Origin of the sequence: Desulfobacter postgatei 2ac9 (genome assembly GCF_000233695.2) — a bacterium.
In the GTDB taxonomy this organism is placed as follows: domain Bacteria; phylum Desulfobacterota; class Desulfobacteria; order Desulfobacterales; family Desulfobacteraceae; genus Desulfobacter; species Desulfobacter postgatei.
This window is the reverse complement of the sequence record NZ_CM001488.1, coordinates 924792-1155477: the sequence shown is the minus strand read 5'-3', so window position 1 is coordinate 1155477 and position 230686 is coordinate 924792. Positions and strand designations below refer to the sequence as shown.

Sequence of the window (230686 nt, the reverse complement as noted above, 5' to 3'; positions counted from 1 at the left end):
GCGAATCTGTATATTTAAAAATATGCAGATCTGCCTGACGTTCAAAATGCCGCATGAACAGACCAAAGACAAAACGGAAATACAAAACAAACAGGCCTATGAGCACCAGGCAGGTGACGGCGGCATGGGCCGTATCCTGACTGAGCCCTAAAAAGGAGGCCCCGGCATACAAGGGGTTGATCAGATAAATCATGAGCATTAAAGGCTCAAAAAAAACAAAATTACAGGCAATAAATCCGGCAAAGAAAAACAGATAAAAAAGCATATGCTGGTGATATACATGACCTATTTCATGCAGGACAACCCCTTCGATCTCATCATCATCCAGACAGGCAAGCAGTGCCGGTGTAACCAGGATGTACCGAAACCGGCCCACGATACCCATAACACCGGCAGTAATCATGCCGCCGCCGAACAGGTTCCAAACCAGGATATCCCTGTATTTGAGATCAGCCATCCGACAGGTTTTTTCAATGCGCTGCCTGTCATAACCCGATTTCAGGGGACGACACCCCCATAAACGCTGGATCAGAACCGGTCCGAACACAGAAATAAAAATGACAAAAAAAAGAATGTAAATCACTTCCCCGGCCGTGGAGTTTAAAAATCTATTCAGCCCATCAAAGGGCAAAAGCCCCAGACAATCGGCCAAAAGAGACAGAAAAAACCACGGCAGCATGGCAGGCAAACAAAAGGCAACGTTGGAAAGGATAAAGCTCTTTTTGGTCAAAGAAACCGTAAAAAACCGCTTCTGAATCTGATAGGCAAAGTTCCATATTAAAAGCAGATAAAAAAGAAACAATCCAAGAAACAGCAGTGCACCAAGGGTGGGCATCCATTCGAATATAGCAACGCCCGATAGTAAATGATTCACACGGAACCCATAAATATTTACGGCAAAGAGCACCAATGCCGAAATGGAGAGCCGTGAGACGGCAGTGTTCACCCGCTGGTCAATTTCCTGTGCCGGCAAGGCCTGCCCAAGGCGTGACAGGCGATTGAAATAAATCCGGCAGACCAGGGCAAATGCAGCCGTTGAGAGCAGGCAGAAACCAATGGCCCCGGGATCAAATCCCGAAGGTTTGTCAAACAACTCCGATGTGGTGTAAATCACCAGGGCCGCAAGAAAATATATAAAATTTGAAAACACGCGATGGCGTCCTTATACCATCTTACCTGTTGCAGCAAACCGGTCCAAAACAATCCATGTTTTTACATCAAACAAAATATTGTCTTGGCATAGACAGTCGGCCGCCTGATCCGGTGACAGCATCTTTACCTCAATCAGTTCGGAAGCCTCGTTATATTCGGTATTTGCAGAGCCCTCACAATCCACATACAAAAGGCTTATGCTTTCATCTGTTAATCCGGATGAAGAAAATATCGCAGGGCTTTGTTTTATCACATTCACAACCGTTAAGCCGGTCTCCTCATACAACTCACGCCGACCGGCCTGAACAACACTTTCGCCGGGGTCCACAAGGCCTGCGGGAAAACCATACTGAAATCCGCCCAAAGGCACCCGGAACTCCTTGATAACGACCAGTCTATTCTCCTGTTGATGGAATGGAACAACCACTACCGCATCAGGCCTGGCCGTACTCTGCCTGGATGCATAGAGCCAAGATTTATCTGCACCGGCAGTATCTTTATACCTGGCGCGAATCAAGTTGAGATGAGGAAAGTCCGTTATTTTTTCTTTTTCATATATGTCCACAATAATCTCCTGATTAATAATTAACAAAAGTAAAGTTAAGACATACCACTGCTCAATGCAACGAGAATAGGCAATATATCCCAAATAACAGCTATGGGTTGATCTGGTCTATCCCATACCCAAGCTCAGTCCACAACAGAACATAAACGGAATTTAACAACTCGTCTTTTCTATCAAGATCCGCTTAACTGGCAGGGCTACGGACCGCTTCTCAGTCGTTGATGCAAAATATATGGAGTAAAATGAATAGACATAGAGCGCTCTGGGATCGTATGCGAGCTTTTGTTCTCGGATTTTGCGTTCAAATCAATGAAACGCCTGAGCGCTCTTTTTTTTGGTCTCCACCGGTGTAGAATCTATTCACCGATCAAAAATGAGGCCTACTTGTCAACAATATTCAATTGCATGAGCCCGACCCGCAGAGCCAGACGACCCGCAGAGCCAGAGAAATTACACATGGATTCGTTGGAGAAGTTTATCCGCAATTTCTTTTCGGCGATAGGACAACACGGGAACAGGTGAATAGCGAAATATTTTTTCCGCAATAGACCCGCTTAATGCATGTAGAATCTCAGATTTACCCTTAACTTCCATGATAATGAGATCGACCCTTTCATCTATCGCAAACTTCAGCAGCACTGCTGCGGGTCTTCCCCTTTTAAACACAATCCGCATTTTCTCATCCGGGTAGTTAATCCGGCTGAGCCGCTCTTCTAAAATACCAATTCGTTGTTTTTCAACTTCCTGAATGTACTGCGTCTCATCAACTTCATACCCAAATGAGGCAATGGTCTGAAGTGCCTGAATATGTTTCTGATCAATGACATTCACAAAAACAACTTCCGCGCTGAGCGGCCTGGCAACGTCGATCGCATATCCAATCAGCTCTTCAGAAAATTCAGAAAAAGTAACCGGAACAAGAATTTTTCTAATATCCGACACCGGGATTCCTCCTTCATAAAACGGGTAAAACCAACGTTTTCCCTAATATCTTTCTGCCGTTGTATTCTCTATCTCGGCTTCATCACGAGCGGTTCGTGGTCGCTGCAATAAATAAAGCGCACCGTAAATTGCCAACCCAATTAAATATGTCCAGTATCGCTGCTCGTGGGGGATTCCGAGCCAAATCGCAATCTGATCCGGACGCATCAAAATAAACGTCACACAGAGGAAAAACGGAATTTCCCATTTTTTATTTTTGGCTACAAACCACCCCTGGGTCGCCGACGCAAAGGCAAAGTTGCCGACACAGGCCATAACAAATATCAATATTCCCTGAGACCATGAATTCACATTATGCAAAATAAGATCGGAGTTGAAAATAAACATAAATGGCAAAATAGCCGTCCGGATATCATACAAGAACCCCTGAATACCGGTGGCAATGGGAGGTGATTTGGCGATGGCCGAAGCGGCATAGGCCGCAAGCCCCACCGGCGGCGTATCATCAGCTAAAATGCCAAAATAAAAACAAAAAAGATGGGCAGACATCAACGGCACGATAAACCCTTGAACCCCACCAATGGTAACAATCGCCGGTGCCGTCAACGCGGCCATAACAATGTAGGTTGCCGTGGTCGGCAAACCCATGCCGATAATCAGGCTGGCAATCGCTGTAATGATCAACATCAGAAAAACATTACCCATGGAAAGAACGTCAATAATTTCAGAGATAAGGTTGCCAAGCCCTAACGCAACAACCCCCACAATGATACCTGCCGCTGCTGTTGCCAGGGCCACGGAAACCATATTTCTCCCACCGGAAGCAAGTGCATCTAAGATCATCAAAAAAGATTGCTTAAACGCCGGCAAAAGGGGGTCGCCTTTCCGGTAAGCCAGGTAGGGGTACTGAAAAACCATAATAAAAAACAGTACTAAAATGGCGTTAAATGCCGCCAACTCCGGCGAATGGCGAACCACAATCAACTCGTAAAGCAACATGGAAAGGGGAATTAGGAAATGGACACCACTTAGCAGGGTTTTGAAAAATTGAGGCAGCTCATTTTTGGGCAGCCCCTTGATACCCGCTTTCGAGGCTTCAATGTGAGAGATGAAAAAAAGCGCCGCGTAGGAAGCAAAAGCAGGGATCGCCGCCGCTTTAACCACTTCAATGTATGGAACATTCACATATTCGGCAATAATAAAAGCCGCAGCACCCATAATCGGTGGCGCCAGCTGTCCATCCGTCGACGCCGCAACTTCAATTGCGGCAGCTTTGGTTGGCGAATAACCCACTTTTTTCATCATGGGTATGGTAAATGTCCCGGTTGTCACAATATTTGCGATGGAAGAACCGGATACAAGACCTGTTAGACCGGAACCCATAATGGCAGCTTTGGCCGGTCCGCCTTTAAAACGTCCTAATAAACTTAACGCAAGCTGTATAAAATAGTGACCGGCACCGGCTTTGTCCAGCATGGCGCCAAACAACACAAACAAAAAGACAATCGTTGCCGATACATCCAAGGGAATGCCATAAATTCCCTCTGTTGACATGGTCATCTGCCCCACAAAACGTCCCATAGAAGTCCCTTTGAAGGCAATCAAAGCGGGCATATAAGGACCTAAAAATGAATAAACGATAAAACCACCGGCAATCACGGGAAGCGCCGGCCCAATGGTTCTTCTGGCGGCCTCAAGAAGCAATACAACCAAGGCTATCCCGATCACAATATCCATCGTTGTGGGTGATCCGTACCGGGTAATAATCTGATCGTAATTAATAACAAGGTAGAGCGCACAGTAGGCGGCGAAGGCGGCAATCACCATGTCCAGTAACGGTATCCTCTTATGTCGAGCCAAATATTTGAGGCCGAAAATGGGTTTCTTCAATAAGGGATAATTAAGAAAAACCAACATCATGGCAAACGCGAGATGAATCGCGCGTATATATGTCGAATCGAGAAGTACAAATCTCGGCAGAGAAAGCTGGAACAAGCTCCACGCTATGGCAATTGTCGGAATTAGATACTTTTGCCATCCCTCGGGCTTTCGCCCGATCCCCTCTTCTTCTTCAGCAAGCCTTTTGGCTTCCTTAAAGTCATCTTCGATCTTATCGATTCTAATCTTACTCATCTGCGACCTCAAATATAATGATGGTAAAAATTAAGCTAAGAGAACAATAAAAAAAAGGGCCGGATACAAAACTGCTCCCGACCCTTTGAAAAGTTATTTCATTAACCCAACTTCCTTATAGTACTTTTCCGCACCCGCATGCAACGGAGCGGGAAGACCTGTCAGCATTCCCTCTCTGGTCAATGTCGCATATGCCGGGTGAAGTTTTTTGAACTCTTCAAAATTTTCAAAAACCTCTTTGGTAATCGCATAAACCACATCTTCAGGCACCTTAGCCGAAGTAACCAATGTTGCTTTCATACCAATGGTTTCCGTATCCGCATCATTTTGGGCCCCCGGATACATGGATGCCCGAATAATGGTTTTTGAAAAATAGGGATATTTTTTCAACATGCTATCTACACCTGTGATAGAAGTGAAGCGCACTTTACGGGCACCCGATGTTGCCTCTGTGATAGCACCATTCGGATGGCCCACCGTATAGAAGAACGCATCAATACGACCGTCTTGCAGAATACTAGGAGCTTCAGAAGCCTTTATATATTCTGCAGTAACATCCTTTTCAGGATCAATTCCAAGTGTCTCCAAAATCTCAATGGCATTTTCAAGCTGCCCGGAACCGGGATTCCCAAGGTTAACAATTTTCCCCTTTAAGTCTGAAGCATCTTTAATTTGGCTTTCAACTGCAGAAATCAATGTGACTGCTTCATCATGAATAGAGAAAACTGAACGAAGATCCGCTTGCGGACCTCTCTCCGCCCATTCGGCAAGGCCCTTCATCGCCTGGAACTGCTTGTCTGACTGGGCAATACCGAATTCAAGATCTCCACTCATAATCGCGTTAATGTTAAAAGCCGATCCGCCGGTTGATTCCACCGTTGCACGAATTCCATATTCTCTCTTTTTATTGTTGACCATTTTGGCAATAGCGCCACCTGTGGGATAATAGACACCGGTAAGACCCCCGGTGCCAATTGTTACAAACTGGGTCTTCGCATAAGCCAAAGGAAGAACCGTTACCATACAAAAAATTAATGCCAACAGACTCACAACACCTTTTTTCATTTTCCCCTCCACTGGTTATTTTTATTTTTAAGAAAGTCTGGGTAAGCTCCTCAGATCTTTCAAGCTTTGTTGTGGGCTGAGCCTGGGCTTTGATCGACCAGACCAGTCCATGGCTGTTATTCCCAATAATCCTTTCGACTATAAAAAAAGTTGCTTCCCATTGCAAGTTTATTTGCGTTTCCCACTATTATCCCGTTGGTTTTTGATATTAAAAAGGATAATTTATGAAAAATGGAACAAATGTTAATAGGACCGAATACCCATGAAATGCGTAAAAGGAAATCTAATTCACCTGGCCAAAGAAGGGCGCTTTGATGTAATCATTCACGGCTGCAATTGTTTTTGCACCATGGGCGCCGGAATTGCCAGACAGATCCGCACCCATTTCCCCCAGGCCTGGGAAGCGGACCTTGCGACGGCATCCGGCGACAGGTCCAAGCTGGGCAGTTATTCAAAGGCATGTGTACACACGCCATCCGGACGATTGTATGTGATCAATGCCTACACCCAGTATCACTATTCGGGGGACGGGGTCCTGGTTGATTATGATGCCATAAAAAAAGTCTTTAGCGCATTGAAAAAACAGTTCAGCGGCAATCGCATGGCATATCCCAAAATCGGGGCAGGCCTTGCCAAAGGAGACTGGAACATGATCAGCAAAATAATAGACAGCGCCCTGGATGGCCAGGCTCATACCCTGGTTGAGCTGAGATGATTAAATTCCATAATTAAAAAATAATCAAATAGGATTTGCACAATTGCTGATTTTATTTTAGTGTTTGCCGCAAAGGCATCCATCGGCATTCTGGAGATGGATGTCTTTGCACCCAAACTCGGGGGCGTGCGACCACTAAATCTAAAACATTAAGACTAAAGATAAAGATTAAAATGATGATTAAAACAGCAATAGCAGGCGCATCAGGCTATACCGGCCTCGAACTGGTCAAACTGATTTCCAACCACCCTAAGGCCAGCCTTGAAGCAGTGACCTCAAACTCATACCAGGGGAAAGCGTTTACCGACATATTTCCGTCCATGCGCGGATTTGAATCCCTGGTATGCACACCCTTTGATGCCGTTGCGCTTTCAAGTAAAGTGGATGTCGTATTTCTGGCCTTGCCCCACAAGGTATCAATGGCCTTTGCGCCAAAACTCATAGACCAGGGTATAAAAGTCATAGATCTTTCAGCGGACTTCAGGTTTGATGATGCCAAAGCATATGAAGCGGTATATCAGCCACACACTGCCCCAAAGCTTCTGGAGGAAAGTGTTTACGGCTTGTGTGAACTCAATCGGGATCGCATCAGAAGCGCAAGGATAATCGGGAATCCCGGGTGTTACCCAACATCCATCCTTCTGCCCCTGGTTCCGTTGCTCAAGGAAAAACTGATTTCTCCCCAGGGCCTTATTTCAGATTCTAAATCCGGGGTCAGCGGCGCAGGCCGCTCTCTTTCACTGACTACCCATTTTTGTGAGGTAAACGAATCTTTTGGTCCGTATAAAGTGGGCAATCACAGGCACACCCCTGAAATCAACGAGGTGTTAACCAAGGCAGCCGGAGAACCCGTTTCCCTGACCTTTGTTCCCCACCTGGTGCCCGTAACCCGGGGGATGGTTTCAACCATTTATGCCCAAACCTGTGAAAATGTCGCCGAAAAACAAATTCGCGAGGCCCTGAATAAATGGTACGAGAACGAACCCTTCATCAGGATTCTACCCCCGGATAAATTTCCGAACATGTCCCATATCAAGGGGACGAACTGCTGCGATATCGGCTTTCATCTGGAACCTGAATCAGGCCGACTGATACTGGTTTCCGGCATTGATAACCTGCTCAAAGGCGCTTCCGGTCAGGCCGTTCAGAATATGAATATTATGTTCGACATTGATGAGAAAGCCGGTTTGGATTGGGTGCAAACCCCGCTGTAGGGGCATTTTTACTTGACACGCGGGTCATAGAACTTGTATTAATATCCAGATGAAAAACCGAATCAAAATATGGTTTCATTCAGACGATAGTTCAAATATAAGAGAAATTTCACTTAGAAAATCGTTTTTATTTTTTTCTATTCCTCTTTTTTTGCTCTTCGTCGGCGCAGTATCCTATTTGGGGTATGATTACTATTTGCTTAAGCGGGCTGACTGGGATAACACAGCGCTCCATGAAACCATCGAGGGTCAAAAAACGGAACTTGAAGACCAGAGACGCCAGATCCAGGTGTTTGCCGCGGAAATTCAGGGACTAAAGGAACAAATCTCAAAACTTGGGCAATTGGAGAATCAGGTCCGCCTCATTGCCGATATTGACAAATCAGGGCAATCATCAGGCCTTTGGGGCATCGGCGGAGTACCGGAAACCAATCTGGATCAAGAGATACCCCTGGATGTCCATCATAACGCGTTGATACGAGAGATGCATCATCAGGTAAAACAGATCAGATCTGTTGCAGATAAAGGGAAACTGGATTTCAAAGAACTGATCGATAAATTGGAAAAAAAGAAAAACCTGCTGGCCTCATCCCCTTCCATCAAGCCGGTCTCAGGTATGATAACCTCGCCTTTTGGTTACCGCAAGTGCCCATTCACTGGAGGAAAAACATTTCATTCAGGTCTTGATATCTCCAACCGAATGGGCACTAAAATTGTTTCAACGGCGGCCGGTAAAGTGGTCTTTGCCGGACGAAAGAACGGCTATGGAAATGTCGTCATTATTGACCACGGATATGGGAAAGCTACCAAATATGCCCATTTAAGAGATATCCTCGTCCATAAACACCAACAGGTTAACCGCGGAGAGACAATTGCCACATTAGGCAATACCGGCCGAACCACCGGGCCCCATCTTCACTATGAGGTTCTTGTCAACGGGACCCCTGCCAACCCCTCAAAATACATTCTTAACTAGTGTTCCCTATTTCCGCCTATCCAGAAAAAAATTCGTGGCTATTCTGAATTTTTTTTTCTTTTATTTCCTGGAATAATGCTTATATGTTGTACTAACAAATTAAATGACCTTAAAATTTAAACAGGCAGCGTTTACATGTTACTCACTTTTCTTACTAAACTTTTCGGCTCCAACAATGACAGGACCCTTAAAAAAATTCAGCCGATTATTGACAAAATAAACGAATTTGAGCCCCAAATGCAGGCTTTATCAGATACCCGGATAGGTGAAAAAACAACTGAGTTTAAAAGCCGACTGGCAAAGGGAGAGACCCTGGAAGACATTCTTCCAGAAGCCTTTGCTCTGGTCAGAGAGGCATCGGTGCGCACCCTTGGGCTGCGTCATTACGATGTCCAACTCATTGGGGGCATTGCATTGCACCGCGGTACTATTGCAGAGATGAAAACCGGTGAAGGTAAAACCTTGATGTCCACCCTGCCCGCCTACCTGAATGCCCTTACGGGCAAAGGTGTTCACATTGTTACGGTCAATGACTATCTGGCCAGGCGTGACGCGGAATGGATGTCCCAGGTGTATGAATTTTTAGGACTGACTGTAGGCGTCATCCTGCATGACATGGGATCACAGGAACGCAAACAGGCCTATACCGCAGATATCACATACGGTACCAATAATGAATTTGGTTTTGACTACCTGCGGGACAACATGAAATTCGATCCCGAAGAGCTGGCCCAGAGAGATCTGCACTTTGCCATTGTGGACGAAGTGGATTCCATTCTCATTGACGAGGCAAGAACCCCTTTGATTATTTCAGGTCCGGCTGAAAAATCGACCCATCTCTACACCCACGCCAATGCGATTATCCCGGCATTTAAAAAAGATACCGACTATACCCTGGATGAAGAATCAAAAACCGTGTCCCTTACCGAAGAGGGCATTGCAAAGGGTGAAGCGCTGCTCAATGTGGAGAATCTTTATGATCCGGCCAATATTGAACTCCTGCACCACCTTAATCAGGCTTTAAAGGCCCATGTAATTTTCAAACGAGACACAGACTACATTGTAAAAAACGGTCAGGTCGTCATTGTGGATGAATTTACAGGCCGGCTTATGAGTGGCCGTCGTTACTCGGAAGGTCTTCACCAAGCCCTTGAGGCCAAAGAGGGGGTTAAAATTGAGAATGAAAACCAAACCCTTGCTTCCATCACCTTCCAGAACTACTTCAGGATGTATGACAAGCTGTCGGGCATGACCGGAACAGCGGATACGGAAGCAGAGGAATTTAAAAAAATTTATAATCTGGATGTGCTGGTCATTCCCACCCACAAGCCTATGGTGCGTGACGACCGGGCGGACCTGATTTACAAGACCCAGAAGGAAAAATACGATGCCGCCATCAAGGAGATTATCCGGCTGCATAAAAAAGGACAGCCTGTGCTGGTGGGTACCATTTCCATTGATGTCTCCGAATCCCTAAGTGAAAAGCTCAAGAAAAAAGGGATTCCGCATAATGTTCTTAATGCCAAGCACCACAAGGAAGAGGCGGAAATTGTGGCAAATGCGGGCCAGAAAGGCGCTGTGACCATCTCCACCAACATGGCCGGGCGTGGTACGGACATCAAGCTGGGAGAAGGGGTAAAAGAACTTGGCGGCCTTCATATTCTCGGCACATCCCGCCATGAATCCCGGCGTATTGACAACCAGTTGAGGGGGCGGTCCGGTCGCCAGGGAGATCCGGGAAGTTCCCGGTTTTATTTAAGTCTGGAAGACGATCTGCTCAGAATTTTTGGCGGAGACCGTATCCATGCCGTCATGGACCGACTGGGCATTGAAGATGGCGAGCACATTGAGCATAAATTTATTTCCAAAGCTATCGAAAACGCCCAGTCCAAGGTGGAAGGACACAATTTTGAAATCAGAAAGCACCTGCTTGAATATGACGATGTGATGAACCAGCAGCGTGAGATCATTTACCGCCAGCGCCGCCAGGCACTGGCATCCAAAGATCTCAAACAAGTAGCCCACGATATGATGGAAGATGTATCCTATGACCTTGTGGAAGGATTTGTTGTAGATAAAACAGCACTTAAGGAGTGGGATCTGGAAGGACTTTCTTCAGCGATCAAAGGGCAGTTCAATATGGATTTATCCTTGGATGAACCTGTGCAGGAAAATTTTTCCGCCGATCAGCTGGGACAATTTATATTTGATGCGGCCCTGGATCAATACCGGAAAAGAGAAGAGATGTACGGCCCTGAAATCATACGCCACGTTGAACGGTTTATTATCCTTCAGACCGTGGACACCCGATGGAAGGAGCATCTTTTGAACATGGACCACCTAAAGGAAGGCATCGGTCTTCGGGGATATGCCCAGCAGGATCCTTTACGTATCTATAAAAAAGAAGGGTTTGATATGTTCCAGGACCTGATGAATCGGATCAAAAAGGAAGTGGTGGATATCCTGTTTAAAATCCAGATCGCCTCTCCCACTCAGGTTGAGCAGATGAAACAGGAAGAACAGCAGGACCTGAGCTTTTCTTCCCATTCTGACGAATCCGCGCCCAAACAGCCGGTGAGGCGCTCATCTGAAAAGGTCCAAAGAAACACCCCCTGCCCCTGTGGTTCCGGCAAAAAATATAAGAAATGCTGCGGGCAATAATAATGGTCAATTGAACCTAAGGTTAAGGTATGACATCCACTGATTCTAAAACCCAACCCAAAATATCCCATGACACAAGTGAGGATCATCCGCCCATGTATAAGGTGCTTTTGCACAATGACGATTATACAACCATGGATTTTGTGGTGGAGATCCTGGTCCGGGTATTCGGAAAATCTCTTGAAAAAGCCACACAAATAATGCTTAATATACATAATAAGGGAAAGGCCGTGTGCGGTATTTATCCCCGGGAAATAGCGGAAACAAAAGTTCAGACTGTGCATAATCTGGCAAGCAGCAAAGGGTTTCCCTTAAAAAGTACAATGGAAAAGGAGTAAATATATGATCAGCAAAGAACTATCCACAGCACTCGGATTTGCCGTTCGGGAAGCTAAAAAAAGAAGACATGAATATGTCTGCGTCGAACATGTTCTTTACGCCATTGTCAATCATGAAGCAGGCCTTGAAACTATTGAAAAATGTGGTGGCAGCCCCGAGCACATCAAAGAGGATCTTGAAAAATTCTTTGATGAAAAACTGACCAAAATAGAGACCAGCGAAGAATATGTACTCCAGCAGACCATCGGCTTCCAGCGGATGATTCAGCGTGCCATCAATCATGCCAGATCCGCTGAAAAATCAGAGGTAAATCTCGGAGATATCCTGGCATCCATTTTTCAGGAAAAGGATTCCCATGCCGCTTTTTATCTGGAATCTGAAGGGATTACCCGGCTGGATGTACTCAGGCTCATCTCCCACGATGGAGATAAAGAAAAAAAAGAGACACCTGATGGCGACAAGCCCCAGCAGCTTTTCCACCAGGCCGACCCAAAAACCAGGCGTCAGAAGAAAAAAGATCCGCTGGCTTTATTCACTTCCGATCTGATCAAACGGGCCCAGGACAATAAGATTGATCCCCTTATCGGCAGAGCGCTTGAAACCGAACGGGTCATGCAGGTACTTTGCCGGCGGCGGAAAAACAACCCCATCCTCGTGGGGGATCCCGGCGTTGGAAAGACAGCCATTGCAGAAGGCCTGGCATTGAAAATAAACGATAAGACCGTGCCGGATCTGCTTAAAAACTGTGAACTGTACTCCCTGGATATGGGCGCGCTTTTAGCCGGCACCAAATACAGGGGCGATTTTGAACAACGCCTCAAGGATGTCATCTCCGCATTGGAAGAAAAGGAAAATGCGCTTCTGGTGATTGATGAAATCCATACGGTTGTGGGTGCCGGGGCGACCACATCAGGCTCCATGGATGCTTCCAACATCCTCAAACCGGCGTTATCCTCAGGCGACATCAAGTGTATCGGCACCACCACCTATGAAGAATACAAAAACCATTTTGAAAAAGACCGGGCCTTTTCCCGACGGTTTGAAAAAATCGAAGTGGCCGAGCCCAGCGTTGAGGATACGGTTGAAATTCTTAAAGGCCTGCGAACCTGCTACGAGGAACACCATGGCTTGAAATACCCGGATAAAAGCATTGAAGCTGCGGCCTACCTGTCAGATAAATACATCAATGACCGGTTCTTACCGGACAAGGCAATTGACGTTATTGACGAGGCTGGAGCCTTTTTAAAACTTACGGCTGACGGCCGGCGTAAAACCGTCAGCCCCAAGGATATTGAAAAAATCGTGGCTAAAATAGCCAAGGTGCCGGTATCCAGTATGACTGCGGCAGACAAGTCTTCCCTGGAATCTTTGCCCGGCAAACTGCTCAGCGTTATTTTTGGCCAGGACGATGCCATTGAAACCCTGACCACGGCGATTAAAAGATCCCGGGCCGGACTTGCAGCGCCGGACCATCCCATTGGTTCCTTTCTTTTCATGGGCCCCACAGGGGTCGGCAAAACCGAGGTGGCCAGACAGCTGGCCGCCAACATGGGCATTAAATTTTTACGCTTTGACATGAGCGAATACATGGAAAAGCATGCCGTATCCAGGCTCATTGGTGCGCCTCCGGGATATGTGGGATTTGAACAGGGGGGCATTTTAACCGACAATATCCGCAAGCATCCCCATTGTGTGCTTCTTCTGGATGAAATTGAAAAGGCCCATATGGACCTTTACAACATTCTTCTCCAGGTCATGGATTATGCCACACTTACTGACAATAATGGTAAATCCGCTGATTTCAGAAATGTGATCATTATCATGACCTCCAATGCCGGGGCCAGGGAAATGAGCATCAACAGCATCGGGTTTGGATCACAAAACGCCAATTCCGACTCCCAGGGCATGAAAGCGGTGAAAAACACCTTCAGTCCGGAATTTCGAAACCGCCTTGACGGTATTGTTCAGTTTAACCATTTATCTGAGAAGGTGATGGAGCTGATTGTGGACAAGAACATGAAGGAGCTTAAAGAGATGCTCACTGGCCAGGGGATTTCTTTAAGCTATTCAGCCGACGCCCGGGCCCATCTGGCCAAAAAAGGTTATGATCCCAAATTCGGTGCCCGGCCTTTGGCCCGCCTTATCCAAACCGAAATCAAAGACAAGCTCACCGATGAAATTCTTTTCGGCAAGCTTGAAAAAGGAGGCAAAATCTCCGTAGGCCTAAAGAACGGAGAACTCACATTTAATATCAAATCGGTCTGATGCCCCTATTCAGATTATCTGAAAAAAGTCAATTCCCGCCGGCCTGGCTGGCGCGGTCCGATGGTTTGTTGTGTATTGGGGGGGATCTTTGCGCAAAGCGTTTGATCCTGGCATATAGAAACGGTATTTTCCCATGGTTTTCCAATAGTGAACCCGTTCTCTGGTGGTCCCCTGATCCCCGGACGGTGCTTTTTCCTTCCAGAATCAGGATGTCAAAAAGCTTGAAAAAAACCATTCGAAAGGCGTGTTTTTCCATTAGGATCAACACCGCGTTCGAACAAACTATTGTTGCCTGTTCACAACCCAGGCAAGACAAACCCGAAGGCACCTGGCTGGTCGATGAGATGATTGATGCCTATATCACGTTGCACAAAATGGGGCTCGCCCACTCCGTGGAAGCCTGGCAGGGCGACCAGCTGGCCGGAGGCCTGTACGGGGTCAGCCTGGGGAAAGCGTTTTTCGGAGAATCCATGTTTTCCCTTGTATCCAATGCCTCCAAGGTTGCGCTTGTGGCCCTGGCCCAGGAACTTGACAAACAGGGGTTTGGGATGATTGATTGCCAGGTTACCTCCGGCCATCTGCTTCGCATGGGGGCCCAGGAGATAAGCAGAGATCTGTTTCTTGACATGTTAAACCACGGTGTTGATCAAAAAGTATCGGACGGCCTGTGGCGCTCCGGACGACATCTTTTCCCCCAAATCAAAACAATTTCACCCCCAAGTCATATTCCTGATGCCGTATGAGCAATGGATTGTTCTGCCTTGACAACTGCGGGTTCATAGCCATTATTCGTTAAGATATGAATTAAGTTAGGAGTATTCTATGCTGTTCAGACTGTTTTTATGTTTTACCCTTATCCCTGTGGCTGAATTATATATCCTTATCCATCTTGGGGGTATTATAGGCGGGTTAAACACCGTAATACTGGTCATTGTAACCGGCTTCATCGGCGCCTATCTTGCCCGAATGGAAGGATTGAACACCATGATAAAGGTGCGTCAGAATTTAAACCAGGGACGTATGCCGGCCGAAGAACTGTTAGATGCCTTTATCATCCTCATTGCCGGATTATTGCTCATTACGCCCGGGCTTTTAACGGACACGGCAGGTCTTTTGCTGTTATGGCCCCCCACTCGAAACACCTTTAAACGTTATTTACGAAAAAAAATTGACGACATGACAGCCAACGGAAGCATTAACATCACCCGATTTCATTGAACAGCACAGACAATCTGCATTTAATGAAAATAAAAGAACGCATTCTTGAAATGGTTCAAAAAAGGGAAAGCGATTTACCCGCACTCCCGGCTGTTATACATAACCTGATCCGGGCCGCTTCTGACGAAAAAACCACCACTGAAGCCTTAGCTGCACTCATTTCATATGACCTAGGCATGACCAATAAGCTGCTCAAGCTTGCAAATTCCATGTATTATGCACAGAAAAATAAAGTCGATACCCTTAAACGGGCCATTTCCGTTATCGGGTTTGATGAAATCATCGGTATTGCCCTAGGCATGGGAATCTTATCCAGCGTATCGGAAATTTCAGGCCTCAGCCTTGACATGAAAGCATTGTGGATGCACGGCATCGGCGTGGCCACGGCCTCAAAGCAGATAGCAAAGCAGACCAATCCGGGCATTGCCGGAAAAATCTTTATCCCGGCCCTGCTCCATGATATGGGCAAGGTCATTTTTTCGATCTATTTTAAAAAAGAATATAATGAAGTCCGGCAGTACGCACTCGAAAACAGGCGTCCCCTTTATTTCAGCGAAAACAGTCTGTTCAAGCTGGACCATGCAGCATTATCCGCCCTTTTGATGACACGGTGGAATTTTCCTGCATCCATTATTCTGCCCTGCAGGTTTCATCATGCCCCGGAATCGGCGCCGGTTAAATATCGGCATCATGCACTGATCATCAATCTTGCAGATTATCTTACACAAAAAGCCCAACTGGGACATTCCGGCAATCCGGTTCCTGTTACCATCAAAAATGCGCCCCAAAAAATCGGCATTAATGAATCTGCAATGATGAAGATCATAGAGCTGCTAAAGACCCAAGAACCGCAGATCAAGGAATTTTTCAAAATCACCACAGCCGTTAACTGATCTGTTTTTAAATATCTTTAATCAACCGCTCCCCCGTACATGCCCGAGCTGCTTTGTCAAACCTCTCCAGGCTCTCCTCTAAGGACTGTGCCAACAGAGTACTTGCCGTATACGCCTTTGGATCCCCCTGATGCTCTACGGCACAAAGCACATCCATGATACTCATACACTCAATATCCATGGCCGGGGTGTATCCGGCTGTATTGCCTTCAAGATTAACTGAATACAGTACACCTGCATCTATTAGAACCCTCAGAAGATAATGTACAATGGTTAAGGGCAGGTTCAGTTCACTTGCAATGCGGGTATCCGTAGCAGGGGGCTTTTTTTCTGCAAAGCGCAGCACACATCCTTTGACAATCTCAAGCATGGCAAGTTTTCTGGCCCGAATGCTCATGGCATTCAAACTCAGGTCCGGGGTTCTTGCATTTTCGATATTTTCCCACTCAAAAGCGATTTCTGCCCCGTAAAGCAGTACTCCCCAGGAAATCTGCAGCCAGATCAAAAACATGGGCAACGCGGCAAAACTGCCATAGATGGCATTGTAGGTCGTAACAAAAACCTGAAACTTTAAAAAGGCGGTCTGGATAATTTGAAACAGGGTGCCTGCAAACACAGCGCCTGCTGCTGCTGCTCTGAAATTTACCTTTTTATGGGGCATAATCACATAAAAAAACATGAACAGCGAACAGGTGACCACATAGGGCACCACACTGAGAAAAAAGGAAATAATGCCTTTAATATCAATGGGAACGCCAAGATAGGCCCAGAAAGACTCCAGGTGGGGAATCATAAACAAGTTTACGGATCCGGAGAAAATACCCAAAAGCCATGCTGCCAGGGCAATGCTCAGATAATCAGTGAGTTTTCTGATCAAAGGCCTGCCGTCCCTGACCCACCAGATACGGTTGAATGTACCTTCGATATGAAACATCAGTTTAATCAGGGAGTATAAAAGAAGTAGAACACCAAGCACGGCCATGAGCCCGCCCTGGGTTTTCTCCAGCAAATTGTTTGTGAAAACCAGGATACTTTGGACAATCTCTTCACGTCCTTGAAACAAAGAAATCACCTCTGCCTCAAGGAAGTGTTGAAACCCGAAGCCTTTGGCAACACCAAAGGCCATGGCCATGACCGGCACAATACTGAAAAGGGTGTACAGACTCAAAGCAGATGCCCGCAACGCACAACTGTCCCGTTGATACCCCTTGGCCGCCTTATAAAGCACCCGAAGTGCCTTGGCTCGAAATTGCGGGAACGAAAATGAAAAAGATGTCATCGACTTCATTCCGGTCTCAACCATGCCTCCAAGCGTTTTAAACCCTCCCGGGTGGAAATCTTTGGCACATAATCCAGGTCATTTTTTGCCCGGCTGATATCGAACCAGTGGGAGGTAGCAAGCTCCTTGGCAGCAAACCGGGTCATGGGCGGGTCCCTTTTAATACCAAGGGTTCGGTAAATCAACTCAAAGAGCCACCCGACCGCATAAGCCGTACTCCCGGACACATGCCCTTTAATGGGCGGCAAACCTGCGGCGGCCAGAAAAGCATTGGCAAGGGTCCATTTGGATATGGGCGCATCCTGGCTGATAAAATATATGTTTCCTGACAGATCAGGGTTTTGGGACAACTTTTCAGCGGCCAGGATGTGAGCATCGGCCGCATTATCCACATAAATGGTGTCCACAAGATCATTATCCGGACCAATAATCTTCAGCCGTGATGCCCGGCTGATAATACCCGGCAGCAGGTGATTATCTTCCGGCCCCCAAATCAAATGGGGCCGAAGAATGATTACAGAAAGCCCCTTCCCCGCTGCCTTAATCACCTCTTTTTCCGCCAGCGCCTTGGTTTCAGGATAGGGTGCCAGATATTTGTCCGGATAGGGGACAAACTCATTGGCCCCGTGCATATCTTTGTCATCAAATACCACCGAAGGCGAACTGGTGTGAATCAGCTGCCCAACCTTATTTTTCATGCAGGCGTCAATGACATGCACGGTTCCGGTTACATTAATACGAAAATACTCATCATAATCACCCCAGATGCCGGGTTTTGCCGCAGTATGAAACACCGTATCCATGCCTTTTAAGGCATTGGCCACAGCACCGGCATCTGTCAGATCCCCCTGAATCTGGGAAACGCCCAGTTTATCGAGCTCCGAATACCGGGACCGGGAAAACGAAAAAACAGTCTCTCCTTTATCCACTAATTTTCTGACCAATGCTTTACCCAGAAAACCGCCGCCACCAGTGACCAGTGTATTTCCCAAAGTCATTTGACCGTCTCCATCTGTATATCCGAATTTTATGAATAGTTGCTAAATATTTGCTTGACAAGGCGCATATTTTTTTATAAAAGTAGTTCGCCTTTCAACTGTAAGCGGGAATAACTCAGTGGTAGAGTGCGACCTTGCCAAGGTCGAAGTCGCGGGTTCAAATCCCGTTTCCCGCTCCACCCTTAAAAAAATCAAACTTTACGCACGCCTAAATCATTTTTCAGGACAAATTTACAGACTGCGGGTGTCGCTGTCAGGTCAAACAGGACTATACCCACGAGCTTGGCAATATCTTTTTTAGAAATATAGCTCATTATATTCTCCTCAATCGCCCATTAAATACAAATTTCACTTACCACACACATAAAAAAAAGGCCATGGGATCCACTGAAGGTATGCCTTAGAAAACATTTATGCTACAACCGGTCCATTATTAATACAGACTTGGAAAAGAATGATGAACAAAAACAAAGAACAGGTTTTATGCATTGACCGTAAAACACTTCCTGCATCCTGGGTAACCCAAAGGACCGTCCTTCCAATGGATTTTGCCACATTTGCCGACACATGCACCAAAGCTAAATTTTCCTTTGTCCGCCGAGGCATTGCCGAGGAGGACAAGCTAAAAAAACAGATCATCCCGTATATTCTTTTGCAGACAGCCGATGGCGGCATGACCGCGGCTTACAGCAGACAGGGCAGTGAAAAACGGCTCCATGACCTTTGGTCCATCGGGATCGGCGGCCATATCAATCCGGAAGACACCGCCATGGGGGCAGACGGTTTTGAAAGCATTTTAAAAAACGGTATGCAAAGGGAACTGGATGAGGAACTGACCCGGCGGGTTTCCGGCGATTCCATTGAATTCATAGGTATTATCAGTGAAGATATCACACCGGTAGGCAGCGTTCACATGGGGGCGGTATTCCTGATCAGAACACAAAACCCAGAAGGCTATCTGCCTGGAGATGAATTACACAGCTTTACCTGGCATACAACACAAAAGCTTTCCCAACTGAACCTGGAGCTGTGGTCCGAGCTGGCGCTGGAGCTTGTCAATTCATTGAATCCAGCACTTTAAGTGCAACAGAACCATTTTTTTTCAGCACCTTTGATCCCCTTGTTATTTTACACAGGCTGATGCCGTATTTTTCAGCAATTTTCCGCTGGGTCATACCCGCATGCAGATCTTTCAATAGCTTCCAGCGCAAAGAAAGGTCCGAAAGCTCGGCCTGTGTAAAAAGTTCTTCAAAAAAAGAGTCCAATTCATCCTTGTTTTTGATGGATAAAATGACTTCCAGTAATTCCTGATCTATACGCATAAATTTTTTTTTGAACCCTGTGTGGCATCATTTTTTTTCACAAAACAAATGAACCCTGTAAGTATGGACGGTCAGGCTGCCTTTGGTCCATTCATCGGCATCAAGCCCGGCTTTGGTGCATAGCTGGGATAAAAAGGAAGCCGTGTCAGGCAATTGTTCCCAGACCTGGGGAAGAAAAGTCGCCTGGCTGCTTCCTTTTTTAATAATAACGCCATCCTTGAACGGCACAAGTCTTTGGATTAACTCTTTTGCCTTACTGTATTCAAATTTTTCAGGCGGAGACAAAAGACTGATCTCCAGATCCACCTGATCAAACTCATCTCTGGCAAGAGGTGCAAAACGCGAATCTTTGAAAGCAGCCAGCCTTGCGGTTTCCGCAACCCCTGTTTTCAGGGGCTCAACCGCTTCTATTACACCAATACATCCTCTTAAAGCTCCGTTTTTATGCAGGGTCACAAACAGACCCTGTTTTATCTCCAGAAAGGATTGATTTAAATCAATTTGACTTTTATCCACAGAAAGGCCAAGTTTTTCGGCAATGCTGATGCGTGCCATCTTCAGCAGCATCTGCCCTTGTTGTTCACTTATCATTTTTTGATTTGTCTTTGAAATACAGATCCACCAGGGATTCGGCCAGTCCCAGGTATGTCTGGGGAGAAAGCGCCCTCATGCGTTCTTTAACTTCGGGCGGCACCTTTTCAAGTCCATCCACAAACCGGACCAAATCCGCTTTCTGAATTTTCCTGCCCCGGGTCAACTCTTTGAGCCGTTCATATGGATTATCCTCGCCATATACCCGCATAACGGTTTGAAATGGTTCAGCCAGAAGTTCCGGGTTGTCATTAAGATCCTTGTCAAGCACCTCCTGATTTAAATCCACTTTTGACAGGCCCTTTATGGCATTTTTTATCCCAATGGTAAAATACCCGAACACTGTGCCAAGGCTGCGTAGCACGGTGCTGTCGCTCAAATCCCTTTGGAACCTGGATTTCTGTAGTTTAACCGCCAGATGCTCCATCATGGAAATCGCAAGACCCATATTGCCCTCACTGTTCTCAAAATCAATGGGATTGACTTTATGAGGCATTGTGGATGATCCGGTTTCCCCCTCATTCACCCGCTGTTTGAAATATCCGAAACTGATATACCCCCACATGTCACGGTCAAAATCAATCATCACCGCCGCAATCCGGACCATGGCATGAAGCACCCTGGACAGGGCCGTATTTGGATTTATCTGGGTCGTGAATAAAATGGGCTCAAGAGCTAAATAATCCCGAATAAACCGTTCAGACGCGGCCATCCAGTCAATTTCGGGAAACGCAAACAGATGGGCGTTATAATTGCCCGTAGCTCCGTTTATTTTTGCCTGGATTACAGTGCTTTCCAGCACCTCTATTTCCTGGTTCAAGCGCCAGGCAAAATTGATAAACTCTTTTCCCGGGGTGGTGGGGGTAGCAGGTTGCCCGTGGGTGCGGGACATCATTGGAATGCTTTTATAAACCAGGGCTTTTTTCTCAATCTCTGCCACCAAGGTTTTAAGCAGGTCCACCACCATGTCCTTGCCTTTTTTAAGCATCAATCCGTATGCCGTATTATTGATATCTTCGGAAGTGCATGCAAAATGTACCCATTCCCGTATTGGGGAGAGCCCTGCCGCATCCAGTTTTTCCTTAATAAAATATTCCACGGCCTTAACATCGTGGTTGGTCCAGGACTCGATCTCCTTGACCCTGAGCGCATAATCCTCATTAAAATCATTTATCAAAACATCCAGCCCTGATAAATCCAAGGATTTGTCACCGTGTACAACCTCGTGGACCTTTAAATCCGTTATCAAAAATTTCAGCCATTTAAGTTCAACGTGAATCCTATGATGAATCAGCCCGGATTCACTGAAAATATTTGAAAGAACACCGGTAAGACGGGCATAACGTCCGTCTATGGGCGTGATGGATAAAACCTGTTTCATTTCCTCTCCATGATGAATAAATAATTATGTTGATTTTGCAATAAAATACAATAACAAATCATCCTTATCTTGACAATCCTGAAGAATTTAAAGTATTTTACCAACCTGTTTTTATTAATCTTTCAAGAAGCAACCTTTATGTGGAGCAGGAGTAAATAGTTATTATGGCACTGACCAAAACTATTATTGCAGAAAAGATACAAAACGAACTGAACCTGTCAAGAACCGTTGCCTATGATATCATGGAAGAATTTCTTGAAATCATAAAAGAGACCATTTCAGGTGGTGAGGATATTATGATTTCAGGTTTCGGCAAATTCTGTGTAAATGAAAAAAAAGCAAGAAAGGGGCGCAACCCTGCAACGGATGAGGAGATGACCCTTCCGGCCAGACGGGTTGTCACATTTAAATGTTCCGGAAAACTTCGGGATTTGATTAATTCAGACGCCCAATAGAACGATGTTTTTATCTGACCAGACGATCACCAACATTATTCTTGTTACACTCATTGTTGATTTCACAATGAATTTTGTGGCTGATCGTCTGAATATCGGCAGACTTACAACGCATCTGCCTGAAAAATTTTCAGATGTTTATGACCCCAAACGGTATGAACGGTCCCAGCAGTACCTTAGGGCCACTACCCGATTGGGTACGATCACGTCGACCGTTGATCTTGGTATTCTTTTAGCCTTCTGGTTTATAGGCGGATTCGGCGTCCTGGACAATTTTGTCCGGGAAACCGGATGGTCTTCCATTGGCTGCGGACTTTTATTCATCGGTATTCTTGCAGGATGCAAATTCATTATATCCCTGCCCTTCTCCATCTATTCCACATTTGTCATTGAAGAAAATTTCGGTTTTAATAAAACCACACCAAAGCTTTTTGTTCTGGATCTGATAAAATCCATGATCTTATCTATGGTCCTGGGCATCCCTTTGCTGTCGGCCATATTCTGGTTTTTCGAAAGCTCGGGTCCATGGGCCTGGATAATCTGCTGGGGTGTGACCACAACTTTTATCCTGGCGGTTCAATACATTGTTCCCACATGGATCATGCCCTTGTTCAATAAATTTACCCCCCTTGAAGACGGTGAATTAAAGAACAAACTTTTTGCCTATGCCAAAAGCATTGATTTTCCATTGACCCAGATCTTTGTCATGGACGGTTCCAAACGCAGCACCAAGTCCAATGCATTTTTTACAGGCTTTGGAAAAAACAAACGCATTGTGCTGTTTGACACCCTGATCAACGCCCACACCCCGGATGAACTTCTAACCGTACTTGCCCATGAAATGGGACATTTTAAAAAAAAACACATCCAGCGTCGCCTGATTTTCGGCATCCTTCAGATGGGGGTTATTTTTTACCTTCTGTCTTTATTCATCACCCAGAAAAGCCTTTTCACGGCATTTTATGTGGATACGCCGTCCATATATACGGGTCTTGTTTTTTTCAGTATTCTTTTTTCCCCGGTTGACCTGGTCATCTCCATTATCATGCAGTTCTTCTCAAGAAAGGATGAGTACGCAGCAGACCGCTTTGCCGCCTTGACAACAAAAAAAGCCGGGGACTTGATAACGGCTTTAAAAAAACTCAGCGCCGATAATCTTGCCAACCTTACCCCGCACCCCTTTTATGTATTTTTAAATTATTCACATCCGCCACTGGCGCAGCGCATTGCAGCCATGGAAAAGATTGAAGGCGCGGCATGATACCATGGAACGACTTTTAGTATTTTCGGATCTTCACGGCTATTTATCTGCCTGGCTGACGATCAAAGCCTTAGCCGGCCGTGGTGATGCCGTTGCCATTGCAGGGGACTTGTTTGATACAAGGTATGGCAACTATAATGACCCTGATTTTGCCCCGGATCAGATCCGGTCAACGATTGCCGATCTGGATTTTAAACTTTTTTGTATTTACGGCAATTGTGACGTGGAAGGATTCTTCAAAGGATTTTCCCATGAACTGAGCTTTAAGGCCTTTGATAAAACCATTTTCATGCATCACGGACATAAGGATACCCTGATGATTCCCCAAGGCACGGATATCATTATTCAGGGACACACCCACCTGCCCCAGCTTGAAAAAACTCAAAATTACATCCATCTGAATCCAGGCTCCATTGCCGTTCCCAGAAACGGTATGCCCACCTTCGCCGTCATTGACAGCAACAGTGTAAGCCTGATGACGCTATCCGGCGAAAAGCTGGCATCACTCAATTTTTAGCTTTTTTCTCTATCCGCCCCATACCAGGAACAGGTTTGGAGGCGGTTTATCAAGAATGCCTTTTTACCGATGAAATCTAACTAATTTTTCCCACAAAGTCGGCCTCTCTATTTTTCAAGCACTTTCGGCTCCGGTATTACCTATTTGTATCATGTCATCCAAAGTTCTGATTACCTACCTGTCCGGGCAATCAGGCAATCCAGCGCCGCCTGATATTGTGCAGGCTCACCATGAACAAAACAACGCAAAACGCAGTAAGGATGGCCAGATCAATGGGAAAGGACATAATATTCCCTTTGTGGATGGCCCCATGAAGCATGTCCGCGCCATAGGTCAGGGGGAGTATGTAGGCAAATGGTTTTAAAAAAACCGGCAGCGCACTGATCGGAAAAAACAACCCGCATAAAAAAATCATGGGAAAGCGAAAAAAGTTAGAAAAGGTCTGCGCCTCGAACACCTCACTGACCGCCACTGCTATGAACAGCCCTAAAAAGGTCGAAACCATTGAAATCAGCACAACCGCGGGGACAAACACTAACCAGTTTATATGGTCCAGGTTGACTATGAATGTCGCCATGAGTACAGGGACAAAAGCGTTGCCCACCCCAAACACAATTGCACCGCTGGTCTTGGCCAGCATCAATAATTCAAGAGGGATGGGGGCCAGCAGCAGCCGTTCAAAGGAGCGGTTTTTCTTCTCAAATGTCACTGTCACCGAGAGCAGAGATGTCGTGCCAAACAGAATGGACAAGGCGATTACACCCGGCAGTATCGACGAAACACTCTCCAACCCCTTACCGGATTTGATGAAAAACATGCCGGTCCAGGCCAGGGGAAACATAAGCCCCCAGCTGATATTGGGCGGTTTCAGATAGTAGGTGCGGAAATCCTTGATCAATATGTTCCAAAAAGCGATCCAGCGTTTCATTGTTTTCCTCCAAATTTTTCTTTCTCTTTGCGCATGACATCCGTATCGATTCCAGTGATCCTGATAAATATGTCCTCAAGGCTTGGCCTGATTCTCTTCGCTTCCATCACCTCGGCCCCGTGATCTTCAAGAAAGCGAATCAGCGGTCCGACGCTGACGGATAGATCGGATTCCACCTGGATTACCCCCGGTTGCCGGCTGCTGAAACTCATCTTGGGGAATTCTGCCGCCAGTTGATCCTGCAAATCGTTGGAAGCGTTTACGCAGGTGATTTGCACCACATGTTTTTCCAGGACAGGCTGAATGAGATTGGAAACCGTGTCAACCCGAACAACCCGGCCCGACATAATGAAAGCAATTCGGTCACATAACCGCTCTGCCTCCTCGATATAATGGGTGGTCAGAAAGATGGTCGTCCCGTTCCGGTGTAAATCGAAGATGAGTCGACGCAACTGCCTGGCACTGTTCACATCAATACCAGTGGTGGGTTCGTCCAGAAATAGAATTTTCGGCCTATGAATAATGCCGGCAGCAATGGTCAGCCGTCTTTTCATCCCTCTGGAATAGCCGCCAAACTTGCGTCCAGCAGCCATGGCAAGGCCAAAATCCTCCAGCAGTTCTTTTGCCCTTGCTTGGCGTTCGGTTTTGCCCATGCCATATAAGGCCGCACAAAAATTAAGATTGTCAAAACCAGATAACTCCGGATACAGATTGCTTTCATCGGGAACCACGCCAATTAAATGTTGAGCGCCTCGCGGCGTCTTGGTGCAGTCAATGCCGCCGATGTAAATGCTTCCGGTATCAGGGCGGGCCAGTCCTGTAAGCATGTTAATGGTCGTGGTCTTTCCCGCGCCGTTTGGCCCCAGAAATCCGAACAGCTCCCCGGAAGCCACCTCAAAATCGACCGCAGCCACAGCCTGAACGTCGCCAAAGCTTTTGGCAAGTCCCTGAACTTTGATGGCGATGTTTAAATCCAATCTCTTGCCCCCCCCCTTTGATATATGTAAGTTTCAATTTAATCCAAGCCGTTTTGTAAACAAGTGTCCCAAGCATCGCAATAAGTTTTTTAATTTTAAGTAGATTCAACCATACCCCGGTGCCCAATCCTGGTCAAGCCCTTCGGGAAAGCCTGCCGGGACATTCGTGTCTATTTGACAGCTGATACTTGGTTTGAAAAACCGAATCGGGCATGATAATATCCCTTTCGCTGACCCAAGGATCAAAGCGGCCAAGAAAGGCCTTGTGAGTGCTGGATTCTTTACCCCAACGGTGCAACGATGGAGTGTATTGTTCATTGATCTGTCTTTGTAAAAGCCAAGGAGAAAAAATGGCATCCTATGAAGCTGAACCTAACCCCGACAATACGGAGCCGGACCAAAAAGCATGGTTTACGGCGTTTTTTCTTGAAAATCATATTGATCCATTTGCCTATCCCACAACAGTCGGATCCCGGGAGCAGGTGGAATTCATGGTGTACCCGGAAAATAATGAACGGTTCTATCCCTGTTCCGATGCCATGTTTACTGCAATTATGTCCCGGAAAAGGCCAAGGTTTCTGTCCAACCGCTACCGCGAGGTGCTTGACAAAATTTTTGCCATTATCAAAGAGTTCATTGATTCAGAATATGACCGTGCATTCTTATCCAGCCTGATACAAATAAAATATGATAACGAAATTCAAAGCCGCTTGCTCATACCCTCCCGGCTTGAAAAACGCCTGTATAAAATTTTCTTAAACCGTACCCATATCGAAGACCCCTATGCAAGCCAAAAAAAAAGGGAAAACGCCAGGGCACAAAAATTCATGGCCTCGGAGTCCTTCAAAAAAGCCTTAAACGAAGTTGACGGTGCCATTGATACCATGAAGGGGTTGACCCTTGAACAGATTAAGGTAAAAATTATTGAGATAGAGTTCACACGGCGGCTCTCCCTTTTGACGGCCTCGGCCCTATGGAAGGATGACAATTTCTGGATACCCTCGACTTCGGCCATAAAAATGCTGTTGAATGCCAAAATTACCGGCAACGGCATGAAACATCTTCTTGAACTGATAAATAGGCCAAAATCAAAATTTCTGTGGTTGACCGACGAATCCGGGGATGTGGTGGCCGACATTGCCATTGCCCAATTCCTTGCAAACATTGGCCATGTGGTGATCCTTGTGGTCAAGGAAGAACCGTTTTTTAAAAAGGTCTGCCTGCACGATACCCGCACAGACCCGGTCCTTGCCAGGGCTCTGGAGCGGGCCCATTTCATCCACGACAAAACCATCAGCAAAAACAAACTGGTCCAGCGTCTGAAACAGGATGAACATCTGTATGTCATATCCGACGGTACCCAGGAAGCACTGAATCTTCTGTTGGTCTCTACGACCTTTTCACGGGTTTTCAAGGAGGTGGACTGCGTGGTAACAAGAGGGCCGAAACAAAAAAATCGAATGATCAAAACCCATTTCAGGTTTACCAGGGATGTAATCAATATATGCGCAGCAGACAACAGACTGGACATTGTCTTTAAACCCAGACATCCGGATTGTATCAATTTCAGCCACACGGATCTTGAAGAAAAAGCCGATAAAATTATTTCTAAAATGAAGCAGGCCAAAAATAAAAACATGACCGTCATGTTCTACTCGGGCATCATCGGTTCCATCCCCGGCAAAATTGATGTGGCAATAAAGATAATGAGCCGTTTTATTGAACATTTACAAAATCAGTCCGCCAACCTGTTTATTATTAACCCCTCATTATATTATGAACCGGGAATGGATGCCGATGATCTGATGTATATGTGGGAAATTGTTCAACGAAGCGGATACATTGATATCTGGCGTTTCCAGACCTCCGAGGACATTGCCCAAAGTTTTGAACTCATGGAACAGAAGGTACCGCCCGAATGGATCGGAAAGGATGCCACCTACTCCACCGGCTGCACCAAGGAAATGCACATTGCCCAGGAGGTCCAAAGAGAAAACCCGGAAATGCAGCTGATAGGCCCTGCTGTGGAAAAATTCATGCGCAGGGATGAATATGGCGTGGGCTCCATGTATGATCAACGACTGGCGGCAATACCGGAGAGACGGATGTCGGATCGACGGCAGGGCGGGCACCATGTATGATCAACGCCTGGCCGGGATATAAAGGATAGTATTTTATATGGCTGTTTTCGAATATAACGGGCTGACTGCCTCCGGCAGAAAAAAATCAGGCATTATAGATGCTGAAAATCCTGATACCGCCCAGGATGATTTGAAACAAAAAGGCATTTTCCCCATCTCAATTCAGCGGATTGAATCAGGCGCCGGCCGTATTAAAACGAAAAAAGAGGCATCCAGGGAAAAAAACGTTATCCTGCCGTCCTTTTTCTCTTCTGTAAAATCTTCGGAAATCAGCATGATCACACGCCAGCTGGCCACGCTTCTTACAGCGGGATTTCCCTTGCTCAAAGCCGTTGCCACCCTGGTGCCCCAGGCCAGAACCAAGGCGTTTAAGCGCGTCCTGTCCAGGGTGAAGGACGCCATTGAAGAGGGCAACAGCTTTGCCGATGCGCTAGGCGCCCACCCCCAGGTCTTTTCTGCGGTATACATAAACATGGTCAAAGCAGGCGAAGCCTCCGGCACCTTAGAGGTTGTGCTGGAACGGCTGGCCGATTTCAGTGAGAAAAGAGAGGAGACAAAAAAGAAGATCCAAGCCTCTCTTGCCTATCCCGTATTCATGGCGGTCATTGGCTTTCTTGTACTTGTGTTTCTTTTGACCTTTATTGTCCCCAATATTACAAAAATCTTTACGGATATGAACCATGACCTGCCCATGCCCACCCAGATGCTTCTTGGTATCAGCGGCATGGTAAAAGCGTGGTGGTGGCTGATCATTCCTGCACCGTTTTTCGCCCTATTATGCTTGTATGGCATCCGAAAAACCGAGAAGGGAGGGCGCATCCTGGACCGGATCATTTTATCCCTGCCGGTTTCCGGCAACCTGACCAGACAGCTTATTGCATCCCGGTTTTCCAGGACATTAGGGTCTTTGCTTGACAACGGGGTCCCGCTTTTAACAGCCCTGGGCATTACCAGAACCATTTCCGGCAACCGGGTGATTGCCGAGCTGATCGAAAAATGTGCCCAGACAGTGGAACAAGGCGGCAGTCTTGGTTCTGTTCTGGAAAAAAATTCAGCCTTTCCCGATCTTGCGGCCCAGATGATCAAGGTGGGAGAAAAAAGCGGTGAAATGGAAAAAATGCTGGAAAAATCAGCAGAACTGTTTGAAAGAAATGTTCAGACCGCGATAACAGCAGCCACCTCAATCATCGAGCCGTTGATCATTCTTATCATGGGCGTGGTGATCGGATTTATCATCCTTGCGGTTTGTCTGCCAATATTTGAAATCAACCAGTTAATAGGATGAGGTGGCCGATAAATTATAGTTTGGCATTTAGGCGGTAAAACCCAATCCTTCAGGTTTGGGATATAAGATTGCTTTAGCAGGTTCATTTTGCTAAATCCTGTATAGTTCTTTGAAAAGGTATCCGGGTTGCATCCAAAAACCCGGATGCGTAAAACCTTAAGCAAAATTTAATAATGTCGACATAACAGGAGGATTATGGAACAGATTGAAAGCACGGGAATGACCCGACGCGACTTTTTGCACAGCTGCACAGCAGCGGCCGTAACCCTTGCAGGAGCCGGACTTTTCCAGGGGTGTACCACTGATCCGGTCACAGGACAAAAACAGTTGATGCTCATGAGCCGGGATCAGGAAATATCCCTGGATAAACAACATTCGCCCTTTCAATTTTCTTCGGACTACGGTGTAACCCAGGATAAAGAACTGAACCAGTATATTTCGGGCGTGGGCAAATCCATGCTCCCCCAGGTACACCGGCCCGACATGCCCTATAATTTTCAGGTGGTCAATGCCACCTATATAAATGCCTATGCCTTCCCCGGCGGATCCATCGCCGTGACCCGGGGGATTTTACTGGAGCTTGATAATGAGGCGGAGCTGGCCTCACTTCTGGGGCACGAACTGGGGCATATCAATGCACGGCATACAGCCGAACAGCAATCCAAAGGACAGATTTCGTCCATTCTTCTGGCAGGTCTTTCAGTGGCAGCAGAGACCCAGGGTGCGGGACTGGGTGATTGGACCCAGAAGCTTGGGGGCCTGGGACAGGGGCTGTTCCTTTCCAAATACTCACGGGATAACGAACGTGAGGCTGATGCCTTAGGGCACCAGTACATGACCCAATCCGGACACAACTCCAAAGGGTTTACCGGCCTTATGGAAATGCTCAACGAAATGAATACCACAAAAACCAGTTCAACGCAGATGCTGTTTGCCACCCATCCCATGAGCCGGGAGCGACTGGACTCTGCCAGGGAGAGGGACAGCGGAATATACCGGGGCACCCACTCGCTGAGCCTGTACCGCGAGCGGTATATGGATCACACAGCGAATTTAAGGTCGTTGAAAAAGATGATTTCCAAACTCCAGGAAGCAGATAAGTTCATGGCCAAGGAACAGTATGACCAGGCCGAGAATGCGCTGATGTCTGCACTCAGATTAAAAGACAATGATTATACGGCCCAGGTGATGACAGCCAAGTGCCTGCTGATCCAAAAAAAGAATCAGGACGCCGCATACCATGCCGGGCTTGCCAAGCAGCTGTTTCCCTTGGAAAACCAGGGACATTATATTTCAGGGCTTTCCAATCTGGCTTTAAAGAAACCCATGCAGGCCTATAATGATTTTTCTGCATCCAGCAGACTGCTGCCGGGAAATCCCCAAACGACATTTTACCAGGGCTACGCCCTTGACATGGCAGGCAGAAAAGAGGCGGCAGCCCGGGAATATGCGGCCTACATCAAAGCGATTAATTATGGGTCAAATAAGTACAGCCAGCATGCGTATAAGCGGCTTAAAGAATGGAATTATATTGAATAGAGAACAAACGACACGGGAACCGTTCTGCCGGGAAAAAACCAGTTTAAAAAATCATCCTGCCGGAGCCAACGCCTGCCCTATCAATCCGGACAAGCCGTTCCCGGGACGGCCGTTTTGCCCCTGAAAAGCAGGCCGGACACCAGAACCGTAAAAGGCGCCACAGTGACGAGCCCAAAACTGCCCACCAGAATATTTAAAATTTCCGCTGCCACAAAAGGCGCGTTTAAAAGGTTGGCCGCAGGCAGTCCCTTGTCGATGAACAGCAGAAACATGGCAATGTGACTGCTTGTATAGGCCAGAAGCAGGGTGGTGGTCATGGTGCCGATGACGGCCCTTCCCACCCGCAGACCTGAGCGCACATGCTCCAGAAAACCGATATCGGGATGTTTGTGTTTCAGTTCCCCCATACTGGCCGCAATATCCATGGCCAGATCCATGACCGCTCCGGAGGAGGCGATGAACACACTGGCAATAAAAATATGGGTCAGGTTCAAATTATAGTGCCCCGAATAGAGAAGGGTCTCGGCAAAAGGCCTTACTGCGCCATGAAGATGAAAGGCCCAAGTAAACCAGATCGCCAGGCCGCAGGTAAACAACACCCCCATCATGGAACCGGCAAAGGTAGCCACCCCCCGCCGGTTGAACCCGCCCACGCTCAGGGTGATCACCGCTGTGAGCAACGCCACGATCCCAACCCCGGTTGACAGGGGTGGATACCCTAAAAGCAACAAAGGAAAATAAAGTTTCCACAGCACCACGGCCACAAAAACAAATGAAAGCATGGCTTTGAGACCGGTCTTGCCCGCCACCAGCAAAAGCAAACAACCAAACAATGTGATCAGGGCAATCTCAAGGCGCAGCCGGTAATGCCCTCGTGTTAGCCCATTGCGGGGCCTGCCGTCTTTACCGTAGCTGTACTCCACTAAAATGACATCACCGGTCTGGTAGATCTCATCAAACTCCATCTTGCCGCTAAGCAGGTTGGCGATCTCCAATTTCCGGCCGCGGTCCGGACCACCCAAAAATTTTACGGTCACAAGCTGCTCTTCGGTTTTAACGATCAGGTTGGTCTTTACCAGGCTGTTGTCCACGGACAAAACCTTTGCCCTGCAGTGCCGGGATTCACACGGAGCCGGCCTTTTGACCAGATTCGTAAACATCAGTCCAATGGTAATGGCTGCTATGATCAGCAAAAACAGCCATTCATGTTTTTCGTTTGAACGCATAACCCTTCCCCCAAAAGTGAAAGCGGCGTCCACTTGGGGCGCCGCTCTATTTTCATTTATCTGTACAAATGATTACTTGAGAACAGGCAGGCTTTCATGAATATTTAAAGCCTTGGCAATTTTTTTGGCAATATCGGTATTGTCATAGAAACCGTTGAAAAGTTCGGCATCCGCGCCGGTTGCAAAAACAGACACGGGTACACCGGTGTGGGAGTATGAGGTCCAGCCGATACTTGCGTTTTCATTGAGGATATGAGTTAAAGTTACGGTCAAAGCTTCATAACCACCATAAAGATAGGTGTTTTCTGCCTCGCTGTTGGTATTGCCTCCGCATACGGATTGCACATAGGCGTCATCCAGTTTTTCTTTTTGATAGTCGTTCAGCTCACTGTAAACAAGGCCGAACTTTTCATAAATTTTTTCCAGCATATCCGAATCGGCAGACAGGCTAGCCCGGCAGCCAAACTTAGGCAATACCTCCTGGTCAAAATAAACGAAGCTGTTGGTCTGGCCAAGAAGTTTTTCGTAGTGAGCGCCGTATTTGGTGGTCGCGTGACCAATGGTCATGCCGCCGGTTTCATGGTCTCCGGTAACAATGATAAGCGTATCGTTTGGATATTTTTTGTAAAACTCAAGGGCAACACCTACAGCATCGTCAAAGGCCAGGGTATCACCGATGGCGGCCATGGCATCATTAGCATGACATGCCCAGTCGATCTTGCCGCCTTCAACCATGAGGAAAAAACCGTTACGGCTATTTTGCCTGGATCTGTTTTTTTTCCAGGCTCTGTTCTTATTATTCTGCTCTTGATTGTCGCCATGAAGAACAGAGATGGCCACCTGGGTCATTTCCGCAAGAGAAACATTAGTCTCGGGACGATCAATGGCATAAGGCATGGCTGATGAATCCTGAAGCCAGGGGTTGATGCAGATCACCTTGTCCATGGGTTCGTTATTGAGCGCCATGATGGATTCACGATCATTAAGGATGGTATAACCGTTTTCTTCAATAGCCGTTTGAACAGCTTCATCGGTATCGTACTTTTTCATGCCGCCACCGCCGAAGAACTCATAACCACTTTCAGCCAGCTGAATTTCAATATCAGCGTAGTTGTTGCGGCTTGCAACACTGGCATAGTAGGCTGCAGGGGTGGCATGGTCAAGGGATACGCTGCTGATCACCCCCACTTTCATGCCTTTTTCATGGGCAAGCTGGGCAACACTTTTGTAAGAGACGGTGCCCTCCGGGTTCATATTGATAACACCGCTCTTGGTTTTTATACCGCAGGAAAACGCGGTTGCCGAAGAAGCAGAGTCGGTCATTAACGCATAGGCATCATAGGTCATCTGCATGCCGTGAACAGGCATCTGGGTCATGTTCAGACGGTTTTCAGATTTCTGCAGGTCTGTGGCCAGGGTGGCGGAATCACCGTTGGCGGTGGTAAGGTAGGCTTCAGTAGTCTGAATCTGGGCGTTGGCCATGCCGTCGCCAAGGAAAAAAAAGACATACTTGGGGTTGGACGCGAACGCCGCAGTCGCAGCCAGTGTAAACATTGTGGTGACGAACACCACGACTAAACCGATCTTTTTCATTGTTTCCTCCATAATCTACATCATGCATTGATAAAACTTAAATTGGGTATACACAGGAATCATACCTGCATCAGTCGCCCGGCAATACTTAGCGACAAAGCATATTAAGCAGACTTTTATATCTTCATTTATAGAGGAGGATTAGAATAAGATTAGAATAAAGTTAATCTTGAAGGCCACCTCCGTATATAGGCAAATTTATAATGAATTTAGCACCTGCTCCCGGACTGGATTCGACTGTCATTTCTCCGTTATGATTTTCGGTGATGATGAAATATGAAACACCGAACCCAAACCCTGTTCCCATCCTTACCGGTTTGGTGGTAAAAAACAGCAAAAAAGATGGGTACTGTGTTTTCTGTAAAAGCGCGGTCTGATTATTTTATGGCAGATTTTATAAAATTCCGCAGTTGCCTGCCCGTCATTGCCTTTTGACCCCCGGCCCGAAATGGGATAGGATGGACAGCCATGGAAGAAAAAATCAAAATCATGGAACAGGGACAAGGCTGGATCTGCCTGGAAAAGCCCGGGGGCATCAGTGTCCATAACGATCCTGGCAGGGATTTGATATCAGGACTTCAAAAACAACTGGGCCCCGGCAGCACGGAAATACTCCAGCCCGTACACCGCCTGGATAAGGAGACCTCTGGACTTCTCTTAGTGGCCACGGCCCGGGACACCCTGGCCGGCCTCTCGGCTCTTTTTACAGAAGGAAAGGTGACAAAACGCTATAAAGCCCTGGTCCACGGCCAGTTTGAGCATCCGGACCAGGCCCGGGGCACCTGGGATATCCCCCTGACCAAATCCGCCGGCGGCAGAACCGATCCCCGGGGCCGGGGAAAGCGGGTCGAGGCCCTGACCTGCTTTAGGGTTCTGGACCACTCCCTCCATTATACCCTTTTGGACATTGAATTGTTCACCGGCCGCAAGCACCAGATCCGGCGCCACGCCAAACTGGCAGGGCATCCGGTCGTGGGCGATCCCCGGTACGGCTCCCCCCAAAGCCCTTGAATTCTTAAAAACCCAAAAGCAGTTCGACGCCATGGGCCTGCACGCCTATTTCCTCAAGTTCCAGGATAAAGGCAGAACCGTCACCCTGGAGCTGCCGGATCTGCCCCCGGAAGTTGAACGACTGTTTGAAGAGGACAAAGCATAGCCCCATCAAATACAATTCAACCCTATTATGCTATTGCAATTTCTACACGGTCATGTATAATATGTTTTCCATATTTAGATAGAATCAAATTTTCCTTCAGGGTTTTCTCGTTAACATAGTTTGTTACCGCCGAAGTTTCTGCTGATTCAATAAACAGGAGAAACGATAATGACATTTTATAGTCTAAACCCTTATCATGTCTTGACAGCTATTAACTCGTGCGGTGATCTACCGATTGCTTTTGGCACCATGAGTATAATCAATTCGATCATTTCCCATAAAACTAAATAAAAGAATAATAAACGGATTCTAATGAATACGCAGATCTTTCAATCAGGAAAACAACCAGAAAGATCATTACGGAATACATAGGAGTATTAATGAGTTTTAAAAATTTTAAGTTTGACCCTACGATAGATGCCGGCATCGCTGCCTGTGGCTATACACTTCCCACCCCTATTCAGAAAGAGGCTATTCCTCCAATACTCGAAGGTAGAGATATCCTTGGTCTGGCCCAGACCGGGACTGGAAAGACGGCAGCTTTTGTACTGCCCCTTCTTCAGCGACTGCTGAATGGTCCTCGAAAAAAAGTGCGGGCGTTGATCGTAGCACCCACAAGGGAATTGGCAGAACAGATTCATGCAGATATCAGCAAGCTGGGACAAAAAACCGGGTTGCAAAGTATTTCGATTTATGGTGGTGTGGGCAAGCCCCCCCAGATTAAAGCAATCCGAAGTGGCGTGGAAATTATTGTTGCCTGCCCGGGTCGATTGCTGGACCTTCTTAATGATCGGTCTTTTTCTTTGCAAGCTGTTGAAATGCTGGTTCTTGATGAGGCAGACCATATGTTTGACAAAGGATTTCTACCTGATATCCGCAGGATTATCAAGCAGCTACCCACGAAACGTCAATCCCTGGTTTTTTCTGCCACCATGCCTGAAGAAATTCGTCACTTGGCGGAAAATATATTGATAAATCCGGTAACTGTACAAATTAATCATACACAGCCGGTTCTCGCAATTTCGCATGTCCTGTTTCAAGTTGCAAAAGAACAGAAGACCTCTTTGCTTAAGACCATTATTAAAGAAGAGGAAATGAAGAGTACGCTGGTTTTTACCCGAACCAAACACAAGGCAAAAAGTCTGGCCCTGGTATTACAAAAAGCGGGGTATAAAGCAGCGTCAATTCAAGGCAATCTTTCCCAGCTCAAACGGCAGGAGGCATTGAACGGTTTTAAAACCGGTGAATTCAAGATCCTGGTGGCCACCGATATTGCTGCCCGGGGAATTGATGTGAAGGGGATTTCCCATGTCATCAACTATGATGTCCCGGATACACCCGAAACTTATACCCACCGTACAGGACGTACCGGACGGGCCGAACGAGCGGGTCAGGCATTTATTTTTGCCGGTCAGGAAGACATCAAAATCATTTCACGCATAGAGCACTGTCTGGGAAAAAAGATGCGTCGACAAGTAACCCCAGGTTTTCCCTGGGACCCTAACGAGACTGTGGTTGAACAAAAAAAGGAACACTTTTCACGACCAACGCCGAGAGGAAAGAAACCGTCTTCAGGTGGGCGAGGTAAAAACCAGCACAGCAGTGTTTTTTCCTTGGCAACCAACAGAAGCAGGACAGCTCGTCCATAACAGATTTGTCTGGATACCCAGACTACCCGTCGACGCATCAAAGGATGCGTCGACAATATAATAAAGTGGTTCCATTAAAGGGACTGATTACAAAGGAGTAATACAAGATGGCTGAAGGAACAGTAAAATGGTTTAACGATGCAAAAGGTTTTGGTTTTATCGAACAAGATGGCGGCAAAGATTTATTTGTTCACCATACCGCAATTCAATCCCAGGGATTCAAATCCTTAGCAGAAGGTGCACGGGTAACCTTTGATGTTGTTGAGGGTCCTAAAGGGCCTGCAGCAGAGAATGTTGTCCAGAAGTAAGAACCGGCATACCCGGTTTGAGTAAAAAATGGGGTCACATCTTGATTAGTCATTAGGTCGTGTTAATCACTAATCAAGATGTGACCCCTTCCTCGCCCCTCGCCGTCCTCTCGAAAAACCTGCAGTTTACCTGTCAGCACTTTTGTTGTTGGGATCATATACTCCGAATTCGAGTTTTAAGTAAGATCTCCCCTGAATCCTATCCCCTGAATCCCGAATCCTTTTCTATGACTGATTTTTACAACCCATATTGTTAACTCTTGGTCCTGTATAGAATAAAGAATTCTATATTTGCCAACTTTATATCGGTATCGTTCCTGTATAGTAAGTTTTTTAGGTTTAAGCTGCATTTGAGCTGAAAACTTGTACCTCTTTTTCAAGACGATCTGCCAGCAAATCCTCAGTTACTTCAAGATCAAATCGGGTTTGGAGATTTAACCAAAATTGCGGCGCTATTCCAAAAAATCGACCTAAACGCAATGCTGTATCAGCTGAAATCGAACGTTTTCCATGAACAATTTCGTTAATCCTTCTTGGCGGTACGCTTATGTCTTTGGCAAGTCGATATTGACTGAGGCCCATTGGTTTAAGGAACTCCTCAATAAGGATTTCACCAGGATGAATGGGAGGAAGTTTTTTATTTTTCATTTTGCCCCCTAATGGTAATCTGCAATTTCAACATCATATGCATCACCGGCTTTCCATTTGAAACAAATTCGCCACTGATCATTGATGCGGATGCTATGTTGTCCTTTCCGGTTACCTTTTAATGCTTCCAATCTGTTACCAGGTGGAACGCGTAGAGCATTTAATTCCGTAGCTGCATCCAAAACAACCAATTTCCTGCGTGCGAGATGCTGAATATTTTGGGGTAATTTTCTGGAAATGGAAAGAAGTCTATTGAAAATCTTTTCAGTTTCTTTATCCCGGAAAGTTTTGATCATAAAAATATACTAACGCAATTCGTTAATAACGTCAATCGTTAAGATTAAGATATGAAATTATTGAATAGATCAACATGGTGGCATTTAGATTATTCTATATTTTACGAGATGGTTATAATCGCGGTGCTGACCGGCGCTGTGTGCAAATCAAACAAACGATAGTTTGATTGATCGGTGTGCAGTGATCGGTCCAGGATTTCCAAGCCGGCAGACCGAGGACAAACAATTGATAAAAACCGTGGTCTGTTTGCTATTTATGTTCCTTGTGCCTCGCAAAAATTTAATTCTCGGTGTTTAAATCTTGCGGTTCTGTTTTAAAAAATTGATGAAGATGAGAGCATGCAGCGTTAGCCACGGCTGGACCCGTACGTTGCTGTTCCAGCTTGACTTGTTATAAAAGATTAGACTCAATAATTAAGTAAGATGTCACCGGATTTAACCGGATTTATTCTGAGAACCTTATTGTTGTAAAGAGATGATAAAGCAAGAGCCGTTAATGAACAAATACAGGAACACATTGTGAATAGGCAACCTGGAGACCGTAAGCAAAAAAAATGCATTTTTATGCAAAGGGTGAAGTGTTTTTTCTTGACTTACTTTCTCATAGGCGGAAATCCCAGAGGCATACCTGACAGAATATTGATTGCTTGCGCAATCAGATAAAAAACTACTACGGCCATTGCCATGTACAACTTGCTCATTTGGATCTCCTGAAACCTAACGCAATGCTCAGCAGCAGCGAGGGCCACCTCTGAATTTGTGAAATATGATTAACTTCGATCTACTTCGTCCTATCAAAAATGCCACGGCCCTGGCTGTCTGCTGAAGCTACATGTTCGGCTTTGCAGTTTGCTTCTATTTATTCCGGTGTATTTCATCATGACACACCGTGCATACGGTAATAAGGTTGGTTTCCGTGTTGTCACCACCCTTTGCATGATGTTTTTTGTGATGTAGCTCTAAATGTCGAGGATCTGATCTATTCCATTCGTCGTGCGACCATTTACAGACCGTGCATTTATAATCATCCCTCCGTAGAACCTCTCTTTTAACAGGGTCAGGAATGTGGCGGTCATGCTCCGGGCTTTGTCGATCCGCCTCCAGCAGGTAAACTCCCACTTCAAGATCGGGACGGCCGGTATTCTGAGTGACGACCGGCCAACCGTATTCCGTCCGCCATTTGTTTGGCGGTCAAGCCGCTTACTATCGACCATCCGAACTGTACTTTCAGTTCTCGAACCCTTCGGGCATATTCCTGGATACCTGAAACAACAAGAAGTTCATCCCCGCTAATTATGAAAGCAGGATACTTTTTAAAATAATGAAGGATTCTATCTCGGGCGCTTCTTGCAATAGTGGCGGGGATTAGTGACTTTCCTAATTCTCGTAAATGCTGAAAACAAGGGACAAGTAAAAGGACTTTATTTCGTAAACTGTCGGATTTTAATTCCTGTTCAAAGTTGGTTAATAATGCGTGTAACTGTTTTCTGATTTCTTCAGAGTTCATATGAAATTTTCTCTATGTCCTTCTATAAACGAAAATAGTTTATTTCTTAATTTCTCAATGCTTTTTACTTCACAGGTCCAGACGGTTAAAACATCCCAACCTAACTGTTTAAGATTATTAAGGGTAACTTTATCTCTCTCGATATTCTTATTCAGCTTCTCGTTCCAAAATTTTTTGTTGGTTGTAGGGCGTTTAGCCCTTGGGCAATCAATATGTCCATGCCAAAAACAACCATGAACGAAAATGATCTTTTTATATTTGGGCAATATGATATCGGGTTTTCCAGGTAACTCATTTCTATGAAGCCTAAATCTATATCCCATATTATGAAGCAAAGAGCGTACAATTAATTCAGGTTTTGTATTTTTGCCGCTCACACGCGACATAATTTGGCTTCGTTTTTCTCGTGTGAAGACGTCCATTGTTCATATCTTTTATCAAGCAATAGCCGAACTACATCTGCAACCCTTGCGGCAAGAAGTGGGGGAACGGCATTACCTATTTGTTTTGCGATTTCAATTTTTGATCCTAAAAATTTGAAGCTGTCAGGAAAACTTTGAAACCGTGCGGCCTCCCTATGAGTTATCGGACGATGCTGATCAGGATGTAAATAGCGACCTTTTTCCGGTTTATAAAATTCAGTTCGTATTGTAACAGAAGGTCTGTCCCACCAGAGACGACCAAACAAATCAGTACCACCTGATTTCTTTCTAATCCAACATTTAGGTGTCAACTCCGGCGCAATCCTTTGCAAATCGAAACGATTCATTCCTTCTTTAGGGATTGCTCTATATCGTTTTCGACTTAGCTCTGTTGGATTCCTCCCAAAATGTAGATCTAATGGGGGCTGAATATTTCTAATTTCAGTTCCTTCGGGTTTTGGCAAATCGCCAATGGCGTCTCTCACGGTTTTCCAAGGCGCAGGTTTTGATAGGTAATCCTCTCGATTGAATGGTAGCATTAACTGTTTCCCGTTGCCGTTCGGATTGAAATGTGTTTTTCGAGGTGGAAACAAAATTGATGGGTCCGCGAACCTACATCCTATAATAAATGCACGAATACGAGTTTGCGGAACACCATAATCTGCTGCAATCAATTTATCCTGCCAAACCTTGAACCCTAGGGATTCGGCAGCTCCAACTATTTCTCCATGCTCGAAAGTGCCAAGCAGTTGAGGAACGTTTTCCATGACAAAAATTGAAGCGCCGGATTTCTCGACCACCTCTAAATATGGTCGCCACATCTCTTTACGTGGGTCATTTTCACGATTTTTGTTTAAGAGGCTAAAACCTTGACAAGGCGGCCCCCCTATAACAACATCGGCTTTTGGTATTTGTATTTTACCTTGTCCCAATATCTCAACAATGTCACCTGCAATACAATGTTTGGCAAAATTTTCGTTGTATGTTTCGACACAATATTGGTTGAAGTCGTTTGCCCAAACCGACTGAAATGGTTGTCCAAAGGCTTCTGAGAACCCTAAAGACATGCCACCGGCACCTGAAAACAAGTCTATGAGACGGTACCGACTTGGGCTCTTAATCAGCGCTCCCGAACAGCGAGAGTGATAAGTTGCTTCATCTTCTTTAACGATTAGCGATTTGTCAATATTCAATGTGGTTTCAGAATGATACATAGTTTGTGTGCCTTACCGATTAAATTTTCGAAATATTTTGTTATCATATAGCACTATTGGCGCGATTTTCATATCGGCAGATGCATTGGTGGCCGAACAAGTTACTCTGCGGTTTCTGTTTATCTTTCATTCTCAGTTATCTAACGGGGTAACATTCAAAAAGTACGAATATCCAACCCGCTACAATTTTATAGAATATCAATGGAAGGACTTTTACCACTATTGGAGATGATTCGCAAAGGTTTCCATTTAAATGATTTCAATATAATCAAAATGTTGACCTGTGTGATGGCGATTGCCCTGTCCACGGTATCCCTTGTTGTTGATCCAAGGATTTGATATACCTTCGCCGGAGAATAACGATGGTGGAGATAAGATCAATTGACGGACAGAACTAAAGAACAACCGGTTGTTTCGATCATGCCGGACCAGACGTTGGTGCTTGAATGGGAAACGGTAAACGGCACGGTCCACCCGGAGCAGGTACAGCGCCAGAAGGAAATTGCCCAAGCTGCTGAAACCCGAAAAGACGACTGGCTGTACGAACTGGGCTTTAAGCAATTTCCTTTGGATTTTTCAGCCTCCCTGGACTATTTCCTGCGGTTTTCCCGCTGTTTTGTCCGGGAGTTGTTAAAAACCGTCGAACATGAAACCCTCAGGCACGACGCTGTCATCAGTGTACCGCCGGGGCTTGTCAGCGATTTTATTTCAACCTGTCCCATGATGGCCGGGTCCGAATATGTAACGCCCGGCATGCTTGAGGGGCTGTGGCAGGGCTTTAATGAGGCGTTTTCCCGTGACATCAAGGCATTCAAGGGCCGTGTCAGCGACTATTTCCGGGAGAAAAACCCGGACCTTCACCCGGCAGGCCGGGTGTTTTTTCATCTGGTGGAGGCTAAAAATTCACACCTGCCCTTTGCCTTTATGGCCACCTATTCCGCAGGCATGGGGGCCAATGGAAAACCCAAACACCTGCCCCTGAAACATGCCATTGAAACCCATGACGATGATGCGCTTTTAACCCTTTTATCCACGGTGTACAAGGCGGCGGAAAAAAGCCGGATCGTAGCGGACCTCATTGACTCCGGAGAGCTGTTCCATCCCTTGGCCTGGGATGAAGATGAAGCCTTTGGCTTTCTAAAGGAGATCCCGGATTATGAGGCCTGTGGCGTACTCTGCCGGATCCCGGACTGGTGGAAACAAACCGCTTCCACGCCCCGGGTAACCATCTCCCTGGGGGACAAAAAACCGGCTCTGGCCGGGTTGGATGCGATACTTGATTTTAATGTCAGTGTGGGATTGGGCGATCTGGAATTGTCCAGGCAGGAGGTTGAAACCATCCTGGAGCAGACCCAGGGCCTGGCGTTTATCAAAAATAAATGGGTGACCGTGGACCCGGAAAAGCTAAGACAAGCCCTGAAAGCCTTCGAGCGAATTGAGGACCTGGCTGCCTCGGGCATGACCCTGGGAATGGCCATGCGGGCCCGGCTGGCTCCGGAAAAAATACTTGGGCACGGCGATGACGGCCAGGTGGAGATCTGTGTCTCCAACGGCACATGGCTGACATCCGTACTGGAAAAGATGACCCACCCGGAACAGGTGGATCCGGTCGTGCCGGGCAAAGACTTCAAAGCGACATTGCGGCCCTACCAGTCAAAGGGTGTAGACTGGCTGGCCAAGTATTCCTGGCACTGTCTGATCCTGGACGAGGCCCAGGCCATTAAAAATCCCGGCACCCAGGAGACCCGGGCCGTCAAAGCACTGCCTGCCGCCCACCGGATCGTCATGACCGGCACGCCGGTGGAAAACCGGCTGTCGGACCTGTGGTCCATTTTGACCGATGGTGGAACCCCGCCGTGGAGAACCAGGCCACTGACAGGGCGTTTCGCATCGGGCAGACGAAAAAAGTCCTGGTGCATAAATTTGTCACCCGGGGCACCATCGAGGAAAAGATTGATTTGATGATCAGTGAAAAACAGGCAAAAGCCGCAAAAGATCAGGAACATCCTGTACGGACTTATCAAAAAGGGCAAACTGGAACGGGTATCAAGGGGCGTTTATAAATGGGTCAGACCGGAACCGCTTTAGTCGCCGGTTCGGTTCAAGGCCGAAGGTCTGGCCACATTCATGAAGGAGTGAAGCTTGGCACGAAAAAAACTGAAAGAAGCGGTTCAACAAAAACTTGAATCTCCCGGTTGGCAGAAAATCCTGCGGATTTCAAACCAGCAGTTGGCCATTACTTTAGGTGCTGCGCTCAACGCCTTTGGCTATGTATTGTTCCAAATGCCGTACAACCTGGCTGCAGGCGGAGCATCCGGATTGGGCATTATTGTGAATCATTTGACCGGATTCTCCCCCGGCCTGTTTTATTTTACGGCAAATATTCCATTGTTTATCCTTGGCTTTTTCACCCTGGGTAAATGGCGGTTTTTGTTTACCTCCACCCTCGCTGTGGTGGTGTTTTCCGGTGCCACAGAATTTCTTATTGTCTGCATGCCAACGCTATTCACCCAATTTCCCATCACCGAGAACAAACTTTTGGCAAGCATTTACAGCGGACTGCTCATTGGCATTGGCTTGGGTATTATCTACCGTTTTGGCGGCACCATCGGCGGCACATCAATCATTACCCGGATCATTTACAATAAAACCGGATTTCCCATGTCCCAGTCCAGCCTCTACGTGGATGTGTTAATTATTGCCGTTGCCGGCTTTGTGTTCAGCTGGGAAACCTCTTTACTGGCCTTCCTGGCGCTTCTGATCGCAGGCATGAGCGCAGATTTTGCCATGGAAGGAGCCAGCCAGATGCGCACATTGATGATTATTACCCAAAATCCAGAACCTTTGCGGTATGCCATTATTAACGAATTGAAACGCAGCGTGACCATGTGGCAGGGCAAAGGCGGGTATTCCGGTGAAGAGCGAACCCTTTTATATCTCACAGTACTACGCTCCCGGGTCTATGATGTGAAATTCATCATTAACCGGATCGACCCCGATGCATTCATGGTGGTCGGCGTATCCCAGCAGACCTGGGGCGGGTATACCATGAAAAAAAGCTGAGCCATTGGGCAAGTTTTCGCTTCAGATGGCAGTCCAAGGGCAGGGATATACCGTTTATCCCTGCCCGGCTTCAAGATATTGCAGGTGAGCCACGACAGCCCGAATTTCACCATAGGAATAATCGTGGCCCAGTTCCTCTTTCATCTGGCTCAAATTTTTATCAGGCACCACGACTGCCGCGATAACCGCCTGTTTTTCTTTGTCCGGCACCAGCAGATCCACAGCCAGTTCGCCTTTGGCGATGAAAGAACATAAGTGGCCCTGGATGGTGGTCGCAGCCAGGCCCCGTTCTTCGGCAATCTCGTCCACGGACAAGCCGTCTTTAAACAGCATCAGGCTGATGTCCCGGGTGTTGGCCTGGGGTGCGGCATTATCCGTGGCCGGGGTTTTGTTACGGCGGGTTCCCGTCTCTTTCTCTGAGGCCTGTTCTGCAGGACGCGGCTCAGGGGATTCATCGCCCGGGATATTTTTTTCATTGCAGTAGGTATCCACCATGGCCAGCAATTCCTCTGCATAGCTTTCCACGGTAGCCGGGCCCACCCCTTTCAGAGCTTTCAGACTTTTTTTCGACCGGGGCAGGCAAACCGCAATCTGAACCAGGACTTTCTGGTGGGCCACCTGGAACGCCTTGACATTTTGAGCGGCTGCGGTCCGGGTCCGCCATGCCTTCAAGGCTTGAAACATTTCAGGATGGGCAATGTCGAGCTCGGTGTAATCCGTAGTGGATGAACCGGCACTTTTTTTTGACTGATTTCCCGGCGTATCTGCCATGGCTTGGGATGATACGGCCCTAAGATAGGCGGTTGTGGAAAATCCATGAGCACAGGATAAAATCCCGGCCTGTTTGACACGGACTTCCTGCTTTAAATTGTCCAGGGCATTTTGCACCTGCTTGCCTAATGTTGCATTGTCGGTTTCTACGGAACCTTTTTCCAGCAGACGACCAAACACCTGATCCAGGGCATTGCCGAACCAGGCACTGGCTTTTTGCACCCGATCCTGGATAACGGCACTTGTTTCCGGCAAAGACTCATTTGCCATCAACTGTTGCAGTTGCACCTGAAATTTATCGCTCACCTGGAACACCTGGTCCCGGCCCCTGGATTCCAGTTCCGCCGGTTCACCAAGCCCGGGGATGCGCAGCACATTGCGGTTATCCCTTGCCAGGCGCAGAAAATAAAAAAACAACCCTCTGAAACTTGAGCAGTCAAAGCATCTCAGCACAAGGGTCTGCTGGCAGGCGGCACGGGCGGCTCTAAAAATCCCGGCAAGGTCCTGGCCGGGCGGGGCCGTCCGGTTCATGAAATCCACCACCACCGGGTCGGTGCCCAGGACGTGAGGCGGCACAGGGGCGGTGAGTACCAGCCCGTCAAGGCCGGTACAGCGGCTCAAGGCCACATATACCTGTCCGGGAGCAAAGGCATTTTTTGCATCCACGATGGCCCGGTCAAAGGTTAAGCCCTGGCTTTTGTGGATGGTCACAGCCCAGGCAAGCTTTAACGGAAACTGCTTGAATCTGCCCACCACCTCCTGTTGGATGGTGTTATCTTCCTCGTTTACCTTATATGTAACATTTTCCCAATCTACCGGCTTGACCTCCACAACGGGACCATCCTTAAGATCCGACGCACTTTCCCCGGCCGCTCTTCCGGCACTGCCCCGGCAGGCAACGGTTACGGTTTCCCGTCCCACATGGGTCACCTGGCCGATGGTGCCGTTGAAATAAGCTTTGTCAGGGGAAGCATCATTGCGCAGAAACATCACCTGGGCCCCTGGTTTAAGGGTAAGCTGCTCTCCCGTGGGAAAGGCATGGGACGGAAAATCTCCGGACACTTCTGCAGCCAGGGTGTATGCTTTCTCCCCAAGCCGGGCAAGTTTCAGATTATTAATGGACTCAGCCCGTCGATTGTGGGTGGTCAAGGTAATGTATCCCTGATCCGGGGGATCGGGCCTCACCTGCCGGTTGAGGATATCAGTGCAACGACGATCCATGCGGTTTTCGCGCACGGCATTGAGCAGACGGATAAAATCAGGATCGCTCTGACGGTAAACGGTTTCAAGCTCTATTGTCACCAGATCGGAGCGATTTAACGCCTGGCTTGAAAAAAAATAGGGGGAGGCATAATAGTTAGACAAAAGATCCCATTCTTCGGGTTTGGTCACCGGCGGCAGTTGAAACAGGTCCCCGATGAGCAGCAGTTGCACCCCGCCAAAAGGCCGATCATCCCGTCGCAGGCGGCGCAATACCGCATCCAGGGCGTCCAGCAGATCAGCCCGGACCATGGAGATTTCATCAATCACCAGCAGATCAAGGCCGTTGATAATCTGTTTTTTAACCTTTGAAAACCTGAAAAATCGCCGGTTATCCTGGGATCGATCACTTTGTCCGGGAAGATATGGCCCCAACGGAATCTGAAAAAAGGAGTGCAGGGTCACCCCCCCGGCATTTACGGCGGCAACGCCTGTGGGGGCCGCAACAAGGAACTGCTTGGGGCAAAACGCCGACAAAGATTTCAGGAACGTGGTTTTACCCGTGCCGGCCCTGCCGGTCAGATAGATATGACACAGGGTTTCCGAAACAAAGGCCCGGACCGCCTGGATCTTTTTGTTTCCTTCAAAGGAAGGTAATGTGGATTTCGTAGCGTCCATAACATTTACGATTTCTTGTTAACCGAATCTCGTTTCTTTTCATAGTTGGCCCTCACCTTTTTCAAAAAAACGATCATTGTGCGGATCTGTTTTCAGCAGCCTGGGGCAGGTAAATATCAAAACAACTGCCTTTTCCTTCAATACTGTCCACAAAGATATAGCCCTTGAGCCGGGCAACAATACCCTTGATAATGGGAAGACCCATGCCCGTGCCCCGTCCTTTTGTCTTTGTTGTAAAATAGGGTTCAAATATATTGTCCATGACGGCACGGCTCATCCCGTGCCCCGTATCTTTCACCTGCAAATGAATATAGGGGCCGGGCAACATCTGCCGCGTCTCTTCAAGGGGGCTTTCGTTAACCTGAATTTCATCCAGACAAACGGTAAGAACCCCGCCGTTGTCCGCCATGGCATGATAGGCATTGGTGCAAAGATTCATGACCAGTTGATGAATCTGGGTGGGATCTGCCATCACAGGCGCAAGATCTGTTTTGACCAACGTTTCGATCTTTATGGTTTGGGGAACAGATGCGCGCAGCAGCTTTAAGCTCTCCTTGATAATGGGGCCGGGGTGGCAGCGGATATACTCCCTTTCCCCCTGGCGGCTGAATGCCAGGATCTGGGCCACCAGGTCCTGGGCCCGACCCGATGCATTTTTCACCCGGTGAAGGTATGTCAGCATCTTCCCAGCTTCCGGACACATTGACAGGCATAGATCCGTATATCCAATGATAGGGGATAAAATATTATTGAAATCATGGGCAATACCGCCTGCCAGAACGCCAAGTGCCTCCATTTTCTGAAGCTGCACGATCTGACGTTTAAATTCACCCTGCTGCTTTTCATACTTCTGACGCCTGTAGACGCTTCCGACCTGCTGGGCCACGGCCATGACCAGGTGAGTGTCATTTCTATCCAGTCTTCTGAGGGTGACTGTATTTAGGGCAATCATGAGGCCGATGGCTTCCCCATCCACTTCGATGGGGCTGATAATAAAGGAAAGGGGTTTGAGACGGTCGGCAAGGTCCTGACTCTGGGGATATTTTTGCTTCAACCACGCCATATCATTCACAAGCATGGTTTTTTTGTGCCGGAAGGACTCATAAAACACCCCTTCGGATGACCCATCAAGGGAAATGCTGTAATTGCTGATGTAGAGCTTTTCAACCTCGGTAAAGCCATACCCGCCACGATAGCACAAAGACGTTTTCTCATCATTGGCGATCATGATCATCACTCGGTCATACCGAAGTTTTTTACCCACGATATTTGTGGTCCGTTCAAAGATGCAAGTATCAGGATCTTCAAGCTCCAGGGCCTGGCCGATATCGACAATGGCCTTTGAATTTTCCGCATTGACCTCAACCTGATTGAGCATCTCTTCCCTGGCGGCATGAATACCACGTAAAGACTTTGCAAGCGCCTTTGATTTCACGCTCTGGCCGGCCCACCCCAGAGCAAAAAACAATAAGGCCGGGCAAATCAGCCACAAACTTTTGGGCACAACAGGGGAAGGTATTATCCACAATGCAATGGGCATCGCGATTGCAGCAACACCGGCAAGCCAGGAAAGCACGGCAAGTATGGGAAACGCCGACCCCTTCCAGGATAGCTCATACCGGCACCCCCCGCCCCCGTTGAATATACATTCCGGATGCTGCACGGACAATTCATTATGGAGAAAAACATCCACAAGCCCCTGGAAATATCCCTGTCGGAGCTCGCACTGAAAAGGTTCCTCTTTTACACCTTCATTGGGAGTGACCATAATTTCGATTTTATTTTTTTCTATATCACGGATAGTATAACGCGAAGCCCGGGTCAGGCCTCCGGCATATTTTACCATCATCCCACAGGCCCGCCTGACCCCGGCGAATGGCAGCACCAGGCTGCGAATCATTCCCAGGCATCCGGGCGTCACAGCATACCGGCCGGCCGACCTCGCGATTCTCAGATTATCGGTAAGCATGCACAAACGTTCATGGAACCGATTGATCTGTGCCTGGGAGATCCCCGGGGCATTATCCCCTGTCTTATCAATTCCAATCCCAGCATCGGCCATGAGGTCTTCGACTTCAATTTCGGGATATTTTTCCCGAATCAGGGCGGAATAGGCATCCAGTACTTTTTTGCTATACACTTCTTTTCCTTTTGCAGTTTCCATTTTTGATTGTTCCATGGGTTGAAACTTTGCATCCGGTCTTTAATGGTTGCCGATCAGCGCTTAAAAATTCAATCGCCTGTTATAAACCAAAACAGCCCCTCTTTCTCTAGAAAAATATTATTTTAAAATTCAATCCATACACAAACACCGTCAATTGCAAGATTCACCGCGCATGCGAAATCAACGACAGCGCGGTATATTCGGTATACCGCATCAGGGAATGAACTCCATGAATTTTTTGACAAAAATTTTATGATATATTATATCAATATACTTTTATAATCTATAATGATGGAGGATAGATGCAAACAGGAAAAGTTAACCAGCGGATTTTATCATTCATGGAAAAACGGGGCATGGATATCACGGCATTATCCGAGGCTGCCGGCCTTGACCCCCAATTTATCAAAACCATGCTTGACGAAGACGCCTATCCCCCCCTTGGGCCTTTAATGAAAATTGCCCGGGCCCTGGGTGTGCGGCTAGGCACCTTTCTGGATGACCAGGACAGCAGTGATCCTTATATTGTCCACAAGGCGGAACGGGCAGACAGTTTTTCCGTTCTTGACAGTACCAACAAAGCGCCTGCCTTAAATTTCTATGCCCTGGGCAAAGGTAAGTCAGACCGTCACATGGAGCCGTTCTTTGTTGAAATCCTGCCTGAATCCGCAAAGAAAAAAACTCTCTCTTCCCATGAAGGCGAAGAGTTTATTGTTATTGTTTCAGGAGTTGTGGAAGTGATTTACGGCAATCAAACATATGAACTCAAACCCGGAGACTCCATCTATTACAACTCTGTGGTTCCCCATTATGTCTCCTGTGTCGGGGAAAAAAAGGCTGAAATTTATGCCGTGGTTTATATCCCAGAATAACAACCATCTTAAGCCAAAGAGGAATGGAGCATCATATGGACGAAACTTTGCCATTGCAAGCCCTGACCATAGGGCAGATCTTTGACAGAACCGTTGAAAAATATCCGGACAACCCGGCTGTTGTATATGTGGACAGGGATTTTCGCCTGACGTACAGACAGTTTGCCACCTATGTAGATGAAACAGCCAAGGGTTTGATGGCCCTGGGCATTAAGAAAGGAGAAAAGGTAGGTATATGGGCCACCAATGTACCATACTGGGTGATTTTGCAGTTTGCCACGGCCAAAATCGGGGCTGTGCTGCTCACGGTGAACACCAATTATAAAACAGCGGAACTTGAATACCTGCTATCCCAATCTGACTGTGAAAACCTCTTTCTCATTGACGGATACCAGGACACGGATTACATATCCACCATATATGAACTGGTGCCGGAGCTGAAAACCTGCCAGCGCGGCCACCTGAAATCTGAAAAATTCCCCCATCTTAAACGGGTGATCTTTCTTGGCCCTGAAAAACACAGGGGCATGTATACCACTCCCGAAATCCGGGCCTTGTCCGTCATGGTTTCCGATGATGAATACCAGGCCCGCCAGGATAGCCTGGATTGCCATGATGTGGTGAACATGCAGTATACGTCGGGAACCACGGGTTTTCCCAAAGGCGTTATGCTCACCCACTACAATATCGCCAACAACGGGTTCTGGATCGGTGCCAACCAGAACCTGGGCCCGGATGACCGGGTCTGCCTGCCCGTGCCCCTTTTCCACTGCTTTGGCTGTGTACTCGGGGTAATGGCTTTCATCAACCATGGCTCCTGTATGGTGATCCTGGAAAAATTTGATCCCCTTTTGATCATGGCCTCGGTGGAGCAGGAAAAATGTACCGGCCTTTACGGCGTGCCCACCATGTTCATTGCCGTGCTGGAACATCCCCTTTTCAAGAAATTTGATTTTTCATCCCTGCGCACCGGCATCATGGCAGGATCCAACTGCCCCATCCGTGTCATGGAGAAGGTTATTAATGAGATGAACATGACGGAAATCACCATCTGCTACGGTCTGACCGAGGCCTCTCCGGTCTTGACCCAAACCCGACCTCACGACGACATCCGGGTGCGGACACAAACCGTGGGCCGTGCCCTGCCCCACCTTGAAGTCAAGGTCATTGACCTTGGAACAGGAAAAGAACTGCCCCCGGGCCAACAGGGTGAAGTGTGTGTCAGGGGATACAGTGTCATGAAAGGATACTACAACAATCCTGAAGCCACGGCTCAGACCATTGACGAGGAGGGCTGGCTGCACTCAGGCGATCTTGGCGTCATGGACGAAGCACGCAATCTGTCCATCACGGGCCGGCACAAGGACATGATCATCCGGGGCGGGGAAAATATCTATCCCAGGGAGATCGAAGAATTTTTATACCGCATGGATGGAATCCGGGATATCCAGGTGGCTGCGGTTCCCAGCGAGAAATACGGTGAAGAGGTCGGTGCCTTTGTGATTCTGAATGAAGGTGCAAATCTTGAGCCCAGCGATATCCAGGACTTTTGCCGGGGAAAAATAAGCCGCTACAAAATTCCCAGGTATGTCCATTTTATCGATCAATATCCCATGACGGCCTCAGGAAAAATTCAGAAATACAAATTGACGGAGATGTCGGAAAAGATTTGGCCGGAAAGACGCTGATCACCCAATAGCATAAATTTTAGCACTGAGTTTTTTACCATGAAGGACATGAAGAGCATGAAGAGCATGAAGGATATACTTGAAAATTGATCTTCATGTCCTTCATGGTCTTGTATGGTTTTAATTCGAATTTTAATACAAAAATCCTGGTTAAGCACTGTTTTCTCCCAAGCCTAAATGCGTGGGTTTCCACAGCTAAAGAAAAAAATATATGAAAAATTCTTAACCCTGTGTGCATCCATCCCCTTTGTGCTGCCTGCCGTGGTGGTGGCCGCCGCCCTTGATGCAAGTTTCGGCAAAAACGGATGGCTGGGTATCTTAAATATCCGCCACCCCCTGGTTCTGATTTTCATGGCCCATGTGTTTTACAATTTTTCGGTCATGCTCAGAATTTTGACCAGCTTCTGGACAGGGTTGCGGGGCAATATCCAGGAAACGGCAGCCATGCTCGGGGCAGGACCGTATCAGATATTTATCCATGTTACCCTGCCCCTTCTCATGCCTGCGGTATGGGTAGCTTCCTTTCTGGTCTTCATCTTCTGTTTTTCAAGCTTTGGCATTATTCTGATTCTTGGGGGACCTGCCTATTCCACCATAGAGGCAGAGATCTTTCGCCAGGCCGCCCATATGTTCTCTTTTATCTTTGCGGGAACCGCTCTTTTTATCGCCCTTGTGACAGGCCTTTGCGCAGCCCTCTGCCTGAACCACCTGGACCGAATAAAAGCAAAAAACCTTGCCGGATTTTTTGACCCGTTGTTTATGCTGCCCCTGTCCACTTCCGCAGTCACCCTGGGTTTCAGCATCATCATCACCCTGGACCGGCCGCCGCTGAACTTACGGTCTTCAATTCTGCTTGTCCCTTTAGTCCATGCCCTGGGGGGATTTCCCTTTGTGCTTCGGGCGGTGCTGCCTGCCTTGAAAAGCATCCCCAACAACATCAGGGAGGCTGCCTCCACACTAGGCGCCGGCCCTGGAAACATATTCAGGTGCATTGACCTGCCGTTAATATCCGGGGCATTGACGGCAGGCGCCGTGTTTGCCTTTACCATAAGCATGGGGGAATTCGGCGCCACCATTTTCGCGGCAGGCCCACGCACCCCCACCATACCCCTGGCCATCTACCGGTTTTTAGGCCGGCCGGGCGCCATTAATTACGGCCAGGCCATGGCTATCTCCACCCTTCTCATGGCAATCACAGCAGCCGGGTTTATCCTCATTGAAAAAATCAGTTCAAAAGGGCTACAACACTTTTAATGGAAAGTGAACTTATCAATCTCAAAGGATTTGAAAACAGAAAGGTGGATAAACTGTCCGGAGGAGAGCGCCAGCAGGTGGCCCTGGCAAGAACCCTTGCCCCAAGCCCCAGGCTGCTCATGCTGGACGAACCCCTGAGCGCACTGGACCGGGTCTTGCGAAAACACCTTCTGGAGCAACTCACACAAATTTTCTCCCGGCTTCACATCACCACCATATTTGTCACCCACGATCACGAAGAAGCCTTTGCCGCCGGATCTCGGATCATCCTGATGAACCAGGGCTGCATTGTCCAGGCCGGCACCCCAAAAGATCTGATGCTGCGCCCGGTGAATGACTGGGTCCGGCAATTTATGGGCTGAAGCATCGTTAATAATTGCTCTTGTTTCTTGATGGCTTTACAAATAGAAAACTAATAAAATAAGATAATCCAGGCCAAAACCAGTATTCTGGACAAAAGACCAAACCCCATGGTCAAAAGGCAGATGAGAGAACCGTTGCAGCCTCCGTAAATGGCGATATACCGAGGCAAGGTCCGGCGCAGGCGGGTAACCGGTATCATGATCAGACCGCCGGCTATGAGGGCCGTGATGGCTTCATAGCCGCTGATGCTGTTTTGGGCCAAAAGGGTTGACATGTAGCTGATCCCGGCAATCGGACTGAATATATAGGTGGTGAGCGGACCAATGACGGCCGCGGATAAACCCAGGGCGGATGTCAAAGGAGCAATCCCGGCCTCTACCCAGGAGAGCATTCCCGACAGGGTCAGCACCTGAACCAGCAGGGTCACAACAGCCAGCACACCGATCATGTTGAAAAACATTTTTTTTCGCGCATGCCAGGCGTCTTTCAAAAGCCGGGTCAAACTGCGGTTAAGACATTCCGGATCATCCGGCGAGCATTCGTAGGCCGAAAATGGATCCTCCCCGGTTTCCAAAGGCGCTTTGCCATTGCCCCAAGCCCTTCCGCAGATGAGCACATAGCAAAGTTTGAGTACGCCGGTAAGCCAGAAGGCGGCAATGTAAATCATGGCCAGACGGGTGCCGAGCAGAGGCAGAACAATGGGAAGCTGAAAGGTCAGAGTCTCCCTGAGATGAAAGGGCACTGTATTGAGGATACCGGTAAGGCGCAGCTCACGGTCATTCAGTCGTCCGTCCGCATGGAATTGGGCTGCCATGGTATGGGCCGCGATCATGGAGCCTATTGCGGCCAGAAAACAAACCGCTGTTTCGGCCGGTAGCCGGGCGGCTCTTGCCACAGGTTTCCCAAAAGGTTTCAGGTGGCGCATCAATCCCATCTGCATGAACAGCTCCACCCCGAAAAGACTGATAAACATTACCGAGCCCATTCGAAACATCAGGTCCGCCGTAAACACAATTGAAGATAATAAAATTTCCATGTCCAACCATAATGGGGTTTCAGTACCGGTAAAGCTAAGGAATGAGATCAAAATAATTTAATCTGGGAGTGCGGGCGAGACGCCCACGCTCACGGATATAGCAAAATGGACAAGTTATTTAAGACCCGTTCCTTAGTATTGCAAAACTATCATGTCTATATCTTTTAGAATTTTAACTTTGTGGCCTTTTGTGCCTTTGAGGCTTTGTGCGAGAATAAAATGAGAATTGCTGGACACAGACGAATCTAATCAGCACGCTCCTGGGCTTGGCGAAGCAGCTTTGCGTTTTTTTTCTTTACGTCCGGATATGCAGCCGCCAGGCTGTCGGATTTTTTGGCCAGGGAAACCGCCTGGACGATATTACCTTGATCTAGCCGGGCCCTTGCCATCAGATGCCAGACCAAAGGGTCCTGACCGTCAATGTACAATGCCTGCTCCAGGGTTGAAAAGGCAAGCTGGGGTTGCTTGCGGCGCAGCTGATTTTCGGCATTCTCAATCATGCGGGTCAACGCCTTTGGCCGGGGACGCTGGACAGGACGAACCGCAGACAGAAGCCGATTCTCCTCCTGCTTTCCCCCACCAACTGTCGAATCATAGGGCGCAGCGCGTTGATCCCTTACAGGCCCGCCGATCTCGGGCACGGATTCAGGGGGCCGATGGGACTGGGGTATTGAGACAGGTCTTTTTTGCGCACAGGCGGATAAAACCATAAGAGTCATAAATAAAATGAAATAAAAAAAATATCTTTTCATTTAAAACACATCCTTGAGCCAGTCAATGAGATATCGCGGCTTTTTTTTCTGTACCGGTTGTTGGCCAGGCCTTGGGTATGCCGGGGTCTTAGGTATCACTTGGGTACCGGGGTTGGGAAGGGGATTAAAAAGAACAGGGGCAGACCCCTGGATAAAAGGCACGGCAAGGGCACCGGGAGCATTGCTGTCTGTGCGAAGCCCGGTTTGCGGATCAATCACCGCCCATTCAATATTCTCCGGCGGCGTCAGGACCAGGGGTGTATTGGGGATTTGTGCCATGATCCGGCCAAAAACCTGCAGGGCCCCGGAAGCCCCGGTGAGCCCAGTGGAGTGATTGTCATCCCTGCCCACCCAGACCACGGCCAGGCGATTTCCGGAAAATCCGGCAAACCAGGTATCCCGCAGATCATTGGTCGTACCGGTCTTTCCGGCAATGCCCAAATCAGGTGAAAGCCATCTGGACAGAGATCTGCCTGTACCTTCACGGACAACAGCCTGAAGTGTTTTGTCCACCAGGAATACCGCTCCCGGATCCAGGTGCTGTTCAATGTTCAAAGAATAGCGCTGGAGTGTTTCCCCTTCAGGGGTATAAACGGCGTTGATGACCCGGGCCGGGGTGTAGAATCCCCCCGAGGCCAGGGTGTGGTAAACCTGGGCAACCTGGACAGGCGTCATCTCAAAACTGCCAAGAAGCATTGCAGGAACAAGCGGGGGATTGGGTTTAAAGCCCAACTGCGCCATGGTTGCAAAAACGGTGTCCAAACCAAGATCCATGCCAAGCCTGACCGTGGAGGTATTGTAGGAGTGAACCAGGGCCTGGAACAAGGGCAGTTCTCCATGGAATTTTTTGTCAAAATTCATGGGCTTCCAAAGACGGCCGCCACTTTTCAATGCAACAGGCCCGTCATTGATCCGGGTCACCAGGGTATAATTTTCAGGCCGCTCCAGGGCCGAAAGGTATACCACAGGCTTCACCAGTGAACCGATAGGACGCTTTGCGTCCAGGGCGCGGTTAAACCCTTGATATTTCGGTTTCTTTCCCCCAACCAGGGCCTGGATCTCATTGGTCGCAGAGGCCGTCACCACCACACCGGCCTCAAGCTTTGAATCTCTCCCCGCTATGAAATCCGCCACCCCTTTTTCTGCAGCCAACTGCACCAAAGGATCCAACGGGGTAAAAATACGCAGCCCCATGGTTTTTAAATCCTTTTCACGGTATTCTTCAAGCAGTCTGCGCTTAACGAAATCCAGGTAAAAGGGAAATCGCCATTGCCGGGGCATCGGAATAACGCTTAAGGAACTGCCGAGTGATTTTGTAAGCTCGGCGGATGAAATCAGCTCCTGGTCTGCCATGAGACCAAGCACGGTGTTTCGTCGGGCAATGGCCCGGTCCGGATGCACCCTTGGATTGTAGACGGACGGTCCTTTAAGCATACCCACCAACAGAGCTGTTTCTTTAGGCGAAAGCAACTCCAAAGACTTGCCGAAATAAAACTGAGCCCCCAGACCGAACCCGTATATGCCCCTGGAACCGTCCTGGCCTAAATAAACTTCATTAATATAGGCTTCAAGAATTTCTTCCTTGGTAAACTGACGCTCAATGGCTGCTGCGACAAAGGCTTCGCTGAATTTTCGTTTGAGCGTTTTGTCAGGTGAAAGGAAAAAATTTTTTGCCAGTTGCTGGGTCAGGGTACTTGCGCCCTGGGTAAGCCGACCCTGGCGGATATTGACCACAATGGCCCGGAAAATGGATTTAAAATCAATACCGTAATGGGAATAAAAATTTTTATCCTCCACGGCAATAATGGTCTTTTTAAGTAATGCCGGGATATCTTCAGTATCAACAAGGATACGGTCTTCCATGGACGACGGGTAGAACTGCCCGATCAGCACGGGGTCCAGCTGTTCCATGTCAGCGATGCGCTCCCCGCTTTTCAATTGGGCAATGCGATCGCCGGAAATGATTAGCTCTATGCGCCTCACGGGGCGGCGCTGTTCACCAAAGTCAAAGGATCGGCAACTGAGGACAAACCGCCCCTGATACCGGGTGTAAGTACCAGGAACCGTCAACTGCGCCTGGGTTTCAACCCTTCGATATCCCAGCAAATCCAGTTCCTGCTCAAGGGATTTGACGGACAGCTGCAAGCCCGGATAAAGGGTCATGGGCCGTGCATATACTTTGGCCGGCACATCCCACAACCGGTCTTTGAATCGCTGGGCCACCTGATGATTGATCAGGTAAGCATACCCGAAAAAAGCCATGCATGCACATAACAATAAAAAAAGGACCAATCGTCTCAACAGTTTCATTTAGCGCACCTTCACTAGTTGTGATCCATGATATCCAGATTAAAGAGCTTCCGGGCCACATTCAAATAGAAAGAATCGTCCCTGTGATCGCCGGTGTGACGCAAAAATAAAATGGGATCATGGATGGCACGGGAAGCAATGGCCCGTGTCATCCTGCGGATCGCATCGGTATCCGCCGTTGACAGATGAGGCAGACCGGCCAGTGTTTTCTCACATTCCAGATTCACAATGTCAGTCATTTTCCGGTTGATGGCCTTGATGGTGGGCACCACGGCCAGTTCATCCAGCCATCGCCGGAAAGCCAGCAACGCTTCCTCCACAAAACCTTGCGCCCTGACGGTTTCCTGTTCCCGTTGGCTGATATTTGTTTCAACAATATTTTTCAAATCGTCAATATCATAAACATAGGCATTGGATATTTTATTGATCCGGGGGTCAATATCTCTGGGTACGGCAATATCAATAAAAAACAGGGTCTTGTTCTGTCTTTTTTTCATGACGCGCTTGACCTGGTCACGGGTTAACACATAATCCGTGGCCCCGGTGGAACTGATAATGATGTCCACATCAGCCAGGGCAGATTCCCGTTCCTCGTACTGGACCGCCTTGCCGTTAAACTTGCGGGCCAGTTCCAAAGCGTTTTTAAATGTTCGGTTGGCCACCACAATCTTTTTTACCTGATGGGTCATAAGGTGTTCAACAGCCAGCTCCGCCATCTCGCCGGCCCCGATGAGCATGACGCTTTTGGTGGCAAGATCGGCAAAAATTTTATGGGCAAGTTCAATGGCGGCATAGGAAATGGAAACGGCATTATCACCAATGCCGGTCTGTTTTCGCACCCGTTTTGCCACGGAAAAGGATTTGTGCATCAGGCGATTAAGCAAGACCCCTGTGGTACCCGCACTTACCGCAGTTTTATAGGCCTTTTTCACCTGGCCCAGAATCTGGGGTTCTCCCACCACCATGGAATCAAGACTTGCAGCCACACAGAACAGATGGCGGACAGCATCGTCATCCCGGTGGATGTAAAGGGATGATTTGAATTCACAAGCAGGTAACTGCTTCAATTCAGAGATAAACCGCATAACGGCATCAATTCCGTCATTGTTGTCCAACGCCTCTTTTCCCGGTATATAGAGAAATTCCAGGCGGTTGCAGGTGGAAAAAACCAGGCCTTCCTTGATACCCGGATCCCGTTTTATAAAATCCAGGGCTGTTTCAATCTGTTCCTGGGAAAAAGAGAGTTTTTCCCTGAGCTCTACAGGCGCGGTCTTATGGCTGGCACCAATCAGAATTATCTTCGGCATAATGGGTTAATCTGTGTCCTGTTCTTATTGGGTAAACCCCTGGTGATGCCCGCCAAGGAAAAAATTCACCCCCAGGAAGGTAAAAATTAGTATGATAAAACCAATCACGGACATGATCGCGGAATTACGGCCCTGCCACCCCGAATTAAGCCGCAGATGCAAAAGCACCGCATACACCAGCCAGGCCCCCAGGGAAAACACCTCTTTGACATCCCATCGCCAGAAACTGCCCCACACGGATCTGGCATAAATAAGACCGGTGACAAGCCCAAACGTAAGCAAGGCAAATCCTGTGGAAATACAGGTATAGGAGACGGCATCCAGAAAATCCAAAGAGGGCAGCCGCTTGAAAAAAAACCCCGGACTTTTGCCTTTGATGCCCTGCTCTTGAAGCAGATAAAGGATACCGGCACCGCAGGCCAGGGCTAGCATGGACTCCCCGGTAAAGATAAGGATGATGTGCCCGAAAAAGAAAATGCCCTTATATATCTTGTCCGGGGCCTGGGCTGCTTCGGGCAAAAGAATGGCTGCCAGCATAAGCACGCTGATCATGGCCGTGGCATAGACACCAAGAATTTTTAAATAAAACCGGTACTGCACATAGATGAACATGGCGGCAAGAGACAGGCCTGCCATGGACAGACTCTGGCCAATGGTATAGATGGGCAGCCCCCCAAGTGCCGCGCTCTGCAGAACAATGGCGAACAGATGAACCACAGCCCCGATACCCACAGCGCCCAAGGCGGTCTGCTGTATCCGATCTTTCTGGTAAAACAGATAGCAAAAATACCCGCCCGTACTGATCAGGTAAAAAAACGTTGCGCACTGCAAAAGGATAAAAGGAATATTCATAAACATCACAACTCCCGGGAACCGAAATCGGGCATAAGCCTTTCCAGGCTGAAACCGTCACCCAGCACCATAGTAAGTACGGCATCAATCTGGTGGGTTTGTCCTGCGGCAATCTTTTCAGGCAGATCGGCATCAAGCAGGGCACAAAAAATTTTGCGGTGTCCCTTGGGATCATGTCCCTGTTCCAGCAAAATGGATCTGATGCGGCCTAAAAGGGTGGCAAGTATACCGTATTCACGACCGAAACGTGTTTCAATCGCCATGCGCAGGCGCCTTGAAAGGGCCGGACTTGCCCCGCAGGTAGATACGGCAAATAAAAGATCGCCCCTGTCCACCACTGCCGGCAGGATAAAATCCCCTTTATCCGGACCGTCAGCAATATTGCACAATATATTTTTCTTTTGTGCAGCCTGCCGTATCCTGGCATTTAACTTCATATTATCTGTGGCGGCAAAAGCCAGACTCATGCCGTCCAGATCCGAATCCTGAAAATCTTTCTTCTTTAATGTAATGGCAGAAAACGGCCTATTTAACAGTTCATCTGAAAAGCCAAGGCTGACCACGATGACCCGGGCACCTGCCCCGGCAAGGCCAAACGCTTTTCTTGTTCCCACTGCCCCACCGCCAACCACAAGGCAGCATCTGTCTTTAACATCTAAAAAAATCGGATAGTAATCCATCACCTTATCCCTTATTTGCCCTTGTTTGGGCAGGGGGTTTAATATATATTGCCTGTTAGTTTTTTTCAATCTTTATCCTTATGAAGGCAATACCGTGATTATCGATTTCCATACCCATCTTTTTTTTCAGGCCGTTGCAAATGACAGGACTCCATTTTTTGACAACGAACCTGAATTCAAGCTTCTATACAATTGCCCAAAGGCAAAAATTGCAACACTGCCCCAACTCATTGACACAATGGACCGGCACGAGGTGGATATTTCCATTGTTTTAGGATTTCCATGGCGCAACCCCGAATACACAAAAAAAAATAATGATGCGATAATTGAGGCGGTCACGGCGCACCCGAAACGGTTACGGGGGCTGGCCTGTTTTGATCCGGCCTGGGAAGGTGCGCCCAAAGAGGCTGAACGCTGTATTGATGCCGGGCTTTCCGGTGTGGGGGAACTGGCCTTTTACTTATCCGGCATTGACGATAGAGCCATCCGGCTTCTGGAGCCTGTGATGGATGTTCTCAAACGCAAGGGCAATTTACCGTGTATGATCCATACCAATGAGCCTGTGGGGCATCAATATCCGGGAAAAAGCCCTGTCACCCTTAATCAGATTGATAATCTAGCCCGAACCTTTCCGGACAACAAAATCATTCTTGCCCACTGGGGCGGCGGCATCTTTTTTTATCACATCATGAAAAAGCAGATGAAAGAACGGCTTAAAAATATCTGGTATGATACGGCCGCGTCTGTTTTTCTTTACGAACCGCAAATCTACGATATGGCGGTCAAGGCAGGCGTACTGGAAAAAGTTCTGTTCGGCACGGATTATCCCCTGCTGACCCCTGACAGGTATTACACTGACATTGACCAGTCAGGGCTGACTTTAGAGCAAAAACGGATGGTACTCGGAGAAAATGCCCGGGCCCTGTACCCGGACTTATAATAAAATGGGGACTGATAGTCCGGTGTGTTCATCTGGTTGAAAAAATTGGATCTGTCAGACGATTAGTCCTCGCCTTAACACCAAGTATTTGATCTGCCCAATTGTATATATCAATTTCCAATAACAAAAATATCTGCTGAAATTTTAGAAAAATTGATCTGTGTTCAATGAGTGTTGTCAGGTTGAGCTATCAGACGAACCCCAAGGGCTGCACACACCTTATTAATTGTATCAAATCGAGGTTTGGCGTTTGGTTTAAGCGCTTTATACAAGGCTTCACGGGTTATCCCTGTCGCTTTGGCAACTTCACTCATACCGCGAGCTTTGGCAGCAACCCCCAGAGCGTGGGCCAGTTCTGCGGCATCTCCGTCTTCAATCACCATAGTGATGTAAGCAGCAATATCTTCTTCACTTTTAAGTTGCTGTGCCAAATCAAAGTCCGGCAGGTCTGCAATTCGTTTTTTCATGGTTCAATCCTCCAAAGTGGTTTCCCTCTGTTTAGCCTTGGCAATGTCGCTTTCCTGGCTGCTTTTATCTCCCGCACCAAGCATGACGATCAAAGTGTCTCCCCGTTTGGTGTAGTACATCCTCCAGCCGGGGCCAAAATGTTCCCTCATTTCAAAGACACCTTCGCCAACAGGTTTTACATCACCAAGGTTGCCACGCTGTGCTTTATCAAGACGGCGGCTTAGGCGAAGCCGCGTAATACGATCTTTCAAGCTGTCAAGCCATTTATCAAATTCGGGTAATGTTTTAACTATGTACATATTGAATATGTAATCGTTCGAATACAGAAAGTCAAATAAAATATACAAGCCCCGATATGAATAACAGGGATAGTCCGGGTTTTTTATTTGCCTAAAAACGGTCCTTACCTTGGACATAGTCCTCACCCCAAGCCCCTCAGCATGATTTGCCAAATTTTATATTTCAGGCATCAAATAACAAAAAGTGAATCAATTTTGGAAAACGCTAAAGTTCGGTTCCACTATCCATGCCAATCTTTCATTCAAAACCTTATTAAACCCAACTAAACCTGATTGACAAAAAACAGACACCGTGTAAAAAGACAAACTAAACCAATTTGACCCTATACTCTTCAAAGGTGTAAAAAATGGAAGATCGCTGGTTGTCAGTCGAGGAGATTGCTCAATATCTGGGTGTCAGCAAAGATACAGTTTACACATGGATAAACAAAAAGAAAATGCCTGCCCACAAAATCGGCCGTCTTTGGAAATTTAAGAAAGATGAAGTCGATATTTGGGTCCGTGACGGGAAAGCAAGTGGTTCTAAAGAGAGTGAAGATCAGTGAAACAATCTGCGGGAATACTTGACAACAAATCTCTGGGAAACGTTGTTTCCGAGCTCAAAGGAAATATTGCTGCCGGATGCACTTTCTCCGTGGTTTCCGCACTGTTTTCTCTTTACGCCTACGATGAACTGAAAAAGGAACTTTCAAAGGTTTCCAAGTTCAGGCTTCTTGTACCAAATCATGGAGATGGAGAGGGTTTTCTTAAAAACCTGCCCGGAAATCACTTAGACCGTCGTCTTCGGAATCGGCTTGATGTTACTCGTATCGCACGGGAATGCTCGGAATGGCTGAAACAGAAGTGTGAAGTCCGCAAGTTACCTTCACCGGTTCATCAGAATCTTATTCATTTATCTCACGCCGGTAATGATGAGTACCTTGCTATTGTGGGCAGCTCATCTTTCACCACTGACGGTTTGGGTATCGTTCCATCTGAATCCCACCATCTGAACACCTGCTTTCGCAGTTCCGGTGAGGCACATTCGCTTATAAAGTGGTTTGACGAACTGTGGGCTTCCGGAAAAAACAGCAATGATTTTGAAGCGATTCTTCAGGACGCTCTTGCGCTTGTTTATTCAGACAAAACGCCCCAACAAATCTATTTCCTGACTCTGTTTAATATCTTCAGGGGTTTTATCGGCGAGCTGGATGAGGACAAAATCATCAAGACCCAGACCGGAATCAAGAGCACACAGGTCTGGCAGAAGCTTTACAAATTTCAGCGGGACGGCGTTCTTGGAGCCATCGATAAAATTGAACGCTACAATGGCTGCATCATCGCAGACAGCGTGGGGCTGGGTAAGACCTTTGAGGCCCTGGCGGTCATCAAATACTACGAACTCCGCAATGACCGGGTTCTGGTTCTTTGCCCCAAAAAGCTAAGGGAAAACTGGACCTTATATACCGTTAATGACAAACGAAACATCATGGCTTCGGACAGGTTCAATTATGATGTCCTCAACCATACGGATCTGACCCGTGTGCGAGGAATGTCCGGGGAGATCAATTTAGAGACCCTGAACTGGGGCAACTACGACCTGATCGTTATCGACGAGTCGCACAATTTCAGAAACAACCCGGCCCGCAAGGATGATTCTCTGACCCGCTATTCAAAGCTGATGAACGAGATCATCAAAGCCGGCGTAAAAACCAAGGTGCTGATGCTTTCAGCGACTCCTGTAAACAACCGGATGAACGACCTGAAAAACCAAGTCGCCTTTATCGTTGAGGCAAAGGACGACGCATTGAAGACCAACGGTATTACCAGCATCGAGCAGACGCTGAAAATGGCTCAGACGCGCTTCAATGGGTGGTTGAATTTGATTGAGCGCGAAAGAACCACCGAATCCCTGCTGGAGACTTTGAATTTTGACTATTTCAAATTGCTGGACCTGCTCACCATTGCCCGATCCAGAAAGCATATTGAGAAGTACTATGATGTAACGGAAATCGGAAAATTTCCGGAGAGGCTCAAGCCCGTCAATATTAAGACAGACATTGATACACAGGGACGCTTCCCGGCTCTTGAAAGTATTAATAGAGACATTCGGCTGCTTAATCTGAGCGCCTATGCTCCGCTGAAATATGTTTTGCCGCAAAAGGCTGAAGAGTATAGCCGCAAGTATGACCGAAAGGTGGCCGGCGGTTCCATGTTCAGACAGGTAGACCGTGAACAGAGCTTGATTCATTTGATGCGGGTTAACCTGTTCAAACGAATGGAAAGCTCTATCAACTCCTTCACAATGACGCTGGAGAAACTGCTCGGCGAGGTAACAGGGTTGATTCAGAAGATTGCGGACCATGACAACAATTCATCTGTCGAAGAGTTTGATATCGAAGAGATTGAAATAGAAGATGACGCCTTTTCCCCTTTTGTTGTCGGCAAAAAGGTCAAAGTCCTGATTCAAGACATGGATACGGTTCGCTGGAAACAAGAGCTTGAGGAGGATCGGGAAATTCTGGAGAAGCTCATTTCGTCTGCACGAGCAGTTAAGGCTCCGCAAGATGAAAAGCTCAGGAAACTGAAGGAGCTCATTCGTTACAAAGTCACCCATCCGATTAACTTAGGAAACAAAAAGCTCATCATTTTCACCGCATTTGCAGACACCGCCAAGTATCTATACGAAAACACAGCAAAATGGGCACAGCGGGAGCTGGGAATCTATGCCGCCTTGGTGACCGGTTCCGGTGAGAACAAAACCGAGATACCCGGCATACGCAAAGATCTGGCCTCAATCATCACCTCCTTCTCTCCGGTATCAAAAGAGCGTGACAAAATTGATTCTTCTCTCACTGCTGAAATTGACCTGCTGATTGCCACGGACTGTATTTCAGAGGGGCAAAACCTGCAGGACTGTGATTACCTGATCAACTATGACATTCACTGGAACCCGGTTCGGATCATCCAGCGTTTTGGCCGTGTTGATCGACTGGGCTCGAAAAATGACAAAATCCAACTGGTGAACTTCTGGCCCAACATGGAGCTGGACGAATACATCAATCTTGAGGCCCGCGTTTCCGGCCGCATGGTTCTGCTGGATATCTCGGCCACCGGTGAAGAGAACGTCATAGCGTTTACCGATTCCGGAAAAATGAATGATCTTGAATACCGCCGCAAACAGCTCGAGAAGCTTCAGAACGAAGTGGTTGATATTGATGACGTCGAAGGTGGCATCTCCATTACCGACCTCACACTGAACGACTTCCGTATGGATCTCAGTGACTACATAAAAGTGCATGAGAATCTACTGGAGCGGATACCCTCCGGCGCTTATGCCGTGGCCACCATCAACGACTCTTTAAAAGGAGAATTCTCACCCGGGGTGATTTTCTGTCTCAGAAATGAAGGCGCTCAAACCGTTTCAGACGCCACCTATGCTTTGTCGCCTTACTATCTGGTCTATGTAAAAAATGACGGATCGGTCCTTTTGCAGTTCACTCAAACCAAAAAGATTCTGGATCTGCTGAAGAAGATGAGTATCCATGGAAAGTCCGTTGATGGCACAGCCACAACCCGCTTTTCCGGCCTGACACGCAATGGTTCCGATATGTCTCAATACCGCAACCTGCTGTCCAACGCCGTGCAGGCCCTGACCGGTGCGGCTGAAGAACGCGGCGTGGAGAGTCTCTTCTCTCCCGGCGGAACCGTAATCAACAAAAACAGCTTTAAGGGCATGGATGACTTTGAAGTGGTGTCGTATTTGATTCTGCTGGAAGGAACCACGAATGAACACGAATAAACACGAATTTAATAAAGAAAATATTAGTGAAAATTTGTGTCCATTCGTGGTTGCAAATATTGGCTTTCCAGAATCTGCGTATTTACATAAACGCATGGCTAAAAAGTTGTTCCTTGAGAATGCTTCTTTGGGTGTCAGCGACAAAAAGCTGTTTCGGGAAAACGTGAAGAACGTGTACTGGGAATACACCCTGAAACCATCAACCTGTCCGGTTCTGCCCTACAGAGACAATGAGCGGGAGTACCTTGAGGTGGCGGTTCTGCAGATCGAAATGAATTCCCAAAAAGGACACAAACGAATTGCCGAGATCATCCACCGGGTCATCCCGTATCCCTTGATGCTGGGCTTTTATCTTAACCACGAATCAACACAAATAGACACCAATAAAAAAGAAATACATTCGTGTGAATTCGTGTCCATTAGTGGTTCCAATCTTGTTGCCCTGAGTATCGCTCCCAAGCGTTTCAGTCAGGCCGAGCACGGAGCCTTTGTTGCCGAGCGCTTTTATACCACCGGCTGGATGAAAGTAACAATTGAGAATGGAGAATTGAAAATTGAAAATGAAAATAATTGTCAATTATCCACTGTCAATTATCAATTTATAAAGTCACTTGCGTGGGACACTATGCCGCTTCAGACCTACGGGACTTTATACAATGCCTGGACGGATCGCTTTACCGGATACGAATGCTCGGTCTTATCCGGGACCTTTACCATCGGCAAAGCGGTCGACCGGCTGGAACGTTTAACACGGTGCCGGGAAATTGAATCAAGAATATCGGAGCTGCGCGGGCAGTTGAAGAAAGCGGCTTTTAACCGGCAGGTGGAGCTGAATACACAGATCAAGAAGTTTGAACAAGAGCTCAGGCAACTGGCTGCGAGCCTGTAATAAGAGAGGTTTAATCATGGAAAAAATGGATGGTAAAACAATGGACATCGTGGCCGAAAACGTTGGCAAACTCAAGGAGCTGTTCCCGGAAGCCTTCACCGAAGGCAAGGTGGACTTCGACGCCCTGAAGGAAGTGCTCGGCACGTTTGTGGATGACCGGGATGAACGCTACAGCTTCACTTGGAACGGCAAAAGCAAGGCCCGGATGATCGCCCAGACACCAAGCACAGGAACCTTGCGCCCCTGCAAGGAAGAGTCGGTGGATTGGGACACCACCCAGAATATTTTCATTGAAGGCGACAACCTTGAAGTGCTCAAGCTCCTGCAGAAGAGCTATCACAAAAAAATGAAGATGATCTATATCGATCCGCCATACAACACCGGCAAGGATTTTGTTTATAAAGACAACTTCAAGGACAACATTAAAAACTATAAAGAGATCACCGGTCAGGTGGATGGTGAGGGCCGCAACCTCTCGAACAACCCCGAAACCAGTGGGCGTTATCATACCGACTGGTTGAATATGATGTATCCACGTCTGAAGCTTGCCCGAAACCTGCTGAAGGATGATGGGGTGATTTTTATCAGTATCGATGATTCTGAAGCTTCAAACTTAATAAAAATTTGTGATGAAGTTTTTGGCGAAGAAAATTTTATCGCCGACCTGATATGGCAGAAAAAATTCTCACGAGCCAATGACGCATCATATTTTTCGACGATGCATGACCATATATTGTGCTACGCAAAACGAACAAAGCTAAACAACAATGGCGATTCATGGGAGCTCAAGTTACTACCAAGGGGAGATGAAATACCTGATGGCTATACCAATCCAGACGATGACCATCGTGGCCCTTGGACATCAGTGGTTTTATCCGCAAAATCTGGCACAGAAAAGCTGATATATGAAATCACCACACCGAGTGGCAGAAAATGTCTGCCGCCAGACGGTAGATTCTGGGGCGTAAATAGAGACAGGTTTAGTGAACTGGTCGAAGACAATAGGATATGGTTTGGGAAAGATGGGTCAGGTATTCCTCGACTGAAGACATTCTTGTCTGAAGTTCAAGATGGATTAAGGCCCAATACAATATGGTTTCATCAGGAAGTAGGCCACAATCAAGAGGGTCGCCAAGAAGTAAAAAAACTATTTGATGACAAAGGATACTTTGATGGGCCTAAACCAGTTCGATTATTAGATAGAATCATTCAGATATCTAATCTTTCCTCAAGTGATATTGTGTTAGATTTTTTTGCTGGTTCCGCTACAACTGGACATGCAGTTGTTAATCATAACGCATGCAATGAAACTTCTTTCAAATACATTTTGGTGCAATTACCTGAAGTCTGCGATGAGAAATCAGAAGCCTTCAAGGCTGGCTATAAAACTATTGCGGAAATCAGCAAAGAACGCATCCGCCGGGCTGGGGCCAAGATCAAGGAAGAGAACCCTGAGTACGAAGGTGACCTTGGCTTCAAGGTATTCAAACTCGACGCCACCAATATCAAACCTTGGGAAGTCGACTTTGATCTAACTGAGCGCACTCTCGAAGATTATATTTCCAATATCAAAACCGACCGCCGTGAAGAAGATGTTCTTTACGAGGTCCTGCTCAAGTATGGCCTCGACCTGACCCTGCCTATTGATGAATGGATAATGGACAATGGAAAATTGATAATGAAAGATGAACATCATTCTCAATTATCAACTGTCAATTCTCAATTGGTTTACTCTATCGGTATGGGAGCGCTGATCATCTGCCTGTCGGATGCCATCTCCCTTGAAGTGGTCGAAGGCATTGCCGAGTTAAAGGATGAGCTGAATCCTGAAATCATGCGGGTGGTATTCAAGGACTCCGGCTTCAAAGATGACGTGGTCAAAACCAATGCGGTTCAGATCCTCAAACAGGCCGGCATTGTCGATGTAAGGAGCTTGTGATGAACCACGAAAAACACGAAAAGACACGAAAGAAGAAAGCAACCACGGAATACACCCAGCCGTCGCCAAAGGCTATGGCGGGCACTGCGGAAAACACGGAAGTGGGTTTTGATAGTTTGATTGGGCTGTTTGAGCAGACGCAGACCGCCATGCAGACGCAGGCGGCAAAGTCTGTAGATATTGCGCTGGTGGTTCGGAACTGGCTGTTTGGCTGGTATATCGTGGAGTTTGAAAGGGCAGGTGCATCGAGAAAAGAACTCTATGGAAAAACACTCATGCCTAAGCTCGCCAAACAGTTGACAGAGAAATTTGGGAAGGGCTTCTCCAGAAGGTCGTTAGATCAGTTTCGTCAGTTTTATGAAGGGTATGAAAAGATTTGGCAGACACTGCCTGCCGAATCTCAAAATCAATCAAAAGTCCTGATAGAACGGTGTATTTCATCTCCCTTAACCGACGCACAAACAATGCTGGCATCAGAGATCGGAGCGACTACCGATATCCTGAACTTTTGGCAGACGCTGTCTGCCAGGTTTTCGTTAAGCTGGTCGCACTATGTGGTTTTACTGACGATTGACTCTGTGGATGAACGTCGGTTTTATGAGCTGGAAGCCATTGAGGATGCCTGGGGTATTCGGGAGCTGAAGCGTCAAATCAACTCCAGCCTATACGAACGTCTGGCATTGAGCCGTGATAAAGCGGGTGTAAAAGAACTTGCTCAAAAAGGTCAATTAGTGGCCAAGCCATCAGATGTTTTGAAAAGCCCGTATGTTCTGGAATTTCTGGGTTTGCAGGAAAAACCAGAATATTCAGAGCATGATCTTGAGACGGCAATCATTGATAAAATCGAACATTTCTTGCTTGAACTGGGCAAAGGATTCCTCTTTGAGGCGCGGCAAAAACGATTCACCTTTGACGATGACCACTTTTATGTCGATCTGGTTTTCTACAATCGGCTACTTCGCTGTTATGTGATTATCGATTTAAAACGTGATCGTCTCACCCATCAGGATCTTGGACAGATGCAGATGTATGTCAACTACTTCGACCGTTATGTAAAACTGGAGGATGAAAAACCGACTGTCGGTATTCTGCTTTGCCATTCAAAAGATGATCGTTTGGTTGAACTGACCTTACCAAAGGACGCCAACATCCACGCTTCCGCCTACCAGCTTTATCTTCCCGATAAAGAGGCTTTAAAAAAACAACTCGAAGAGGCTCAGGCAGAATGGGAAGCAACTCACGAGGATTCCCCGGCAGTTCAGGATCAAGGAGGAACCACGAATGAACACGAATAAACACGAATCCGCTGAAAACACGGAAGAACGGCGGTTGACGACAAAGGATGAGTTGACGGACTTCCTGCTTTATACGGCCCCCGATGGAGCTGTGAAGGTGGAGTGCATTCTACACGACGAGACCATCTGGCTGCCGCAGAAGCGTATCGCCGAGTTGTTTGGAGTAGGTATTCCAGCTATTTCGAAGCATTTGGACAACATTTATCAAGATGGTGAATTGTCGAAGGATGCAACTGTTTCCATTTTGGAAACAGTTCAACAAAACCCAGCGCATCGAATCCGACTTCGACAAAGCCATAAAACAGATCGAAGCCTCAAAGAAAAAAGGAGGCGACCATGAATAAAGCTATTGGTGTTCATTCGTGTCTATTCGTGGTTCCAACCTTTTCTGTGTTTTCTGTGGTTAAAAATGGAGGTACCGCATGAAAATTAAATTTGACCCGAATCTGGACTTCCAGAAACAGGCTATAGAATCCGTTGCCGGAGTGTTTGAAGGTCAGGAGATATGCCAGACCAACTTTACCGTGGCTCCGCTGCAATACACGACCCAGCAGCTCATTCCCGGCATGGAAAACAATCTGGGTATTGGAAACCGCTTAAAACTTCTGCCTGAGGACATCCACAAAAACATCCGCAAGATACAGCTGCAGAACGGGCTGGCCCCCTCCGAGAAAATGGACTCCATGGATTTTACCGTGGAGATGGAGACCGGAACCGGAAAGACCTATGTCTATCTGCGCGCCATCTTTGAAATGAACCGGCTCTACGGCTTCACCAAGTTCATCATTGTGGTGCCGTCCATCGCCATCAAGGAAGGCGTTGCCAAGTCATTAGAGATTACCGCCGAGCACTTTAAAGAGCTCTATGACAATGTGACTTTCGATGCGTTCGTCTATGACTCCAGCAGGCTTTCCGACGTAAGAAACTTTGCCACCAGTCCGGATATCCAGATCATGGTGATCAATATCGATGCCTTCCGAAAAAGCTTCACTGATCCGGAAAAAGAAAATAAGGCGAATATTATCCACCGGTCCCATGACCGGATGACCGGGGCTAAGCCGATTGAATACATTCAGGAAACCAACCCGATTGTCATTGTGGATGAGCCGCAGAGCGTGGATACCACGTCAAAGAGTAAAGAGGCTATTCGCTCACTCAATCCGCTCTGCACGCTGCGTTACTCCGCCACTCATATCGACAAGCATCACATGCTCTACAAACTGGATTCCGTTGATGCCTATGAGCAAAAGCTGGTTAAACAGATTGAAGTTGCCGGAGTTGAAGTCAAAGACGGCCACAACAAAGCCTATATAAAGCTTCTGAGCGTAAGCAACAAGAAGAGCCCGATCACCGCTAAAATAGAGATCGACTTTCAAAGCAAAGGTTCAATCAAGAGAAAAGAAATTACCGTACAAAGCGGAGATGACTTACTCGAAAAAAGTGGTGGTCGTGACATCTATGATGGCTACATCATCGAGGATATCTATTGCGAAAAAGGCAATGAATACATCAGCTTCACCAGCAACCCGGAGATCCTGAAACTGGGTCAGGCCATCGGCGAAGTCGACCCGGATGAATACAAGCGCCTGCAGATCCGCAAGACCATTGAGGAACATCTGGATAAAGAAATGCGCCTGCGGCCTCAGGGCATCAAAGTCCTCAGCCTGTTTTTTATCGACAGGGTTGCCAACTACCGCTGGTACGATGAAGACGGCAATCCGCAAAAGGGCAAATTCGCTCTGATGTTTGAAGAGGAGTATGCCCGGGCAATCCGCAAACCTAAATACAACACGCTCTTTGAAGGGGCCGATTTGGATACGGTGGCCGCCGGTGTGCATAACGGGTATTTTGCCGTCGATAAAAAGAAAGACGCTACTGGTAACGAGATGTTGAAGGATGCCTCCGGTAACACTGCAGCGGATGAGAGCGCCTACAACCTGATCATGAAAGAGAAGGAGAAACTTCTCAGCTTTGACTCAAAACTTAAGTTCATCTTCTCCCACTCCGCGCTGAAAGAAGGCTGGGACAACCCCAACGTATTCCAGATCTGTACGCTCAACGAAACCAATTCAGTTATCAAGAAACGGCAGGAAATCGGCCGGGGTCTGCGTATATGCGTCAATCAGGATGGTGAGCGGGTTCACGGGTTTGAAGTGAATACCCTTACGGTTATGGCCAATGAATCCTATGAGAAGTTTGCCGAACAGCTCCAGAAAGAGATTGAGCAGGAAGAAGGCATTAAATTCGGCGTGGTTGAAGAGCACCTGTTTGCCAACATCGTTGTTCCGATTGACGACTACAACAACGAATATCTGGGTGTCGATGCCTCCAAAAAACTGTGGGATCACCTGAAAACCACCGGATATATTGACACCAAAGGCAAGGTTCAGGATTTATTGAAAACAGCACTGAAAAGAGGTGAGTTGGAACTGCCCGAGGAATTCAAAGAACACGCACCTCAAATTGCTGCGGTGCTGAAGAAAGTTTCCGGCAATCTCAATATCAAGAACCGTGACGACAAGAAGAAGGTGTCGCTGAATAAGGCCGTATTTTTAAGCCCGGAGTTCAAAGAACTATGGGACCGAATCAAATACAAGACCACATTCAGAGTGAGTTTTGATGTGGAGGCACTTGCCTCTAAATGCGCTGAAGAGATCAAAGCCAATCTGCAGGTGGGCAAAGCCAGGTTTATTTATCGAAAGGCCAAGGCTGAAATTGACCGGGGAGGCGTTCACGCGGAACAGGTTCAGGAAACAGCCAGCGTCTACGAGTCACGATCTTTTGAGCTGCCGGATCTGATTACTTATCTCCAGAACGAAACCAACCTGACCCGCCGGACAATCGTTAGGATTATCAACGACAGTGGCCGCCTTGAGTCATTCAAAAACAACCCGCAAAAATTCATCGAACAGGTATCAACCATCATCCAGCACCAGATGCGTCTCTTTGTGGTGGACGGAATTAAATACCACAAGATCGGTGATGAACATTTTTACGCTCAGGAGCTGTTAAGCGACAACGAGCTGTTTGGCTACCTGCAGAAGAACATGGTTGAAAGCCGGAAATCGGTCTTTGACCATGTGGTCTACGATTCCGATATAGAGCTGGAGTTTGCCACCGCCTTTGAACGCAGCGATGACATCAAGCTCTACGCCAAGCTCCCGGACTGGTTTAAAATCGACACCCCGCTGGGCACCTATAACCCGGACTGGGCCGTATTGATTGATGTGGATGGCAAAGAGAAGCTTTACTTTGTTGTTGAAACCAAAGGCACCTTATTCACCGATGCGTTACGCCCAACTGAAAAAGCCAAGATCGCATGCGGCAAGGAACACTTCAAAGCTCTGGGCAAAGAGGTTGAGTTCGCCGTTACCAATGCATTTGAGGATTTTTCAGGGAAGTACGTTTAATTTAAAGGGAACCACGAATGAACACGAATGGACACCAATATCTTTTAGAACCACGAAAAGCACGAAGCACACGAAAGGGTTTTATCTGATGAAATTAAAACACGTCACAATCCATAATTTTCGGGGCATCATTGATGCGTCTATGAATTTTCATGACTATGCCTTATTGGTTGGTGCGAACAATGGCGGAAAAAGCTCCGTTATTGACTGTATTCGGGCATTTTACGAAAAGGACGGATTCAAATTTAAAAAAGACAGCGACTTTCCTCTTAAGGGATCAACTGACGAAGAATCATGGGTTGAATTGACGTTTGGGCTAATTGATGGGGAACAAAGTTCATTAAAAGAGGAGTACCAAACGCCTGAAATGACCCTGAAAGTCAGGAAATCTTTCCTGACAAAAGAGAAATTGCATGATGGTAAAAATGCTGCTGGATCAATTCTTGGGTATAAATCTGATGGAACATTATCAAACGAACCCTTTTATGGAGCAAAGAATGTTTCCAGTGGTAAGTTTGGCGATTTAATCTATATCCCTGCCATCAGCAAAGTTGATGAGCACACAAAACTAAGTTGCCCTTCGGCTTTGCGTGACCTCATTACAAACATCATGGCGGATGTAGTCGAGGGCAGCGAAGCGTATAAGTCATTAACGGATAGCGTCACCACCTTTGCAGACAGTGTTCGTGCAATTAAAACGGAAGACAACCGGTCTTTATCGAGCTTTGAGGGTGACCTGAATAGTTTGCTCTCGCCTTGGCAAACTAAGTTTAATCTGAAGTTTTCTACACCATCCACAGCAGAGATTATCAAATCAATGCTTGGCTGGGATATCCGAGACGACTATCACGAAAAGTCACAAGGTGTTGAATACTTTGGATCGGGATTTCAACGCCATTTCATCTATTCATTGATTCAGTTAGGTGCAAAGTATGTGCCTCAGAAAGCTTCCAAGAAAACAAAAGATTTTACTCCCTCTCTCAATCTCGTTCTTTTTGAAGAACCGGAAGCGTTTCTCCATCCTCCTCAACAGGATGACCTTGCCAGAAATCTCATTAGAGTCAGTGAAGCAGAGGACTGGCAGATCGTTTGCTCCACACATTCCGCTCATTTTGTAAGCCGCAATGTAGGCAGGATACCCACAATAATTCGAACCCGAAGAGAAGCCGGCGTCATCAACACTTTTCAGGTCGATCAAGAAAAGTGGGACACCATTGTTGATGCCAACCGGGCCATTGCACAGGTCGCTGATAAATATGCGAAAGTAAAAAAAACTATGCAGGAAGCAGATCTAAAGCCCGAGATGGAAGCCGTGAAATATTTTCTCTGGCTTAATCCGGATCGTGCAGGGATGTTCTTTGCGCAGAATGTTTTGTTAGTTGAAGGTCCAAGTGAAACAGCGTTAATAAATCGTTTGCTTGATGATGAAAAGCTGACCTTGCCGCAAGGTATCTACATTTTGGACTGCTTAGGAAAATACAACATCCATCGTTTTATGAATCTGCTCAGTGCACTCGGTGTTCACCATTCGGTGTTGCATGACGATGATGAAAACAAAAATGAGCATGAGGAGCTAAATCTATTAATTGCCGATTCCAAAAATAGTGATTTTACGAAGAATATTGTTCCGCTTACAAAAGATCTTGAAACATTTCTTGGCGTCACTCCCCCCGGCTCGCCTCACAGGAAACCTCAACACCTTCTTTATTGTTATTCTGAGAATCAAATTGACGAGGCAAAAATAGGTGATTTCTGTGCGAAGGTTGAATCATGTTTTGCTGATGAAAAAAGATCTAATGACTAACGAAATCTCAAAAGATATTTAACATGTATAAGACGCTTTCATGTCCTTCCGTGGTTCAATTATTCGTGTCCATTCGTGTTCATTCGTGGTTCCAACCCTTTTCGTGTTTTTCGTGGTTAGAAATGGAGGCTCAATGAAAATCCTTCACACATCAGACTGGCATTTAGGCCGGTCCCTTTACGGCAGGAAGCGTTATGAGGAGTTTTCAGCGTTTCTGGATTGGCTGGCTCAGACCATTGAAGATGAAAAGGTCGATGCGCTGCTGGTTGCCGGTGATCTGTTTGATACCAGCACCCCCAGCAACCGGGCACAGGAGCTCTACTATCGCTTCCTGTGCCGGGTTGCGGCATCCTGCTGCCGTCATGTTGTGGTCATTGCCGGAAATCACGATTCGCCGTCATTTCTGAATGCACCAAAGGAACTGCTTCGAGCGCTGAATGTCTATGTGGTCGGCTCCATGACCGATGTATTGGAGGATGAGGTCATTCCGATTTTAGATTTTGGATTGCGGAATGCGGATTGTGAAGGCAATGCAATCAACCTTGAAAAATCTGCAATCATTTGTGCGATTCCGTACCTGAGAGATAAGGATGTGCGTACTGTTGAACCCGGTGAGACGATTGATGATAAGAATCGGAAACTGGTCGAAGGGATCAAGGCACACTATGCCGAAGTGGTTAAAATCGCCGAGCGCAAACGCGAGGAAATAATTCGGCAATCCGCAATCAAAAATCCGCAATCCCAGATTCCCATCGTTGCCATGGGCCACCTGTTCACGGCAGGTGGTAAGACGGTTGACGGTGATGGTGTCCGAGAGCTGTATGTGGGGTCGCTGGCCCATGTCGGTGCGGAAGTTTTCCCCTCGGCAATCGATTACCTCGCCCTCGGGCATTTGCATGTTCCCCAGGCGGTCGGCAGCGCGGAGCACATCCGCTACTGTGGTTCGCCCATCCCGATGGGCTACGGCGAAGCGACTCAGAAAAAAAAGGTCGTACTCATAGAGTTCAACAGTACCACGCCAAAAATCCAGGAACTTCCTGTGCCTTGTTTTCAGGAGCTGGTCCGCATTGTCGGGTCTCTGGATGATATCCATACAAAACTGGAGGCGCTCAAAAAGAGAGAAAGCGCTGCCTGGCTTGAGATTGAATACACCGGCAGCGACATCATCGGCAACCTGCGCAAGATGCTCGACGAGGCGATGGCCGACTCTGCCATGGAAATCAGGCGGATTAAAAACCGGCGCGGCATGGACCGGGTGATCAGTACTGTCGCTGAAGATGAAACCCTTGATGATCTGGATGCCGGGGATGTTTTCACCCGCTGTCTGGATGCCTTTGAGGTGCCGGATGAAGACCGGGAGGAACTGACGGTCTCCTACAACGAAATAATCAAGTCTCTCCATGAAGAAGACGTGAATGAATTTTGATTTTTGAATTTTGATTTAGGAATGCTGATTTATGGAACAGGAGCTTAAGGATCGCACTAAGCAATTTGCACTAAGGATCATGAACTTGGTTGATGCCCTGCCTAAGACAACGTCTGCAATTGCCATTGGGAGGCAAATTATCCGATCAGGGACTTCTGTGGGTGCCAACTACCGAGCAGCTTGCCGGGGAAGATCAAAGGCTGAATTTATTTCAAAACTTGGTATTGTGGCGGAAGAAGCAGACGAAACCTGTTTCCGGCTTGAGCTAATTATTGAAGGTAACCTGCTGCCCGAATCCAAGGTGCAACCTTTACTCAAAGAAGCCGATGAACTGACGGCTATATTCGTTTCCTCAATCAAAACTTCGCAGCAGAATCAAAAATCTAAAATCAGAGTTCAAAAATCATGAAAATCCTTGAACTGCGATTTAAGAACCTCAACTCCCTCTACGGTGAATGGGTCATAGACTTCACTGATCCCGAATATGTGTCCAACGGTATCTTTGCCCTGACCGGTCCAACCGGTGCGGGCAAGTCGACCATTCTTGATGCCATCTGTCTGGCCCTGTATGGCGCCACGCCCCGCCTTGGAAAAATCACCAAGAGTGGAAATGAGATTATGTCTCGCCAGACCGGTGAATGCTACGCCGAGGTGCTGTTTGAATCCCAGGCCGGCCGGTTCCGCTGTCACTGGGAACAGCGCCGGGCACGGAAAAAGGCTGAAGGCAACCTGCAGGATCAAGAACACCAGATTGCGGACGATGTTACGGAAAAGCTCATCGAAACCAAGAAGAGCCTTGTGGGTGGGCTCATTGAAGAAAAAACCGGGATGGACTTTGACCGTTTCACCCGCTCCATTCTGCTGGCACAAGGCGGGTTTGATACCTTCCTGAAAGCTGACGTTGAACAGAAATCCAAGATACTCGAGCAGATCACCGGCACCGAAATCTATTCGGAAATTTCACGCCGGGTCCATGAGCGTCAACGTGACGAGCGGGAAAAGCTGAACCTCCTGAACGCAGAAACATCCGGCATCGTGATTCTGGAGCCGGAACAGGAAAAGGAAATTCAGGATGACCTTGCGGCTAAGCAGAAACAGGAGACTGAGCTTACCGGAAAAGCTACCGAAACCGGCAAAGCCATCACATGGCTGACCACCATTGATAACCTGAAAAAGGAGATCCTCAGCCTTACGGATGAAGCCACCAAACTGGAGGCCGATACTGAGGCGTTTAAAACGGAACGGGCCAAACTTGAACAGGCCGTTAAAGCCGCATCACTGGACGGAACATACGTGAGCGTAACATCCCTGCGCAAGCAGCAGGCTGACGATCAGACCGCCTTGAAAACGGCTGAAGCCGCACTTCCAGAACTTGAAACATCGGCAAACACACAAGCTGAGGCGCTTAAGGCTACCGAACAAATCACCCTTAAATCCAAAGAGGATCTCAAAACGGCTGCCCCGTTGATCCAGAAAATCCGGTCACTGGATCAAAAAATTGCCGAACAGACAAAGACTGTATCGGAAGGTGCTGATGCCTGCACCAAGGAAGCCGCAAAGATTGGGGCCGAAAAGCAGACCCGAGTGAAGGAACAGGAAAAACGGACTGCCGCAGAGAAAACACTTGAAGCTGCAGAGCTGTACCTCAAAGAAAATGCCCGGGATGAATGGTTGATCAGTGGACTGGCCGGTATTGAAGAACAGTTTGTTAACCTGTTCACCAGACAACAGGAGATCACACAGAAAGAAACCGATCTCAAAAAAGCCGATACGGCCGTAGCAAATGCCGCAAAGAAACTGGAGAAAGCCGCCAGGCAGTGTTCCCTCAAAAAACAGGCGCTTGCGACCACCGGTAAAAAGCTACAGCAAGGCAAGGATGCCCTGAGCGAATTGCTGGGTGACAAACTGCTCCGGGAATATCGCACCGAGAAGGAGACCCTCCTTCGTGAGATGGCTTTTATCAAGAAAATCGAGGAGCTTGAAGATCACCGGTCCAAGCTTCAAGACGGCAAACCGTGCCCACTCTGCGGCTCAACCGAACATCCGTTTGCAAAGGGCAATGTTCCGGTTCCCGATGAAATCGAGCAAAAGATAGGACCGCTGACCAAGTTGATCGACACGGCAGACGAACAGGAAGCGGCTATCAAAAAACTGGAACAGGCAGAAACCACTGCCCGTAAAAACCTGAATGACGGCGAGAAGCTGCAAACCGATGCCGCCAATGATAAGAAGGCCGCAGAAAAAACGCTCACGGCACTGAAGGAAATCCTCGCGAAGCTTCGGACCGGCTTTGATGAAATGAAGCTGGCTGTTTCCGGGAAACTCCAGCCACTTGGTATCACGGAAATTCCTGAGTCAGAGGTCGAGGCACTGCTCAAATCCCTCAAATCAAGACTGAAGGCATGGCAGGAACAGGCAAAGCTAAAGACCGACATCGAAAAACAGATTGCTGACATCGACAGCGAACTGAAGCGTCTTGATGCCGTGATTAATACGCAGGTTAAGGCTCTGACTGAAAAGCAGGAAAATCTGGAACGGCTGAAAAAAGAACTGACCGACGGAACAGATGAGCGGAAGAAATTGTATGGCGACAAAAAGCCTGATGATGAAGAAGGTCGACTGAACAAAGCCATTACCGACGCTGAAAATGCCGAGAAGAAAGCCAGAGACCTGAACACCGAGCGGCAGCAGAAGCTGACTACGGCGAAGACCCATGTTGACTCCCTGAAGAGGCGCATTGAGCAGAGAGCACCTGAACTGAAAAAAGCGGAAACCGACTTTTCAGCGGCTCTGATTCCGGCAGGCTTTGCAGATGAGAAATCCTTCCTCGAAGCCAGACTGCCTTATGAAAAACAGGAATCCTTAGCCTCCCGGGCAAAGGCGCTGGATGATGCGGGGACAGAGCTCAACGCGAAACAGAAAGACCGGGAAACTCGTCTGGCCACGGAGACCGCCAAAAAGCTTACTGACAAGACGCTTGGGGAGCTTGCACCGCAGTTCAAGGCGGATGAAGAATCCCTGAAAACACTCCGCGATGCCCTTGCCGGTCTCAAATACCGCTTAAGTGAAAATACAGCCGCCAAAGAGCGGATAAAACAAAAGCAGTCCGCCATCGACGCCCAAAAGAAAGAGTGCGCACGCTGGGAGAAGCTGCATGGACTCATCGGTTCAGCCGACGGGAAAAAGTACCGGAACTTTGCTCAGGGGCTGACTTTCGAACTGATGGTATCCCATGCCAACCGGCAGCTGGAAAAAATGACCGATCGCTATCTGCTGATCCGTGATGAACAGCAGCCACTGGAGCTGAACGTCGTCGACAACTATCAGGCCGGTGAAATCCGCTCGACCAAGAACCTGTCCGGCGGTGAAAGCTTTATTGTCAGCCTGACGCTGGCGCTGGGGCTATCTCAAATGGCCAGCCGAAAAGTCCGGGTGGATTCCCTGTTTCTGGATGAAGGCTTCGGCACCTTGGATGAAGAGGCTCTGGAGACCGCACTGGAAACATTATCCGGACTTCAGCAGGACGCCAAGCTAATCGGAATCATCTCCCATGTATCTGCACTGAAAGAAAGAATCAGCACCCGGATAAACATCACACCTGTATCCGGCGGCCGCAGCTCAATGTCCGGCCCGGGCTGTACAAGGGTTGGAATATGAATTAGAGGACAAGCAAATGACTGATTACCGCAAACAAAAACTGATCGATCTGGGGCCGCACGCCCTTGCAGATGCCTTGTTGAATCTTGCAGTCCATTTTGATGAGGCCCATGGCCGAAAACCAAGATTCTAATCAAAATATGAGGTGAAGAAATGAACAAACGATTTTATTTGCTGAAAATACAACTGCTTGATATCGAACCGGCAATCTGGCGTCGTTTTGTGGTGCCCGCCAGCATTACACTGGACCGGCTGCACGATGTTATCCAGATTGTCATGGGTTGGACCGACAGCCATCTGCACGAATTCACCATCGGTAAGAAACGATACACGGAATACCCGGAATCGAAAGAAGACGGGCTGGTCTGCGGCAGATACCGTCTTGGAGATCTGATCAAACAGAAAGGCCGCACCTTTGGTTATCTGTATGATTTCGGGGACAGCTGGGAGCATGAACTTGTTCTGGAGGAAAGCCGTTATTTCAATCCGGAACTCAGAACGGAGCTGGTCTGTCTTGAAGGCGAACAGGCATGCCCTCCTGAAGATGTGGGCGGCGTACCCGGCTACTTTGAATTCTGCAACGCCCTGAAGGACCCGAGCCATGAAGAACACGAAGGTTACATGGAATGGTCCGGCGGCGATTACGACAGTGAGCGGTTTGATTCCGATTCTATCAATTGGGAATTGATGAAATACCTCCGTTGGTCCCGGGACAGGTATCAAAACTGGGGCGGCGTTGAATGAAGAGGGATAAAAACAAGCAACGTCAAAAAGCTGGAAAAAAAGAGACATCCATTGATTATGATGTGACTGCTCAATCCACCGACCGGGAAATCCTGCAGGACGCTGGAAGGGTAACGGCGGAAATAGCCAAGGCCCACGCCGAAAGCGAATTTGAAAAATACCGAATTCAACGCCCGGACTATTATTAATAATCCGTATGAATAATTGGATATTGGCATTAAACGGCAGGACAGTTACATGCCATTACCCTGAGACCATGTGCTTTTCTGTAGCCCCGGGAATGGTGATGGTGAAGCATGTCCCCTTCCCCCGCCGACTTTCCACCTCAATACGGCCGTTGTGGTACTGGACAATATGCTTAACAATGGCCAACCCCAGTCCTGTACCGCCCTGGTCCCGGCTTCTGCCCTTATCCACCCGGTAAAATCGATTGAATATTTTCGGCAGATGCTCTTGATCAATGCCAGGCCCCGTATCTTTGACCTGGATTTCTATATCGTGGCCTTTTTGTTCTGCATGAATGCTGACACTTGTTCCGTCACTGCTGTACTTTACGGCATTGTCCACCAGATTAAACACAGCCTGCTCCATGAGCGTGGGGTCCACCATGGCGGCAACGCCTTCCGGGCAGTGAACGTCCACGGTTACGCTCCGGGCCTGGGCCCTGTCCGCGCAAAACCCAACAGCCTTTTGGATCAGGCCGGCCAGGGGATGGGCCTCAAACTGAACATCGGTCCCTTTAAGGCGCTCCAGTCTTGCCAGAGCCAGAAGGTCATCAATCAGGCTGACCATCCGGTTGACGTTTTTTTCGATGATCCCCAGAAACCTGCCATACTGGGCCACGGAATCCTGGGATAAGGTGCCGCCGTTGTCCGGCATCATCTCCAAAATGATCTCAATGAAGCCTTTGATCGCGGTCAAAGGCGTTTTTAATTCGTGGGAAACATTTGCCGCAAAATCCTTGTGCATGGTTTCAAGCAACCGGATCCGGGTGATGTCACGAAAAATGATCAGGGTGCCCATGCGCTTGTCCTGGGTGTCGTACAAAGCCGTGGAATGGATATTGAGCACCATTCGCTCGCCTCTGTCAATCACGATATCATCTTCCACAGGTTCACTGGTGGCAAGGGCCTTTTTAATGAATACCTGCAGGTCATAATTTCTGGCAACCTCAAGCACATGCTTTGTTTTGAGAATCTCCGGAGAGAAGTCAAATATTTTGGCAGCAGCCTTATTGATGGTAATGATCTGCTCCTGAGCGTTAATGGCGATTACGCCCTCCTGCATACTGGCGTGAACCGCTTCAAGTTCTTGACTGTGGTTTCTGGTATCTATGATCTTTTTATTAAGTTCTGAGGCCATAAAATTCATAGCCTCGGCCAGTTGAGCCAGTTCTTCGGTATCGGGATAGGACAATCGATGGGTCAGGTTACCCATGGAAAACGCCTGGGCCTCTTGACGCATCTGCTCCACGGGATTAGTGATGCGTCTTGAAACATACAGGCTTGCCAGGGCCGCGGCCATGGTGGTCAAAAGCAGAACCAGGACAATTGAATTGCGCATGGCCTCAACCTCGGCATCAATACCTGAAAGTGAGACAGCCGTCCGGATCACAGCGGGGTCAGACCGGTTGTAAACAATGGGAAGGGCAATATACATCATGTTTTTATCAAGGGTGTCACTGTAGCGTACGGCCACACTCTTTCCACCGGAAAGCGCCTCCTGAATCTCAGGCCGTTTCCTGTGATTTTCCATAGTTTCCACCCTGGCAAAGGAGTCACCGATCACCTCCCCTGAATGCAGAATCACCGTAATGCGGGTTTGAATTTTTTCTCCCAAAGTTTTGCACAGGGCATCAATATTCTGTGGCGACAAGCCATCCACATACAGGGCTTGTGCAAACCGGTCCTGCAACAAAGAGGCCCTGACCACGAGTTCGCGCTGGGCGGTTTCAAGAAAAAAATTTTTAAAATAGCTGGTTGAATACCAGGCTTCAACGGTCAGGGACAAAAGAATAATAACCAGAAATGATGGAAAAACCCGCCAAATGAGCTTTGTTTTTTTACGGTGCATGAAGTCTATTCCTTAAACCGATATCCCACACCCCGAACAGTTTCAATACACGATGAATAGGCACCCAGTTTTTTACGCAGCCCCACGATAATCACATCAATACTGCGCTCTGTCACTGCATAATTTTCACCGTGGATGGCATCCACAATCTGCCCCCGGGTAAACACCCAGCCTTTTTTCTCCGCCAGAAAGGAGAGCAGTTCAAACTCGGACAAGGTCAGTTCAATAATTTTACCTTCAATGGTGACCTGGTGTTTGGCCCGGTCAATGACCATATCCCCTTCCTGACGGACACGGACCGGCGCTTCACCGCCGTTCTCCCGGCGTCGGCGCAGGATGGCGCGAATCCGTGCCGTAAGCTCCCTTGGACTGAAAGGCTTGGATATGTAATCATTGGCCCCGAGTTCCAGACCGGCCACGATATCGGACTCCTCGCCCTTTGCCGTGAGCATCACAATGGGAATATGCATGGTGGTATTGTTGTTTTTCATATACCTGGTAACTTCAAGCCCGTCAATTCCGGGCAGCATAAGATCCAGCACCATGAGATCCGGGCCGGACTGTTTGGCAATTTTAATGGCCTCTTCCCCGGTCATGGCTTGAAGTATATTGTACCCCTCGCCCTTGAGATTGAATTTTATCAATTCAAGAATGTCTTCCTCATCATCAACAATCAATATGGTCTCTTTGGACATTTTTTATTTCCGTGTTATTTTTTTATTAGAATTCAGGAATGACGGATAATCTCACCTTCTATCAGGTAAATGACCTCCTCTGCGATATTTTTAGTGTGATCGCCCACCCGTTCAATATGCCTTGAAATCAGATACATATTAATAATTTCCTCAACCTGTTCCGGATTCTTGCGTATGGCATCTTTCATGACACTGTAGGCTTCATTTCGCATGGTATTGACCTGCTCATCCATTTCCCGGACTTTATATGCCAGATCTCTATCCAGGCTGACAAGGGCATCCAGACTGAATTTAAGCATTTTTGCCGCCTGTTCGGCCATGGCCGTGTAGTCATATTGAAAGGAATTTGAACTTTGGCCGCTTGTCTTAAAACGCCGGGCAATGTTCACGGCATAGTCGGCAATACGCTCAAGGTCATTGTTGATTTTGATCACGGCGGTAATCAGCCTTAGATCCGTTGCCACAGGATGATACAGGGCAAGGGTTTTCACGCATTCCTCTTCGACCTCAATCTCCTGGGCATCCACCAGGTAATCGGTTTCAATGATCTCAATGGCCTGCCCAAGATCTTTTGTCTTGACGGCATATATGGCTTTTTTGAACCGATCTTCGACCATGGCACCAAGAGATAGAATCTCGTTTTTGATTTTGTGCATGGCCCGGGTAAGCTGGTTTGTCATAAACGTCCTTCATATTTTTAAAAAAGTTTCACGGATAATCAATGTTAGTTTTTTACCCTGAAATCATTAGAATTTCGTTAGAATTGTATTAACGAGGAATTAATTTTATTAAAAAATATGTTTTTCAAGATAGAGGGTATTGCCCTTTTTGTTATAACTGAAACGGTCAAAATAGGTTTGCATGATACGCATGCCCCTGCCGTGGTCAGCTTCATCAGGGAGTACCTGGTCCTGGACTTGCACCCATTCAAAACCCGGCCCCTGGTCGGAAATCTTCATACGAAGCCATTCGTCCCCGCTTATGTCCAGTTCCATGGAGACAAGTTTATCCAAATCGTATTTATTGCCATGACGCACGGCATTTGCCATGGCTTCGCGCATACCTAAATTGACGGCAAACAAATGGGGGAAAAACTTTGGTCCCTTGGATCTAAGAAAAAGAAGGACTGCGGCACAGGCCGTATCAATATGTTCCATGGTGGAGGAAAACCGTATGAAGAGACGATCTTTCTCCTCTTTGATTTCATAAAAACCCAGGATATCAGGCATCATCACACCTCAATGCATAAAAGAACAATATCATCCTCGGGCATGGGATAGCCGTTAAAAATCCGGGAAATGAGTGTGTTTGGGAGAAGGGAAAGGTTAATCTGCCCCACCCCCTCAAAAACGGATAAAAGCCGTTGCACCCCTGCAACCCATGATATTTTCTTTTCTTTGGATTCCACCATGCCATCTGAATAAAGAAAAAACCGGTCCCCTTCATTAACTGAAAATCTTTTGATACCAAAGGCAGCATCGGTGAACATGCCCAGGATATCTCCCGGAACTTTGATAAAAAAAGGTTTTTTACCCTTGGGCATGTAAATCACAGGGGGATGGCCTGCATTCACCAGGGTCATGATCCTGGTGCCGCGATTGAGGTGCATGTAGCATGCGGTGAGATATTTGTCTTCCGGCAGAATTTCCACAAGCACGTCATTGATCATTTTCATGCTCTCACAGGGCGAATATAGCGGGGTGCAGTTCTGGGCCAGAAGCGCCTTGACAGATGCAGTGGTGTAGGAGATTTCAATATCATGTCCCGAGGAATCCGCCAAAAAATACCCGGTGATCTGATTTGAAATATTTAAAATATCATAAAAATCTCCGCCCGCCTCTTCCAGGGGCCGGTAGAAAACACTGAATCCGGCATTGGGAAAATCTTCGGGCCTGGGCAGCAAGGCATTCTGGGCTTGGGTTATCTGGCGCAGCTTTCTGGCCTGTTCATGCACCAGGGAGTTGGTGGCAATGGAAAGTTTAAGGTGAATACGCACCCGGGCCAGGACCTCTTCGGGATGAAAGGGCTTGACGATATAATCCACGGCCCCAAGTTCAAAACCCTTGAGCTTGACATCCACTTCGGACACACCCGTTAAAAAAAGCACGGGGATGGTGACGGTGGCCGGATCATTTTTAAGCTTCCGAATAACTTCAAATCCGTCTTCATCCGGCATTTCAATGTCCAGCAGGATAAGATCCGGATGTTCTTGCGCAGCTATACGCCTGGCATCAGGTCCATTATCCGACAAAAGGGTATTATACCCCTCCTTGGTCAGGACTTTCTCAATGAGCTTCAGATTCAACAAATTGTCATCAATCACAAGTATGGAATATGCGTCGACCATATCACTTGCCTGACAGACTCTCTTCAAGCTTTTCTAAAAGGTGCTGCATTTCCAAAAGCAGATCCTCCAAACCGTCAAGCCGGCCCGCCCGGGTACGGGTCTCCATAACCGCTGCCAGCTGAGAAAGACTTTCAAATCCCAGATTCCCGGAGGCGCCCTTTATGGAATGTGCCACAAAACGAATGGATTCCGGATCATTCTCGCGGATACCCCGACGGATTTTTTCCAGATCAGATGTCAGGATACCCGCCAGAAGGCGACCCAGCTTTTCGGCTTCATCGGTATCAATGCTTAGGAAAGACTCAATATTCCGAAAATTCATGAAATTACCCTAATTGTTTCTAATAATTACAGCTTAAACCGGCTGACCATCTCATTAAGACTTTCCGATAGTTTAGATAATTCCAAAGCACTCTCATTGATCTGCATGCTTCCGGCTGTGATCTCGTCAGCAGACTGGCTCACCTGATGGACATCTGCGGTGACCTGTGCAGCTACGGTGGAGGTCTGGTTGACGTTTTCATTGACCTCCTGAACACCGGTGGCTGCCTGACTGACATTATTGGAAATTTCCTGGGTTGTCGCAGACTGCTCTTCTATGGCCGTGGCAACTGATGAAACAATGGAATTAATATCGTCTATAATTTCAACGATTGCTTTTATCGCCTCAACAGATTCCGTGGTGCTTGTCTGAACCTCACCAATTTTCAACCCGATTTCTTCAGTCGCCCGGGCCGTCTGCTTTGCAAGTTCCTTGATTTCACCAGCCACCACAGCGAACCCTTTGCCCGCCTCGCCGGCCCTTGCGGCCTCGATGGTTGCATTCAGTGCCAGAAGATTGGTCTGTTCGGAGATATCGGCTATGGCTTCCGTCACTTTGCTGATCTCAGCAGCAGCCCTGCCTAACGCATCCACTCTCTGGGAAATGTGTTCGGCTTTTTCAACCGCCTGGGTCGTGGTCTGGCTTCCCTTGGCTGTATTTGATGCGATTTCATTGATCGTTGCGGACATTTCTTCTGCTGCGGCGACAATCATCTGAAGGTTGGCACTTGTCTGCTCTGTGGCGGCGGCGACACTGTTCATCGCCGTTGCCATCTCTTCTGCGGCCGAAGCAACGTTATTGGCCTTTTGGGATGACCGCTCGGCCCCGGAGGTCATCTGCTGGGACACCGCAGACAGCTCCGTGGAAGAAGATGTCAGTGTCTGAATACCCTGGGAAATGTCATTAAACATATTTTTCAAATTGGTTGTCATCTGCTGCATACTGGCATACACCCCGGTGAGCGGTTTGCCGGTCGTTGGGAATTGATAGGTCAAGTCTCCTGCAGCGATCTGGTTGGCCACATTGGCAATTTCAGACGGATCATGGCCCAGCAGCGCCATAATGCCTTTAACAAACCACAGTACAGCCAGTACGGTCAAAACCAGAAAGATGCCGCCGGCAGCAAGAACCATATTCCGGATAGAGACCACAGAGGCTAAAAACTCCGATTCATCCTGGGTGACCACAAGACTCCAGCCTGTGGCAGGTACGGGTGCGAAACCGGCGATCTTGTCAGTGCCTTTAAAACGATATTTTTCAACGCCTGCTTCCTGGGCCAGTGATCTTCTGGCAATCTCCTCCATGCCGTCAAGCTTGGACACATTGAGTTTGAAAATATAATCCTTTACAGGGTGAGCGATAAAAACACCGTCTTTAGCCAGCATAAAAGGATAGCCGGTTTCTCCAATTTTCACCTGTGTAATCTCTTCAGACAGAACGGAAAGTTTTACAGACACACCCAGAATCCCGGCAAATGAACCGGAGTTGTCCTGCAACGGAACGGCAACCACAAAGATGTTCAGCCCGCTTGCCTTTGAAATAAGAGGCTCACTTATGACACTTTTGCCCGATTTGGCAGCCTGGAAATAGTCCCTGTCTGCCAAATTCATATTTTCCCGCCTGTATTTGCCATAATCACTGTCAGCGATCACCTGGCCGGATGAATCGGTAACAAAAAAGAACACATAATTTTCTCCAATCTTTTTATAAACTGCTGCCAAATAGGTCTCTGCAGCGGTCAACGCCTCTTCATTTCCAGATCCTTTGGCTATTTCCCGGATAGAGGATTCCGATGCCATGGCCTCGGCTTTCCCGACTTCCTGTTTCATCGAAAGGTCCACCATGGTTGCAAGATTTTGGGCGGTAAGCTTGGCCTGTCCCTCGGCAATACCGACCAGTGCGGTGGAAGATTTGATGATCGAAAATACCCCCACAACGACCAGTGGCAGGATTGCCGCCACCACACCACCAACGATTAATTTTGTTTTTAATGTCATTTCTATTATTTCCTCCTTTGTAAGTCTCTCTTGATTTTTATCATTTTAAATGCATGCAGTTCATAATAACTACAGCAAAGGTCATGCCAGCGGATAAAATTTTAAACTTAGACTTTTAAAACAGTGTGTTATATATATCTATGACTTTCTTGTTTCCAAGAAACTAAAATATGGGGGAAACGGTGCAAAGCCAATAAATTTTAATTTTTTACAAGATAACATATAGTTTGAAGGATTGAAATTCCCTGTAACAAAAAAAATCATGCTTGAAAGCCGTTTATAGGCTGCATTCATTTGATATTGGACCAATTGATCAGATGCAGCCTGGCGTCTGTCAAAACAAGCTCACCTTCCGGCAATGCATCCTCAATTCGAGTTTTCAACCTCCTCCTGAGTTCATCGTTTTCGCTCGCATGTAATATTATTTTCATCCTTGGATATCCCTTTTTTCCTATCAATTTTTATATATACCAACTACAAAATCAGCAGAAAGTATGCCAAAGTATTTTTTCATCTTTTTTTTGTTAACGAAAACTCAAGTAGACATACGTTTTTCAGATTCTCTGGTCTTTACCGAACACTTCAGTTAAATGGCTTTGCCTACTGCGGGACAAAAAAAATTACCGGGTTGACAAAACGGGTATCAGGTGATATTTAAATTCTATTGTCAATCAACTTCTTCTTCTTCTTTTTCTTCTTTTTCTTTCTTTCTTTTTTTTTAAATAGCAAAGCCATGAGACATATGAGACATAAAATAAAATATCCGGCGATTCTATTTTTTGTTTTTCTTTTTTTTACCCCATTTCTTTCTGCTGAAATCTTAGATGAAAAAATCGTCACCATCACCGTCGCCAAAAAAGACAATCTGGTCAATATCAGCAAGACCTGGCTTGAGAATCCCCATGACTGGAAAAGAATTTCAAACTTCAATCAGCTTAAAAATTTCAACCTGATATATCCAGGGCAGCGTATAAAAATTCCGGTCAAACTGCTCAAAGGGATTCCCATGGAAGGGGTTGTCACATTTATCAAAGGTGATGTCTGGGCCTGCCCGGAGGGTACCGAGGCCAGATCTGTTTTGAAAAAGGCAGATGTGGTGGGCCAGGGTGCTCAGATTGAAACCGGGAAAGAAAGTGCAGTGGAAATCACATTTGAGGACGGCAGCGCTTTTTTTCTCAGGCCTGAGACCCGGGTCAGCATCAGGACCGCAAGGCAGCGGCAGCCCTATTTTATGATCCGCAGGCTTTTTGTGCCTGCCGGACGGACAATGATGCATATACAAAAGAGTACAGGCGGGGAGTCCCGGTTTGAAATTCATACCCCATCTGCGGTTTCCGCAGCCAGGGGAACCCAGTTCAGGGTGTCTGTGGACAATGATAAAACAACACGGACAGAGGTGCTGGACGGTATGGTCGGCGTTGCAGGAACCGGAAAAGAGGTAATGCTGGATTCGGGCCAGGGGACCTGGGTGGAAAAGGGAAAACAGCCGAATACGCCCCAAACGCTTTTGCCGCCGCCGGCCCTTGAGGGGCTGCGCCCTTTGTACCAAAGTGTGCCGATAGACTTTTCCCTTGCCATGCCCCAAAAGGCTGTGGCGGCAAGAGTAATTGTCGCAAAAGATCCTGAAATGAAGGATGTCGTCAAAGAGGTTGTAGTGCAAAAGGGTGATCCTGTGCCAAAGATCATGCTGCCGGACGGCAATTATTACTGCCAGACTTTGAGCATGAGTCCGGCAGGACTTGAAGGTATTCCTTTAGCGCCTCAAGGTTTCAAGGTCCGAACCAATCCTTTTCCGCCTTTTGTTCAACGTCCTGTTAACGGCGAAGAATTGAAAACAAAACGGGTGGAAGTGGAATGGCTGAAGGTGGGAGATGCCGCCTCCTACAGCGTCCAGGTGTCAAAAGAATCGGATTTCAAAAATTTATACAGGAATATTGAGGGTATCACCGGCACCCGCCAATCCATTGTTCTTGAAGAATATGGCGTTTATTATTTAAGGGTTTGCGCCATTGCCGAAGATGATTTCAAAGGGTTATGGTCGGACGCAATCTCCTTTAGCGTTGTTGAACCGCCAAAGGCACCCGAGGGCATGGCGCCGGCTGTGGACAAGAAGACCATCACTATCAGGTGGCAGGAGATGGGACCCGATATGACCTACCTGTTTCAAATGGCCAAGGATCCGCTATTCAAAGAAGTTCTGCTTGAGAAAACAACCAATGTATCCGATGTCCGTTTTGACAGGCCCAAAAAGGGAGGCACTTATTATGTCCGGGTCAGGGCCGTTGATCCGGACGGGTATGAAGGGCGGTTTACTCCGGCCCAGGCCTTTGAAATAAAAACTTTTCCCTATGCAGATGTAGGAGCGATTGTAACATGGGTAATCGGCGCATTGATAATTATTTTATAGAACCATTGCGGATGTAGTCCATGGGCGCGAAAAATTTTCAAGGAGATATTCTGCCGGGGGAGGAACCTTTGTTTGGCCGCCGCTGTCTTGCCCTGGGCCTTATTTTCCTGGTTGTGGCGGGCCTTTTGGATGTCATGGGTTTTTTCAACGGCATAGACGATTACACCTATGATTTTTTTTTCAGGCTCAGGGGAACCACTGATCCGCCACAACAGATTCTGATCGCGGCGATTGACGAAAAAAGCCTTGAAACCCTGGGACGATGGCCCATTGAAAGGAAGTACTACGCCCCTTTCCTTGAACAGACAAAAGAGGCTCTGGGTATTCTTTCAGACATTATTTTTGCTGAACCTGCCATGGGCGACAAGCTGTTCAAAGAGGCACTGGCCCGGTTTCCTCATATGATTCTGGCGGCCTACGTGAACCGAAGCGGGCATCTTGTGCTGCCCGCTTCCTCTTTGGGACATCCGCCCGTGGGCCATGTCCACATTGAGCCGGGAATGGACGGGGTGGTCAGAGAGATATGCCACACCCTCATCCTTGACGGAAAAGAGTTGCCTTCTGCAGCTTCTTCACTTTACAAATTCATGACAGAAGACGAATCGGCGACACCGAACCAACTGAAAAGTGTCGATAGCCATGGCCTGAATGGCGCGCCTTTGTATAGTATTCTCCAGACACAGAAAAGGAGGATCAACTATTACGGTCCGCCGGGCACTTTTCCCAGCATTTCATTTTCCGACATCCTGGAAAATCGGTATCCACAGGATTATTTTAAAAACAAAATCCTGGTGCTGGGCCTTACTGCCGCCGGGGTGGATCAGGATCACCTGAGCTGTTTCAGCCAGAACAGGAACCGCATGGCCGGGGTGGAACTGCAGGCAACCATATTGGGTAATATCCTGGACCGCTCATACATTCGAACCATGGGCCCGATCCGGCACAGGACCCTTGGGGCCCTTTTTTTTCTTGTCACGCTTCTGTGGATGTCAAAGCGATCGGGCAGCCGGGCGCTGATGACGGGAGCCGCTCTTTTCATCGGAGTGACAGGTGGGGCCTTCGTTCTATTATCCTTTTTTCATTTCTGGGTGCCCCCCGGGATTTTTTGGGCTGGTGTTGCAGGGGCGCAGATATTTGGTCATATCGTTCATCTGGAGATCATGGGGCAAAGGCTTGCTCAGGCCCGGCAGGACTGGCAGACCTCCTTTGACGCCATTGACGATGCCATTATCATCAAAGACAAACTTGGACAGCCTGTATTGTTCAATAGGGCGGCCTCTTCCGGGGCGATGGAGGTGCTGGAACGGCATGGGCAGACAGAAAATCCCGGACATGCCCAGATCTTTGATCCAAAGCTCGACCAATACTTTGAGATTCAACAATTTTCTCGTCAGGGAAAGGATGGATCGTCCGCCGGCAGCGTCCATGTGGTGCGAAACATCACTGAAAGCACCCGGCTGCGGCAGCAGCAGACAGCCATGCAGGAACAGTTGAGCCAGTCCGAAAAAATGGATGCCATCGGTGCCCTGGCCGGCGGTATTGCCCACGATTTCAACAATATTCTTTCGGCCATCATGGGGTACACCCAGCTGGCCAAAGATGAGATCCAGGATAACAATAAGGCCGCCGAGTATCTCGAAAAGGTACTCAAGGCATGTAGCCGCTCAGCAGAGCTGATTTCCCAGATCCTGAGCTTCAGCCGCAAATCCCCTAAAGAGCGCGCCCCACTGATGGTTGGCCCCATTGTCAAGGAAGTCATCCAGCTGCTCAAATCTACCCTGCCGCCGACCATAACCCTGACAGCCGATCCCGGAGGAAATGAGATGGTCACAGGAGATCCGAGCCAAATCTATCAAATACTGCTGAATCTGTGCACCAATGCCTTTCAAGCCATGGGAAATCAGCCCGGAAAAATAACCGTGACGGTAAAGGGCATTGAGGTGGACAGGCAGACCCTTGTCCCAGACCTTGAACTTTTGCCGGGAAAATATGTGCAGATCAGTGTTGCAGACACAGGGCCGGGTATCCCGGAAAAAATCCGGGGCCGCGTTTTTGAGCCTTATTTTACTACCAAGGAAAAAGGTTCTGGCACGGGTTTAGGCCTTGCCACCACCCACGGCATCGTGAAGAATCACGGGGGCAGCATCCGGTTTGACTCCAGTGAAAACAAGGGGACCTGTTTCCATGTCTACCTGCCCCAGGCAGAACAGATTGAGACGAGCAGTCTTGCGGACGAGCAGGGTAAAGGGCAACAGGCTCTGGGACGGCTGCTGCTGGTGGATGACCAGGAAGAACTTGTGGAAACAGGCCGAGAGCTTTTAACGGGCCTGGGGTATGAAGTTGAAGCAACCACTTGTCCGGAACAGGCCTTGAAGGATTTCCAGAACCGGCCTGAGTTTTTTGATGCGGTCATTACCGACCTGCACATGAAAAAGATGACAGGGATACTTCTGGCCGAAAAGTTGCGCAGGGTTCGAAAGGATATCCCCATTGTCCTGTGCACTGGTTACAACTACGCCATGACAGAGGAAGCAGCCAATCAGGCCGGCATCAGCGTTGTTATTAACAAGCCTTTTTTCGTTACGCAGCTGTCAAAGGCAATCCAGAAGGCCATCAGAGGGCATCAGGGACAGCTTATTTAAAATTTGACTGTTTGGGAGATAAACCGCCCCCTGCTTCGTCTTTGAGTTCTTTATTTTTAAAATCAACTTCAAACCCGGAACTACCAAGCTTATGAAAAAAGACACCCACCAGTTTATCCAGGAATATAACGGCATTGGTGCCTTTGGCATGGACAGGACAAGTGATGAGGAGACCATCATGTTCTATATGCAGAAATTCAGTGAGGACGCCTTCATGAAAACCCTTCTGCCAAGACTTTCCCACCAGGAACTTGAAGAAATTTATGATTGGGTCAATACATACTTAAAAAAACACATTTCCGAAAACGAATACCACAGCCTGTTTTTGAAAGACCGTTAGTTTTTACATCTCTTTAGTTCTTTGGCGTAAGCACCAGAAAATAGAGTTGCCCCCTGGCCACCATGTGACCGGCAGTGTAATCGGCCCAGTCACCGGCACCGCAGAACAGATCCACCCGGCCCGGCCCCTTGATGGCACCGCCGGTATCCTGGTTGAGCACGAACAAAGACGCCCTGGGCCATGCCTCTTTGGGTTGCCCCACGCCGGCAGGCAGCGCCGTTTGGATAAAAGCCAGCCCCCCTTTGGGAAAAAGTTTGGTGTCCGTGGCAATGGAACGGACAGGCGTTACGGCGACATTGATGCAACCAAAGGGGCCGCCCTTGCCTTCCTTGAAAAACACAAAGCTGTCATTGGTAAACAACACCTCATCCATGCGTTCCGGATGGGCCGTGAGCCATTCGCGTATGGCCTGCATGGACATCTTTTCCTTTGGCACCTCGTTGTTATCAATGAGATATTTTCCCACAGCACTGTATTTTCGGCCATTAACCCCGGCGTAATGCAGGCGCATAATCTCGTTATCGGGAAGCGCCACCCTGCCCGACCCCTGAATCTCCAGAAAAAACCGGTCAATACGGTTGGCCAGCCAGACCACGGGCCGGGCTTTTTGTGCAAAATCGGGCTGCTTGTTGATCTGCTCCCGGGTATAATAGGGCAGAATCCTGCGGGAGTTTGAATCAACACGGGCCATGAGCTGTTTGTGCCCTTTATATGCATCTGAGAAAGCCGACAAATCAATCTGGAACAAATCATCGGGCATGGCGTAGACCGGCCACGGATATTGCGGCCCCGGGGTGCGGCTGCCCGGATAGGTGGGTTCAAAATAACCGGTGAAAAGCACATCTTTATTTGGGCCGCCCACACTTTTGTACACTGTATACGATTTCCGGATAAAGCGGTTCAGATCTTTGGGCGACGGCTTGGTATCAAGGAACGCTTTAAACGTTTCAAGGGAAGTGATCATATGGGCGGCATTATACACATCCTCACCATAATTATAGGTCCGATTTGCCGGCACACGCTTAAAATAGACGAGGCTCTGGTCAATGGAGACCACAAGATCTTGAAAAAACAACGCATCCGTAAATTCGGGCAGGTCTGAGCCAGCCACCTTCACCAACGGATTTTCCCGGGGATGTTCCATTTTTTTCTGACTCTGGCACCCCAAGGTCCCGGCAAGCGTCAGGATCAGTAACAGATAAAGCACGCGTTGGTATAGTGGCTTGCGTTTCTTATACATGTGCGTATTTCCACAATTCAGACAAAACCCTACAGGTCTTTGTTCAAGGTTATTCATCAGTCTCATCACCCGGACTCCTTTCTTTTATACGGTTAAGGGTCAGAACAGATCCAGACACAGGTTCACAATCCGGCAGACCGGCACTGGAGACGCCTAAATTTTCAAATTTCCGGGCCGAAACCAGCACCCTTTTTTCCATGGCACCCAGGGTGCGGTTAAAGGTGGCGGCGGTGCGCTCAATATCCTTTCCCAGGCGGTTCATGTGTCCGGCCATGGTGGAGAGCCGCTCAAAAAGCTCCAGACCAAGTTCCCGGATGGCCCGGGCGTTTTCATGACCTGCCTGCTGAAGCCACACATAGGACACGGTTTTCAGCAGGGCGATCAGCGTGGTGGGCGTGGCCAGAATCACGCCGTGGCTTACCCCCTTTTCAATAAGATCCGGCCGGGCCGCAAGGGCGGCAGAAAAAAAATTTTCCCCGGGGATAAACAGGACCACAAACTCAGGGCTTGGGCTAAAGGCGGCTGCATAATTTTTCGATCCCAGCTGGATAATGTGGGCCATCACCTGGCGGGCATGGTCATCAAGTCTTTCTTTCTGGGCCGCTTCATTCGTTGTTTCCAGGGCATCCAGATACGCCATGAGCGGTACCTTGGCATCCACCACAACCTGACGGTTGCCGGGCAGTTTCACCACCATGTCCGGGCGAAGCGCCCCCTTGCCGCTCCCCTGCACGCCCTGTTCAATAAAGTCACAATGGTCGACCATGCCGGCCAGTTCCACTGCCCGTTTCAGGGTCACTTCCCCCCATCTGCCCCGGACATGGGGCACCCGCAGGGCTTTAACCAGGTTATCCGTTTCTTTGGCAAGCTGGTGCTGGATTTTTGCCATATCCGACAAATACTGACTGATGGCGCCAAAGGCCTGGCTTCTGTCCTTTTCCATGGTGCCAAGCCGCTGTTCATAGCGGTCTAACATGCGGTGTACCGGATCAACGGCCCGGGTGAATGCCTCCTCTTTGACCTTGAAATCCTGATGGGCTTCCCGCACATAACCGCTGAAATGGGACTGGGCCATGTCCATGAAGTGCCGGGAATTTTCATAAAGCGCCTTGTTGGACAACGCCTTGAACCGGTCTGAAAAAAAATGCATGACCAGTTTAACAAGAACCAGAGCTGTTAAAAGGCCTAGTCCAAACCCTGCCCCTAAGAAGGCCAGATTCCCCGTGCTGATGGTCATGTGGGCAAAATCAATCATGCAGATGTTTCAGGTGCCGTGTACGTGCCGCTTTTTCCCCCGGATTTAAAGGCCAGATGAATGTTGGATATCTCCATGCCCTTGTCATAGGCCTTGCACATGTCATAGATGGTCAGGGCCGCAACACTGACAGCGGTCATGGCTTCCATCTCCACCCCGGTTTTTTCGGTCAGCGACACCTGCGCCTCAATGTGAATACAGCTGTTCTCCTTATCCTCAGAAAAATCCACCCGGGCATGGGTGATGTTCAGGGGATGGCACATGGGAATCAGGGACCAGGTCTGCTTGGCCGCCATGATCCCTGCAATGCGTGCTGTTTCCAGCACATTCCCCTTTTTTACCTTTTCATCCACAATCGCGGTCAGGGTGTCCGGGGACATGAAAACCCTCCCTTTTGCCACGGCAACACGTTTTGTGGGAGGCTTTTGGCCCACATCCACCATCCGGACACGGCCCTGGCCGTCAATATGGGTAAAGTCGTTCACATCAACACCTTTAAACGTTTAACCCAATCAGGCAAACACTTGGGTTTTGGCCGTGGCTTCTGTTTTTATGCGGTTCAGGGCCAAGGTTAGGGCGTCAATCACATGTTCCCGGATATCGCCTGCCACGGCCAGAAACATTACGTCATCGCCCACCATCAGCGGCATATCCGAATTGATATGCACCAGCACCTCCACAATACCGGGCATGGCCCGGGTCTCGTTTATAATCCGATCCAATTTTTTCCGGTCTACCGTTAAAGTCAGACCCGTGACAGGCCGACCGTCCCGGGAGCTGTCCCGGACCACCCCGTTATGGTAAAGCACCATCCCGGCTTTGGAAAAATCCGGGTGATTTCTCATCTGGTTTATCATTGCAGGTAAATCCACGAATCCTCCTTATATATTTTCTCTTTACCCCCGTCCATACCCCGGGTCTGAATGCTGGGCCATCCCCCTGGCTGTTTCAAGGTCGGCAGGCGTGTTCACATTAAACTTAAAACGCAAATCCGGGTCCAGGGATTCAAGCGTTTGGGGCGGAATCTGCCGGACCCGTTCAGGCTTAAAAAATTTTTTGATCATAAACACCTTTTTTTTAAGATTGGTCTCAATTCTCGGCATACAGGATTTATGATACAAAGCGGACAAGGGTTCAAGCCCCTCCCAGGTTCTGGGTATGATAATCTGTTTTCCGGGACTTCTTTGCGTCAGAAGGTACCGGATGATCTTCTCGCTGACAAAGGGAACGTCACAGGCCGTTACATAGCTCCAGTCAAAGCCGGCATGAAACAGGCCGGCATGAAGCCCTGCCAAAGCGCATTGGGAGGGGTCAATATCCGTTACAATCAGGGCGTCGACATCTAAAAAAAGGGCCGGCTCATTAACCACCAGAATCACTTCCTTAAACATCATGGAAAACAGGGTATGAATCCGGGCCAGCATGGTATGTGTCCCAACCTTGTGAAATGATTTGTTTATGCCGGGAAACCGGCTGTTGCGGCCGCCGGCCAGGATCACGCCCGTGCAGTCTATTTTTTCCAATGCCTTTAATCCCTTCTGCGTTTATTTCTTCCGAAACCCTTAATGATAATCTTCATTATATGAATCCGGATAAGAAACAGCAATTCTAAATATGAATATTTATTAGTTGAAAACTCGCACAAAGACACCAAGACACAAAAATTTTTATTCTACTTTGTGCCCCTTTGTCTCTTTGAGGCTTTGTGCGAGAATAAAATTTAGAATTGCCGGATAAGAAATCAAGGTGTTGCCGTGCTAAAAAAAAGATGGTAGAAAAAACTTTTAGGCCATATCCGAACACGTAAAAAGGCATATCATGACAAAAAAAAAGAGCATTCTTAATGATCAGGATTACAAACGGATCATCACCCGCATTGCCTACGAAATTATTGAAAAACATAAAGGGGTAAAAAACCTGGCCCTGGTGGGGATCCAGACCCGGGGAGATTTTCTTGCAAAACGCCTGGCCGATCAAATCGCAGCCATTGAAGGTACAACACCGCCTGTGGGGTCCATGGACATCAACATGTACCGGGACGACTGGACAAAAATCAGTCACCAGCCCACGGTAAGGCCCTCGAACATCCCCTTTTCCGTGGATGACAAAGAGATTATTCTGGTGGATGACGTGCTTTTCACAGGAAGAACCATCCGGGCTGCCATGGAGGCTTTGATGGATTTTGGCAGACCCGCCCGCATTGAGCTTGCCATCCTGGTGGACCGAGGTCACAGGGAATTACCCATCCAGGCGGATTATCAGGGTATTTTTGCGAATACAGAACCCGAAGATATGATCCATGTCCATGTCCTTGAACAAGACAATGAAGATTGCGTTTACAGGGAACTAAAAGACTCATGAGTACCCACGCCCATCGGACATCGTTGCCCAGGCATCTCAAAATTGCCATATTGTCCATCTCCTCCACCAGAACTTTTGAAAATGACAAAAGCGGTTTATGGATAAAAAAACAGGCAAAAAAAGAGGGGCATGACGTGGTGATTCACCAGGTGATCCCCGACGATATAAATGCCATCACAGAAGCGCTTGAGCATATTATCGGGCGCATAGTCCCCCATGCCGTCATCATGACCGGCGGTACCGGCATCAGTCCCAAAGATGTCACCATAGAAGCGGTTCGGCCCCTGTTTGACAAGGAACTGACAGCCTTTGGGCCGGTATTTGCCCAGCTCAGTTTTGAACAGATTGACTCTGCCGCCATTTTGTCCCGGGCCACCGCAGGCTTTATAAAAGGCACTGCGGTATTCTGCATGCCCGGCAGTCTGAACGCCTGCAAACTGGCCTGCAGCAATCTGATTTTCCCGGAACTTGGACATTTGATTAAACATGCAAAGGAATAGGTTATGAAAGAACTTGACGCATTATTAAACGACTGGAAAGATAATGACAACCAGACCCGCAAGGCATTTACCGAGCTTGTGGATCACGTAAACACCCTGTCCGACATCGCTCTTGAATTTGTCAGCCGGCCCGGGGTAAGTTACTCCTTTCGCCCCCGGCATACGGCCCAAGCCAAACGCCCGCTCTTTGCCATGGTGGATGTCATTGATGATGACCCGGAGGACCGCTGGCTGTCTATCTGTTTTTACGCGGACCTGGTCACCGATCCCCAGGAGCAAGGAGACCACGTGCCCGAAGGACTTCTGGGCGAAGACGCATGCTGCTTTGATATGTATGAATATGATGAGCAGGAAATAGCGTTTCTAAAAGAAAAGCTCACCGAAGCACACGGCAACGCCCCGGAATAGACACTTATCCAGGGACAATACTATTTTTTGAAAAAAATAGTATTGTCCCTGGATGATTCACACAGAAAAGCGGATATTTAAGATATCTCCGTCCTGGACCACGTAATCTTTGCCCTCCACATAGAACTTGCCGTTCTTTTTCAATTCCGCTTCGGAACCAAGTTCCATGAGTTCATCGTACTTGAACACCTCGGCCCGGATAAAACCGCGCTCAAGGTCTGAATGGATGACACCGGCGGCTGTGGGGGCCTTAGACGCCTTTCTCACCAGCCACTGCCGAACCTCGTCTTTGCCCACGGTAAAAAACGAGATCAGATCCAGGGACTTCAGGCAAAGCGCAGTCAAAGACTCCAGGGCTGTGGAGGTAATACCCAAGTCCTCAAGGAACGCCTGTTTTTCCTCGGCACTGTCCAGCATGGCGATTTCCGCCTCCACCTTGGCCGATACCAGCATCGCCTCTATGGCAAGGGCATCGCAACTGCCTTTAAAGACCTCCAGAATACCTGTATTGCCAAGGTCATGTTCGGCCACATTGACCGCAACCACCAATTTTTTCAACGTGATGAAGGGGTAGGAGCGAATCAGTTTCTCCTCATCCTCGGATAACTCAAGCAGGCGAAGCGGCAGTTCCTGTTCCAGATGGGCCAGCATCTTCTCCATAAGGACCAGTTCTTTTTTCTGGTCTTCATCCTTAATTTTCTTGACCATGGCAGAGAGCCGCTCAATGCGCTTTTCCACAAAAATCTGGTCGTGCATCACAAGCTCGGAATTGACCATGTCAAAATCGCGCAGGGCATCCACACTGCCTTCGGCATGATAAACAGCCTCATCTTCAAAAGCCCGGACCACATGGCAAACCGCATCCATGTCGGATATATCTTTAAAAATATCTCCTTTGGAAATGGTTTCAGCCTCCATTTTAGGCAAAAGTACCAGGTCAAGACGCGCCCTGACCTCCTTTTTGGGGGCATACATCTCCACCAAGCGGTCAAACCTGGAATCCAGAATGTCGGCGGTGCCCGGGACCGGCTTAAATGCCTTGGCCGGATCCGTAATCTCGTTGCCGGTCAAAATCTGAAACAATGTTTTCTTCCCTGTCTGGGGAAGTCCGATAATGCCTACCTTCATTTTTTTATGTTTATCCTCTTTTAAAGCGTCATAGTTAAAGTTTCAAAGACCTTTGCCGGCATCACCCTTTTTTTCACGGGATCGCGTTCAACCCGGGCAGCCACATGGACCGGATCATGGGGAAAGACCAGCAGGGCATCTTCGGCAACGGCACGGTCCAGTATCTGTTTTTTCTCGTCCACCAGCTTTTCGGCAAACCGGTCATACCCCATGGTGATGGGCAGGTTCACCCAGGGCAGTCCCGGGATAAGATCGCCTGTGTAAATAACGGTACCGCCCCGGGCCTGAATCAGGGAGACCAGCATCCCCGGGGTGTGTCCCTGGCTCTGGAAAAATTCAATGGTCAGGGCGCCCACAGTCAGGCGGTCCCCACCCTGCTTTAACACGAGACGCCCTGTGGCCTGCAACTTTTCAGCAAGACCCGGAATAAATGAGGCCCGGTCACGGGGATGTGGGGATTTTGAGCGCCTGAAATGCTCCTCTCCCACCACGAAAAGGGCATTGGGGAAAAGCAGGGCCGGTTCCCGATCCGGTTCCCAGGCGCTTAAAAGTCCGCCGGCATGGTCAAAATGAAGATGAGACAGAACAACATGACTGATGTCTGAATCACTTAAACCCTGTTCTGACAGGGCTTTGAGCAAGATATGCGTCTCTTCTTGGACGGCAAAACGCGCCTTCATGTCAGGAGAGAGATATGCGCCGCATCCTGTCTCAAACAATAAATTATAATTTCCGGTTTTGACCAGCAGACAGTTTGAAGCGATATCAATCATGCCCCGTTCATCTGCCCGGACCCATTTCTGCCACAGGGCTTTAGGGGCGTTGCCGAACATGGTGCCGCCGTCCAGCCGCATACTGTTGCCCCGAATAACAATAAATGACGTTTCCTGCATCATGGTAATCCCCTTTGGGTGGTTGATTCAGTTCAAGCCAAAGTGATTTTTCGCTTTTCCGGGTCTGGATGACAGCGGTAAAGAACAGCCACATGGCCGATGGTTCCGGCAAGATGGCATTTAAGCCGCGCTGAAATCTCTTCCATAAGAGCAGATTTTACATCCTTTTCCTTGTGATCAATAAATTTTATCTTAATCAGTTCGGATGCGTTCAGGGCGTTGTCCATCTCCTGGATCAGGGCTGTTGTCAGGCCCTTTGCCCCCACAAAGGCTGAAGGATTTAAACTATGGGCAAGGCCCCTTAGATATTTGCGCTGAGCGCCGGTAAGTTGTGTCACGTTCGATCCTTAAATTAAAGTTCATCTTTCAGGTCCGGCATATTATCATAAACCTGGGATTGTGGATACACCGGGCTCTGTTTCTACGTTAATAAAACTTGAACGATCATCGTCAATGACAGAAGAAGGAGCCACTGCTAACAGGGATTCCAACGTTTTAATATAGACAGATTTTAGGATTGAAATTGGATATAAATATTGAGTACCCGTTTTCATTTTTCAGGTGCTTGATGGTTATAACCATTAAAATAGCCTGGGGTTCTAAATTTAGCGTCTGGGAGATTTCGCTTTTGACTGAGAGCCTGTTGATAAAAGCGATGATTTCTTCAGTCAGTGATAGCTATGTCAAAATGTGGCCCGATGACACATGATATTTAGAAATTTATTTTTCACCGCCCCACACTTCGGACAAATCCATAAGACGCTCCAATAAACCCTCCAGCGAGATGACTAAATTGGGATACCCTATCAATTTTTAAAATTGATAACACTTCACTGCCGATGTAAAGCACTGCAATAATGATGAAGGTCAAAGGAATTTCTCGACTTCTGATATTTGAAAAAGAGCTAAGAAGAATCAGCATAAATGCAATCCCGCTTCCACCTATGAGGGAATTGGAGAATAAAAATGCGTTTAGCAATGCCGTTGATATCGCTGTAATCAAAATCATTTCAAAGAGCTTGACTGAACCATATTTTTCTTCAAGCAAAGGTCCGACAAGAAGAATGATCATCATGTTTCCGATGAGGTGATTCCAATTAGCATGACCGGCAATGTATGAAACCAACTTGAAATAAAAATATGGATTCAAAAATGATGATAAGTGCCGAGGCGATGAAAAATATTTTGCTAAAATACCGTTGCTGGTGAATGCCAAAACACATATGGATATTATGGCATAGGTCAGAATAACAGGAGAGTTGTATTTAATCCTCATTTGTCGTTCTTTACCGGTTTTAAACCCATACAGGGTTTCTCATCATTTTCGTCAGCCAAAAACGGGACCACATGCATTTTTTTTAGGTGTCTTTTTTTTAGAAATAGGGTGTTCCTTGAAGTAAAGTTTATCCTTTAAAAGATGACATTTTTTGTATTTCGTTCCGCTACCACACCAGCACGGATCATTTTTCCCCGGTGAAATTTCAGGAGGTATCTGCTCGTTACTAAAAAGCTGACTGAACCAACCCATATAAAATACTCCTATTTTTGAATTAGCTTTACAAGCTTTAGATTATAAGCGGACCATTAATTTTGTAAAGAATTAAAGATCAAACTGAAAATTGTTCTAAGACCTTGTTCGTTCAGCCTGGTTTTCTTCTGGATTTTTTTCATGAAAGACCTTATTTTAGCGGCATAATTCATATAATCTGACATTTATTGACCAGTGATTGGCTTATGTGAGCCACCGCCAGCCTTACGTTTGGTATTGACCGCTTTTTTCTGAAAGGCCATTAAGAAAAATAATACCATAATTGTTCCCTAAGAAAGGTTAAAAATAATAAGTAGCGATAGATAAAATTTCAATATCTTAGCAACAAATTGACATCATAAAATAGAACCCGTATATTAATAAGTTATTTAAATATGGGTGTATTATTGCAATAATAATTTTTGTATATTTATTGCTGTCAAGCCAACAACTCCTTTTTCAATTCAAATAAAGGATACTCGGAATCGAATTTTCGCAAAAAAAAGCCGAAGCCCTATCTCTCAGAAAAAATGGAAATTTCAATCAAGCCTTAGAAATATATAAATATTTGTGGGAAAATTATAGGCCACGATGCAATGAATGGGAAGGGTGGGGATATGCAAATTGTTTAAGAAAACTGGGGAAGTCCGAAAAGGCTTTGGATATTTGTCGTGAATATTATCCTCTTAATAAAGAATTTGAATTGGGCAACAATCTATACGCATGGTGCATTTATGAAACCAGTGTTAAATTGGACCTTGATCAAATAAGCGATGATGAATCAACTTTTTTTAAAGCTGTTAGTGCCATTGAAGGATTAGTCGATCAAAAAGCTCATACCCCCTTTTCCAAAGCTGTACTAAAAACATGTGAATATTTAAGCAAATCAAAAAAAAGTTTCCCAGCAGAAACGATATTGAACTGGCTTAATCGATTATCGTTTGATCTGATTTCCTCTGAAGAGTACACCTTTAAAGATAAAAACAATAAAATTCTTTCAATCCCGTCTGAAAAAGAGAAGTACTATATGCTAAAATCCAAAGCATTGGAACGGATGGGTCTATATGATGATTGCATTGCTATATGTGAAGACGCTTTAAAAACTATCGAATCGTTCCATTATAACGACAATATCTGGTTAAAAAGGCGATTAGGTCTATGCTATATCAAAACTGGTGAATATGAGAAAGCGCTCATTTTTTTAGAATCAGTTCTAAAACAAAAGAGCGAATGGTTTGTGAATTTTGATATTTCAAGAGTATATTATCATTTAGATAATATGCCCGACGCTTTAAAGTATTCAATTCAAGCCGCATTGTTTAAAGGACAAGTCGGATTTAAATGGGAATTGTTTTTTCATATGGCAAGAATTTACAAAAACTTAAAAATGTTCGATTTAGCGAAAGATCATACGGCTCTTGCCTACAAACTCCGTCAAGATAACAATTGGAATATTCCAGAAGAATTGGACGATTTTACAAACCTTATAAACTTGAGCTTGGATAATTATGGAGACACGTTGAGTCTTCATAAAAAGTTATTCGAGACATGGGAACAGTCGCTAATAGATAATTCCAATTTTTTAAAAGGAACTATTAAAAATATCTTGGCTAATGGTAAAGCGGGATTCATTAACCAAGACGATACTAATGAAGATTTTTACTTTAGTTTTAGAGACTCCCATATTAAAACACAAAATATAAAAATAGGACTTAAGGTTTTATTTTTAACAAAGGATAGTTTCGATAATAAAAAGCAAAGAAAAACTATTGCAGCACATAATGTCAGAGGATGTACGGATACAAATTCTAATCTCAAGTAATTATCAATTTAGGAAACGTGATGGCATATAAAAACCTTAATATCGATCAAAAGAGATTAAATGAACTTTTAAAAGACAAAATATTTTTTGATTTATCTGAGCCGCCAATAGTAAAAAAGACTAAAGGGGCATCATCAAATATAACAATCGAAAAACAAGGCATCCAAGCATCAATAACAATATATTTTAATAATAATGGCACAGTTTCTTTTTCGATAATTGGGAAAAACCCTGAATTATCAGAAGATTACATTAAATTTTTAATCGGCGAATGCAAGGAAGCAGACTCGCACAATAATTGCATAACGTATCGAAAAATTAAACAGGACGACTTTGAATTATTATTGGAATATTTGGATACAGAAGAAGCAGTAAAAAGTGAAAGTCTTGAACCATACAAGACTAATAATAATCATACCATTTTCAAAATCAGCAGTATTTATAAAGATGAAACGACACTAACTCAATATGCCAATCAAACCATATTATTGCAAGGGCGGCCACTATATATATACAATGTAATCAAATCATTTATTAATGAATTGATTGATTTTGATCAAGTTGTCGAAATCGAATCCGATTTGTATAAGATAGACCTAAAGCCTGATGTGGTCCGGGAAGAATTAGAATCAAGGTTATTTGCAGTTTACGGACGATTTGATGAAAAAATCCTTAAGGTGATGACGCCTGCGTTGTCATTAATGAAAATAGATGTTGAATTGGAAGATTATTCTTGCTGTATCTATCCTGCCCTAAGGGGTTTAGAAGGCTATATTCGTATGCTTCTAAGTGAATTTTCAAAAGAGTATAAGACCGTCGGCCGCTTAGGATCGCTTTTCGATGAAAATAAAAGTTATGAAACGATGCTATTTTTAAAAGATGACATAAAAAATGATGTTGTCTGCAAATCCCTACAAAATGCTTATTTTATGTACGTGAAGCATCGGCACCCATTGTTTCATACCGATAAAAAAGACGCCTCTTTGACGGTAATAACTCATACTCGAGAAACAGCAACCACCTTGATTAATGAAATATTTGATGTTATAAATCAATCCTTTTATCAAATAACAAATGAAGAATAAACGATTTGACATAAAAAGAACCAACGCTGACAGATATTCTTATATCGTTTTGTCAACGAGCTATATGAGCCCCATAGAATGGGTAGAAGAGCTTGAAGCCTGTTTGATGAAAGAAGAGTATGTTGGAAATATCCTTTTAGACTTACTTCTGTCAAATGGTTACGATAGAGATCGATTTTATGAAATTTTCTTTGATGGAAAAAAGTTAAACTTCCAAACGCTCTTAAATGTTACAAAAGTTTCAGAAGAACTAAAACAAGTTTCGGGCGAATATTATAGCAGAAATTCTGAAATCCTTGATAATAGCGTATTGACAAAGCCGCAACGATTCTTAATTAAAAAGAAACGGCTTTTATGACTTTCCATCATTTGTATTTAGAAATTCTGCTAATTCAAAAAACAATCAGATAATGGCTAAAAAATATTTAGAGAATTTATTCCGATTGTATGGCTCCCTCGGATTAATCCTGCTCAAAAAAAATGTACCGCGAATCAATCCCCCCTTTTTCGTGAAATTATAATTTTGAAAAGCGAGCATTCTGTCTATGATTGTGGCCCCATTGCCTTTATTCAAAGGGCGTTCGATACTTTTGTTAAAGCTCAGTCCTTGGTGTCTTCCATCAGCTTATCGGTCTCATATTCACCAATAAATAGATCACACTAATGCTGATTAAAATCGATTATTCTGGATAATCATGATGCTTAAAGATATAGTCAAAAAGATAGTCTGAATCTTCTCGTATTTCCTGTTCAGATTCATCATATTCATTTTGCTCTACGCAATAATCAATCCACAGTTTCTTTCCATATTTCTCTAATTCAGCTAAAATTTCCCGGCACTCTGCTTTTGGCATCTTTATTGTCTCAAGGTAACCCGATATTCCGTTTATGACCAACGACAGATTGGTAATATGGTCCCTATCATCATTGTTTCCTTCCTGAAAATTTTGATGCATTTCAGATATGATTGATACTCCAATTAACAGTGAAGGATCATTTAAATTCATAATTTCTCCAGTTTTCTGTTACTTCAAGTTGATCAAGAAGAGAGGTTATTGATTTTGTCAGCAAGTTTGACCATCCATATTCTTCTGGGCTGGAGTTTTAAAATTAATCACCTCTATTCCGGATTCGTCATAAATAATTGATCCACGCGTATCTGTCTTGAAAAGATTTTCTTCTGATGTCATCACAGGTCATTTCCAATAAACTTTTTATACCATTCTGAAATCTTCCGTTCATCCACACCACTGAGAGCACGCAGATTATCCTTTAAATCTTTCATTGCCTCGGGTCCCCTTGTGAAATAGGCATCCGCTCGTTTTCCGATAATATAGGTGGACAATACATTGGCACTGGCCGAAGTCGCCATACCGATGGCCGGAATAGCCTTTGAAAGCCATTTCTGTGCCGCAATTTCACCTACCTTATGTGACACACCTTTTACCGCTTTACCACTAATAGTGTTGATGCCGGCACTCAAACCCGTTACTGCAAGTATGACCTCACTGCGCTCCATCTCAGATAACCGTTTCCCATAGGCTTCCGCGATTTCTAACACAAGCTCGGAATGCATTTTCAGTATGCTGCTGATATCAACTACAAATCCTACGGTCAGCGCTAAAGCTGTCCCCAGTCCCGGAATGAGGCTGGAGGCTGATGTTGTAACCCCAATGGCGGCTGTTTTCTGGCATTTGGCCTTTATAAGCTTCTCAACCACTTCGGCATCAGAAAGGCCCGGATATTTTTTTTTCATATCCCGGGTTTGTTTAATTGCTTTATCTGGATTCACGCCACTGAATCGTTTAACCGAATAATCGAGCAATCTCATTGCAGTCTTTCTCGCAAGTCCATTCGTTGGAATTTCGGTGTCTTGATCGATAGCATGTGAAACACCCACATTCTGTTCAAGTTTTTCGACATTAGCAAGCGCTTCTTTTTTGTTCTGTCTGGTCATTTCATCACCTCATTACCGAACGCCACAAAAGAACTGCCGTCGTCAAAATATTCTGCTGCCAGTTCCATAATGTTTTCTCCTTAATTAAATGCTTGACTCGCCAGAAAAAGGAGTTTATACAATTTGACATAGTTATAAAAGGAAAAATCTATGACCATCCGCAAAACAGACAGCTATTATTTTTATTTTTGGTATTATTTTTATACCGGCCTGCCTGTATTGCGCTAAATATATCATTTTTTAAAGCCGCAGGCAGACACCGCCTGCGGCTTTTTTATTTGAAGTTTCAGGCGACCAGAGCCCGCGAAAGGAATCGTCATGAAACAGATTAACGATGTAAACGTAGAATCATTTCTCACCCTTACCTCCCCGGAAGTCATGCGAACGGAACTGCCCATACCCGACGAAACTGCCGACAACGTGCTGGCCGGCCGCAGGGAAGTCCAGGAGATCCTTACCGGAGAGGACAAACGGCTGATGGTCATTGCAGGTCCCTGCTCCATCCATGACATGGATGGCGCCATGGAGTATGCCCAAAAGATGAAAGCCCTGCGTGAAGAGGTAAAAGATAAAATCAGCCTGATTATGCGGGTCTATTTTGAAAAACCCAGAACCACCGTGGGCTGGAAGGGACTGATCAATGATCCGCTCCTGGATTCCTCATATAATATGGAAGAAGGACTTCGAAGGGCAAGGTCCCTGCTGATCAGCATCAATGCCTTGGGTCTGCCTGCTGCCACGGAAATTTTAGATCCCATTACCCCCCAGTACATTGCCGGGCTTTTAAGCTGGGTGGCCATTGGTGCACGCACCACAGAGTCCCAGACCCACCGGGAGATGGCCTCGGGACTCTCCATGCCCGTGGGATTCAAAAACGGTACCGACGGCACTCTGACGGCAGCAATCAACGCCACCCAGGCCGCCAAGACGCCCCAGCATTTTCTGGGCATTGATCCGGACGGCAAAACAGCGGTTGTCTCCACCCGGGGCAACCGCTTCTGCCACATTGTCCTGCGCGGCGGGACCACACCCAACTATGATCCCGTCTCCGTGGGAAAAGCCCAGGCCCGACTCAGGGAAAGAGACCTTTTGGATGCGGTGATCATTGACTGTTCCCATGACAACTCCGGCCAGAAATACACGGGCCAGGCCTTTGTATTCAAGAGCGCCGTGGATCAAAGGCTTGGGGGCAATGACAGGATTGTGGGCCTGATGCTGGAAAGCAACCTGTTTGAAGGCAATCAGAAATGCAAATGCAACGGGGATGCGGATAACCTTAAGTACGGGGTCTCCATCACAGATGAATGCATCTCATGGGAAACCACGGAAAAACTTCTCCATTGCGCATTTGATAAGCTGCCCTGAATTTTAACACGACATTGAGTCCGAAACAGTTTAACCTGAGAGCGCGGGCCGTGACGTCCGCGCTCCCGGAGATGGCCAAATGGAGAAGTTATTTAAGATCCGTTCCTTAATTTTGAGTGCTTTCCGTGACCATAAATCAATTGCAACAGCCCCGGAGATTTCGTTTTTGCCTCACGTTGTTCCATATGCAATACATGGTCGCATTTTTGCACCCATCACATAACCCTCTTTTTTTATACCCCCCTTGTCAAAGATATAATAGACCTTATTTTTCAGTCCATTGCACATAAGCTCAATATTAATAAAACAATGGCACACGCTTTGCTTTCCTTTACTGAAGATTCCAAAACCAGGGATCTTGGCAATTGAATTAAAAGAGACTGGAGATATACAAAATGAAACAGGCAGTATTTGTGAGCAGGGATAAAGCTCAGTTTAAGGGGCTTGAACAGATGTTGGGCCAACACAGCATTGAAATAAAATGGTGCGCAACAGGCAAAGAACTTTTATCCCTGATTGCCAATACGCCAAAAGGTCAATGGATTGACCTGGTAATCATGGAAGAAACTCTGACGGACATGAATGCCAAAGTCTTGGTGGAGGCCGTCACCACCCAAAGCCCCATGACCAATTGTGCAATTACCGGCACCATGGATAAAAAACAGTTCCATGATGTTTATGAAGGATACGGTGTACTGATGCAGCTGCCTGTTCAACCGGGGCAGGATGATGCCCGAAACCTGGAAAACCAATTGAAAAAAATCAGGTTGCTCGGGTGAGGCGAAAAACCCTGACCCCCCCAAGGAGATAAAATTATATGATTATCAGCATAGCAAGCGGAAAAGGCGGCACAGGTAAGACTACTGTGGCCACCAATCTTTGCGCAAGTCTTGATAGAGACCTTATGCTTTTAGACTGCGACGTGGAAGAACCCAATGCCCACCTTTTCCTGAACCCAAACTTCACTGGAAAAGAAAGGGTCAATGCCCCTGTGCCTAAAGTGGACTTAAGCCTTTGCACCTATTGCAAAAAATGTATGGATATCTGCCGGTTCGGCGCAATTGCCGTGGCCGGGAAAACGGTGGTTACCTTTCCGGAACTCTGCCACTCTTGTGGCGGCTGCACGGTTGTTTGTCCGGAAAAAGCCATCACTGAAATCGACCGGTTCATCGGTACGGTGGAAACAGGCACCCTGAATCTGCCCGGTTCCCCGTCATTCGGCCGGGGGCTTATGGATATCGGCCAGGTTATGGCACCACCGGTCATCAGGCAGGTTCGGAAACTTGAGAAAGAAAAAGAACTCACCATTATAGATGCCCCGCCGGGCACCTCCTGTCCCGTGATTGCCTCCATGAAAGGAACGGATTTTGTGCTTCTGGTCACCGAGCCCACGCCCTTTGGGCTGCATGATCTGACCCTGGCCGTGGAAGCGGTGAAGCTGTTAGGCATTCCCTGCGGTATTGTGATCAACCGGGCGGGTATTGGCAATGATGAGGTTAAAATTTATGCCCGAAATGAAAATATTCCAATTTTACTGGAAATTCCCTTTGACAAGGACATTGCTTCGGCCTACTCAAAGGGCGAACTGCTTGTCCAGGCTTTGCCTGAATACAAAGAGATATTTAAAGGTCTGTACACATCTATTGAAGCAATCGTAAACCGGAAAGGGGATGCCTGATGAAAGAACTTGTTATTTTAAGCGGCAAAGGCGGAACCGGAAAAACCAGTTTAACAGCAGCATTTGCAAGCCTTGCCGGGAATATGATGCTTTGTGATGCGGACGTGGATGCAGCAGACCTCCACCTTATTATGGACCCGGACATTCAAGAAACCCATGATTTTGCAGGCGGCTATGAGGCAGAAATCATCCCTGACGCCTGCACCGGCTGCGGTCAGTGTATGGAGCTGTGCAGGTTTGACGCCGTTAAACCGGTGGAAGGCGCAGGGATATTTTATATTGACGGCCTTGCCTGTGAAGGCTGCGGGGTCTGCGCAGACCTGTGTCCTGAATCTGCTATTAAATTTGAGGAAAAAGTCTGCGGACAATGGTTTGCTTCCTCTACCCGGTTCGGAGAGATGATCCATGCCCGCTTAGGCATTGCAGAAGACAACTCAGGCCGGTTGGTGGCCCTGGTCAGAGACGAGGCCAGAAAACGGGTACTTGCGAACCACATTGACCTCCTGCTCACGGACGGCCCTCCGGGTATCGGATGCCCGGTTATTGCCTCCATCGGGCATGCCAACGCAGTTCTCATCGTGACCGAGCCCACGGTTTCAGGCATCCATGACATGGAACGTGTGGCCCAGTTGGCAGCCCATTTTAAAATACCGGCCATGGTCTGCATCAACAAATACGATTTAAACACGGATCAGGCCCGGGCCATTGAGGCCATTGCCGAAAAAAGAAATATGGAATTTGTGGGAAAACTCCCCTTTGACCCGGCATTCACAGCAGCCATGGTCCAAGGTAAATCCATCATGGAAACCCATGGTGACAGCCCTGTTGCAACACAAATCAAAGAGATCTGGAATCGAATTATGGCTCACCCGGCCATGAAGATGGACAGGCTGTGTTAACTAAATAATATTTTTTAGATTCAATATACACAAGTAAAGGAGTTAAGTAAAAATTATGAAAAACGGTAGAATTGCAATTCCCTCCAACGGAGAAGGAGGACTTTCCGGTACCCGTGCAGGCCATTTCGGACATTGTGACGTATTCACCTTTGTGGATGTCAAGGATGGAAAAATTGAAACGGTATCCACCGTTGCCAACCAGGAGCATGCCCAGGGCGGCTGCATGGTACCTGTAAACCTTCTGGCCGAACATCGGGTAAATGCCCTGATCGTGGGCGGCATCGGCATGCGGCCGCTCATGGGCTTCCGCCAGGTGGGCATTGATGTCTATCACGATGACCAGCGTCCGAATATTGAACCTGTGGTCATGGACCTTATTGCCGGCAAACTTACACAGATTCGGAACGATCAGGTCTGCGGCGGTGGTGGCGGCGGCGCACAATAGTGCCCATCCACAAATTCATTTCAGGACGGACACAGATTAATACTTTTTAGGAAAAACCAATGAAAATAGCGATTACATCAGCGGGCAAAGACCTTGATGCCCAGGTGGACCCCAGATTCGGCAGAGCGGCCTACATCATAGTGGTGGACACAGACACCCTGGATTTTGAGGTCATTGACAACGCTGAAAATAAAAATGCCTTTAAAGGCGCCGGTATTACAGCGGCTTCGGCAATCTGTGACAAGGGTGCCCAGGTCTTGATCACAGGGTTCTGCGGCCCCAATGCATTCAAAACCCTTGACAGTGCCGGCGTAAAAGTAGCCAATGACGCCTCCGGCACCATCAAAAGTACGATTGAAGACTTTAAAGCAGGTAAATTCACATTTGCCGACGGGTCCAACGCCGAAGGTCACTGGTAAAAAATTAATCCGAAGCGCGCCCTGTCCTGGTGGCATCTTTTACCCCTATCTTACCCCCGTCTCATTTAAAAAGGTGTCGCCAGCACAGGGTGTGCTTCTGTAAAAAAGGAGAAAATATGCCTTTATATGACTTCCATTGTCCGCAATGCAACCGGATTCTTGAACTGCTCGTGACCGGTCGGGATGACCAGGCTGTCTGCCCTGAGTGCGGCAGTACCCAACTTGAAAAGCTCGTGGCAGCCCACTCAAGCTTTTCAGGCAAATCCGGCAGCTCCCTGCCCGGCCCCAACGACACAGCCTGCTGCGGTTCCAGACCGGGTGAAAAAAGTGGATGTGCCGGTCCCGGTTCATGCTGCGGCAGGACTTTTTAAAAAAATTGTACAACATCCCTTCAGCCTTTGAAAAACGTATAAAACGCCGTATTTCCGGAAGACCCCATGTTTTTTTTGCCGTATGCCCACCGGGCCTTGGTGGTGTTTGTGAAACAGAGGTGAACCGGGTCTCCCAAAAGGCGGGGGAAATATTCTCAGATAACGACAGAATCACTGATATTAAGGCGCTTCCCGGGGGGATTGAATTCACAACCAGATTGAAAACCGCCTGCCTGGCCAATATTCTGATGGGATCAACCACCCGGATACTCATGCGTGTCGCATCATTCAAGGCAGATGGTTTCAGGCGGCTTGAAGAACAGATTAAATCCATTGACTGGGAATTGTACCTGCCGCCCCAAAGCCCGCCTGATATCAGGGTATCCACCCACAAATCGCGCCTGTATCACTCCACAGCCATTGCGGACCGGATCAGACCCATCATTCATGACCGGCTGTTTTTAAAGGATAGATCTGAGCAGCACGACATCAGCAAATCAGCCGAAACCATTTCCCAGCCCCTGATGGTCCGCGGGGAAAATGACAGATTTGAACTCTCCCTTGATATGTCCGGAACCTCTTTGTACAAACGCGGAATTAAAGAAAAAATTGTTAAAGCACCTTTGCGTGAAACCCTGGCCTTTGCCATTCTGACCCGGCTGGATCTGTCAGAAAAGGACATGATCGCCGACCCCATGTGCGGCTCCGGCACATTCAGCTTAGAGGGCGCCATGATGCAGTGCGCACTGCCCCCAGGGGCATTCAGATCATTTGCCTTTGAAGCGTGGCCGGGATTTGAGGAAAAAAGTATCACCCATGCCCGCAACAGGCTTCTGGCAGCAGCCGGGGCATGCATGGACGCCGGGCCGTTGCCCCCCATCCTGGCCCGTGATATAGACCAGGCAGCCATTGACCGGCTGAAACAAACCTGCACCCGACACAGGCTGTTTCAACGCATCTGCCCAGTCTGCGATGATTTCTTCACCATGAAGCCCCCACCCATTACAGACAACCAGGGGGTAGTGCTCCTGAATCCACCCTATGGCATCCGCCTGGATAAAAATGACGATATCACAGCCCTTTATAAAGAGATCGGGAACAAGCTGGCTGCGGATTTCAAAGGATGGCGGGCAGGCGTTGTCTGTCCGGGCAGAAAAGAGTTCCGGGCGCTGAACTTAAGCCTGTCAACCATGCCCCTTTTCCATGGCGGACTTGATCTTCGCACTGCCATCGGCGTGATCGGCAGGTAAGCCGGTACATCAGCTCAAACCACGAATAAAACTTTCCAAACAAGAAAAATACTCACCGGCATTAAACATCATAATGCTGTTGTGATCGCCCCGATCAAACAATTTAATCGTTTTACGCCCTGGCGCCCAATCATAAAGCCGCTTACCGTGGCTCACATCAATCAAGCCATCATTAACGGTGTGCAGCACCAATACATCGCCTTTAAATGAGGCTATTTTCTGCTGATGATTAAGCTGCTGCTCCACTGCGTTGCGTAAAGCAGACAAATCAACATTGAGTTCATCAGGGTGAACACGCAACAGCAAACGCTCAAGCACATCGGCAACAGCACTTTCAAGAACCAGCCCGGCGGCATCAGGAAAACGGGCTGCGGCTTCAAGAGCAAAAATAGAACCAACACTACGACCGAAAAAAATAAAATCCTTCTCATTACGTTTTAAGGCTTCGATGGTTGGCGCTACATCGCAGATCATTTTACCCAATTGGGCCCGACCGCTTGATTGTCCATAACCGCGCAATTCCGCCAACAAACAATTACAGCCCATCTGATGAATCAAGGAGACAAAATCACCTTGCCAGTCATCAACAATCTCACCATTGCCGTGAAAATGTACTAGCGTTTTTGCCTCGGGATTAATTTCATGATAGCTGCAGGCTAATCTTGCGCCATCAACATCAACCCAAAAAGGATCAGCAAAAAAACCCTTGCGGGGAAAAAAATAACGCTGCTCAATTAACGGATGATCAAGCAAGTTATCCACGGGCACTCCTTCCTTATAGCAGCCGTGGGCTGACCTGACATATCAACTGCCGGGCATGGCCCACAACAAAGTTTGAAAAATATGAACAAATGGGGTCACACAATATGTAGACCCGAAAATATTTTCTGGAAGCCGGAACCTGTTTCAATGCCTGCATCCTGAATATCTCTAACAAGTGATACGCCAGCACCGGTGGATCTGTTTTTTCTTGGAAACATAATCCTCAGGGATTGTTTCCTGGGTGATCTCTTTAATATCAGCGGCATCAAGCTTGTTTTCATCCAACAAAAAATTTTGGTGGTTGGTGGAAAAAAAGACCGTGCTCCCCAAGCGCATGAGCTTGAACACCTGGTTAAGCAAAAACGGATAGTCTTTGGCAATATCAAAGTGCATGTTGTCCAGGCGCGTTGTGGAATAGGAGGGTGGGTCCACCACAGCCAGATCGTATCTGTGTTCAAGTCGAAGGGCTTTTTTCAGGAAATCAAACGTATCCATCTGGACCTGGGTGTGGCATGATGCCGACAACTGATTTAAGGCCAGATTTTCCTTGACCCAGGTAATGGCGGTTTCGGACCGGTCCACGGACAGGGTGGAGGCAGCCCCTCCCTTTGCCGCATAACAGGTGAAAGCCCCGGTGTAACAGTACAGATTTAAAAAATCCTTACCCCGGGACATCTGCCTGACCATCATCCGGGTCTCCCTGTGGTCGGAAAATAGCCCCGTGTCCACATAATCGCTGGGGTTGATCAGGAATTGAAGATCGCGTTCCCACACGGGGATTTTCTTATTCTTGGTATTAATCCTTTGGTATCGAGCCCCGTCCTTGATGCCTGCTTTACGGATTTTAAGATGCAGGTTTGCCTGCGGAACATCAAGGGCCTGCGCCACAGCTTGACCCATCAGAGGCAGCCAGTCCGGATCGGACTGTTTTCTGGCATATTCTGCCACCACAAGATGCCCTGCATACCAGTCCACCACAGCCCTGATTTCCGGGATATCCCAGTCATAAAGCCGGAAAACTTCCAGGTTTTGTTTTGCGAACCGCTTATGCAGATGCTTGAATCTTTTTTTTACCCGGTTGGCCAGCATCTGGGCCTGGGCCTGATATTTTTCACTGGTCTCCATGGCAAAAAGTCATACACCATTCAAGTGTGAAAGGCAAGCAGGGCAAAGGCGTTATCCAGAAGACGCCCAGACGCTTCTCTCCTTGCTGGCATCCGAAAAAGAGCATATTTCAGACTTGATCAGCGTTTTCAATTCAGCAATTCGTCCACGGATGTATAACCCAGACCGAAAGCCTCGGCCACAGCCTTGTAAGTCACCTTGCCGTTGATGACGTTGGCGCCACGTTTGATCTCCTCGTTGGCCTGCATCGCCCCTTTCCAACCCTGGTTGGCGATCTGCAGCGCATACGGCAGTGTGGCGTTGGTCAGCGCCAGCGTCGAGGTCTTGGCAACTGCTCCAGGCATGTTGGCAACGCAGTAGTGCACCACGCCCTCCACCACAAAGGTGGGATCGCCATGGGTGGTGGCCTTGGAGGTTTCAAAGCACCCCCCCTGGTCGATGGCCACGTCCACCAGCACCGAGCCGGTCTTCATGGTTTTGAGCATATCGCGGGTCACCAGCTTGGGTGCTTTGGCTCCGGGAATCAGCACAGCCCCGATCACGACATCGGCCTTTTTTACCAGTTTGCGAATCGTTGCCGGACTGGACATCAGGGTGAAGCAGTTGGCCGGCATCACATCGCTCAAGTAACGCAACCGGTCCAGGTTCAGATCCAACAGGTAGACTTTGGCCCCCAGACCGCAGGCCATCTTGGCCGCATTGACCCCGACCACGCCGCCACCAATCACCACCACCGTGGCCAGCTCCACCCCGGGGACCCCGCCCAGAAGAATGCCATGGCCGCCATGGGTCATCTCCAAAAACCTGGCGCTTTCCTGGATGGCCATGCGTCCGGCCACCTCACTCATGGGGGTCAACAGCGGCAGAGTGCCGTCGGCCTTCTGGATGGTTTCATAAGCGATGCATACGGCCTTACTCTTGATCAATGCCCGGGTCTGGAGCTCGTCAGCTGCCAGGTGGAGATAGGTGAAAATGATCTGCCCTTCCCGGATCAGGTCGTACTCCGGCGGCAAGGGTTCTTTAACGTGCATGATCATGTCAGCCCCAGCGTAGATCTGTTTGGGGGTATCAACCATGTCGGCTCCGGCCCGGATGTAGGCGTCATCGGCAAAGCCGCTTGCCGCCCCGGCGCTTTTCTCCACCAGAACCTCGTGCCCGCTCTTAATCATCACCTCCACTCCCGCCGGAGTCATGCACACCCGATTCTCCGCCGACTTGATCTCCTTGGGTATTCCTACAATCATGTTTCCTCTCTTATGCATGCGGTTTGAATCTCAAAATCTTTTCTGTTTTATGATATCTGTTTTTTCAAGCTCACCACACAGCCGGCTAAACCATTTTCCACTGGGAAAAAACGCGAGATGCTCATAGGTTTGAGGGGCAAAAATCACGGAAATAAAACGGGTGTGACTGGGCATGGCCACAAACAAAACGGCAATGAGCATATAAATGGCGATGGTTGCCTTAATATTTCCAAGGCTTCCAAATTTAAATGCCGTGCCTGAAGATTTTTTCTTTTTCAAGTTTAAAAAATCGAGACTGAACAGCTCATCAAGTATAAGGTGCAGGATCGAACCGCAAAAAACGAATCCCCCGGCCATCCAGGAGACAAAATCATTGAAATGGAACACGCGATTTAAACCGATTGCAGCCATGCATCCAAAGGCCACTGCCGCCGGTATGGAATGAATAATGCCTCGGTGGACCGTCAGCTTCGTAAATAAAGAAAAAATAAAAATTTTTATAAAAATAAAACTTACCGCCCAGATGATGAACAACTCAATCACTGTGTTATCGGCACGCTGCTTGAACACCACTAAAAAAGAAATCACTGTTGCAATAAATGTAAACAGCAATCGGACAGTTAAAGAAGCGTCTGAATCAATGTCCGGCAACAGGCCGCCCACCACCCCGAGAACAAAGTAAAGCAGCACTTCCTGGGGAGACGCAACTGACGCTGCAAACAGCATTGTTGCCGCAATGCTGCTTGCGATGCTTGCCACGGTAAGATGTGTTTTAAAATCCGCCACTGTTTAAACCGACTCATTATCTTTGAAATACGTTTCTGACACAGCACCATATAGCATACAGGATTCAAGTTTATAACTCAACGTTCGCTGATTAAAGAGGCTAACGAACACATATCCCACCCGAATGGGTGCAATAAAATAATTGCACCCAAGCCATCTGCTCTCTTACCTGGAAATGAATTCAACCCCTTATCAGTAGGAAAATCGGCAGGCGGACAATCATAAAATATATTTCAAATTCAATACATTAAATCCTCTTCAAAAAAAACCTTTAGACCATGCCAAGTCTTTGGCATGGTTATGGCAGTTCGGAGGATTTTGAATTAAAAAATGATATATCCCGGACCATGGTTCCGGAAAAATAACAGTTCTTCAGGGAGAACAAATATGACCAAAAAATCGGTGTTCAGTGTCTGCGGTATGTGTACGATACGCTGTCCCATCCAGGTGGAAGTTGAAAACGGCCAGGTTGAATTTATTTCAGGCAACCCCCATCTCCCGGCCATGAAGGGGGCGGTCTGCCCGAGAGGTGCGGCAGGGACAGCCCTTCTCCACGATAGCGAGCGGCCGCAGACGCCTTTGATTCGCGCAGGTGAGCGAGGGGAAGGAAAGTGGCGCAAAGCCACCTGGGACCAAGCACTGGATTATGTGGCAGAGAAACTCAACCAGGTTAAGGCCGAATACGGAGCACGAGCCATCTCATTTTCTGACAGGAGCGGACCGTTCAGGGACATGCACCGGGCCTTTCTTAAGGGTATTGGCACTCCCAACTACAATAATCACGACTCCTCCTGTGCCAGAAACGTCCAGCATGCGGCGCTCTCCTTGACCGGTATGGGCAGAAAAGCCGTCGCCTACGACTTTAAAAACGCAAAGCACGTGGTACTCCAGTTCAGAAATATTTTTGAAGCCATTAATGTCCAGGAAGTGAACAACCTTATGGACGCCCTGGAAAAAGGATGTAAACTCACGGTGATCGATATCCGGGCCAATATATCCGCAGCCAAGGCCAGCCGGTTTATGATGATCCGACCGGGCACCGACTATGCCTTTAACCTGGCAGTCATCCATGAACTGATCAACAAGCGGCTCTATGATGAACAATTTGTCAACCGCTACGTGGAAGGATTCCAGGCTCTTGAACAATTTATAACCCCTTATACACCTGAGTGGGCTGAAAAAGAGACCGGCATTGAAGCAACAACGCTTCGCAATTTTGTGGAGGAACTGGCAAAGGCGGCACCGTCAGTGATCTGGCATCCGGGCTGGATGACAGCAAGGTACAAAGACTCCTTTTATATCTGCCGCTCCATCTATATCATCAACGCCCTTTTGGGCAGCTATGGCGCCAAAGGCGGGCTTCCTTTTGTATCAAAACCTGCTGACGTTGGTGTGAACGGCTTAAAATCATTCATGGATCTTTATCCCGCACCAAAGGAGAAACGTGCCGACGGCGTGGGGTGGAAATACACCCATTTTGAAAATGGCCCGGGTCTGGCACATTTACTGTTCAAGGCCATTGAAGAACAGTCGCCCTACCCCATTAAAGCCTATATCGCCTACCGCCATGATCCGCTCATGGGATATCCGGACCCGGACCGCCTGCGGCGGATGTGGGATAACCTTGACCTGCTCGTTTCCGTTACTTTTTCATGGTCAGACACGGCCTGGCATTCAGATGTGGTCCTGCCGCTTTCCACCTACCTTGAGCGCGAAAGTCTCATCGCCACAAAAAATGACCTGAAACCGTACTTTTTTGTCCGAAAACGGGCAGTGGCACCCAGATACGACTCTTTGGCAGACTGGGAAATCATCTCAGGCCTCGCCCGCCGCATGAACCTGCCGGAACTGGTCTTTGACCGGGTGGAAGACCTGTGGAAATTTCAGCTCAGGGATACCGGCATGACCATTGAGGATTTCAATGCCAAAGGGCTGGCGAATCTGGCAGAGGAGGCAATATATAAAAAGTTTGAAGACTACACATTTAATACCGATTCGGGAAAAATTGAAATCCTTTCCAAAAAACTGGAAGAAAACGGCCAGCCCTCTCTAAAGCCCTATGAGCCGCCGACATCTCCAAAGGCGGGTGAATACAGATTGACATTCGGCCGATGCGCCATTCACACCCAAGGCCATACCGTAAATAATCCCCTGTTAAACGAACAGATGCCGGAAAACACCTTGTGGATCAACACGGCCGAAGCCCAAAAGCTTAACATATCAGACAGGGACATTGTCACCGTGAGTCAAAACGGCTACTCGGAAACCATCCGGGCCCAGGTCACAGACCATATCCACCCGGAGGCCGTTTTTGTGATCCACGGATTTGGCCACCGCATTAAGGCCGAAAGCCGGGCATTCGGCAAGGGCCTTGCGGATAACAAATTCATGGCAGGCGGCCTGGATATCTGGGATAAAGCCGGCGGTGCCGTTGCGTACCAGGAGCACTTTATCACGGTGTCCAAGGGACAGGCGCAATAAAAAATATGCGGTGCAAAATATTTATTGCGCACCAGCGTAACACTACCTGGAAACGGATACCATCCAAAACCCAAGGGCCTGCAAAATTAAAATTAACTTAAATTAGATAAATTATTTTGACTTTCATAAAAGATAAACCAGATATGTGTCAAGCTGGACACCGGAGGCACCATGAGCCAATACTACCTGTTTCAGGATACTAAAAAATGCATCGGCTGCCACACTTGCGAGGTCGTGTGTAAGGCCAACAAAAAATTACCCCCAGGGCCGAAACTCTGCCAGATTATCGAGGTGGATCCCAAGACCGTTGGAGAGATGCCAAGGAGATCATTTGTTTATATGTCCTGCTTTCATTGCGAAAACCCCTGGTGCGTTTCGGCCTGCCCCACCGGCGCCATGCAGCAGCGCAGCAAAGACGGAATCGTATTTGTGGAACAGGACCTTTGCGTGGGATGCAAAATCTGCATATCCGCCTGTCCCTGGGGGGCACCCCAGTGGAACCAGGAGATCGGCAAGGTTGAAAAATGCGATTTCTGCATGGATCGAATCGACCAGGGCCTTGCCCCTGCCTGCGTGACGAGCTGCACCACAGGCTGCCTTAAGTTCGGCACGGTCGAACAAAGGACTCAGATCCGAAGAGCGCGCCATGCAGCGTCCGTAACTTCCTTTAAGAACACAGGCTTTTAAGGAGTGAATATGGACAAGATCTGCCCGGTTCGACAAACCATCCTTTTTTTAACCCAACTGATCGGACCCAAAGGACTGCCCGACCCAAAGGGACGACGAATTTGCGAACAAATTCTTGTTCTGGCCGAAGAGATAGCCGAAGGCACAGCAGGAGAGGAACACCTGGGCGCCATTGAAGCCCTGGTCAACGAATTTAATGATGCCGGCAACCCGGAACAGACCCGGCAGGCAGGCATGACCATTCAAGGGCTTCTGGCCGATCACCGGGAGGTATTTATCAACCATATCCAGACCCGGAACTGTCCCACCCACGACTGTGGAAAACTTGCCCCCTCCCCCTGCCAGATGGCATGCCCCGCCGGGATTGACATCCCCACATACCTTGCGCTCATCGCCCAGGGAAAGGATGCCGAAGCCATTGAGGTGATCAGACGGGACAATCCGCTGCCCTGGGTGTGCGGCCTGATCTGTACCCGGCCCTGTGAAATGATGTGTGTCAGGGCCAGAATCGACAAAGCCATCTCCATTAAATTTCTAAAAGCATTTGCTGCCGAACGCGCCATGTCCCAGCGGGCCTATACCAATCCCATCCCCAAGCCTGCCAACGGCAAAAAGGTATGTGTGGTCGGCGCAGGCCCGGGGGGCCTTTCCTGTGCTTATTATCTGGCGCTCAGGGGATACGGTGTCAGGATCATTGAAGCCTTGCCCGTGGCCGGCGGTATGCTCATGGTGGGTATTCCCCGGTACCGCCTGCCAGGGGAAGTCATTGACCGGGAAGTGGCCATGATTGAAGACCTGGGCGTAGAAATCCAGTACAATACCCGGTTCGGCAAGGATGTCACCAAGGACGAACTGGACCGGGAAGGATTTGAGGCCTATTGCATCGCCATTGGTGCCCATAAGGCATGGACCTTGAGTATTGAGGGAGAAAAGGATTTTCCAAAAGTTATCGAAGCGGTCCGTTTTCTGAGAGATGTCGCCCTGGGCGATCATCACTGTCCGGGAAAGAATGTGGTGGTGGTGGGCGGCGGCAACGTAGCCATTGATGCGGCGCGCACCAGCCTGCGCCTGGGCGCCGAGCGTGTCACCATTGCCTATAGACGGACCCGGGATCAGATGCCTGCGGATGTGGAGGAGGTGGAACAGGCCGAAGAGGAAGGCATTGAATTCTCTTTTCTGACCATTCCCGCCGCAGTAAAGGGTGAATGGCACAATATTCATACCCTTTCATGTATCAAGGCAGAACTGAAAGCAAAAAAAGCCTCCAACCGCCTTGCACCGGTTCCCATTGAAGGCAAAGAGTTTGAGATCCGGGCAGATGTCGTGATCTCCGCCATTGGCCAGTATGTGGACAACGAAGGGATGGAAGCGTTTACCGGCATCAACTGGAGCCGCCGGGGCACCATTGATGTTAATCACGCCGGTATGGAAACGGCCCAGCCAGGCGTCTTTGCCGCCGGAGACGCGGTTTCCGGCCCCGCAACAGTGATCGAAGCCATTGGCGGCGGTAAACGGGCTGCTGATGCCATTGATCGTTACCTTCGCGGTATTCCCCAGCCTCGCGCCCCCAGAACGCCCGTACGCCACAAGACGGAACCCGTTATTGAAATGACGGCCCACCAGAAAATGACCATTAAACCGCCAAAAATGCCCACGCTTAACCTCTACCGGCGCAGAACGACCTTCCAGCAGGTAGAACTGGGGTATGAGGAAGCCGATGTCCGCCAGGAGGCTGCCCGGTGCCTGCGCTGTGACATCTGCCGCCGTTGCGGCAAATGCGTGGATATCTGCCGGGATAAAATGGGGATCAATGCCCTGAAGCTGGGATACCTTGATTTTGATGAAAGCGGCCCCACTGATTTCAGGGTCACGGCGGAGAGCTGTATCACCTGCGGGGCATGTGCGGCCAATTGTGAAAATGATGCATTAAAAATTGATGAAAAAAATGGCCGGCGAAGACTTTTGCTATGCGGCACTATCCTGAACAGCCAGACTATCCAGTATTGTGAATCCTGCGGTGCGAAACTTGGCTCTGTGGAATACACCCGCTTTATTGCTGGAAAAACCAGGAACATCACACCGGCCACGGAAAAACGGCTGCTGTGTAATAACTGCCTGCGCCGAAAAGCTGCGGTTTCCAACGCCGCAAACACCGGTGCTTTACCCATCCCATAGAACAGGAGGCAAAAATGACATTTCAACGGGGAGATAAGATAGAGGTATTCAAGGCGTCCACGGACGATGCCTGGGAGGACTATATGAATGATTTTATAGGTTCCCATGGGTTTATTGTGGATCCGGACACCTCGGTGAACGACCCGGATGCCCTGGTGGAGGTAAGCCTGGAAGGCAAAGGCACCCACCGGCTTCCCCAGGATTGTCTGAGACGATTGGGGGATCAGGTATGAAACTCAACGATTTGATTGAAACGAAAAAAGGAGAAAATGAATGACATTGAAGTTTAAGTGGTTTGTATTTTTTTTGACGGCAGCAACACTGATGCTGCCGATGATGGCCGCGACCCCTGTTATGGCCGACCCGCTTGCCGATGCTATTGCAGCTGTGCCCCAGGGCACCGGACCGGGTCAAATCGATCCGTCGGCGCCGACAGGTATCTTCGGCATTCCTGGGGCACCGGCTCCGGGTTTGCTGCTCTGCTTTTGCTGGGCCGTCTGGGTGGGCTGGATTTTCTCAACCATAGGCGCATTCGGTGGCGTTATGGCCGGTGTGGGTCACATTTCCATTTACGGAATGGGTGCCTATGCCAAAACATTTCAGGATACCTCCCCCACCATCAACAAAATACTCACCGACAGCATCCGCGTTTCCAACCAGTGGTTGGGTGGGTTTTCCGCCCTTGTCTCCAGTATCACCTACGGCAGGCAGAAACGTCTGGTAACCTCCCTGGGCGCATTCATGGGTGCCGGTGCACTTTTTGCCACATTACTGGTGGTATTCACCACCGCCGGAAAGGTGAAATTTTCACAGTACCAGGGCTGGTTCGGCCTATGTGTATTCCTGATTTTTGCCTTCATGGTCTATGAAATGTCCCCCAAGGGCCAGGCCTCAAAAAAAGCAGCCAAAGCCGCAGCCAAGGCATTTGAGGATGCGGTCAAAAATAAAGGCTCCATTAAAGGCCAGGGGGTAGAAACCCTGAATTGGAGTCTTACCAGAACAGAAATTTCTTTTTTCGGCCAAAAATTTTCATTCAGCCCCATCTGGGCCTTTATCGGGGGCTTTTGTATCTCTGCGATGGCCTCCTTCATCGGTGTCGGCGGCGGCTTCCTTTACGTGCCTTTTTTGACCAGTGTTGTGGGGCTTCCCATGTTCGTCGTTGCGGGCACCTCATCTCTGGCGGTTCTCATCGGGATGTTTTTTTCCATCTTCAACTTCATGGTGCTCAAAGGGGTCATAGTTTACTGGCCCATGATCGGCCTTGAACTTGCGGGCGTATTTGTTGGATCCATGATCGGACCCAGAACCGGAAAGTACATCCCTGAAAAGGTGTTGAAATGGATTTTCCTGATTTTAGCGTTCTACATCGGCATCCGGTATACCCTGAAAGGTTTTTTCGGTATTGCCATCCTTTAGAATACTTAATTAGTACTGTCCGGCAGGCAGCCTCAGCAACCTGCCGGAAGCACAAAAAGAAAAAGGAGTAAAAAATGGTCAACGGATTCAATCAGTTCTACTACGCCATTGACAGTTATATTATTTTTTTCTACCGGGTGACGGGCATTGGCATGGTTGATTATCTGATCGGAACGTTCTGTCTTTCCCTCATTGCCGTCCTTTTGGGAGAATTGACCATTTCACTTGCCATCAGGGCCAACACCGCTTATCTTACCGGCCTGTCCAACCGTATGAAAGAAAAGGAAGCCCTTTCCATTAAGGCCTATGAAACAGGAAACATGGCGGAATACAAAGCGCTGAATAAAGAGGCCACAGATGCCTGGGGACGCAAATTTTTTGCCATGCTGGCCCATTCGGCCGCCATTTTGTGGCCCGTGCCCTTTGCCCTGGGCTGGATGCAGACACGATTTGCCGGTATTGATTTTCCCATTGCCTTTCCGTTCTCCCTGGTTGCAGATTCCGTGGGCTATACATTTTCGTTCTTTCCCATTTATGTTCTGGCGCGAATCGTGTTTGGAAAGCTTAGGCCTTATCTGCCCTATTTTGCTTCAGTTCACAGAAAGCTGGCAGAAATGTCAGCCTGAATCCCAAAGATTGTAATTATGAGAAAGGCGTCGCGCCGGATTCCGGAACGAATTTCCCATTGAAACCCCAATAATTGGTTTCTATAATAGACGTGTATAGAAAAACCCATTGAGGAAACAAGAGCGTGAAATATCTTAATTGCACCGTGCTGACGGTTTTATCATACCTTCTGCTTGCATTGCCCGAAAATTTGTATGCGCTGCAGTTTCATTCAAGTTCCGAAGGGATCATTACGCACCAGATCGGGCACATGTTCTTTCTTTTCTCAATGGTTGTGCTGATGTTCATCATCAGTGGCAAGGGCCTGACCGTATATAAAGGGTGGCGTCTGATCCAGCTTTCATCATTTTTTTTCATTCTTTGGAACGGCTGCGCCATTGCGGGCCATTTCCTGGACAACCAGATTTATGCCGTCAGTGTAGAAGGACTGGCCAATGGATATGCCAACATCCGGACCCAGAACAATTCAGACCTGCTGGGCTGGGTATATTACGGCCTGAAACTGGACCATTTGCTGTGCGTGCCGGCCATGTTCCTGATGTACAAAGGGCTTTCATGCCTGGTGGACGAACAAAAGGCCGGACAAGGACAAAACCCATGATTGTCCCCTATTTGCCGATGGTGGCCATAGATATTATAGGCTCCTTTGCCATGGTGGTGTTTTCACTTCTATGCTGCTACAAAGCCAGGATTTTAAGGGAAACCGACCAGGATAATGCCCTGTTTCTTTATCTTGTGTGGATCTCCACGGGATTTATGATCTTTGGCGTATCACGCTCCTTTGGCCATATCCTGCGCCAGTTTCTAATTTTAACTTCCCATACCGACACCTGGCAGACCATCGCCGCCTTTTCCGGCAGCGTCAATACAGTCTCTTTTATGCTGGTGAGCCTGATCACACTGTTTTTCAACCAGAGCTGGAAAATAAACGAAAAAATTCTGACCTCCCGAAAAAAACTGGAAGCCGCCCATGGTCAGCTTTTAAGTTTAAACCAGACCCTGGAGCAAAAGGTGGTGGAACGTACGGAGATGCTCACAAGTTCAGAACATAAGGCCCGCCGCATTTTTGAATACTCCCTGGACACCATTCTGGTGACTGACGCACATTTCAAAATCCAGGAGATTAACAACGCAGGCATCACCCTGACAGGATATAAAAAGGAACAGATGCTGGAACAGAACATGGGACTGATGGATTTCATCGTTTATGCCCCGGATTGGGAACATATTTCAACCCAGTTAACGACCAACGAATATGTTCTCAACGAAGAGTGCGATATTTTAAACTCCGATAACATGAAGATCCGGGTGATCATCACCGGCGGCGTGGATTACGGGGCCTTCGGCTGTGCCAAAACCTTTCATTTCATTATCAAGGATATCAACGAAAAAAAACAGATGGCGCAGCAAATCGCCCAGGCCGACAAATTAGCAGCTTTAGGCGAGTTGTCCGCAGGCGTGGCCCATGAAATCAATAATCCGTTGGGTATCATCCTTGGCTACACCCAGCTTATGCTTAAAGAGAAGTCTGAATTTGATGAAGATTTGAAAACCATTGAAAAACATGTAAAAAACTGCAGGGAAGTTGTCAGCAACCTGCTCTCCTTTTCAAGAAAGGGTTCCGGGGAAATGGGAAATGTGGATATCCACAAAATGCTGGACGGTGTCATCAATTTCCTGAAAAAACACTCTGATTTCCGAAAAGTCCAGATCCAGCTCAATCTTTGGGAAAATGAATCTCTCTGGGTGAAGGGCAATGCCCAGGAATTGACCCAGGTGATTTTAAACCTGATGATCAACGCGTGTCACGCCGTCAATGATAATCCCAAAGGCGTCATAGAGCTTATCACCCGTAAAGAAGCTTCTCATGTGCTGATTCTTGTCAAGGACAACGGCACTGGGATTCAAAAGCAACACTTGTCCCGAATCTTTGATCCTTTTTTTACCACCAAACCCGTGGGCCAGGGTACAGGGCTCGGCCTGTCCGTGGGATACGGCATTATCCGCCGACACCAGGGTGAAATCATGGCTGAAAACCGGCAAGGCGAGGGGGCAAAATTTACCATCCGATTACCCCTTCTAAACACCAACAGCAATGGGAGTAAACAATGACGACCAATATTCTTGTGGTGGATGATGAAAAGGACATGACCCGTCTTCTCCAACGTACTCTTGAACCCGAACTGAACTGCCGGGTGACCATGGCTTTTTCCGGTGAAATGGCCCTGAATATACTTGGATTGGCCGACACGGCCTTTGATCTTGTCATCAGTGACATCCGAATGCCCGGAATGGATGGGTTTGATCTCCTGGAGCAATTGAAACAAAAATATCCTGATCTGACGGTGGTCATGCTCACCGCTTACGGCAACATTGAATCTGCTGTGGCTGGGATTAAAAAAGGAGCTTACGATTTCATTGCCAAGCCCTTTGAGCAGGATGAAATCATCTTTAAAATTCAAAAAGCCCTGGAACGCAGCCAACTGATATCTGAAAATCGGCGCCTCCAGAAAGCCTGCCGGAACGAATCCCTGCCCTTGATCGGGCAAAGCCCTGTCATGCAGAAGGTGTTTGAAAAAATAGCGCTGGTTGCTGACTCGGATGTCACGGTCCTGATCACCGGAGAATCCGGCACAGGCAAGGACCTGACCGCAAAATCCATTCATGCCCTGAGCCCCAGAAAAAACAAACCCTATATCCCGGTTAACTGCCCCACCATCCCCGAGCATATCCTTGAAAGTGAATTATTCGGATATAAAAAAGGGGCATTCACCAATGCCTACCGTGACAAAACGGGGCTTTTCCAGGAAGCCGACCACGGCACCATCTTCCTGGATGAAATCGGAGATGTAGGCCCCACCATCCAGACCAAGCTTTTAAGGGTAATCCAGGAAAAGGAAGTGAAACCTTTGGGCGACACCCGGGTGGCCCATGTGGATGTCAGAATCATCGCCTCCACCAACCAGGACCTGCAGCAGAAAATCAAAGACAAGGAATTCAGGGAGGATTTTTTTTACAGGCTTTCGGTGATCACCATTGAATTGCCACCGCTAAGGGATCGAATCACGGATATCCCGCTGTTATGCGATCACCTTGTGACCAAAAACTGTGAAAAATTAAATAAACCAACCAAGCATTTGTCTGAGAACGTGATGGATCTCTTCATGAAGCACCCCTGGCAGGGCAATGTCAGAGAGCTTGAAAATGTAATTATCCAGGGGATTCTTTATGCAACCTCAGATACCATCCAGCTGGCCGATATCCCCATCAATAAAAATGGGGCCAATGACTGCGCCTGCATGAACTTGGGTACAGACATGGAGCAACTGACCTATAAGGAGGCCAAGGAAAACACCCTGACCCAGTTTAACCATAACTACATCGGTGCCATACTCTCCATGACCGAAGGCAACATCACCCAGGCAGCCAGGCGCTGCGCCATGGACCGCCAGGCACTTCAGCAGATCATGAAACGGTATGCCATTGATCCTGAAAAATACCGAAGCAAGCCGTCAGGAACTTAAAAAAAATAGAAAAGGAAGCGTTAAAAATAAGATGATTCTATGCCCCAATTGTGCATTTGGATCTTATTTTGAGCAGACACTTAACCATGAAAAAACAGTCTAACCCACAACCATCACCCTTTAAAACCGTCCATGTTCAGGACGCCTGCGGCATGACCCTTGCCCATGATATGACCGAAATCATTCCCGACAAGTCCAAGGGACCGGCCTTCAAACGCGGAGACCGGGTCCAGGCCGCAGATATCTGTAGACTCATGCGCATGGGAAAAAATAACCTCTATGTGCTGGATCTTGATGAGACCCAGGTGCATGAGGATGAGGCAGTGTTTGAACTTGCATCAGCCCTGGCCGGACCGGGGGTTGAGTTTTCCGGCACACCCAGCGAAGGCAAGCTGCAGCTGTATGCGGCATATCCCGGGCTGTTCAGGGTAAATGTGGCGGCATTGACGGAATTCAACATGCTGGACGATGTCATGTGCGCCAGTATCCATACCAATATCGCCGTAAACAAAGGCGACAGCCTGGCAGCCACCCGGGCCATTCCCCTGGTCATTGACCGGGCAAAACTCGACCAGGCGACCGCCTTGGCGAAATCCGCCTATCCCATCTTTTCAGTTTCAATGTTCAATCCGTTGAAAATCCGGCTAGCCATCATCGGCAATGAAGTTTATGACGGCCTGATCCAGGACCGGTTCCAGGCCATTGTGGAAGAAAAAACAGCCCGGCTTGGGGCACAGATACTTGAGGTGAATATCCTGCCCGATGACCGGAAGCGTATTTCCGCCCAAATCCGGGATTACATGGACAAGGAGACCGACCTGATCATCACCACCGGCGGCATGTCCGTGGACCCCGATGATGTCACCCGGGAATCTATTGAGGCAGTTGGCTTTGATGAAGTCCACTACTCAGCCGCTGTGCTGCCCGGGGCCATGTTTCTTTTGGGCTATACTCCTAAGATCACTATCATGGGGCTGCCGGCCTGCGGGTTGTATCACCGCACCACCATATTTGACCTGATGCTGCCCCGGATCATGGCCGGAGAGCGTCCTGGAAAACGGGAGCTGGCAAGCCTTTGTCACGGGGGACTGTGCCGGAACTGCCCGATCTGCCGGTTTCCCGACTGCGCTTTTGGGAAAAGCGCCTGACCTTGACCGGAACTGTTTCCCAGGCCACTTATATGAACCAATCATGACAGATACCTGCCAAAAACATATTGGCTGTGTAGATATCATCCCATACGCTATGGGTGAAGTATTTTGTCCATTAATGAGGCAAGAGTATTTTCGGCAGGCTGAACCTTGGCGGGTGAGGCAAAACAAACGGTTTGTTGTCTACGATGGCATCTGCCACACGGATACCGCTTAAAACAGCGCCATGGATACCCTCTCCCATATCCAGAGTAGAGAGCCCTGCCGCATCTCCGATGATGAAGGCATTGTCCTGTCGGTATTTTTCCGGACCATGCTGAAAATAGTAATTGTGACCTTTGGGAATAGGTGGATTTTCCCTGATAAACCCCTTTTTTTGAAGATCCATTGTAAAATGACGCCACTGATCCATAATGTTCTGTCCCCGCTGTTTCAACGTATGGAATTTTGCGCCAATGCCGATGTTTAACCAGTTATTTCCCTTGGGAAGATACCAGGCATACCCAGGCAGACCATGATCAAAAAACCACAAATGGCATTGATGATGCGAAATATCATATGGGTATTCCTTCTCAACGGCAACAATGAGGGATTTGGGAGGACGGGGACGCGTTTGAGTGAAAAACGTCTTGTAAACCGGGCAATGGGTACCGCCGGCACCAATGAGGTACTTGCATTGATACTGGTCGTCAATGATATAAAAACCGTTCTTCCGGATGATATTTCTTACGCAATAGGTGTTAACCGGGACACCGGCGCGGCAGATCAACCAGGCATCAAATTCATATCGTCTGACAGCATATTGACGAGTGGGTACAGGAATTTTTAGACCAAACAGATGAAAATTAATTCTATCAAATTGACTTACGGTGTAAGGATAATCATCTCCTCGGAGTTCAAGAAGCTTAAATACGGCAGGGGTAATCCATCCCGCACAAACCTTGGGCCGGGGAAAAGAATATTTATCCAGCACCAGGGGCGTGATCCCCTTTTGCTTGAGCGTCCAGGCGCAGGCGGCACCGGCAGGACCGCCTCCGACGATAATGATCTCCTTGTTAATCATACCCCTCCTAAGCTATTGTCGAAGACGATTTAAATTGGGCGCCACAGGCGCTTCGTCCTCTTGTATCTATTTTCTTGTTTCTAGTTTCTTGTCTCTTACACAAGGCGACAACAGGGCGCTGAAGTTCCCTGTTTAGTCATCACAATCTGCCATAACTGCATGGATCGAGACCGAAATCCTCCGGCACAGCTTAACAGATAATACTCCCACATGCGATAAAACCGATCGTTGTATCTATCTTTAAGTTTGGGCCACACCTGTCTGAAATTTTCGTACCATGCCATTAATGTTTTATCGTAGTCCTCTCCAAAGTTATGCCAGTCCTCCATGACAAATTGGTTTTCCATGGCTTTTCCCAACTGGGCAATGGAGGGAAGCATGCCATTGGGGAAAATATATTTTGCAGTCCATGAGTTGCAGGCACAACGACTATCATTACGACCGATGGTATGAACCAAAGCAATGCCGTCATCCCTTAGCAACCGATTGGTCAGTTTCATGTAAGTGCCATAATTTTTATACCCCACATGCTCCATTAAACCAATGGAGAGTACCCGGTCATATTCTCCGGTGGCGGTTCTGTAATCTGCCAGCCGGATATCAACAGGAAGCCCTTTGCATAGTTTTTCTGCAAATTTGACCTGCTCTTTGGAGACGGTGTATCCAGTCACTTCAACGCCGTACCTTGTTGCCGCATAGTGGGCAAACCCGCCAAACCCGCATCCCAGCTCAAGAACTTTCATACCGGGTTCCAGTTTTAATTTCCGGCAGACCAGTGCCAGTTTCGCCTCCTGGGCCTGATCAAGGGTGGTGGCATCTTTCCAGTATCCGCAGGTATACTGCATTTGTTTGTCCAGCATGCCCTGATAAAGATCATTGCCGATGTCATAGTGGCGTTGGCCCACCATAAAGGCACGCTTGGAAGACTGTTGATTAAAAAGCTTTGCCGTTAACAGGTTCCATGTGATCCGCCACTCCTTTTTTAATACTTGTCCAAGGTTTGCGCACAACACTTTTGCGATGAACTGATCCAGGGCACGGCACTCCCACCAGTTATCCATATATGCTTCACCAAGCCCCAGAGCAGGTTCATGGATTATTCGTTGGTAAAACCGGTCATTTTTCACCTGAATATCGTAGGGATTGCTTCCGTTAACGGTGATGCCGGCAAAATTCAATAATTTGTGTATGGATTTCTTGATATCCTGATTTTTCATATTTTCACTCTCTTAAAAAATAATGAAGTCATAAATATTAAAAATCTATTCTCCCATGACAGGGGCGATTTTGTTGATATACTCAATATCGCATACATTTGTCCAGTCAGTTATCCCAAAAAAATTGCCGGCAGATATGCGAACAAAATTGTTACGTAAAAACATTTCGAATTCAAAAATCAAAATTAACAATCGCTCAGGGTAATCTAACATTGTTTTTGACTATATTTGTGCTACAATTAATATTATCTAAAATCTTCCAAACGGGGGAACACACCAGTGAAGATGAGAGAATCGGCCCTTCAAAAAGCGCTGTTTAAACAAATGCGGACTCCGGAGTTTTATCCCCACCCTGTTCACACTGTAACAGTCTGCGAAACCCATATTTCCATGGTGTTCCTGGCAGGCGATCTTGTTTATAAAATTAAAAAATCCGTGGGCCTGGGGTTCCTTGATTTCACAACCCTTGAAAAACGCAGACATTTTTGCACCCGCGAGGTCGCATTAAATCGCCGGCTGACAAATGACGTATACCTGGATGTCACGGAAATTACCCGAAAAGGGGATCTTTTTTACCTAGGCGGCGACGGAACGGTTGTTGAATATGCCGTAAGGATGCGCAAATTGTCCGAGACCCATTCCATGAAACAGCTGCTGCGATCCGGAAAAATCGGGAATAAGGATATTGACCGGCTGGCAATGGAGCTGTCCGAATTTTACGGTTCCGATACATCCCACAGGCCGCCCAATATGGAAGCGGCCTTTGAAACAATCCAACAGAACTGCGATGAAAACTTTAAACAGGCCCAATCTCTGCTCGGGTCAATGTTTGACAGCGATTGTTTTCAGTCGGTATGGTCCAGGACAGACGCCTTTTTAAACAGGCACCCGCCCCTGTTTTTTCGCCGCATGGAAAACAAACGGTTCCGGGACTGCCATGGGGACCTAAGAACCGGTCATATTTATTTCACAGACACCGGGATTCAGATCATTGACTGTATTGAATTCAATGACCGGTTCCGGTATCAGGACGTGGGTGCGGACCTGGCGTTTCTGGTCATGGATATGGAACTTCTGGGATTTCCGGCTTTGGCTGAAAAGTTTCTTTCAGCATATGCAGGCTATAGTCATGACCCCGAAGTATATGTACTGATGAATTTTTATAAATGCTACCGGGCCATGGTACGCTTTAAGGTTAATTGCATCCGCCTGCAGGAGCATGATGTTTGCGAACAGGAACGCAATAAACTTTTAAAAAAGACAAAAAAATACCTTGCCCTTTCGAACCGGTATGCCGATCGCTTCTCCAGACCCATGATCTGGGTAATCTGCGGTATGCCGGCATCCGGAAAGAGCACTTTGGCACAAGCCCTTTCCCTGGCACTGAATATCCGGTCCATCAATTCGGATGTGGTCCGGAAAAAAATTTTTTCAGCCCCGCCCACGGATCCTGAGAACATGCCTTTTGAAAAAGGAATGTATTCGGAAACCGCTACCGGCCGGACCTATGACGCGCTTGTATCTCTGGCAGAAAAAGAAATTAAAAAAGGCAACTCCGTGGTAATAGATGCGACCTTCAGCCGGGAAACATACCGAAAACAAGTGGTTTGTCTGGCTGAGCAATCAGGTGCAGGCATCGTGTTTACCGAATGCACGGTACCGGACCCTGTTCTACAGGAAAGGTTGATCATGAGAAAGGGCCGGGACACAATATCTGATGCGCGGATTTCCCATTTCCAATCATTTAAGAGCCGGTTTGAACCGATTCAAAAAACAGAGACGGACCACTATATAAAAGTGGATACCGAAGCATCCATGGATGCGTCTCTTTCAAAAATTCTACCCCGGATAATTTAAAAAATTAATGTACTCAAACAACAGGCACAGGGCCTGATGCATAAAAAAGAAAGGAGGAGCCATGTTCAAACACATTTTAGCAGCGACAGACCTTGTGGGAGTTAAAGACCCCGTGGTGACAGGCGCTGCTGCCATCGCCGAAACCCATCAAGCCAAGCTCAACATTCTTCATGTAGCGGAGTCCTCCCATGAAAACAACCGACACCTGGTTAAGGATTTTAAAACCAACGAGGAGATCAATTTTTCCTCGGCATATCAGGAAATTGTCCAGAAAGAACTTTTCGATTTTTATAAACCCATATTGCCGGCGGGCATAGATTTTGATGTTCAGGTTGTTTGCGGATTCCCCTGGGAAGAGATTGTTCGTCAATCCCGGCACCTTAACGCGGGCATGATCGTTCTTGGTCCCCATTCCGAACGTGCCGCTCAAAGGGGTACCGTCCGGATGGCCGGAAAGATTGGCAGCACCGTGGAAGGTGTGGTCATGCGGGAAAATTGTCCGGTGATGATTATCAATCCCTCAGTTCACTTGTCCTCGGCGGCATTCAAAAACATTGTGGTGGGGGTGGATTTTTCCGTATCCTGCGAATGCGCCTTGTTTTTTGCCCGGAAAACGGCGGAAAAATTCGGGTCGAAAATTTTCCCCTTTCACATGATCCCCGTGCCGCCGTATCCCAAGTATACCAAGGAAGATTCTGAAGCAGACCTAAAAAATACGGAAAAACGCCTGGAAGCGTTCTGCCGGGATTTGATCAAAGAGACCGACTACACCTATCAAATCTGGGGAGGGGCGTTGCCCCATCTGGAACTTGTTAAATGTGCGGAAAAAAACAATGCCGACATAATCATTCTGGGATCCCACACAAAGAAACAGGGTACAAAATGGTATGCCGGCAGTGCCGTGGAGCGGACCGCCTTCCGCGCCGGATGTCCGGTGATCGTGGTAACGGACCCGCAGGCCCTGGTTTCCTGGGATGAAAACGCGCCCAATGACCCGGCAATCGGTAAAGAGAAAGACCGGTCGATTCATGTGTTTACCGGCAAGCGACATGGATAAGGGCAATTAATCCTTACGGTTGAATCCGGCTTAATCCACGGCTTATGGCGGGTTCAAGCCGCTGGATATCCTTTTGGGGAACGTCATATTCTTCAAATACATCTTGCCAACAAGACACGGATTGATAAATATCGCCGATGATTCGGACCGGATTCGACACTTTATATACATGACCGATTCTTTCCAGAATCTTTCTGTCCGGAGGCAATGTACCAGCCCCTTGGGGAAAAGATAAACGATGCTCCCTGTTATGATAAATATCCGGTAGCAGGTCATACGCAGGAGAGAGACAAAATCCGAATTCGGTATGAAGCATGGCAAAATTTTTAAGGTGGTCATCTGTGTTGCTGATGGCGGCATTAAATACCATTTGCCGGAACAGCGCATCTGTATCTTTTCGGGGCTTGCTGCTGAATTTATTGATAATCAAAAACATATCCGAATAGGACAGGTTGTAATATCCGTCAGCGTCCAGCAAGGTCTGCATGCTGATCATGTGGTTGCGGCCCAAGGACGCTGTCATATCAAACCGTTCCACAAGCAAGACGCTTCGCTTACCGGCTTTTTGGATAAAAAAATTGGGAACATTCAGGCCGGCATTATCTGCCAAGCACAGGGTTCCTGCTTCAATTGCTTCAACATGATAACGGTCATTGAGTTTGGGAAATTTTGCTATCCACTGCCTGCCGTCATTGGTTTTAATCAGGGCCTTGGGACGGGCGCCGCCGGGAGAACTGCCGCAAATAAAAAGCGCTTTCAGGTCGTTTCCATCAACAGGAAGGCCGGCATCAAAATTTAACGCCGCTTCTACTATCCCGGATAAATTATGAATGGCTGCTGAAGGGTCCACATACGCGTTTTCCTTTCCGGAATAAAAAGATAATGCTCCCAGACCGCTTGTTCCCAGAAATTTTAATAAATTGGGCACCGTTTGTTCTGCCCTGGGGATATGGTACTTTGCGGATAAAAGCGCCCTGCCCCAGTCATCCGGCAAAGCATCTTCAAACACGCCATGTACTCCCTGGGGACGATCTGCCTCAATTTCAGCGGTGCCTAAAGGCAAGTGTACCGGATCAAGGGGAAAAGCATCAGGAGTTGACAGGTACTCTTTCGTATACCGGAAAGATCCCTGAATCCGGCCCCGGGCATCAGGCGTGGTGGTAAAAATTTCACCGCAGAGCAAATGCCCACCGCCTGGAAGGCTTAACACAGCATTGAGCTTTAGCATTACCTACTCCGTTTAACGCGTTGCCTGCCTGCATACTTGTGTTGGATCTCAAACCGTTCTGCCAACGATTCTTTAGGTGCAATCAGCTTATCCATGTCAGAAATACAACCTAGAATATCCAACGCTTTTACCCAGGTACCGATGGAGACCTGGGGACTGCCTGTCTCCATCTTGCGCAGCGTCGGGACAGAAACGCCGATCCTGAATGCAAAATCCTCCTGGGAGTCTTCCCGCATCAACCTACCCTGCTTCAGACGCTGCCCGAGCTGAGTTAATACATTATTACAAACCGCATCATTCATAAGTACCTATTTATAACACAAATATTTATTTGTATTATATGACATATAACCCTATTAATGCAAATAATTATTTGCATTATGCTATTTTTTTAGATATGTTACCTTTAGTTGAAAAATTCAATGGATATAGTTCATGGTATTTACAATAGCGGGCACATCCACATGGGTTTCAAAATGGCGGGCCAGCATGTCGTACTGCCGGTCCCTCTCCTGAAGGCCGCAGGATTCCGGGGGATCAAGTTCGCTTAAACCCAGAAGTGAAAGCCATTTTTTAAGGATGGGAGCGGAGTCAAAAAAGCCGTGCATGTAAGTGCCCATGACCCGCCCCGAGTCAGTCGCTGCACCGTCAAAATCGGTGCAGGCCTGCCTGTTTCTCTCTTTTACCCTTAACAGGCCGTTGTCTTCGGGTTTGCCCGAAGCAATCCGGTCGACGGAAACTGTCCGGCCCATGTGGATCTCATAACCAATACCCGGAACGCCGTCCCATTCAAACCGAGAAATCGTAGTGGTTTTAGGCGCTTTGAGTACCGTTTCAAAGGGCAGAAGCCCCAATCCATCGGTGTCGCCCGGGGTGCCTTCAAGACCGTGGGGGTCATGGACTTTGGTGCCCAGCATCTGGTAGCCGCCGCATACGCCCAGAACATGACCGCCGTTTTTTACATAAGTCTGAATTTTGGAGGCCCAACCGGTTCGGGCAAGCCAGTTGAGGTCGCTGCATGTGCTCTTCGAGCCCGGCAGAATTACGGCTTTGTAGGCAGCCAGATCTCTTGGATGCTCAACAAAATCCACGCCTAATCCATCCACCTGAAACAGGGGATCAAAATCGGTGAAATTGGAGATATGGGGAGTACGCACGACCAGCACCGTGGGGGTTTGGGCAGGATCAATTTTGGCCACAGCCTGCTCGATCACCACAGAGTCTTCGTTGGGAATACGATGATTCACCCAGGGCAGCACGCCGAAAACCGGCTTGCCGGTCTTTTTTTCGATCCATGCCACGCCCTCTTTGAACAACGCAATATCGCCCCGGAACCGGTTGATGATAACGCCTGCGATCATATCCTGTTCAGCCTTGTTCAGACAGGCCAGGGTTCCCACGATCTGGGCAAACACCCCGCCCCGGTCAATGTCAGCCGTGAGGATTACGGGTGCCCTGGCATAGGCCGCCATTTTCAGATTTACGATATCCCGTGCCATGAGATTGACTTCAGCACAGGAACCGGCCCCTTCCATCACCACCACATCATTGACGGCGCGCAGCCGATCCAGGGCCCCGCAGGCCGTATCCCAAAGTTTTGCCTTTTCCCGGTGATATTCGGCAGCGGAGAGATCTTTATGCACCTTTCCCAGCAACACCACCTGGGAGCCGATCTGGGTCACGGGCTTGAGCAATACCGGATTCATGTCCACATGGGGGGCAATGCGGGCAGCTTCGGCCTGGACAATCTGGGCACGGCCCATTTCAAGCCCTTCCGGGGTAACTCCGGAATTATTGGACATATTCTGGGCCTTATAGGGGGCCACCTTATGCCCTTGGTCTGAAAAAATCCGGCAAAGGGCTGTGGCAACCACGCTCTTGCCTACATCAGAACCTGTACCGAGAACAGCGATACATTTTGCCTGCTTTATCTCAACACTCATATTTCGTACTTTTTGCTGTACCCCCGGGGGGTGATCATTAACTCATTATAGATAAATGTAGAACTGTTTCCCACAATCACGATGCTCTGCATGCCCACCTCGGCCTTGTCCAGATCTTTAAGGGCACACAAAACGATCTTCTGGTTGTCCCGCATGGCACCTGTGACAATACCCACAGGGGTGGTGCCGGCCCGGTGTTTTAAAATGATCTCCATGGCCCGGTTAAGCTGCCAGTCGCGCTTTTTGCTTTTGGGGTTGTAAATAGTAATAACAAAATCGGCAAAGGCTGCTGCATCCAGGCGTTTTTCAATGATCTCCCAGGGGGTGAGCAGATCACTTAGGCTGACGGCTGCAAAATCATGGGTCAACGGCGCGCCCAAAAGTGCAGCACCGGCAGCAAGAGCGGGGATGCCCGGCACCACCTCAACCCACAGGCCGCCTTGTTCGCCGGTATTGCAGGCAATCTTCTTTAATGCCAGCATCTCCAAAACCAGGCCTGCCATGGCGTAGATACCTGCATCACCGCCGGAAACCAGGGCGCAACAGTGGCCGCCAAGGGCGGCATCAATGGCCGCCTGAACCCGGTCCACCTCCCTGGTCATGCCCGTGGCAAGGGTCTGCTTGTCTTTAATCACATCTTTGATCAGTTCAAGATAGGTTTTGTACCCCACCACAATATCGCAGGCCTCGAGCACCTGACATGCCCGGCCGGACATGTGGTCTGCCTTTCCAGGCCCTGTACCTATGATGTAAAGGGCATTGCCGCCAGGGCAAGGGTTACTTTTCGACTTGCCGTTTTCGGTATTAACAGACAAGTTGTGCCCGTTGCCAGCATGGCTGCTGCTTCGCATACGCTCTTGACTCCTATATGTTTATTCACCAGGGAAGAGGGATTGGGCACTCTCTTCACCTGGTCCAGTTCGTCTCTTGTATAAAATTCAATGGGCACGTTTAAGGTTCGGGCAAGCGCCAGAAGCCCGGGTTCATCTGCTTTAAGATCCACGGAGACGATTTTGGACAAACTGTTTACGCTGACCCCCTGGGCATGAAAGACCTGTTGCAAATGATCTTCAAGTTCCCGACGAGTCACGCCTTTTCGACATCCCATACCGGCCACCAGCATTTTGGGGCGCAGCACCAGAACTTTTTCCGGAAGGTCCCGGACTGCGTAATCCACCCATATTCCGGATTTTTCAGAAGAAAATAAGGAGGGATCTTTCATGAGCTCGGACGGCAGATGCGGTGACACCAGCTGAAACGGGTCATGAACCGGCAGGGGTTCCCCCTTGATAAAGGCCATGCTCACATGTTTAATGGCCGCTTTATTTTCGATATAAAGTCCCTGGTCCCGGGCAATCACATCAATGGCCGGCACCTGGTTGATATCCGTGGCCGTGGTGATCACAGGCATTGCCCCAAGTATCTGCGAAAGTTTGACGGCCAGGTCATTGGCACCGCCAATATGGCCTGACACCAGACTGATCACAAAATGACCGGCCTCATCCCCGCACACCACGGCAGGGTCTTTTGTTTTATCCTGGAGCAGGGGAGCAATGGTCCGCACCACAATACCGGTTGCCATAATAAAGTAATGCGCATCATATCGGTCCCAGACCTGCGCCAGGGTCTTGGCCAAAGTCGAGAACCCGGTATAGGACTCACCCGGCGCAAGTTTTAGTGATGCAAACAGCTCAGTATGGGGCAACGCCTGTTTCACCCGGCCTGCCAGGACCATTCCATGGGGTGTCAGCACCCACACCGCAAGCTTTTTCTCAGCCCAGTCGATCACGCCCTGTCCCGATATCCATGGGCAAAGGCCCGGTCGTACAGCAGTGATTTGGCATTTTTTCCCATCTCGAGAAAGGGTCCAACAATAATGAGTGCCAGTCGGTTGATCCCGTTGTCCGCCATGGTCGCGGCCAACCGATCTACGATAGTGACAATAATGCGCTCTTCAGGATGGCTTACCCGATAGGCAATGGCCACCGGTGCTTCAGGTCCATAGGTTGCGGCCAGGATGTTCTGCACCTGTTCGGCCATACCGGCACTTAGGTAGATGGCCATGGAGGCTTTATGCGCGGCAAGGCTTTCCAGGGATTCTTTTTCCGGCACCGGGGTCCGGCCAGACATCCGGGTGAAGATCAGGGTCTGCGATTGTTCCGGTACGGTGTATTCAACCTTGAGCGCGGCAGCCGCGGCAAACGCCGCGGTCACGCCCGGGATTACCTCGTAGGGGATCTTCCGTTGCTCCAGCAGCATCATCTGCTCGGCAATGGCCCCGTAAAGGGAAGGATCTCCAGTGTGCAGCCGCACAACCTTAAGCCCCTTGTCCCAGGCATCGGCCATGGCATCCACCATCTCGTCCAGGTGCATGCCGGCGCTGGAGGCTTTTTTTGCCCGGTCACCGGCCCATGTCAGCACAGCTTCGGGCACCAGAGACCCTGCGTAAAGGATATAATCAGCCCCTTCAAGGGCTTTCATCCCCCTGACCGTAATCAGGTCCGGAGCCCCCGGCCCTGCCCCGGTAAATATAATCGGAAATTTTTTCATCAGACCTTTCCTTTTTGTGCCGGGAAGTTAAAATCTTGTAAAAACGGGGGATTCTAAATATCCGGGCTATGAATCTAATTCAAAAACGATTTGTAAAGCCTTATTGATTTTTGGAATTTGCTCCGCTGCCAATTGCCCCCGAATTTTTATCAATCTGTGGCGGTGGTCTATGGGACGTGTCTGCAAACAGTCTGCAATGGATTTTTTAGACAGGCCGTTGCCGGATGAGGGAAGGAGTTCAACATTGGTTTTTATCCGGGCCTTGTTTGCACTCCATTCCGTTACCGGCACCACCTGGATAACCGGAACTCTTTGATTATACACCTCATTGGTCACAATGATACAGGACCTGATTTTTCCGGTTTCCGACCCCTTAATGGGATTAAGATCCACGTCAATGACCATTCCCCGTTTAAGTGTTGTCATTCCGGCCATCCGTTTACTGCCGTGTCGGTCAGCGCTTTAAGATCATCATCTTCGGAATAAATCTCTGAATACAGATCCGCTGATTTTTTAAGACTTTCAAGCTCTATTTCTTTTTTAAACCGGTCAATGGCCGCCCGGAGCATCGCGCTCTTATCCTTGAATCCGTATTGTTTAAAACTATTAAGAAATAATGATTGTGATTCTTCAACACTAAATTTTGCCTGACGCATAAGACCTCCTTTTTGGACCCTTTTTAAGGACCTTATTTTCAGTCCTATTATAACGGCTACTTTTTTGATCATCGACTGTAATTTTTACTCATACACCCGGTATATCATTTTTACAGGCCCCAAACTTTTAATCTTTCCTTTTTTCTCCTGCAATGATCCACACAGGGTTTAACGCTTCCATACGCCGCCCCCAGGGCATGTTCCGTGACGTGCTGACCTGGGCCTGGGTCAGACTCACCCCAAAACCCTTTGCTTCCAGCACCGATACCGCCAGATGCAGTGTTTCTAACAGGACGGTATTTACAACGATTCTGCCCAAAGGCTTCAAAACCGTTGCCGCCATATCCAGCACCCGGCCCAGGTTTTTGCCGGAGCCGCCGATAAAGACCCGGTCAGGCGCCGGCAGATTTGCCAACCCATCGGGCAATTCCGCTAAAATGACAGAGATGTTTTTAACATTGAATCGCTCAGCATTGGCCTTGATCTGTTCAACACGACGCTGATTTTTTTCCACAGCATAGACAAATCCGTCCGGCAAAAACAACGAGGCTTCAATCCCCACAGATCCTGAACCGGCGCCCAGATCCCACAAGATATTGTCCGACGCCAGTTCCAGGGCCGCCAAAGAGAGAACACGAACCGGGGCCTTGGTAATCAGGCCCTTTTCATGGACAAACCGGTTATCCGGAGTCCCCAAACGCAAGGGGCCGGATGGGGCGGCCCGTTCACCTTTTTGAAGCACCACCACATTGGGCTGGGCAAAAACCTGATCTGGGTCTGCGTGTTCATCCATGGAAGAAATTTTTTCTTCCGAGGCTCCCAGGTTCTCCAGCACCCACATTCGCCAGGCATAATCATGGGTATCCACCTGTTTTTTAATAATCCAGGGATCGTTTTCAGGATCGGTGAGCACACACACCAGATCCCTGTCATTCATAGCCGTTGCCAGGGCCGACATATTGTCCCGGCCATGCAGGCTCACCCAAGCCGCATCCTGCCAGGGCAGTTTAAGCCGGGCAAAGGCGGCAGCCATGGTGGTGACATTGGGATGAATGATGACTTTGTCCGGCCCCAGACGTGCGATCAATGTTTTGCCGATGCCGAAAAAAAGCGGATCTCCCGAGGCAAGGACCACCAAAAGCCCGTCAGCCATACGCGCTTCAATGAAATCCAGCACCTCGGACACAGGGCTTGAGATCTCTTTTTTTACGGCCGTTGTATCCTCAAAATATGACAGATGCCGTTTTCCCCCCACCAGAACGGAGGCCCTGTCAATGAGTGCCAGGTGGAATGCGGTAAGATCCGTCGGGCCAAGCCCCATGCCGATCACATGAACCGGTTCAGTCATTTATAAAAATCCTATTGATAGACCAAGCAGGCGTTAATACGCCGAGTAATCTCATCTTCAACCAGGGTGTAGGCCTTTGAATCAAAATCAGAATACCGTTTTTTAAACTGCAGCGCCATGATCCCTTCGGGCAGATTATCAATCCGGGGCATAAACTGATCTTCCGTTATGGCGGCTGCCATTTTCTGCTGTATTGCCGATGCCTTTTGGGCAGATCCTGTGGCAAGTTCGGCAAGCCTGACACCGGCCCTGTCTGCGGCCAGATCAGCAAAGCTGAATCCGCTTCCGCCATGTGAATCATCCACCTCTTTGTAAAGCCCTGCAAAGTGGCTCAACCTGCTGCCCCCGGACACAGCAATCCCGGCAGAAACAAAAAAATGGCTGACCAGATCCTGCCTGCCCCAAAGCGTGAGACCAATATATTCAGGCGCAATGACTTTTGCGGCTTTTTCCGCGGTCACAAAACGGTTCAGCCCCCGGCGAAGGCAAAATAAAGAGAGGGTCTGCAGCAGTGCCGCATTTTCCTTAACCGGATCTTTTGAGACGTTACTTTGGTCTAAAGCCAACTTAAACAACGGCCGGACCACCCGGACCACGGAGACGGTTTTAATACCGTCTTCTTTGAGCGTGCCGCACAATTTGGTCAACGCATTGGTGTATAGAATCAAACGATCCTGGTGTTCCGCGGCAATGAGCAAGGTTTTCCGGCTTTCATGCAACCGGCTCAGGATCTGCGGGTTCCAGTCATAGGTAAAACTTAACTGCTGACCACGTATTGCAACCGATTGCACGGCATCCAGGTTCTGCAAAACCAATTTATAATCCTCAGGTGCAAGCAGCACCGGGCCAAAACAGGAGAACGCAGAGGTGATGAGGGCACCGGGCAGTGTAAAGAATCCGACACGGATGGAATGGACCCGGGGAGTGCCGTTCTCTATTTTCAGAACACATGCCGTGTTGATATATTCGCCCAAAGGGGTCTGGGGGATCTGCACTGTGGTAGTGATATGTATAAACGGATCTGACAAACGGATCCGGGGAAAGATCGCAACCTTGTCAATAAACTGGGAGACACCGTAAGCGGCCACCAAATTTAAATCCTGTTCGGAAATTTTCACCTGCAGGGATTGTCTGACCGCCATGGAATCAGGCGTGTAACGGCGGACCAGCTCTTTTATGCGCTTGACCTGATCAAATGACACCCCTGGTGGTTTGCCCACGGCAGGACTTTTATCAATCGCACCAAATAAAAAAAGAAGCGGACAGACCACCCCCCCAAGAATAAATAACAAAAGAAAACTTTTGATGATCAATTTAAACATGCTTTTTCACCGTTTTTCTGAATTTCATCGCTGTAGTGAAAATAACGGACCAGGACATGCTCGACAACGATACCCTTCTCTTTGAGCGCTTCATTCAACTCCTGTTTTGCCGCCAGGGCCTTTTCAAACCATGGGGCTGTTGAAAAAACAATCACATTGTAAACGGCAAAGGAGGCAATCCAAGCTCTGCAAGAAAATCATTATGGCGCCGGCGTGCATCGCCAATCTTCTCCTCCACCTTATTTAACTCATCATTCACCGCCTGCAGGTCAACAGCTTCTTCGGGTTTGGCGGTACTGACGTAGCGGGAGATATTGAGGTTAAAATCGTTCTTCTCGATCTCTTCCATGTCCACGCAGCGGGAGTAGCGGTTTTCCTCTGTACGGTACTGGTAGGTCTCGATAATTTTCTCGATGTGCTCCGGCAGGAGCCGGTTTTGCCGTTTGCCCTTTTCAAAATGCTCGCCGGCGTTGATGAACAGCACATCATCGGGCTTCTTGCATTTTTTTAACACCAGGATACAGACCGGAATGCCGGTGGAGAAGAACAGGTTGGCGGGCAGGCCGATCACCGTGTCGATATTGCCGTCCTCCAGCAGCTTACGCCTGATCCTGGCCTCGGCCCCGCCCCGGAACAGCACGCCATGGGGCAGGATGATGGCCATGGTGCCCTCCCTGGCCAAAAAGTGGAAACCGTGCAGCAAGAAGGCAAAATCAGCGGCGGATTTCGGGGCCAGGCCATAATCCTTGAAGCGGAAATTCTCACCCAGGACTTCGGTGGGCTGCCAGCGGTAGCTGAAGGGCGGATTGGCCACCACCGCATCAAAATGCAGCTTCTTGGCCGGGTTTTCCTCCGCCAGCATGTCCCACTCGTTGAGCAGGGAGTCGCCATGAAATATCTCAAACTCGGAATCCTTCACCCCGTGCAGCAGCATGTTCATACGGGCCAGGTTGTAGGTGGTGACATTTTTTTCCTGGCCGAAAATCTTGCCGATCCCATGTACGCCCATCTGATGGCGGACATTGAGCAGCAGGGAGCCGGAACCGCAGGCAAAATCCAGCAGGTTTTTGAGTTTTTTCTTCTTTCCGGTGCCGGGGTCCTGGCAATCAAGGGTGACGATGGCTGACAGAATGGAGGAAATCTGCTGCGGGGTGTAAAACTCGCCCGCCTTCTTGCCCGATCCGGCGGCAAACTGGCCGATCAGGTATTCATAGGCATCTCCCAGCACATCGCTGCTGGTGGAGAACCCGGCAATGCCTTCGGCAATCTTGCTGATGATGGTGCATAGCTTGGCGTTGCGGGCGGTGTAGCTCTTGCCGAGCTTTTCCGAATCCAGATTGATCTCCGAAAACAGCCCCTGAAAGGTGGAGGCAAAGGATTCATTTTCGATATACTTGAAGCCTTTCTGCAGGATGTGCAGCAGGTCGTCGTTCTGGGTGCGGGCCAGTTCAGCAATAGAGTTCCAAAGATAGTCGGGCTTGATAATATAGTGCACCTTGCGGCGCATCTGCTGTTCAAAGGGCTCAATATCCTGCTCGTTTTCCCCGTACCAGATGGATAAAGGCGAGCGCCTGTCGTTTCCCCCGGCCTCGGGATAATCCCGGCCCAGCTCCTTTTGGGCAGCAGCCTCGTAGTTATCCGACAGATAACGCAGAAAGAGAAAGGAGAGCATATAATCGCGGAAGTCGTCCGCATTCATGGCCCCGCGCAGATCATCAGCGATGGCCCACAGGGTTTTACCTAATTCTATTTGGTCTTGTTTGGTCATTCAGCCGCCTTGTCAGGGTTGGGGAAGAGCTGCTGCATCAGCCCTTTTTTATGGGCCTTGAGGGTGTCGAGTTTTTGGGCCTGAGTCGCGATCAGCTCATCGAGGGAGGAAAAACAGTCGGCTATTTTTTGTTGTTCGTCCGTGTCTTTTGGCAAAAACATTACAAAGCGCTTTAATTCATCCAACTCAATCTTTCCCGCTCCTATGCCTGTTTTATCTATGGGAATTCTATTCTCAAAAGCCAGTAACTGATAAAGGATAAAGTGCTTTAGCTCCCCCTTCTTAAGAGTCAAGGCCTTAATATCTTGATTGAAAGAAACATCAACTGTCGTAATGCCAATAGGAACTCTGTTGAATAACATGCTTCCTCGCACCAAGATAAGCAGAGAACCTTTTGAGGCCATTCGCGCTCCATTCTCGACAGCATATTGGGTAATCTTCAAATCCGATTTTTGTATGTTAATGTCATACATCGAAGAAGCGCTTATCCAGGGGATTGTTCCGCCCCAATAATCTGGATTGCTTTTCGATGGTGTACCGCCAGAAGCAAAGTGTACGATGTTTCCCAGCTGAACTTCCTTCCACTCCCCCGTATCCCTGAACTCGGGGAAGCGGAGGGTGGGGGTGATTTGGCCGGGGGCGGGGAAGAGCTGCTGCATCAGCCCTTTTTTATGGGACTTGAGGGTGTCAAGCTTGTGGGCCTGGGCCGCGATCAGCTCGTCGAGGGAGGAAAGACAGTCGGCGATTTTTTGTTGTTCGGGGAGTGGTGGACGATGAATTGGAAGTGGCTCTAGTTCAACATAGTATAGATTCTTGACGTTTTGCCCCTCAACAACTTTCGCAAATTGTCTGTACAAATTTCTAAAGTAATATGTATAGAATAATGGGTTTTGCGCAGTTTCAAACACACTTATCATTTCACCGATTGCAATATTTTCCAACGGCAGGTAACAACAACATTTCCCAAAATCCTCTGGTTTCTCACCAACGCGAGGGACTAAGATTTCCCCACCTTTGCTAAACCGTAATTTAGTTGGGTCTATATTGGTTCGCGAATATGTTCCAGTAATGATAGCTCCAAACTTGGTATATAGTTCCCCATATCTTACGCATTGAGTTGGAGCATCTTCTTCCAAAGACCATTTGGGGGCGCTTTTTCCATAATAAAAACTTCCAATATCTCCGATTGTCGTTCCAAACCACTCCGCGGCATTCTGGAACTCGGGGAAGCGCAGTTTGGGCACCAGGCTTTGGTTACTGGTCTTCGCTGTCTTGTCTTTAGTTTTCATACGCCCCCAACCCCGAAATCTCCCGCCCCTGGGCAAGTTTTTTGAGGAGCGGTATCAGGTCCTCCATAAGGGCCAGCTCCTTTGTTGTCCGCTCCTTCCAACCCAGCGCCAGCGGGACCAGGAGGTCGCTAAGCTGCTCGCCGTCAAAGATCATGCGGCCCATGATGGTGTCCACAAAGGCCTGCAGGGCATCGGTCTCCAGGCCGTGCTTGTGGGCGGTCTTGGCCAGCTCTCCGGCAAACCTGTCGGCCTTAAAGGCCTCATAGCCTACGCGGATGGCCTTTTCACTGAGGCCCTCACCTTCTTTCAGGGTTTTTATATAGTCTACCATCACCTGACGCTCGTCCATGAAGTTGGCGGTGGAGGAGAGCATGCCAATGAGCTGCTCGCGGCTCATCTTCTGTTTCCTGGGAGCGGCCTGGCTGAAGCGGGAGATCAGCCCCATGATGTAGTCGTAATCAATGACGGCGGAGGAGAAGAGGACAAACTCGAAATCAAGCTGCCGGACCGGACCGGCGTCATCGCCGGCTTTATCCTGCTGAGGCTTGAGTCGCTGGGCCGTGTCCAGATAGGCGCTGCGAAAGCCGCGCAGCCGGTCTTCCGCGATAACCGCCTCAATTGTTATGCGCTCTTCTTCCGACAGGTCGGTGTATTGATCAAGCTGGGTCTTGCAGCGCTGCACCTCCTTGAAAACGTTGACAAAGTGGGCCCGGGCCTCGTCTCCCTTGATATTGGCCACCTGCTCCGGGGTGCAGTCCAGACCCTGCGACTGCATGAAGGTGTTCAGGGCGCTGACCACCTTTTTCAGCTTATCAATTACCCTGGGAGCGGGATCAACCAGCCAGATCTCCTTGGGTCGTTCCGTATCTTCCCCGGAAAAGAGGGCGATGGCCTCGTCCACCTCTTTTTCCTGGTTGCGGAAATCAAGGATGTTGCCATAAGGCTTGGTGTCGTTCAGGACGCGGTTTGTGCGGGAAAAGGCCTGGATGAGGCCGTGGTATTTGAGGTTCTTGTCCACATAGAGGGTGTTCAGGAACTTGGAATCAAAGCCGGTGAGGAGCATATCCACCACGATGACGATATCAATCTTGTGGGCACGGGCCAGGTCGCTGTTGGGGTATTGCTGGTCTTTGATGCGCTTTTGCACATCCTGATAATAGAGATCAAAGTTGCCCAGGTCGTGGCTGGTGCTGTAGCGCTCGTTATAATCGGCAATGATGGCCTTCAGGGCCTCTTTCTTCTCATTGGGCGCTTCCTGGTTGTCTGCTCTTTCCTGGGGCAGGTCCTCCTGGAGCTGCGCCACATCCTTGTTGCCTTCGGCAGGGGGCGAAAAGAGACAGGCAATATTCAGGGGCTGAAAACTATCATCTTCATCCAGCCGGGCCTGCTGCGCTTCCTTAAAAAGGCGGTGATACGCTATGGCGTGGTTGATGGAGGCAGTGGCCAGAACCGCGTTAAACTTGCGCCCGGCGGTGGCTGCCTGATGTTTTGCCAAGATAGCCTCGACAACCCCCTGTTGCGTGGGTAGGGCACCGGCCTTTGCCTTTTTCCCGGATCTATCCGCTTTCTCACCTTTGGCGTGCGCCCCGAAATAGTCAATATGAAAGCGCAGGACATTGCGATCTTCGATGGCGTGGGTGATGGTGTAGGCGTGCAGCTCTTTGTGGAAGATATCCTTGGTGGTCTTGAAGGAGGCTACCTTGCCTTCCACCTGCTTGCAGGTCGCGTTGGTATCAAATATCGGCGTGCCGGTGAAGCCGAAGAGTTGGGCCTTGGGAAAGAACGCCTTGATGGCCTTGTGGTTCTCGCCAAACTGTGAGCGGTGGCACTCGTCAAAGATAAAAACTACCCGTTTGTCACTTAGGGGCTGCAGCCGTTCCTTATAATTTTGACCGTTTTTGCCTTTGGATTTATTATTCCCACTGAGGGCCAGGCCCAGTTTCTGGATGGTGGTGACAATCACCTTGTCGGCATAGTCGTCCGAGAGCAGGCGCTGCACCAGTTTTTCGGTGTTGGTGTTCTCCTCCACGCACCCTTCCTGAAAGCGGTTGAACTCCTCGCGGGTCTGGCGGTCCAGGTCTTTGCGGTCCACCACAAAGAGGCACTTTTCAATATCCGGGTTATCCTTGAGCAGGATGGATGCCTTAAAGGAGGTCAGGGTCTTGCCGCTGCCGGTGGTATGCCAGATATAACCATTGCCCCGGTTCTGATGGATGCACTCGACAATGGCCCGCACCGCATAGATCTGATAGGGCCGCATCATCATCAGTTTTTGCTCGCCGGCCACCAGCACCATGTAACGGCTGATCATTTCGGCCAGGATGCACTTGGCCAGAAACGCCTCGGCAAAGTCGTCAAGGTGGACAATTTTTGTGTTATCTTCGCCGGCAAAGCGGTAAACCGGCAGGAAGCGCTCGTCAGCGTCAAAGCTGAAGTGCCGGCTGTGGTTATTGGCAAAATACCAGGTGTTGCTGCGGTTGCTGACCACAAAAAGCTGGATGAAACAGAGCAGCGAGTTGGCATATCCGTTGCCGGGGTCTTTCTTGTAGTCAACAATCTGCTGCATGGCCCGTCGGGGGCTGACATCGAATGCCTTGAGTTCGATCTGCACCACCGGCACCCCGTTGATGAGCAGGATGACATCATAGCGGTGGTGGCTGTTTTGGGTGTTGATGCGCAACTGGTTGACCACCTCAAAAGAGTTTTTGCACCACTCCTTTATGTGGACAAGGGTATATTGCAGGGGGGTGCCATCCTCACGCTGGAAGGTGTTGCGTTCGCGCAAAAGCTTGGCTGTCGCAAAGACATCCGGGGTGACAATCTGTTCTTTCAGGCGTTCAAATTCGGTATCTGACAGGCGAACCTTATTGAGTTCCTCAAATTTGCGGCGGAAATTCTCCTCCAAGGTCAGGCGGTCACGGATATCCGGGCGGTATGTATACTTGAGTTCTTCGAGCTTGCTGATGAGGCCCTGCTCAATGTCTTGTTCTTTTGTCATATGTCTATCTACCAAGTGTGGGAATCAAAGGCAATGGTTCCTTGGAAATCATAAATAACGGCCCTGAATCGGCACGGTGCCGGGCAAAATTTTTCGGCAGACCGGATCATGGCGCGGCCTACCTTTTCCAGCACATCCGGGTATTCGGGCCAGATCATCCCAAAGGCATGCCGGGCCGTGTTGGCGTTTAAAACGTGCCGGGCGAGGGTTTTATTGCCGGTCTCTTTTTTGACCACATCCGAAAGCCACTCCATGGTGAGCTCCGATTTGGCGGCATGGGTATGAACAAACCCCTGGGCCATTTTCAGGGCCTTGCCGAAAAACACGGCCAGGGTGGCATTGGGGATCTTATGTTCTGCAAGGCTTTCCATGGAGATGCTGAAAAAATCGCCGATCTGTATAAAGGCCTCTGGATGCAACTTGTACAAATCGCAAAAAAACGCTTGGGAAAACCGCTCGGATCGCCGTCCTGTGGTCAGAACGACATGATCGCACCCACACGCCCCGGCCACGGACATGGCAGACCGGATGGTGGCGGTATAAGCTTCGTGGGACAAAGGGGTTACAACTCCTGTGGTGCCGAGAATGGACAAGCCACCTTCAATGCCCAAGCGGCGGTTCAGGGTTTTTTCGGCCAGCACCTCGCCGTTTTCCACAAAAATTTCAGCACTCACCCCGGCATTGCTGTGATACTGGTCGAGTACCTGCAGGGCGGATTCACGGATCATCTTCCGGGGACCGGGATTGATGGCAGGTTCTCCCGGCGCAATCTCAAGGCCGGGCTTGGTGACCATGCCCACGCCTTTGCCGCCGGTGATCTCAACCGTCCCGGCTTTATCTGTCAGGCCCACCACGGCACCGATCCTGGCCAGGTGGGTAATATCCGGGTCATCGCCTGCATCCTTGACCACCACGGCCCGGACCAGACCATTGTGTGCAGATACCAAGTCAACAAGCACCTCAATCGTCTGACCGTTAAGCAGATTGATTTTTACCGATCCGGGAACCTGCTTTGTAAACAGGTATACCAGGGCCGCCTTTACCGCAGCCGCAGCTGCCGTGCCCGTGGTAAAGCCCGGGCGTAAATTTTTTGTCTCTCTATCCGACAAACCAATATACCAGTCCCACAAAAACGATACTTGCCACCCGGAACCCCTGGCCCATCAATAACATGGAAAGCCCCATGCCCGGTGAAAAAATGCCCATGTAATGGGGCAACTGGTGCCGGATGGCCCGGAGGGGAAACGCGATGATATTGCCTAAAAGCAGTGCGATCACGGTCTGTTTCACGGTGATGGTGCCGGCATCCATCAAGGCGCCTGCCGCGGCAAACCCTGCAGTGAACTCCGAGGCAAAACTTAAGACCACCACGCTTAAGGACTGGGCCGGGACAAAATTCTGCACGGCAAACCGGGTCATAAAATTTTCAACAGCATCAAAGGCACCTGCCACGGTCAGCACATAAACCACGGTGTAGACCGGAATCACAAAAGCCACCACCCGGATAAACCGGGCGGGAAGTTTCTCCTTTAAGGCGTGCATCAACGGCTTTTTCTTTTTTGAAATACCCTGGGTCTCCCCGGCCTGAACAAGGCTATCCGCAAAAGCACCTGAACTTTGGGGCCTTACAAAAAAATGTCCGAACACGACGAACAAAAAAGTGCGAACACAGGTGGCCAGAAAGGTCAAAAGAAAATAGAGCAACCCTGCCGTACGGGTTAAGGGCACCACAATAAAAAAAGTCATGGGCAGGTGCAGAAAATAGGCCGGGAACTGATTGATGAAGTTGGTCAAAAAAAGCTGGCACCGGGTGATCTGCTTTTCCTTATAAAAATCCAGGAGCATGGCATTGGCAGAGACCCCTGAAAAAAAGGCTGCGGTGAATGCGGCAGAACACCGGTGGCCCAGATTGGCAAACCTGAATACCGGTGCAGCCAGGGCACCGAGCTTGCGGGTCCAGCCCGTATCATCAATGGCCTGGGCCGCCACAAGCCCGATGCAGACAAATCCAAGCATCCGGGAAAGCGGCCAGAAGAGGCGCTTGGGCAGCTTTGCCACGGTGACGCCATCCACCCAGGCAAGGCCTGCACCAAGCACGACGCCTGTGATCAAAAGCCCGATCAAAAGGGCCAGGCCGTTATTCTGTTTTTTTCTGACTTTCGACACAATGCCCGCTTTTCTTGGATATGATCAGGGTCCAGTAATCCGGTTTTCTCTCCTGAAACGCATTCACATTGGTGATGATTTGCTCACCTTCAAGCCCGCATCTCACAATGCCCACACTCTTATCGGCCATACCTGCCTCATCCAGGGCATTTACAATATCCCCGGTATTTTTATACGCTTTAAGAAAAACCACATTGTCCGCACTGTCGCTGATTTCCCGGAACTTGTCCCCGCCCAGGACGCCGGATAAAAGGGTCATGGACTCCTCTCCCTCCACCAGAGGCGTGTTGATGCGGGCGGCTGCGGCCTGGTAGGAGGTGATGCCCGGAATGGAACAAATCTCAATATGCGGGGCCAACTTCCGGACAGATTTGAGCAGATATCCGTAAGTGGAGTAGGTCATGCTGTCCCCAAGGGTGATAAAGGCGGCATTTTTGCCCTGCTCCAGCACCTTAATCACGGTTCCGGCATTATCCTGCCATGCCGCTTCCATGACCTGCTTGTTCCGGGTCATGGGAAAAGGCAGTATTTGAATGGGCACAGACGCCTTTAAATGGGGTTTGACGATCTCAGCCGCCTGGCTGTGGGAATTTTTTGCAGAGGACGCGCCAAACACCACGTCCACCTGACTCAAAATGCTAACGGCTTTCAAGGTAATGAAATCGGGGTCTCCGGGGCCCACACCAATGCCGTACAAAATGCCTTGGGTCATTCTACGTCCTTTCACCGGCAACCTTATCTTTTGCAATCAGTGCCAACGCATTAATCACACTTGCCGCCACATTGGAGCCGCCTTTGCGACCCACATTTGAGATATAAGGTATGTTGGTTTCCACCAGGGCTGCCTTGGATTCCGCCGCATTGACGAACCCCACGGGAAGCCCTACAACAAGTGCAGGATTCGCCGCTTTATTGTGTATCATCTCCAGCAGATGAAGCAAAGCCGTGGGCGCATTCCCCACCACATAAATACCATTTTCCATGATTTGTGCAGCCTTTTCCACCGCTACGCGGGCCCGGGTCACCCCCCTTTCCGTTGCCTGTTCCGCCACCCGGGGATCAGCCATGAGGCATTCACACCGGCTGCCGAAACCTGCTAAAAGGTCTTTGCGGATACCGGTTTTGGCCATATTGGTATCCGTGATTACGGTGTACCCGTTCCGGATCGCTTTGATCCCGGCCGCCACGGCATTGTTGGAGATCCTGACCATCTGCATGTATTCAAAATCCGCTGTGGTATGAATCATGCGCCGCACAATTTTCCACTCATCCGGGGCAAAATTGTGGGGACCGGCCTCTGCGTCAATGATGGCAAAGCTTTTTGCTTCAATTTCATGGGGCTTCATTTACGAAAAAATTTCCTCTCGGTCTGATATTGAAAACACGCCTGAACAAAATTTTGCGGCAGGTCCGGGTTGCTTTTAAAATGCAGGTGCAGGTAGCTGCCAAGGGTCCGGTTCTTTTCAAACCCCGGCACAGCCCGGGTGCCGCCGGTCCGATCACAGGCATCATACACGCTTTTTTCCCCATGGTCATCCGGGATAGAGTAATCGAGGCTGGAGTAATGGAACTCATGCCCCCGGGCGGTAACACCTGTTGGCCCGAGGATCGTATCCCGGTTCAACGTAATTTCCCGGTATCCAAGGGCCCGCAACCTTTTGTTCATGCGGCAGGTAAACCCAAAACAGCCCACCATGTCGTGGCATTGCCCGTCTAAATCTTCCAGGGTACGGCAAAGGGTCATGAATCCGCCGCACTCCGCATAAATAGGCATGCCGTTTTTGCATGCCAGCGAAACAGCCTCTCTGAATCCAATATTTTGCGCAAGGGTCCGGGCATGCAGTTCAGGGTATCCGCCCCCAAGATAGAGGCCGTCTATGTTATCCGGCAAATCCGGGTCCGAAAGCGGTGAAAAAGAAAGAATCTGTGCTCCGGCCTGTTCCAGCAGTTCAATATTTTCAGGATAATAAAAACAGAATGCCGCATCCCGGGCCACGGCAATGCGCACAAACGCCGGTTTCTTTTGCGGGGGTGTGGGCGCACCCGTACGGACCCGGGGCAGTGAATCCAGCAGCGCATCAAGATCCATACAATTTTCTACCAGATCGGCCAGGGCAGCCTGCATCTGATCGCCAACACCATGATCGTCACTGGTGACAAGACCCAGGTGCCGGGAAGGAATTTCAATGTGAGGATTCCGGCCCACCCCGCCAAGGCAGGGCATCTTCACATTGCCTTCCAGGGCCTGGGTCAGATAGTCCAGGTGAACGGGACTGCCCACCTTATTAAACAGCACCCCGGCGAATTTAAGTTCCGGGTCAAAATTTTCAAACCCCTGGACCAGGGCCCCGGCACTGCGGGCCATGCTCCGGGCATCCACCACCAGCAGCACGGGCAGGTCCAGCCATTTGGCCAGCTGGGCCGTGGAACCGGCCTCGCTCCTGCCGTCATATCCGTCAAACAGGCCCATGACCCCTTCCAGCACGGCAATGTCGGCCTGTCCGGTGTTTTGCCTGAAAATGTCCAAGTTGGTCTTCTTTTTAAGCATCCATCCATCCAGGTTACGCCCGGCAACACCCGTAACGGTGGTGTGGTACCCCGGATCAATAAAATCAGGACCCGCCTTAAAGGGTGCAACACACAGTCCGCGGCGCTTGAATGCAGCCATCAACCCCAGGGTTATGGTAGTTTTTCCGCATCCGGAATGAACGCCTGCAACCACAATCCCCTTCATTGTAGACCACCCTTTTCAAGCACCCCGGGATAAAGCATCTCTGCGATGGTGTGAATGCCTTCAAGCAAATCCATGGTGGGCCGGGAGACGATCTTTTCATCGACGATGAAAATCTGATTTTCCTTGACCGCCCGGATTACGTCGAAACCGGGCTCATCTTTGATCATCCGAATTGTCGGTTGATTCATGGCACCCTTCTGGGCAAGGTATACATCAATCTCATGGGCATGGGATAAAATCCGCTCCTTGCCGTAAAAGGCGATATTGGTGCCTCTCACGGAGGGCGCGTCCCGGGCAAGGTTTACACCCCCTGCTGTTTCCAAAGCAAAGATGGCCATGGCACCGGGTGTAAAGGTTTTCATCCGGGAGTGAATGGCCTCAAAATAGACCTTTTTTTTATCCGGAATCCCCCGGATCACGGCTCCAATTCCGGCAATTTCTTCTTTGAATGAGGTGACCATCTGCCGTGCCTGATCTCCTTTGCCGGTCAGGGTGCCCAGGGCCAGCCAGTAGTCAAACATCTCGTCCACACTGCCGGGCTGAAGGGAGACAACAACAATGCCTGCTTTTTCCAACCCCTTTACCAGGGCGGCATAGGCCTGATCAATCATGGGACGGATCAAAACCAGGTCCGGCCGGGCAGCCATAAATTTTTCAAGCCCGTCATGGTAGGAAAATTTTGGTTTGCCGTCCCAACTGTCCATGGGGCAGATCCCGATGATTTCATTATTAAGCCCCAGGGTTTGCAAATTCCGGGTATGGGCACCGTACAGGCTGATAATCCGGGTAAAGGGCGCATCAACCTGAATGCTGCGCCCCGCAGCATCCGTAACAACATTGCCGCCATGACTTTGCACCGGCCCGGTCCAGGCCCCAAAAACCAAAAAAAATAGAATAATTACCGAATTAATGATCTTCATTTTATAAACACCACTTGTTTACAATGGATGGTTTCATCAAAATATACTCTGGATGACACGTCAAACACCGCTTTGATAACCGATTCCGTGAATACCTCGTCAACCGTCCCATGGGCTGCGACCCGCCCATTTTTTAAAAACAGCAAAGAGCCGCAGAACCGGGCGGCCAGGTTAAGATCCTGCATCACACTGATCACGGTCAGCCCGTTATGTTCCACCCTGTCCGCAACCAGGGTCATAAGCGCCAGGGAATGGCGGATGTCCAGGTTGGAGAAGGCCTCGTCCAGGATCAGGCAAGGCGCATCCTGGGCCAGGGCCCTGGCAAATACCACACGCTGGCGTTCCCCGCCGGACAACTCCGTAACACGGCGAAGGGAAAAATCGCTGATCCCCGTGGCTGCCATGGCCTGGTCCACCCGTTCCCGGTCCCTTGCTTCAGGCGCACTGAACCGGCCCAGGTGGGGATACCGGCCCATCATCACCACCTGGGCCACGGTAAAGGGGAAATTTACCCGGAAATCCTGGGGCACCAGCGCACATTTTTTCGCCAGTTCGCCAACATTTAAATCATCCAGGGGCCTGCCGTCCAGCAGGATATTGCCGTTCTGCGGTTTCAGATGTCCTGTAATCAGGTCAAGCAGAGTGGTTTTTCCACTTCCGTTGGGTCCAAGCACACCATGGAAGCACCCGGTCTCCATTTCCAGGCTGATCCCCGAAAAAATGGCGCGGTTCTCATAGGAAAAACAGATATCCGTTAATGTATATCCCATGGGCATTAAACCCGATGTTTTCCGGAAAACTGCCGTTTAAACACATAACAGAAAAACGGTCCCCCAATCAATGCGGTGAGCACACCAATGGGCAATTCCGAGGGCAGTACGGCCCGGGTAAAGGTATCTGCGCACAGCAGCAGCACCGCCCCGGCCAGAAGGGAAACCGGCATCAGCCACTGGTTGTCCGCTCCCACAATCGCGCGCATCATATGGGGCACCAAAAGTCCCACAAATCCGATGATGCCCGAGACGGACACGCACACTGCCGCCATGAGTGACGCGGCGGCCAAAAGAATCAGACGGGATTTTTTCACATCCACGCCAAGGGAAGCGGCAGCCCGGTCACCCAAAGCCATAAGATTCAAGTCCCTGCCAAAACAGAAGCACACCACGGCGCCTATCCCCACAAAGACAAGGGAAAGTCCCACATCCATCCAGGTTTTGGCGGCAAAACTGCCCATGAGCCAGAAAATAATCACCGAGACCCGTTCATCCGCCGCATATTTTAAGAAACTGATCCCGGCTGAAAGAATAGCGGCAACGATAATACCCGAAAGAATCAAATTGTTGGATGAATACCCGCCGGCAGATCCGCCGGACAGGTAAAGCACCACGGCCAACGTAATAACGGCACCGGCAAAGGCGCACAACCCCACACTCACCCCCTGGAAGTAACTCATGTTGAAAAAAAAGGCCGCGCAGGCGCCAAAGGCCGCACCTGCTGAAATGCCAAGGGTATAGGGATCTGCCAGGGGATTTCTCAAAATTCCCTGGAACACCACCCCGGAAACAGAGAGCCCGGCGCCCACAATGGCAGCCGTCAAAATTCTGGGAAGGCGCACATCCCAGATAATGGCCGAAGCCAGGGCATCCACAGGGCCCCGGCCGCAGAGTTTTTCCCAGATCACGGCCAGCACCTGCACAAAAGGCAGACGAACCACCCCCATGGCGGCGGACACAACAATAATCGCGCCCAGCAGTAAACCAAGAACAATGGCCATCCGGGCGGGGGCGCTTTTTATGCCTGTTACGGCCGGCAATGCGTCATTGCCTTTGCCAGTTGACCTACCCAGATGTCAACAAATTCATCATATTCAGCAGTGCCTTTAAGCACGGTCTGGCAGGAGAATCCAGCCTTGGTGAGCCGGGATTTCCAGGAATCTTCTTCGTCGCCGGCCATATCATTTTTGGCATGATCACCCGCAACCGACATAAAGGGCATTAACCAGACTTTTCCACTCTTTCTTTCCTTAAGCCAGGCAATGACATCCCCAAGTTCAGGATACCCTTCCACGGTGCCCATGATAATGTTGGGGTCTTTTTGCTGAAGCTGCCAGTTCATGGCAGAATAATAAATATTCCCCGGATGGTGGGTGCCATGCCCCATGAGTACCACAGCATCATTGGCCTTACGGGCCTTGGGCAGCGTGGCAAAGATAGCGTCAACCGCTTTGGCAACCGTGTCCTGGGCCCCCAGCAGGGGAAATCCCAAAATGAGCCGGTCAAAACCAACGGGCATGGCTTTAAAACCATTCACGGTCATGGCCAACTCATGGTACTCTTCTCCCGGAATGGTATGAAGGGACTGCACTGCCACATGGGTGTATCCTTCATCCATCATTTTGGCCAGTGCCTGGGCCGGGGAAAGTATAATCTCCCCCTGCCCGGCCAGTTTATGACGGATGATATGAGAGGTATAGGCCCAGCGCACATCAACACCGGGAAACGCTTTTTTCACTTTTGCCTCAATGTGTTGAAAAGAGACCTTTGCAGAGCCCTCGCTGGTACCGAACGCCACCAGCAGGATGCCTTTTTTCATCTCGCGTACTTCTTTGTGCGCATATGCATTTGCTGCACACAAGACCATGGCCAAAACAACTGCTGCGTAAATCAATTTTTTCATACAACCTCCTCCTGATTTTCCTGGATGTCAAACATGGCGCAACGCAAGCCACCCAGCACCGGCGCCGCATTAAAAACAAAAACCGGCAGGAACATATTTGCCCATACACTCCTGCCACCATACTCCCGTAAGGAGGCGATCCCGCAGATAGGAGACCCCAAAAAAACAAAACAGCCCTTCAAGCCTTTTATCGACTTGAAGGGCTGCACCCAGTTTTCTTGGCCCTGTAATATTTATGTCTGCGCCGGCAATTCCCTTTGCATAACGCACATCATCAGCTCAGGCAGGTCTTCTGGCTCCCGGATCATCCAAACACCTGCGCCTTCCCATACGCTTTAAAAAAAACGAACAGTGACATTATGCAGGTTTGTCCCCGGTTACAGCGGCGGGACCGCTCCCGATTCTCACGGGATTCCCTGTTAGGCCCAAACGGGCACCTCAACACAAGAGGCATGATTGCGCAATAAAATGCTCCTGTCAAGCGGGATCTGGGGAAGAAAAGAGCGCGGTAGGGTGGGCACGCTTTTTGTGCCCACCGGTTGTCCATAAACTTGAGCCCATCTGATTTATCGTTCAGGCACAAGAGGTTATACATACGACCTGGCTTATTGCTTAGAGATTCTGTAGGAAAAATCGAACAACATTTCTGCGTGATTTATACGCCTGATCTACATCAGGAATTATTTCCACCTCGCCGTCCCTACCTAGATTAGAAAATGAGTCCGTGATCTTAATTGGAACTTCTAACCTGTCCCAACCATGAAACGCCCCTTCATATGCAATCACCTCAAGGAGAGGTCGTTCTTCTGAGTCCAAACTGTCCTTCAAGGCAAAGCAAGGTCCGGAGCCATTATCATAATCATCTTCTTCTCCAATTTGAATTAAAATTGGAGCGCCTGTTAAGTCACTGAACTTTAATCCTGGAATCGAAGAATCAGGGCTGTATGCGTAACATACAGGATAATGAGCAACATGTGCTGCAAAACGCAGATCCCCTCCAAACTGTGCGGCATAATGTTTCGTAGCAGAAGCCATTGTCACTACACCACCCCAGGAAAATCCCAGAACACCAATGCGGTCCGGGTCTATATTTGAATGTTCCGACAAAAATTTAAGAGCACCAAATGCATCAGGACAATTAAAAAAAGGGAGCGAGGGACGATCTGCGGCACTGCTTATCTCTCTCGCTTCCCACATATCGATCTCAAAGGTGGCGATACCAGCAGCGTTAAGTGCTCTGGCATAGAAATCGCCCCGAGAATCAACCCCGCCCGACCCATGCAGAATTACCACAGCAGGAAGATTTTTTTTGGGTATGAAGCGCTTTTTTCTCGATTGACAAGCGACTGGTAATTTTAATTTGCCTTTTACAGTGATCTCTTCCGGAGGGTCCTGCTCTATATCTGATATCTGAAACTCTTCAAAAGATATCACCGGTTGCCAATTTACCGGACACCCCTTTTCCTCAAAAGCATGGGATACTTGCAAGAAACTGAAAACAAATCCGTAAGCTAACAAAATAACCATTTTTTTTGATAACATAACACCCCCCCCCTTTTTTTTTTTCTGTTCACGAACAATATAAAGTTAAAAATTAGGAACGGAACGAAATTCAACTCCTTATTAAATTTAGATGATGCGTAAAATATTCTAAAAAATAAAATCACTCAAAACATATTTCGCCTGTTAGTTCAAATTTATTTTCGTTATCGCCTTCGCAAGTATTTATGTGACCATTCGCCTCCACTGCAGCGCTACTGACGTTCGTAAAAAATCCTTTGCCTTTCACAATGTTAGTGATTAATTCATGAACTTCGCAGTAACATGGTAAACCGTCTTCCCCGCATTCAATATTCTCTGGATTGACGATGACTGCTACATCCTCAAAGGATTCAAACATACTCCCATCTTTAAAGGTGGCTGTATGTGTCAGGTAAGTGACACCCGGAGTAGAGCTATCGATAACTCTTCCGAAAAGATACCCGCTTTCTTTGAATGCCTTATTACCATTTTGGTCAAACAACTGAAGGGTGATGCATCCCTGCTGCGTTATTTCATCTAAGGCGTTTATCGTCTTTACTGTTCCTTTTACCTTGTAACAAGTATCGGAAAAAGCAATTCCCCACCAAGCAATAAACAGCAAAAATGAAAAAACCAATATCTTTTTCTTCACGTAAGTTCCCTCCTTCTAATGTTAAAGTTGATTCCAAATTCTTATCACCGATTTAAATAGAAATCTATCAGGGAAAACCTTAATTTCTAATTTTTTTTGGATGGATATACGTTATGAGGTGTCAGCAATCACGGAATCTGCCGGGGAGCGTCCTTGTTGAAAACGCTTTTAATTTTTGCAAAAAGCATTTTAACACCCCGCCATATTTTAGGCAGCAGCCACACAATCAGGCAAATAAATCCAATCAGGAGCATCAAAAATAAAATGGGATAGTGAAGCGCAGCCAGGATGCCGCCGATGACGAGTACATCTTCGAGTATCGAAGCAGTCCAGTTGGAGAAGGGTTCCGGGGAGGTGTTGATCAGAAGCCTGGAACCCGATTTTGTCAAATGGCTGCCCGTGGCCAGACCGCCGCCCAGGATTCCGGCGGCAAGGGCCAAAGAAGGGTTGACATCGCCCACAGCACCTGCGGCAATCATCACGCCGGCAGGAATCCGGATAAAGGTGTGAATGGCATCCCACCCCGAATCCACCCCGGGGGTTTTATCCGCAAAAAACTCGACACAATACATGAATCCGGACGCCCACAGCACCACAGGGTCGGATAAAATTTCAAGCCCCTGGGGCAGCACCAGGTTTCCGGTGGCATCCAGAATACCCAAAACAAATACCGTGGCATACAGGTTGATTCCGCTGGCCCATGCAGCGCCCATGCTCAATGATATGGTTTTAATAATCTGATCAAAGGATTCCATGATTTAAGCCCCTTTCACCGATCACGGTTAATCCAGCCTTGCTTCCTAAAAATCAACTATCCTGGAAATCGTTTATCTGAAACACTATCACATCAACCTGGGCAACGCCATACGATTCCCTTTTGAATTGAATCTGCGCTCTGTTTATTTCTCCAGGATAGTGTTAAATATCGGAGACAACAATAACATCAAACCCTTTTATACAAGGAGAGTGCAGGCAATGGCAGAGAACACAGCCCAATATGGATGGGATGGATCAATGGGGATTTCTCTTTATGATAAGATCCGGCAGGATATGAAAGCAGCCATGCGTAAAAAAGATACAGCCGTAAGAGATACCATGCGCCTGATCATGGGGGCGTTCCCCGAAATCACTGTTCCCATAACCCTTGAGAGCGGCAAAAAATCCACCCGGGCAAAAACGCCGGAAGAGATCACGGATGAGGATATCCATAACATCATACGAAAATTCGTCAAATCTGAAAAAACCGTGCTTGAGATTAAAAAAGAAACATCTTCTGATTATCTGGAACTTTTAGAATCTTATCTGCCCAAAATGGCCACCACGGAACAGATTGAAGCCTGGATCAAAAGCAATGTGGACTTTTCCGCCATTAAAAGCCCCATGCAGGCCATGGGCGCTGTTATGAAACATTTTGGAAAACTGGCTGACGGGAACCAGGTCAAGGACGTTCTCCAGGGGATGACCGTCGAAAAATAAGCTTTCATGGATCGGTCAACGTTAAATTATTACAGTCAAAATGCCTTAAAAGTGGCTGAAAAATATGAATCTGCTGATGTCAGACAACTGCATGACTTTCTTTCATCCAGCCTGAAACCAGGCGGCAAACTTCTGGAACTTGGGTGCGGCTCCGGCAGGGATGCCGCCTTTATGGTCAGCCAGGGATTCAAGGTGCTGGCGACCGATGGCTGCGCATCAATGGTGCAACAGGCAAATCTGCACCACCCCGAACTTGCCGCGCATCTGCTTCACTTGGAACTGCCGGACGGGCTGTCAAATGGGTTAGGGGTATTTGACGGAATATACGCCATTGCCGTTCTGATGCATCTTTCCGTACAGGAAATTGAAAAAACAATTTTGGGAGTTAATTCTCTTCTGGCAGCAAAGGGCCGGTTTATATTTTCAGTCCCGGCCCGGCGGGATGAGGTCATGACAAACACCTTTGACTCTAAAGGTCGCCGATTCACGGCACTCTCACCGGAAGGGTGGACAGATTTATGCCTGAAATACAACCTGCAGCTTGTCCGGACCATGATCTCCGAGGATGGTCTGGGAAGAGACGGGGTTGCCTGGATGAACTGTCTGGCACAAAAGCTTTAAGCTGATCTGAAATATGCCCTTGGGCTGAAGGAATAAAACGCAGGTCTGTTTCTTTGCTATTTATTTTTGGTAACATGCCGTTCAAAACGGCATAGACTACTCTTCAAAAGAACGCCAACCGCCGCCCAGTGACTTGTAAAGTCGGACCGCGTTCCGGCTTACCGTACCTTCGCTTACGACGAGCTTTTCCTGGAAGCTGAGCAGCGAACGCTGTGCATCAAGCACATTGTTGAAGTCGGAAAGACCATTGCGGTACTGATCCTGGGCCAGCGCCTCCGCGGCCCGGGCAGCTTCGACAGCGACCCTGAGCGAAGCGCGACGCTCTTTTTCCTTGCGGTAATCCATCAACGCATCACGCACTTCCTGCACAGCATTCAGAACCGCGGATTCATAGGCATACAGGTACTGTTCCTGGACCGCTTCCTGAATCTTGATATTGTTACGGATAGAACCGGAGTAGAATATCGGCCAGCGAATTCCGGGTATAATACTGTATTTCCCACTGTCTGATTCGAAAAGTGTAGACGATGCCAAAGACTCCAGGCCGATGGAGCCGGTCAGCGTAAATTTGGGATAGAGATCGGCCACGGCTACACCGATGCGCGCCGTCTGGGCAGCCAGCTCGCGCTCGGCGCGTTGGACATCCGGGCGGCGGCGCAACAGGTCCGCGGGAATGCCATCAAGCGCCAAGTTGGACTGGGGTATCCGGTCGATACCCGGAATTTTCAGACTGCCCGGCACCTCGCCCAACAATACTGAGAGGGCATTTCGGGCACTCTCCAGCCCCGCCTCAAGGATGGGGATCTCGGCCCGCGTACTTTCGAGATTGTAACGTGCCTGTTGCACAGCCAGTCCGCTGCTCAAGCCCGCGTTAAAGCGGTCGGCAAGGATCTCAAAGGTCTCCTGCTGTGCTTCCAGATTGGCCTGGGATACGGTCAGTCGGTGCTGGTAGGTGCGGACGCTGAGATAGGCGATCGCGGTCTCCGCAGCCACGCTGACCCGGACGTCATCCAGCCCGACCCGGATCGCTTCCCAATCCGCAACCGCTGCTTCCACCGACCGTCTGGTCCCGCCAAAGAGATCAATTTCCCAGACAGCATCAAATCCGGTGCTGTAGAGGGTGGTGGAACCGGTGTCCGACAGACCGTTTGCCGAAGAATCGGAATGATTGACACTGCCGCTTAGATCGACGGTCGGCCCGTAGGCGGCCTGAGTCCGGGCCAGTTGGGCGCGGGCCTGGCGGACCCGGACCACGGCCGTCTTAAGATCATGGTTATTGCCCAGCGCCCGTTGGACCATATCGGTCAGCATTGGATCGTTGAATTGTGTCCACCATTGGGCCACATCCACCTCGATATTTCGCACATCAGGGATGTCCGGCAGACTGGACCGCCGGTAGTCCGGCCCCACTGTCATGCAACCAACCATGAACATCGGCAACAAGAACAACAACATGGACAGATGCTTGGCTGCCGAACGGTTACGGATGATGTACATCTTTTCCCGGAACGTCTGGAACAGCACAAAAAGTGCCGGGACCAGCACAATCCCAAACAAGGTGGCGGCCAGCATCCCGAAGAACACCGTGGTGCCGATGGCCTGGCGGCTGGCGGAGCCCGCGCCGCTGGCGAACACCATGGGCAGCACCCCGAGGATGAAAGTGAAAGCAGTCATCAATACCGCACGGAACCGCTGTTTCGCCCCATCGGCAGCCGCATCGATGATTGACAGGCCTTCTTCACGCCGGGTTTTGGAAAATTCAACGATAAGGATCGCGTTCTTGCTGGCCAGGCCCACCAACAGAATCACGCCGAGCTGGGCATAAATACTTAACGGCAGTTTGACCGCCATCAGTCCGGCCAAAGTGCCAAGCACGGCCACCGCAGTTGAAAGGATTACCGGTAACGGCGTGGTCCAGCTTTCATACTGAGCCACGAGAAAAAGATAGGCGAATATAATGGCCATCAGGAAGATCAGGGTGGCTGATCCTGCGGTGGTGGCTTCCTGGTAGCTCAGTCCCGACCAGTCAAAGGTATAGCCTTCCGGCAGTGCTGTTTGCGCAATTTCGGAAACCTTGGTCATTCCATCGCCGCTGCTGACCATCGGAGCCGTAAAGGCGGTGATGCCGGCTGCCGAGAACTTGTTGTAGCGTTCGATCATTCGCGGCGCAAGGGTGGTTTTCGTCGTAACCAGGCTGCCCAGGGGCACCATGGCGCCGTTGCGGTTCTTTACATGAATATTGTCCAGGGCCTCAAGGTTCTTGCGGTGGGGCCAGTCAGCCTGAACAATGGCCTTGTTCACCTGCCCGTCAAAGTTGACATCATTCACATAGAGCGAACCGAGATAGTTCTGCAATGCACTGAAAATGGTGCTGACCTCAACCTGCATCAAAGCGGCCTTGGTGCGGTCCACATCCAGATAAAGATGAGGCGTTGCCGCAGAATAGGCACTGAAACCGAACATGATTTCCGGCGCCATGTTAAGTTGCATCAAAAAGTTGTTCATGACGGACTGAAGCTGCTGGGGATCGTTGTCGGCAGTGGCCTGCAGGCGAATGTCCAGACCCCCGCTGTTGCCCAGCCCCATGATGGCGGGCGGCACAAACAGGTTGAGCTGGGCGCCCGGCTCCGCGGCCAGCCGGGCCTGCAGCTTTTGCTGGATGGCCATAATGCTCAGCTCAGGCGACTCACGCCTGCTCCAATGGTCAAGGCCGAACATGAAGAAGGCCACGTTTTCGGAAGAACCGCCCATCATGCTGAAGCCGGTGACCTGAATGGTGTAGTCGATCCCCGGTTCTTGGTGCAGCGGGGTCAACACATGCTCCAGCAGTGCCTCGGTACGGGTGCGGGTCGCCCCTTCGGGCAGTTGCGCCATCCCGAAAATAACGCCCTGATCTTCATCGGGCAGAAAGGCTGTCGAACTCATGTTGTACAGAAAATAGACACCGCCGAATACCCCAAGCAGGATCAGGATGGTGAAGACCAGTTTGCGGGCAATCCAGGTGCTGAAGGAAACATAGCTGCCCCGTAAACGGTTGAGCGCGGTATTGAACCAGAGCTTCGGGCCCTTCTCTGTGGGTTTGACCGCCTGGAGAAAAATTGCACAGAGCGCGGGGCTGAGCGTAAGGGCGTTGACTGTGGAAAAGAAGACAGCTGCCGAAATCGACACTGCAAACTGCTGGTAAATCTTGCCGGTGATGCCTCCCATAAATCCGATGGGAACAAAGATGGACAACAAGACCAACGTCGTGGCAATAACCGCGCCACTGACTTGTTCCATGGCCTTGATCGTCGCGCTCTTTTGGTCGAGTCCTTGGCTTTGCATAAGCTCCTGAACCCGTTCAACCACCACGATGGCGTCGTCCACCACCAGGCCGATGGCCAGCACCAGGCCAAAGAGCGTCAGCGTGTTGATGCTGTAGCCAAAGGCCGCCAACACCATAAAGGTGGCGCAGAGCGAGACCGGGATGGTGATCGATGGAATCAGCGTGGCGCGCCAGTTCTGCAAAAAAACATAGCAGACGATGACCACAAGCAGAAAGGTCAGCCCAAGCGTGGACACAATTTCACGGAGGCTGGTGCGGACAAATTCGGAGGCGTCGTAGGAGAGTATGGTTTCAAGACCTTCGGGATAATCCTTCTTGAGCCGCGTCAGTTCAATCTGCAACGCATCCATGGTGTCGAGGGCGTTGGAACCTGGTGTACGGCTCAGGGCCAGCGCCACACAGGGAGCGCCGTTGTATTTGGCGGAAAAAAGATAGTTATCCGAGCCTTTTTCTATTCGTGCAACGTCCTTGAGGTAGACCACCGCACCGTCGGCACCGGTGCGCACCACGATATTGCCGAAGGATTCGGTATCGTTCAGCCGTCCTTGCGCGGTCAGGGTGAAGGCGACCTGTCCGGAGCCGTCGTCCGGTGTGGAGCCGATGGCGCCGATGGAGGCCTGCACATTCTGGTTGCGGATGGCCGCCGTAACTTCGTCGACGCCGATGCCGAGGGCGGAGATGCGGTCGGAATCAAGCCAGACGCGCATGCTGTATTTGGGGCCATAAACCTGTGCACGGCTGACGCCTGGGATCCGTTCAATGGCCGGCTGGATGATTTTATAGGTATAGTCGCTCATCAACTGTTCATCAAGGCTGTGGTCAGGCGAGCGGACAATCAGGAAACCAAGCATGTCGGCTGACTCGGTTTCAACCGTTACGCCCTGCTGCACCACTTCGGTGGGCAGCATCGGTTCGGCCTGGGATACACGGTTCTGTACCTTCACCTGCGCCATGTCCGGATCGGTGCCCACGGCAAAGGTTACGGTGAGCGAGTAGCTTCCCGAATTGTCGGACGTGGACGACATGTAGATCATGTCCTGTACACCGTTCACGGCATCTTCAATGGGCCCTGCCACGATGTCGGACATGACTTCCGCGCTCGCACCGGGGTAGCTTGCGCGCACAACGATCTGCGGCGGTGTGACCTGGGGATACTGGGTGATGGGCAGCGCGGTGATTGAAAGAATCCCCGCCAGCATCAGGACGATAGAAACCACACCCGCCAGACGCGGGCGATCAATGAATACCCGTGAAATCATTTCCCGGCCTCCTGCAAAGAGACCTGGGCAGTCATGCCCGGCCGCACTTTCTGCACACCATCAACCACGATACGGTCACCGGCCTTCAATCCGGAAAGCACTACGAAGTCACCTTCAACGGATTTCCCGATTTCAACGCGGGCGGTATCGACTCGTCCCTCCCCGTTGACCGTCAGCACATAGGATCCCTGGGGATCAAGCAGTACCGCCCGCTGGGGAACACGGATGCCCATGGGTCGCTGCCCGGATCCGAGCAGAATGTTGACGTAGCCGCCGGGGATCAATCGCCCGTCGGGATTATCGAACAGGTAACGGACCGCCATGGTGCCGGTTTCGACATTCATAACGTTGTCGTCAAACTCTTTCTTACCAATCAGCGGAAGCTGGGTTCCGTTGGGCAGACGAATGCGGGCAACCAGACCGTCGGAAGTGCCCGCCAGCTCCTGGGCACGAAAATCCAGGTAAGCGCGGTCGGTCATGGAAAAGACGACACGGATCGGACTGATCTGCACAATGCGGGCGAGTTCGTTGGAGGCGGAGGTGACATAGTTGCCCTTGGTTACGTTTGCCATGCCGATGCGGCCGCTGATCGGCGCGCGCACCTTCGCATAACCCAAATCAATTTTGGCCAAATTCAGGTTGGCCGCAGCCTGTCTCAGATTGGCCACGGCCTGCAATTGCTCGCTTTCCGCAGTGTCGAGATCCGACTGCGAAACGCTGCGTCTATTGACATCACGCATACGCTTGAAAAATTTTTCGGCGCGGTTCAGTTCGGCTTTTGCACGGGCCAGCTCGGCCTGACGCACGTCAACCATTGCCTGATATTGTTTCTGGTCAATGGTGAAGAGCAGGTCGCCCGATTTCACAAAAGAACCTTCAGTGAAATGAACATCGTCAATGTAGCCCGCAACTTCCGAGCGGACCATGACCTCCTGCACCGGCTCGACCGTTGCAATATGGTCGGCAAGCACATCCAGGGGCCGTTCCTTCAGTTCAACGGCGATCACCGCGGGCGGCGGCATTTCTCCCATTCCCATCATGCCCGGCGGCGGTCCGCCTGACGGGATAAACAGACTGATAGAATACCCCACGCCGATCAGAATGATCGCGATAACCACTTTTCCGATTGCCTTTACCATTAAACCTCTCCTTATTACGGGACTTCGTTATCCACAAAAAGCCCTTCTTCCTTGGCCCGCTGTGAGATCGCGTTGAGCTTGGCCTGTTCTTTAAGCACCTTTTTATTGGCTTCTTCGGTTTTTTCCTGCAATGCAATCTTTTCTTTAAGATGAGTTAAGAGATTCGGGTCATTGATCTCTATTTCATGGGCATCTTTGATAAAATCCGTGGCCGATTTTGCGGCCTGCAGGGCTATTTTCTTTGCCATCTCCACCCTTTTTTCCGCATGCTTGAGTTCATCAAACAAAAGCGCAAGTTCACCGGCCCTGCCGTCTTCCGGGGATGAATCCAGATCAATTTTCTGGGTTGCCATGACCATGGCCACCGTTTTCAGGCCCGGCAAAAGCTGATCTACCGGCAGCTCACCAAACATCAGGGCATCATCTTTTTTCAGGGAGACAGGGATAAAAACCAGATCTGTCTGCCCGGATGTTTTAAAAAACACCTCTTCATTGATTCCAAGGATAATCTTGGGTTCAGCCTGGATACGGAACTCACTCAGAGTATCGAAAAGCATCTGCATGATCTGCGCATTGTCCCGGTCCAGATAATAGGCTAAAAGCCTGATTTTGGCATCTTTCCAATGATCGTCTCTTGTGATCAGATAGGCAAGAAGAATCATGAGCCGGCTGGTATCGTCATCCTTCCACCAGACATCAATGGTTCTATTTTTGTCGTAACCTTCAGCGATTTGAGGCATTTCCTTGTGGTCCCACAGAATGATATTGCACCCGGACTGAACTGCCGGCCGCACCATATCCCGGTAATTGTCGAACCCTACAGGGTCATCACTCTTGCCATACTGCTCATTCCAGCTCAAGAGCACCGTATTGGCCTTGACCGGCCCAAGTCCAAAGCTCTGGCAGAGCACGGACAGGGCGTTGGCCGTATACTCGGAAGAGAGTACAAGGGAAAATGCTGAACTTTCTTTCTCGGAAAGAATCCGGGCCAGATCCTTTTCCGCCTCTGCCTTAAATTTTACAGCACGGTATCCCCGGGCCTGGACAATCCGTACGGCCGTTGTAATACCGCTTTTTCCCTCGATCATAGAGGAAAAATCCAGTAACTGTTTCATATGTTCTTCGTCATTGGACAATACAAGGACATAGGGCCGCCAGTCCCTGGGATGCTCGTGATCCTTTTGTGCACGAATCAGATTGTCCCTGACCAGTTTAAGGTGATAGGACCGCCGACTGTCCGCCCACCTGGCCGGGGCAGATACCTGTTTAAGATACTGAAAAACGGCAAACAGGATGGCCACGGCAGCAATTCCGGTTTTAAAATCAATGGCCAGCATCACGCCCAGGCAGATCAACGCGCCCACAAGACTGGTCTTTTTATTGTACCACCTGAACCGGGGCCTGAAAGAGGGGCTCTCGGCCGATGCCTCAAAATAGGTGGCATAGTTGAGCAACCCATAGGAGATCAGGAAAAACATGGAGACTACCCCTGCAATCAAATCCAGTTGACCGATAAAAACAATTGCCACGGCAATTCCGAATGAAAGCAGCACACCCCGACGGGGATTACCGGACGGCCCATGGCCTTTGGCAAAGGGCACAAGAAAGGGAAATATCTTATCCGATGCCAGGGACTGCAAAATCCTGGGTGCCCCAAGAAACGAGGCCATGGCAGAAGAGAGGGTGGCGGCAATGACACCGGCATTAATCAGCCAGCCGTACAAGGAAATCTGCTTCATGGCGCCGTAGTCGCCGGCGAGTGTTTTCAATGTCGTGGAACCGGCAAACAAGACAGCTACGGAAAAATAGACCAATATGGAGAGAAAGACTGCGGCAAAGGTGCCTTTCGGCAGGCTTTTACCGGGATCTTCAAGATCGCCGGACATGCTCACCCCCTGGGTGAACCCGGTCACCGCCGGAAAAAACAGGGCAAAAAGAATCCAGAAAGAGGGCGAGCCTTCCCTGGCGACCCAATTCTCCATAAAAAGCCCGGTATCCCACTGACGAATACCGCCAATATAAAAGGATAAAAGCGCCAGGGTTAAAAACGCCATGACCACATACTGGAACTTGGTGGCCAGATCCGCCCCGATCCATGCCAGCAAAAAAAGAAACAACAGCGCGGCACCTGCAATAAGCTGTACCGTCACATGGCCGGCCAGGCCGAGGATAGCAGTCAGGGCTTCTCCGAAACCAATGCAGTAAAAGGCAATGGACACGGACTGTGCTAAAAACAGCACAATGCCGATGGCCCCGCCGAACTCTATGCCAAGGGTCCTGGAAATCAGATAGTAGTCACCGCCGCCGCCAACCTTCATATTGGTGGCAATGGCGGCCAGGGAAAAGCTGGTCAGAACGGAAATCAGGTTGGCCACCGAAATAATCATCAGGGATTTTCCAAGCCCTGCAGCGCCCACCACATATCCTAAACGCAGGAAAAGAATGATCCCGAGAATGGTTAAAACACTTGGCGTAAAAACACCGGCAAAAGTGCCCAGCCGGCCGGAAACAGACTCATTGTTATCTGATGACATCGACTTTTCCTTAAATGATTGCCCTTTGGGCAGGCTGATAGCTGATTGGAAATTACTATACTATTAAACGAAGGTAAATAACCAAAACAATCCGGGTCACCAACTTAATTAAAAGACTCATCCAAAGCGTTGCCCTGGATAAACGCTACGACGAGTTGATCTGCTCACCTTTTTATGATTTGACCTGATAGTTAAGTTAAATTATAGTGTGAACGGAAGAAGTTTAATCCTCGTAACTTTTATAAGAAAGTCTGGGTAAGTTACTAAGATCTTTCAAGCTTTGTTGTGGGCTATGGCCTGGCAGTTGATATATCAGGTCAGACCATGGCTGTTTTACAAAAACCCTGACGATATTTAATGGACGTAAATTCATAATCATTTACGATGGAGGAAATCAGCGATGACATCCACATTACCCGAACAGATGAAAGTGATTGAAATTACCGAACCGGGCGGTCCCGAGGCCCTTTGTGTGGGAAGCAGGCCTGTGCCCCAGCCTAAACCGCAAGAGGTGTTGATCAAGGTGGTGGCCACCGGTGTAAACGGGCCCGATATAGTTCAGCGTAAAGGGCTTTATCCGCCGCCAAAGGGCGCATCGGACCTTCTGGGTCTGGAGATCACAGGAACCATTGTTGCCATCGGCAGCGATGTCAAAGAGTGGTCTGTGGGAGACCAAGTCTGTGCCCTGACCAACGGCGGCGGTTATGCCGAGTATTGTGCCGTTCTGGCGCCCCATTGTCTGCCGATTCCAAAAGGCTTGAGTTTGCTGGAAGCCGCGGGCATTCCCGAAACGTTCTTCACGGTCTGGAGCAATATATTCATGGGGGCAGGACTTAAAGAAGGGGAAAACTTTCTTGTCCACGGCGGTTCCGGTGGTATCGGCTCAACGGCCATCATGCTTGGAAAAGCTTTCGGCGCAAAGGTGTATGCCACCGACAGCCCTGCAGAACGATGTGAAGCCTGTAAAAGTTTCGGTGCCGATCGGGTTATTGACTACAACACGGAAGATTTTGTTGAAGTTGTCAGAGATGAAATCAAGGGTGCCGATGTCATTCTTGATATTGTCGGTGGAGACTACATTGCACGCAATATCAAGGCTGCAGCGCCGGATGGACGCATTGTTCAGATTGCATTTAACAAGGGCTCCAAAGTCGACATCAATCTGATGCCCATTATGCTGAAACGTCTCCTTTACACGGGCTCCACCTTGCGCAGCCGTCCGGATGCCTCCAAATCTGAAATTGCGGCACAGCTCAGGGAAAAGGTATGGCCGCTCATTGAGGCGGGAAAAATCAAACCGGCTGTCCACAAAACATTTCCCCTGGAGCAGGCTGCAGAGGCCCATCGGCTTATGGAAAGCGCAACGCATGTCGGTAAGATTATTCTCGAGGTGTGACCGTTTAAAGCGTATTATTGTGACAGGATATCCTGGGCCCGCAACAAACCAAGAAAGTAACTGAACCGCTTATTGCGTTACACTTCAATATTGAATTCTTTTCGGGGGCGGGCCCCGTGTACATCCATAATCCTTTGCCTTATTTGGCGCATGGTCCTGCCAAAGGAGACATAGGCCGCGTCTGACGCGGGCACGGGTCCGTCCTGGTGGGTTGTTGAGGTCCAGAAAAATTTGAAACAGATATCACGGAAGCCGGGTAGGTCAATAAAACAATAATATAATATTTTTTCATCATCGGTATTTTTAGCCGGCCAACAAGCTGATCTGTGGTTCCCGGTCAAACCGAGGTGGGGATATCATTTTCCAAGATCCCGGAAGTTGTATCATAGTGGGCATCTTTCACAGAAACTTTGAAAACGCTGATCATGTCCCGGAGTTTTGATGATAACCCGGACAGTTCCACGGCGCTTTGATTTACCTGGACGCTTCGCCTGGTCATCTCTTTTGCCACAGAATTAACATCAGATATGTCTTTTGCAATTTCCGAAGACACCTGGGAACTCTGCACAACGTTCTCATTGACTTCACCGATTCCGGTTGACGCCTGTTCGATATTTTGTGCAACGTCCGTTGCACTGGCAGACTGTTCTTCCACCGCTGCGGCAATGGCGGTCACAATCTCATTTACATCAGCGATCACATCAGCGATCTTGGTGACATCCAGAACCGTATGCTCAGTGGAGCTTTGTATCCCGGCGATTTTTTCTTTAATATCCTTGGTGGCCTGGGCGGTTTGAGCGGCAAGATTTTTAATTTCACCGGCCACAACGGCAAACCCCTTACCTGCCTGGCCGGCCCTGGCTGCTTCAATAGTGGCATTGAGGGCCAGAAGATTGGTCTGCTCGGCAATATCCGTAATAACCTCGGTGACCTTGGAGATCTCCTTTGCTGCGCTGCCCAAAAGGGTGACCCGCTGTGAAGCTTTGTCAACCTGTGTGGCGGCATCGCCGGAGATGTTTCTTGCCCTGTCGCAATTTGTCGCCACTTCACCAAGGGTGGCCTTCATTTGAGCCGCGGAATCCGCAACCACACTGATATTGGTTGATGCCTGTTCACTGGCGGCTGCAACAGAATTCATGTTTGAACTCATTTCCTCGGAAGAGGCAGCAACCCCATTGGCTTTGTGAGATAATTCCTCGGCACCGTTGGACATCTGTTCCGAAACAGAGAGAAGTTCGCTGGATGCTGCGGTCACGGTCTCGGCATTGGCACCGATATCCACAATAATATTGTTCAGCCGTTCAATAAAGGCATTAAACCAGGATGCCAACTCTCCAAGCTCATCCCTTGACTTGATTTCCAGCCGCTGGGTCAGATCTCCTTCACCAGAGGCAATCCCTTTTAATCCGGATGTGATTTGTCTTAAGGGTTTGAACACAAGAATTTTGAACAGAAACCAGCTGCTGATGAAAATAAGGAAGCAGCAGAGAGCCCCCAATAACAATATCCTGTTCTTTGTCTGACCTTTGACCTGATCAGTGAATTCCACCATACTGGATCTAATTTGCTGAACAGCGGTTTCATTTTTTTGGGATACCTGGGCAATGATTTCGCCGATACTGCCTTCTACTTTCAGGGATTCATTTCCCAGGATTGATTTTATCTTACCTGAATTTTCCTTGATCAGAGCATTAAAGCTTGAGGACATCTCTTCTATCTTTTGATTCACGGTTGCCTTGCTCATGCAAAGCATCAGATATCCCAGCTCTTTTCCATCAATCTCCATTTTTTTCTTGATAATAAACGTCTCAGGGTCATTTTTTGACGCTGACATTATTTTTTCATGCTTTTTATCGCCGATACCGGTCTTAATATACGTTTTGATTTTCTCTTTATTGGAATCAAAGTATTTGACATAGGGGATATCATCCGGCTTAACGTACAGGGCATAGACAACATTTTCATTTGAACCGGCTGACTTGATATAAGATATCAGTGTGGTCAGATCGTTATTTAAAATGGCGGGCGGTGCGACCTGGGCCAACAGGTCTGCCAGAGACCGGGTGCTGTCCTCCAGGGAAGCCATCCATTCTTTATCAATTTTTTGTTTTTCCTGCGACAGGGCAGCGCTTGTGGATTCGGTCAGCAAATTAGAAGCGGTATCAGACATGCCCGCCATTGTCTTATTGACATCAGCATTCATTGCATTGAGATCCTGCCCAATGGTCTTGTTGGACTCGGACAGCAACCGGTTGATCTGTCCTCCCATTTTATTCAACAACGCGTTCTGGGACTTGATGATAACCACTGAAAGACCCATGAGTGACATGGCAAGTACAATGGTCAGGGGCACCAGAATTTTTATGACAAGGCTTGTTTGGCCTTTATTTTTTTTATCCGCCTGGGGTTGCATCATATGCCTCTCCTGTATTTAGGACGCGTAAAAAAGAAAGGGAATCTTCATTAAGGGTATAGTTTACCCTGATATTTGTGGTGAAATTGAGACGCGAAATGGGAATCAGCCGTCTCAATTTCACCAGAAGGATTCTCCGGCAAGGCAAAACCGCCTTACCAGGATCAGCTGTTTTTATTTATATGCCTCAATCTTCAACTTTTTTTGCAGATCTTCAACAACGGCATAGTCAAGAGCATCTGACCAGCCCACAACCTTTGCATCCGTGGCGGCCTTGTCTGTGACCTTCAACAACTTTAATGCAGCGACGACTTCTGCGGCCAGATCGTCAGCGGTGGCTTTGGTTTTTGCAATCGGCCATTCCGGGTAGAGTGCGGTACTGCAGACAAACGGGAAATCATCATACTTTTTTTGATCAATGATTCTAAATTCCGACATTTCAACAACGCCTTCAGCAGCCATTCTTTCCAGGGTGTCTGTCCGAACCGTTCCTGCCTCCACCAAACCGTTCTGAACCGCCAGAACAACGTTGTCGTGTTTCCCGCCAAATTCCAGCTTTGAAAAGTCCTTATAAGGATCAATCCCCTGGCAAAGCCAGGGCAAACGCATTTAAATTGTATTGACGCCAAGCACTTTCATGAGGTAAGAATTATCCCATTCCCCCTGCGGCATTGCTTAACAACAAGACTGGAAGCAACCTATGCTTGAGGTCCTGGGTCTGGCCACAGCCCTGGAGATCATCCTGGGCATTGTACTTGCCTTTGTGACATCGATACCTTTGGCAATATTCATGTTTGCCCGGCCCGGCATTGAAAAAGGGTTGGCTCCCTTTCTGGTTGCATCCGAGGCGGTACCGGTATTTGCCCTGGCTCCGCTGCTTGTGATCTGGCTGGGGTACGGCATCTGGTCCAACGAATGGTAACATGGAAAAATAGTATTTGAACGCAACGCCGCAGATGGGCAACTTTCCGTTCAAACAGGGATTTTAGTTAAGGCATGAAATATATATACTAATTGAAAGGTACATTTATGAAAACATACTATCGTGCATTAACCATCGCAGGTTCTGACAGCGGCGGCGGGGCCGGTGTCCAGGCAGACTTGAAAACCTTCAGTGCCCTTGGGGTCTTCGGCATGTCCGCCATCACGGCACTCACGGCCCAGAACACCCACAGTGTCACAGGTATTTTTCCGGTTCCCCCGGCATTTATCGGGGAACAGATTGATGCCGTAATGTCGGATATCGGCACCAATGCCGTAAAAATCGGCATGCTCCATTCACCTGAAGTTATTAAAATAGTGGCCGAAAAACTCAAACAATGGCACTGTCCCAATGTGGTGCTGGACCCGGTGATGATCTCCAAGTCCGGCGACAAGCTGTTGCAGGACGATGCCGTGGCCGCACTGACGAACCACCTGCTGCCCCTGGCCACGGTAATCACCCCGAATCTGCCCGAGGCCTCCGTGCTTTTAGGCAGAACCATCGACACCCCGGAGAAAATGGAAGATGCCGCCGCAGACCTTGCAGATCTTGGCGCAGCCAATGTGCTGCTCAAAGGCGGACATCTGACTTCCGGCCCGGGTATTGATCTGCTCTATGAAACCGCATCCGGACAGACAACACGCTATACAAAAGACCGCGTGAACACAAAAAACAGCCACGGTACGGGGTGCACCCTGTCATCGGCCATTGCCGCAGGCCTTGCCCTCGGGCTTGACCTGAAAACAGCCGTTGCCGGGGCCAAAACCTATATCACCGAGGCATTAAAGGCCGGTGCCGATATCCAAACCGGCTCGGGGCATGGACCGGTCCACCATTTTTATGCGCTGTGGAAAAAGGTGTAAATCTGCATTTCACATTCCCGGCAGTTAAAAACCACTTCAAACCGGAGTTTGCCATGGGTCAGAAACAACGGCCCCAAACAAGACTGCGGGGCATTGTTCGGTTTTTTCTCTGTCTTTCCGGAACACCACCCAAGGCTGCGGCGAATACAGTGTTTTGTGGTCATGACCGGGGTTCCCGGCCCTGGCGGAGCACATTCAAAGGCAGGGTCAATGGATTTTACGCCCCTGTTCTTATAAAACTGAACCGCCAGATGATTGGCAGCATTGGCCCGGAAATCAAGGTGTTCCCGGTAAAAAGGAACCGGTGCCGGCCTGGGCCCGGCTGTCATTCGCGCATAGGCGGTTAACCGGTTATTTTCCAGGCAGGCCACAAGATCCCGGCGCAGACAGTTCAGATCAGCTGCAGACAGAAACACCGGCTTTGAAAGGATTTCAAGACGGTTCAACTCAAAACAGGTATTGCCCAGTTTGCCCAACTGCTTTTCAATGGCTGCCCTGGCCGTGTCGGGATTACGGGCCGGATCGCCTGAAACACGAAGCAGTGCCCGGGCCCGGATATTGTTCTCATCCACACAGGAAAGCTCAAACCCTTGGGGATGTTCGCAAAAGGTCATATCCAGGGATATCTTTCTTTGGGCGGTCATGCCAGCCATCAAGCGTGCAAACCCAAGGTCATGATTCCTGAATACCATGGTGCCCTTAGGCAGATCATGTTTATGAATTAGTGTTTTTCCGGACGGAAATACAAACGCATTTTCATCCACCCGGTTCACATAAAACCCTTTGAGCCTGCCCGGTGCGTTGGGAAAACAGATTCCGTCCCCGGCGCGCAGGTCATGGGGCCGGTCCAGTACCAGGGACTGATTTTTAATTTGCTTCACCTTTCCCACAGGCTCTCCCACTGATTTTGGCGTATCAAATGCATCAATTGAGCTCGTTGGAGAATCTGGCGAACCGGAAAGAAAATAATCGGTAAATCTCCGGTTAAAGGTTTTGTAGGGATCGGGTGTGAAAAAAAACGTTGTACGGCCCGAAGAAGCGGGGGACCGGGATAAATCGGTTTCTATCAGGGCATCAAGCCTCTGGCGGTAAAATCCCGTGATGTTTTTTACATAATCCAGATCCTTAAGCCTGCCCTCGATCTTAAAAGAGGTGACTCCGGCCCGGACCAGATCCCCCAGGAAATCAGCGCGGTTCATGTCTTTTAAAGAGAGCAGATGCCTGTTTTCACAAAGAACCGTTCCTTTTTTATCTTCAAGGTTCCAGGCAAGCCGGCAGGGCTGGCCGCAGGCGCCCCGGTTGGCGCTTCTGCCGCCAATGGCCGCACTCATGTAACATTGTCCGGAATAACACACACACAAAGCCCCGTGGACAAAGGCTTCAAGCTCCACACCCGTGACCTCCCGGATCTGCCTGATGGCGGATAAAGAGAGTTCCCGGGCAAGAATAACACGGGAAAATCCCGACTGTTCAAGGAATCTGATCTTTTCCGGGGTCCGGTTATCGGTCTGGGTACTGGCAAATAAGGGGATGGGGGGCAAATCCATCTCTAAAAGCCCCATATCCTGGATGATCAGGGCATCCACCCCGGCATGGTAAAGCTGTTGGATCAAACGCCCTGCCGGTTCAAGTTCATGGTCGAAAAGCAGGGTGTTAAAGGCTGCATACACCCGGGCGAAATAGCGATGGGCATAGGTACACAATGCCTCAATATCGGCCACACTGTTGCCGGCGGCAGCCCTTGCGCCGAACCGCTCAGGGCCGATATACACGGCATCGGCACCGTGATCAACGGCGGCCTTGCCAAATGCCATATTTTTCGCCGGCGCCAAAAGTTCCAGGCAGGACATACTCTCTGGTTTTAAAGAATGATATTTAAAATTCGCCGCAAAGGTTCGGCCGCGCCCCAGAGCAACTGATCCCCCACGGAAAATGCAGTGAGAAAATTTTCACCGATATTCATTTTCCGGATTCTGCCCACGGGTACATTCAGGGTACCTGTCACTGCGGCGGGGGTCAGCTCCCTGATGGAATCTTCCTTATTGTTGGGTATTACCCGGACCCAATCATTATTGGCAGCCAGGGCGGCATTGATCTCGTCTAAAGGGACATCTTTTTTCAACTTGATGGTGAACGCCTGGGAATGGCATCGCATGGCCCCAATGCGGATGCACTGGCCGTCAATGGGGATAGGATTGTCCGAGCGGCCCAGAATTTTGTTGGTTTCCACAAATCCTTTCCACTCCTCCCGGGTCTGGCCGTTCTCCATGGCCCGGTCAATCCAGGGGATAAGGCTGGCACCCAGGGGAACCCCCCAGTTTTCAACGGGATAGGCATCGGACCGCAAGGTATCGGTAACCTTCCTATCAAGATCAAGAATCGCTGAAGCAGGGTCATCCAGAATCGGGGCCGCCTTGTCACCAATGGTTCGCATCTGGGCTACAAGCTCTCTCATGTTTTTGGCACCGGCACCGGAAGCCGCCTGATAGGTCATCGAAGTCATCCACTCCACCCAGTCGTTTTCAAAAAGTCCGCCCAGGGCCATCAGCATCAATGATACCGTGCAGTTGCCGCCGATAAAGTTTTTAATGCCCGTGGATATGGCCTTTTCAATGACCGGCAGGTTGACCGGATCCAGAACAATAATGCTTTGATCATCCATTCTTAAGGTGGATGCCGCATCAATCCAGTATCCGTCCCAGCCCCGTTCGGTCATTTTGGGACGTACGGCTTCTGTGTAAGCGCCGCCCTGACAGGTCACCAATATATCCATTTCCATGAGTGTATCAATATCAAAAGCGTCAATGAGTTCCGAAGCACCCTGCCCCACATCAGGCGCAGCATGTCCGGCCTGGGAGGTGGTGAAAAAAACCGGTGTAAATTTTTGAAAATCATTCTGTGCAGACATTCTTTCCATAAGCACGGAACCTACCATCCCCCGCCAGCCAACTATTCCGACTTTTTTCATCTCCCTTGTCCTTTCAGCTACAAGTATGTAATTTAAAATTTGAGTCTTACTGCATAGCTGCTTTTTTTTAAAAAAGCCAGTTTTTTATTATTTACTCTTTGTAATTATATGTTATAATAAATACCTAAAAATCAAACTCTTTTACAGTCCAACCTCTTATTAAAATAAAACCATGGTAACAGAAAATCAGGAAATACTTTTGCTTACCCAAAATCCGGCTCCCGGAGCAGCCCGGATCTTATTCTGCGGAGATGTTGCCATTTTCGAGCTTTGCATATCCCCTGACCGGCCGGGCCGGGCCTTTATCAGAACCAATCTGGGTAATGCAAATGCCATTCGCAGGGAAATTATTCGTCGGGTGGAAAAAAACGAAATCAAACTGGGCGAGGCCTGGCATGACCTGCCCATGAAAGCGGATGGTGATGGAACGTTTTCCATCCGCCTTCCCCTGACCCAAACCGGATCATTCCAGGCCAAATGTTTTTTTATTCCCCGGGGCAGTGATACCCCGGTATGGCCCGAAGGCGAGAACACCAAAATCTGTGTTGAACCGGCAGGTTCCTGCTGTGCCAATATCATTTATAACGCTTTTGTGCGGCAGTTCGGCCCTACCAAAGATGCAAAATTCGAGGCCCCCAATCTGGATGCCGTGATCAAGAAGCTGGATGACCAGGGATTCACAGTGATTCCCAAATCCGGAAAATTCAGGGATTTAAAGGAACAGTTAAACTTTATCTTTTCCAGAATGGGCTGCCGGGGGCTTCACCTTCTGCCCATTCACCCCACGCCCACTACCTATGCCCGGATGGGCCGGTTTGGAAGTCCCTATGCCGCCCTGGACTTTTCGGATGTGGACCCGGCCCAGGCCCAGTTTGACCCGGCAGCGACCCCCCTTGAACAATTCATAGAGCTGGTGGATGCCGTGCATGATCACGACGGCTATGTAATCCTTGACATTGCCATCAACCATACGGGCTGGGCAGCCAGCCTTCATGAATCCCACCCCGAATGGCTGGACCGGGAGGATGACGGCAAAATCCGTATGCCCGGTGCCTGGGGTGTTGTATGGGCGGACCTGACCAAGCTGGACTACCGACACACGGATCTGTGGCAGTACATGGCTGATATTTTTCAGCTCTGGTGCCGCCGGGGTGTAGACGGATTCCGATGCGATGCCGGATACATGATCCCGGAACGGGCCTGGGAATATATCATTGCCAAGGTAAGACGCCATTACCCCGACACGATTTTTTTTCTTGAAGGACTGGGAGGACCACCAGATGCAACCCTTTACCTGCTCCAGCGCGCAAATTTTAACTGGGCTTATTCAGAACTTTTCCAGGAATACTCCCTTGAACAGATATCCCGGTACTTACCCCATGCCGTAAACATTTCGGAGACCTGCGGCCACTTAATCCATTTTGCGGAGACCCATGATAATGAACGCCTGGCCAAGGTCTCCCATACCTATGCGAAAATGAGGACCGGACTCTGCGCGCTTTTCAGTATCTGCGGGGGATTCGGATTTACCAACGGTGTAGAATGGTTTGCCAAGGAGAAAATCAATGTTCACAACTCCCCGGGACTGAATTGGGGAAATCCAGTCAACCAGGTGGATTATATCACCCGGCTGCATCTTATTTTACGGGAACACCCTGCCTTTTTCAGTGGCACGCAATTAAACCTTATCCATGAAAAAGAGAGCCAGGCCCTGGCACTGCTAAGATTCAATCCCCATTATAATTCGCGGATGCTGGTGTTGATCAACCTGGACTGCGACGGTCAGGGCATGGCAGTGTGGCCGGTTGGCGCGGAAGGTGGTGCGGCCTTTCCATGGACAGACCTGATTTCAGGCAACACGGTTCAGGCAGAAAGCAGAGAAGGAAAATACCGCATTCCCCTGAAACCAGGCGCAGTGTTGGCTTTAAGTCCTGAAAAGGGTGATCTGAACCTGCTTGAGTCCCAGCCGGCGGGCAAGCTATCCATGCCGGGCAGGGTTCTGATGCAGAAACGAAGAGCACTGGCCCTTGAGGTGTTCACTGCGGTGAACGGCCACATGGATCTGGCCGACCTGGATGTAGACCGGGCAGCCATGGATCTGGCACGAAATCCTGAAACCTTTATCCGCGCACTCTACCCGGACAAGCGACAAAGCCGTGTCATCCTGTTTGATGTCCACAGGGACATCAACCGCAGGGTAATGGTTCCCCCGGGGTTTTTCCTGCTGGTCCGGTCCAAAAAGCATTTCAGGGTTCAGCTTGAAGAAGCAGGGTCGGACAAACAGTGTCTGGGATTCTGTGAAAGCCTTCCCGTAGAGGGGAATTCTGCATACCAGGCAATTTTCATGCCCATGGAGATAAAAGAGAGTCACAGGGACTGCCTGCTCAAACTGCGCATATCCGGACCCGAAGGGACCAAAATAATAACCGGCAATATCCGATATCTACCGCCATTTAACACCCTTAATCTGCGTCTCTTATTTACCCGCAGGGAGATTGCACAAGACCCGTCCATCAAACAGTTGTCCACCACCTGCCTGGGTGCAATGATGCGGGCAGGTGCGAATTTCAGCCACCTGGAAAGCCGTTATGATGGCCTTTTGGGTGCGAACCTGAATCCTCTCATGCCTGAAAACCGGTGGATGCTCCTGTCCCGGTTCAAAATATGGGGGGTATTCCAGGGCCATTCCAGGGAACTTGGGCTGGATTATCTGGAGACATTCTGGGCCTCCCATGACCAGGGCGGGAAATGGCGGTTCAGGATACCCTCAGCCGAAGGCAGGCATTATGTCATTGACCTGTTCCTGGAGATGGACCGAAAAACCAACACCGTGACCCTGACCCTGTACCGGGAAAACCCACCGACGGATAATCCCCTGCGCCTTAATCCTCAACGTGAGGTCACGCTTATCATCCGTCCAGACATTGAAGACAGAAGTTTCCATGATACGGTTAAGGCCTTTACCGGACCTGAACAGCAATGGCCGTTACGAATTTCGGCATTTGAAAACGGATTTTTCTTTCATTCCCAAACAAGACAGATACTTCGGCTGTCCAGCAGCCGGGGTGCATTTTTCCTGAAACCGGAATGGCAATATATGGTCCACAGAAATGTTGAAGCCACCCGGGGACTGGATGCCAACTCAGATCTTTTCAGCCCGGGCTATTTCAGCATCAATGTCAAGGGCGGAGACACCGTGAGTCTGAAAGCCTGTGTCATTGATAAAGAATCAATGCCTGAACTCCCAGACATCAAATCAGACGGCAAAGAGATCTCCCTGCCCGGTCCGTTTCATTCAACCGTACCGTTTTCTCAGGCAATCAAGGCAAGCCTTGATGCATTCATCGTGGACCGGGGAGAGGAAAAAAGCGTGGTGGCAGGATACCCCTGGTTCCTGGACTGGGGAAGGGACAGCCTGATCTTCTGCCGTGCCCTGATAGAGCTTGGCCGAACCCGGGATGCCTTTGACATACTCACCCTTTTCGGAAAATTTGAAAAAGACGGTACCCTGCCCAATATGATATGCTGTGATGATGCAAGGAACATCGAGACTTCGGATGCCCCCCTGTGGTTTTTTGCCTGCTGCCGCCAACTGACCCAAGCCCTTAGCAAAGAGGTGGTACTCACCCAAAACATCGGCCAGCGCACCATGATACAGATACTCAAAGATATGGCATCATCCATGATCAACGGCACGCCCACCGGGGTCAAGGCAGACCCTGAATCCATGCTGCTCTATAGCCCGGCCCATTTTACCTGGATGGATACCAATTTCCCGGCAGGCACCCCCCGCCAGGGATATCCCATTGAGATCCAGGCGTTGTGGTGTCATGCCCTTGAGTTTTTATCCCAGGTTGATGATTTGGACACGCAAGCGCAATGGCAAAAACATGCAGACACGGTAAAACGCGCCATCATGAATCTGTTCTGGCGCGAGAACGATGGTTTTTTCAGCGACTGCCTGCACTGCAATGGACCGGTTGACGCCGGACATGCAATCCCTGATGATGCACTTCGGCCCAATCAGCTGCTGCTGATCACCTTAGGGGTCATCGACGCCCCAAACATCATGGCCCGGGTGGTGGAAACCTGCAGGGAACTTCTGGTGCCGGGCGCCATCAGAAGCCTTGCGGACCGGCCTCTTACCGTGCCGCTATTCATTGAACGAAACGGCCGGCATCTGGTAAATCCCCATACCCCCTATGCCGGATATTACCAGGGAGATGAAGACACCCAAAGAAAACCGGCTTACCACAACGGAACAGCCTGGACATGGCAATTTCCGATATTCTGCGAGGCCTGGGCCACAGCCTTCGGCCCTTCGGGTATTCCGACAGCCCTGGCCTGGCTGGGCAGTTCTCTGCCATTGATGCGCACGGGTGCGGCAGGTTTCGTACCTGAAATCCTTGATGGTAATTTCCCGCACACCCCCAGAGGATGCGATGCCCAGGCCTGGGGATGCAGCGAAATTGCCAGGGTTGCCCATAAACTGAACCGAATTAAGAATAAAACGTAACATTGTCGGCACAAAAAATGTTATATCATCCAAAATCAATTGTTTGCGCCCTGTCAACCTATTACGGACAGTGCCGGCAGCACTCCGAAAACCAGGAAATGGAAGGTTGTTATGCCCACTAGACCAAGAATTCTTATTGTAACCCCTGAAGTCACCTATCTTCCGGAAGGTATAAGCCCTGGCGCCGAGGATTACTCAGCCAAGGCCGGAGGTCTGGCAGATGTGTCGGCGGCACTGATCTCCGCATTGTATGATTTAAGCTGCGATGTTCATGTGGCCATACCCGATTACAGGTCGATCTATCATGGCAATGATGAACCACGGCATCACCGGGAGGTGGAAAAAATCCGCCGACGCCTGCATGAGGAACGCATTCATTTTGCAGTAGACCGGGTGTTTCTTTACAAAGATGGTGTTTATTCCGGCTATTCGGATAAGGATCTCAAAGTATCCCTGGCTTTCCAGCGCGAGGTGATCAACAACATCATCCCAAGGGTGAATCCGGACATCATCCATTGCAACGACTGGATGACCGGACTGATTCCGGCCATGGCAAGGCGATACGAAATCCCTTGCCTGTTCACCATTCACAACATCCATACCATGACCTCAACCCTGGCCACAATTGAGGACAGAGGGATTGATGCGGCAGCCTTCTGGCATTGGCTCTACTTCAAACATCCGCCCGTTAATTACGAGGAGAGCCGGAATACCAACCGGGTGGATTTTCTGGTGTCAGGGGTGTTTTCCGCCCATTATGTGAACACGGTAAGTCCCACGTTCCTTCGTGAAATTGTTGAAAACCGCCATCCGTTTGTGGAACCGGATCTTAGAAGAGAGCTAACCCATAAGTGGGAGGCCGAATGCGCCACCGGCATTTTAAATGCGCCTGAGCCAGAATTCAATCCAGCCGTGGATGAAATGGTTCAGTTCAATTACGGGCCCAAGAACCACCGTGCCAAAAAAAAACAGAATAAAAATTTTCTGCAAAAATCCGTGGGCCTTGAGATCAATCCCGATGCGCCTATGTTTTTCTGGCCCTCCCGTCTTGATCCTGTGCAGAAAGGTTGTCAGCTTCTGGCAGAAACCATGTATGATATTATTTCCCGGTACTGGGATACCGGCATTCAAATCGTATCCGTAGCGGACGGGGCATATCTGAAACACTTCCACGATATTGTTGATTTCCATGGCCTGCACCAGAGGATCAGTATCTGGGGGTTCAACGAACAGCTGTCTCACCAGGCGTTCGCTGCCAGTGATTTTATTATCATGCCGTCCTCCTTTGAGCCGTGCGGATTGCCCCAGATGATCGGGGGTATTTACGGCAGCCTGCCCATTGTATTTGACACAGGTGGTCTGCATGACACGGTCAGACAACTGGATGCGGACCATTCAACGGGCAATGGATTTCTTTTCAATGTTCACGATGCCCAGGGCCTAAACTGGGCCGTGGACCGCGCTATGGATTTTTTCCGCCTGGATGCGGATGAAAAAGAACAGCAGATCCGCAGAATCATGACCGAATCCGTACTTGAATTCAACCACAGCCGATGCGCTGAAAGCTATATTAAACTATATGAAAAAATGCTCCAAAGACCTTTTCTGGTCTGATCCTTCATGGACAAATGATCCGTATCTGTCACCTTTTAAACCCATTATCCGGTCACGGTTTGAAAAAGCCCTGGCAGCGGCAGAAAAACTTAAAAACAAAAACCCCTGGGCTAAAATAGCCAACTACCATGAAATTTTCGGCCTGCACAGGGATAAAAAAGGCTGGGTGTTCAGGGAATGGGCACCCAATGCAACCGCCATGTTTATCCTCACGCCGGCCAATAACTGGGAAAAACATTCGGCCTGGGAAGTGAAAGGACCGGACCCCAAAGGCATATTTGAGGCCCGGTTCCCTAATTCATTTTTTTGCCATGAACAACTTTACCGGCTCAAGGTGGTGTGGGACGGCGGCGAGGGCGACCGTATCCCCACGGCAGCCACCCGGGTCATTCAGGACGATACCACCTATATTTTTAATGCCCAGGTATGGGCACCGGACCAGCCATACCGGTGGCAGTCAGAAAACCCCAAGTTGTCCACAGCTCCTCTTTTGATCTATGAAGCCCATGCAGGCATGGCCTTAGAGGAAGGCAGGGTCGGTACCTGGCGGGAATTTGCCGATTACATCCTGCCCAAGGTCATTGATGCAGGATACAATACCCTGCAGATGATGGCGATTCAGGAGCACCCCTATTATGGCTCCTTTGGGTATCATGTGTCCTCTTTTTTTGCCCCCTCCTCCCGGTTCGGCACCCCGGATGATTTCAGGTATCTGGTCGACACGGCACATCAGGCCGGCATCCGTGTACTCATGGATATTGTACACTCCCACAGCGTAAAAAATGAGGTGGAGGGTCTTTCACGTTTTGACGGTTCCCTGTACCAATTTTTCCACGACAATCACAGAGGGGAACATACACTCTGGGATTCCCGGTGTTTTGACTATGGCAAACAAGAGGTACTAATTTTTCTGCTCTCAAATCTAAGGTATTTTCTTGAACAGTTCCGGGTGGATGGATTCCGGTTTGACGGCATAACCTCCATGCTGTTTGCCGATCACGGATTAGGACGTGCCTTTACAGGGTACCAGGATTATTTTGGCGATGATGTGGATGAAGATGCCTTAAGTTATCTTTATGCAGCCAGTGACCTGGTGCATGAAATCCATCCAGGTGCGGTAACCATTGCAGAAGATGTGAGCGGATATCCCGGGCTTGCTGCGCCGGCAACCTTATGCGGTACAGGCTTTGATTTCAGGTTTTCCATGGGGGTCCCTGATTACTGGATCAAACTGCTCAAGGAAGTTCGAGATGAAGCGTGGCACATGGGAGGTTTGTGGTATGAACTGACCCGGCACAGGGATGAGGAGCGCACAATCAGTTATGTGGAGTGTCATGACCAGGCCCTGGTGGGGGATCAGACCGTGATGATGCGCCTGATGGGCGCAGAAATCTATACATCCATGGAAAAGTCCAACACAAACATCACCACACGTCGGGCCGTAGCCCTTCACAAGATGATACGCCTTGTCACCCTGGCCTGTGCCCACAAAGGGTATCTCAATTTCATGGGCAATGAGTTCGGGCATCCGGAATGGATTGATTTCCCATCGCCTGCCAATGGATATTCCTACCACCACGCCAGACGCTTGTGGTCCCTGAAGTATGACAAAAATCTCTATTTCCCGGACCTGTTCGCATTTGACAAACAGATGATTGGTCTGGCAAAACAAACGCAATTGTTTGCATGGGATTACCCAACGCTTTTGCATATCCACGAAGATGACAAAATTCTGGCATTTGAGCGGTCCAAGCTTATTTTTGTGTTCAATTTCCACCCGGAACACTCTTTTTCCGACTACCTGATTCATGCGCCGGCAGGCAAATATGAAATGCGCCTGGACACGGATGAATCCCGGTTCGGCGGATTGGGACGTCTGAATCCGGACCAGGTGCATTTTACCAGCCCCATAGGAGATCTGATTGAAAACCGCCATGCCCTGAGCCTTTACCTGCCCAGTCGCTGCGCCCTGGTCCTGGCCCGGGTTTAACCCCATCTTTTAATTTACCACGAAGAACAGGACGTTTTGCGCTATAATATCTTCGTGAACTTCGTGGTAAAAAACAACCGCAGATGGGTGACTTTACGTCCAAGCTCTACCCCCGAAAAGAACGAATCCCCCAGATCCCGTCCGCATATTCCTGAATAGCCCGATCACTGGAAAACATCCCGGTGCGAGCAATATTTTTCAAAGACATGGAGAGCCATTTGGCACGGTCTTTATAATCGTTCCCTATCTTGAGTTGGGTTGCAACATAGGACCTGAAATCCGCCAGGTGAAGATAATGTTCCCCATTGCCCATGAGCTGGCTGAAAACAGGTTTGAAGATACCGGGTTCGTCGGAACAGAACAGATTGGAATAAATCGCCTTGAGAACCCGTTTCAGGTCCGGGTCCTCATCGTAAAAGGTTTTGGGCTCATAATTTGGCCGAAATGCCTCCACTTCGTCTACGGTGAGGCCAAAAATATAGATATTCTCACCCCCCACCTGTTCTGCAATCTCTATATTGGCCCCATCCAGGGTCCCGATGGTCAATGCACCGTTCATGGCAAATTTCATGTTTCCCGTTCCCGAGGCTTCCATGCCGGCGGTGGAGATCTGTTCGCTGACGTCTGCCGCCGGAATAATCCTTTCAGCCAGGGTTACCCGGTAGTCCGGCAGAAAGGCTACCTTGATCATGTCATGGATATCCGGGTCCTTATTTATCACGTTGGCAACCGAATGGATCAGTTTGATGATCAGTTTGGCAAAGTGGTAACCAGGAGCTGCTTTACCGGAAAAAATAAAGGTCCGGGGATGCCCGATATCCTTACCGTCCTCCTTGATGGAAAGATACAGATGAATGATATGAATCACATTGAGCAGCTGGCGCTTGTATTCATGAATCCGCTTGGCGTGAATGTCAAAAATGGATTGGGGATCCACGTTCAGGAACAATTTTTTACGAATTAACGTGGCCAAAGCCTCTTTGTTGGCCAGCTTGATCTCACCCAGCCGGTCCAGGAATCCCGGATCATTTTCAAAGGTTTCCAATTCCCAAATCCGCGACAAGTCCCCTACCCAACGGCGGCCGATGGCTTCGGTGATAAAATCTGCAAGGCCGGGGTTGCAGGCTGCGATCCACCGCCTGGGAGAGACCCCGTTGGTCTTATTGTTGAATCTTTCCGGCCACAACCTGTAAAATTCGGGAACAAGTTGTGTTTTGACCAGATCGGAGTGAACCCTTGCCACTCCATTTATCGAATGGCTGCCGATAATGGCAAGATTCGCCATGCGAACCTGCTTGACAGGGCCTTCCTGGATGATGGACATCTTTGCAATGCTTTCAATAGTGATATCAGGATCACGCACGGTCAAATATTCCAGGAAGCGCTGGTTGATTTCATAGATCAGCTGCATATGCCGGGGCACCACCCGCTCCAGGATAGTCACCGGCCAGGTTTCCAGGGCTTCGGGCAGCAGGGTGTGGTTGGTATACCCAAGGGTTTTTTTAGTGATCTCCCAGGCCGTTTCCCATTGTATGCCTTTTTCATCCACCAGGATACGCATCAATTCGGCCACCGCCAGAGCCGGATGGGTATCGTTGAGTTGAATGGCCACTTTATTATGAAAATGGTCAAAGGTGTGATGGTCCATTTCATACTTGCGGATAATATCCTTTAAGGAGCAGGCCACAAGAAAATACTCCTGGACCAGCCTAAGTTCTTTTCCCACCTCTTTGGAATCCGACGGATAAAGAATTTTGGAAATGGTCTCGGATTTAATTTTCCGGCCCACGGCTTTAAAATAGTCCCCGTCATTGAAAATATCGATATCAAAATCCTCGGACGCCTCAGCCGTGAACAGCCGCAAATAATTAACGGTACGGCCTTCGAAACCGGCAACCAGAATATCATGGGGGCGACCAATAAGCAGGGACCAGTTCGTCCATGTGGGATTATATTCCCCGTCTCTGTCCACACTGCCCTCTACCCGGCCGTAAATGGGGACCATATATCGCTCTTCTGTTCTGCGAATCAGCCAGGGCGACCTACGGTTGGGCCAGTAATCGGGTTTTTCCTTCTGGTATCCGTTAACAATCACTTGTTTGAACAAGCCGTAATCATAGTTGATCCCGTAACCAAATCCCGGCATATTCAGGCAGGCCAAAGAATCAAGAAAACAAGCAGCCAGACGCCCAAGGCCGCCATTTCCCAGAGCCGGGTCCCGTTCTTCCTCCACCAAAAGATCAAGGTCAATGCCCTTTGTTTCAAGAAATCTTTTACATCGCTTATAAATGCCTAAGTTTAACAGATTGTTGTTTAAAAGCCTGCCGATAAGAAATTCTAGAGAGAGGTAATGCAGGCGTTTGACATCATTTTCCTGGTAACGCTTCTGCGTATCATAACTGATATCGATAAGGTACTTGCCAACGGCATAGGAAACGGCGTTCAACTGATCATTTTTTGAAGCATGCTCAAATTGCTTGCCCAGAATGTACTTAATGTAATTATTAAAGGAGGTCTCAAAATTTGAAAAATCAAAATATGACATGCGCTGACTCCATACTGGGCCCTGAGGCCGTTAATTGCCAGATAAACCTATATCGTGATAACTGAGTTGTCTTCTCCATGAAAGGGAGACGGCAGATAAATATCCGCGCTTTCATCATTGATCCAGCGGGTATCATCCACCAGATAACGGAATTGGTAGGAACGTTCCGGCTCAAGGTCAAGTACCGTAGAAAAATCACCGTTTTTGAGTTTTTTCATGGCCCCGGCCTTTTCATCCCAATTGTTGAAATCACCAACCAGATTCACCGTTTCTGCCGTTCCAATCACTTTTTTCCGTACTTTAAATCTGACTCTGCACACATCTTTGGTTTTAAGATACTGTTTTGTAAACATGACAACCTCCGAAATGATTTTAGATGACATATCACATTGAAAGCTAAGATAACGTATTTATTCTAATTTTTTAAAATCGCAGTGTCAACAGTTTGTATTTAAATCCTGAGTTGATCCTTTTACTTTTTAAATTCTGGGCGCTTAATTAAACCATTGCTGCATTTTCATCTTACATCAAATCCGGCAGTGAATGGGAAACAAGCGCCTTGATCACGGCCAATGTTTCTATTATATAGATACGGATTCATCAACATGCTGCGAAGGAGCGACAATATCATGACATTGGTAGACGGGAGCCTGGATGAACTTGAAATTCAGATTATACTGGCACTTCAGGAAGATGCCCGCAAATCATATAAAAGTATTGCTAAAGACCTGGGTGTGGCCGAAGGCACAGTGAGCAACCGCGTCAACCGACTGATCCAGCAGGGCATTCTCAAGCTTGAAGCCCGGGTCAACCCCTTTGCCATGTCCAATAAAGTGGCGGCCATTCTCGGCATCAACATCAAGCGCAGCCACCATGCCAAGGCCGTTAAGGAAATCATGGCCCTCTCCAATGTCAACGCCGTATGGGTCTCCACAGGGAAATATGATATTTTTGTTGAGGTACTGGCCGATTCAATCAAGGAACTCAATGTTTTTATATTTGAAGAGGGGTTGAGCAATATTGAGGGGGTAGAGGCCACTGAAACGCATATCATGCTTCACTCGGATTCCAAATTTTTTAAAATCGCCCCGTCTTAAGGGATTCGGAAGGGGAAGAACAAAATGACTCCCCCAGGAGCAGACCGTGGGTATACACAGTGACGTCAGCCATGAAGCGGCAACGCCCCCGGGCCTGAAAATCACCGTTACCGTTGAATTAACGGAAGGTCAAAGGGAAAAAACTGGTCTTTAATGTAGAAGCACATGATGCTCCTTTTTATCAGGACATGTTGTCCCAGAATGATCGACTCCGGTCCTCCATGGTTGTGCCGGAAGAATGGGTATTGTTGTCTTCCTGACGGAAATTGCCGGAAAAATTCCGGCCCCGGGGTTGCGATCCCACGAGCCGGGCCACACGGTCTTCAATAGGCGGATGGGTGGAGAACAGATTCATCATCTGCTTTCCGGTCAAGGGATTGACAATAAACATATGCGCGGTTGCGGGGCTGGCATCAACCTGAGTCCGGCTGCGGCTGAAGCCCCCCAGCTTTGACAACGCTGATGCCAGGCCATGGGGATTTCCGGTAATACTTGCGGCCGTTGCATCTGCCAGGTATTCCCTGGATCTGGACACGGCCATCTGAACGATCATTGCGGCAATGGGGGCCACCATGGAGACCACAAGCACGCCAATAATTCCAAGGCCGCCCTCGTCATCATCTCTGCCGCCGAAAAAAGCTGAAAACCTGGCAATCGAGGCAATCCACATGATGGCTCCGGCCAGGGTAGCCACAATTGTAGAAATAAGGATGTCGCGGTTTTTTACATGGCCCAGCTCATGGGCCAGCACCCCTTCAAGCTCATCCTGATTCATCATGTTCATCAGCCCCTGGGTCACGGCGACAACAGCGTGTTCCGGGTTCCGGCCCGTGGCAAAAGCATTGGGCGCTGATTCGGGAATAAGATAAATCTTGGGCATGGGCAAACCCGCCTGACGGGCAAGACGGGCCACGGTATCAAACAGACCCGGGGCCTGGGAGCGCTCCAGGGGCTGAGCCCGGTACATTTTTAAAACCACCTTGTCGGAATACCAATAACTAAAAACATTCATGGCGCCGGCAAAAATCAGGGCAATAAACATGCCGGTCTGTCCTGCCAAAAGATATCCGAGCACCAGAAACAAACCGGTCATCATGATCAGCAGCATGCCGGTCTTAAAGTGATTTGCCATATTTTTCCTCCACACTCATATTTGTTTTGTTCTATTCACTTGAAATGCGTCTTTGCCAATACGTGAAAAGAATATAAATCCTATGGCAAAAAAATCAATTCACATGATCAGAATAATCAATTTATACCATACGATCTTGTTTAAATAAAAACCGTCTTTTTTTTGAAGGCTTGTTGTGCGGAGAGGGAGCTGTTATGATGGTTCTGAAGAAAACTGATATGCTTGTTGATCTTAATCTTATTCGGGAGGTTATATGCAAACGGAGCTTAACGGTATTAAATTAGCTTATGATGAAGCAGGGGAAGGTCCCGCAGTATTGTTGATTCACGGATTTCCTCTTTGCCGTCAAATGTGGCGCCCCCAGGCGAAGGCTTTGGCCGCAGCCGGTTTCCGGGCTGTCACTCCCGACCTGAGGGGGTTCGGGGAGAGTGAGTCGGGCACCCAGGTCGGTTCGACGGATCTGTTGGCCGATGATCTGATCGCGCTGCTGGATTATCTCGGTATCGAAAAAGCCGTGGTCGGCGGCATGTCTATGGGCGGGTATGTGATGCTCAACTTACTGGCCCGTTATCCTCAACGATTTTCCGCTGCCTGTTTTATCGTCACCCGTGCTGACGCGGACGATGAAACCGCCCGGGGCAAGCGCAACCATCTGATCGCCGAGATTAAAGCAGGTCGGCCGGAAGCGGTGTCAAATGCTTTTACCCCGCTTCTTTTCGCGGACGGGACTGTTGCTGCCCATCCTGAGTTGGTAGAGGAGGTGCGCGGCTGGATGGCGGCGACCTCTGCCTCCGGTCTGGTTTTGGGGTTAGAGTCGATTCGGGATCGGGGCGATTCATCGTCGTTGCTGCCTCAGCTGAGTATCCCGGTATTGGTCATCGGCGCCCGCGAGGATAAGGCGATTCCGCCGGAAAAATCAACGGATTTGGCCGAGCGGATTCCCGGCGCGCAACTTTGCATGTTGTCCGCTGCCGGTCATATGGCAAACATTGAGCAATCGGAAGCATTTAATGCTGCGCTACTTGATTTCTTATGAGACAACAAATGTCTGGGCAAAGCGGCAGTCTACTACAGAGGCAATCTTGATACCTTGAAGCAGAAATCCTCATGACGTCTGTAAAAATGGGTTAAGATTCAATCCAAAAGGCAGCCGCAACTATCCTACCATCTTTACACACAGGAGATTTGCCGGGCTTTTTGTACTTTTTTTTCTGTTTTTGAATTGAAACCCACATTTGCCGGCAGTGGCAGGGCTCCATCAGAATTTTTTCTTTTGGAGCCGAACTGTTTTTTTCAGAGATAAACAACCGGTGGTCGCAGTAAAAGAGGATCAGCTCCCGTGACCGATTTATAGGTGGGATCGGCCGACTCGTGGCAGAAATCATCCTATGTCACTTTCAGTCGCTGCCGCGCTTTAGAGACTCGGCAACCTTGAAGTATTTAGAAATTTTTAAGAACAAATTTTTAGTTTATAGCCGGACTATTGACAAAAAAATTTGGGGAAGAAGAGATGAAACCCGAGATGGCCCTGACTTCAAAAATCAATTATGGTTGAACTACTGTCCTGCTGGCTATATTATTGTGAAGATAATTACAACGGGGGAGGGAATAAATGGGATTATCTTTACAAGATCAGCTACTGAAAGCCGGGGTAGCTGATAAAAAGCAGGCGAACAAAGCCAACAAAGAGAAACGGGCTCAGCGGAAAGAAAATAAAGGCAAGAACAACACGCCTGAAATCAACAAAACCCGGCAAGAGCAGTTAGCCCAGGCCAAACGAAGCGCAGAACTCAACCGCCAGTTCAACCGGGAAAAAGAAAAACAAGAGAAATTGGCTCAGGTCAAGCAATTAATAGAGGAAAACCACCTGGACCTGAGGAAGTACGAAAATCCATACTATTTCAAGGTCGGCAATAAGATAAAAAAACTCTACGTTAACGATGAAATCACCAAAAAACTTGGCCAAGGAGAGCTTGCTATTGTGACGCTGAATAGTGTTTACGAAATAGTTCCGGCTAACGTTGCCCGGAAAATAGCAGACCGTGACCCAGATGCTTTGGTGGTACTTCATAAGCCGGAAGAAGAGTCATAGACAAAGTATTCATGCGTAAAAAATTCCGATAAAATAATGACTCGCCTTGACAAAACGCAGGTTTCCATTCTACATGGATCTCACCTGCTGCTGACAAGAATGAAAAGAGATCTATGGCACAGCTGATAAGCCGGATGCTTGCCCGTAAAAATACTGTGCTGTTTTTGTCCGTTCTGATTGCCATTCCCTTTCTGATCCGGATTCCTGACCTTAGAATTGTTGAAAATGTCGATTATTTCGCTAATGAAAATCACCGGGATGTCATTTTTTACAAGGCGTTAAAATCAATTTTTGGCAATGACGAATTTTTCATTGTCGCGTTTAAAAAACAGAATCTTTTTACGGCTGCCAATCTGGGCTTATTAAAATCAATCACCAATGATCTGGCCGGTATTGACGGTATACGGGAGATTAAAAGTCTTGCCAATGTGAGCGAAACCATTGGTGAAGAAGATAATGTTGTCATCCGCCAGTTTCTGGAAACCATCCCTGAAGCGCCCCATCTTCTTGAAAAATTAAGGCAGCGGGCAATCCAGAACCCTTTATACCTGAAAAACCTGTTGTCTTCGGACGGAAACACAGCAGCCATCGTGATCTTTCTCCATAACCAACCGGATCATTCAGGGTTTAGAAACCGGATCATTGCCGGAACCCGGGCCGTACTTGAACGGTATAAGGATAAAACCGGCCCTGTTCATATTGCCGGATGGACCGTGACCAATACCGTGCTTGCCCGGTATATGAAACAGGATCTCGCCCTCTTTATTCCGGTCTCTTATGGCTTCATTGCCCTGGCCGTGTTTCTATTTTTCAGAAACATCCGTTTGACACTGGTTGCCATGGTCTATACATCCCTTTGTGTTGGATGCACCATGGGACTGTTTCCCATGCTGGATATTACGCTGAACAATGTCACTACCATGGTGCCGCCGGTGGTCATGGCCTTGGCCCTTTGCGATACGGTCCATATTTTTTCCCACCTGATCCGACACCGGTATGAACCTCATCATAAGGTGGAAAAGGTCTATGCGAAAGTTCTTTTAGCGCTGATCCGTCCCTGTTTTTTGACCACCCTGACGACTTTTATCGGTTTTTTATCTTTGTACGTGAGTGATATCCCGCCGATCAGGGAATTTGCTATTGTCTCCTCAATGGGCATCCTGTTTGAATTTTGTTTCGCGTTTACCTTTATACCGGCGTTCATGCTTTTGTTTAATCAACAAAAAATTGTCGGAATCCATAACCGATGCCCCTCGAACCGACTGAATCTCCCCGGTTTTTTCTCACACCTTTCAGAATCGATATTCAGGCATTACCGCATGATCCTTACTACCGGTATCCTCCTGATCCTTGTGTCAATATGGCTGGCGTCAACCATTACTGTGGATACCAACCTTCTGGCATATTTCCGTTCAGACAGCCCGGTGTACCAATCTACCCGGTTTGTGGAAAAGGAGCTTGCCGGTACCAATACCATTGATATATCTTTTAAGGCCGTTGAGCCGGATGCATTTAAGCAGCCTGAAACCCTGGAAGTTATCCAGACCCTGCAGCTGCATATTGCCCGCATGGCAGGCGTGGACAAGACACTCTCCCTTGTTGATTTTATAAAAGATCTCAACCGCTGCTTTCATAATAACGCGCCGGAGTTCTACCGGATTCCTAAAAACGCAAACCTGATCTCCCAGCTATTGTTGATCGGCAATCCCGACGACATTCAAAATTTAATAAACCCATCCTTTGATCATGCGCGAATGTCCGTCAGGATAGGCCTTCACTCCACCCGGGATCAGGCTGAACTCATCAAATTGATCAAAAATCAGACGCAAACCATGGATACCAGAGGCCTGCAAATACAAATTTCCGGCCTGGTTCTGCAGGAGGTCAATACCATCAGCGCCCTGGTCCGCGGTCAGGTGTTAAGCCTGACCATAACGGCAGTTATTATTATACTGATTATATTTTTTGTACTCAGATCCTTTCCCCTTGGGATGCTGAGTATTCTTCCCAACCTGTTTCCCATTGTATTGAATTTCGGCATCATGGGGTTGTTCAACATCCCTTTAAATACGGCAACCGCACTCATTGCAACGATGGCTGTGTGTATTGCCGTAGACGATACCATCCATTTTCTCACGGAATTTAAGACCCATCTGGCCTGGGGTGCGGATATCAGGCAGGCTGTTTTTAACACACTCCAGGTAAAGGGCCGGGCCATTATTCTGTCTTCATTAATCCTTGCCATGGGATTCGGCGTGATGGTGTTCAGCAGGTTCGTGCCCACCATGAATTTTGGCGCGTTAAGCGCCGTGATCATGATCCTTGCCCTTTTAGGAGACACCTTGCTCCTGCCGGCGTCCGCCATCATTTTCTCATCTCGCCTTTGTATCAGATCTCCGCAGCAGCGGCTTCATGGTTGAACCGTCATCAAATATGGACACCTCAAACCAACAGATTGTTGTGTTCAGTGATACCCATGTTTCAAAAAGCTGGGATCACATTGCTCAATGCCTGGGACAAGCAGCCGCCCACAAGACTCCTTTCCTGAACCCGAACAGGGAATTGAACCGGTTCATTGACTGGATCAACCGGAGTCCGCATGTAAAAGCGGTCATTAACAACGGGGATTCAATTGATTATTATTTTAGCGACTTTCTTTGCCTTGTCGACCTGTTTAAAAACAGGCCTCATAATAGGCGGCCTTCAAATCTGGATCTGTTCAACCAGATGATCTACCGTCTGAAAAAGCCGTACCACGCTATTCCAGGAAACCATGATTACCGCAGGGAAGCATATAACTATGCCATTTGGGGAACAGATCATATCAATCTTCCCAAATCGCTCAGAAACAAACACAAACACGATATCGGTCACCATGCCTTCAGAGGACCATGGGAACTGTCATCCATCATGGTCAATAAAAAAGGGCACGGTTTTGATACATTACACCGTGGCATCAGAACAAGCCAGGGTTTAACCATAGGAAATTATCACTGCATTTTCATGGACAGTGGTTGTGATGCGTTTGCACGAGCCGTTAACTGGCTGAAATATATCAGGCAGGTGGTAGGTGCCCGTATGATTTCCTATGATTCAGAAGGCTTTGACAACGAGGAACTCAAAATCCTGCAAGGGATGCTGTCAACGTGTGACAGCCAGGATATTCTTCTGTTTCAGCATACCCCGCTGATCAATCCGAAAAAAAGCCGGCTCGGAAAGACATACCATCTTTCCATTGATACCTTTGACCGGCTCAGAAGGGAACAAAAACTATGTTACAGCACCATTCTCAATAACGGCGGCGGGCTATTAAAGATCTTGAGGGATACCCGGAAAAATATCGCCCTTGTGTCATCCCATACCCATACGGCCAGATATTTTCTGATTGAAAAATCAAACCTCAAGGCAACGGAGGTCTCAAATCCGGAATTCAACGCACACCGATCCGATCCAGGGCTCATCAAGCATCTGACGACCCTGCCCCTGGGACATATCAATCCGAAAGACGGTGGAAACCGGACCGGATTTCTAAAGATTTCACCCGCGGGATTCAAGGAGCATATCCTGCACTCCTTTGGGGGGTGATAATTCTATTGACAGGTATTAAGCATCATAGCATCATGAGCGTTTATTTTAATTCCAGTGATATTAGAATATTTCGCAGCATATGAATTTTATTGAAACAGGGGAGCACTGATGGCGCGAAAACCCGGGATGAGCATGGGACTTGATATCGGGTCTGCATTTGTGAAATTAGTTATCCTTGATGAATATGAAAAACCCGTATTGGAAAAAAGCCTGCCCCATCAGGGTGACATCTTGAAAACAACCCGGGAATTGACCCAATACCATATAGTGCCCAATCAGACATTGTCCCTGGCCGTTATCGGGAGGTATGCCGGGCCTGTTGCCGGTTTGATGGGCATCCAGGTCGAAAATGAGTTAACGGCCGTCCTCTGTGGTGTCCGCAAAAAAATCGGATCAATCCATCAGATCATCAATATCGGCAGCAGTTCGCTTTCCCTGATTCAAATGGATACTACAGGCCGGCTGCTTGACTATCAGACCAACACCCTGTGTGCTGCAGGAACCGGCTCTTTCCTGGACGAACAGGCTGTTCGCATGGGCATCAGCGCCAGTGATGCTGCAAAATTGCCCTTCATTGCTGATCCGCCCTCAATGGCAACCCGTTGCGCCGTATTTGCCAAAAGTGATCTTATTCACAGACAGCAGGAAGGATATCCGCCGGCGGACATGTGGAACGGTATCTGCAAAAGCATAGCCCGCACCATCATCTCGACCCTGTTTAAAGGAAAGAAACCGGTTGGAAAGACCGCGGTAATCGGCGGGGTGGCTCAAAACCCCCATGTGATGCACTGGCTGGGACAGGAATTATCAGACCACGGGATGGTTTATGTGGACAATCCCCAGGAAATCGGTGCCCATGGCGCGGCTTTGCTGGCAAAACCCGTCAGCAAGACCATTGACTGGTCTAAAGATACTCAAGACATTCAGGCGCCACTCCAGGCGACCCGGCCGCCTCTGGTGATTGAACGTTCCGTTTATCCGACTTTCAAGGTTGAATACGGGTATACGGACAGAGACGGCAATGAGGTCAGAATTACCAGATGGCCGGGCAATGGTCAGCTGAGCGGTTTTCTTGGGATAGATGTCGGTTCCACCTCCACCAAGCTGGTGATGATTGACCGGAACGAAAACGTGATTCTGGACATTTACAGAAAAACCGGCGGCAACCCTCTAAAAGCAACGGCAAAACTCTTTTCTGCCCTGCGTGAACTGGTGGAGCGCCGGAAAGGATCCATTGAAATCTTAGGCGCAGGCACCACCGGATCCGGCCGGAAACTGGTGGGGATGGTTATCAAGGCAGATAACATCACCAACGAAATCACCGCCCACCTCAAAGGGGCAATGAAGGTTGACCCCGAAATTGATACAATTTTTGAGATCGGAGGACAGGATTCAAAATACATTCATGCCGTAAATGGGCATCTTCACGAGATGAACATGAATTACGTCTGCGCGGCCGGCACAGGTTCCTTTATTGAAGAGGTCAGTCACAAGACCGGACTCGATCTTCGTTCCATCGGCGACCGGGTGGTTGGCGTAAGGGCACCTGTCACATCAGACAGATGTACGGTTTTTATGGGACAGGATATTACAAGGCTTCTTCAACAGGGGTTTTCACCCACCGAGGTCATGGGCGGCATCCTCTATTCTGTGGCCCAGAACTATCTGAATAAGGTTGTCGGCAACCGGTACTGCTCGACAAAAAAGATACTCTTCCAGGGTGCAACCGCAAAAAACAAGGGGCTGGTGGCGGCATTTGAAGCCCTCTTGAACACCAGGATCGTCGTGTCTCCCTACTGTCATGTCATGGGAAGTTTAGGCGTTGCTATTTTAACCAAACAGAAGATGGCGCAGCGGGGCTGCCCATCTCAATTCACCGGTCTGCGGTTTTCTGAAAAAGATCTCTTTTTGACCTCTGATACCTGCCGGTTATGTACCAATAACTGCAATATCAGCCATTTACGCATAAAAGGTTCAGAAAAAACCCAAGCCTGGGGATATCTGTGCGGCAGGGAGAGCAACGATATCAAGGCCAAAACGAATGCGGAATTCAAATTTTTCAGACAGCGGGAGCATATCTGGAAAACCATCGGAAACGACCCTCAGTTGCCCGAAGATGCGCCAGTAATACATTTGCCCAATGCGCTGCTAAGTTACAGTTATTATCCGTTCTGGCAGCGTTTTTTTGCCGCACTGGGTTACAGGCTCGTTCTTTCCAGGCCCACCTCGCCCCAGATTATCCGGATGGCTGCAAACTGGGTGGGTGCAGACTATTGTCAACCGGTCAAATTGGCCCATGGACATATCCAGTATCTGCTGACCAGACAACATGCAAATCGGGTATTTGTACCTTGCAGCATCAGTGAACGCAATATAACGCACAAAAGCAGCCAGGCCTATTTCTGCCCATACAATATGGCCCTGCCGGGACTGATACGATCGGCATTTCACATGAACGGCCTGGACACCGATCGACTGCTGACCGCCACCATCGATTTCAGATGGGATAAAAAAACCGCGGTTGACCGCCTGGTTTCAGATATCGGGCACACTTTGAAAAAAAGTAAAGATCAGATAAGCCTGGCCTGGGAGCAGGCTTGGGAAACCAAACATGCGTTTGAAACAGAAGTCAATAAAGCCGGGCAGCACGCCATGACTCAAATCAACTCGGATGGTGCTCCGGCCATTGTCATCCTTGGACGGCCCTATAACGTCTTTGATGCCGGCGCCAACCTGTCTCTGCCGGAAAAGCTCTCCACGCTCGGCTTTACGGTTCTGCCCCTGGAATACCTGAATCTGGATGAGGAAGATTTAGGCAAAGAGTTCAACAATATGTTCTGGAATGAAGGCAGAAAGATACTGGAGGCAGCCCGGATCATTGCCCGTACACCCAATCTGTTTGCAGTGTATTTGAGTAATTTTGGCTGCGGTCCGGATTCTTTCATTCAGACATATGTTGAAGAAATCATGGGGGATAAGCCCATGCTCACCCTGGAGATGGATGAACATGGGGCAGACACAGGATATATGACCCGTCTTGAAGCCTTTGCCGATGTTCTGGCAGCCAACCAGGTCCGACAGGTGCCAAGATATGTCCTGAACCTGCCGGATAACTCTCCGGATGCGATCAGGCACAGAACATTATGGATCTCCCGCATGGGTGAAGCGCATCCTGAGATGATTGCAGCCATTTTCCGGAATTCAGGCATCTGTGCAGACGTCTTGCCCATGGAAAACAATCATTCATTTCTTTTAGGTCGATCCCTGACCCGCGGCGGTGAGTGCGCGCCCTATCCGGCAACCATCGGTGCATTAATGGCAATGCTTAAGGATAACGGAGAAGACACAACCCGCGGACACGCACTGTTTATGCCCACGGCCAGCGGCCCGTGTCGTTTCGGCCAGTATTGCCTGCTGGACAGGATCGTTTTGAACAAGATGGGATACACAGATATCCCCATCGTATCATGGAGCAGCGTGGACAATTATCAGTATATGAGCGATAATATCCGCCGAAAGATGTGGCTGGGAACCGTGATCAGCGACATCCTGTTTAAAATGCGCTGCCGGATCAAACCCTATGAAAGAAAAGAGGGGCAGACTGAAGCCATGTATCAAAAACATGCCCGGAATCTGGCCCACGCCTTTGAAAACGGGCTTGATATTAAAAGAATGATGAAAAAGGCCAGGGATGAATTCCTGGACATACCGGTCAAAACCGGTCAAAAGCCTTTAGTCGGCATTGTGGGGGAAATATATGTCAGAAATAACCGGTTCATTAACAAGGATCTGGTCCGGAGGATCGAACAGGCCGGTGCAGAAGTCTGGCTTACCCCCATCTGCGAATGGCTGCAGTACACCTCCCATATGGCGTTTCTGGCAAGCCGGCACCAAAACCGGCTGAGCCAGATCAACAGTTTTTTCCAGAATCGATATCTGCACCAGCATGAGCTGGTCTGGACCCGTCTGGTCTGCCCGATTCTGGATGAACGGGAGGAGCCGGATATCGAAACGACCATTAACCAGGGATCAAGATATCTGTCCATTGATTTTAAAGGTGAAGCCATTATCACATTGGGCAGGGCCATTGAATTCATGAAATCCGGGGCGGATCTGGTGGTTAACTGTGCACCGTTCGGTTGTATGCCCGGCAATATTACCGCCGGAATATTCCAATCCATACAGAAACAGTACGCAACACCGGTCATCAATCTGTTTTTTGATGGCGAACACAGCAATTGTGATATTATCGATACCTATCTGTCAAACCTGACACCAGGGGCACCCGGAAAGGGAAATTTCCGGTGTTGGAATTCGTCCTAAGGACACTTAGAATATTTTCTTAAACGCCGATGCCTTTATTGCCGCCACCACCAGTGCGCCTTCTTCAATCCCCAATTCATGTACGGATTCGGGAACGATCTGGGCAATCAGGTGTTCATTACCACAGACAAGCTCAACACGCACACGATTTCCGCTGCTATAGATATCGGTCACAGTGCACTCCAAAAGGTTTCTGGCACTTGTTGCTTCCGGATGCCGTTTAAACAGAAGAATATCACGAGAATCGAGTTCAAAAAGATTATTTTCACCTTCTGCCGGTTCAGTGAGAATGAGACGCGCGTCACCCCATTTATATAAAAAAAGATCCTTATAGGGTGACGCGCCACCCAGATGAATCAAATTGACATAACTTTCAAGCCCCCTGCCCCAGGATTTTTTCACCAGTTCCTCAGTCGCACCGTGCTGCAGAACACGACCCTTTTGAATCATCAGAACCTCATCGGTCATCATCCGCATCTCCAGCACCGAATGACTGATGAAAATCATGGGAATACCGTAGTTGTCGAAGACATTTTTCAAGTAAGGAATAATCTGGAATTTATGCCCCTCGTCCAAAGCCGAAAGCGGCTCATCCATGAGGATAAGCTGAGGATTTGACAGAACCGTCCTTGCCAGGGCAATGCGCTGCCGCTCCCCACCTGACAGTGTAGAAACATCTCGTGACAAAAGCTGTGTAATACCAAGCACCTTAAAAAGACCATCAGGATCAATTCGTCTATTTTCCAGCTTGACCCGTTTATATCCATAGAAGATATTTCTTTTAACGCTCATGTGCGGAAATAAATGGGCATGCTGAAACACAACACCAACGTTACGCTGATCCGGCTTCAAATTAATCTTTTTTTTTGCATCAAAAAGAACGGCATCACCCAATCGAATATAACCGCTGTCCGGCAACTCCAGACCGGACAGCAAATTCATAATCGTTGATTTTCCGCTCCCTGACGGGCCAAAAATTCCAGTCCTTGGTGAGGAGAGGTGAAAGGCAACATCAAGGGTAAAATTCTTAAAACTTTTTTTCAACTCAACATCCAACTGCACCGCTATCGTCTCCCAAACCTGCTGTTTATGCCCTCACTAACAAGCAGGATGGCAAAAGAAAGGCTGATGGAGACCAGACAAAGCGTCAGCGCCATCCGATCGCCACCCGGAACAGAGGTATATTCATAGATTGCCAGGGGAATTGTCTGTGTCACCCCCGGGATATTGCCGGCAAGGATAACGGTTGCCCCGAACTCACCGAGATTTCTGGCAAACATCAACGACATCCCGGCAAAAATCGCCCGGCCGCTCAATGGCAGGACAATGGTAAAAAAACTGTCCCACCATCCCGCACCAAGGGTTCGTGACACGGAAACATAGGATTGGTCCACCGCCTCCATACCGATACGGATCGAACGGACCATCAGGGGGAACCCGACAACCGCCGAGGCAATGACCGCACCGGTAAGAGAAAAAACCACCTGGATACCCAACATGTTCAAAAATTTACCAATGATACCGTTGGACCCGAAGGAGAGCAGCAACAAATATCCGACCACAACCGGCGGCAAAACCAACGGCAGACTGATAATCCCTTCCAGCAACGCTTTCCCTCTGGTTTTGCCGAAGGCAAGAAAATACCCGCAAGCAATACCAAAGGGGGTGGAAATCAAGGTCGCCGAACAGGCGACCTTCAGGGAAAGCACAATGGCAGACAGATCCTGGGAAGAAAATGACAACATCGCAATCTCACTTGCCATAACCAATATCAGGGCAATGTAAAACCAAGCCGGACCATTTCCGGATGGGCCGCTTCAGAAACAATATAGTCATAAAACAGCTTGGCATCGGCGTTCCCGTCACTCGCCTTTGTCATTGCAGCCGGATAGGTTACCTGATTATAAAGCTCACGGGGCACTTCAAACAGAATCTTGGCACTGCTGGCGAGCATCGCATCTGTTTTGTAAACAAACGCACCATCGGTCTCTCCCCGATCGGCATAGATCAGCGCCTGGCGAACGTCTTTTGCCATGATCAGTTGTCCGTTCTTGAGCATTTCATCATATATCCCCTCTTTATCCATCGCCTGCTTTGCATACTGCCCGGCCGGCACGCTGCTGGGACTACCTATCGCAACACGCGTCAATTTCCGCAAATCGCCTATGGAATGGGCGTTCGTACTTGACTTACCCACAAAAACCAACGCATTGTGGGCAAATATTTTTTCGGTATCTGTCTTAATCTTACCCTTTTCAATCAAATATGTCATCCACTTCGGGTTGGCGGAAATATAGATATCTGCAGGCGCCCCCTGCTCTATTTGCTTTGCCAAAGCGCCGGATGACGCAAAATTTGGAACAATTTTGACATCCGGATGCTGCGCCTGAAACTTTACGATCAAATTATTGCACAAATTACTCATACTTTTTGCCACTGAAACACGCACTTGGTCGGCGTAGGCCTGGGCAATGAACACCATCACTATAAAAAGAACAAAAATGTTAATTCCACATATCTTTTTCACATCAAATACTCCTTTTTTGTATTTATATGTTTTAAATGAAAGTCAAAAGGCGCAATTTCATTACTTTTATGTGTTATTTTGGGTCGAACCGGGGTATCAATATCCAAGATCAGCGCATGGCTACGATTAGCATCGACGCCAAAACAATGTCAAGCCATATTTTCAAGCGACTATTGCCGTTTTAAAAACAGATAAAAAAAAGAATTTTTACAATGATACTCCAAAGATATAAAAAATACGGGTATTTTTTATTAATAATGGAACACTGTTTGCATTCTTTTTGTAGTTATTTAACCAATTAATTAATGGAGAAGTAAAATGTCAGAAGAAAACGTTCAGGCTTTTTTAGATAAAGGTGCAGATGACCGCAAATTCCGTGTAAAGTACGACAACTGTTTTTCAATGGAAAAATTTTGTGCCATGGCAAAGGAAGATGGTTTTGAATTTACTGTGGAAGACCTCCAAGCAGTATTGAAGACGAATGGAGATTCTTTCGATTCGTATGGCAATCCGCCAAAGAAAGGAATTTGGGTATAACCGCCACGGGCTGATCTGGTCCATCGGACACCCCGGATTCAGCCCACAACAAAACATGAAATCAACCTGAATAACGGATTTAGGCGTTCACGCTGTCCATTCGGTCCACGGCAGCATTGCTATTCTGGTAAAAATAATTCTGCAGTTATCAATAATTAGGATCAAATCAACGCGTTGATTTGATCCTAATTATTGCTTTGTTTACATCAGAGGCGTGTTGGGTATAAGTTCCCATATACCGCAGGGGCAGGCCCCTTTGCAAAATCCGCATCCAATGCATTTGGATTCATCGACCACGTATTCAAAACCGGTTTCCTTTTCCTTCCGGCTGATGGCCGCTTCTGGACAAACTGCCACGCAGATACCGCAATCCCTGCAATTTCCACAGGAGGCACAGTCCTCACCGCACGATTCTATATTGTCGGCATCCTGCCTGGGGTTATAATAGGTCAGACTTACACGCCGGGTATCGATCATGGGGGCAAGGCTTTCGATATCCGGCACCTGGCCCTTGAGGAGCTGATCAATGACCGTAGCTGTCCGTCTGCCTGCCCCGATGGCATCGGTGATAAGTCCGGGACCTACAGCATCCCCAATCGCAAAAACCTTTTCATCCGAAGACCGACCGGCTTCATCCACCTTGACAAATCCTCTATTAAGCTCAATCCCTTCCCCAAGGAAGGAGAGATCAGGCACATCTCCAATGGAGATCACCACTGTATCGGCCGGCAGAATTTCTCCACTCTGAAGTTCAACCCCTTTGGCATTAATCTCTTTGGTGAATAACGGCCAGCGGAATTGAGCACCGCATTTTTCGGCATCCTCTCTTTCCTTGCCGAATGCAGCCGGTTTCTGGACATCAATAAGGGTTATATCAACAGCACCCAGTCGATGGGCTTCAGTGGCCACATCACAACCCACATTACCGGCACCGATGACCACGATCTTTTTGCCTGGTTTTATCTTGTCCGCCTTGGCCTGCTCAAGGAAATCATTGGCAAAGAGGGCCCGCTCCACCCCCTTGATGGGAAGGGATCTGGGTTTTTTTGCACCGGCAGCCACCACAACATAGTCATGGCTGTTTTTTATCTCATTGAACTTTTCCGCATCAATTTTCTCTCCCAGTCTTATATCCTTTATATAAGACTTTATCCGGTCAAGTTCCGCATTCAGGGTATCGGCAGGAATTCGGGATTCAGGAATTACAGCAGAAATTTTTCCGCCAATGGTCTTACCGGCTTCAAATATCGTGACGGTGTGTCCTTTCATGGTAAGTTGCCAGGCAGCAGAAATACCACCCGGGCCGCCACCGATGACAGCCACTTTTTTATGGGTTTCTTGGGCCGGTTTTGGCGGTTTGATATTCTGGGCAGCCTGCCCCAGAAGACGAACATTGATGGGTGCCATATAGGACATATTTCGGGTACAGGATGCCATACACGGGCTGGGACACAGGTGACCGCACACAGTGGCCGGAAACGGGGAGTACTCAAGACCCATGGATATGGCTTCGTCAATATTATCAGCCCGGACCATGGCCCAGCGCTGCTGGACCGGAATTCCGGTGGGACAGGATGCCTGACAGGGCGAGATATATTTTCCCTGTTCCCAGACCGGGACATATCTTCTATACTCACCTCTGGTAATAACCGGTATGGTACCCTTTTGCGTTTCCTGAAGATCTCCTATCAGACCGCCGCGGCCAAGCTCCATATCCCAGATCTGCTCCCTGAACCACGACATGGACTTTCGATCCGGCCCATCTGCCTTTTCCTGGGGATTTTTGGCTTCAAACAACCGCCACGCTTTTCGTACAGCCAACTCTTTAAACAGATCCGGCTGTTTGATTTTCTTCAAAAAATCCTTAAGACCCAGGGTCAGCCATTCCCACTCCTTATCATCAAGGTCCACTTCCTTGGCATCCTTGTCGGAATAACTTTGGGCCTGGCCACGCACAAAAACCTTTCCGCCCACCATGCCTACCAGAGGCCTGTAGCCCAGAAGCTGATCCGGATTAGGGGCGTTTACACCACAGATAACAGCAATGCCGCCTGCCATAAATTCACCGAAATAATCGCCTGCCGCCCCCAGTACCCACAACTCGGGGGGTTCAAATCTGGGGTTACGCTTGGTCATGGTCATACCACGGGCGCCAATACAGCCGCCCACAAAGACCTTGCCCTGGGCTGCGCCGTTCATGGCTCCGTTGGAGGCCGATCCATGGACAATAATTTCAGCACCGGCATTGAGCCAGCCAATATCATCCGAGGCTGGACCCATGACCTCTATTCTGGTATAGGGTGTGCCCAGAGAGCCTGTGCGCTGGCCGGAGTGACCAATGATACGGATCTCCATCGTGTCGGGGGCTGACTCCCAGAGTCGTCCGCCAATGCCGTGCTGACCAAAAGCCTGGATTTCAAGCTTTCTGTTGCCCTTTTTGGCGTGCTGTTGAATAATCTCTTCAAGAACCCGCGAGGAGATCCGTTTTTCGTCTCGTTTACCTGCTACAAAAATATAGTCGCTTCTTTTCATATCCCGTCCTCCTTTACACCACGTACTTGATACTGAGGCGGTCAGCAATGTTTTTATCATCAATTCCCAGTGCATCGGACATGCCGATGGGAAGGGAGGTGGAGCGTCCCAGGGGTGCTACAATTTTTTTGAGCTGCGTGTCAAAAGAGACAAAAATATCCACCAGACGCTGGGCCACATCTTCGGGATCAAGGCGGCGGTATAGCCTTGGATCCTGGGAGGTGATCCCCTTGGGACAGATGCCCAGGTTGCATACATTGCACCGGTCTTCTTCCGTGCCTACACAGCCGGCTGCGGCCTGCATCACATACTTTCCGATCTGGACCCCGGATGCCCCGAGCATAATCAGGGCTGCTGCATTCGCGGCAATGTTCCCGTTTTTACCAATACCACCGCCGGCAAAGATCGGGACCTCATTCTGTTTGCCGATGGATATCAGATTCAGGTAGTTGTCCCGGACACTGCTGGCGATGGGGTGCCCCATATGGTCCATGGAAACGGCGTATGCAGCACCGGTGCCGCCATCTTCGCCATCAATGGCAAGTCCTGCCGCATATTCGTTACGCGTCAGGTTGTTCATAACTGCAAGGGAGGTGGATGAGGCGGAAATTTTTGGATATACCGGAACCCTGAACCCCCATGCCATGGACATGGACAGGATCATCTTGGCCACGGACTCTTCAATGGAGTACTGGGTCTGATGGGTCGGAGGACTGGGCAGACTGACACCCTGGGGTACCCCCCGGATAGCGGCAATTAACTTATTGACTTTATGCCACATCAAAAGGCCGCCGTCACCGGGTTTTGCACCCTGACCGTATTTGATCTCAATGGCGCAGGGATCTTCCTTCATGTGAGGGATGGCGTGAATGATCTCATCCCAGCCAAAATAGCCCGAAGCAATCTGCAGGATGACATATTTAAGAAAACGGGAGCGCAGTAACCGCGGCGGACAACCCCCTTCGCCGGTACAGATGCGGACGGGCATGCCCATCTCTTCGTTCAGGTAGGCAACCCCCATCTGCAAGCCTTCCCACATGGTCGGGGAGAGTGCGCCAAAGGACATGCCGCCGATGATCAAAGGATAAATCTCCCTGACCGGTGGAATCCAGCCCTTTTCCCGCAGTTGTTTCATATTTTCCCTGGGGGGAAGCACCCGTCCTAACAGGGTACGCATCTCAAATTCATGACGCCCGGCATCCAGGGCCGGATCCGTGAGCATGGAAATTCTGGTAAACTTGATTCTATCGAGTACCGATCCCGAGTCGTTGCGCCGTCCACCCCTGCGCCGGGGAACACCATGCTGGTTAATATGAAATTTCATCCTGTCCAGGCCCGGATTTTTCTTGGGCCGGATGGCATCATTGGGACAGACCAAAGTGCACATGGCGCAGCCGATGCAGGCATTTTCAACCCGGGTGTCCTGCCGGATACCGTAAAAAGTATCATAGGCATTACTTTGCTCGGCATTTTTGCCCACAGACGTCTTTATAATCCGTTTCTGGAACGGATGAAGGGAGATGGCCTTGACCGGACACACAGCGGTACACTGACCACACAGGGTACACCGGTCATTATTATATTCAATCTGCCAGGGCAGATCGTTCAGACTTAAAGAGGAAGGTTCAAGGGTTCTGTTTGACGACATATATTTACCTCCTGCCGCTCAGGGCTTACAATGGCTGTATCAAGGTGCATGGGTTGAATATCCATGGTTTTGTCTCTGTCAGGTATAACGACGTCCAGTCCGCAGATCTCCGATGAAAAGGCAAACATACCCGGCTTGCCTCCCACCACGCCGGGCCGCAGTTTCTTGCGGTCCTGAACCATAAACATGGAGTGATCCGGCAGGGTGCCGATAACCATATTGGGGCCGTCGATAATTAAGGGGCGGCAGGTTTTTTTCAAATGATTCAGAAATTCGAAATTGGGATGCCTCTCAAGGGCATCGCGCTGGAGTGGTGTGATCACATGTTTATACCCGTCAATGCCTAAGCCCAGCTCTTCCATGGCAAAGTGAAGGATATGGGCAAACACCTCGGAATCGGACTGATAGCCCGTATAACCAGGGACGTCCCGTGAGGAGAGAAAATCCTTGATGGGGATAAACGCCGTGTTTTCACCATTGGTCATGGTGCAGTACCCCTTGATAAAAAAGGGGTGGCAGGCGTAAAGATTAATGGCGTAGTTGGTGTTCTGCCGCCCCTGGGCCATGATAATCCTTGCTTGAAGTTCTTTTCTGTCAAGGCCCAGGTATTCGGCCAGTTTCATGGGATCTCCGATCTCTTTGATCATGATGGTATCCGGCCAAAAGGAAAACACGATCATGTCATTTTTCTCTTCACCCATCTCCCGAATCTTAAGTCGTACCTCCAGAAGTTTTACGGCCAAGTCTTCCTGGGTCAATGCATCCCAGCCTTCGGGAAGTTCATAGGCCCTGATCAGATAGACATGTCGTCTGGGAATACCTTCTATCCGGGTTTTCGGTGGTTTCAAAGAGACTTTATGCTTGGTCATGAAACCAAGATCCATCATGAAAAGGTCCAGACGGCGGATGCCTTCTTCAGTAAAGATCCCCGACAGGATCGGGGCATCTTTCATCTCTTCAAAGGTGCCACCAAGGCCCTGGAGCAAAAGCCCCACGCCGGAGCCATCGTGCCCTTCCTTCATCACGTCAAGGGCTTTGATGGCCAGCATGGGCGACTGAGGTTCCTTGCTGGTGATTGCAAACAGACGACACATATTTTTAACTCCTTATGGTCTTTATCTTTAAGCAGCCAAAAGACTGCGGGTCAAAATTTCGAAAATAAAAGATTAAAGACACTTATTACGACTGTCAATCTTTATTTTCCCAACAAAAAATGTTTGTGGACAGGGTGCCATGCAGGAATACCGACGACGTCAAATAAATATTTAAAAAATTATATTTTACCCATAGAAACACACCTATATTCCATTAAATACAAATATGAAAAAATTTCACTATTTATAAAATACAAATATGAAATAAACTCGTTGTTATGTATTTTTTACACACAAATAGAGCCATAGAAAATTACCTAATTTTTAATTTTAGAGGGAATTGAAAATCCGGCACGTTTATAAATTGAATCTATTTTGTGAAGGTCCTGCTCCAGTCTCTCACCAGGGTGTATTTTGCCCAGCCATCTGGTTCTTTTCATCTGGTTATCCAGATACCAGCAGATAATAGGAACATTGGCACCTTTGGCAACATACCAGAATCCGGTCTTGATTGTGGAGACCGACTTTCGGGTACCTTCGGGCACCAGTGCCACCACCAGATCCTCATTTTTTTCATATTTCTTAATCACGCCGTCCACAAATCCGCAGGACTTGTCTCGCTTTACCGGAATGCCCCCAAGACTTTTTAAAAAAATTGACATGGGAAAAAAGAACCACTTGGATTTGATCAGCAGTTTTGCATTAATCCCGGCAATTTTGATATAGGTAAGGGCACGGACCGTGTCCATGTTGGTTGTATGGGGAAAACCAATGACCACACATCTGGATTCCCAATAGGCAGGCAACGGATCGTAAGTCCAGCCCATCCTTGCATAAATAAATTTGCCAAGGGCACTGAACAAAAATGGGAAAGGATTAATATTCATCGTATCTCTATATTAAGGATGTTTTCGTTTGCATTAAATTGACATCAGTGTCTGTTTTGAATAAAACCAGATATTATCTTAAATAGACACAAATTGACAAACACAATACAATTTAATTGAACCTTTCATATAAACAAAATAAGGAATTGACACGTGATCACAGCCAATGAGAATTACAACAAACTGAATGCATCATATTTATTTGCCGACATAGCCAAACGGGTTCAACTATACCAGGAGAGCAATCCCGACAAAGAGGTGATTCGGCTTGGCATTGGTGATGTTACCTTGCCGCTGCCCCCTGCTGTTATTCAAGGCTTTAAAAGAGGTGTGGATGAAATGTCCCAAGATGCCACATTCAGAGGGTATGGGCCGGAGCAGGGATATCTGTTTTTAAGACAGGCGATTGCAGCCGTTGATTTCCAGTCCAGGGGTGCAGATATCGATGCCGATGAAATTTTTGTGTCCGACGGGGCCAAATGCGATACCGGCAATTTCCAGGAACTGTTCTCCAATAATATTACCATTGCCATTCCGGATCCGGTCTATCCGGTGTATCTGGATACCAATGTGATGGCCGGCAGAACCGGTGGGTTCAAGGACGGACGGTACCAGGGCATTGTTTATATGGATTGCCTGAAAGAAAAGGCGTTTATGCCGGATCTGCCCGACGCCCCCGTGGATCTGATCTATCTTTGTTTTCCCAACAACCCCACAGGCGCCACTGCCACCCGGGATCAACTTGCCGCCTGGGTGGATTATGCCCGGGAAAATAAAGCCCTGATCCTCTTTGATGCCGCCTATGAAGCCTTTATCCGGGATGAGAATCTTCCCAGAAGCATTTATGAAATCCCCGGAGCCAAAGAGGTTGCCGTGGAATTCAGAAGCTTGTCCAAGACAGCCGGTTTTACAGGCACCCGATGCGGGTTTACGGTGGTGCCCAAAGCTTGCATGATCTATACGGCCAACGGCTCCAAGCTCTCTTTGCACGACATGTGGAACCGTCGGCAGTCCACCAAGTTCAACGGCGTCTCCTATCCGGTGCAGAAGGCAGCCGAAGCCGTTTACAGCCAGGAAGGGCAAGCCCAGATCAAGGCAAACATTGATTATTATCTGGCCAATGCCCGGGTGGTCCGCCAGACCATGACAGAGCTTGGGTTTGACCATGTAGGCGGCGAAAATGCCCCATACATCTGGATTGACGGCAATGGCCGCGATTCCTGGGAATTCTTTGATCTCCTGCTCGACAAGGCGGGCGTGGTCTGCACTCCGGGCCAGGGGTTTGGCCGGTGTGGGGCCCAGTACATAAGAATTTCTGCATTTAACAGTCCTGAAAATGTAGCCAAGGCCATGGCCCGTGTAAAAGACGTTTTAAAAAAACGATAATCTAACAGGGTTATAATGGCTTTTTAACCCTTGCCTGGCAAATTTTTTTCTGTAAGTTTCCTAAATTCTTTTGTCATGGAGGTAAATACAGAAAATGGCACAGGTTTCGCAAGTATTTTCGGACAGCTATATTCCTTTGGACAATGAACCCTATATGAACAAGGAACAACTCTCTTATTTTAAGGGCAAACTGATGCAGCGAAAGAATGAGCTGCACAACAGAATTACCAAATCCATAAAAAAAATTAAAACCTTTGAAGCCACCCAGGCCGATATCCTTGACCGGAGTAACTCATATATTGACCTGGAACTTGAGTTCAAAAATTTTAAACGCCATTCGGATATGATTGTGCAGGTGGATCACGCATTAGAGCGTATTGATGACGGAAGTTTCGGATACTGTGAACTGACCGGCGATGAGATCGGGTTGCCGCGGCTGGAAGCGATACCCTTTGCCAGCATGTCCATCAAGGCGCTGGAAGAGTTTGAAGCCGGACGGGGAAATATGTTTCTCACAAATTGATACTTAATCGTACCCCTGCTCTTGCGCCAAACTATGAATTGAGCACGAGCAAAATCAAGCAAAAATCCCTGCCGAACCAATGTCCGGCAGGGATTTTTGCTTACTTAAGTATGGGATTTAACCGCTGAATCTTAGCGTTTAGTAGGGATGAATTTCAACCCTTCTGTTCAGAGAACGGCCAAAGTCTGTACTGTTCAGGGCAACAGGTTTATCAAAACCAAAACCTGTGGTGGCCAGGCGGTCGCGAGAAATACCTTTGTCTTGCAGGTATTTGGCAACGGAGTTCGCACGTCTCAGGGAGAGGCCCATGTTGTATTTCTTGGTACCGATATTATCGGTGTGGCCCTGGAGTTCAATACTCATTGCAGGATTTTTTTCCAAAATTTCATAAACGGCATCAAGCTGTGCAAACGCTGCAGGTTTGATCACGTCTTTGTCAAAATCAAACAATACATTATCAAGAATCCAGCAGCCAACTGCATTGACTTTTGCACCTGCGGGCGTTCCGGGGCACTGATCATCGGGATCAAGTACGCCGTCACCGTCGCTGTCCATGGGTTTAGGAGCAGCAGGAGCAGCAATGCCTCTTTCCAGGAAAACCTTTTCAACAAAAGCAGCCATTGCTTCGGGATCCATCAGATCACCGGCGTTCATCAGACTCGCGCAACCGCCAATACTTGCAATCTGAGAAAGGAATGCAGTACCTTCTTCATCATTGCCAACCTGAATGGGGTAATAGCAGATAGCATCGCCATACTGTTCTTTAACGGAAGTGGCCTGTGCTGCGTCAGCTTTCATGTCCAGACCGTCGGAAACAATAATAACGGCTGTTTTTCCGGAAAGGCTTTCGAGGTCAGTGCCCATGGCCAACATGGCAGAACCAAAGGGGCTGTAGCCGCCGGCTTTTGAGATCGCACCGAGTTTTTCAGCCAGGGCTGCAGAGTTGTACTCTTCCATGCCGTACAGCAGTTCAGTCTCGTTTTTAGAGATGGAATCTGCATGCCCAAAACTTCTCAAACCCGCAATCTGTCCGAGTTCAGGAAGGGTCATGTTCATACGTTCTACAATGGCTTTGGCAACCATGAATTTGGGATTACCCATGCAGTCGTCTTCCATGGAGCTGGAGGCATCCAAAATAATAACAAAATTATCCACTTTGGACCGATACATGGACGCATCAAATTGTTTGGCGGAAAATGAAGGAAGCCCTACAGGTTCCTTAGCCGCACAACCAAACAGAAAAAGGACGGCGGTAATGGTTAAAAAGGTTTGCACGAAACGTTTCTTGTTCATCTGATCTCCTTTTTTTCAGAATTAGTGTTAAATTCTTGTTAGAACTGGTGATTACCCGTACAAAGAATTTGGAATATTCTACAAAAGAAAACAAATGAAATCAACTGTTCTTTTTCAATATGAGGTAAATGTGAAGCCCCTATAACCTTGCAATTTCAAGCAAACAATTATATACGTCCAGGCTTGGTTCATAACTTTCTAATTTACGACAACACTCAAGTCAGGATAAGAATATGGAGATTTATCAAGGTATAATTTTAGGTATCCTTCAGGGGCTTACAGAGTTCCTGCCGGTAAGCAGTTCAGGCCATCTGGTTCTTGGACAAATCTATTTCAACATTACTGAGAACAGCCTTATTTTTGATATATCCGTACATATGGGAACACTGCTTGCAATTTTTATTGTATATTTTAAAGATATCAAAGGAATTTTAAAAAGCCTGCTATACTACGCCGGAACCCGGAACACTTCCGGGCATGAAACAAATCTGGCCCTGGCCGCCGCCATTGTCGTTGGTTCAGTACCCACGGCAATTATCGGATTCTCCCTGAAGAAATTTGAAGACGTTCTGTTTACCTCTTCTTTACTGGTGGGGACCATGCTTATCGTAACCGGGGGCCTTTTGTGGGTATCCAGACGTTACTACAGAATCGAAAAGGGTGAACAATTGACCATTTCAAGGGCCTTTATCATCGGCATAGTCCAGGGGCTTGCCGTTATTCCCGGCATTTCCCGGTCCGGATCCACCATTGCCACCGGACTTTTTACTGGACTGGAAAGAAAAACAGCAGCCCGGTTCTCCTTTCTTTTATCCATCCCCGCCATTCTCGGCGCCCAGGTGATCAGCGTAAAAGACCTGGTAGAATCCGGGGGCCACATTGACCCCGCCACCATTTATGGTACAATCGCTTCATTCATTGTTGGGCTGGCAGCATTAAAACTCTTATTAAAGCTGGTGAATACCGGAAAGTTTCATCTTTTTGCGCCCTATTGCTGGCTGGCCGGGATTCTGGCGCTTGTTTCAAATTTTATATAAGGGAGGTTACTATGCATCCTGGAATATTCAGGGAATATGACATCCGCGGCATTGCAGGAGAAGAGATTTCCGAACAGGACGCACATGCTGTAGGAAAGGCGTATGGATCAATGCTCATGGGACAGGGCCGAAAAAAAGTATCTGTTGGTCGGGACTGCCGCATCACTTCTGAAGCCTATTCAAAGGCATTTATTAACGGGGTATTGTCCGCAGGATGCGATGTGGTGGAGATCGGTGTCTGCCCCACCCCGGTTCTCTACTATTCTATTCATCAACTTGATCTTGAAGGCGGTGCCATGATTACGGCCAGCCACAATCCACCGGAATACAACGGGTTCAAACTGATGAGCGGGCTGGATTCCATCCACAGCCACGGGCTGCAGGATATACGCAAGATCATTGAAAACAAGGCATATACCCGGGGCCAGGGCACGCTGACAAAAGCAGATGTAATTTCTCCATACATAGCCATGATCCAGGAGAACATCACGCTGAAAAAGACCATCCGGGTCGGCATTGATGCCGGCAACGGCACCGGCGGCATCACTGCGTTACCGGTACTGCGGGGACTGGGCTGCCAGGTCCATGAGATTTACTGCGATCCGGACGGCACCTTTCCCAACCACGAGGCCGATCCCACCCAGAAAAAAAATATGACAGACCTGATCGACCTGGTGAAAAAATATAATCTGGACCTTGGCATCGGCTATGACGGGGATGCCGACCGCATTGGTGTAGTGGACAGATTCGGCAACATCATTTACGGGGATCAGCTCATGGTGATTTATGCCAAAGAGATTTTGTCCCGCCATCCCGGTGCCACCTTTATCTCCGAAGTCAAGTGCTCCATGGTTATGTATGATCAGATTGCAAAGATGGGCGGCAACGCGATCATGTGGCGTACAGGCCACTCCCTGATCAAACAGAAAATGAAGGAAGAGAATGCGGCCCTGGCCGGAGAAATGAGTGGACACATGTTTTTCAAGGACCGCTACTACGGATATGACGATGCCCTGTATGCCTCCTGCCGCCTTCTGGAAATCATGGACAGCACCGGCCTTGGTGTGGACGAGTTAATTAAGGATCTGCCCAAAACCTTTACCACGCCGGAGATCCGGGTTGACTGTCCGGACGCGGTCAAGTTCAAGGTTGTGGAAAAAATAGTGGCATTGTATAAAGCCCGGCAAAAGGTCATTGACATTGACGGGATGCGGGCCGTCTATGAAGACGGATGGGGCCTTGTGCGGGCCTCCAATACCCAGCCGGCCCTGGTGCTTCGCTTTGAGGCCCTGACCCAGCCCCGTCTGCAAGAGATTAAAACAGAAATTGAAACGGATTTGAAAAAAATCATTGAGGACATGTAATTAAGCTTTATGCAACTATCCCAGCCCCAGCAGGACGCTGTTGATCATACCGGCTCACCGGCCCTAGTGGTTGCGGGAGCCGGTTCCGGTAAAACCAGGACGCTCACCGCTAAATTTTCTCACCTTATTGCCACCGGCCATGCCCCGGAGCGCATTCTGGCCATCACCTTCACCAATAAGGCGGCCCAGGAGATGAAAACCCGCCTTATGGAGATGACCGGTCTTCACCAAATGCGCTTTGAATGGGTGAGGACCTATCATTCCGCCTGTCTGATGATCTTGAAACGCCATTGTCAGATCATGGGGTACACCCCGCCGTTGCAGGTGTTCACCGTGTACCAGCAGGACAAGCTGATCAAGGAGCTGTGCGTAAAAAATAATATTGACAAAAAATACGCAAACCGGATTCTTTCATCCATTTCCCGGGCCAAGAACGACGGCGATCCTGCCAAATATTTTGACCGCAAACCAGGGTTCTTCAACATTCGCATGGCCGATATGTTTGCCCAGTTTGAAGAACGCCTGGCGGAAATGAATTGTGTTGATTTTGACAACATCCTGCTTAAGACCCGGGACCTGCTCCGGGACAATGCGGATGTCCGCAATTTTTACCAGGATCTTTTTTCCTACATCCTGGTGGATGAGTACCAGGATACCAACAACCTGCAGGAGGAGCTGACCTCGCTTCTGTTAGGGGAGCACCGCAACCTGTTCTGCGTAGGCGATGACTGGCAGGCCGTATATGGATTCCGGGGCTCCAACGTGAATCACTTTTTACGGTTTGCACAAAAATATAAAGATGCAAAAATTTTCAGACTGGAGGAAAACTACAGATCCGCCGACGAGATTGTCCAGGCAGCCAATGATCTCATTGACCACAACCCGGACAAAATGGAGAAACGCTGTTTTTCACAGAAAAAAGGCGGGGTGGTGGAGATCTATGATTTCTTGTCCGATGCCCATGAAGCCGAGTGGACTGCCAGGCGTATCCTGGGTCTGAACAAACAGGGTCAGGGAATCCCCTTTGACAGGATGGCCGTGGTCTACCGGACCAAATTCTGCTCCCTGCCCTTTGAAAAGATCTTCCGGGCTTTCCGCATTCCCTACCGCCTCATGGGCTCCCAGGGCTTTTTTGAACGCATGGAAGTCCTGGACATCAACTCCTATTTAAGTGCCTCGTTTTTCCCCAATGATGACCTCTCCTTTGAGCGGATTATCAATACGCCCAAGCGGGGGATCGGTCCTGCCATGATTAAGAAGCTTGCCGACCTGCGCCCCCAGGGCGCAAGCCTTCAGGGGGCGGCACGGATCATGGTCAAGGACCGGCTTGTGGCCAAAAAGATCCATGAAAACATGTCCGAGGCCCTGGATATCCTGGACACCATCCATGACATGGCCCCGGCCATGGCCATGGAAACCGTCATTGACCGCACCGGGTATTATGACTATTTAAAAACGAAGACAAAAACAGATGGGGAATTCATTTCCAAAAAAGAGAATATCGAACAGCTGATCCACACGGCCCGGGCCAAGGATACCATGCTGGAATACCTGGAAGAGGCGGCTTTGATCCGGGAGGACAAGGACGAAGACGACCAGAACGAAAACGGGGTAGGCCTGCTCACCATTCACTCGGCCAAGGGACTGGAGTTTGACGTGGTGTTCATCGCCGGGTGCGAAGAGGGGCTGTTTCCGCACTGGCGCTCCATTGACGAAGGCGACACAGCCCTGTTTGAGGAACGCAGGCTCATGTATGTGGCCATGACCCGGGCCCAACGTTTTTTGTACCTAAGCCACGCCAATTACCGCAAAGGCGATTTTGCCACCCCCAGTCGGTTCATTGATCAGGTTCAGGAATGCCTGGCCTAGGGCCCAGGCGCCAAATTTGTACTATGGATCTGTTTTTCGGCATACGCGAACCCGTGTCCCAGGCTGTTGCCCGGATCATACACCGTGGATGCCGGGCCATCCCTTCGAACCACAAAAAGGTCTTCATCACCCTTTTTTTCATTATTTTTATTACGGTTACCGGGGTGGGCATTGTGGTCCCCCTGCTGCCCATCTACGCCCATGATCTTGGTGCGACAGGCATTTATGTGGCCATGATTTTCGGGGCTTTTTCCCTTTCCCGGGCGGTTTTTCTGCCCTGGTTCGGCACGCTTTCAGATAAAAAGGGGCGCAAACCCTTTATCCTGGCAGGACTTTTGACGTACATGCTGGTGGCTATCGCCTTTATCTGGACCACCAATGTAGAAGGACTTATCGCCATTCGCTTTATCCAGGGGGCAGGCTCTGCCATGATCATGCCCGTGGTCCAGGCCTATGTGGGGGAGATTTCCAACGTAGGTACCGAAGGATATGCCATGGGGCTGTTCAACCTTTCCATGTTTTTAAGTCTCTCCCTGGGACCGGTGATGGGGGGCGTGATAGAACAAATCTGGTCTTTGGACACGGCATTCTACTGTATGTCCGTACTCTCCGCCCTGGGCGCAATCCTGTGCCTTATCTTTCTGCCGCCTTTGTCCAAAGAGCAGATTCGAATCAATAAACGCGCACCGGCATCCCTGACCGTGGTGATTCGGGACCGGGAACTGGCCGGTCTGGTGGTTTTCAGGTATGCCTACACGGCCTGCATCGGCATTATCTGGTGTTTCATGCCCCTGTATGCCGGCAAGACCTTTGGCCTGGCCGGCGGAAAAATCGGATTGCTTGTAACCGCCGGAGTATTTGTCTCGGGTCTCTTGCAGGTGCCTATGGGCTATGCTTCGGACCGGTGGAACAGGAAAATCATGGTGATTATCGGCGGCATATTGTCTGCCGCGGGTATTGTATACCCGTTCTGGGCGGCTTCATTTTTGGATCTGTTTGCAGGTGTCTGTCTCTTCGGGTTGGGCGGGGGGATTGCCATGCCGGCCCTGACAGCCCTTGCCGTGATTAAGGGTGAACAAAGGCAGGCCATGGGATCCGTGATGGCCATTTTAACTTCCGCCCACTCCCTTGGCATGTTCACAGGTTCGGTCATGGCCGGCCTGGCCATGGACTTTTTCAGCCTTTCCTATGCGTTTCCCTGCGGAAGCGTTGTCATGGCATTGGGCGTTCTTGTCTTTCCTGTCCTGTATCGCCGCCGATAACCTGCTTTTTTTATTTCTCCTGCCATACCGGCGGACGCTTTTCAAAAAAAGCCGCCACACCCTCCTTGGCATCACTGGTATCGCACAATCTGGCAAAGGCTTCGTTCATGTACGCGAACTGGGCTTCATAGGGCATATCCCGGGATGCATAAAATGCTGACTTGGCGATTTTAACAGCCAACGGACTCTTTTTTGCCAAATCGCGGGCCCAGGCAAGGGCTGCCTCATCCAGATCTTCCCTGGGTACCACCCGGTTGATAAGCCCTAACTCCAAGCCCTGGTCTGCCGTGACCAGTTCACCGTAAAGCAGCAGTTCCAATGCTTTTTTTTGTCCAACACACCTGGCCACCGGAATCACCGGCCCCACGCAGTTTAATCCCACGTTAATAGCGGTCAGTCCCATTTTTATGTTATCGGCGGCAATGGCCAGGTCCGATGCCGCCACAAGGCCCATGCCGTTGGCTGCCGCCACCCCCTGCACCTGGGCAATCACCGGGGTCTTTAATTTGGATATCAGCACCAGGGGGGCTTCCATTTTCTCAATCCATTCACGATACTGATTCGTTGTTTTACCTTTGAGTTCATTTACATCAATACCGGCACAAAATGCCCTGCCTGCACCTTTGATAAGAATGACCCTGACATCGGGGGCAATCTCAAACCCTTTAAGTGCATCATACAACTCTTCAGCCATCTGACTGGAAAAAGTGTTCATCGCCTCAGCGCGGTTCAGGGTCACACAGCCCACATGGCCGTCAAGGGTCTGTGCAATAATGGTGTTGTATGCCATAACGGACCTCCTCTATTATTTTTCAGGGATGTAAGGGATTAAGCCTTTTTCATAAAAAATATCCTGCATCTCTTTTGGCACTTTTTTAGATTTTTTTTTCATGAATTTTCCTTAATCGAGTCTTAGGTTTCAACACAAAAGATGAATAATGGAGACACCCAGAAACACAATAAACGTATGTTTCTGATATCTTTCAAACCATGGGATGCGACTCAGGCGGGTGCCGATCTGCCCGCCCACGATTACCCCGCTGCAGGTTGCAAACAGCAGATAGGTACCATGCGGCCAGGACGCATACCCTAACCAGACACTGATGCCGGCCAGAAAAAGGTAAAACAGGATGGTGACAAACATGATGAGCAGACTGGTGGCCACGGCCCGGGAGGTCGGCATTTTGAGCTTAATCGTCATATGGGGAATCAGCCAGTCCGTGTTGCCGATGCTTAACAGTCCAGTGAAAAATGAAGACAGGATGACCACAGGATAACTTTTGGCATAGGTAATCGGCGGGTTGATACCAGGGGACGTGTCAATAAAAGAGATCCGATATCTCAAGGATTGGATGGTTCGAATCAAGAGATAGACGGCAATAAGCACAAAAATATACAGCAGAAGCTGTTCGTATCCCCTGGAGATGTAAAAACTGGATAAAAATCCCAGGGTCACACCTGCAAGTGCCATGGGAATAAATGCGGTGGCTGCTTTTACGTCTACCATGCCGTTAAAAAGATAGGTCAATGAGCCGGTGCCTTTGCCGGCTATCTGGGTAAATATTGAAATGGCAACAGCCTCCGAAGGCCTGATTTCCAAAAAGGTCAGAACCGGTATCCAGAGAATACCCCCGCCTACGCCGGTGAACATCACCATAGAGCCCACGCCGATGGCCAGAAAATGGACAAACATAAATTTGGAAAAGCTCAATGGAATCAATGCGTTAAAAAAAAAGAAGAGAAAAAAAACATATGCAGTGTCCGCCAGCATCCAAAAACCAAGATGTTTAGGCATCTTGAACAGCAGGGGCCATATCTTCATCAGTCAGTCATCCTTATAACGGTCGCAAGCCGTTTTTCGCCTTTCATGTTTGAATATTTGTGTTGTAGTCTATACAAAAAGTTCGGCCGGGACAAGTTTCTCTTTCAGCTGGTTTGATTTTTATGCGTGCCGGAATTTTCAACCCTTCCTGACGTAGTCTCTACCCCTTTTTAAAACGAATATGTTACGCCGGATTCAAGGATATGAGTCTGACAATTCAGAGAAGTCTTAAATCTTTGCAATGCATAATCACAGGTATCGTGGGGAGAAAGAAATATATGTTTGGGGCAAACAGCGTTCAGATTCTCAATGGTTTGTTCGAGATCCTGTTCCGTGATTTTTTGCCATGGCGGTTTTCCCGTCCCCCAGATCATCTGAACCTTGAGGCCGGGTTTGCGAAGGGGACTGTCAGTAACAGGAAAGTGAAGCCCTCCGCCAACGGCATATATGGGATCATCTGAAAGGCGTTTTGCCATCTGAATAATGGTTTCAATGGTTGGATGGCCGCATCCGGTAATCACAACCATCCCTTTATGCTTAAGCCGGGCCACAATGGCCTGCTCTTCGGTCAATCCCATAAAAAAAAGGCTCCTTGACAGGGGACCGGTGGAGGCGATTCCCGCCGGCAGCATCCGGGGGCCTTGAACAATTTCGGTTTCAAATCCGTCGGCTCCCACCTCGGCTGGTGCAAAACAGGCCATTCCATTACCTTTACCAAATGCCGGGGGCATGGCGATCTGATTATTGCGAAACGCTTTAAATCCCCCCATATGATCCGGATGCAGGTGGGATATTACCAGTGCGTCAACCTGGTTAAGTTTAAAATTGAGCTTTGCTGCATTGTGGGCTAACGCCGGCATTTCAGAACCGAATCCCAGATCAAAAAGTATAGACCCCTTATTCGTTTTGATTACATAGGAGACGCCTGGTGCCCCCAAAAAACCTGGGGCGGCTTTATGCTCGAGAAGTACGGTCAACTCAAACTGCTCAAGCTCAGGCAGCTCCAGACAACTTGCGTTTTCTATCCGCGCCTTATTTAAATTCCGCGATTCTTCAACATTACGTTTATAGCGTCGATTCTTAACGAAAAGCATGGGAAAAAGAACCGGAGAGGCTAATCCTAAAACCGGCCACCATGCAGGAGAAATTCTTTTGGACATTTGAAGCCTCCTTTGTTTGATAAATAATAGGCGTAAAATCAAATTTTAAAGTTGATTTTACGCCTATTATTTTAGGACCGCAAATTTTATAAATTGAATAATCTGACTTACCCTTTGGCGCAATTTATTATTTCTGCGGTCCTAAGAGGATTTTAATAATTAAAAAATCCTTTGCCGCTTTTGCGACCGAGCCGGCCCGCACGAACATACTTTCGCAGCAGTGGAGTAGCCCTGTACTTAGAATCTTTGAACTCTTCATAAAGAACATCCATGATCGCCAGACAGACGTCCAATCCAACCAGGTCTCCCAGGGCAAGGGGGCCTATGGGATGATTGGCACCCAGTTTCATGGCCGTATCAATATCTTCGGCACTGGCAACGCCTTCGGCATAGATGGCGGCGGCTTCGTTGATCATTGGAATCAATATTCGGTTCACCACAAACCCAGGTGCTTCATCTACCTGTACCGGCTGTTTGCCAAGATCCAGGGCCAATGCCTTTACAGCGTTAAAGGTCTCGTCAGACGTGGCAACCCCTTTGATGATCTCTATTAGCGCCATGACAGGTGCCGGATTGAAAAAGTGCATGCCGATCACTCTATCCGGACGTTTTGTGGCCGTGGCCACCTCGGCAATAGAAAGGGAAGAGGTGTTGGTGGCCAGGATGGTTGAAGGTTTGCAGATATTGTCAAGTTCACTGAAAATCTGTTTCTTGATCTTCATATTTTCCACGGCAGCTTCCACCACAAGATCGCAATCCTGCGCATTTTCAGGATCTGTGGTGCCGATAATCCGGGAGAGAATCGGCTGGATCATAACCTCCTCCAATTTGCCCTTGGATGCCAGGCGGCTCAAATTTTTCGAGATGATCGAAATGCCCTTGTTAACAAATTCTTGTTCAATATCCCGCAACACCACCATATAGCCGTTAACGGCAAAGACCTGGGCGATTCCGGCCCCCATGGTGCCGGCACCGATTACACATATTTTTTTCATATACTTATGAGCTTTCATCAAATCACTTGTTATTTAGTCATATTTTCCACGATCATGGCCATCCCCATCCCCCCGCCAATACACATGGACACAAGTCCTGTGCCGTATCCTTTACGCTTCATTTCATGGATCAGGGTAACCATCTGCCGGGCCCCGGTGCAACCGATGGGGTGGCCCAGGGAGATGCCGCTGCCCAGCTGATTGGCAAATTCAGGATCAATATTCAACTCTATCATGCACCCGAGAGCCTGGGCCGCAAAGGCTTCGTTCAACTCAATGATCTCCATGTCACTTATGGACATGCCCGTGGATTTCAACACCCGGCGCACCGCGGGAATCGGCCCCAGCCCCATATATGCGGGATCCACACCGCCTGTGGCAAACCCTTTGATCTTAACATAGGGCGTTAGCCCAAGTTCTTTGGCCTTGTCAGCGCTCATCATCACCACGGCGGCACCACCATCGTTGATGCCCGATGCATTGCCCGCCGTAACAGACCCATCCTTTTTGAACACCGGTTTCATCTTGGCCATCTTTTCCATGGAGGTTTCCATGGGCCGCTCATCCGTGTCGACAATCACCTCGGCCCTGCGGGTACGGGTGATCACCGGCACGATCTCCTCTTTGAACGTGCCGTTTGCAATGGCAGCCCGGGCCCTTGCGTGGCTGAGGCAGGAGAGCTTGTCCTGGTCATGCCGGGAAATATTGTAAAGTTCGGCAATATTCTCAGCTGTCACGCCCATATGGTACCCGTTAAAAATTTCAAAGAGACCGTCATACACCATCAGGTCATAGATCTCCCCTTTTCCGGATACCTCCATGCGGTATCCCCATCGGGCACTCGTCATGGCCATGGGCGCGTTACTCATACTCTCCTGGCCGCCGGCAATCACCACTTCGGCCTGCCCGCTCATGATGGATGAAGCGCCAATGGCAATGGACTTCAGCCCTGACCCGCAGATTTTATTCACCGTAAAGCCATAGGTCTCCTTGGGCACACCCGCCCGGATCATGGCCTGCCTGCCGGGGCTTTGCCCCTGTCCTGCCTGCAGCACATTTCCCATGATCACCTCGTCGACAGCAATGGGCGTGGCATCGGTGTTCCAGTTTGCGTAACCTTTTTCCAGATCGGTCATGCCCCGGTCTCTTAGTTTGTCCGGTGCAAAGGCCATCATCTCATCACTGACCTCGGGCCGAAGCCCTGCCCTTTCCAGGGCGGCACGGATAACGACGGCGCCCAGGTCCACTGATGAAACAGTTTTCAACACCCCGCCAAAACTGCCGATGGCAGTTCGGGCGCCGCTGACAATCACTACATCTTTCATAGAACCTCTCCTTGTTGTAAAACCCTGCTACTTGCTTCCAAAGGCAGCCTCATCCATCTCAACCACAGCATTGTCACACGCTTTAAGCGCCTCCATTTTTCCAGCGGTGGCCGCGAGGATCTGGTTGATAAAAAAGCGGGCAGTCTTGATCTGTCCGTCGTAGAAGATGTTGTCTTTTTTCTTTTTGCCCTTGTTGGCTGTGGCAGTTGCGGCCCGCCACAAAAGCATCCAGGCCATGGCAAGGTCCCCTGTAACCTCCATGAAGGGGTATGAAAAGGCATACGCAGTCAAAAATTCATCCGACCTGGACTTGACCTGCAGTGCCGCAGCCACCTCGGTGTAGGTACTGAAAAACCCTTCCAGCCGGGCCGTGAGATCCTCAAGACCGTCGACTGCTTTGGCATCGGCAATGGTTTTCTTGATTTCAACCAGTAGGGCGTTGAAAGCTGCCCCCTTTTTCATGGAGAGTTTGCGTCCTAAAAGATCAATGGACTGGATGCCGTTGGTTCCCTCGTACAGCATGAAAATTCTGGAATCCCTGAGCAGCTGGGCCACGGGGAACTCCTCAATAAAACCGTAACCGCCGTAAATCTGAATTCCCTGGTTGCATACATCAAAGGACTTGTCCGTACCATATCCTTTAACAATAGGCGTCAGGACCTCCAGTAGATATTCATAATGGGTTTTGTGCTCCTCATCCGTGGATACGGCAACCAGGTCATGACACATGGCGCAAAAGTAGTTGAGGCTGCGCAACCCTTCCACATAGGCCTTCATGGTAATCAGCTGGCGTTTCACATCAGGATGACGGATGATGGGCACTGATTTTGAAGTGGCCGGGGCTTTGAGTTCCCGGGACTGAATCCGTTCCCTGGCATAGTTCAGGGCATACATATATGAGGCCGACGCGTTGGCAAAACCCTGGAGCCCCACCATCTGGCGGGCTTCGTTCATCATCTCGAACATCGCGGCCACGCCTTTATTTTCCTGCCCCAAAAGGGTGCCGATACACCCTGATTTGCCCCCCAGGGTCAAGGAGCAGGTCGCATTGCCGTGCAGACCCATTTTGTGCTCAATGCCTGTACACACCACATCGTTGAATTCCCCCGGGCTGCCATCAGCATTCACCCTGAATTTGGGTGCCAGGAACAGGGAAATACCGGCAATGCCCTCGGGCGCGCCTTCGATCCTGGCCAGAACCGGATGGATGATATTTTCCACCATATCGTGCTCTCCGGCGGAAATGAAAATCTTGTTGCCGAACAGAGAATAGGTGCCGTCCCCGTTTGGTTTGGCCGTAGCCTCCACAGCCGCAAGGTCGGAGCCCGCGTTCGGTTCGGTCAAAAGCATGGTGCCGGACCATTTCCCGGAGAGCATATTTTTAAGATAAATCCGCTTTTGATCATCCGTGCCGAACTTCTCCACAAGCTTGGCTGCCCCATGGGTGAGCATATTGTAAAGCATAAAGGAATTACAAGCTCCGTAAAAATATTCATTGGCTGCCATGGCAACGGTATGTGGCATCCCCTGCCCGCCCCATTCGGGATCATCGGTCATTCCCAGCCACTCACCTTCATTATACGCGGCATATACACTGTGAAAGGCATCGGGTACTTTTACTTCACCGGCATTGAAAGTGCAGCCTTCGTCACTTATCGTTTGAAGGGGCAGGATCTCTTTAATTGCAAGATTTCTGGCTTCGCTTACGATTAAATCAACGGTCTTTTTCCCGAACTCGGCAAAGCGTTCATCCTTGCTTAATTTGTCCACATCCAGTTGTTCGTGTAATACGAAATCCACATCCCGTCGATCTGCAATCAATTGTGCCATAAGACTTTTTCCTCTATCAAAGCGTTTAAGGTTACAGGCGGTGACAGGCGTACTAGTTTTTCACACCCATGGGTCCTTCAAAAAAACTGAACGACTGTTCTAAAAGCCTTGGATATGGCCAGCAAAAACCAGACCAGCCCGCCACACTATTTGGCAATCAATTGATTTAAAATGGTATTTATCTATTTTTGAATAGTTGGCAGGCGAGCAGGCAGACGGACATACGTGGCGATAACGCCACGAAAATTAAGATCACAGATGTAAGCATAACCAATTTTGTTTAAATTTCAAAGCATTACATAAACGTGGCTATACAGCCACGTTTTGAGGCTATTCCAATCCAAGTTTTTTCATCTTGGTAAACAGGGTCTTTCTGTGAATTCCCAGTGCAAGTGCCGTCCTGGCCTTTTGCCAGCGGTTCTCCTCCAGGGCGTTCAGGATAATCCCCTTTTCAAAGTCCGCCACAATCTCATTCAAAGACCCGCAAAGATCATGGGATTCCCGGACAAAACCGACCTGTTCCTGGGCGTCTGCCCCACAATCAGACGAAGTCTCCATGAAATCAATTTTCCCCAGGGTCATGTAACGGTGAAGGACGTTCTGAAGTTCCCGGACATTTCCGGGCCAGTCGTGCAGGAAAAAGGCCTCCATAATTTTGCCTCCCATGGGGAGAATCTGCCCCTGATCACCAAAGGCGGATAAAAAGTAGTCCACCAGCAATGGAATATCCTCCTTGCGTTCCCGCAGGGCAGGCAGCCGGATCGGGATGATGTGTACCCGGTAGAAAAAATCCTCCCGCATCACGCCTTTTTCCACCAGGTGTTTGAGGTTCTTGTTGGTGGCGGCCACGATCCTGAGGTCGGGTTTAATCACCCGGGTACTGCCCACAGGGGTGTATCCCCCGCCTTCAATGGCCCGGAGCAATTTCACTTGAAGATTGGGTCCGACATCTCCGATTTCATCCAAAAACAGGGTGCCGCCGTCAGCCGTCCCAAGAAACCCCTCCTTGTCCTTTTCAGCGCCGGTGAATGCCCCCTTGCGGTAGCCGAAAAATTCACTTTCTATAATATGTTCACTGATGGCACCGCTGTTGACGGGCACAAACTGTTTTTTACTGCGCTTGCTCAAATTGTGAATCGCCCGGGCCACCAGCTCTTTCCCGGTTCCGGATTCGCCATAGATGATAACAGGCGCGTTGCTTGCGGCCGCCCGTACCACAAGCTCATACACCTTCTGCATGGCCGGACTCTTTCCCACGATGTTTTCGAACCGGTACCGCTCTTTCATGGCGGATCGAAGAACGATGTTCTCATTTCTGAGCAGATCCGCATCTTCGCTGATCTGCTCTTCCCGGCGCTTTCTGTCGGTGATGTCCAGATGGATGGTCTGGGCTTTGACAATCCGCCCCCGGTTGTCATAAACCGGAGACTGGATAGACCAGTACCATCGGCCGTCCCTGGGACTTTTCAACTCCCATCTGCGGGTCTCGCCTGAAAGAACAGACTCAAGCCGACACCCGACACAGGGGGAGTCCAGGCCGTGAATCAGCCTGTAGCATTTTTCACCCACCCCGCTTCGACCGGCTTTTTCCTGCAGCGTGACATTCATGAACTCAACCCTGTAATCTTTTGATGTAATATAAATCAATCCCTCAAAGGTACGAATGATATCACTGAGCTGGGCCTCACTTTGCCGCAGGCGGTTCTCGGCAAGTTTTCTTTTTGTAATATCCATAAACGACGCAATGCTTCTGCCGGTTCCGGGAATCATGCCCACCTTCATATCGATATACCGAATATCCCCGGAGGTGGCAAAAATCCGGCATTCGTACTCGGTGGGAATGCCGGAAAGGCCCTTTCGTCGACCGTAATGGTAATTTTGCATCATTTCATTGTCGCCGGGCACCACGAACTGGGACCACCTCATCCGGTTCTCGATTTCATTTCGCTCAAGTCCCACCAGGGCCATAAATTTGGCATTCACATGAAGAATCATCATATCCGGATCAATGATGATGGTTCCGGTTCCCGTGTTTTCAAAAACGCTGTGGTACATCTCTTTTTGGCGGGTCAGTTCCAGGATCTGTTCTTCAACGCCCCGGTTCCTGTGCATCCGGTCCAGGGTTTTGCCAAGGTCTGCCGAAAGCTCTTCTAAAACCAAAAATTCCAGGGGGTGCGGCACATATCCGCTGGGGGCATAAAAAACCTGACACCGGCCCCCTTTTTCACAAGGGTCATTTATGGGAAAGTACAACGCCGTGGCCAGGGTCCCGCTTTTCATGCCAAGGCGTTTTTGCACGGATTTGGGAAAATCAGTATCCGTGACTCTTTTAAGGCTTTTTATTTTTGGGTTTACACACCTCCTGTGAAAAGGGGATAAATCGTCTATACCGCTATGGGGTGTACAATTGTCACCGCTCTCCAGACCGGATTCAGGATAGAAAACAGATTTGAAACAAACCGTATAATAAGGCGTATGGCTTTCCACCGCACTCACAATTTCATCCAGGAGTCCGGAGGCATCAGCGGTATGTAGCATGGCCCGCCGGCATAGACTGGAAAATGTGAACAACCACATCATATCCGCCGGAATCCGGGCTGTTTGACCCAATATGTCATGTTTGGCCTGATCCGGGCCGGGTTTTGTTTTCATAGCACATCTACAGAAATCAAGCGGTTTAAATTTCAGAAAATTTGTGAAAACTGGTTCTTATTTTCATAAGATCAATTGGAGATTAAACATTCCCTGCCCCAAAAGGCAACTATAAATTTAGGATCATCTTGTATTTACACCATATCCGTAGCCAGTTTGTTTCAACCAGGTGTGCCCGGAGACCGAGGGTGTCCATCATCCGTCAGATGACAGTCGGTCGGTTGAAG

At 48.8% G+C, this 230686-nt stretch carries 200 protein-coding genes, 1 tRNA gene and 1 riboswitch (1 of these 202 running past the window's edge); of the genes, 91 read left to right on the top strand and 110 right to left on the bottom strand.

The features are described from left to right. The 5 genes from DESPODRAFT_RS05270 to DESPODRAFT_RS05250 form a co-directional block, all read right to left on the bottom strand. Nucleotides 1-1150, bottom strand: partial view of a M48 family metallopeptidase gene (locus tag DESPODRAFT_RS05270; protein ID WP_004071914.1) — the 5' portion only. 695 nt of this gene lie to the left of the window's left edge; only the first 1150 of its 1845 coding nucleotides appear in the window; the start codon lies at nucleotides 1148-1150; the stop codon falls past the left edge of the window. Nucleotides 1151-1162: 12 nt separating this feature from the next. After that, nucleotides 1163-1717: an NUDIX hydrolase gene (locus DESPODRAFT_RS05265; RefSeq protein ID WP_004071912.1), complete on the bottom strand. Its 555-nt coding sequence runs from the start codon at nucleotides 1715-1717 to the stop codon at nucleotides 1163-1165. A gap of 450 nt (nucleotides 1718-2167) precedes the next feature. Next, nucleotides 2168-2659 (bottom strand): universal stress protein, encoded by a 492-nt coding sequence (locus tag DESPODRAFT_RS05260; RefSeq protein WP_004071907.1) that lies wholly within the window; start codon nucleotides 2657-2659, stop codon nucleotides 2168-2170. A 42-nt stretch (nucleotides 2660-2701) separates the two neighbouring features. Continuing rightward, complete coding sequence (locus DESPODRAFT_RS05255; protein WP_004071906.1) at nucleotides 2702-4792, bottom strand: TRAP transporter permease; 2091 nt, start codon at nucleotides 4790-4792, stop codon at nucleotides 2702-2704. A 93-nt stretch (nucleotides 4793-4885) separates the two neighbouring features. Next, nucleotides 4886-5857 carry a TAXI family TRAP transporter solute-binding subunit gene (locus DESPODRAFT_RS05250; RefSeq protein WP_004071905.1) on the bottom strand — a complete coding sequence of 324 codons (972 nt, stop codon included), beginning with the start codon at nucleotides 5855-5857 and terminating at the stop codon, nucleotides 4886-4888. A 262-nt stretch (nucleotides 5858-6119) separates the two neighbouring features. Here DESPODRAFT_RS05250 and DESPODRAFT_RS05245 point away from each other — a divergent pair, with 262 nt between their 5' ends. The 9 genes from DESPODRAFT_RS05245 (at nucleotide 6120) to DESPODRAFT_RS05205 (ending at nucleotide 16138) form a co-directional block, all read left to right on the top strand. Then, nucleotides 6120-6572, top strand: a complete 453-nt coding sequence (locus DESPODRAFT_RS05245) for a macro domain-containing protein (protein WP_004071904.1) — start codon at nucleotides 6120-6122, stop codon at nucleotides 6570-6572. A gap of 176 nt (nucleotides 6573-6748) precedes the next feature. Further along, nucleotides 6749-7786, top strand: a complete 1038-nt coding sequence (gene argC / locus DESPODRAFT_RS05240) for an N-acetyl-gamma-glutamyl-phosphate reductase (RefSeq protein ID WP_040015855.1) — start codon at nucleotides 6749-6751, stop codon at nucleotides 7784-7786. Nucleotides 7787-7964: 178 nt separating this feature from the next. Beyond that, a complete protein-coding gene (locus DESPODRAFT_RS05235; protein ID WP_245532017.1) occupies nucleotides 7965-8762 on the top strand; it encodes a M23 family metallopeptidase in 798 nt (265 codons plus the stop codon). 135 nt (nucleotides 8763-8897) lie between these two features. Continuing rightward, nucleotides 8898-11423: a preprotein translocase subunit SecA gene (gene secA / locus DESPODRAFT_RS05230; protein ID WP_004071896.1), complete on the top strand. Its 2526-nt coding sequence runs from the start codon at nucleotides 8898-8900 to the stop codon at nucleotides 11421-11423. 29 nt (nucleotides 11424-11452) lie between these two features. After that, nucleotides 11453-11761 (top strand): ATP-dependent Clp protease adapter ClpS, encoded by a 309-nt coding sequence (gene clpS, locus DESPODRAFT_RS05225; RefSeq protein WP_004071895.1) that lies wholly within the window; start codon nucleotides 11453-11455, stop codon nucleotides 11759-11761. 4 nt (nucleotides 11762-11765) lie between these two features. After that, nucleotides 11766-14027, top strand: a complete 2262-nt coding sequence (gene clpA, locus DESPODRAFT_RS05220; protein ID WP_004071894.1) for an ATP-dependent Clp protease ATP-binding subunit ClpA — start codon at nucleotides 11766-11768, stop codon at nucleotides 14025-14027. After that, complete coding sequence (gene aat, locus DESPODRAFT_RS05215; protein ID WP_004071892.1) at nucleotides 14027-14770, top strand: leucyl/phenylalanyl-tRNA--protein transferase; 744 nt, start codon at nucleotides 14027-14029, stop codon at nucleotides 14768-14770. The genes clpA and aat overlap by 1 nt, the downstream gene beginning before the upstream one ends. A 79-nt stretch (nucleotides 14771-14849) precedes the next feature. Further along, nucleotides 14850-15245 carry an FxsA family protein gene (locus DESPODRAFT_RS05210; protein ID WP_004071883.1) on the top strand — a complete coding sequence of 132 codons (396 nt, stop codon included), beginning with the start codon at nucleotides 14850-14852 and terminating at the stop codon, nucleotides 15243-15245. Nucleotides 15246-15268: 23 nt separating this feature from the next. Next, nucleotides 15269-16138: an HDOD domain-containing protein gene (locus DESPODRAFT_RS05205; protein WP_004071882.1), complete on the top strand. Its 870-nt coding sequence runs from the start codon at nucleotides 15269-15271 to the stop codon at nucleotides 16136-16138. A gap of 7 nt (nucleotides 16139-16145) precedes the next feature. Here DESPODRAFT_RS05205 and DESPODRAFT_RS05200 read toward each other — a convergent pair whose 3' ends face one another. Continuing rightward, complete coding sequence (locus tag DESPODRAFT_RS05200; RefSeq protein ID WP_245532016.1) at nucleotides 16146-17417, bottom strand: YhjD/YihY/BrkB family envelope integrity protein; 1272 nt, start codon at nucleotides 17415-17417, stop codon at nucleotides 16146-16148. A gap of 5 nt (nucleotides 17418-17422) precedes the next feature. Beyond that, nucleotides 17423-18415, bottom strand: coding sequence for an NAD-dependent epimerase/dehydratase family protein (locus tag DESPODRAFT_RS05195; RefSeq protein ID WP_004071877.1), 993 nt, complete (start codon nucleotides 18413-18415; stop codon nucleotides 17423-17425). A gap of 104 nt (nucleotides 18416-18519) precedes the next feature. On the opposite strand from DESPODRAFT_RS05195, the gene DESPODRAFT_RS05190 reads away from it, so the two are divergent. Then, nucleotides 18520-18594 (top strand) — tRNA-Gly (locus DESPODRAFT_RS05190). 12 nt (nucleotides 18595-18606) lie between these two features. Here the strand turns inward: DESPODRAFT_RS05190 and DESPODRAFT_RS21425 are convergent. Next, nucleotides 18607-18729 carry a hypothetical protein gene (locus tag DESPODRAFT_RS21425; RefSeq protein ID WP_004071875.1) on the bottom strand — a complete coding sequence of 41 codons (123 nt, stop codon included), beginning with the start codon at nucleotides 18727-18729 and terminating at the stop codon, nucleotides 18607-18609. Nucleotides 18730-18869: 140 nt separating this feature from the next. Between DESPODRAFT_RS21425 and DESPODRAFT_RS05185 the strand changes: the two genes are divergently transcribed. Further along, nucleotides 18870-19496 carry an NUDIX domain-containing protein gene (locus tag DESPODRAFT_RS05185; protein ID WP_004071874.1) on the top strand — a complete coding sequence of 209 codons (627 nt, stop codon included), beginning with the start codon at nucleotides 18870-18872 and terminating at the stop codon, nucleotides 19494-19496. On the opposite strand, the gene DESPODRAFT_RS05180 is transcribed toward DESPODRAFT_RS05185, so the two are convergent. Genes DESPODRAFT_RS05180 through purB form a run of 3 tightly spaced genes read right to left on the bottom strand, consistent with a single transcriptional unit; the run spans nucleotide 19471 to nucleotide 21709 of the window. Continuing rightward, nucleotides 19471-19737, bottom strand: a complete 267-nt coding sequence (locus DESPODRAFT_RS05180; RefSeq protein WP_004071873.1) for a YerC/YecD family TrpR-related protein — start codon at nucleotides 19735-19737, stop codon at nucleotides 19471-19473. The two genes, DESPODRAFT_RS05185 and DESPODRAFT_RS05180, sit on opposite strands and share 26 nt — an antisense overlap. 27 nt (nucleotides 19738-19764) lie before the next feature. Then, on the bottom strand, nucleotides 19765-20328 hold the full coding sequence (amrA, locus tag DESPODRAFT_RS05175) for an AmmeMemoRadiSam system protein A (protein WP_004071872.1): 564 nt from the start codon (nucleotides 20326-20328) through the stop codon (nucleotides 19765-19767). Next, nucleotides 20318-21709 (bottom strand): adenylosuccinate lyase, encoded by a 1392-nt coding sequence (purB, locus tag DESPODRAFT_RS05170; RefSeq protein WP_004071871.1) that lies wholly within the window; start codon nucleotides 21707-21709, stop codon nucleotides 20318-20320. The genes amrA and purB overlap by 11 nt, the downstream gene beginning before the upstream one ends. A 164-nt stretch (nucleotides 21710-21873) precedes the next feature. Here purB and DESPODRAFT_RS05165 point away from each other — a divergent pair, with 164 nt between their 5' ends. From DESPODRAFT_RS05165 to DESPODRAFT_RS05155, 3 genes are read left to right on the top strand one after another with little or no spacing between them, the layout of a single operon-like run. Continuing rightward, on the top strand, nucleotides 21874-22164 hold the full coding sequence (locus DESPODRAFT_RS05165) for an integration host factor subunit alpha (protein ID WP_004071870.1): 291 nt from the start codon (nucleotides 21874-21876) through the stop codon (nucleotides 22162-22164). 4 nt (nucleotides 22165-22168) lie between these two features. Further along, entirely contained in the window at nucleotides 22169-23425 is a 1257-nt protein-coding gene (locus DESPODRAFT_RS05160) for a M48 family metallopeptidase (protein WP_004071869.1), read from the top strand. A 4-nt stretch (nucleotides 23426-23429) separates the two neighbouring features. Further along, nucleotides 23430-23942, top strand: a complete 513-nt coding sequence (locus tag DESPODRAFT_RS05155; RefSeq protein WP_004071867.1) for a metallophosphoesterase family protein — start codon at nucleotides 23430-23432, stop codon at nucleotides 23940-23942. 190 nt (nucleotides 23943-24132) lie between these two features. Here the strand turns inward: DESPODRAFT_RS05155 and DESPODRAFT_RS05150 are convergent, their stop codons facing one another. After that, nucleotides 24133-24870, bottom strand: coding sequence for an ABC transporter permease (locus DESPODRAFT_RS05150; protein ID WP_004071864.1), 738 nt, complete (start codon nucleotides 24868-24870; stop codon nucleotides 24133-24135). Beyond that, a complete protein-coding gene (locus DESPODRAFT_RS05145; RefSeq protein ID WP_004071862.1) occupies nucleotides 24867-25847 on the bottom strand; it encodes an ABC transporter ATP-binding protein in 981 nt (326 codons plus the stop codon). Before DESPODRAFT_RS05145 ends, DESPODRAFT_RS05150 begins: the two co-directional genes overlap by 4 nt. Before the next feature lie 350 nt (nucleotides 25848-26197). Between DESPODRAFT_RS05145 and DESPODRAFT_RS05140 the strand changes: the two genes are divergently transcribed. The 3 genes from DESPODRAFT_RS05140 to DESPODRAFT_RS05130 all read left to right on the top strand — a co-directional run bounded on the left by DESPODRAFT_RS05140 (nucleotide 26198) and on the right by DESPODRAFT_RS05130 (nucleotide 30812). Further along, nucleotides 26198-27988: an ARMT1-like domain-containing protein gene (locus DESPODRAFT_RS05140; protein WP_004071860.1), complete on the top strand. Its 1791-nt coding sequence runs from the start codon at nucleotides 26198-26200 to the stop codon at nucleotides 27986-27988. Between the two features lie 37 nt (nucleotides 27989-28025). Further along, nucleotides 28026-29273, top strand: coding sequence for a type II secretion system inner membrane protein GspF (gspF, locus tag DESPODRAFT_RS05135; RefSeq protein WP_004071847.1), 1248 nt, complete (start codon nucleotides 28026-28028; stop codon nucleotides 29271-29273). 195 nt (nucleotides 29274-29468) lie between these two features. Beyond that, nucleotides 29469-30812, top strand: coding sequence for a M48 family metalloprotease (locus DESPODRAFT_RS05130; RefSeq protein ID WP_004071846.1), 1344 nt, complete (start codon nucleotides 29469-29471; stop codon nucleotides 30810-30812). An 80-nt stretch (nucleotides 30813-30892) separates the two neighbouring features. On the opposite strand, the gene DESPODRAFT_RS05125 is transcribed toward DESPODRAFT_RS05130, so the two are convergent. The 3 genes from DESPODRAFT_RS05125 to DESPODRAFT_RS21575 all read right to left on the bottom strand — a co-directional run bounded on the left by DESPODRAFT_RS05125 (nucleotide 30893) and on the right by DESPODRAFT_RS21575 (nucleotide 33968). Beyond that, nucleotides 30893-32038, bottom strand: a complete 1146-nt coding sequence (locus DESPODRAFT_RS05125; protein WP_040015853.1) for a YibE/F family protein — start codon at nucleotides 32036-32038, stop codon at nucleotides 30893-30895. A 72-nt stretch (nucleotides 32039-32110) separates the two neighbouring features. Continuing rightward, on the bottom strand, nucleotides 32111-33631 hold the full coding sequence (locus DESPODRAFT_RS05120) for an alkaline phosphatase (protein WP_004071844.1): 1521 nt from the start codon (nucleotides 33629-33631) through the stop codon (nucleotides 32111-32113). A gap of 163 nt (nucleotides 33632-33794) precedes the next feature. Beyond that, nucleotides 33795-33968, bottom strand: coding sequence for an ATP-binding protein (locus DESPODRAFT_RS21575; protein ID WP_371905007.1), 174 nt, complete (start codon nucleotides 33966-33968; stop codon nucleotides 33795-33797). A 131-nt stretch (nucleotides 33969-34099) separates the two neighbouring features. Here DESPODRAFT_RS21575 and DESPODRAFT_RS05115 point away from each other — a divergent pair, with 131 nt between their 5' ends. From DESPODRAFT_RS05115 to DESPODRAFT_RS05105, 3 genes are all read left to right on the top strand, one after another. Beyond that, nucleotides 34100-34642, top strand: coding sequence for an RluA family pseudouridine synthase (locus tag DESPODRAFT_RS05115; protein ID WP_004071843.1), 543 nt, complete (start codon nucleotides 34100-34102; stop codon nucleotides 34640-34642). A gap of 525 nt (nucleotides 34643-35167) precedes the next feature. Then, complete coding sequence (locus DESPODRAFT_RS05110; RefSeq protein ID WP_004071840.1) at nucleotides 35168-36436, top strand: DEAD/DEAH box helicase; 1269 nt, start codon at nucleotides 35168-35170, stop codon at nucleotides 36434-36436. Nucleotides 36437-36543: 107 nt separating this feature from the next. After that, nucleotides 36544-36744, top strand: a complete 201-nt coding sequence (locus DESPODRAFT_RS05105; protein WP_004071839.1) for a cold-shock protein — start codon at nucleotides 36544-36546, stop codon at nucleotides 36742-36744. Nucleotides 36745-36920: 176 nt separating this feature from the next. Here DESPODRAFT_RS05105 and DESPODRAFT_RS19295 read toward each other — a convergent pair whose 3' ends face one another. The 7 genes from DESPODRAFT_RS19295 to DESPODRAFT_RS05080 all read right to left on the bottom strand — a co-directional run bounded on the left by DESPODRAFT_RS19295 (nucleotide 36921) and on the right by DESPODRAFT_RS05080 (nucleotide 40831). Further along, nucleotides 36921-37094: a type II toxin-antitoxin system RelE family toxin gene (locus DESPODRAFT_RS19295; RefSeq protein WP_083843545.1), complete on the bottom strand. Its 174-nt coding sequence runs from the start codon at nucleotides 37092-37094 to the stop codon at nucleotides 36921-36923. Beyond that, complete coding sequence (locus DESPODRAFT_RS05100) at nucleotides 37084-37392, bottom strand: HigA family addiction module antitoxin (protein WP_004071838.1); 309 nt, start codon at nucleotides 37390-37392, stop codon at nucleotides 37084-37086. Before DESPODRAFT_RS05100 ends, DESPODRAFT_RS19295 begins: the two co-directional genes overlap by 11 nt. An 8-nt stretch (nucleotides 37393-37400) precedes the next feature. Beyond that, nucleotides 37401-37688 carry a type II toxin-antitoxin system RelE/ParE family toxin gene (locus tag DESPODRAFT_RS05095; RefSeq protein ID WP_004071837.1) on the bottom strand — a complete coding sequence of 96 codons (288 nt, stop codon included), beginning with the start codon at nucleotides 37686-37688 and terminating at the stop codon, nucleotides 37401-37403. An 855-nt stretch (nucleotides 37689-38543) separates the two neighbouring features. Then, entirely contained in the window at nucleotides 38544-38807 is a 264-nt protein-coding gene (locus DESPODRAFT_RS21685; protein ID WP_216594038.1) for an HNH endonuclease, read from the bottom strand. 1 nt (nucleotide 38808) lies between these two features. Then, a complete protein-coding gene (locus DESPODRAFT_RS20530; RefSeq protein ID WP_040015852.1) occupies nucleotides 38809-39195 on the bottom strand; it encodes a KpnI family restriction enzyme N-terminal domain-containing protein in 387 nt (128 codons plus the stop codon). Continuing rightward, the gene (locus tag DESPODRAFT_RS05085) at nucleotides 39192-39617 is read right to left on the bottom strand and encodes a very short patch repair endonuclease (protein WP_004071835.1); all 426 of its coding nucleotides are present in this window, start codon (nucleotides 39615-39617) and stop codon (nucleotides 39192-39194) included. Before DESPODRAFT_RS05085 ends, DESPODRAFT_RS20530 begins: the two co-directional genes overlap by 4 nt. Then, nucleotides 39569-40831, bottom strand: a complete 1263-nt coding sequence (locus DESPODRAFT_RS05080; RefSeq protein ID WP_004071834.1) for a DNA cytosine methyltransferase — start codon at nucleotides 40829-40831, stop codon at nucleotides 39569-39571. The genes DESPODRAFT_RS05085 and DESPODRAFT_RS05080 overlap by 49 nt, the downstream gene beginning before the upstream one ends. Nucleotides 40832-41212: 381 nt before the next feature. On the opposite strand from DESPODRAFT_RS05080, the gene DESPODRAFT_RS05075 reads away from it, so the two are divergent. Together DESPODRAFT_RS05075 and DESPODRAFT_RS05070 are read left to right on the top strand one after the other, a co-directional pair. After that, nucleotides 41213-42793, top strand: a complete 1581-nt coding sequence (locus tag DESPODRAFT_RS05075) for an SNF2 helicase-associated domain-containing protein (protein WP_004071833.1) — start codon at nucleotides 41213-41215, stop codon at nucleotides 42791-42793. Nucleotides 42794-42973: 180 nt separating this feature from the next. After that, the gene (locus tag DESPODRAFT_RS05070) at nucleotides 42974-43894 is read left to right on the top strand and encodes a YitT family protein (RefSeq protein WP_004071832.1); all 921 of its coding nucleotides are present in this window, start codon (nucleotides 42974-42976) and stop codon (nucleotides 43892-43894) included. Between the two features lie 54 nt (nucleotides 43895-43948). Here DESPODRAFT_RS05070 and DESPODRAFT_RS05065 read toward each other — a convergent pair whose 3' ends face one another. Both DESPODRAFT_RS05065 and DESPODRAFT_RS05060 read right to left on the bottom strand, forming a co-directional pair. After that, complete coding sequence (locus tag DESPODRAFT_RS05065; RefSeq protein ID WP_004071831.1) at nucleotides 43949-46543, bottom strand: helix-turn-helix domain-containing protein; 2595 nt, start codon at nucleotides 46541-46543, stop codon at nucleotides 43949-43951. Between the two features lie 73 nt (nucleotides 46544-46616). Then, nucleotides 46617-48707, bottom strand: a complete 2091-nt coding sequence (locus DESPODRAFT_RS05060) for a GAF domain-containing sensor histidine kinase (protein WP_004071830.1) — start codon at nucleotides 48705-48707, stop codon at nucleotides 46617-46619. A 302-nt stretch (nucleotides 48708-49009) separates the two neighbouring features. Between DESPODRAFT_RS05060 and DESPODRAFT_RS05055 the strand changes: the two genes are divergently transcribed. From DESPODRAFT_RS05055 to DESPODRAFT_RS05040, 4 genes are all read left to right on the top strand, one after another. Continuing rightward, nucleotides 49010-49579: a cupin domain-containing protein gene (locus DESPODRAFT_RS05055; protein WP_004071829.1), complete on the top strand. Its 570-nt coding sequence runs from the start codon at nucleotides 49010-49012 to the stop codon at nucleotides 49577-49579. Nucleotides 49580-49614: 35 nt separating this feature from the next. Beyond that, nucleotides 49615-51267 carry an AMP-binding protein gene (locus tag DESPODRAFT_RS05050; protein ID WP_004071828.1) on the top strand — a complete coding sequence of 551 codons (1653 nt, stop codon included), beginning with the start codon at nucleotides 49615-49617 and terminating at the stop codon, nucleotides 51265-51267. A gap of 177 nt (nucleotides 51268-51444) precedes the next feature. Beyond that, nucleotides 51445-52521, top strand: coding sequence for an ABC transporter permease (locus tag DESPODRAFT_RS05045; protein ID WP_004071826.1), 1077 nt, complete (start codon nucleotides 51445-51447; stop codon nucleotides 52519-52521). Further along, nucleotides 52521-52883 (top strand): ATP-binding cassette domain-containing protein, encoded by a 363-nt coding sequence (locus tag DESPODRAFT_RS05040; RefSeq protein ID WP_052314665.1) that lies wholly within the window; start codon nucleotides 52521-52523, stop codon nucleotides 52881-52883. Before DESPODRAFT_RS05045 ends, DESPODRAFT_RS05040 begins: the two co-directional genes overlap by 1 nt. A 50-nt stretch (nucleotides 52884-52933) precedes the next feature. Here DESPODRAFT_RS05040 and DESPODRAFT_RS05035 read toward each other — a convergent pair whose 3' ends face one another. From DESPODRAFT_RS05035 to DESPODRAFT_RS05010, 6 genes are all read right to left on the bottom strand, one after another. Then, entirely contained in the window at nucleotides 52934-53920 is a 987-nt protein-coding gene (locus tag DESPODRAFT_RS05035) for a hypothetical protein (protein ID WP_004071825.1), read from the bottom strand. A 245-nt stretch (nucleotides 53921-54165) separates the two neighbouring features. Beyond that, nucleotides 54166-54672 carry a hypothetical protein gene (locus tag DESPODRAFT_RS05030; RefSeq protein ID WP_004071824.1) on the bottom strand — a complete coding sequence of 169 codons (507 nt, stop codon included), beginning with the start codon at nucleotides 54670-54672 and terminating at the stop codon, nucleotides 54166-54168. After that, nucleotides 54673-56982, bottom strand: coding sequence for a penicillin-binding protein 1B (gene mrcB, locus DESPODRAFT_RS05025; RefSeq protein ID WP_004071823.1), 2310 nt, complete (start codon nucleotides 56980-56982; stop codon nucleotides 54673-54675). Between the two features lie 14 nt (nucleotides 56983-56996). Then, nucleotides 56997-58289: a glutamyl-tRNA reductase gene (gene hemA / locus DESPODRAFT_RS05020; RefSeq protein WP_004071822.1), complete on the bottom strand. Its 1293-nt coding sequence runs from the start codon at nucleotides 58287-58289 to the stop codon at nucleotides 56997-56999. Nucleotides 58290-58313: 24 nt separating this feature from the next. Continuing rightward, entirely contained in the window at nucleotides 58314-59141 is an 828-nt protein-coding gene (locus DESPODRAFT_RS05015; RefSeq protein ID WP_245532015.1) for a cytochrome C assembly family protein, read from the bottom strand. Nucleotides 59142-59146: 5 nt separating this feature from the next. Beyond that, a complete protein-coding gene (locus DESPODRAFT_RS05010) occupies nucleotides 59147-59890 on the bottom strand; it encodes a precorrin-2 dehydrogenase/sirohydrochlorin ferrochelatase family protein (RefSeq protein WP_245532014.1) in 744 nt (247 codons plus the stop codon). A 25-nt stretch (nucleotides 59891-59915) separates the two neighbouring features. Here DESPODRAFT_RS05010 and DESPODRAFT_RS05005 point away from each other — a divergent pair, with 25 nt between their 5' ends. Next, entirely contained in the window at nucleotides 59916-60761 is an 846-nt protein-coding gene (locus DESPODRAFT_RS05005) for an amidohydrolase family protein (RefSeq protein ID WP_004071819.1), read from the top strand. Nucleotides 60762-60925: 164 nt separating this feature from the next. Here DESPODRAFT_RS05005 and DESPODRAFT_RS05000 read toward each other — a convergent pair whose 3' ends face one another. Both DESPODRAFT_RS05000 and DESPODRAFT_RS04995 read right to left on the bottom strand, forming a co-directional pair. Next, a complete protein-coding gene (locus DESPODRAFT_RS05000; RefSeq protein WP_004071818.1) occupies nucleotides 60926-61228 on the bottom strand; it encodes an addiction module antidote protein in 303 nt (100 codons plus the stop codon). A gap of 3 nt (nucleotides 61229-61231) precedes the next feature. Continuing rightward, nucleotides 61232-61528, bottom strand: a complete 297-nt coding sequence (locus DESPODRAFT_RS04995; protein ID WP_040016191.1) for a type II toxin-antitoxin system RelE/ParE family toxin — start codon at nucleotides 61526-61528, stop codon at nucleotides 61232-61234. Between the two features lie 347 nt (nucleotides 61529-61875). On the opposite strand from DESPODRAFT_RS04995, the gene mads1 reads away from it, so the two are divergent. The 13 genes from mads1 (at nucleotide 61876) to DESPODRAFT_RS20525 (ending at nucleotide 80661) form a co-directional block, all read left to right on the top strand. Next, complete coding sequence (gene mads1 / locus DESPODRAFT_RS04990) at nucleotides 61876-62073, top strand: methylation-associated defense system helix-turn-helix domain-containing protein MAD1 (RefSeq protein WP_004071816.1); 198 nt, start codon at nucleotides 61876-61878, stop codon at nucleotides 62071-62073. Next, complete coding sequence (locus tag DESPODRAFT_RS04985) at nucleotides 62070-65309, top strand: helicase-related protein (protein WP_004071815.1); 3240 nt, start codon at nucleotides 62070-62072, stop codon at nucleotides 65307-65309. The genes mads1 and DESPODRAFT_RS04985 overlap by 4 nt, the downstream gene beginning before the upstream one ends. Next, nucleotides 65296-66198 carry a DUF4391 domain-containing protein gene (locus DESPODRAFT_RS04980; protein ID WP_004071814.1) on the top strand — a complete coding sequence of 301 codons (903 nt, stop codon included), beginning with the start codon at nucleotides 65296-65298 and terminating at the stop codon, nucleotides 66196-66198. Before DESPODRAFT_RS04985 ends, DESPODRAFT_RS04980 begins: the two co-directional genes overlap by 14 nt. A gap of 16 nt (nucleotides 66199-66214) precedes the next feature. After that, complete coding sequence (locus DESPODRAFT_RS04975) at nucleotides 66215-68137, top strand: site-specific DNA-methyltransferase (RefSeq protein WP_004071813.1); 1923 nt, start codon at nucleotides 66215-66217, stop codon at nucleotides 68135-68137. Then, entirely contained in the window at nucleotides 68137-69432 is a 1296-nt protein-coding gene (locus DESPODRAFT_RS04970) for a PDDEXK nuclease domain-containing protein (RefSeq protein ID WP_004071812.1), read from the top strand. Before DESPODRAFT_RS04975 ends, DESPODRAFT_RS04970 begins: the two co-directional genes overlap by 1 nt. Further along, nucleotides 69419-69772 (top strand): virulence RhuM family protein, encoded by a 354-nt coding sequence (locus tag DESPODRAFT_RS04965; RefSeq protein ID WP_004071811.1) that lies wholly within the window; start codon nucleotides 69419-69421, stop codon nucleotides 69770-69772. Before DESPODRAFT_RS04970 ends, DESPODRAFT_RS04965 begins: the two co-directional genes overlap by 14 nt. Nucleotides 69773-69854: 82 nt before the next feature. Then, on the top strand, nucleotides 69855-72842 hold the full coding sequence (locus tag DESPODRAFT_RS04960) for a type III restriction-modification system endonuclease (RefSeq protein WP_004071809.1): 2988 nt from the start codon (nucleotides 69855-69857) through the stop codon (nucleotides 72840-72842). 88 nt (nucleotides 72843-72930) lie between these two features. Then, entirely contained in the window at nucleotides 72931-74646 is a 1716-nt protein-coding gene (locus tag DESPODRAFT_RS04955; RefSeq protein ID WP_004071808.1) for an ATP-dependent nuclease, read from the top strand. A gap of 133 nt (nucleotides 74647-74779) precedes the next feature. Further along, nucleotides 74780-76072, top strand: a complete 1293-nt coding sequence (locus DESPODRAFT_RS04950; protein WP_004071807.1) for an exonuclease SbcCD subunit D C-terminal domain-containing protein — start codon at nucleotides 74780-74782, stop codon at nucleotides 76070-76072. 31 nt (nucleotides 76073-76103) lie between these two features. Next, on the top strand, nucleotides 76104-76481 hold the full coding sequence (locus DESPODRAFT_RS04945) for a four helix bundle protein (protein WP_004071806.1): 378 nt from the start codon (nucleotides 76104-76106) through the stop codon (nucleotides 76479-76481). Beyond that, nucleotides 76478-79729 (top strand): AAA family ATPase, encoded by a 3252-nt coding sequence (locus tag DESPODRAFT_RS04940; RefSeq protein WP_004071805.1) that lies wholly within the window; start codon nucleotides 76478-76480, stop codon nucleotides 79727-79729. Before DESPODRAFT_RS04945 ends, DESPODRAFT_RS04940 begins: the two co-directional genes overlap by 4 nt. 153 nt (nucleotides 79730-79882) lie before the next feature. Beyond that, nucleotides 79883-80473, top strand: coding sequence for a plasmid pRiA4b ORF-3 family protein (locus DESPODRAFT_RS04935; RefSeq protein WP_004071803.1), 591 nt, complete (start codon nucleotides 79883-79885; stop codon nucleotides 80471-80473). Next, a complete protein-coding gene (locus DESPODRAFT_RS20525; protein WP_040015851.1) occupies nucleotides 80470-80661 on the top strand; it encodes a virulence RhuM family protein in 192 nt (63 codons plus the stop codon). Before DESPODRAFT_RS04935 ends, DESPODRAFT_RS20525 begins: the two co-directional genes overlap by 4 nt. Before the next feature lie 55 nt (nucleotides 80662-80716). Here the strand turns inward: DESPODRAFT_RS20525 and DESPODRAFT_RS04925 are convergent, their stop codons facing one another. The 8 genes from DESPODRAFT_RS04925 to DESPODRAFT_RS19875 all read right to left on the bottom strand — a co-directional run bounded on the left by DESPODRAFT_RS04925 (nucleotide 80717) and on the right by DESPODRAFT_RS19875 (nucleotide 88338). Further along, complete coding sequence (locus DESPODRAFT_RS04925) at nucleotides 80717-82546, bottom strand: sensor histidine kinase (RefSeq protein WP_004071802.1); 1830 nt, start codon at nucleotides 82544-82546, stop codon at nucleotides 80717-80719. A gap of 5 nt (nucleotides 82547-82551) precedes the next feature. Beyond that, nucleotides 82552-83241 carry a response regulator gene (locus DESPODRAFT_RS04920; RefSeq protein WP_004071801.1) on the bottom strand — a complete coding sequence of 230 codons (690 nt, stop codon included), beginning with the start codon at nucleotides 83239-83241 and terminating at the stop codon, nucleotides 82552-82554. 32 nt (nucleotides 83242-83273) lie between these two features. Beyond that, the gene (gene phoU / locus DESPODRAFT_RS04915) at nucleotides 83274-83921 is read right to left on the bottom strand and encodes a phosphate signaling complex protein PhoU (protein WP_004071800.1); all 648 of its coding nucleotides are present in this window, start codon (nucleotides 83919-83921) and stop codon (nucleotides 83274-83276) included. A 108-nt stretch (nucleotides 83922-84029) separates the two neighbouring features. Beyond that, complete coding sequence (locus DESPODRAFT_RS04910; protein WP_157488411.1) at nucleotides 84030-84473, bottom strand: ATP-binding protein; 444 nt, start codon at nucleotides 84471-84473, stop codon at nucleotides 84030-84032. Then, nucleotides 84473-85588: a PP2C family protein-serine/threonine phosphatase gene (locus DESPODRAFT_RS04905; RefSeq protein WP_004071798.1), complete on the bottom strand. Its 1116-nt coding sequence runs from the start codon at nucleotides 85586-85588 to the stop codon at nucleotides 84473-84475. Before DESPODRAFT_RS04905 ends, DESPODRAFT_RS04910 begins: the two co-directional genes overlap by 1 nt. Before the next feature lies 1 nt (nucleotide 85589). Beyond that, nucleotides 85590-85910 carry an Hpt domain-containing protein gene (locus tag DESPODRAFT_RS04900; protein ID WP_004071797.1) on the bottom strand — a complete coding sequence of 107 codons (321 nt, stop codon included), beginning with the start codon at nucleotides 85908-85910 and terminating at the stop codon, nucleotides 85590-85592. Between the two features lie 26 nt (nucleotides 85911-85936). After that, nucleotides 85937-87907: a methyl-accepting chemotaxis protein gene (locus tag DESPODRAFT_RS04895; RefSeq protein WP_004071796.1), complete on the bottom strand. Its 1971-nt coding sequence runs from the start codon at nucleotides 87905-87907 to the stop codon at nucleotides 85937-85939. Nucleotides 87908-88197: 290 nt separating this feature from the next. Next, nucleotides 88198-88338, bottom strand: a complete 141-nt coding sequence (locus tag DESPODRAFT_RS19875) for a hypothetical protein (protein ID WP_004071795.1) — start codon at nucleotides 88336-88338, stop codon at nucleotides 88198-88200. A gap of 311 nt (nucleotides 88339-88649) precedes the next feature. Here DESPODRAFT_RS19875 and DESPODRAFT_RS04885 point away from each other — a divergent pair, with 311 nt between their 5' ends. The 3 genes from DESPODRAFT_RS04885 to DESPODRAFT_RS04875 all read left to right on the top strand — a co-directional run bounded on the left by DESPODRAFT_RS04885 (nucleotide 88650) and on the right by DESPODRAFT_RS04875 (nucleotide 93296). Next, nucleotides 88650-90314 (top strand): FecR domain-containing protein, encoded by a 1665-nt coding sequence (locus tag DESPODRAFT_RS04885; protein ID WP_004071794.1) that lies wholly within the window; start codon nucleotides 88650-88652, stop codon nucleotides 90312-90314. A 20-nt stretch (nucleotides 90315-90334) separates the two neighbouring features. Continuing rightward, complete coding sequence (locus DESPODRAFT_RS04880; protein ID WP_004071793.1) at nucleotides 90335-92956, top strand: CHASE2 domain-containing protein; 2622 nt, start codon at nucleotides 90335-90337, stop codon at nucleotides 92954-92956. 91 nt (nucleotides 92957-93047) lie between these two features. Beyond that, nucleotides 93048-93296 carry a hypothetical protein gene (locus DESPODRAFT_RS04875; RefSeq protein ID WP_004071792.1) on the top strand — a complete coding sequence of 83 codons (249 nt, stop codon included), beginning with the start codon at nucleotides 93048-93050 and terminating at the stop codon, nucleotides 93294-93296. 13 nt (nucleotides 93297-93309) lie between these two features. Here the strand turns inward: DESPODRAFT_RS04875 and mltA are convergent, their stop codons facing one another. The 5 genes from mltA to mobA are packed head-to-tail and all read right to left on the bottom strand — an operon-like array spanning nucleotide 93310 to nucleotide 97314. Further along, nucleotides 93310-94602 (bottom strand): murein transglycosylase A, encoded by a 1293-nt coding sequence (gene mltA, locus DESPODRAFT_RS04870; protein WP_004071791.1) that lies wholly within the window; start codon nucleotides 94600-94602, stop codon nucleotides 93310-93312. Further along, nucleotides 94586-95791 (bottom strand): DNA recombination protein RmuC, encoded by a 1206-nt coding sequence (locus DESPODRAFT_RS04865; RefSeq protein ID WP_004071790.1) that lies wholly within the window; start codon nucleotides 95789-95791, stop codon nucleotides 94586-94588. Before DESPODRAFT_RS04865 ends, mltA begins: the two co-directional genes overlap by 17 nt. Further along, the gene (gene moaC, locus DESPODRAFT_RS04860; protein ID WP_004071789.1) at nucleotides 95788-96276 is read right to left on the bottom strand and encodes a cyclic pyranopterin monophosphate synthase MoaC; all 489 of its coding nucleotides are present in this window, start codon (nucleotides 96274-96276) and stop codon (nucleotides 95788-95790) included. The genes DESPODRAFT_RS04865 and moaC overlap by 4 nt, the downstream gene beginning before the upstream one ends. 27 nt (nucleotides 96277-96303) lie before the next feature. Continuing rightward, nucleotides 96304-96663 (bottom strand): molybdenum cofactor biosynthesis protein MoaE, encoded by a 360-nt coding sequence (locus DESPODRAFT_RS04855; protein WP_004071788.1) that lies wholly within the window; start codon nucleotides 96661-96663, stop codon nucleotides 96304-96306. Between the two features lie 24 nt (nucleotides 96664-96687). Then, nucleotides 96688-97314, bottom strand: coding sequence for a molybdenum cofactor guanylyltransferase (gene mobA / locus DESPODRAFT_RS04850; protein WP_004071787.1), 627 nt, complete (start codon nucleotides 97312-97314; stop codon nucleotides 96688-96690). 295 nt (nucleotides 97315-97609) lie between these two features. Here mobA and pyrR point away from each other — a divergent pair, with 295 nt between their 5' ends. Genes pyrR through DESPODRAFT_RS04835 form a run of 3 tightly spaced genes read left to right on the top strand, consistent with a single transcriptional unit; the run spans nucleotide 97610 to nucleotide 99060 of the window. Next, a complete protein-coding gene (gene pyrR, locus DESPODRAFT_RS04845; protein ID WP_004071786.1) occupies nucleotides 97610-98152 on the top strand; it encodes a bifunctional pyr operon transcriptional regulator/uracil phosphoribosyltransferase PyrR in 543 nt (180 codons plus the stop codon). Continuing rightward, nucleotides 98149-98652 carry a MogA/MoaB family molybdenum cofactor biosynthesis protein gene (locus DESPODRAFT_RS04840; protein WP_004071785.1) on the top strand — a complete coding sequence of 168 codons (504 nt, stop codon included), beginning with the start codon at nucleotides 98149-98151 and terminating at the stop codon, nucleotides 98650-98652. Before pyrR ends, DESPODRAFT_RS04840 begins: the two co-directional genes overlap by 4 nt. A 3-nt stretch (nucleotides 98653-98655) precedes the next feature. After that, a complete protein-coding gene (locus tag DESPODRAFT_RS04835) occupies nucleotides 98656-99060 on the top strand; it encodes a hypothetical protein (protein ID WP_004071784.1) in 405 nt (134 codons plus the stop codon). 57 nt (nucleotides 99061-99117) lie between these two features. On the opposite strand, the gene ychF is transcribed toward DESPODRAFT_RS04835, so the two are convergent. The 5 genes from ychF to DESPODRAFT_RS19285 all read right to left on the bottom strand — a co-directional run bounded on the left by ychF (nucleotide 99118) and on the right by DESPODRAFT_RS19285 (nucleotide 102609). Further along, nucleotides 99118-100188 carry a redox-regulated ATPase YchF gene (gene ychF, locus DESPODRAFT_RS04830; protein ID WP_004071783.1) on the bottom strand — a complete coding sequence of 357 codons (1071 nt, stop codon included), beginning with the start codon at nucleotides 100186-100188 and terminating at the stop codon, nucleotides 99118-99120. A 20-nt stretch (nucleotides 100189-100208) separates the two neighbouring features. Further along, entirely contained in the window at nucleotides 100209-101084 is an 876-nt protein-coding gene (locus DESPODRAFT_RS04825; RefSeq protein ID WP_004071782.1) for an MBL fold metallo-hydrolase, read from the bottom strand. 29 nt (nucleotides 101085-101113) lie between these two features. After that, entirely contained in the window at nucleotides 101114-101419 is a 306-nt protein-coding gene (locus DESPODRAFT_RS04820) for a YhbY family RNA-binding protein (protein ID WP_004071781.1), read from the bottom strand. Nucleotides 101420-101808: 389 nt separating this feature from the next. Beyond that, nucleotides 101809-102357: a rhomboid family intramembrane serine protease gene (locus tag DESPODRAFT_RS04815; protein ID WP_004071779.1), complete on the bottom strand. Its 549-nt coding sequence runs from the start codon at nucleotides 102355-102357 to the stop codon at nucleotides 101809-101811. Between the two features lie 51 nt (nucleotides 102358-102408). Continuing rightward, complete coding sequence (locus tag DESPODRAFT_RS19285; RefSeq protein ID WP_004071778.1) at nucleotides 102409-102609, bottom strand: SEC-C metal-binding domain-containing protein; 201 nt, start codon at nucleotides 102607-102609, stop codon at nucleotides 102409-102411. A gap of 568 nt (nucleotides 102610-103177) precedes the next feature. On the opposite strand from DESPODRAFT_RS19285, the gene DESPODRAFT_RS04810 reads away from it, so the two are divergent. From DESPODRAFT_RS04810 to DESPODRAFT_RS04800, 3 genes are read left to right on the top strand one after another with little or no spacing between them, the layout of a single operon-like run. After that, entirely contained in the window at nucleotides 103178-104431 is a 1254-nt protein-coding gene (locus DESPODRAFT_RS04810) for a DUF7017 domain-containing protein (protein WP_004071777.1), read from the top strand. Nucleotides 104432-104451: 20 nt separating this feature from the next. Continuing rightward, nucleotides 104452-105516, top strand: a complete 1065-nt coding sequence (locus DESPODRAFT_RS04805; RefSeq protein ID WP_004071776.1) for a type II toxin-antitoxin system RnlA family toxin — start codon at nucleotides 104452-104454, stop codon at nucleotides 105514-105516. After that, nucleotides 105506-105874, top strand: a complete 369-nt coding sequence (locus DESPODRAFT_RS04800; RefSeq protein WP_004071775.1) for a type II toxin-antitoxin system RnlB family antitoxin — start codon at nucleotides 105506-105508, stop codon at nucleotides 105872-105874. Before DESPODRAFT_RS04805 ends, DESPODRAFT_RS04800 begins: the two co-directional genes overlap by 11 nt. Nucleotides 105875-106196: 322 nt before the next feature. Here DESPODRAFT_RS04800 and DESPODRAFT_RS04795 read toward each other — a convergent pair whose 3' ends face one another. Beyond that, nucleotides 106197-106523, bottom strand: coding sequence for a hypothetical protein (locus DESPODRAFT_RS04795; RefSeq protein ID WP_004071774.1), 327 nt, complete (start codon nucleotides 106521-106523; stop codon nucleotides 106197-106199). 182 nt (nucleotides 106524-106705) lie between these two features. Then, nucleotides 106706-107473, bottom strand: a complete 768-nt coding sequence (locus DESPODRAFT_RS04790; protein WP_004071772.1) for a DUF697 domain-containing protein — start codon at nucleotides 107471-107473, stop codon at nucleotides 106706-106708. Nucleotides 107474-107791: 318 nt separating this feature from the next. Between DESPODRAFT_RS04790 and DESPODRAFT_RS04780 the strand changes: the two genes are divergently transcribed. From DESPODRAFT_RS04780 to DESPODRAFT_RS04745, 8 genes are all read left to right on the top strand, one after another. Further along, nucleotides 107792-108838, top strand: coding sequence for a 3-deoxy-7-phosphoheptulonate synthase (locus DESPODRAFT_RS04780; protein WP_004071771.1), 1047 nt, complete (start codon nucleotides 107792-107794; stop codon nucleotides 108836-108838). Nucleotides 108839-109233: 395 nt separating this feature from the next. Then, complete coding sequence (locus DESPODRAFT_RS04775) at nucleotides 109234-109617, top strand: hypothetical protein (RefSeq protein ID WP_004071770.1); 384 nt, start codon at nucleotides 109234-109236, stop codon at nucleotides 109615-109617. 38 nt (nucleotides 109618-109655) lie between these two features. Continuing rightward, complete coding sequence (locus tag DESPODRAFT_RS04770; protein ID WP_004071769.1) at nucleotides 109656-110516, top strand: ATP-binding protein; 861 nt, start codon at nucleotides 109656-109658, stop codon at nucleotides 110514-110516. Next, nucleotides 110516-111415 carry an ATP-binding protein gene (locus DESPODRAFT_RS04765; RefSeq protein WP_004071768.1) on the top strand — a complete coding sequence of 300 codons (900 nt, stop codon included), beginning with the start codon at nucleotides 110516-110518 and terminating at the stop codon, nucleotides 111413-111415. The genes DESPODRAFT_RS04770 and DESPODRAFT_RS04765 overlap by 1 nt, the downstream gene beginning before the upstream one ends. 55 nt (nucleotides 111416-111470) lie before the next feature. Then, complete coding sequence (locus DESPODRAFT_RS04760) at nucleotides 111471-111860, top strand: NifB/NifX family molybdenum-iron cluster-binding protein (protein WP_004071767.1); 390 nt, start codon at nucleotides 111471-111473, stop codon at nucleotides 111858-111860. A gap of 59 nt (nucleotides 111861-111919) precedes the next feature. Continuing rightward, nucleotides 111920-112279: a NifB/NifX family molybdenum-iron cluster-binding protein gene (locus DESPODRAFT_RS04755; protein WP_004071766.1), complete on the top strand. Its 360-nt coding sequence runs from the start codon at nucleotides 111920-111922 to the stop codon at nucleotides 112277-112279. A gap of 116 nt (nucleotides 112280-112395) precedes the next feature. Continuing rightward, nucleotides 112396-112650, top strand: a complete 255-nt coding sequence (locus DESPODRAFT_RS04750; RefSeq protein WP_004071765.1) for an FmdB family zinc ribbon protein — start codon at nucleotides 112396-112398, stop codon at nucleotides 112648-112650. Next, a complete protein-coding gene (locus DESPODRAFT_RS04745; protein WP_004071764.1) occupies nucleotides 112629-113900 on the top strand; it encodes a THUMP domain-containing class I SAM-dependent RNA methyltransferase in 1272 nt (423 codons plus the stop codon). Before DESPODRAFT_RS04750 ends, DESPODRAFT_RS04745 begins: the two co-directional genes overlap by 22 nt. A gap of 9 nt (nucleotides 113901-113909) precedes the next feature. Here the strand turns inward: DESPODRAFT_RS04745 and DESPODRAFT_RS04740 are convergent, their stop codons facing one another. From DESPODRAFT_RS04740 to DESPODRAFT_RS04725, 4 genes are all read right to left on the bottom strand, one after another. Further along, nucleotides 113910-114662 carry an alpha/beta hydrolase gene (locus DESPODRAFT_RS04740; protein ID WP_004071763.1) on the bottom strand — a complete coding sequence of 251 codons (753 nt, stop codon included), beginning with the start codon at nucleotides 114660-114662 and terminating at the stop codon, nucleotides 113910-113912. 168 nt (nucleotides 114663-114830) lie between these two features. Next, nucleotides 114831-115787, bottom strand: coding sequence for a class I SAM-dependent methyltransferase (locus DESPODRAFT_RS04735; RefSeq protein ID WP_004071762.1), 957 nt, complete (start codon nucleotides 115785-115787; stop codon nucleotides 114831-114833). Between the two features lie 128 nt (nucleotides 115788-115915). Next, nucleotides 115916-117031 (bottom strand): alanine dehydrogenase, encoded by a 1116-nt coding sequence (gene ald, locus DESPODRAFT_RS04730; RefSeq protein WP_004071761.1) that lies wholly within the window; start codon nucleotides 117029-117031, stop codon nucleotides 115916-115918. Between the two features lie 30 nt (nucleotides 117032-117061). Then, nucleotides 117062-117817: a metal-dependent hydrolase gene (locus DESPODRAFT_RS04725; protein ID WP_004071760.1), complete on the bottom strand. Its 756-nt coding sequence runs from the start codon at nucleotides 117815-117817 to the stop codon at nucleotides 117062-117064. Nucleotides 117818-118204: 387 nt separating this feature from the next. Here DESPODRAFT_RS04725 and DESPODRAFT_RS04720 point away from each other — a divergent pair, with 387 nt between their 5' ends. The 10 genes from DESPODRAFT_RS04720 (at nucleotide 118205) to DESPODRAFT_RS04675 (ending at nucleotide 129875) form a co-directional block, all read left to right on the top strand. After that, a complete protein-coding gene (locus tag DESPODRAFT_RS04720) occupies nucleotides 118205-120298 on the top strand; it encodes a molybdopterin-dependent oxidoreductase (RefSeq protein ID WP_004071759.1) in 2094 nt (697 codons plus the stop codon). Nucleotides 120299-120469: 171 nt separating this feature from the next. After that, entirely contained in the window at nucleotides 120470-120985 is a 516-nt protein-coding gene (locus tag DESPODRAFT_RS04715) for a 4Fe-4S dicluster domain-containing protein (RefSeq protein ID WP_004071758.1), read from the top strand. Nucleotides 120986-120994: 9 nt separating this feature from the next. After that, nucleotides 120995-123160 carry an FAD-dependent oxidoreductase gene (locus DESPODRAFT_RS04710; protein WP_004071757.1) on the top strand — a complete coding sequence of 722 codons (2166 nt, stop codon included), beginning with the start codon at nucleotides 120995-120997 and terminating at the stop codon, nucleotides 123158-123160. 14 nt (nucleotides 123161-123174) lie between these two features. After that, a complete protein-coding gene (locus tag DESPODRAFT_RS04705; RefSeq protein WP_004071756.1) occupies nucleotides 123175-123393 on the top strand; it encodes a hypothetical protein in 219 nt (72 codons plus the stop codon). A gap of 40 nt (nucleotides 123394-123433) precedes the next feature. Then, nucleotides 123434-124576, top strand: a complete 1143-nt coding sequence (locus tag DESPODRAFT_RS04700; protein WP_004071755.1) for a sulfite exporter TauE/SafE family protein — start codon at nucleotides 123434-123436, stop codon at nucleotides 124574-124576. Between the two features lie 74 nt (nucleotides 124577-124650). Then, nucleotides 124651-125202, top strand: coding sequence for a hypothetical protein (locus tag DESPODRAFT_RS04695; RefSeq protein WP_004071754.1), 552 nt, complete (start codon nucleotides 124651-124653; stop codon nucleotides 125200-125202). Between the two features lie 125 nt (nucleotides 125203-125327). Beyond that, nucleotides 125328-125804 (top strand): hypothetical protein, encoded by a 477-nt coding sequence (locus DESPODRAFT_RS04690; RefSeq protein ID WP_004071753.1) that lies wholly within the window; start codon nucleotides 125328-125330, stop codon nucleotides 125802-125804. Further along, complete coding sequence (locus DESPODRAFT_RS04685; protein WP_004071752.1) at nucleotides 125801-127315, top strand: PAS domain-containing sensor histidine kinase; 1515 nt, start codon at nucleotides 125801-125803, stop codon at nucleotides 127313-127315. The genes DESPODRAFT_RS04690 and DESPODRAFT_RS04685 overlap by 4 nt, the downstream gene beginning before the upstream one ends. Further along, on the top strand, nucleotides 127312-128727 hold the full coding sequence (locus tag DESPODRAFT_RS04680; protein WP_004071751.1) for a sigma-54-dependent transcriptional regulator: 1416 nt from the start codon (nucleotides 127312-127314) through the stop codon (nucleotides 128725-128727). The genes DESPODRAFT_RS04685 and DESPODRAFT_RS04680 overlap by 4 nt, the downstream gene beginning before the upstream one ends. 86 nt (nucleotides 128728-128813) lie before the next feature. Beyond that, the gene (locus tag DESPODRAFT_RS04675) at nucleotides 128814-129875 is read left to right on the top strand and encodes a molybdopterin-binding protein (protein ID WP_004071750.1); all 1062 of its coding nucleotides are present in this window, start codon (nucleotides 128814-128816) and stop codon (nucleotides 129873-129875) included. Nucleotides 129876-129993: 118 nt separating this feature from the next. Here the strand turns inward: DESPODRAFT_RS04675 and DESPODRAFT_RS04670 are convergent, their stop codons facing one another. Both DESPODRAFT_RS04670 and cfa read right to left on the bottom strand, forming a co-directional pair. Beyond that, nucleotides 129994-130941, bottom strand: coding sequence for an NAD(P)/FAD-dependent oxidoreductase (locus tag DESPODRAFT_RS04670; protein WP_004071749.1), 948 nt, complete (start codon nucleotides 130939-130941; stop codon nucleotides 129994-129996). Between the two features lie 95 nt (nucleotides 130942-131036). Beyond that, nucleotides 131037-132158, bottom strand: coding sequence for a cyclopropane fatty acyl phospholipid synthase (gene cfa / locus DESPODRAFT_RS04665; RefSeq protein WP_004071748.1), 1122 nt, complete (start codon nucleotides 132156-132158; stop codon nucleotides 131037-131039). A gap of 285 nt (nucleotides 132159-132443) precedes the next feature. Here cfa and DESPODRAFT_RS04655 point away from each other — a divergent pair, with 285 nt between their 5' ends. Continuing rightward, nucleotides 132444-134015 carry a bifunctional aminoglycoside phosphotransferase/ATP-binding protein gene (locus DESPODRAFT_RS04655; protein WP_004071747.1) on the top strand — a complete coding sequence of 524 codons (1572 nt, stop codon included), beginning with the start codon at nucleotides 132444-132446 and terminating at the stop codon, nucleotides 134013-134015. Between the two features lie 61 nt (nucleotides 134016-134076). Further along, nucleotides 134077-135072 (top strand): universal stress protein, encoded by a 996-nt coding sequence (locus tag DESPODRAFT_RS04650; RefSeq protein WP_004071746.1) that lies wholly within the window; start codon nucleotides 134077-134079, stop codon nucleotides 135070-135072. A 13-nt stretch (nucleotides 135073-135085) separates the two neighbouring features. On the opposite strand, the gene DESPODRAFT_RS04645 is transcribed toward DESPODRAFT_RS04650, so the two are convergent. The 26 genes from DESPODRAFT_RS04645 to DESPODRAFT_RS04520 form a co-directional block, all read right to left on the bottom strand. Further along, the gene (locus DESPODRAFT_RS04645; RefSeq protein ID WP_004071745.1) at nucleotides 135086-136300 is read right to left on the bottom strand and encodes a type II toxin-antitoxin system HipA family toxin; all 1215 of its coding nucleotides are present in this window, start codon (nucleotides 136298-136300) and stop codon (nucleotides 135086-135088) included. Beyond that, entirely contained in the window at nucleotides 136300-136602 is a 303-nt protein-coding gene (locus DESPODRAFT_RS04640) for a helix-turn-helix domain-containing protein (RefSeq protein ID WP_004071744.1), read from the bottom strand. Before DESPODRAFT_RS04640 ends, DESPODRAFT_RS04645 begins: the two co-directional genes overlap by 1 nt. Before the next feature lie 117 nt (nucleotides 136603-136719). Continuing rightward, on the bottom strand, nucleotides 136720-138243 hold the full coding sequence (locus DESPODRAFT_RS04635) for a cobyric acid synthase (RefSeq protein ID WP_004071743.1): 1524 nt from the start codon (nucleotides 138241-138243) through the stop codon (nucleotides 136720-136722). Continuing rightward, nucleotides 138240-138959 carry a precorrin-3B C(17)-methyltransferase gene (cobJ, locus tag DESPODRAFT_RS04630; RefSeq protein WP_004071742.1) on the bottom strand — a complete coding sequence of 240 codons (720 nt, stop codon included), beginning with the start codon at nucleotides 138957-138959 and terminating at the stop codon, nucleotides 138240-138242. Before cobJ ends, DESPODRAFT_RS04635 begins: the two co-directional genes overlap by 4 nt. Before the next feature lie 26 nt (nucleotides 138960-138985). Further along, complete coding sequence (locus DESPODRAFT_RS04625; RefSeq protein WP_004071741.1) at nucleotides 138986-140032, bottom strand: cobalt-precorrin 5A hydrolase; 1047 nt, start codon at nucleotides 140030-140032, stop codon at nucleotides 138986-138988. Further along, nucleotides 140029-140793 (bottom strand): precorrin-4 C(11)-methyltransferase, encoded by a 765-nt coding sequence (gene cobM, locus DESPODRAFT_RS04620; protein WP_004071740.1) that lies wholly within the window; start codon nucleotides 140791-140793, stop codon nucleotides 140029-140031. Before cobM ends, DESPODRAFT_RS04625 begins: the two co-directional genes overlap by 4 nt. Before the next feature lie 66 nt (nucleotides 140794-140859). Next, a complete protein-coding gene (locus DESPODRAFT_RS04615; protein ID WP_004071739.1) occupies nucleotides 140860-141219 on the bottom strand; it encodes a type II toxin-antitoxin system PemK/MazF family toxin in 360 nt (119 codons plus the stop codon). Next, on the bottom strand, nucleotides 141216-141449 hold the full coding sequence (locus DESPODRAFT_RS04610; protein ID WP_004071738.1) for a hypothetical protein: 234 nt from the start codon (nucleotides 141447-141449) through the stop codon (nucleotides 141216-141218). The genes DESPODRAFT_RS04615 and DESPODRAFT_RS04610 overlap by 4 nt, the downstream gene beginning before the upstream one ends. 127 nt (nucleotides 141450-141576) lie before the next feature. After that, complete coding sequence (locus DESPODRAFT_RS04605) at nucleotides 141577-142797, bottom strand: bifunctional cobalt-precorrin-7 (C(5))-methyltransferase/cobalt-precorrin-6B (C(15))-methyltransferase (protein ID WP_004071737.1); 1221 nt, start codon at nucleotides 142795-142797, stop codon at nucleotides 141577-141579. 11 nt (nucleotides 142798-142808) lie between these two features. After that, the gene (locus DESPODRAFT_RS04600; RefSeq protein WP_004071736.1) at nucleotides 142809-144119 is read right to left on the bottom strand and encodes a YfiM family lipoprotein; all 1311 of its coding nucleotides are present in this window, start codon (nucleotides 144117-144119) and stop codon (nucleotides 142809-142811) included. Further along, nucleotides 144107-144274, bottom strand: coding sequence for a hypothetical protein (locus tag DESPODRAFT_RS19870; protein WP_004071735.1), 168 nt, complete (start codon nucleotides 144272-144274; stop codon nucleotides 144107-144109). Before DESPODRAFT_RS19870 ends, DESPODRAFT_RS04600 begins: the two co-directional genes overlap by 13 nt. Further along, the gene (locus tag DESPODRAFT_RS04595; protein ID WP_004071734.1) at nucleotides 144271-145887 is read right to left on the bottom strand and encodes a type I restriction-modification system subunit M; all 1617 of its coding nucleotides are present in this window, start codon (nucleotides 145885-145887) and stop codon (nucleotides 144271-144273) included. The genes DESPODRAFT_RS19870 and DESPODRAFT_RS04595 overlap by 4 nt, the downstream gene beginning before the upstream one ends. Further along, nucleotides 145884-147176 carry a restriction endonuclease subunit S gene (locus DESPODRAFT_RS04590; protein ID WP_004071733.1) on the bottom strand — a complete coding sequence of 431 codons (1293 nt, stop codon included), beginning with the start codon at nucleotides 147174-147176 and terminating at the stop codon, nucleotides 145884-145886. The genes DESPODRAFT_RS04595 and DESPODRAFT_RS04590 overlap by 4 nt, the downstream gene beginning before the upstream one ends. Further along, nucleotides 147166-150174, bottom strand: a complete 3009-nt coding sequence (locus DESPODRAFT_RS04585; RefSeq protein ID WP_004071732.1) for a type I restriction endonuclease subunit R — start codon at nucleotides 150172-150174, stop codon at nucleotides 147166-147168. The genes DESPODRAFT_RS04590 and DESPODRAFT_RS04585 overlap by 11 nt, the downstream gene beginning before the upstream one ends. A gap of 8 nt (nucleotides 150175-150182) precedes the next feature. Beyond that, on the bottom strand, nucleotides 150183-151283 hold the full coding sequence (gene cbiD, locus DESPODRAFT_RS04580; protein WP_004071731.1) for a cobalt-precorrin-5B (C(1))-methyltransferase CbiD: 1101 nt from the start codon (nucleotides 151281-151283) through the stop codon (nucleotides 150183-150185). Beyond that, nucleotides 151273-152340, bottom strand: coding sequence for a hypothetical protein (locus DESPODRAFT_RS04575; RefSeq protein ID WP_004071730.1), 1068 nt, complete (start codon nucleotides 152338-152340; stop codon nucleotides 151273-151275). Before DESPODRAFT_RS04575 ends, cbiD begins: the two co-directional genes overlap by 11 nt. Beyond that, nucleotides 152312-153052: a precorrin-2 C(20)-methyltransferase gene (cobI, locus tag DESPODRAFT_RS04570; RefSeq protein WP_004071729.1), complete on the bottom strand. Its 741-nt coding sequence runs from the start codon at nucleotides 153050-153052 to the stop codon at nucleotides 152312-152314. The genes DESPODRAFT_RS04575 and cobI overlap by 29 nt, the downstream gene beginning before the upstream one ends. Before the next feature lies 1 nt (nucleotide 153053). Next, nucleotides 153054-153686 (bottom strand): precorrin-8X methylmutase, encoded by a 633-nt coding sequence (locus tag DESPODRAFT_RS04565; protein ID WP_004071728.1) that lies wholly within the window; start codon nucleotides 153684-153686, stop codon nucleotides 153054-153056. After that, nucleotides 153683-155074, bottom strand: a complete 1392-nt coding sequence (locus DESPODRAFT_RS04560) for a cobyrinic acid a,c-diamide synthase CobB (protein ID WP_004071727.1) — start codon at nucleotides 155072-155074, stop codon at nucleotides 153683-153685. Before DESPODRAFT_RS04560 ends, DESPODRAFT_RS04565 begins: the two co-directional genes overlap by 4 nt. Next, nucleotides 155071-155994 carry an ABC transporter substrate-binding protein gene (locus tag DESPODRAFT_RS04555; protein WP_004071726.1) on the bottom strand — a complete coding sequence of 308 codons (924 nt, stop codon included), beginning with the start codon at nucleotides 155992-155994 and terminating at the stop codon, nucleotides 155071-155073. Before DESPODRAFT_RS04555 ends, DESPODRAFT_RS04560 begins: the two co-directional genes overlap by 4 nt. Then, nucleotides 155991-156764: an ABC transporter ATP-binding protein gene (locus tag DESPODRAFT_RS04550; protein WP_040016185.1), complete on the bottom strand. Its 774-nt coding sequence runs from the start codon at nucleotides 156762-156764 to the stop codon at nucleotides 155991-155993. The genes DESPODRAFT_RS04555 and DESPODRAFT_RS04550 overlap by 4 nt, the downstream gene beginning before the upstream one ends. Before the next feature lie 5 nt (nucleotides 156765-156769). Next, the gene (locus DESPODRAFT_RS04545; protein WP_004071723.1) at nucleotides 156770-157768 is read right to left on the bottom strand and encodes a FecCD family ABC transporter permease; all 999 of its coding nucleotides are present in this window, start codon (nucleotides 157766-157768) and stop codon (nucleotides 156770-156772) included. A gap of 26 nt (nucleotides 157769-157794) precedes the next feature. Further along, nucleotides 157795-158670, bottom strand: coding sequence for a sirohydrochlorin cobaltochelatase (locus DESPODRAFT_RS04540; protein ID WP_004071715.1), 876 nt, complete (start codon nucleotides 158668-158670; stop codon nucleotides 157795-157797). Nucleotides 158671-158935: 265 nt separating this feature from the next. Next, nucleotides 158936-159126: riboswitch (cobalamin riboswitch) on the bottom strand. 156 nt (nucleotides 159127-159282) lie between these two features. Further along, nucleotides 159283-160212 (bottom strand): dienelactone hydrolase family protein, encoded by a 930-nt coding sequence (locus DESPODRAFT_RS04530; RefSeq protein ID WP_004071713.1) that lies wholly within the window; start codon nucleotides 160210-160212, stop codon nucleotides 159283-159285. A gap of 121 nt (nucleotides 160213-160333) precedes the next feature. Then, a complete protein-coding gene (locus DESPODRAFT_RS04525; RefSeq protein WP_004071712.1) occupies nucleotides 160334-160843 on the bottom strand; it encodes a hypothetical protein in 510 nt (169 codons plus the stop codon). A 128-nt stretch (nucleotides 160844-160971) separates the two neighbouring features. Continuing rightward, the gene (locus DESPODRAFT_RS04520) at nucleotides 160972-161598 is read right to left on the bottom strand and encodes a DUF4126 domain-containing protein (RefSeq protein ID WP_004071709.1); all 627 of its coding nucleotides are present in this window, start codon (nucleotides 161596-161598) and stop codon (nucleotides 160972-160974) included. Nucleotides 161599-161818: 220 nt separating this feature from the next. Between DESPODRAFT_RS04520 and DESPODRAFT_RS04515 the strand changes: the two genes are divergently transcribed. Both DESPODRAFT_RS04515 and DESPODRAFT_RS04510 read left to right on the top strand, forming a co-directional pair. Beyond that, nucleotides 161819-162319 (top strand): GatB/YqeY domain-containing protein, encoded by a 501-nt coding sequence (locus DESPODRAFT_RS04515; RefSeq protein ID WP_004071707.1) that lies wholly within the window; start codon nucleotides 161819-161821, stop codon nucleotides 162317-162319. A 6-nt stretch (nucleotides 162320-162325) separates the two neighbouring features. Then, complete coding sequence (locus DESPODRAFT_RS04510) at nucleotides 162326-162940, top strand: class I SAM-dependent methyltransferase (RefSeq protein ID WP_004071705.1); 615 nt, start codon at nucleotides 162326-162328, stop codon at nucleotides 162938-162940. 96 nt (nucleotides 162941-163036) lie between these two features. On the opposite strand, the gene DESPODRAFT_RS04505 is transcribed toward DESPODRAFT_RS04510, so the two are convergent. Genes DESPODRAFT_RS04505 through DESPODRAFT_RS04495 form a run of 3 tightly spaced genes read right to left on the bottom strand, consistent with a single transcriptional unit; the run spans nucleotide 163037 to nucleotide 171197 of the window. Then, nucleotides 163037-167524 (bottom strand): efflux RND transporter permease subunit, encoded by a 4488-nt coding sequence (locus DESPODRAFT_RS04505; RefSeq protein WP_004071703.1) that lies wholly within the window; start codon nucleotides 167522-167524, stop codon nucleotides 163037-163039. Next, nucleotides 167521-168663 carry an efflux RND transporter periplasmic adaptor subunit gene (locus DESPODRAFT_RS04500; RefSeq protein WP_004071702.1) on the bottom strand — a complete coding sequence of 381 codons (1143 nt, stop codon included), beginning with the start codon at nucleotides 168661-168663 and terminating at the stop codon, nucleotides 167521-167523. Before DESPODRAFT_RS04500 ends, DESPODRAFT_RS04505 begins: the two co-directional genes overlap by 4 nt. Nucleotides 168664-168677: 14 nt before the next feature. Continuing rightward, the gene (locus DESPODRAFT_RS04495) at nucleotides 168678-171197 is read right to left on the bottom strand and encodes an amino acid permease (RefSeq protein WP_004071700.1); all 2520 of its coding nucleotides are present in this window, start codon (nucleotides 171195-171197) and stop codon (nucleotides 168678-168680) included. Nucleotides 171198-171597: 400 nt separating this feature from the next. Between DESPODRAFT_RS04495 and DESPODRAFT_RS04490 the strand changes: the two genes are divergently transcribed. Then, nucleotides 171598-172593, top strand: a complete 996-nt coding sequence (locus tag DESPODRAFT_RS04490) for an NAD(P)H-quinone oxidoreductase (RefSeq protein ID WP_004071698.1) — start codon at nucleotides 171598-171600, stop codon at nucleotides 172591-172593. 337 nt (nucleotides 172594-172930) lie between these two features. On the opposite strand, the gene DESPODRAFT_RS18540 is transcribed toward DESPODRAFT_RS04490, so the two are convergent. Both DESPODRAFT_RS18540 and DESPODRAFT_RS04475 read right to left on the bottom strand, forming a co-directional pair. After that, nucleotides 172931-175009 (bottom strand): methyl-accepting chemotaxis protein, encoded by a 2079-nt coding sequence (locus DESPODRAFT_RS18540; RefSeq protein WP_004071696.1) that lies wholly within the window; start codon nucleotides 175007-175009, stop codon nucleotides 172931-172933. Between the two features lie 171 nt (nucleotides 175010-175180). After that, nucleotides 175181-175615, bottom strand: a complete 435-nt coding sequence (locus tag DESPODRAFT_RS04475) for a phosphate/phosphite/phosphonate ABC transporter substrate-binding protein (protein ID WP_040015844.1) — start codon at nucleotides 175613-175615, stop codon at nucleotides 175181-175183. Nucleotides 175616-175706: 91 nt separating this feature from the next. On the opposite strand from DESPODRAFT_RS04475, the gene DESPODRAFT_RS04470 reads away from it, so the two are divergent. Both DESPODRAFT_RS04470 and thiD read left to right on the top strand, forming a co-directional pair. Continuing rightward, nucleotides 175707-175928, top strand: a complete 222-nt coding sequence (locus DESPODRAFT_RS04470) for an ABC transporter permease family protein (protein ID WP_040015843.1) — start codon at nucleotides 175707-175709, stop codon at nucleotides 175926-175928. A gap of 107 nt (nucleotides 175929-176035) precedes the next feature. Further along, nucleotides 176036-176851: a bifunctional hydroxymethylpyrimidine kinase/phosphomethylpyrimidine kinase gene (thiD, locus tag DESPODRAFT_RS04465; protein WP_004071694.1), complete on the top strand. Its 816-nt coding sequence runs from the start codon at nucleotides 176036-176038 to the stop codon at nucleotides 176849-176851. Here thiD and DESPODRAFT_RS04460 read toward each other — a convergent pair. After that, nucleotides 176827-178665: a peptidase U32 family protein gene (locus tag DESPODRAFT_RS04460; protein WP_245532011.1), complete on the bottom strand. Its 1839-nt coding sequence runs from the start codon at nucleotides 178663-178665 to the stop codon at nucleotides 176827-176829. The genes thiD and DESPODRAFT_RS04460 overlap by 25 nt on opposite strands. Before the next feature lie 47 nt (nucleotides 178666-178712). Continuing rightward, nucleotides 178713-179819 (bottom strand): aspartate-semialdehyde dehydrogenase, encoded by a 1107-nt coding sequence (gene asd / locus DESPODRAFT_RS04455; protein WP_004071690.1) that lies wholly within the window; start codon nucleotides 179817-179819, stop codon nucleotides 178713-178715. Between the two features lie 199 nt (nucleotides 179820-180018). On the opposite strand from asd, the gene DESPODRAFT_RS04450 reads away from it, so the two are divergent. The 3 genes from DESPODRAFT_RS04450 (at nucleotide 180019) to DESPODRAFT_RS04440 (ending at nucleotide 187939) form a co-directional block, all read left to right on the top strand. Beyond that, on the top strand, nucleotides 180019-184335 hold the full coding sequence (locus DESPODRAFT_RS04450) for an amylo-alpha-1,6-glucosidase (RefSeq protein WP_245532010.1): 4317 nt from the start codon (nucleotides 180019-180021) through the stop codon (nucleotides 184333-184335). Nucleotides 184336-184446: 111 nt separating this feature from the next. Then, a complete protein-coding gene (locus tag DESPODRAFT_RS04445; RefSeq protein WP_004071686.1) occupies nucleotides 184447-185949 on the top strand; it encodes a glycogen synthase in 1503 nt (500 codons plus the stop codon). Then, nucleotides 185915-187939, top strand: coding sequence for an alpha amylase C-terminal domain-containing protein (locus DESPODRAFT_RS04440; protein ID WP_004071685.1), 2025 nt, complete (start codon nucleotides 185915-185917; stop codon nucleotides 187937-187939). Before DESPODRAFT_RS04445 ends, DESPODRAFT_RS04440 begins: the two co-directional genes overlap by 35 nt. Before the next feature lie 106 nt (nucleotides 187940-188045). Here DESPODRAFT_RS04440 and DESPODRAFT_RS04435 read toward each other — a convergent pair whose 3' ends face one another. After that, nucleotides 188046-190484, bottom strand: a complete 2439-nt coding sequence (locus DESPODRAFT_RS04435; RefSeq protein WP_004071683.1) for a glycogen/starch/alpha-glucan phosphorylase — start codon at nucleotides 190482-190484, stop codon at nucleotides 188046-188048. A gap of 47 nt (nucleotides 190485-190531) precedes the next feature. After that, nucleotides 190532-190837 (bottom strand): isoamylase early set domain-containing protein, encoded by a 306-nt coding sequence (locus tag DESPODRAFT_RS04430; protein WP_004071681.1) that lies wholly within the window; start codon nucleotides 190835-190837, stop codon nucleotides 190532-190534. 276 nt (nucleotides 190838-191113) lie between these two features. Here DESPODRAFT_RS04430 and DESPODRAFT_RS04425 point away from each other — a divergent pair, with 276 nt between their 5' ends. Continuing rightward, nucleotides 191114-191581, top strand: a complete 468-nt coding sequence (locus tag DESPODRAFT_RS04425) for an Lrp/AsnC family transcriptional regulator (RefSeq protein ID WP_004071680.1) — start codon at nucleotides 191114-191116, stop codon at nucleotides 191579-191581. 46 nt (nucleotides 191582-191627) lie between these two features. Beyond that, entirely contained in the window at nucleotides 191628-191735 is a 108-nt protein-coding gene (locus DESPODRAFT_RS21835) for a hypothetical protein (protein WP_371905006.1), read from the top strand. Nucleotides 191736-191762: 27 nt separating this feature from the next. Here DESPODRAFT_RS21835 and htpX read toward each other — a convergent pair whose 3' ends face one another. Next, the gene (htpX, locus tag DESPODRAFT_RS04420) at nucleotides 191763-192713 is read right to left on the bottom strand and encodes a zinc metalloprotease HtpX (protein WP_004071678.1); all 951 of its coding nucleotides are present in this window, start codon (nucleotides 192711-192713) and stop codon (nucleotides 191763-191765) included. Between the two features lie 253 nt (nucleotides 192714-192966). Here htpX and DESPODRAFT_RS04415 point away from each other — a divergent pair, with 253 nt between their 5' ends. The 5 genes from DESPODRAFT_RS04415 to DESPODRAFT_RS04390 all read left to right on the top strand — a co-directional run bounded on the left by DESPODRAFT_RS04415 (nucleotide 192967) and on the right by DESPODRAFT_RS04390 (nucleotide 202716). After that, nucleotides 192967-193749 (top strand): alpha/beta fold hydrolase, encoded by a 783-nt coding sequence (locus DESPODRAFT_RS04415; RefSeq protein ID WP_004071675.1) that lies wholly within the window; start codon nucleotides 192967-192969, stop codon nucleotides 193747-193749. A gap of 576 nt (nucleotides 193750-194325) precedes the next feature. Next, nucleotides 194326-194805 (top strand): DUF2058 domain-containing protein, encoded by a 480-nt coding sequence (locus DESPODRAFT_RS04405; RefSeq protein ID WP_004071673.1) that lies wholly within the window; start codon nucleotides 194326-194328, stop codon nucleotides 194803-194805. A gap of 113 nt (nucleotides 194806-194918) precedes the next feature. After that, nucleotides 194919-197225: an efflux RND transporter permease subunit gene (locus tag DESPODRAFT_RS04400; RefSeq protein ID WP_004071671.1), complete on the top strand. Its 2307-nt coding sequence runs from the start codon at nucleotides 194919-194921 to the stop codon at nucleotides 197223-197225. Continuing rightward, entirely contained in the window at nucleotides 197218-198390 is a 1173-nt protein-coding gene (locus tag DESPODRAFT_RS04395) for a metallophosphoesterase (protein ID WP_004071670.1), read from the top strand. Before DESPODRAFT_RS04400 ends, DESPODRAFT_RS04395 begins: the two co-directional genes overlap by 8 nt. A 111-nt stretch (nucleotides 198391-198501) precedes the next feature. After that, entirely contained in the window at nucleotides 198502-202716 is a 4215-nt protein-coding gene (locus tag DESPODRAFT_RS04390; protein ID WP_004071668.1) for an acyl-CoA dehydratase activase, read from the top strand. Nucleotides 202717-202722: 6 nt separating this feature from the next. Here DESPODRAFT_RS04390 and modC read toward each other — a convergent pair whose 3' ends face one another. The 3 genes from modC to modA are packed head-to-tail and all read right to left on the bottom strand — an operon-like array spanning nucleotide 202723 to nucleotide 205243. Continuing rightward, complete coding sequence (gene modC / locus DESPODRAFT_RS04385) at nucleotides 202723-203778, bottom strand: molybdenum ABC transporter ATP-binding protein (RefSeq protein WP_004071666.1); 1056 nt, start codon at nucleotides 203776-203778, stop codon at nucleotides 202723-202725. A gap of 2 nt (nucleotides 203779-203780) precedes the next feature. Further along, nucleotides 203781-204479: a molybdate ABC transporter permease subunit gene (gene modB / locus DESPODRAFT_RS04380; protein WP_004071665.1), complete on the bottom strand. Its 699-nt coding sequence runs from the start codon at nucleotides 204477-204479 to the stop codon at nucleotides 203781-203783. Nucleotides 204480-204487: 8 nt separating this feature from the next. After that, complete coding sequence (gene modA / locus DESPODRAFT_RS04375) at nucleotides 204488-205243, bottom strand: molybdate ABC transporter substrate-binding protein (protein WP_004071663.1); 756 nt, start codon at nucleotides 205241-205243, stop codon at nucleotides 204488-204490. A 318-nt stretch (nucleotides 205244-205561) separates the two neighbouring features. Between modA and DESPODRAFT_RS04370 the strand changes: the two genes are divergently transcribed. Continuing rightward, entirely contained in the window at nucleotides 205562-205780 is a 219-nt protein-coding gene (locus DESPODRAFT_RS04370; RefSeq protein WP_004071661.1) for a Nif11-like leader peptide family natural product precursor, read from the top strand. A 201-nt stretch (nucleotides 205781-205981) separates the two neighbouring features. Here DESPODRAFT_RS04370 and DESPODRAFT_RS04365 read toward each other — a convergent pair whose 3' ends face one another. The 4 genes from DESPODRAFT_RS04365 to DESPODRAFT_RS04350 form a co-directional block, all read right to left on the bottom strand. Then, complete coding sequence (locus tag DESPODRAFT_RS04365) at nucleotides 205982-208312, bottom strand: FAD-dependent oxidoreductase (protein ID WP_004071659.1); 2331 nt, start codon at nucleotides 208310-208312, stop codon at nucleotides 205982-205984. Nucleotides 208313-208325: 13 nt separating this feature from the next. Beyond that, a complete protein-coding gene (locus tag DESPODRAFT_RS04360; protein ID WP_004071657.1) occupies nucleotides 208326-209960 on the bottom strand; it encodes a glutamate synthase-related protein in 1635 nt (544 codons plus the stop codon). Beyond that, nucleotides 209924-211054, bottom strand: a complete 1131-nt coding sequence (locus DESPODRAFT_RS04355; protein ID WP_004071655.1) for a class II glutamine amidotransferase domain-containing protein — start codon at nucleotides 211052-211054, stop codon at nucleotides 209924-209926. Before DESPODRAFT_RS04355 ends, DESPODRAFT_RS04360 begins: the two co-directional genes overlap by 37 nt. Nucleotides 211055-211371: 317 nt before the next feature. Beyond that, nucleotides 211372-211941: a 1-acyl-sn-glycerol-3-phosphate acyltransferase gene (locus tag DESPODRAFT_RS04350; RefSeq protein ID WP_004071653.1), complete on the bottom strand. Its 570-nt coding sequence runs from the start codon at nucleotides 211939-211941 to the stop codon at nucleotides 211372-211374. Nucleotides 211942-212094: 153 nt separating this feature from the next. Between DESPODRAFT_RS04350 and DESPODRAFT_RS04345 the strand changes: the two genes are divergently transcribed. Next, the gene (locus DESPODRAFT_RS04345) at nucleotides 212095-213327 is read left to right on the top strand and encodes an LL-diaminopimelate aminotransferase (protein ID WP_004071651.1); all 1233 of its coding nucleotides are present in this window, start codon (nucleotides 212095-212097) and stop codon (nucleotides 213325-213327) included. Between the two features lie 94 nt (nucleotides 213328-213421). Further along, entirely contained in the window at nucleotides 213422-213850 is a 429-nt protein-coding gene (locus tag DESPODRAFT_RS04340; protein ID WP_004071648.1) for a TraR/DksA family transcriptional regulator, read from the top strand. 138 nt (nucleotides 213851-213988) lie between these two features. Here the strand turns inward: DESPODRAFT_RS04340 and DESPODRAFT_RS04335 are convergent, their stop codons facing one another. After that, the gene (locus DESPODRAFT_RS04335; protein ID WP_004071646.1) at nucleotides 213989-215143 is read right to left on the bottom strand and encodes an OmpA family protein; all 1155 of its coding nucleotides are present in this window, start codon (nucleotides 215141-215143) and stop codon (nucleotides 213989-213991) included. Nucleotides 215144-215376: 233 nt separating this feature from the next. On the opposite strand from DESPODRAFT_RS04335, the gene DESPODRAFT_RS04330 reads away from it, so the two are divergent. The 4 genes from DESPODRAFT_RS04330 to DESPODRAFT_RS04315 are packed head-to-tail and all read left to right on the top strand — an operon-like array spanning nucleotide 215377 to nucleotide 220675. After that, nucleotides 215377-216180, top strand: coding sequence for an undecaprenyl-diphosphate phosphatase (locus tag DESPODRAFT_RS04330; RefSeq protein WP_004071644.1), 804 nt, complete (start codon nucleotides 215377-215379; stop codon nucleotides 216178-216180). Between the two features lie 11 nt (nucleotides 216181-216191). Beyond that, nucleotides 216192-217544 (top strand): phosphomannomutase/phosphoglucomutase, encoded by a 1353-nt coding sequence (locus tag DESPODRAFT_RS04325; protein ID WP_004071643.1) that lies wholly within the window; start codon nucleotides 216192-216194, stop codon nucleotides 217542-217544. A 9-nt stretch (nucleotides 217545-217553) separates the two neighbouring features. Continuing rightward, entirely contained in the window at nucleotides 217554-219413 is a 1860-nt protein-coding gene (locus DESPODRAFT_RS04320; RefSeq protein WP_004071642.1) for an ATP-dependent helicase, read from the top strand. Between the two features lie 23 nt (nucleotides 219414-219436). After that, nucleotides 219437-220675, top strand: a complete 1239-nt coding sequence (locus DESPODRAFT_RS04315; RefSeq protein WP_040015840.1) for an MFS transporter — start codon at nucleotides 219437-219439, stop codon at nucleotides 220673-220675. Nucleotides 220676-220685: 10 nt separating this feature from the next. Here DESPODRAFT_RS04315 and DESPODRAFT_RS04310 read toward each other — a convergent pair whose 3' ends face one another. From DESPODRAFT_RS04310 to DESPODRAFT_RS04280, 7 genes are all read right to left on the bottom strand, one after another. Further along, nucleotides 220686-221465, bottom strand: coding sequence for an enoyl-CoA hydratase/isomerase family protein (locus tag DESPODRAFT_RS04310; protein ID WP_004071640.1), 780 nt, complete (start codon nucleotides 221463-221465; stop codon nucleotides 220686-220688). Between the two features lie 129 nt (nucleotides 221466-221594). Next, nucleotides 221595-222497, bottom strand: coding sequence for a sulfite exporter TauE/SafE family protein (locus tag DESPODRAFT_RS04305; protein ID WP_004071639.1), 903 nt, complete (start codon nucleotides 222495-222497; stop codon nucleotides 221595-221597). Nucleotides 222498-222667: 170 nt separating this feature from the next. Continuing rightward, nucleotides 222668-223657, bottom strand: coding sequence for an MBL fold metallo-hydrolase (locus DESPODRAFT_RS04300; RefSeq protein ID WP_004071638.1), 990 nt, complete (start codon nucleotides 223655-223657; stop codon nucleotides 222668-222670). A gap of 152 nt (nucleotides 223658-223809) precedes the next feature. Next, nucleotides 223810-224652 carry a 3-hydroxybutyryl-CoA dehydrogenase gene (locus DESPODRAFT_RS04295; RefSeq protein ID WP_040016180.1) on the bottom strand — a complete coding sequence of 281 codons (843 nt, stop codon included), beginning with the start codon at nucleotides 224650-224652 and terminating at the stop codon, nucleotides 223810-223812. A gap of 29 nt (nucleotides 224653-224681) precedes the next feature. After that, a complete protein-coding gene (locus DESPODRAFT_RS04290; protein WP_004071636.1) occupies nucleotides 224682-225977 on the bottom strand; it encodes a thiolase family protein in 1296 nt (431 codons plus the stop codon). A gap of 27 nt (nucleotides 225978-226004) precedes the next feature. Then, nucleotides 226005-227807, bottom strand: a complete 1803-nt coding sequence (locus DESPODRAFT_RS04285) for an acyl-CoA dehydrogenase (RefSeq protein WP_004071634.1) — start codon at nucleotides 227805-227807, stop codon at nucleotides 226005-226007. 330 nt (nucleotides 227808-228137) lie between these two features. Then, nucleotides 228138-230459, bottom strand: a complete 2322-nt coding sequence (locus DESPODRAFT_RS04280) for a sigma-54-dependent Fis family transcriptional regulator (protein WP_004071633.1) — start codon at nucleotides 230457-230459, stop codon at nucleotides 228138-228140. Nucleotides 230460-230686 lie beyond the last annotated feature (227 nt).

Coding starts and splice junctions, on each gene's coding strand:
- DESPODRAFT_RS05255 (WP_004071906.1), bottom strand. CDS start 4,792: ATGAGTAAGATTAGAATCGATAAGATCGAAGATGACTTTAAGGAAGCC.
- DESPODRAFT_RS05250 (WP_004071905.1), bottom strand. CDS start 5,857: ATGAAAAAAGGTGTTGTGAGTCTGTTGGCATTAATTTTTTGTATGGTA.
- DESPODRAFT_RS05245 (WP_004071904.1), top strand. CDS start 6,120: ATGAAATGCGTAAAAGGAAATCTAATTCACCTGGCCAAAGAAGGGCGC.
- argC (WP_040015855.1), top strand. CDS start 6,749: ATGATTAAAACAGCAATAGCAGGCGCATCAGGCTATACCGGCCTCGAA.
- secA (WP_004071896.1), top strand. CDS start 8,898: ATGTTACTCACTTTTCTTACTAAACTTTTCGGCTCCAACAATGACAGG.
- clpS (WP_004071895.1), top strand. CDS start 11,453: ATGACATCCACTGATTCTAAAACCCAACCCAAAATATCCCATGACACA.
- clpA (WP_004071894.1), top strand. CDS start 11,766: ATGATCAGCAAAGAACTATCCACAGCACTCGGATTTGCCGTTCGGGAA.
- aat (WP_004071892.1), top strand. CDS start 14,027: ATGCCCCTATTCAGATTATCTGAAAAAAGTCAATTCCCGCCGGCCTGG.
- DESPODRAFT_RS05210 (WP_004071883.1), top strand. CDS start 14,850: ATGCTGTTCAGACTGTTTTTATGTTTTACCCTTATCCCTGTGGCTGAA.
- DESPODRAFT_RS05205 (WP_004071882.1), top strand. CDS start 15,269: ATGAAAATAAAAGAACGCATTCTTGAAATGGTTCAAAAAAGGGAAAGC.
- DESPODRAFT_RS05200 (WP_245532016.1), bottom strand. CDS start 17,417: ATGACATCTTTTTCATTTTCGTTCCCGCAATTTCGAGCCAAGGCACTT.
- DESPODRAFT_RS05195 (WP_004071877.1), bottom strand. CDS start 18,415: ATGACTTTGGGAAATACACTGGTCACTGGTGGCGGCGGTTTTCTGGGT.
- DESPODRAFT_RS21425 (WP_004071875.1), bottom strand. CDS start 18,729: ATGAGCTATATTTCTAAAAAAGATATTGCCAAGCTCGTGGGTATAGTC.
- DESPODRAFT_RS05185 (WP_004071874.1), top strand. CDS start 18,870: ATGATGAACAAAAACAAAGAACAGGTTTTATGCATTGACCGTAAAACA.
- DESPODRAFT_RS05180 (WP_004071873.1), bottom strand. CDS start 19,737: ATGCGTATAGATCAGGAATTACTGGAAGTCATTTTATCCATCAAAAAC.
- amrA (WP_004071872.1), bottom strand. CDS start 20,328: ATGATAAGTGAACAACAAGGGCAGATGCTGCTGAAGATGGCACGCATC.
- purB (WP_004071871.1), bottom strand. CDS start 21,709: ATGAAACAGGTTTTATCCATCACGCCCATAGACGGACGTTATGCCCGT.
- DESPODRAFT_RS05165 (WP_004071870.1), top strand. CDS start 21,874: ATGGCACTGACCAAAACTATTATTGCAGAAAAGATACAAAACGAACTG.
- DESPODRAFT_RS05160 (WP_004071869.1), top strand. CDS start 22,169: ATGTTTTTATCTGACCAGACGATCACCAACATTATTCTTGTTACACTC.
- DESPODRAFT_RS05155 (WP_004071867.1), top strand. CDS start 23,430: ATGGAACGACTTTTAGTATTTTCGGATCTTCACGGCTATTTATCTGCC.
- DESPODRAFT_RS05150 (WP_004071864.1), bottom strand. CDS start 24,870: ATGAAACGCTGGATCGCTTTTTGGAACATATTGATCAAGGATTTCCGC.
- DESPODRAFT_RS05140 (WP_004071860.1), top strand. CDS start 26,198: ATGGCATCCTATGAAGCTGAACCTAACCCCGACAATACGGAGCCGGAC.
- gspF (WP_004071847.1), top strand. CDS start 28,026: ATGGCTGTTTTCGAATATAACGGGCTGACTGCCTCCGGCAGAAAAAAA.
- DESPODRAFT_RS05130 (WP_004071846.1), top strand. CDS start 29,469: ATGGAACAGATTGAAAGCACGGGAATGACCCGACGCGACTTTTTGCAC.
- DESPODRAFT_RS05125 (WP_040015853.1), bottom strand. CDS start 32,038: ATGCGTTCAAACGAAAAACATGAATGGCTGTTTTTGCTGATCATAGCA.
- DESPODRAFT_RS05120 (WP_004071844.1), bottom strand. CDS start 33,631: ATGAAAAAGATCGGTTTAGTCGTGGTGTTCGTCACCACAATGTTTACA.
- DESPODRAFT_RS05115 (WP_004071843.1), top strand. CDS start 34,100: ATGGAAGAAAAAATCAAAATCATGGAACAGGGACAAGGCTGGATCTGC.
- DESPODRAFT_RS05110 (WP_004071840.1), top strand. CDS start 35,168: ATGAGTTTTAAAAATTTTAAGTTTGACCCTACGATAGATGCCGGCATC.
- DESPODRAFT_RS05105 (WP_004071839.1), top strand. CDS start 36,544: ATGGCTGAAGGAACAGTAAAATGGTTTAACGATGCAAAAGGTTTTGGT.
- DESPODRAFT_RS19295 (WP_083843545.1), bottom strand. CDS start 37,094: ATGCAGCTTAAACCTAAAAAACTTACTATACAGGAACGATACCGATAT.
- DESPODRAFT_RS05100 (WP_004071838.1), bottom strand. CDS start 37,392: ATGAAAAATAAAAAACTTCCTCCCATTCATCCTGGTGAAATCCTTATT.
- DESPODRAFT_RS05095 (WP_004071837.1), bottom strand. CDS start 37,688: ATGATCAAAACTTTCCGGGATAAAGAAACTGAAAAGATTTTCAATAGA.
- DESPODRAFT_RS20530 (WP_040015852.1), bottom strand. CDS start 39,195: ATGAACTCTGAAGAAATCAGAAAACAGTTACACGCATTATTAACCAAC.
- DESPODRAFT_RS05085 (WP_004071835.1), bottom strand. CDS start 39,617: ATGGACGTCTTCACACGAGAAAAACGAAGCCAAATTATGTCGCGTGTG.
- DESPODRAFT_RS05080 (WP_004071834.1), bottom strand. CDS start 40,831: ATGTATCATTCTGAAACCACATTGAATATTGACAAATCGCTAATCGTT.
- DESPODRAFT_RS05065 (WP_004071831.1), bottom strand. CDS start 46,543: ATGGACGCTACGAAATCCACATTACCTTCCTTTGAAGGAAACAAAAAG.
- DESPODRAFT_RS05060 (WP_004071830.1), bottom strand. CDS start 48,707: ATGGAAACTGCAAAAGGAAAAGAAGTGTATAGCAAAAAAGTACTGGAT.
- DESPODRAFT_RS05055 (WP_004071829.1), top strand. CDS start 49,010: ATGCAAACAGGAAAAGTTAACCAGCGGATTTTATCATTCATGGAAAAA.
- DESPODRAFT_RS05050 (WP_004071828.1), top strand. CDS start 49,615: ATGGACGAAACTTTGCCATTGCAAGCCCTGACCATAGGGCAGATCTTT.
- DESPODRAFT_RS05045 (WP_004071826.1), top strand. CDS start 51,445: ATGCGTGGGTTTCCACAGCTAAAGAAAAAAATATATGAAAAATTCTTA.
- DESPODRAFT_RS05040 (WP_052314665.1), top strand. CDS start 52,521: ATGGAAAGTGAACTTATCAATCTCAAAGGATTTGAAAACAGAAAGGTG.
- DESPODRAFT_RS05035 (WP_004071825.1), bottom strand. CDS start 53,920: ATGGAAATTTTATTATCTTCAATTGTGTTTACGGCGGACCTGATGTTT.
- DESPODRAFT_RS05030 (WP_004071824.1), bottom strand. CDS start 54,672: ATGAAAAGATATTTTTTTTATTTCATTTTATTTATGACTCTTATGGTT.
- mrcB (WP_004071823.1), bottom strand. CDS start 56,982: ATGAAACTGTTGAGACGATTGGTCCTTTTTTTATTGTTATGTGCATGC.
- hemA (WP_004071822.1), bottom strand. CDS start 58,289: ATGCCGAAGATAATTCTGATTGGTGCCAGCCATAAGACCGCGCCTGTA.
- DESPODRAFT_RS05015 (WP_245532015.1), bottom strand. CDS start 59,141: ATGAATATTCCTTTTATCCTTTTGCAGTGCGCAACGTTTTTTTACCTG.
- DESPODRAFT_RS05000 (WP_004071818.1), bottom strand. CDS start 61,228: ATGAAAAAACGAATTGCAGACCTGCCGGACTTTGATTTGGCACAGCAA.
- DESPODRAFT_RS04995 (WP_040016191.1), bottom strand. CDS start 61,528: ATGTACATAGTTAAAACATTACCCGAATTTGATAAATGGCTTGACAGC.
- mads1 (WP_004071816.1), top strand. CDS start 61,876: ATGGAAGATCGCTGGTTGTCAGTCGAGGAGATTGCTCAATATCTGGGT.
- DESPODRAFT_RS04980 (WP_004071814.1), top strand. CDS start 65,296: ATGAACACGAATAAACACGAATTTAATAAAGAAAATATTAGTGAAAAT.
- DESPODRAFT_RS04975 (WP_004071813.1), top strand. CDS start 66,215: ATGGAAAAAATGGATGGTAAAACAATGGACATCGTGGCCGAAAACGTT.
- DESPODRAFT_RS04970 (WP_004071812.1), top strand. CDS start 68,137: ATGAACCACGAAAAACACGAAAAGACACGAAAGAAGAAAGCAACCACG.
- DESPODRAFT_RS04965 (WP_004071811.1), top strand. CDS start 69,419: ATGAACACGAATAAACACGAATCCGCTGAAAACACGGAAGAACGGCGG.
- DESPODRAFT_RS04960 (WP_004071809.1), top strand. CDS start 69,855: ATGAAAATTAAATTTGACCCGAATCTGGACTTCCAGAAACAGGCTATA.
- DESPODRAFT_RS04955 (WP_004071808.1), top strand. CDS start 72,931: ATGAAATTAAAACACGTCACAATCCATAATTTTCGGGGCATCATTGAT.
- DESPODRAFT_RS04950 (WP_004071807.1), top strand. CDS start 74,780: ATGAAAATCCTTCACACATCAGACTGGCATTTAGGCCGGTCCCTTTAC.
- DESPODRAFT_RS04945 (WP_004071806.1), top strand. CDS start 76,104: ATGGAACAGGAGCTTAAGGATCGCACTAAGCAATTTGCACTAAGGATC.
- DESPODRAFT_RS04940 (WP_004071805.1), top strand. CDS start 76,478: ATGAAAATCCTTGAACTGCGATTTAAGAACCTCAACTCCCTCTACGGT.
- DESPODRAFT_RS04935 (WP_004071803.1), top strand. CDS start 79,883: ATGAACAAACGATTTTATTTGCTGAAAATACAACTGCTTGATATCGAA.
- DESPODRAFT_RS20525 (WP_040015851.1), top strand. CDS start 80,470: ATGAAGAGGGATAAAAACAAGCAACGTCAAAAAGCTGGAAAAAAAGAG.
- DESPODRAFT_RS04925 (WP_004071802.1), bottom strand. CDS start 82,546: ATGCACCGTAAAAAAACAAAGCTCATTTGGCGGGTTTTTCCATCATTT.
- DESPODRAFT_RS04920 (WP_004071801.1), bottom strand. CDS start 83,241: ATGTCCAAAGAGACCATATTGATTGTTGATGATGAGGAAGACATTCTT.
- phoU (WP_004071800.1), bottom strand. CDS start 83,921: ATGACAAACCAGCTTACCCGGGCCATGCACAAAATCAAAAACGAGATT.
- DESPODRAFT_RS04910 (WP_157488411.1), bottom strand. CDS start 84,473: ATGATGCCTGATATCCTGGGTTTTTATGAAATCAAAGAGGAGAAAGAT.
- DESPODRAFT_RS04905 (WP_004071798.1), bottom strand. CDS start 85,588: ATGGTCGACGCATATTCCATACTTGTGATTGATGACAATTTGTTGAAT.
- DESPODRAFT_RS04900 (WP_004071797.1), bottom strand. CDS start 85,910: ATGAATTTTCGGAATATTGAGTCTTTCCTAAGCATTGATACCGATGAA.
- DESPODRAFT_RS04895 (WP_004071796.1), bottom strand. CDS start 87,907: ATGACATTAAAAACAAAATTAATCGTTGGTGGTGTGGTGGCGGCAATC.
- DESPODRAFT_RS19875 (WP_004071795.1), bottom strand. CDS start 88,338: ATGAAAATAATATTACATGCGAGCGAAAACGATGAACTCAGGAGGAGG.
- DESPODRAFT_RS04885 (WP_004071794.1), top strand. CDS start 88,650: ATGAGACATAAAATAAAATATCCGGCGATTCTATTTTTTGTTTTTCTT.
- DESPODRAFT_RS04880 (WP_004071793.1), top strand. CDS start 90,335: ATGGGCGCGAAAAATTTTCAAGGAGATATTCTGCCGGGGGAGGAACCT.
- DESPODRAFT_RS04875 (WP_004071792.1), top strand. CDS start 93,048: ATGAAAAAAGACACCCACCAGTTTATCCAGGAATATAACGGCATTGGT.
- mltA (WP_004071791.1), bottom strand. CDS start 94,602: ATGAGACTGATGAATAACCTTGAACAAAGACCTGTAGGGTTTTGTCTG.
- DESPODRAFT_RS04865 (WP_004071790.1), bottom strand. CDS start 95,791: ATGATTGATTTTGCCCACATGACCATCAGCACGGGGAATCTGGCCTTC.
- pyrR (WP_004071786.1), top strand. CDS start 97,610: ATGACAAAAAAAAAGAGCATTCTTAATGATCAGGATTACAAACGGATC.
- DESPODRAFT_RS04840 (WP_004071785.1), top strand. CDS start 98,149: ATGAGTACCCACGCCCATCGGACATCGTTGCCCAGGCATCTCAAAATT.
- DESPODRAFT_RS04835 (WP_004071784.1), top strand. CDS start 98,656: ATGAAAGAACTTGACGCATTATTAAACGACTGGAAAGATAATGACAAC.
- ychF (WP_004071783.1), bottom strand. CDS start 100,188: ATGAAGGTAGGCATTATCGGACTTCCCCAGACAGGGAAGAAAACATTG.
- DESPODRAFT_RS04825 (WP_004071782.1), bottom strand. CDS start 101,084: ATGATGCAGGAAACGTCATTTATTGTTATTCGGGGCAACAGTATGCGG.
- DESPODRAFT_RS04815 (WP_004071779.1), bottom strand. CDS start 102,357: ATGAGGATTAAATACAACTCTCCTGTTATTCTGACCTATGCCATAATA.
- DESPODRAFT_RS19285 (WP_004071778.1), bottom strand. CDS start 102,609: ATGGGTTGGTTCAGTCAGCTTTTTAGTAACGAGCAGATACCTCCTGAA.
- DESPODRAFT_RS04805 (WP_004071776.1), top strand. CDS start 104,452: ATGGCATATAAAAACCTTAATATCGATCAAAAGAGATTAAATGAACTT.
- DESPODRAFT_RS04800 (WP_004071775.1), top strand. CDS start 105,506: ATGAAGAATAAACGATTTGACATAAAAAGAACCAACGCTGACAGATAT.
- DESPODRAFT_RS04795 (WP_004071774.1), bottom strand. CDS start 106,523: ATGAATTTAAATGATCCTTCACTGTTAATTGGAGTATCAATCATATCT.
- DESPODRAFT_RS04790 (WP_004071772.1), bottom strand. CDS start 107,473: ATGACCAGACAGAACAAAAAAGAAGCGCTTGCTAATGTCGAAAAACTT.
- DESPODRAFT_RS04780 (WP_004071771.1), top strand. CDS start 107,792: ATGAAACAGATTAACGATGTAAACGTAGAATCATTTCTCACCCTTACC.
- DESPODRAFT_RS04775 (WP_004071770.1), top strand. CDS start 109,234: ATGAAACAGGCAGTATTTGTGAGCAGGGATAAAGCTCAGTTTAAGGGG.
- DESPODRAFT_RS04770 (WP_004071769.1), top strand. CDS start 109,656: ATGATTATCAGCATAGCAAGCGGAAAAGGCGGCACAGGTAAGACTACT.
- DESPODRAFT_RS04765 (WP_004071768.1), top strand. CDS start 110,516: ATGAAAGAACTTGTTATTTTAAGCGGCAAAGGCGGAACCGGAAAAACC.
- DESPODRAFT_RS04760 (WP_004071767.1), top strand. CDS start 111,471: ATGAAAAACGGTAGAATTGCAATTCCCTCCAACGGAGAAGGAGGACTT.
- DESPODRAFT_RS04755 (WP_004071766.1), top strand. CDS start 111,920: ATGAAAATAGCGATTACATCAGCGGGCAAAGACCTTGATGCCCAGGTG.
- DESPODRAFT_RS04750 (WP_004071765.1), top strand. CDS start 112,396: ATGCCTTTATATGACTTCCATTGTCCGCAATGCAACCGGATTCTTGAA.
- DESPODRAFT_RS04745 (WP_004071764.1), top strand. CDS start 112,629: ATGCTGCGGCAGGACTTTTTAAAAAAATTGTACAACATCCCTTCAGCC.
- DESPODRAFT_RS04735 (WP_004071762.1), bottom strand. CDS start 115,787: ATGGAGACCAGTGAAAAATATCAGGCCCAGGCCCAGATGCTGGCCAAC.
- ald (WP_004071761.1), bottom strand. CDS start 117,031: ATGATTGTAGGAATACCCAAGGAGATCAAGTCGGCGGAGAATCGGGTG.
- DESPODRAFT_RS04720 (WP_004071759.1), top strand. CDS start 118,205: ATGACCAAAAAATCGGTGTTCAGTGTCTGCGGTATGTGTACGATACGC.
- DESPODRAFT_RS04715 (WP_004071758.1), top strand. CDS start 120,470: ATGAGCCAATACTACCTGTTTCAGGATACTAAAAAATGCATCGGCTGC.
- DESPODRAFT_RS04710 (WP_004071757.1), top strand. CDS start 120,995: ATGGACAAGATCTGCCCGGTTCGACAAACCATCCTTTTTTTAACCCAA.
- DESPODRAFT_RS04705 (WP_004071756.1), top strand. CDS start 123,175: ATGACATTTCAACGGGGAGATAAGATAGAGGTATTCAAGGCGTCCACG.
- DESPODRAFT_RS04700 (WP_004071755.1), top strand. CDS start 123,434: ATGACATTGAAGTTTAAGTGGTTTGTATTTTTTTTGACGGCAGCAACA.
- DESPODRAFT_RS04695 (WP_004071754.1), top strand. CDS start 124,651: ATGGTCAACGGATTCAATCAGTTCTACTACGCCATTGACAGTTATATT.
- DESPODRAFT_RS04685 (WP_004071752.1), top strand. CDS start 125,801: ATGATTGTCCCCTATTTGCCGATGGTGGCCATAGATATTATAGGCTCC.
- DESPODRAFT_RS04680 (WP_004071751.1), top strand. CDS start 127,312: ATGACGACCAATATTCTTGTGGTGGATGATGAAAAGGACATGACCCGT.
- DESPODRAFT_RS04675 (WP_004071750.1), top strand. CDS start 128,814: ATGAAAAAACAGTCTAACCCACAACCATCACCCTTTAAAACCGTCCAT.
- DESPODRAFT_RS04670 (WP_004071749.1), bottom strand. CDS start 130,941: ATGATTAACAAGGAGATCATTATCGTCGGAGGCGGTCCTGCCGGTGCC.
- cfa (WP_004071748.1), bottom strand. CDS start 132,158: ATGAAAAATCAGGATATCAAGAAATCCATACACAAATTATTGAATTTT.
- DESPODRAFT_RS04655 (WP_004071747.1), top strand. CDS start 132,444: ATGAGAGAATCGGCCCTTCAAAAAGCGCTGTTTAAACAAATGCGGACT.
- DESPODRAFT_RS04650 (WP_004071746.1), top strand. CDS start 134,077: ATGTTCAAACACATTTTAGCAGCGACAGACCTTGTGGGAGTTAAAGAC.
- DESPODRAFT_RS04645 (WP_004071745.1), bottom strand. CDS start 136,300: ATGCTAAAGCTCAATGCTGTGTTAAGCCTTCCAGGCGGTGGGCATTTG.
- DESPODRAFT_RS04640 (WP_004071744.1), bottom strand. CDS start 136,602: ATGAATGATGCGGTTTGTAATAATGTATTAACTCAGCTCGGGCAGCGT.
- DESPODRAFT_RS04635 (WP_004071743.1), bottom strand. CDS start 138,243: ATGAGTGTTGAGATAAAGCAGGCAAAATGTATCGCTGTTCTCGGTACA.
- cobJ (WP_004071742.1), bottom strand. CDS start 138,959: ATGTCCGGCCGGGCATGTCAGGTGCTCGAGGCCTGCGATATTGTGGTG.
- cobM (WP_004071740.1), bottom strand. CDS start 140,793: ATGAAAAAATTTCCGATTATATTTACCGGGGCAGGGCCGGGGGCTCCG.
- DESPODRAFT_RS04615 (WP_004071739.1), bottom strand. CDS start 141,219: ATGACAACACTTAAACGGGGAATGGTCATTGACGTGGATCTTAATCCC.
- DESPODRAFT_RS04610 (WP_004071738.1), bottom strand. CDS start 141,449: ATGCGTCAGGCAAAATTTAGTGTTGAAGAATCACAATCATTATTTCTT.
- DESPODRAFT_RS04605 (WP_004071737.1), bottom strand. CDS start 142,797: ATGACTGAACCGGTTCATGTGATCGGCATGGGGCTTGGCCCGACGGAT.
- DESPODRAFT_RS04600 (WP_004071736.1), bottom strand. CDS start 144,119: ATGTTTAAATTGATCATCAAAAGTTTTCTTTTGTTATTTATTCTTGGG.
- DESPODRAFT_RS04595 (WP_004071734.1), bottom strand. CDS start 145,887: ATGACCAAACAAGACCAAATAGAATTAGGTAAAACCCTGTGGGCCATC.
- DESPODRAFT_RS04590 (WP_004071733.1), bottom strand. CDS start 147,176: ATGAAAACTAAAGACAAGACAGCGAAGACCAGTAACCAAAGCCTGGTG.
- DESPODRAFT_RS04585 (WP_004071732.1), bottom strand. CDS start 150,174: ATGACAAAAGAACAAGACATTGAGCAGGGCCTCATCAGCAAGCTCGAA.
- cobI (WP_004071729.1), bottom strand. CDS start 153,052: ATGACCCAAGGCATTTTGTACGGCATTGGTGTGGGCCCCGGAGACCCC.
- DESPODRAFT_RS04565 (WP_004071728.1), bottom strand. CDS start 153,686: ATGAAGCCCCATGAAATTGAAGCAAAAAGCTTTGCCATCATTGACGCA.
- DESPODRAFT_RS04560 (WP_004071727.1), bottom strand. CDS start 155,074: ATGAAGGGGATTGTGGTTGCAGGCGTTCATTCCGGATGCGGAAAAACT.
- DESPODRAFT_RS04555 (WP_004071726.1), bottom strand. CDS start 155,994: ATGAAGATCATTAATTCGGTAATTATTCTATTTTTTTTGGTTTTTGGG.
- DESPODRAFT_RS04550 (WP_040016185.1), bottom strand. CDS start 156,764: ATGGGATATACATTAACGGATATCTGTTTTTCCTATGAGAACCGCGCC.
- DESPODRAFT_RS04545 (WP_004071723.1), bottom strand. CDS start 157,768: ATGGCCATTGTTCTTGGTTTACTGCTGGGCGCGATTATTGTTGTGTCC.
- DESPODRAFT_RS04540 (WP_004071715.1), bottom strand. CDS start 158,670: ATGAAAAAATTGATTTACGCAGCAGTTGTTTTGGCCATGGTCTTGTGT.
- DESPODRAFT_RS04530 (WP_004071713.1), bottom strand. CDS start 160,212: ATGTTATCAAAAAAAATGGTTATTTTGTTAGCTTACGGATTTGTTTTC.
- DESPODRAFT_RS04520 (WP_004071709.1), bottom strand. CDS start 161,598: ATGGAATCCTTTGATCAGATTATTAAAACCATATCATTGAGCATGGGC.
- DESPODRAFT_RS04515 (WP_004071707.1), top strand. CDS start 161,819: ATGGCAGAGAACACAGCCCAATATGGATGGGATGGATCAATGGGGATT.
- DESPODRAFT_RS04510 (WP_004071705.1), top strand. CDS start 162,326: ATGGATCGGTCAACGTTAAATTATTACAGTCAAAATGCCTTAAAAGTG.
- DESPODRAFT_RS04505 (WP_004071703.1), bottom strand. CDS start 167,524: ATGATTTCACGGGTATTCATTGATCGCCCGCGTCTGGCGGGTGTGGTT.
- DESPODRAFT_RS04500 (WP_004071702.1), bottom strand. CDS start 168,663: ATGGTAAAGGCAATCGGAAAAGTGGTTATCGCGATCATTCTGATCGGC.
- DESPODRAFT_RS04495 (WP_004071700.1), bottom strand. CDS start 171,197: ATGTCATCAGATAACAATGAGTCTGTTTCCGGCCGGCTGGGCACTTTT.
- DESPODRAFT_RS04490 (WP_004071698.1), top strand. CDS start 171,598: ATGACATCCACATTACCCGAACAGATGAAAGTGATTGAAATTACCGAA.
- DESPODRAFT_RS18540 (WP_004071696.1), bottom strand. CDS start 175,009: ATGATGCAACCCCAGGCGGATAAAAAAAATAAAGGCCAAACAAGCCTT.
- DESPODRAFT_RS04475 (WP_040015844.1), bottom strand. CDS start 175,615: ATGCGTTTGCCCTGGCTTTGCCAGGGGATTGATCCTTATAAGGACTTT.
- DESPODRAFT_RS04470 (WP_040015843.1), top strand. CDS start 175,707: ATGCTTGAGGTCCTGGGTCTGGCCACAGCCCTGGAGATCATCCTGGGC.
- thiD (WP_004071694.1), top strand. CDS start 176,036: ATGAAAACATACTATCGTGCATTAACCATCGCAGGTTCTGACAGCGGC.
- DESPODRAFT_RS04460 (WP_245532011.1), bottom strand. CDS start 178,665: ATGGCATTTGGCAAGGCCGCCGTTGATCACGGTGCCGATGCCGTGTAT.
- asd (WP_004071690.1), bottom strand. CDS start 179,819: ATGAAAAAAGTCGGAATAGTTGGCTGGCGGGGGATGGTAGGTTCCGTG.
- DESPODRAFT_RS04445 (WP_004071686.1), top strand. CDS start 184,447: ATGCCCACTAGACCAAGAATTCTTATTGTAACCCCTGAAGTCACCTAT.
- DESPODRAFT_RS04440 (WP_004071685.1), top strand. CDS start 185,915: ATGAAAAAATGCTCCAAAGACCTTTTCTGGTCTGATCCTTCATGGACA.
- DESPODRAFT_RS04435 (WP_004071683.1), bottom strand. CDS start 190,484: ATGTCATATTTTGATTTTTCAAATTTTGAGACCTCCTTTAATAATTAC.
- DESPODRAFT_RS04430 (WP_004071681.1), bottom strand. CDS start 190,837: ATGTTTACAAAACAGTATCTTAAAACCAAAGATGTGTGCAGAGTCAGA.
- DESPODRAFT_RS04425 (WP_004071680.1), top strand. CDS start 191,114: ATGACATTGGTAGACGGGAGCCTGGATGAACTTGAAATTCAGATTATA.
- htpX (WP_004071678.1), bottom strand. CDS start 192,713: ATGGCAAATCACTTTAAGACCGGCATGCTGCTGATCATGATGACCGGT.
- DESPODRAFT_RS04415 (WP_004071675.1), top strand. CDS start 192,967: ATGCAAACGGAGCTTAACGGTATTAAATTAGCTTATGATGAAGCAGGG.
- DESPODRAFT_RS04405 (WP_004071673.1), top strand. CDS start 194,326: ATGGGATTATCTTTACAAGATCAGCTACTGAAAGCCGGGGTAGCTGAT.
- DESPODRAFT_RS04400 (WP_004071671.1), top strand. CDS start 194,919: ATGGCACAGCTGATAAGCCGGATGCTTGCCCGTAAAAATACTGTGCTG.
- DESPODRAFT_RS04395 (WP_004071670.1), top strand. CDS start 197,218: ATGGTTGAACCGTCATCAAATATGGACACCTCAAACCAACAGATTGTT.
- DESPODRAFT_RS04390 (WP_004071668.1), top strand. CDS start 198,502: ATGGCGCGAAAACCCGGGATGAGCATGGGACTTGATATCGGGTCTGCA.
- modB (WP_004071665.1), bottom strand. CDS start 204,479: ATGGCAAGTGAGATTGCGATGTTGTCATTTTCTTCCCAGGATCTGTCT.
- DESPODRAFT_RS04370 (WP_004071661.1), top strand. CDS start 205,562: ATGTCAGAAGAAAACGTTCAGGCTTTTTTAGATAAAGGTGCAGATGAC.
- DESPODRAFT_RS04365 (WP_004071659.1), bottom strand. CDS start 208,312: ATGAAAAGAAGCGACTATATTTTTGTAGCAGGTAAACGAGACGAAAAA.
- DESPODRAFT_RS04360 (WP_004071657.1), bottom strand. CDS start 209,960: ATGTCGTCAAACAGAACCCTTGAACCTTCCTCTTTAAGTCTGAACGAT.
- DESPODRAFT_RS04355 (WP_004071655.1), bottom strand. CDS start 211,054: ATGTGTCGTCTGTTTGCAATCACCAGCAAGGAACCTCAGTCGCCCATG.
- DESPODRAFT_RS04350 (WP_004071653.1), bottom strand. CDS start 211,941: ATGAATATTAATCCTTTCCCATTTTTGTTCAGTGCCCTTGGCAAATTT.
- DESPODRAFT_RS04340 (WP_004071648.1), top strand. CDS start 213,422: ATGGCACAGGTTTCGCAAGTATTTTCGGACAGCTATATTCCTTTGGAC.
- DESPODRAFT_RS04335 (WP_004071646.1), bottom strand. CDS start 215,143: ATGAACAAGAAACGTTTCGTGCAAACCTTTTTAACCATTACCGCCGTC.
- DESPODRAFT_RS04330 (WP_004071644.1), top strand. CDS start 215,377: ATGGAGATTTATCAAGGTATAATTTTAGGTATCCTTCAGGGGCTTACA.
- DESPODRAFT_RS04325 (WP_004071643.1), top strand. CDS start 216,192: ATGCATCCTGGAATATTCAGGGAATATGACATCCGCGGCATTGCAGGA.
- DESPODRAFT_RS04320 (WP_004071642.1), top strand. CDS start 217,554: ATGCAACTATCCCAGCCCCAGCAGGACGCTGTTGATCATACCGGCTCA.
- DESPODRAFT_RS04315 (WP_040015840.1), top strand. CDS start 219,437: ATGGATCTGTTTTTCGGCATACGCGAACCCGTGTCCCAGGCTGTTGCC.
- DESPODRAFT_RS04310 (WP_004071640.1), bottom strand. CDS start 221,465: ATGGCATACAACACCATTATTGCACAGACCCTTGACGGCCATGTGGGC.
- DESPODRAFT_RS04305 (WP_004071639.1), bottom strand. CDS start 222,497: ATGAAGATATGGCCCCTGCTGTTCAAGATGCCTAAACATCTTGGTTTT.
- DESPODRAFT_RS04300 (WP_004071638.1), bottom strand. CDS start 223,657: ATGTCCAAAAGAATTTCTCCTGCATGGTGGCCGGTTTTAGGATTAGCC.
- DESPODRAFT_RS04295 (WP_040016180.1), bottom strand. CDS start 224,652: ATGAAAAAAATATGTGTAATCGGTGCCGGCACCATGGGGGCCGGAATC.
- DESPODRAFT_RS04290 (WP_004071636.1), bottom strand. CDS start 225,977: ATGAAAGATGTAGTGATTGTCAGCGGCGCCCGAACTGCCATCGGCAGT.
- DESPODRAFT_RS04285 (WP_004071634.1), bottom strand. CDS start 227,807: ATGGCACAATTGATTGCAGATCGACGGGATGTGGATTTCGTATTACAC.
- DESPODRAFT_RS04280 (WP_004071633.1), bottom strand. CDS start 230,459: ATGAAAACAAAACCCGGCCCGGATCAGGCCAAACATGACATATTGGGT.